Origin of the sequence: Variovorax sp. RCC_210, assembly GCF_041355175.1 — a bacterium.
GTDB lineage: Bacteria > Pseudomonadota > Gammaproteobacteria > Burkholderiales > Burkholderiaceae_C > Variovorax.
Window position 1 is genome coordinate 888298 of the sequence record NZ_JBFUPJ010000001.1, and the last position, 188592, is coordinate 1076889.

Below are 188592 nucleotides of genomic sequence, written 5' to 3' on the forward strand. Positions count from 1 at the left end.
CGTGCAGCTTGTTCCATTGGGCGGCGAGGGCTTCGCGCCCGCGTTCGGCGGCACCGGCGAAGCTGTCGAGCAGCAGCACTTCGCTGCCTGCCTGGGCGGCAATCTGCGCGATGCCGCGACCCATGGCGCCGGCGCCGACGACGCCGATTCGGGTGTAGTTCACTGTCATTTGCTGGAGGGTTTCAATGGTTGAGTGGTATCCGGGGCCGCCGCACGGGGCACCGGTGCGGGTGCCGCGATGTGGCTGGCGAAGCCCCGATTTTGCAGCCCCGCGCGCAAGGGGCGTGACGGGTGTTACGAGGAGGCGCTGGCGGGGACACTGTTCCGGGGCCCCGCGCGGTTAGCGGTTCGGCAGTTTCAGGCCGTGCGGCCGCTGCGGTCGATGGCCACGCTCAGCACCATGGCGACCAGCAGCACGCCGAAGCCGACCCAGCTCATCCATGCGTCCGCGTCGTTGGCCAGCAGCCAGCCGCCCAGCGCCGCGCCCACCGCTTGCCCTGTGTAGATGCCCGAGCTGTTCAGCGCCACCGAGCCGGGCGCCAGCGCCGGCGCCAGGCCCACGAGGCGGGCCTGCTGGGCCGAGTTGGTCGCGAAGCAGCCCAGCCCCCAGGGCACCAGCACCACGGCCAGCCAGGCGAGCGAGGCGGCCAGCGGCCACAGCAGCAGGCTCAGCGTGATCAAGGCGGTCGTCGCCAGCACCATGCGCCCGGCGCCCACCCGGTCGATGTAGCGGCTGACCACCATGTTGCCGATCAGGCCGAATGCACCGAACAGCGCCCACACCACACTCAGCGAGGTCGCGTCCGCGCCGTAGTTCTGCTTGAGGATCGGCCCGAAATAACTCGACAGCACGAACTGCCCCGTGCCCTGCAGCGCGGTGACGCAGACGATGCCCATGAGCACCGGGCTGCGCAGCACGCGCGACCAGGCGGCGGCGCTCAGCACGGCGGGGCGAATGGCGTTCGGCAGGGTGAGCCAGATCGATGTCGCGCTCGCGACACTGAGCGCCGCGATCACCATGAACGCCACGCGCCAGCCCAGGTGCCCGCCGATGAGCGCGCCAATGGGCAGGCCCAGCACCGATGCGATCGACCAGCCGAGAAAAACGAAGGTCACGGCGCGCCCGCGCTGCTCGGGCGGCACCAGCAGGCCGGCACAGGCGGCCGCTTGCGGCGTGAAGATGGCCGGCGCGATGACCGTGAGCATGCGAACCGGGAGCAGGGCGCCAAAGCTCGGCATCAGTGCGGCGAGCATGTGGCCGGCGGCGTACCAGAGCATGGTGAGCGCGAGCAAGCGGCGGCGGTCCCAGCCTGCGACCGCCGCGGCCAGCAGCGGCGCGCCGACGCACATCACCGCCGCGGCGGCCGTGATCAACTGGCCCGCCGTGGCAACGCTGACGGACAGCGAACTGCTGATTTCATTGAGCGTGCCCGGCACCACCATCACCCCGGTGCCGATCACGAAATTGCCCACGAGCAGCGCCCAGAGCGCGCGTTGCGACGCGCGCCGCGGCGCGGCCGGGCTCAACGGCGGACCTGCAGCGCGCCCGGGTTCACGATGTTCGTGGGGTTGCCGTTGATGTAGCTCACGACGTTGTCGAACGCCTGGCCGAAGTAGCTCTCGTAGCTTTCCTGCTCGACGTAACCGATGTGCGGCGTGCAGATGCAGTTCTCCAGGCGCAGCAGCGCGTGGCCCTGCAGCGGCGGCTCGCTCTCGAACACGTCGATGGCGGCGAGGCCGGGGCGGCCGCGGTTGAGCGCGGCGAGCAGGGCATCGGCCTCGACCAGTTCGGCGCGCGACGTGTTGACGAACAGCGCCGTCGGCTTCATGCGCGAGAGGTCTTCCAGCGTGATGAGGCCGTTGGTTTCATCGTTGAGCCGCAGGTGCACCGACAGCACGTCGGCGGCGGCGAAGAACTCGTGCCGGTTCTGCGCCACCTGGAAGCCGTCGGAGCGCGCCTTGGCGCAGCTGGCTTCGCGGCCCCAGATGACGACCTGCATGCCGAAGGCCTGCCCGTAGCGCGCCACCAACTGGCCGATGCGACCGTAGCCCCAGATGCACAGCGTCTTGCCCTTGAGCACCGAGCCGAGCCCGAAGTTGGGCGGCATCGACGCCGACTTGAGCCCCGACTGCTGCCAGGCTCCGTGCTTCAGGTTGCTGATGTACTGCGGCAGCCGGCGCATGGCGGCCATGATGAGCGCCCACGTGAGTTCAGCCGGGGCCTGCGGCGAGCCGGAGCCCTCTGCCACGGCCACGCCGCGTTCGGTACAGGCCGCGACATCGATGTGACCGGCGATGCGTCCGGTCTGAGAAATGAGCTTGAGCTTGGGCAGCTTTTCGATGAGCTGGCGCGAGATCTGGGAGCGCTCGCGAATCAGCACGATCACGTCGGCGTCTTTCAGGCGAACCGACAGCTGCCCGATGCCCTTCACCGTGTTGGTATAGACCTTGGCCGCGTACGCGTCCAGCTTGGCTGCGCAGCGCAACTTGCGCACCGCGTCCTGGTAGTCGTCGAGGATCACAATGTTCATGGCGTGCCATTGTGCCTCGCAGCATCGGCACGACGCACCTGTGAACGTTTGGATACCCGGCCCGCACGGCTTGCCAAGCGGCTTGCCGGGCGCCTTCGCAGGTGCTTGCGCCGCAGATTCGGGGCTTAGTGCCGCCCCAATGTCGGGCCGAGTGCTGGCTCGGTGCCAGCTCAGTGCAGGCGCGTCGAGCGGTGGGCCGTGGCCAGGGTTTCCGCGGTCTCGAGCGCGGCCAGCCGGTCGAGTTCGGCGCACACGTCGGCCATGCGGCCGGAGATCACGACACGGTCATTGCGTTGCTGCCCTTTGCCGTCGACCACTCGAACCACGCGCAGCGGACGCGCAGGGGCGGTGGCCACCGCAGGCGTGGTCATGCCGGCGCCGTTGCGGGAGGCGCAGGCAGGGCGCACCGCCACGTAGCGCAAGCCGGCGGAGCTATCGTTGTGGTCGAGATGGTCCCTGGCGTGGGGCCGGCGTGCCGGGATCAGTCTGTTGGCCAGCGATTGCAGCGGCATCCAGAAATCAGCGATGGCGAGGAGGGCGATTCCCATGTGAACTCCAAAAAAGTATGAGGTTGAACACAGGCAGGATTTCTTGAATCGGCTGCGACAGGGTGATGGCGACTCTTCGCCATACGCCCGCCACCTGTCGCGGCCGGATGAGGTGCTGCTGGCAGCAGGCCGTAAGGCCTACATCAGCATGGTGTTGCGAATGAGCCCGACAGCGAGGCCTTCGATTTCGAAAGGCTCGCCTGGCTGCACGATGATGGTCGGGTAGTCGGGGTTCTCGGCGTGCAGCTCGATGACCTGCTTGTTGCGCTTCAGGCGCTTCACGGTCACTTCTTCGCCCAGCCGCGCCACCACGATCTGGCCGTTGCGCGCTTCCTTGGTGGCCTGCACGGCGAGCAGGTCGCCGTCCATGATGCCGGCGTCGCGCATCGACATGCCGCGCACCTTCAGCAGGTAGTCGGGCTGGCGCTGGAACAAGGTGTTCTCGACGTAGTAGGTCTGGTCGACATGCTCTTGCGCGAGGATGGGAGAGCCGGCTGCGACGCGGCCGATGAGCGGCAGCGCCAGCTGGGCCATGCCGGGCAGCGAAAGCGAGAACTGGCTGCCTTCGCGATGGCGTGTTTCGTTCAGCGAGCGCAGGGCGTCGCCCTTCAGGCGAATGCCGCGCGAGGTGCCGCTGACAAGCTCGATGACGCCCTTGCGCGCCAGGGCCTGCAGGTGTTCTTCGGCGGCGTTGGCCGACTTGAACCCGAGCTCGTTGGCAATTTCGGCACGCGTGGGTGGCGCACCGGTGCGTGCGATGGCGCTCTGGATCAAGTCCAGGATCTGCTGCTGGCGGGCTGTAAGCTTCACTGCGAACTGCATATGTGGTTCCTTGCGGCACTGGCTAGATATCCAGTACCTGTATTTTTAACCAGTTTTTTAAAGTTGACAAGTGATGGTCAATTCCCTTTCGCCTGAAGTGCGTCGCGTGGTGGTCCTGGGCACCGGCGGCACCATCGCCGGCAAGGCCGCCAGCAGCGGCGACAACATCGGCTACACGGCGGGGCAAGTGGGTGTTGCAGACCTGCTTGGCGGCATCGATGCGCCTACGGGCGTGGCATTGGTGGCGGAGCAGGTGGCGCAGCTCGACAGCAAGGACATGTCCTTCAGCGTCTGGCAGAAGCTGGCGCAGCGTTGCGCGCATTGGCTGGCGCAGGCTGACGTGGCGGGCATCGTCATCACGCACGGCACGGACACCCTGGAGGAGACCGCGTTCTTCCTGCACTCGGTGCTCGTCGCAAGCAAGCCGGTGGTCCTCACCTGCGCGATGCGGCCCGCGACGGCGCTGGCGCCCGACGGGCCTCAGAACGTGCGCGATGCGATCAGCGTCGCATCCACGCCGGGTGCGCGGGGCGTGATGGCTGTGTGCGCCGGAACGATCCACGGCGGCCTGGACATCCAGAAGACGCACACCTACCGGCTCGATGCGTTCGCGTCAGGCGATGCCGGGCCGCTGGGCTACGTGGAAGAGGGCGAGGTGCGGTTGGTTCGCGCGTGGCCCGAGGCTGCTGCATCGCAGTTGTCGAAGATCTTCGACGCCGCTGTCGTGCAATGGCCGCGCGTGGAAATCGTGATGAGCCACGCCGGTGCGAGCGGGGCCGTGGTCGAGGCGCTGGTGCAGGTACAGGCGAAGGGCGTCGATCCGCTGCGAGGGCTGGTGTTGGCCGCCACCGGCAACGGCACGCTGCATCACGCGCTCGAAGAAGCGGCGCTGAAGGCGCAGTCCGACGGAATTGCCATCGTTCGTGCGACGCGTTGCGTGAACGGGCGCATCCTGCCGAAGGCAGGCGACCAGTTCCGCGATGCGGGCGCGCTGACGCCCGTGAAGGCGCGCATCGCGCTGATGCTGGAACTGCTCGGGTAACGTAAAAAAGCCGCCCTGCGAGAGGGCGGCTGCGAGATCAGCTGCTAAGTGCGGCCAGCGCACGCTGCGTGATTTCGTCGACCGTGCCCACGCCCTTGATGGCGCGGTATTTCGGCGCGGCGGCCGGGTCGGTGTTGGCCCAGGCCGAGTAGTAGTCCACCAGCGGACGCGTCTGCTGGCTGTACACGTCCAGGCGCTTGCGCACGGTTTCTTCCTTGTCGTCTTCGCGCTGGATCAGTTCTTCACCGGTCACGTCGTCCTTGCCTTCCACCTTGGGCGGGTTGAACTTGACGTGATAGGTGCGACCCGAAGCCGGGTGCGAGCGGCGGCCGCTCATGCGTTCGATGATGTCGCCGAAGGGCACATCGATCTCGAGCACGTAGTCGAGCTTGACGCCCGCCGCCTTCATGGCGTCCGCCTGCGGAATGGTGCGCGGGAAGCCGTCGAACAGGAAGCCGCTGGCGCAGTCGGCCTGCGCGATGCGTTCCTTCACCAGGTTGATGATCAGGTCGTCGCTGACCAGTGCGCCCGCATCCATGACAGCCTTGGCCTGCAGTCCCAGGGGGGTGCCAGCCTTGACCGCGGCGCGCAGCATGTCGCCGGTCGAGATTTGCGGAATGCTGTATTTCTGGCAAATGAAGGCCGCTTGCGTGCCTTTGCCCGCCCCGGGCGCGCCCAGCAAAATTAGTCTCATGGTGTCCTCGGACGGTTCTTAGATTTTGTGTCGCACCCAGCGTCGGCCTCATGGCTGGGCCAGGCGGAATTGCTTCGAGGATAGCATGCGTGCCCTCGAGAAAATCTCCGCACTTCCCGCAGGCCGGGCGGCTTTCTCAGGCGCTGGGCCGAGCGGCAAAGACGGCGCGCACGCGCGCGAGGTCTTCCGGCGTGTCGATGCCCGGGCCGGGCGCGACATGGCTCACATGCACCGCGATCCGGTGCCCGTGCCACAGCGCGCGCAGCTGTTCCAGCGCCTCGGTGCCCTCGACGGGCGCCGCCGGCAGCAACGGAAACTTGCGCACGAAGCCCGCGCGATAGCCGTAGATGCCGATGTGACGCAGCGGCGCCGGCGTGGGCAGCACGGCGGGCGCATCGCCGTGTGTCGAGCCGTCGCGCCACCACGGAATGGGCGCGCGGCTGAAGTACATGGCGTTGCCTTGTGCGTCGAGCACGGCCTTCACCACGTTCGGGTTCATGAAGTCTGCGATCGAATCGATCTCGTGCGCCGCGGTGCTCATGGCCGCTTCGCTGTGCGAGGCCAGCGTGGACGCGACCGCGTCGATCAACGCAGGGTCGATCAGCGGTTCGTCGCCTTGCACATTCACCACGATGTCGTCGCCGTCGAGGCCCAGTTGCTCGCAGGCTTCGGCCAGCCGGTCGGTGCCGCTGGGGTGGTCCTGGCGGGTGAGGACGGCTTCGATGCCGTGCGCCTTGCAGGCCTCGATGATCGAGGCGTCGTCGCCGGCGACCACCACGCGCGCGGCGCCCGATTCGGCCGCGCGCTGCGCCACGCGCACCACCATGGGCAGGCCGGCGATATCGGCCAGGGGTTTGTTGGGAAGCCGTGTCGACGCCAGGCGCGCCGGCACCAGAACGGTGAAGCTCACAGGCCGAGCTCTTCGTCGGACAGCGTGCGCGCCTCGTTCTCGAGCAGCACCGGAATGCCGTCGCGCACCGGGTAGGCAAGGCGCGCGCTGCGCGAGCAGAGCTCCTGCTTCTCGGGGTTCCAGGTCAGCGGACCTTTGGTGACGGGGCAGACGAGCAGTTCAAGCAGCTTGGTATCCATCGGGCGATGATAGCTTTGCGTCGAGCGCGTTGAAGAATTCAGGGGAGGGCGCGAACTCCAGCGGCACGGCCAGCGCGTCGGGCGCCCGGCGCCAGAGTTTGACGGCGTCCTTTTCGGTGCAGACGAGCGTGTGGCCGGGTGCGTCCGGGCGTTGCCAACCGTCGAAGTCGTGGTGATCGGGCAAGGCGATGGTCTCGGCGAGCGTCAGGCCGCGTGCGCGCAGCATGTCGAAGAAAGCCTCGGGCCGCGCAATGGCCGCCAAGGCAATCACCGGGCGCCCGACGAGTGAATCCAACGGCACGCGCGAGCCGTCGTGTACCAGCGCCTCGTTCGCCAGTCGCCGCGTCGCGGTGGACCCGCCGGCAAAGGCTGGCCGCGCGCCGCTGTGCAGCACCAGGTCGACCTTGCGCGGCCAGGCTTCGCGCAACGGCCCGGCAGGCAGCCGCCAGCCATTGCCGATGCCGCGGTCATCGAACACGCAAATCTCTATGTCGCGCGCCAGCGCCAGGTGCTGCAGCCCGTCGTCGCTGACGATCACCTGCGTGGCCGGATGCCGGGCGAGCAGGGCACGCGCGGCCTCGATGCGCTTGCGCGCCACGAACACGGGCGCTCGGGTTGCGTGATGAATCAGTGCGGGCTCATCACCCACGTCCAGCGGGTCGCTGTCCGCGAGCACTTCGCGGCAGTCGTCGGTGCGTCGGCCGTAGCCGCGCGAGACCACGCCCACCTGCAGCCCGCGTGCGCGCAAGTGCTGCACGACGGCCATTACCACCGGCGTCTTGCCCGCGCCGCCCGCTATCACGTTGCCGACCACGATGACGGGCACCGGCACCCGCTCCGTCCGCAGCCACCCGAGGCGATAGAGCCCCGTGCGCATGGCGAAGATGGCGGCGTACAGCAACGACAGCGGCCACAGCAGGCAGGCCAGGGGGCCATGCCGCAGCCAGGCACTCTGCAACCGCGAGGCCCGCGGCGCGGCGCTGCTGCCGTGGCCTTCGGAAGACGGCACTCAGTGCCCGGCTTGTGCCGTCGACTGGGCGGCGAAGGTGATCTGCATCAGGCCGGCACGGCGTGCGGCCTCCATGACCGTGATCACGGCCTGGTGCGGGCTGGTGGCGTCGGCGCTGATGATCACCACGCTGTCCTTGCCGCCGGTGGCTGCGGCGGCAAGCGCGGTGGCCACGGTCTCGACATTGCGGTCGGGCAGCGGGGTCTTGTTGATGGCGTAGCGGCCGTCGGCCGACACCGCCACGATCACTTCCTTCGGGTAGTCGCGCTGCGCATCGACATCCGCCGTCGGCAGCCGCAGCTGCATTTCCGTGAACTTGCTGTAGGTGGTCGACAGCATCAGGAAGATCAGGATGACCAGCAGCACGTCGATGAACGGGATCAGGTTGATCTCGGGCTCGTCGCGCGCACCGTGGCGGAACTGCATGCGGGCGCGGGTCATGACAGGCCTCCGCCAAGCTGCCCCAAGGAGGCGGCGGCCCCTTCGCAGGGCAGCGCGGCACACGCGGTGGCGAGCATGGACGTCGTCATTTGCGCAGCGCGTTCAGGTGGCGGGCAAAGCGCTCGCCCGAGAGTTCGAGGTTCAGCAGGTATTCGTCGACGCGGCTGCGAAAGTAGCGCCAGAAGATCAGCGTCGGAATGGCCACGATCAGGCCGAAGGCCGTGTTGTACAGCGCAATCGAGATGCCATGCGCCAGTTGCGCCGGGTTGCCCGCGCCGACGGCGCCGCTGCCGGGCGACTGCGACCCGAAGATCTCGATCATGCCGATCACCGTGCCCAGCAGCCCGAGCAGCGGGGCGGCGGAAGCGATGGTGGCCAGGGCGGGGAGGTAGCGCTCCAGCTTGTGCGCCACGGTGCGGCCCGAGGCTTCCATGGCCGCGCGAAGGTCGTCTTCGGTGCAGCGCGGGTTCGCGTTCAGCGCGCGCAGGCCGGCGGCCAGCACCTGGCCGAGCATCGAGTTGCGTTCCAGCTTGGTCACCACGTCGGGCCCCGGGATGGCGGTATGCGACACGGTAATGGTTTCGTCGAGCAACTTCGGTGGCAGGACCTTCACGGTTTTCAGACTCGTGAAACGTTCTATAACCAGCGCGAGCGCAATGACCGAACAAGCGAGCAAGGGCCAGATCGGCCAACCCGCGGCAACTATGATGGAAAACAAGAAAATCCTCCGGCCCGTAGACTGCAAATGCGCGGCGATTATCCACTGAGCCCACCATCGGCACGCGCCTTGTTTGGATGTCGGCACAGACGCACAGATTCTGTGGATAACTTTGTGACTAACCTGCTGCGCAAGGCGTCCGAACCCGCATGGGACGGCCTTTTCGCTAGAACGACTGAATTTTGAGCAGCACTTTTTTCAATGAAATCAATGGCTTGCACGTGGAACCGTGCGCCTGTTCCGCCGCAAGCGCGCAAAGCACGCGTCTTGAGGCGCGTTGTGGAAGAGTGGCTTTGGGCCGTGCGTGCGCGTCATGAACATGCGTGAACCGAATTCCGCGCCAGGCCCTCGCGTGTGGGCCGTGGGCGCGCTGTGCCGCGCGGTGGCCGATGCGCTCGACGCGCGTTTCAATCCGGTCACGGTTCGTGGCGAGATTTCGGGGTTTTCGCGCGCTACGAGCGGACACTGTTATTTCTCGCTCAAGGACGAATCCGGTCAATTGCGTTGCGCGATGTTTCGCCGCGCAGCCGGCCTGCTCGACTTTTCGCCGCGTGACGGCGACCAGGTCGAGGTGCGCGGACGGCTCGCGGTCTACGAGCCGCGCGGCGATCTGCAACTGGTGGTCGAGAGCCTGCGGCGCGCGGGGCAGGGCGCGCTGTTCGAGCAGTTCATGCAGCGCAAGGCACGGCTGGAAGCCGAAGGCCTGTTCGATCCCGCACGCAAGCGGCCCTTGCCGGCCATGCCGCGCGCGGTCGGCGTCGTCACTTCGCTGGGCGCGGCGGCATTGCACGACGTGGTCACGGCGTTGCGACGTCGCGTGCCGCACATTCCCGTGGTGCTGGCGCCGGCGGCCGTGCAGGGTGCCAACGCGCCGGCGGACCTGGTGCGTGCATTGCAATCGCTCTATGAACTTGAGCCGGCTGTGGACGTCATCCTGCTGGTTCGAGGCGGTGGCTCCATCGAAGACCTGTGGGCTTTCAACGACGAAACGCTGGCGCGCACGATCGTGCAGAGCCCGGTGCCGCTCATCAGCGGCGTGGGGCATGAAACCGACTTCACCATCGCGGATTTTTGTGCCGACCTGCGCGCGCCCACGCCCACGGCGGCCGCCGAACTCGTCAGCGCGCCGCGCGACCTGTGGCTCGGGGCCATCGACTTGCTCGACGAGCGGCTGAGCGATGCGCTGGGCGGGCGGCTCGATGCACTGGGCCAGCGGCTGGACCAGGCGGCGGGCCGGCTGGGCCGTCCGTCGAACCTCGTCGCTCGCCAGCAGCTTCGCCTGGCGCACCATGCGCAGCGGCTGCACTACGCGGTGCTGTCGCGGCGCGAGCGGCTGGCGCAGGTGCCGCGCTCCATCGCCGCGGACTTTCCCGTGAAGTTCGACCGGGCGTTGACGCAGCGTCGCGAGCGCCTCGAGCGCGTCGCGCTTCGCCTGCGGCTGCTCGACCCGGCGCTGGTGCTGCAACGCGGCTATGCATGGCTCACCGATACAGACGGTCATGCGATCGTCAGCGCGACGCAACTGGCGCCCGGCGATGCGGTCACCGCACGGCTCGCCGACGGCGAGGTCGACATGACCGTCACGCCGGGCGACGCGACGGGAACGCGTCCGACGCGGCCTCGATGATTAATTCCTAGAATCCTTGATTCCCCACAACCAACCCACGAGAAAAAACCATGGAACATGTGCTCCCACCCCTACCGTACGCCCTTGACGCACTGGCACCCGAGTATTCGAAGGAAACCCTGGAGTACCACTACGGCAAGCACCACAACGCCTATGTGGTGAACCTCAACAACCTGCAAAAGGGCACCGAGTTCGAATCGATGACGCTCGAGGAGATCATCAAGAAGTCGAGCGGCGGCATCTACAACAACTCGGCCCAGATCTGGAACCACACCTTCTTCTGGAACTGCATGAAGCCCCAGGGCGGCGGTGCACCGACCGGCGCGCTGGCCAAGGCCATCGATGCCAAGTGGGGCAGCTACGACGCCTTCAAGGAAGCCTTCGTGAAGTCGGCTGTCGGCAACTTCGGTTCGGGCTGGACGTGGCTGGTGAAGAAGGCCGACGGTTCGGTGGACATCGTGAACACCGGCGCCGCCGGCACGCCGCTGACCACCGAAGACACCGCGCTGCTGACCGTGGACGTCTGGGAACACGCCTACTACATCGACTACCGCAACCTGCGCCCGAAGTTCGTCGAGACCTTCCTGGCCAAGCTGGCCAACTGGGACTTCGCGGCCAAGAACTTCGGCTGAGAAGACCACGGCTCGGATCGCGGCTGAGCACACGCTCCGCCAATGAAAAAGCCGACCCGCGGGTCGGCTTTTTTGCGGGCTGCAGCCAGCGGATGCTCAGCGTTTGGTGGCTGCGAACAGCTCGCCACCCAGCTTCGCACCCTTCTTGATGTTCTTCTTGGCGAACCAGCCCTGGTTCATTTCAAGCACGTAGCGCACCGGCTCCAGCGAGCAATGCGAGTTCTCGGTCATGGGCTGCATGTCGACCAGGTTCACGATGCGGCCGTCGTCGGCCACGAAGGCGGCGGTGAGCGGCAGGATGGTGTTGCGCATCCAGAAGCACTGGGTGGCGGGTTGCTCGAACACGAAGATCATGCCCTCGGCCTGCGGCATTTCCTTGCGGAACATCAAGCCGATTTCGCGCTGCTGAGGCGTTTGCGCAATCTGCGTGTCGATCTTGTAGAGGCCGACCGACAACTGCGTGCGTGGCAGGTCGGTCTGGGGTTGCTGCTGGGCTTGCGCCGACATCATGAACGACGCGGACACGAGGAGCAGGGCGGCGAGACGCTGGAACATCGGACAACTCTTTCAGGGTGGGGTCGGTGCCCGGCCCGTAGTCAAAATTGAAGCTGATTGAAAGCCAAATGAAAATGCCCGCTGATGCGGGCATTGCCGGAGAGCGAGAAAGCTTACACCTTCTTGGCGGTGGCCGTGTGGGCCTTGGCCACGTGGCGAACCTTGTGCTTCTTGGCGGCAACGTGCTTCTTGGCAGAAGCGTGCTTGGCAACCTTCGCGGCGGCGGGAGCGGCCGTGGTGGGTTCGGCTTGTTGAGCAAAAGCACCGGCAGCGAAGAGACCGGCGACCAGGGCTGCGAGCAGCTTGTTCATGAAGAGATCCTTTGAAATTCGTTGATTTGGATTGCCCTTCCCGCGGAAGGTAGACATTCAACGGAAGCCGCGACGCGTGGTTGACAGTCGGACAACGACTACAGGCGAAAAAAAAGCGCCCCGAGGAGCGCTTTCTCTCGAGCAGGCCGAATTACTTCGGGGTGCCGCCTTGGGTCGACTTGCGCTTCACGCTGCCGTCCTTGTTGCGACGACGCTGGTCGCGCGATTCAGCGCGCTTCTCGCCGGAAGCAGCAGCCTTGTCGCCACCGATGGCGCCGCCTTCGGGCGTCTTGGCTTCGTCGCCAGCGGGAGCTGCAACCTTGCCAGCGGGCTTGGAAGCCTTCTTGGCTTCGGCACGTTGCTGCGACTTGCTGTTGGTGGCGTTACCTTGTTCGGGCGTGGTGCCGGCCGGGTTTTGTGCATAGGCGCCAGCGGCAAACAGGCCAGCGATCATGACTGCGAGAATTTTGCTCATTGAAGATTCCTCTATCGAGAATTGGTTGGAAACGCCTCCCGGCGAGCAGAAGGTCAGCCACTAACGAGGCCGATGGCCCTACGGTTGACAAACGCTTGCTGATGGGTTGCGTCTAAAATGTACAGCGATTTGTTCACGGGCTGTACAGCGAATCCACCCCGTGTCTGAATTCGCTGACAGTTGTCAAAATTAAGTCAATCCCGGAGTCAATCCCCCACATGTCCAGCTATCAGCACATCAAAGTCCCGACCGAGGGTCAGAAGATCACGGTCAACGCAGACAACTCGCTCAATGTGCCTGACGAACCGATCATTCCCTTCATCGAAGGCGATGGCACCGGCCTGGACATCACCCCCGTCATGCTGAAAGTGGTCGATGCGGCCGTGGCCAAGGCCTATGGCGGCAAGAAGAAGATCCACTGGATGGAGGTCTACGCCGGCGAAAAGTCGACCAAGGTCTACGGCCCCGACGTCTGGCTGCCGGAGGAAACCCTGCACGCCGTGCGCGACTACGTCATCTCCATCAAGGGCCCGCTGACCACGCCCGTGGGCGGCGGCATCCGCTCGCTGAACGTCGCGCTGCGCCAGGAACTCGACCTGTACGTGTGCCTGCGCCCCATCCAGTACTTCAAGGGCGTGCCCAGCCCGGTGCGCGAGCCGCACAAGACCAACATGGTGATCTTCCGCGAGAACTCGGAAGACATCTACGCCGGCATCGAGTTCGAGGCCGAGAGCGAGAAGGCCAAGAAGCTCATCAAGTTCCTGCAGGACGAAATGGGCGTCAAGAAGATCCGTTTCCCCAACACGTCGGGCATCGGCGTCAAACCCGTTTCCATCGAAGGCACGGAGCGCCTCGTGCGCAAGGCCCTCCAATACGCCATCGACAACGACAAGCCGAGCGTCACCCTGGTGCACAAGGGCAACATCATGAAGTTCACCGAAGGTGGCTTCCGTGACTGGGGCTACAACCTGGCAGCCAAGGAGTTCGGCGCCGAGCTGATCGACGGCGGCCCCTGGATGAAGTTCAAGAATCCGCGCACCGGCAAGGACATCACCGTCAAGGACAGCATCGCCGACGCTTTCCTGCAGCAGATCTTGCTGCGCCCGGCCGAGTACAGCGTGATCGCCACGCTCAACCTCAACGGCGACTACGTGTCCGACGCACTGGCCGCGCAGGTCGGCGGCATCGGCATCGCGCCCGGCGCAAACATCAGCGACACCGTCGCCATGTTCGAAGCCACGCACGGCACGGCCCCCAAGTACGCCGGCAAGGACTACGTGAACCCCGGTTCCGAAATCCTCTCCGCCGAAATGATGCTGCGCCACATGGGCTGGAAGGAAGCCGCGGACCTCATCATCAGCGCGATGGAAAAATCGATTGCCAGCAAGAAGGTCACCTACGACTTCGCGCGCCTGATGGAAGGCGCGACGCAAGTGAGCTGCTCCGGCTTTGGCCAGGTCATGATTGACCACATGTAATTGCCCCTGCATTTGCCGACACCTTCGGGTGTCCGCCGAGCCCCTGAATTTCTGAAAGGAAATTCAGGGGCTTTTTCTTTTGCGACTCGACTGTCTCGCTTTGCATTGAAACAGTACTTTAGTGATAGGTCGGAAGGGGGGGGAATGGGCAAACGTCACAGATCGATTTGCTCCCGGCCTGAGGAAACTATTGCTTGAAATTGTGCACGGCCTGCACCACCGGAAGGCCACCAGAATCGCGCTCATTCCAGAAAGCATAGGGAGCGCGGAGTGGACAAGAAAAGCGAAAACGCAGGTTCGTCGGTGCGGCGTTCGACCGGCATGCCGACCCAGGTCGCCGTGTCGGGAATCGCCCCATGACGATCGCGCGCCGAGCCTTGTTCGGCAAGCTCAACCTCACCTTGTTTCGCGGCATCGAATCCGCGACAGCCTTCGCGAGGCTGCGAGGCAATCCCTACGTTGAACTGACGCATTGGATCCACCAACTCTGGCAGCTCAACGACAGCGATCTGCATCGGGTGTGCCGCCACTACAAGGTCGATTCGCAAACAGTCGAGAAAGACCTGGCGTCTTCACTGATGACATTGCCTTCAGGGGCGACCTCGCTGAGCGATTTTTCCCATCACATCGAAGCCGCCGTGGAGCGCGCGTGGGTACTGGCCAGTCTCGAGTTCGTTGATCGCAGCATTCGCGGCGCATGGTTGCTGGCGGCACTGCTGCAGACGCCCGAACTGCGCCGCGCGCTTCTCGCCATCTCGCCCGCATTCCAAAGAATCCCCGCAGACCAATTGACCGACGAGGCCGCGAGGCTGGTTGCTGGCTCCCCTGAAGACCTGCAAGGACCGCATGACGGTTCTGGCACAGCGGCTGCACTGCCGGGCGAGCCTGTTGGTGCGACGGCTGATTCTTCTGGCGGCAAATCTGCATTGCAGAAGTACTGCACCGATCTCACCGCCCGTGCGCGTGCCGGAGACATCGATCCCGTGATCGGCCGCTCGCACGAGATCCGTACGATGGTCGACATCTTGTTGCGCCGTCGGCAGAACAACCCGCTGTTGACCGGTGAAGCCGGTGTCGGCAAGACAGCGGTGGTCGAGGGCTTGGCACTCGCCATCGCCAGCGGCGACGTACCGCCAACACTGCGAGATGCATGCCTTCTGAGCCTCGATGTGGGAGCGTTGCTCGCCGGTGCAAGCATGCGGGGCGAATTCGAATCGCGCCTGAAGTCGTTGCTCGACGAGGCTGGTGACTCGGTCCAACCGGTCATCCTCTTCGTCGATGAGGTGCACACGTTGATCGGTGCCGGCGGGCAAGCAGGGACAGGCGACGCGGCCAACCTGCTCAAGCCCGCGCTCGCACGCGGGACCTTGCGCACCGTGGGCGCCACCACCTGGAGCGAGTACAAGCGCCACATCGAGAAGGATCCCGCGCTGACCCGGCGCTTCCAGACGTTGCAGATAGCGGAGCCCGAAGAAGCGGCCGCCATCGAGATGGTGCGCGGCCTGGTGGGCACCTTTGCCTCGCATCACGGCGTCACGGTTCTCGACGAAGCGATCAGGGCTGCCGTCACGCTGTCCCATCGCTACATCCCCGCGCGACAGCTCCCGGACAAGGCGATCAGCCTGCTCGATACCGCTTGTGCGCGCGTGGCGATGTCGCTGCACACAGCGCCGTCAACGGTCGAGCGGCTCCGAACGCAAGCAGCGGCCTTGCAGGTCGAACTCGGTTTGCTCGGTCAAGAAAAAAAGGTCGCGCAGGGCCGCGATGCCCGATTGAAGGCGATCGACACGGCTAAGGAAAAGATGGCCATCGTCGCCGAAGCGCTCGCAAGCCAGGAGGCCAAGTGGCAAGACGAACTGGCGGCTGTCCGAGAGATTCATGCATTGAGAGGGAGAGAGGGAGCGTGCGAAGAAGAGGCGGGCTGCGCTGGAGGCTCGTTGCCTTCAGCGCAGCTCATCGCCCTCGAGCAAGAGCTAAGCGCGCGGCAGCAGGATGCGCCGCTGATCTTTCCCCAGGTCGACGAGTCCGTGGTCGCCGCCATCGTGGCCGACTGGACCGGCATTCCGGTCGGGCGCATGGTTCAGGACGAGGTTGCGGCCGTCTTCAGCCTGCAATCCCGGCTCGACGCGCGCGTCATCGGCCAAGGCCACGCGCTCGCCGCGATTGCCGAGCGGGTCCAGATCGCTCGGGCTCGCCTTGCGGACCCCGACAAGCCCGTGGGTGTGTTCCTGCTGGTCGGACCATCGGGGGTAGGCAAGACCGAAACGGCATTGGCGCTGGCTGAGGCGATGTACGGGGGGGAGCAAAACCTCATCACCATCAACATGAGCGAGTTCCAGGAGCCCCACACCGTCTCGACCCTGAAAGGGGCGCCGCCCGGGTATGTGGGCTACGGGGAGGGCGGGGTGCTGACAGAGGCCGTGCGGCGCAAACCCTACAGCGTGATCCTGCTGGATGAAGTCGAGAAAGCCCATCCCGATGTCCACGAAATCTTCTACCAGGTGTTCGACAAGGGCTGGATGGAAGACGGGGAAGGGCGGCACATCGACTTCAAGAACACCACCATCCTGTTGACAAGCAACACGGGGTCGGAACTCATTTCAGGTCTCGCCGACCGGGCAGAGGCCACCCTCGACGTCGAGGCCCTGCGCGAGCGACTGCATCCGGTCTTGCGCACCGTCTTTCCCGCCGCTTTTCTCGGGCGATTGGTCGTCGTGCCCTATCTGCCGCTGGGTCCGAGTGCACTGGGAAACATCGTCGCACTGCACCTGTCCCGCATCGTGGAGCGCATGACCGCGCAGCATGGCATCGATCTGACCTTCACGCCGGCACTCGTGCGCGAGATTGTCGAACGCTGCGGCGCCCACGAAACCGGCGCCCGTCGCCTCATCGGGTTCATCGATCAGAAGCTGCTTCCCGTGCTGTCGCGCCAATGGCTCGACGCATTGCAACTGCGCAGAACGATCACCCGGATGTCGGTCGACACCCGTGGTGGGAACCCCGACAGCCAAAGCTTTCAAGGAGGGGACGCCATCGTTTGCCACACCGAGTACGCCTAAGTGTCCCCGACCGCCCGCGCCGCGCTCGGCGTTTTCGGCCCGGGCAAGTTTCAGCAATTTTCAGAAGGGAGTTTTCATGACCACCAACAACAGCAGTCAGAAGTTCATTGCCCGCAATCGGGCGCCACGCGTGCAGATCGAATACGACGTGGAGATCTATGGTTCGGAAAAGAAGATCGAACTGCCCTTTGTCATGGGCGTGCTGGCCGATCTTTCCGGCAAGCCAACCGAGCCGTTGCCGCCGGTCGCCGAACGCAAGTTTCTCGACATCGACATCGACAACTTTGACGAGCGCATGAAGGCGATCCAGCCGCGTGTTGCCTTCGCCGTGCCCAACACCCTCACGGGTGAGGGCCAGCTCATGGTCGACATCACCTTCGAGAGCATCGACGACTTCTCTCCGGCGGCCGTGGCCCGCAAGGTCGAACCGCTCGGCCGCTTGCTCGAGGCGCGCACCCAACTGGCCAATCTCCAGACCTACATGGACGGCAAGGCCGGCGCGGAGGGCCTGGTCAACAGGCTTCTGCAAGACCCAGCGCTCATGAAATCGCTGACGCAGGCGCCCAAACCTCGCGGCCTCGCTGGTACTTCCCACGCCAGCAATGACGAATCGCCCGCCGACTCGGCGTCCTGAACCCCAACGCACGGAATCTCAAAGATGACCATCACCAGCGACCCGGTGCACCACGTGTCCGAGCGGGCATACCACGACAGCAGCTCCGACTTCGCCTCCCTGCTGGACCGGGAGTTCAAGCCCAAGACCGACGAGGCCCGCGATGCCGTCGAAGCGGCTGTGCGCACATTGGCCGAGCAGGCGCTGATCAACGCGGCGACCATGACCGACGATGCCTACAGCAGCATCGAAGCCATCATTGCCGAGATCGACCGCAAGCTCTCCGAGCAGATCAATCTCGTGCTGCACAAGGACGACTTCCAGAAGGTGGAGTCCGCCTGGCGCGGTATGCACCACCTGGTCTACAACACCGAGACGGACGAGAAGCTGAAGATCCGCTTCATGGACTTGTCGAAGGACGAGATGCGCCGCACGCTTCGTCGCCACAAGGGCATCGCGTGGGACCAGAGCCCGGTGTTCAAGCGCATCTACGAGGAGGAATACGGACAACTCGGTGGCGAGCCTTATGGATGCCTCGTGGCCGATTACTACTTCGACCACACGCCACCCGATGTCGAACTGCTGGGTGCCGTCGCCAAGATATCGGCGGCGTCGCACGCGCCTTTCATCGCCGGCTCCGCACCATCTTTGCTTGGCATGGAGTCCTGGCAAGAACTGGCCAACCCTCGCGACCTGGCGAAGATCACTTCGAACCTGGAGCACGCCCCCTGGAACTCGCTGCGCAGCACCGAGGACTCGCGCTATGTCGGGCTCGCCATGCCGCGCTTTCTCTCGCGCCTGCCGTACGGCGCAAAGACCAACCCGGTCGACGAGTTCGATTTCGAGGAAGAAACCGAGGGTGCGGACCATCGCAACTACGTGTGGAGCAACGCCGCGTATGCCATGGCCGTCAACATCAACCGCAGCTTCAAGCTCTACGGCTGGTGCACCATGATTCGCGGCGTCGAATCGGGCGGCACGGTGGAGAACCTGCCTTGCCACACCTTCCCGACCGACGACGGCGGCTTCGACATGAAGTGCCCGACCGAGATCGCCATCTCGGACCGTCGTGAGGCCGAACTTGCCAAGGCCGGCCTGATCCCGCTGGTGCATCGCAAGAACACCGACCATGCCGCCTTCATCGGCGCGCAGTCGATGCAAAAGCCGCAGGAGTACATGGACCCGGACGCGACCGCCAATGCCAACCTGTCGGCGCGCCTGCCTTACCTGTTTGCCAGCACCCGCTTTGCGCACTACCTGAAGTGCATCGTGCGCGACAAGATCGGTTCGTTCAAAGAGCGCGAGGACATGCAGCGCTGGCTCAACGAATGGATCATGCATTACGTCGATGCCGACCCCGCCAATTCCTCGCAGGAAACCAAGGCACGAAGGCCGCTCGCCGCCGCCGAGGTCGTGGTGGAGGACATCGAGGGCAACCCGGGCTACTACAGCGCCAAGTTCTTCCTGCGGCCTCACTTCCAGCTCGAAGGCCTCACCGTCTCGCTGCGACTCGTCGCCAAGCTGCCGTCGCTCAAGGAAGCGGCCTTAGCCTGATCACAGGCGCCGCACGTCATTCGAGGAAGTGGCACGCAGATGCCACCGACCCAACCGCTCAGTGCGCCGACCAGAGCGCTCGAGCATCTGTCACATCACAACAAAGTTCAGGGAGTTTTCATGGCACAAGACATTTTTCTGAAGATCAACGGCATCGAGGGTGAGTCGCAGGACAGCGACCACAAGAACGAGATCGAGGTCCTGGCTTTCAACTGGAAGGCCTTCCAGGAATCAACCATGCATGCCGGCTCGGGCGGCGGCGCCGGCAAGGCCACGGTGGAAGACCTGGAGTTCGACCACTACGTGGACCGGTCAAGCCCCAACCTCATGAAGTACTGCCTCACCGGCAAGCACGTGCAGGAAGCGAAGCTCACTGTCCGCAAGGCCGGTGGCAACCCGCTGGAATACCTCAAGTTCACGTTCAGCGACGTGATCATCACGGCGATCCAGCCCTTCGGTTCGAACTCCGACGAGATGCGCGTCAAGGAGCGCGTGCGTCTTTCGTTCTCCAAGATCAAGCAGGAGTACGCCGTGCAGAACGCCCAGGGCGGCAGCGGTGGCGCGGTGACGGCCGGCTACGACATCAAGGGCAACAAGGAGTCCTGAGCCTTTTTCGCTCAGCCCAGCCTCGCGTTGGGGTTTTCGACCTTCGGTCGGGCGGTGCGCATCGGTGCGCCACCCAGACCAAGGTCGGTTTTTTGACGATCAGCCCTTTTTCTCTGTTTCCCCCTATGGTCTTCAATGCGCCCGGTCTTCGGCGGCTTTCTGCTGCGCGCCAGCAAGCGCTCATCGCGCTCGTGCTGGCCGTGGCAATGCCTGCTCATGCCCAGTTTTCGTATCCGAGGGAACAGACCAAGCTCGACATCACTCTTTCGGCCGACGCAGGCGTCAACCCTGACGACAAGGGCAGAGGGGCACCGATCCTGGTGCGTGTCTATGAGCTGAAGTCCGAGGGCAGCTTCGAGTCGGCCGACTACCTGTCGCTCAACGCAAACGACAAATCGACCATCGGCGCCGAGCTGCTCGGGAGAGACGAATTCATCTTGCGGCCTGGAGACGTCAAGACGATTCGCCGCAAGTCGCATCCCGACGTTGCGGCCATCGGCGTTATCGCGGGCTATCGCGACCTGGCGCAAGCCGACTGGCGCGCAGTCCAGAAGATCGACCCGGCGCCTGAAACCGCCTGGTATCGCGCGGTCATGCCGGCCAACAAGCTCAAGCTGCAGATCAACCTGCAGCCCAAGGGCATTCAACTCGTTCCCATCCAGTGAGCGTGAAGCTCGCGAGCACCACCTTCCATTCATGAGCTGGTACAACAAAGTCGCCTGGAGCGAAGGTCTGTTCCTGCGCCCGCAGCTGTTTCAACAGCAGGAGCGCTACCTCGAGCATCTTGCACACAAGCGAGCGGCTTCGCTGGGTCCGTTCTACTGGGGGTTCACGCACTACGGCATCGACGCCGAATCGTTGTCGCTGGGAAAACTCGTGCTCGGCAGCGCCGCCGGCATTTTTTCCGACGGCACCCCGTTCGACGCGCCGGGCCAGACTTTGCCGCCGAAGCCCCTGTCGGTGCTGCCGGAGCACCTCGAGCAGGTCATCTATCTCGCCGTGCCCATCCGAACGCCCAACGGCGAGGAGACTTCCTTCGACGATGCGACGGCGTCGCTCGCACGCTTTTCGGTGTTCGACACCGAACTGCGCGATGCGAACTCGCTCGGGCAAGGACCGAAGACGGTGCAGCTTTCCAGGCTGCGCCTGCGGCTGTTGCCGCAGCGGGAACTCACCGACGCCTGGATCGGCCTGCCGCTCGCCAGGGTCACGATGCTTCGCTCCGATGGCAGCGTCGCCATCGATCCGCACCTGATTCCTCCGGTCGCAGGCTACGGAGCAAGTCCGTTGTTGACGGACTGGGTCATCAACCTGCACGGCCTGTGCCGGCTGCGCGCCCAGTCGCTGGCGGCCCGGCTCAGCGGCAACGATGGCAAGTCGAGTGAATCGGCGGAGGTGTCCGACTTCTTGCTGCTGCAGATACTCAATCGATACGAGTCCCTGTTCGAGCATTGGCTTCGCGTTCGGGAGACTTCACCGGAAGCGGTCTACACGGCACTGCGGACGCTGAGTGCGGAACTTGCCACCTTCGTGCGACCCAGCACGCGCCGGCCCGCTGCGCATCCGGCCTACCAGCATGCGGACCCGTACCTGTCCTTCAGGGAGCTGATCGGCGACGTGCAGGCGATGCTGAACGATGTGCTGGTGCGCAGCGCTCAAAGCATTCCTCTGGCCAACCGTGCGAATGGCGTGCGTGTTGCCAGTGTCGAGCCGTCCGAGCTTCAGGGCTTCTCGAGCCTGGTCTTCGCGGTGGCGGCGCACACGCCTCCCGAGCAACTGGCAAGCCAGTTTCCTGCCCGCTGCAAGGTCGGTCCGAGCGACCGGCTCGCCGAGCTCATCCGCTCGCACCTGCCGGGCATTCCGCTGCAGACACTGCCCGTGCCGCCGCGCCAGATTCCTTTCAACGCGGGCTTTGTCTACTTCCAGATCGATCCGCGCGGCCCGCTCTGGGAGCACATGGTCAAGCACGGTGGCCTGGCGCTGCATGTCGCGGAAGAGTTCCCGGGACTGCGGCTGGAACTCTGGGGCGTGCGAGAGAAATGACGGAGCAAAGACGCCAATGACAACCCCCATCACCAGCCTGCAGAAGGAATACATCCGTCTGCTCGACGGCAGCGCCGCTGCCATGACTATTGCCGGCGCGGACATCGCCCCCGGGGCCTTCGTCGGCGTTGCCTGGCGGAATCTCACGTTCACCGGATGCGACTTCGCTGGTGACGGAAACGTCAAGCTGAGCTCGATGACCGACTGCACGTTCATCGACTGCAGGTTCCTGGCGCCGAGGCACGACTTCGGCGTGATGGCGAACGTGCGTTTCAGCCAATGCAGATCGACGGGCCGCTCGATTTTCGGCGGTCGCGACGGAAGCACCGGCGTGGCGTTCGAGGGTTGCACCTTTGCCGGCGGTGACGCTCCGCCGGCCGGCTACGAGGGAATCGGCTGCACTGGCGAGGTGGTGTTCCGCAACTGCGTTGGCGCCGGAGACCTGCTGGTGGCCGGCACGCGGCTGACCATCGAGGCCTGCCGATTCGACAACATGAGCTTCGTCATCGGACGGCAGCGCAACCGCGGAACGCCGCTGGCCGCCACGGTGGTGATCGACAACTCGCAAGGCACCGGTGTGTGGCGCATGGTCGAAGGCCGCATGAGGACCAGCCATATCCGCAACAGCAGCTTCGAGCAAATCGTGAACGACGGCGCCGAGTGCGAGCCCTGAGCGAGCACGTCCGTTCACCACTGCTCATCTCGCCCCGTTCATATCCATTCAATGCCCATGCTCTACAACGAAGAACGCGACAACGCACCTGCCGGAGATGCCAGGCGTGAGCCCCACGGCGATCCCTTGAACGGCGTCCTCGTTCCCGACGACAGCGCGGCTGACCCGAGCTTGGCTGCAGAAGCCTCGTCGCAAGAGCGGCTGGCAGCGGTTGCGGCTGCACGTAATCCTTTGCTCGAGGCCGCGCAGCCGCTGCTGCGCGCGCTGGCGGACATGCCGGCGCAGCTGAGCCAGGAGGGAGTGACAGTGTTCCACCGCCTGCTGGAGCGCGAGGTCGCAAGCTTTCAGTCGGTCTGCAGCAGCGCACTCATCAAGCACGAGCACGCGGTGGCCGCCAGCTACTCGCTGTGCACTGCGCTCGACGAAGCCGCCAACAGCACGAAGTGGGGCGGTGGCGAAGGGACGGAGGCCGGTGTCTGGGCCGGCCAGCAGTTGGCAGCGAAGTTCCACGGCGACACCAAGGGCGGTGACAAGTTCTTCCTGCTTGTCGGTCGCCTCGCGGCAAGCCCGCAGGAGCATATCGATCTGCTTGAGTTGATGTACCAGATCCTCGGTCTTGGATTCGAAGGGCGCTTCGGCACGGCCTCCAACGGACGCCGGCAGCTGGAGACGGTTCGTCACCAGCTGTTCGGCCTGCTCGGCACGGCAAGGGGCGATGTCCCGCAGGATCTTTCCCCGCACTGGAAGGGCGCAGATGCCGGCACGCTGCGGCGCCTGCACAGCGTGCCGGTATGGATGACGGCGTTGCTGCTGTCGCTGATCCTCTTCGGCCTCTTCGGCTGGTACAAGTACCAGCTCTTGCAGCTTACGGCGAGCGTGCAGGAACGCATTGCGGCCATCGGTCGCATGCGTCCGCCGCCCGAGCCGCCGGTCAAGCCGATGCGATTGAAGGAACTGCTGGCCGCAGAAATCACGCGTGGCACGGTCAGCGTCGAAGAGGACGACCGACGGAGCGCGGTCACCTTCAAGGGCGACGACATGTTCGTGCCGGGGCAGGCGCGCATGAGCGCGAAGATTTTGCCGGTGCTGGCCAAGGTGGCGGACGAGATCAACAAGGTCTCCGGCACGGTGAAGGTCACTGGGCATTCCGACAACCAGCCCATCAGGACCCGCGAATTCCCCAACAACCAGGTCTTGAGCGAAAAGCGGGCGACCGCCGTGGCGACCGAACTGCAGGGCAGGGGCGTGGTGGCCACGCGCATCCAGACCGAAGGACGCGGCGATACGGCGCCGATCGCGGACAGCGCCACCGCCGTCGGCCGCGCCAGGAATCGCCGGGTCGACATCGTCGTCACGCAAGGTGGCGGCGGGGCGCCGCAGCAAGCCTCCAAGGCCACCGCAGCGCGCTAGAGGCAGTTCAGGAAGCTCTCATGAAATACCTCAAACAGTTTTTTGCGTTTCTTTTCTCGCGGCAAATGCTTGCGTTCACGGCCGCGTTGTTGCTGGCGCTCGCGATCTGGTTCATCGGTCCCTTGCTTGCCGTCGACGGCTTGCGACCCCTCGCGTCGGCGGGGGTACGCGTGACCTTCATCGTGTTGTTGCTGATGCTTGCCATGCTTTGGCTGGTGTCCGGTCCCGTCAGCCTCGTGGCGGTCGCGGCCCTGTGCCTGCTGACCTGGCATGCGGGGCCGTTGCTGGCCATCGGCGCGCAGAGGCCGCTGGCTTCGGCCTGGGTGCGCGCGGCGATCATCGGGGTCATGCTGCTGGCCTGTGCGCTCTACTGGCTCTACCGGCTCTGGCACGCGTTGCGCAACAACGAGGATCTGCTCACGAAGTTCCTGAGCTTCGGGAAGGATTCGGGCAAGGACGAGGTGGCGAAAGACGAGATCAAGACGATCACGACCGCTGTCAACCGGGCGCTTGCGCAGCTCAAAAGTTTGCGTGTTGCAGGCGGCCTTCGCAGCCTGTTCGAGGGCAAGCGCTACCTGTACGAGTTGCCCTGGTACATGATCCTGGGCAGCGTCGGGGCCGGAAAGACCACGGCATTGCTCAACGCCGGGCTTCAGTTTCCGACGCCTCGCCAAGCAGGCCATTCTCCGAAGCGCATCGCGATCGCTGCCGAGGGCGGCACCTCGCACACACACTGGTGGTTCACCAACGACGCGGTGCTGATAGACACCGCCGGCCACTACACCACGCAGGACCGCAATCCCGACATCGATCCAGCGGAATGGCGCGGATTCCTCGGCCTTCTGCGCAAGCATCGCTCTCGCGCACCGCTCAACGGCGTGATCGTTACGCTCAATGTGTCCGAGCTTCTTTCCATGACCGCCATGCAGCGCGCCGAGCACGCCGGCATGGTGCGGGACCGGCTTGCCGACCTGCGCGAAGAACTGGGCATTCGTTTTCCGGTGTACGTGGTCGTCACCAAGACGGACTTGCTGCGCGGGTTCACCGAGTACTTCCAGTCGCTTACCAGCGAAGGTCGAACCCAGGCCTGGGGCTTCACCTTGCCCTTTCAAGGCATGAAGGGACAGCGTTCTGCAGCTCAGGGTCGGGAGGGTTTGAGAGCCCAGGTCGAAGCCGAACTGGCGTTGCTCAACGACCGGTTGGCCGCCGGGTTGCATTCGCGGCTGAACGAAGAATTCGACGTCGACCGCCGCAAGCGATTGTTCGCCTTGCCGCAAGAACTCGCCGGCCTGGCCGAGCCGCTGGTGCTCATGCTCGACGAAATTTTCCTGGCCTCGCGCTTCGACCGCACGCAGGTGCAGGACATGCTGCGAGGTGTTTATTTCACCAGCGGCTCGCAGGCCGAATCGGACCTGCCGGCCGTGCCGGGCACCGTGTTCCAGCGGCTTCAGCGCAGCCTGGGTATTTCGTCGTCGCGGGCCGATGGCGCGACGCCTGCGCGCGGTGGGCAGAGCTACTTTCTCCAGGACGTGCTGACCAAGGTGGTCATTCCCGAGGCTCATCTCGTGAGGCCGAACCTGCGCTGGGAGTTCCGCTTTCGCCTGTTGCGCTTCACGGGACACGCGCTTTGCATCGTGATTTTTCTGTGGTTGGCCAGTGCGCTCGCGCTGAGCTTCGGCAACAACAAGCAATACCTGAGCACGGTGGGCCAACGCGTCGACTTGCTGTCCGGCCAGGTTCGCACACTGTTCGCCAGCTTCAAGCTGATGGGCGTTCCCGATGTGCTCAACGGCGCCAGCGAGTTGCCGGGTTACCCGGGCCTCGACATTGCGCATCCGCCTGTTGGCTTTCTGTACGGCCTGTACACGGTGCCGCCGGTGCTCGAGGCGACGCACGAAACCTACGCCCAGTTGCAGGACCACATGCTGATGCCCTCGATCCTGAAGCGCATGGAGGCGGTGCTGACGCAGAGCGTGAAAGACGGCGACGCCAAGACGGCTTATGAAACGCTGCGGGTCTACAAGCTGTTGCACGACCGGGATCGGTACATGAGTGGTGGCGCGCGAGACGTTCGCAACTGGGTGCTCAAGGACTGGGAGGCGGCCGACAGCGCCGCGGCATTCGGCGGACGCGCATCGATGGTCGGCCATGTGACTGCCCTTTTCTCCGGCGAGCGTCCCGCACAGTCGGCGTCACTGCCCAACGAAGTCTTGGTGCGGGCGGTTCAAGAGTTCTTGAACAGCAATACGTCCACCCAGCGAATCTACGAGCGCGCGAAGGCCGCGATGCTCCCCGAGGCGCCGCAGGAGTTCACGCTGGTGCGCGCAGTGGGCCCGCAGGCCGGCACGGTGTTTTCGCGGGCCGGCGGCCTGCCGCTCGAGAAAGGCATTCCGGGCCTGTTCACCTACGACGGTTACCACGAGCTCTTCAACAAGCGCTTGCCCGAGTTCGTAGGGCAGGCGTTGGATGACGACGCCTGGGTCATGGGGCGTGCGAGCGAAGGGCTCGCACGTGGTGTAGCAAAGAAGGCGGCTGCGCTGCTGGACGACCCGACGCGCAAGCAGCAGAACGATCTCTTGCTGGAAGATGTCCGCCGCCAGTACCTCACCGAGTACGCCCGCCATTGGGAGGCTTTCCTCGAGTCGGTGCGCACCGTGAGCGGCAGTGACACCACCGGTACCAGCCTGGGCTTCGATCTGAATGTGCTGCGGCAGTTTGCCGCGCCCGATTCGCCGTTGGCGCGGCTGGTGCGCGCGGCCGCCCGGGAGACCACGCTGTCGCGGCCATTGGCTGTTCGGGCGCAGGAGGAGAAGGGCTTTCTCGACAAAGCCACGGACGAGCTCAACAAGCAGACCAGCGCCATCGGCAGGGGTCTCGGCATTCGTGCTGAAGAGCGGCTCGAAAAGCAGATCGTGGACAACCGCTTCGCCGCGCTTCGCGAAGTCGTCACAGGGCAAGCCGACATCGGCGCGGGCAGCGTCGGGCAGGGCGGCGGGAAGCCCGGCCTCGAAGCCATCTCGGGCCTGGTCAACGAGTTCTACACCTTGCTGGTCGTGGCCGACACGGCGCTTTCAGCCGGCAGCCTGCCGCCGGGCGGGGCCGAAGTCGGCGCGCGGCTGAAGCTGGAGGCCGGCAAGCTCCCGGCTCCCTTTCGCGAAGTGTTGACGGCCTTGGCCAGCAGCGGCAGCGACAAGGTCGTGCAGGGCTCGGCGGGCATCCTGCGCAACCAGGCGCAGTTGCAACTTGACCGCCTGATGGGCCTGATGGCCATGCAGGTCAGCGAACCGTGCAAGCGAGGGGTGGAGGGCCGTTACCCGTTGGCGGCGGTGGCGCAGGACGCGTCCATCGAAGATTTCACGCTGGTGTTTTCGGTGGGCGGTGCCGCCGACGAATTCTTCAACAAATACCTGGCCTCCTATGTGGACACCAGCGTCAGGCCATGGCGCTACAAGGATGCAAACACGGCCAATGCCATGGTCGGTGCGGAAGGTGCTGCTGGCGGAGCTAACTCGGCGCCCGCCACCGCGGGGCCGACGCTGCTGGGTGAGTTGCTCAAGCTGTTGGCACACGGCGGGCCGAACCTCGATGCGTTCTACCGGGCGCAGCAGATCCGCGATTTGTTCTTTCGCGATGCAGGCGGCAAGAAGTTCGCCTGGAAGATGGATTTGCGCGTGCTCGAACTCGAACCGGGCATCACCGAACTCGTGATCGACATCGACGGGCAGGGCCAACGCTATGTCCACGGCCCGGTGCAGGCATTTCCCGTCAGCTGGCCGGGCCCGCGCGGCGGGGCCATGGCGGAGATCACCGCCAATCCACGCATCTCGGGAGCAACTTCGGGCGTGCAGGCCAACGGCCCTTGGGCGCTCTTTCGGCTGCTCGAGAAGGGGCGCATCGTGAACACCGCGACGCCAGGGCGCTTGAGCGTCGAGTATGTGTTCGACGGGCGCAAGGCGTTGATCGACATCAACGCCGGCAGCCAGCCCAACCCGCTGGGCAGTGATGTGCTGAAGGGCTTTCGCTGCCCTGGTAGGGCAGCTTGATCATGTGGGCGAGGCTGCTTGATCGCTGCCTGATCACACCACCCGCCATGTGGGGCACGTGGCCGGGCCACGCTGATCTTGTTCAAAGTGGCGTGCGTCGAGGTGAAGGGGAGGCATGGGCATCCTGGTTGTTCAAGCAAACCCCGAACGCGAGCGCAGGCCTGTCTCCGAAGGCCGCGGCCGTTCCGGTCGCATTTGTCTTACCGCCTGGCGCTCTGGCGTTCGCTTCTCGTCGGTTCGTGTTGGGAGTGATTGCCAGGTCGACCGACGTGGCAGGGCATCACCAATCGCTCGTGATCTATCAACAAGCCAACGCACACTCGGTGAAGAAGCACTTCGAGGCGCAGCGACATCAGCCGTGCGACTGGCAATTCTGGTTGGCCCGTGCGGTCGCGCGCCACATGCTGGTTGAAGACGCGGCGACCGCCGCGGAAATGACATCCACGTTGAAGGCGCTGTGGCGCGATCAGAAACGAGCTTTTTTTGTGCCGCCGAATGCAGCATGGCCCCATGTCGAAACGATGGCGTCGGCCAGCCTGACGCATGAGTTGCTCGACCGAAGCGCGGGCAGTGCGCCTGGGCACGACCCGGCTACGCGGTTGCAGGGCGTGCGCCACCTGCCGTGGGCCGATTGGCCGCAACGCCTGTCGGGGGCTTGCGTCGAAAGTGCGTTCTGGCAGCAGGATGCGCAAGGTCGTTTCGTTGGCGCGGCCAACCGGCTCGAGGACTTGTGGAGCGGCCTGGAATGAACACCGTGGGCAACAACTTGGGCGCTCGGTTCGAGGGTGGCGGCGGCGTCGCGCCGTTGCGGCTTCGGCTGACGCACATGGGCGGCGAGGCACGCAGCGTGACCGTGCACGTGCCTGCGAGCGGCATGGGTGTGGCCGACGCGCTCGCCATGGCGGGTATACACCCGGCCGACGCTCAATGGCGCCTCGCCAATCTGTGCCGCATCCGCTGGGACGCCATGGCGCAGGGTTGGAAACTGCAGAATCTCAGCTACACGTTGACGTGTGCACTCAATGGCGAGCGAGTTGCGCCGGCGCTGCCGTTGTGCGTCGCGACCGGAGACGTGCTGGAGCTGGGTTTGCTGCGCTTTGTGGTGGCGCCGGAAGATGGCGTGGCCGTCTGCGACGAGCCGGCCGATGCGCCACGAATGCCGGCACAGGACGAAGCCAACGTTGCGCCATCCGCTCGCAGCTTCGACTTGCGCGACCTGGCGGTGGGGGCGGAAGACAGCGACGAAGTCTTGACCCAGGGCGACACGACAGCCGACGCTTTCGCCATGCTGCGGATTGCCGGCACGCAGCCTCGTTCGAGCTCCGATGTTCTTTCGGGGTTGCTCGGCGAGTCGCGACGTTCCGACGCAGGTTCGGTGCAGACAGCGAGCAGCCAGGCGTCGGCAGCCGTCACGGTCCCCCGCATCCCGTTGTTCGACGAACTGCATGACGAATTCGTGCGCGTCGTTCGCGATCCAGATCAACTCGCCGGTCTTGGCGGCTGGGACCACCCGCTGCTCGCAGGTGGTGGCGAACCGGCCCCGACGCTGAATCAACTCCAAAAACAGGCTGAGCGCTTTCCCTTGCTGCGCGACATCCTGCAGCCGTCAGAAGGCATCGACCGCATCATCGAAGGCTTCGAGGCGCTGAACCCGTCCCGCCTGCTTGATCCGGCTGCTCCCGAAGACGTGCTGGGGCTGTTCGCGCCGGAACTCGTGAGGGATGCACGCGCGTCGCTGCCGAGCCTGACGCGGCGGGAGCACCATCAACTGTCGCCGGACAGCCATGTGCGCATCGGTCCGCCGCGCGTCCGCGCCGGCGAAACAAAAACCTCCGACAGCGAAGGCGCAGCATGAGTTCCGACTCCACGCACGCTCTTTCATCGATGTTGGCTCGGTTGCGTCAAGCGCCGTGGCGGTTTGGTTTTTTTGCCTTGTTGCGGCGATTCGGCGCGTCGAACGCTCAACAGCCCCCCATCGGGCTGGCGAGCCGCCCGCAGCTGGAGGCCTTCAGGCTGGGGCAGGCGGCTGCCTTGATCTTTGCGCCTCGCGAGATTGCCGAGGCCGTGCTGCCCGGGGAGGCAGACGACCGGCCCCCCGGCAGCGCCAGTCCGCGATCAGGAAACAACCCGCTGTTTCCGATGGTGCGCGTGTATGGCCTGGGGATGCTGGGACCGAACGGTCCGCTGCCGCTTCACTACACGGAAATCGTGCGTGACCGAAGCGAGAACCACAGCGACACGACGCTGGCGGACTTTCTCGACCTGTTCCACCACCGCTACCTCACGCACATGTACCGGGCATGGGCGCAAAGCCAGGCTGCGGCGGGGCTCGACCGGGCCGATGACGAGGTGTTCAGCCGCTATGTCGCGCGCCTGACGGGGCACGATCCGCTGGAGATTCGCGACTCTGTGCTCCCGGCCCATGCCCGGCTCGCGGCGTCGACGCACCTGGTGCGGGAGGCGCGCAATGCGGACGGGCTCGCCGCCACGCTGGCCCGATACTTCGCGGTGCCGGTGCAACTGCAGGAGTTCGCGCTGCACTGGATTCGCATCGACGACGACGACCGCAGCCATCTGGGCCAGGCGCGTGCTTCGAGCGTTATGGGCGTGGGGGCGATCGCGGGAGAGGTCGTGGCCGACCGGCAGAACAAGTTCCGGCTCGTGCTCGGGCCGCTCGACCTGGGCCAGTACCTGCGCTTTACGCCCCAAGGTCGCGACTTGCCCGCGCTCGTCGAATGGGTGCGTGCCTTCGTCGGCTATGAGTTCGTCTGGGAGGTCGAGTTGCGCGTGCGAAACGACAGCACGCCGCCGGCGCGGCTCGAGGACGGTGAAAAGCTCGGGTGGTCGACCTGGCTGGGCGGCGCGGAAGGCAGCGCGCCGGCCGCCGATTGCAGTGTCGGCATGGTTTTCGAGCCCGAGCAATACGTACGGGCTTCCTTCACCGGCGAGTAGCCGCATCCCGCAACCTGATCCGGATTCTTTGCCTACCCCATGAGTGCTCCCGTCATCACTACCGCCGATTCTCGGTTCGATCTTTCTCCCTTCGATGCTGCGCAGCCGTGCGGCCCGAGCCTCGAATACGACGCCGAGTATGCGGTTCTGCTCGCACGCATGGCGCCGCGTGCCGACGCGCAGTACGGCGAATTCGTCGGCCTGGCGGATGCGCCGAACTGGACCGACATCGAGCGCGACTGCCGGCGCCTGCTGACGAGGACCCGGGACATCAACGTGCTCGTCTGGCAGTGCCGTGCCCGCACACGGCTCGCCCAGGCGACAGGGTTCGCCCAGTGCGTTGCCGGGCTGGCGCAGGCGCTGCAAGCCTGGCCCGACGCGATCCACCCGCAGCTGGTTGTCGAGGGCGAGCGCGATCCCGCGGTGCGGGCGAATGCGCTGGCCGCGCTGGCCGATCCAGACGGGCTGCTGGGTGATGTGCGCGAGATCGTGGTGGCGACGAATGCCGCCCGGCACCTGACGGTGAGGGACGTCGAGCGCGCCCACGCCGTGCCCCGGCCGGCTGGCGCTTCCAGTCCGGAATCGGTGGCACTTCAACTGGACGAATTGCGGCGGTCGGCCCTGAGCGATGCCGAGCTGCCGGTGACAGCGCTTGCTGCAGCTTTGAAATCGGTGCGGGAGATTGATGCCTGGTGCGCACGCCATCTGGGCGACGACGCCCCTTCGCTCCAGACATTTCTGACGCTGCTGAAGCTGTTTGAACAGCCCGAATCGCTGGAGGATGCCGAACCCCGGGACCGCGTTGAACCCGTCGAGCCGGCGCAGCGGGCTTCCAGTTCTTCCCCGCGCTCGCGCGACGGCGTTCGCGACGACATCCGTGCAGCGCGCGAATGGTTCGAAACCCATGAGCCCAGCAGCCCCGTCGCGATCCTGCTCAGGCAGGCCGAGCGGATGGTCGGTCGGCGGTTTTCCGAGGTGGCGGACGCCATTCCGCTCGACCTGGTGCGCAAATGGGATGCAGGGGAGCCGACGTGATCTCGAGCCTCGCTTACGAATTGCCGATCATCTGCTTCGTCGTCGGCATGCTGGGCGTCGTGCTGGGTGCCTGGCTCTGCATGCGCGGCTACGAGGAGCGCTTCAAAGCGCAACGCAACGCCTTCGAGCTGGCCCGGCAAAAGGCCGAGCACGACTTGCAGCGCGCCTTGTCGTATGTTCCCCAGTGGATGCAGCAAGCGGTTCGCGTGGAATTCGAGTTGCTGGGCAGGCTGCAAACGGAGCGGTGGAAGGAGCTGGCGCAGGAACAGCAGCATTGGCAGTCGGGGCAGGAAGCGCTGCGTCGGCTCGAGTGGCAGGCCTTGCTGGCGGAGTGGCCCGGGCGGCGCAGCCCGGCACCGGGGCCCGCTGGGCCGGTGACCGCTGGCAGTACGGCGCCACCTGCGGCCCCTGCACCCACGCTTGTTCGCTCGCCAAGGCCAAGCCAGACACTTCGGTATGAACCGGAAGCCGAGCCTCATCCGGAACCGCGACGAGAGCCGGAGCACGCGGTCGTCCCCCAGCCGATCGAACGGGAATTGACCGACGAAGAAATCGACGCCTTGCCGCCCGATCTCCCGGCGCCCGCACCGCCACGCACCAGGAAATTACCAGCCCCCAAGGGCGCCGTGCTGCGCAATATATAAACGACCGGCTGCGAGCCGGTTTTTTTATATGCAATTCCGTTGTCGCACGCGCCGCAAGGCTCTTGATTTGTCGAATACGCGCCACCAAGTCTTTCTGCGCCGGCACGGTGCTTGCACGCTCTATAGAATCTTTTTCATGGCAACGAGAATTCCCAAGACTCCCAACACCCCACCGGCCCAGAAACCGGCCGGGGACGACGGAGATTCGGTCGTCCTGGAGCGCCGGCCGCAGAAAACTGCGCCGCCCCAGATGTACCAGGTGGTCATGCTGAACGACGACTACACCCCCATGGAGTTCGTGATCGTCGTTTTGCAGGAATATTTCAGCAAGGACCGCGAAACCGCGACCCAGATCATGCTCAAGATCCACCTCGATGGCCGCGGCGTCTGTGGGGTTTATTCCCGCGACATGGCGGCGACCAAGGTCAACCAGGTGATGGAAGCGGCCCAGCAAGCCGGGCATCCGCTGCAATGCGTCAGCGAACCGGTTGCATGAACCAGTTGAATTGCGCAAGCTCCAACCCATCTGAGAACTTATTTACAGCAAGGCAAAAGGAAATCACATGATTGCCCAGGAACTGGAAGTCAGCTTGCACATGGCCTTCGTCGAGGCCCGGCAGCAGCGCCACGAGTTCATCACCGTGGAGCACCTGCTGCTCGCTTTGCTGGACAACCCGAGCGCCGCGGAAGTTCTGCGCGCCTGCTCAGCCAACGTCGACGACCTGCGGGCGTCGCTCACCAACTTCATCAAGGACAACACGCCCCAAGTGGCGGGTACCGACGATGTAGACACCCAGCCCACCCTGGGTTTCCAGCGCGTGATCCAGCGCGCCATCATGCATGTGCAGTCCACCGGCAATGGCAAGAAGGAAGTCACCGGCGCCAACGTGCTGGTCGCGATCTTCGGTGAGAAGGACTCGCACGCTGTGTACTACCTGCACCAGCAGGGCGTCACCCGCCTCGACGTGGTCAATTTCATTGCCCACGGCATCAAGAAGAGCGATCCGCCGGAAGCCGTCAAGGGCGCGGGCGAAGCTCCCTCGGGCGAAGGCGAGGAGGGCGGCGGCGAACGCAACGAGAAGGCATCGCCGCTCGAGCAGTTCACCCAAAACCTCAACCAGCTTGCCAAGGACGGCAAGATCGATCCGCTGATCGGCCGCGAGTACGAGGTCGAGCGCGTGATCCAGATCCTGTGCCGCCGGCGCAAGAACAACCCGCTGCTGGTGGGCGAAGCCGGCGTCGGCAAGACGGCGATTGCCGAGGGCCTCGCCTGGCGCATCACGCAGAACGACGTGCCCGAGATCCTGGCCGAGGCGCAGGTCTACTCGCTCGACATGGGCGCGTTGCTGGCCGGCACCAAGTACCGCGGCGACTTCGAGCAGCGCCTGAAAGGCGTGCTCAAGTCGCTCAAGGACAAGCCGAACGCCATCCTGTTCATCGACGAAATCCACACCCTGATCGGTGCGGGCGCTGCCTCGGGCGGCACCCTGGACGCGTCGAACCTGCTGAAGCCGGCGCTCTCCAGCGGCCAACTGAAGTGCATCGGTGCCACCACGTTCACGGAATACCGCGGCATCTTCGAGAAGGACGCGGCCCTGTCGCGTCGTTTCCAGAAGGTCGACGTGGTCGAGCCGACGGTGCAGGAAACCGTCGACATCCTGAAGGGCCTGAAGTCGCGCTTCGAGGAACACCATGGCGTGAAGTACGCCGTGGCCGCCCTGCAGGCCGCGGCCGAGCTCAGCGCCAAGTACATCAATGACCGTCATTTGCCCGACAAGGCCATCGACGTCATCGACGAAGCCGGTGCCGCGCAACGCATCCTGCCGCCGAGCAAGCGCAAGAAGACCATCAGCAAGACCGAGGTCGAGGAAATCGTTGCGAAGATCGCGCGCATTCCCCCGGCCAACGTCAGCAACGACGACCGCGGCAAGCTGCAGACCATCGAGCGCGACCTGAAGAGCGTGGTGTTCGGCCAGGACAAGGCACTCGAAGTGCTGGCCTCCGCGGTCAAGATGGCGCGTTCGGGCCTGGGCAAGGGCGACAAGCCGATCGGCTCGTTCCTGTTCTCCGGTCCCACGGGCGTCGGCAAGACCGAAGCGGCGAAGCAGCTGGCCTACATCATGGGCATCGAGCTGATCCGCTTCGACATGTCGGAGTACATGGAGCGTCACGCGGTGAGCCGCCTGATCGGCGCGCCTCCGGGCTACGTCGGGTTCGACCAGGGCGGCCTGCTGACCGAAGCCGTCACGAAGAAGCCGCACTCGGTGCTGCTGCTCGACGAAATCGAGAAGGCGCACCCGGACATCTTCAACGTGCTGCTGCAGGTCATGGACCACGGCACGCTGACGGACAACAACGGACGCAAGGCCGACTTCCGCAACGTCATCATCATCATGACGACGAACGCGGGTGCCGAGACCATGAACAAGGCGACCATCGGCTTCACCAACCCGCGCCAGGCGGGCGACGAAATGGGCGACATCAAGCGCTTGTTCTCGCCTGAATTCCGCAACCGGCTGGACGCCATCGTCAACTTCAAGGCGCTGGACGAGAACATCATCCTGCGCGTGGTCGACAAGTTCCTGCTGCAGCTGGAAACCCAGCTCAGCGAGAAGAAGGTGGAAGTCACGTTCAGCGACAAGCTGCGCAAGCACCTGGCGAAGAAGGGCTTCGATCCGTTGATGGGCGCGCGCCCGATGCAGCGCCTGATCCAGGACACGATCCGTCGTGCACTGGCCGACGAACTGCTGTTCGGTCGCCTGACCGACGGTGGCCGCCTCGAAGTCGACCTCGACGACAAGGACGAAGTGCTGCTCGACATTCAGCCGCTTCCGAAGAAGGAAGGCAAGTCGAAGCCCGAAGCGGAAGAAGCCGCCACGGGCTGAAAGAGTCGGGCGGCGCGCGGCCGATGAGGCCGCCCCCTCGAAGGCGCCATCAAAGGCCGGTAGCATCGCGCTGCCGGCCTTTTTCTTTGGGCGGTACTCCTGTTTGTGCCTGTTCCTGCCTGTTCCTGCCTGCTCCTGCCTGCGCCTGCTTTCGGTTCCGTCTCCTTCGCCACGCCAGCTTCAACCGCCTCACCGCTTCCTCCGCCTTGATCCTCCCCGTCCTCAGCCCCGAATGGAAGACCGGCCTCTCCCTGGCCTGGAGCGGCTACATCGCCGTGCTGTCGATCTGGATCGTGATGCAAAAGCGCGCGCCCGTGTCCACCATGAGCTGGATCCTGTCGCTGGCGCTGCTGCCGTTCGCGGGCTTCGTCATCTATTACTTTCTCGGGCCGCAGCGCCTGCGCAAGCAGCGCATCAAGCGCCTGCGCAGCCGCGCCAGCGCCTTCGCCCAGGCCGATGTCGCGCGCCTGCGCGACGTGGCGCAGAACGCGCCGCCGGCGCTGCAGCAGATGGCCAGGCTGGGCACCGCGACCTGCGGGCTGCCGGTGTCGAGCGCGGTCGACGTCGAACTGCTCTCGGGCGGGGCGCGCACCTTCGACGCCATCTTCGAGGCCGTGCGCGCCGCGCAGGACCACATCCACCTCGAGTACTACATCTTCGAGCCCGACAAGATCGGCACCGCGTTGCGCGACCTGCTGGTCGAGCGCGCGCGGCAAGGCGTCACGGTGCGCCTGCTGATCGACGCGCTGGGTTCCAAGCGCATCGGCCGCAGGTTCATGGCGCCGCTGCACGAGGCGGGCGTGAAGGTGGCGCTGTTCCACGACACCAAGATCGGCCGCCGCCTGCGCCCGGTGACCAACTACCGCACGCACCGCAAGATCGTGGTGTGCGACGGCAGGGTGGGCTTCACGGGCGGCGTGAACATCACCGACGAGGAAGACAAGCGCACCAACCCCGACGCCTACCACGACGTGCACCTGCGCATCGAAGGCAGCGCGGTGCGCTGGCTGCAGACCACCTTCCTCGAAGACTGGACCTACGCCACCGGCGAAGACCCGCGCGGCATGGACGACACCCTGGGCGCCATGCTGCCGCAGCTGGAAGCGGGCGACATCCCGGTGCAGATCGTGACGAGCGGCCCCGACAACGCGCTCGAGGCCATCCACCGCATGCACGTGGAGGCCATTCATTCGGCCACCACGCGGGCCTGGCTCACCACGCCGTACTTCGTGCCCGGCGAGCCCGCGCTCATGGCGCTCACCAGCGCCGCTTTGCGCGGTGTCGACGTGCGGCTGCTGGTGCCGCGGCGCAGCGACTCGGCCATCGTCAGCGCCGCCGCGCGCTCGTACTACGACGAGCTCATCGCCGCCGGCGTGAAAGTCTGGGAGTACAAGGCGCGCATGCTGCATTCCAAGACCTTGGTGGTCGACGACCATTGCGCGATGATCGGCACCGCCAATTTCGACAACCGCAGCTTCCGCCTCAACTTCGAGGTGTGCGCGGTGGTCTATGGTCCCGAGCTGGCCCGGCCGCTGGCGGCGCAGTTCGAGACCGACCTGCACAGTGCCGGCGCGGTGCGCGCCCACCGGCCCCAAAGTTTCTGGCGTCGCCTTGGCGATGCGATTGCGCGTTTGTCTTCACCCTTGCTCTGAATGAACCACACCTTTCTCTGGCACGACTACGAAACCTTCGGCGCCGTGCCGCGCCGCGACCGGCCTTCGCAGTTCGCCGCCATCCGCACCGACGCCGACCTGAACGAAGTCGGCGAGCCGCTGATGGTCTATTGCAAGCCCGCGCCCGACTACCTGCCCAGCCCCGAGGCCTGCCTCATCACCGGCATCACGCCGCAGGTGTGCCTGGAGCGCGGCATTCCCGAGCACGAGTTCGCCGGCCACATCGAAAAAGCCTTCTCGCAGCCGGGCACCATCGGCGTGGGCTACAACACCATCCGCTTCGACGACGAGGTCACGCGCTTCCTGTTCTGGCGCAACCTGATCGACCCGTATGCGCGTGAATGGCAGAACGACTGCGGCCGCTGGGACCTGCTCGACGTGGTGCGGCTCACCTATGCGCTGCGCCCCGACGGCATCCAGTGGCCGAAGAAGGAAGACGGCAAGCCCAGCTTCAAGCTCGAAGACCTGGCGCGCGCCAACGGGCTGCTGCACGAGTCGGCGCACGACGCGCTGTCGGACGTGCGCGCCACCATCGCGCTGGCCCGGCTCATTCGCGACAAGCAGCCCAAGCTGTTCGACTTTGCCTTCGGCCTGCACAAGAAAGACCGCGTGGCCAGCGAGCTTGGCCTGCCCGCGATGCGCGAGACCGCCAAGCCCTTCCTGCACGTCTCGGGCATGTTCCCGGTCGAGCGTGGCTGCATCGCCGTGATGTGGCCGCTGGCCAGCCACCCGACCAACAAGAACGAGCTGCTCGCCTGGGACCTGGCGCACGACCCCAGCGAGCTGCGCGACCTCGACGCCGACACGCTGCGCCTGCGCCTGTTCACCCGCACCGCCGACCTGCCCGAAGGCGTGACCCGGCTGCCGGTGAAGGGCGTTCACCTGAACAAGTCGCCCATGGTGGTTGGCAACCTGCGCACCCTGGCACCGGCCATGGCCGAGCGCTGGAACATCGACCTGGACGCCGCCCTGCGCAACGCCGCCATCGCGCGCGACCTGCCCGACATGAGCGCCATCTGGTCGCAGGTGTACGCCCGCCCCAAGGAGGCCGCGCCCGATGTGGACGAAGACCTGTACGGCGGCTTCGTCGGCAACGGCGACCGTCGCCGGCTGAACCAGCTGCGCACGCTGTCGCCCGAAGAACTGGCCAAGGACCGCACCGGCTTCGACGACGGTCGGCTCGACGAAATTTTGTTCCGCTACCGCGCGCGCAACTGGCCCGAGCTGCTGAACGAAGACGAGACCGAGCGCTGGGAAGCGCTGCGCGTGGCGCGGCTCTTCAAGGGCGAGGGCGGGGCGCGCACCATCGAGATGCTGTTCAGCGAGGTCGATGCGCTGTCCGAAACGGCCGACGAGCGCGGCGAGGAAATTCTCGGCGCGCTCTACGAGTACGCCGAGGCCATCGCACCCGAAGCCTGATTCGGCCGTCTGCTGCTGCTACTGCTGCTGCCGGATGCTGCCGCCAGCCTCAGAGCTTGATGCCCGCGCCCTTCACCGTCGGCCCGAGCACGTCGACCTGGTCCTTCACGAAGCGGTTGAACATGACCACCGTCTCGGGCTGGGCCACGATGCCCAGCTCGGTCAGCTTCTTCTGGATCTCGGGCATCACCAGCACCTCGTTGCACGCGGTGTTGAGGTGCGCCACCACGTCGGGTGGCAATTTGGCCGGGCCGGAGAGGCCGAAGAAGTTCTCCAGCACCAGCTTCGGCTGATGCAGCTCCACCATGCTCGGCACGTCGGGCATCAGCGGTGAGCGCGCGGCGCCCGTCACAGCCAGCGGCACCAGCTGCCCGCTCTTGAAAAAGGGCACGTAGGCGGTGATCACGTCGATGCCGACCGGAATGGTGTTGGCGATCAGGTCGGTCGTCATGGGGGCGCCGCCGCGATAGGGCACGTGCACCATGTTGATTCCGGTGGTCTTCTTCAGCAGCTCGCCATGGATGTGGCCCACGGAGCCCGGCCCGCCGGAGCCGAAGTCGATGCGGCCTTCCTTGCGCCCCATGGCCTCGAATTCGGCATACGTCTTCAGGCCCGAGGCCTTGCTCGCCATGAGCACCAGCGGCGCGGCGCCCAGGTAGGCGACATGGCTGAAGCCCGCCACCGGGTCGTAGGGCTGCTTGTCGAGCGTGAAGGGGCCCAGGGCGATCGGGGTGGTGTTCGACAGCATCAGCGTGTAGCCGTCGGGCGCCGACGCGGCCACCTGCGCGCCGCCGATGGTGCCGCCCGCGCCCGGCCTGTTGTCGACGACCACGGGCTGGCCCAGCTTTTTCGCCAACTGCTCGGCCATCACGCGCGCCAGCACATCGCTGGAGCCGCCGGGCGGGAAGGTCACGACGATCTTGATCGCGTGGTCAGGCCATTGCGCAGGGGCTGCGAATGAAGGAAGGGCGGCCGCGGCGGCGCCGGCGGCCAGCAGTTGCAACGCGGCGCGGCGCGTGGGCCGCTGATCGGGAAGGTGGTGCATGGCGTTCTCCGCAGACGGGTAAGAACGAGGCTCTTAGCAGGAATCGGGCCGCAGACTTATGCTGCCCGCATGACAGCCGACACCGCCGCGCTCGCCGATTTCGCCACCCGCCACCGCAAGCTCTTCGTGCTCACCGGCGCGGGCTGCAGCACCGAATCGGGCATTCCCGACTACCGGGACGCCAAGGGCGAATGGAAGCGGCCTTCTCCCGTCACCTACCAGGCCTTCATGGGCGAAGACAGCACGCGCCGCCGCTACTGGGCCCGCAGCCTGATCGGCTGGCCGACCATGGCCGGCGCCCGGCCCGGTGCGGCGCACCGCGCGCTGGCGCAATTGGGGGCAGCGGGCCGCGTGGAGCTGCTGCTGACGCAGAACGTCGACGGACTGCACGAAGCCGCCGGCAGCCAGGGCGCCATCGACCTGCACGGACGCATCGATACCGTGCGCTGCATGGGCTGCGAGCGGCGCAGCACGCGCGCCGAGCTGCAACTGGCGCTGCGCGAACGCAACCCGCGCTGGGCCGCGCTCGAAGCCCGCGCCGCACCCGACGGCGATGCCGACCTCGAGGGCCACGACTTTTCCGCCTTCGACGTGCCCGCCTGCACCCATTGCGGCGGTCTGCTCAAGCCCGACGTGGTGTTCTTCGGCGAGAGCGTGCCCAAGGAGCGCGTGACCGCCGCCTTCGCGGCGTTGGAAGAGGCCGACGCGGTGCTCGTGGCCGGCTCGTCGCTGATGGTGTATTCGGGCTTTCGCTTCGTGCAGGCCGCCGCCGCCGCGGGCAAGCCGGTGGCGGCAGTGAACCTGGGGCGCACGCGCGCCGACGAGCTGCTGACGCTGAAGGTCGAACGCCCGGTGGGCGAGGCACTGGCCGAGCTGGCCAGCCAGCTGGCGAGCTAGCCGGTTCGGTCGCTAGCCGCAGTCTTCGATTTGTCCTTGGCCCGGCCCGCCGGCACGGCCGGCTGCACGTGCGCGATGAACGCCTCGGGCGACAGGCATCCGGCCCATCGCGCGTACGTGGCGTAGTCAGGCACATCGCCGCAGCCGATCTCATCCAGCACGCTTGCGAATGCCTCCGCGTGATCGGGGTGCCGCAGGCTGCGGGGCCGTACCGGCGTTGCGCCTGCCAATGCATCCTGCAACGGCGTGCGGTCGAGCTGCCCGATGCCCAGACCGCTGTCGGTGCCGCCGCCGATGGCGGCATCCGCAAGCCGGTGCCAGCCGAAGCCCCAGTAGAAAAAGGCCTGCCGGTCCTGCGCAGGCGCATTGCCGACGCCGCACGGAAAGTCGATGTCGCCAGCCACCAGCACCTTGCGGCCGACCACCGGAAAGTTGCCCCAGAAAAGCTGGTTGTCCATCATGGTCTGCGCCGGCAGCAGCGGCCAGACGGACAGCGCGTCGATGCCCGGCGCTGGCTCGCTCGACGCGCCGCCGAACAGGCGCACGACCAGCGGCACCGTCATCACGTGGTGCCAAGGATGCCCGTCCGGCACCAAGCCCGCCGCGCGGATCTCCTTCAGGCTGCCCAGCAGCAGGCCGAAGCCGTAGCGCGCGTCGTCGATGCGAAAGCGAAACACGTCGCCCGCGGCGTATTTCACTTGCTGGCGCGGGGCCGATTTCATCAGCGCGATGTCCTCGCGCAACCCGTCGGGCATGCCTTGCAGGCGCACGCGCAGGTAGTCGCGCAGCCCGGCGTGGTCGTGCAGGGCGTCGTCGTTCCAGAAGTCGATGGCGCGCATGTTCGCCGTGTTCAGCGCCGCAACGCTCGACTGCGTCAGCCGTTCGCCGATGAACGAGACCTGGAACCAGCGCCCGTTCGCGCGTTCCGCCACCAGCAGCACGGCCGCCGTGAGCTTGCGCTCCTTGCCGCGCGCGGTCTTGGGCAGCAGCCAGGCGCGCTCGCGGGTGGCAAGCGCCGTGTCGACTTCGAGGTAGCCGCCGGCGCTGGCGCGCAGGAACTTGCGCAGCGTGTCGCCTTCGAAGAAAGCCACGGTGTCCTTGAACAGCACGCGCTCCCAATGCGGCGGCACCGCGTCGAGGCCGACGCTTTCGCGCTCGGCGTTGGTGAGTTCGAACAGGGGCTCGGAGGCGTCGAGTGCGGTCTGCTTGGGCATAGCTTCGATCGGGGCTCGCTGATTCAAGGCTTGGCGACGTGGCCCGCCACACCCACGGAGCGAACGAACGCGTCCACCGCCGCCGTGTACACGCCCGGCTGGCCCAGTTCGGCATTGATCTGCGCGTGCGACAGGTCCTCGGGCAGCACCTCTGCGCGGCCACCGGTGGCAGCTACGCGCGCCGCGAACTGCTGCGCCTGCGTGCACGAACCGTCGCGACGTTGCGTGGAGCACACCAGCAGCATCGGCGGCGCGCCGGGCGCGAGCGCGTCGGTGGGCGACACGCTGCGCCAGAAGGCCGGGTCGCTGCCGAAGACGCGGTCGTAGAAGTTCAGGTGGCGGCGCTGCATCAGGCCGGCGGTGTCCAGTGCGGCGCTGTCGAGCGCGATGGCGCCTAGCCAGGGGCGCGCGCCTTGCTGCCGCGCGATGTCGGGCGATGCGCTGAGCAACGCGACCAGGTGCGCGCCGGCCGAATGGCCCATGAGCACCACGCGGGCCGCGTCGCCGCCCCACGAGGCCGCGTTCGCCTGCACGGCCGCGACGGCGCGCGCCACGTCCTGCGCCTGCTGCATCACGTCGACCCGCGGCACGAAGCGGTAACCCACCGACACCAGCACGAAGCCTTGCTCGCGCACCCAGTGCGCGACCTTGAGGTCCACCACGCCGGCGGCCTCCTTGTCGCCGAACATCTAGGCGCCGCCATGGACCATCACGAGCACGGGGGCGCCGCGAGCCTCAGTGGCGTGCTGGGCGGGCTTGGGCAGGTAGACGTCCATGCGCTGCGCGGCGTCGGGGCCGTAGGGCACGTCGGCGAGCCGTTGCACGTCGGCAACGGGCTGCGCGTCGGCCGGCGCGGGGGCGGTGAAGGCCAGGGTGAGCAGCAGCAGTGAGGTCGCGCACAGGCGCGGAAGAAGTCGCATGAAGAGGCCTTCGAAGGTCCGGACAGGCTGGCGATTCTCGCGCGCCAGCCGCCCGGCTTTTGGGGCTTTGGGGGCTTTTGGGGCCTCTTCGGTCTCCAGGCCTGGCCCTGGCCTTCAGGCCGCGCGCTTCAGCGCCGGCGCGTCCAGCTCGTAGTACGCCTGCCGTTCCTCGATGGCGTTCCAGCCGATGACTTCCTTGAACGCCGGCATCGTCGTCTGTCCGTTCGGCAGCCCGTCGACGTCGCCGGTGCGGCGCTCCGACAGCACCTGCAGGTTGGCCTGCAACGCGTGCACCGTGCTCATGAGCGCGACGATGGGGTAGGTCGCGAAGGCCGCCACCGACTCGATCTGCGCATGGCTCAGCCTGGCCATCCACAAGCCCTGCATCAGCTGCAGCGACAGGCGGCGGCCCGTGGCTTCCTTGAGCTTCACCAGGTCGTCGAAGCCCTTGAAGGTGCGCGAGATCGGCTGGATCAGGTCGGCACCGGCCTCGGCGTACTGGCAGGCGCGGTCGATGGCCTCCGACGGGTCGATGGCGTCGGTGCGCGCCACGATCAGGAAGTCGGGGTCCTGCCGGGCGTCCACCGCGGCGCGGATCTTCGCGACCGCGTCGCGCACCGGCACCAGCGGCATCGTGCTGGCCGCGGCCGGGCAGCGCTTGGGGCTGAACTGGTCTTCCAGGGAGATGGCGGCCACGCCCGTCTTCTCGAACTCGCGCACGGTGCGCGCGACGTTGATCACGTTGCCGTAGCCGGTGTCTGCGTCGGCAAAGATCGGCTTCTTCACGATGTTGGCGATGCGGTTCACCACGCCGACGTTTTCCGTCAGCGTGTACAGCTCCACGTCGGGCTGGCCCAGCAGCGAGGCCGAGATGCCGAAGCCGGTGGTGAAGATGCCGTCGAAGCCCGACTGGTCGACCAGCAGCGCCGAAAGCGCGTCCTGTGCGCCGGCCATCCAGAAGGTGGGGCCCGAGGTGATGCGCGCGCGCATCGTCTTGCGAAGGGAGGTTGTGGAAGTCATGCGAATTGTTCCTTGAATAGGGGGAGGGTCAGCGCTGCACGGGGTCGATGTACCCGCCGAGCGAAACGAACTTCTGCTCCTTGAGTTCCATCAGTGCCACGCCGGTCTGGCCGCGCCGCGCGTAGCCGCCGGCGCTCAGGGGCTGGAAGGAAATCTTCGGACCGATCTTCTGGTCGAAACCGCTCATGCCGTCCAGCGCGGCCACCACCTTGGCGCGGCTGGGTTCGTTGCCGGCGCGCTTGAGCGCCTCGACCGCCACGGCCGCGGCCGAGTAGCCCATGAGCGCCGTGGAGGAGGGCGCCGACTTCGGGTACAGCTTGGTGTAGCGCGCAAAGAACGCCTTGATGGCCGGGTTGTCGCCTTCCACCGCGTCGTAGTAGGAAGCCACGTACAGCTTGGCCGGGCTCTTGCCCAGCAGCTCCACGAACTTGGGGTCGTTCAGGCCGCCGGCACCGAACACGGTCGGCTTCCAGCCGAGCTTTTCCGCGCCGCGGAAGAACAGCACCGCCTCCTGGCCGAGCGCATAGACGATCACGACATCGGGCTCGGCCTGCTTGAGCTTGAACACCTGCGAGGTGATGTCGGTGGCGAAGCGCTCGAAGCTCTGCGCCTCCACCAGCTTCAGCCCGTGCTTGTCGAGCTGCTTCATGGCGATGTCGTAGGCCGGCTTGCCCCAGCCGTCGTTCTGGTAAAGCATGGCGATCTTCTTGGCCTTGAGCTTCTCCACCGCGTAGTCGATGTAGGCGGCGGTCTCGGTCGATTGCGGCGAGGGCAGCACGTACAGCAGCTCGCGCGGCGGCGTGCTGGTCAGGTCGGAGATGCTCAGGGCGCCGATGGTCGGCACCTTGCGCGTGGAGCTGTACTCGTAGGCGCTGATGTTGGTGGCGTGGCCGATGTTGCCCACCATGGCCAGCACGTTGTCGCGCTCCACCAGCAGCTTGGCGTTGGCCACCGACTTCGCGGGCTTGAGCTCGTCGTCGTAGGTGATCAGCTTGAGCTTGCGGCCGTTCACGCCGCCTTGCTCGTTCACCATGTCGAAGTAGGTGCGAATGCCTTCGTCCACCGCCTTGCCCATGTAGGCCAGCGTGCCCGACATCGGCTGCGACGAGCCGAGCACGATCTCCTTGTCGAGCACGCCTTCGGCCTTGTTGTCGAAGGCGAAGGCCAGCGGCGGCAGGGCGGCTGCGAAGAGCAGCGCGGCGCCGGTGGCGAGCGCGGTGCGGCGGGGAGCGGAGTGGGTCATGGTCATGGGTGCGTCTCCTGTCATTGAGTGGGAAATCGGTGCCTGGCTCAGCCGCCCAGGTAGGCGCGGCGAATGTCTTCGTTGCCGGCCAGCTCGGCCGCCGGCCCGTGCATGACGACGCGGCCGGTCTCGATGACATAGCCTTCGTCGGAAATGTCCAGCGCAATGTCGGCGTCCTGCTCCACGATCAGGAGCGTGAGCCGCTCGCGGTCCCGGATGTCGCGCAGCGTCGAGAAGATGGCGTCCTTCATGATGGGCGCCACGCCCATCGAAGGCTCGTCGAGCATCAGCAGGCGGGGCTTGGCGAGCAGGCCGCGCGCAATGGCCAGCATCTGCTGCTCGCCGCCCGACAGCGTGCCGGCGCGCGAGGTGATGCGCTCCTTCAGCCGCGGAAAGTAGCCCAGCACGCGGTCGATGTCCTCGCGCACCTCGCCGGCCGGGCGGGTGTAGCCGCCGAGCACCAGGTTTTCCTTCACCGAGAGCTGCGCGAACACCATGCGGCCCTGCGGCACATGCACCACGCCGCGGCGCACCAGTTGCTCCGCCGGCACGTTGGCGATGCTGCGGCCGTCGAAGACGGCGGTGCCCCCCGCCACCGGCAGCAGGCCCGAGAGCGCGCGCATCAGCGTGGTCTTGCCCGCGCCGTTGGCGCCCAGCACGCACACGATGCCCGCGGCCGGCACTTCGAGCGACACGCCGTGCAGCGCGCGGATCTTTCCGTAGGCCGCGCTCAGGTTGTCCACGCGCAGCAAGGGCTCGCCGCGCTTTGGGGGTTCAACGGCGTTTGCCACTCTTGCCTCCTCCGAGATAGGCCTCGACCACTGCCGGGTTCTGTTCGATTTCGCGCGGCGAGCCCTGCGCCAGGAAGGCGCCGTTGTGCATGACGGTGATGGTGTCCGAGATCGACATCACCAGCGGCATGCTGTGCTCGATGAGCAGCAGCGTGGCGCCCGTGGCTTGCTGCAGCCGGCGCAGCGTGTCGCCCAGCGCGTCGATCTCGCGGTTGTTCATGCCGGCGGCGGGTTCGTCCAGCAGCATCAGCACCGGCTCCAGCGCCATGGCGCGTGCCAGTTCCACCAGCTTCTGCGTGCCGTAGGGCAGGTCGCGCACCAGCGTGTGGGCGTGCGCGCCCAGCGCCAGGCTGTCGATGATCTGCTGCGTGCGCTCGCGTTGCTCGCGCTCCTCGCGGCGCTGGCGCGGCAGCCGCAGCAGCGCCTCGGCCAGCGTGCAGCGCATGGCGCCCGAGCGCGCGATGAGCACGTTGTCGAACACCGTGAGCTCGGAGAACAGCTCCAGGTTCTGGAAGGTGCGGGCAATGCCCAGGCGCGAGATCTGGTGCGCCTTGCACCTGAGCAGGTCGTGCTCGCCGGTGGCCGTGCGCAGGCGCATCGCACCCTTCTGCGGCGTGTAGAAGCGGCTGATGCAGTTCAGCATCGTGGTCTTGCCCGCGCCGTTCGGGCCGATCAGCGCGTGCACCGTGCCGGGCATCACGTCGAAGCCGACGTCCTGCACGGCGACGATGCCGCCGAAGCTCATGCGCACGTCCGACAGGGACAGCAGGGGCGCCGCGGCCGGGCTCGCCCGGGGCCGGGTCGCGACGGGCGCGCCGTCGATCAGCGCCCTCATCGCGGCACCTCGGTGCCGGCGGCGGCGTCCGCGCCGGGCAGCTTCTTGCGCTTGAGCAGGCTGGCCAGCCCGTCGGGCAGGAACATCAGCGCCAGGATCATCGCCACGCCGTACAGCGCGCGCTGGAACTGGTCGAAGCCGAAGTAGGTGAGCAGTTGCGGCGCGCCGATGACGAACACCGCACCCAGCACCGAGCCCATGATCGAGCCCAGCCCGCCCACGATCACCATCGACACGAAGCTGATCGACACCATGATGTTGAACAGCGACGGGTCGATGAAGCGCACCACTGGCGCATACAACGCGCCCGACAGCCCCGTGTAGAACGCGCACACGCCGAAGGCGATGAGCTTGAGCTTGGTGGCATTGAGCCCGAGCGCGCGCGAGGCCGTCTCGCTGCCCTTGAGGGCGAGGAAGCCGCGGCCGAAATGGCTTTGCGACAGGTTGCGCGCCACCCACAGCGCCGCGCCCAGCACCACGGCCACGAACAGGTGGTAGGCCCGCTCGTCGAGCGCAAAGCCGAACAGCGTGGGCCCGGGGGCGCCCATGCCGTTCTCGCCCCCCGTGAGCTCGCCGCCGGACTTGGCGATTTCCACCGAGATCATCACGAAGCCCAGCGTGGCGATGGCCAGGAACACCTCTTCCAGCCGCAGCACCGGCAGCGCCAGCAGCACGCCCACCACGGTGGCGATTGCCGCCGCGATGAGCATCGACAGCACCAGCGGCACGCCGAAGTGCGTCGTGAGAATGGCGCTGCCGTAGGCGCCGATGCCGAAGAACACCGCGCCGGCCATCGAGATCAGGTTGGTGTAGCCGGTGAGGATGTTGGTGCCGAAGGACGCGAGCGTGTAGATCAGCACCAGCGTGAAGATGTAGAGCACGTAGCCGCCCGGAACCAGCGGTGCGAGCACGAAGAGCGCGATGAACACCAGCGGCGCCAGCCAGGGCCGCGAATCGAAGATGCGTGTCATGGGGCTTTCCTCAGACTTTCTTGACCTGGCGCCGCGCCAGCAACCCGTGCGGCCGCAGGATCAGGATGGCCAGCATCACGATGAAAGGCACCGCGTCTTTCCACTCGGAAGACAGGTAGGCGCCGGTGAGGTTGGAGGTCACGCCGATGATCACGCCGCCCAGCAGCGCGCCAGGCATGCTGCCGATGCCGCCGAGCACCGCCGCCGCGAAGGCGAAGTGCAGGGCGCTTTGCATCATCGAGAAGTGCACGAAGGTCAGCGGCGCGATCAGCAGGCCGGCCGCCGCCGCGATGACATGCGACAGCGCCCAGGCCAGCGAATAGATGCGTTTGATGGGAATGCCCATGAGCCGCGCGGCGGTCGGGTTCTCCATGGTCGCCTGCATCGCGATGCCCAGCCGCGTGAAGCGGAAGAACGCGAACAGCGCGCCGGCCAGCACCGCGCACACGCCCACGATGCCCAGGTCGATGCCCGAGACGATCACGCCGCCCACGTCGATGGGCGCGGCCGGGAACACGCTCGGCAGCTCCTGCGTGTCCTTGCCCCAGATCCAGATGGCGAGGTCGCCGAAGATCAGGAACAGGCCCAGCGTGCAGATGGCCGACGACAGCAGCGCCTTGCCGATGAAGCGGCGGATGATGAAGCGCTCGATCAGCATGCCCAGCGCCGCGCCGAACAACAGCACCAGCGGCACCACCGCCCACATCGGCACGTCCAGCCGCACGAGGGTGTAGGCGGTGAAGGCCGAGAGCATGGCCGCCTCGCCGTGCGCGAAATTGAGGATGCCGGTCGCCTTGAACACCATCACGATGCCCAGGGCGATCAGCCCGTAGATGGCGCCCAGGGCGACGCCGCTCACGATCATCTGGAGCATGCGGTGCGCTCCGGGCTCAAGCGGGCAGCGGCGACTGCTCGCCTTGCTTCGCCAGCCGCGCCTTCAGGTAGGGAATGAAGCCGCCGGCCTCCAGCGTGCCGCGCTCCACCGACGACAGGCGCTCGAAGGGCAGCTGCTTGCCGCTGGCCATGTGCGTGACGGTGCTGGCGTTCCAGTCGACCTTCAGTTCGTCCCAGCGCGTGGTGAGTTCGCGGATGCCGGGGCAGGTCACGAGCGGAAAACCCATGCTGATCTCGCCGCGGAAGAAGCCCGGCGAGAACGACTCTGCAATCACGCCCGCCACGCCCAGGTGGCGCATGGCGCGCATGGCCGGGTAGTGCGGGTGGCCGTAGCCGAAGTTGTGGCCGCCCACCAGCAGGTCGCCCTTCTTCACCGACGTTGCAAAGTCAGGGTCGTAGCTCGTCATGGTGACCGCGGCGAGCTCGTGGATGTCGGTGATCTTGATGTTCTTGATGCCGACGATCAGGTCGATGTCGAAGTCGTCTTCCTGGAAGATCCAGGCCGCGCGGCCTTGCAGGTTGGGCATGCTCATGCTGCGCTCCCTTCGAGTGCCTCGGCCCTGGCCCTGGCGGCCTCGGCCAGGTAGGGGCGGGGGTCGGCAATGCAGCCTTCGAGCGCCGAGGCCGCCACCACCGCGGCGTTGCAGATGAAGATCTCCGAATCGGCGCTGCCCATGCGGCCCGGCGTGTTCAGCGTGCCGGTGGACACGGCACGCTGGCCGTCGGTCATGGTCGCGATGCGGCCGTAGCAGTAGTCGCAGCTCGACGAGCTGATGAAGGCGCCCGCGTCCACCAGCGTGGAAATCAGCCCTTCCTTCGCGGCCTGCGACATGATGGCCTGCGAGGTCGGCACCACGTGCAGCTGAAAGCCCTGCTTGATGCGGCGCCCGCGCAGCACGTCGGCCGCGGCGCGCAGGTCTTCGAGCCGGCCGCTGGCGCAGGAGCCGAGGTAGCCGGTGTGCACTTCGAGGCCCGCGTACTCGCTCAGGTCGCGCGTGTTCGCGGGGCTCGGTGGCGCCACGACGATGGGTGCGAGCGCGCTCACGTCGATGGTCACCTCGCGGTCGTACACCGCGTCGGCGTCGGGGTAGACCGGTTCGAGCGCGATCTTCGAGCGACCCTGCGCGTAGGCCAGCGTCTTCGCGTCCGGCGCGATCAGCATGGTGGTCGCGCCCAGGAACATGGCCTGGCCGCAGATGGTCTGGCGGCCTTCGATGCTCATGGCGTCGATCACCGGGCCGCACAGCTCCACCACCTTGAAGCGGCACGACGACGGGCCCAGCACGCGCACCATGTGGTGGAACACGTCGCGCGCCATCACGCCGGGCTGCAGGGTGCCGGTGAGTTCGATCTTCACCGTGCCCGGCACAGTGAGCGCCATGGTCTCGCTCACGAAGGTTTCCAGCACGCTCTTGCGCGCGCCCATGGCCAGCGTGCCGAAGGCGCCCAGCTGGCTCACGTGGCCGTCGAAGTGCACCGCGAAGGCACCCGGCGTGGCGTAGCCGAGCTCGGCCGACACCTGGTGGCCGATGCCTTCGCGCTCGTGCACCGGCACGCCCTGTTCCTTGCCCCAGGCGCGGGTCACCTTGTGCAGCTCTTCTTCCTTGGGCGCGGTGGCCGGGACCATGTGGTCGATGAATAGCACGAAGCGCTCGGGGCTGGGCACCTTGTCCACGCCGAACTCTTCACGGGCTTCCCTGAAGAACACGTCGGTGTAGCCGGGGAAGTCGTAGGCGATCACGAAGTCGGGCCGGGCCAGCACTTCTTCACCGGCTCGAACGCTGGCGCGCCCGGCCACGCGGGCCAGGATTTTCTCGGTCATCGTCTGGGGCATCTGCATTCCTTGGGTATCCACAATGTGGCGATATGCGTTGTCGTCTCCCATGAATTACAGACGGGCGGGTGTGGTGCTCCGGATAGGGTTGACCCTTAAATATCCACAATGTGGATGCAATATAAATCGACACCTAAGTGACAAGAGCAGGACGTTGAACATGGCAGGCAAGCAATCGCCACAAGGTGAGAACGCGCGCACCGGCACGCAGAGCATCGAGCGCGTGGTCGGCATGCTCCGCGTTGTGGCGTCGCGTGGCCGGCGCGGCATGCGCATCGGCGAAATAGCGGCCACCAGCGGACTGCCGCAGTCGACCTGCGCGCGCATGCTGGCGCGGCTGGAAATCGAAGGGCTGGTCGACCGCGACGTGGCCACGCGCAAGTACTTTCTCGGGCCGTTGCTGCACGAACTGGGGCTGCTCGCGCGGCCGCGCTACCGGCTCAGCGACCTGTGCGACGGCGCGCTGCACCGGCTGGCCGACCTGACGCAGGACACCCTCTACCTCAGCGAGCGCAGCGGCATGGAGGCGGTGTGCACCAACCGCGCGCTGGGCGACTTTCCCATCAAGGCGATGCCGCTGGACATCGGCATCCGGCGCCCGCTGGGCGTGGGCGCGGGGGGCCTGTCGATGCTCTGCGCCATGCCCGAGGCGGAGGCCGAAGCCATCATCCAGGCCAACGGCCACCGCTACGAGAAGTTCGCGTCTTTCACCGCCGACTTCTTGCGCGAGGCGGTGGCGCAGGGCCGTGCGCAGGGCTATTCGTTCCTGGACAGCGCGGTCACGCCGGGCACGGGCGCCATCGGCATGGCCTTTCCCAGGAACAACCCGGTGGGCGCGATCAGCATCGCGGCCATCTCCGGGCGGCTGGGGGCGGAACGCCGGGAGGACATGGCGCGGGAGCTGCGCCGCGAGGTGCGCAAGATCGAGGCGGCGCTGATGGGCACCGCGGGCGCGGCCGCGGCGGCGGCGGCCGGGGCCTTCGAGGAGGACTGATTCAGCCCTGGCGCTGCGGCGTCATCCAGCTCGTCGCGCCGTCCCGCCCCGCCAGGTGCAGGCTCGCCGTGGCCGCCGGCGTCTCGGCCAGCAGCCTGCCCTTGCGAAACACCTTGAGCCGCGTGGCGCGCAGGCGAATCGCCTCGACCGGGTCGCGCGCCTGCAGCAGCACGAAGCTCGCGTCGCAGCCGGCGGCCAGGCCGTAGCCTTCCAGGTGCATCACGCGCGCCGCGTTCGTCGTCACGGCCTCGAAGCACTGGCGAATGCCGGCCTGGCTGGTCATCTGCGCCACGTGCAGGCCCATGTGCGCCACTTCGAGCATGTCGCCCGAGCCCATGCCGTACCAGGGGTCCATCACGCAGTCGTGGCCGAAGGCGACGTTCACGCCGGCGGCCATCAGCTCGGGCACGCGCGTCATGCCGCGGCGCTTGGGGTAGGTGTCGTGGCGGCCCTGCAGCGTGATGTTGATGAGCGGGTTGGCAATGACGGCCACGCCGCTTTGCGCGATGAGCGGCAGCAGCTTGCTCACGTAGTAGTTGTCCATCGAGTGCATCGAGGTGCAGTGCGAGCCGGTGACGCGGCCCTGCAGGCCCAGGCGCTGCGCCTCGAAGGCCAGCGTCTCGATGTGGCGCGACAGCGGGTCGTCCGACTCGTCGCAGTGCATGTCGACCAGCTTGCCGCGCGCGGCCGCCATCTCGCACAGCAGCTTCACGCTGGCGGCGCCGTCGGCCATGGTGCGCTCGAAGTGCGGAATGCCGCCGACCACGTCCACGCCCCGGTCGAGCGCGCGCTCGATGTTGTCGACACCGCCGGGCGAGCGCAGCACGCCGTCCTGCGGAAACGCGACCAGCTGCAGGTCGAGGTAGGGCGCCACCTGGCGCTTGACCTCCAGCAGCGCATCGACCGCGAGCAGGCTCGGGTCGCTGGTGTCCACGTGCGTGCGCACCGCGAGCAGGCCCTTGGCCACGGCCCAGTCGCAGTAGGCCAGCGCGCGCTCGATGAGCGCATCGGCCGTCAGCAGCGGCTTCAGCTCGCCCCACAGCGCGATGCCCTCGAGCAGCGTGCCGCTCTGGTTGACGCGCGGCAGGCCGTAGCTGAGCGTGGCGTCCATGTGGAAGTGCGGGTCGACGAAGTGCGGCGCAACCAGCAGGCCCTGCGCGTCGATGGTCTCGTGCGCGGGCGCGGCCAGGTCTTCGGTGACCTCGGCGATGCGCCCGGCCTGCACGGCGATCGACATGCCGGTGCGGCCGTCGGGGAGGGTGGCGTGGGTGATGAGAAGGTCGAGCATCGTGGGGGTCTCGTTTGTTCGTGGAGCGGTCTTGGAGCTGGGGGCAGGCAGAGCAGGTCAGGGCCCGCGCGTCAGCGCATGCGCTGCGCCCGGAAGCGGTACTGCCCCGGCGCGGGACCGACCTCGATGGTCACGCGGCGCAGCTTGTCGTCGTGGCCGGCGTCGGCCTTGGCCGTCACCACGATGCCGCGCGGCGTGGCGCGGCAGGTGAGCTCGCTCAGCGCGATCTCCGCGTGGTCGTTGTCCAGCTCGGCAATGGCGACGGTGTGCTCGGCATGCAGGCCGCCGTTGGCGTCGCGCGTCATCCACTGCACGTACAGGAACGACTGCGCGTACTGCTCGGCGTGCACCACGCGGTAGGTGCCCTGCGGTGCCTTGCCCTGGCCCCAGGTGCCGCACAGCTGCACCCAGCTGACCGCGTCGGGCGTCTTGAAGCTGTCGTAGGTGTAGTCGCTGCCCAGCGCGTGCGCGCCGGCGCCCGAGGCGAGGCAGGCGGCGATAAGCGCGCAGCGTGCGAGGAGGGTGGTCGTCTTCATCAGCGTTCTCCCTTGCGGTAGGGCTTCATCAGTGCCTGCGGATAGCTGGCCTTGCGCGCCACCAGCACCAGCGCCAGGATCGACAGCAGGTACGGCAGCATCAAGTACAGCTGGTAGGGCAGCACGGCGTCGCCCGATTGTTGCAGCCGCAGTTGCAGCGCGTCGAAGAAGGCGAACAGCAGCGCGCCCAGCAGCGCCTTGCCCGGCCGCCACGAGGCGAACACCACCAGCGCCACGCAGATCCAGCCGCGGCCGTTCACCATGTTGAAGAAGAAGGCGTTGAAGGCCGACAGCGTGAGAAACGAGCCCGCCATGCCCATCAGCGCCGAGCCCGCGACGATGGCGCCCGTGCGGGTGACCGCGACCGACACGCCCTGGCTCTCGGCGGCCTGCGGGTTCTCGCCGACCATGCGCAACGCCAGGCCCAGCGGCGTGCGGTACAGCACCCAGCCGACCACGGGCACCAGCAGCAGGGCGAACAGCGTGAGCGCGGTTTGCGCGTTGAGGATGGGAATGGGCAGCCAGTCCATCGGCGCGAAGGGCGTGATGGTGGGCGGCGTGTTCACCTTCGGAAAGCTCACGCGGTAGCCGAAGTAGCTCAGCGATGTGGCGAGCAGCGTGATGCCCAGGCCGGACACGTGCTGCGACAGCGCCAGGCCCACGGTGAGAAAGGCGTGCAGCAGGCCGAACACCATGCCCGTGAGCGCGGCCACGGCCACGCCCATCCACAGCGGCGCGCCGGCGTACACCGCGAGCCAGCCGGTGAAGGCGCCCGCGACCATGATCCCTTCGATGCCGAGGTTGAGCACGCCCGCGCGCTCGCACAGCAGCACGCCGAGCGTGCCGAGGACGAGCGGCGTGGCGATGCGCAGCACTGCGACCCAGAAGGCGGGGTTGGCGAGGATGTCGAGCAGGTCGGTCATTTCTTCATCCTCACCCGGTACTGCGTCAGCAAGGTCGCCACCAGCACGGCGATCAGCGAGGCCGCGACGATCACGTCGGCGATGTACGTCGGCACGCCGACCGCGCGGCTCATGGTGTCCGCGCCGACGAGCACGCCCGCCACGAACACACCCGCGGCGATCACGCCCAGCGGATGCAGGCCCGCCAGCATCGCGATCACGATGCCCGTGTAGCCGTAGCCCGGCGACATGTCGAGCGTGACGTAGCTGGTGCGGCCCGCCACCTCGATGGCGCCCGCCAGCCCGGCCAGCGCGCCCGAGAGCAGCGCCACCATGACGACCGTGCGCGTCACCGGTACGCCCGCGAACGCGGCGGCGCGCGCATTGGCGCCGACCGCGCGAATGTCGAAACCCAGCACCGTGTACTTGAACACGGCCCACACCATCACCGCGAGCGACACCGCCCACAGCAGGCCGGTGTGCACCCGCGTCTGCGCGATGAGCTTGCCCAGCTCCAGGTCGGGTTGCAGCGACACGCTCTGCGGCCAGCCCATGGCGCTCGGGTCTTTCATCGGCCCGTCGAGCAGCGCCGACACGCCCAGCAGCACGATGAAGTTGATGAGCAGCGTGGTCACCACCTCGTCCACGCCCAGCCTGTTCTTCATCAGCGCCGGGCCCAGCAGCATGAGCGCGCCGGCCACGGCGGCGGCCAGCATCATGAGCGGGAACAGCAGCCACGGCGACAGCTCGAAGCCGGTGCCGCCATGCATGCCGCCGACGGCGACCGCCGCCAGCGCGCCCGCGTAGAGCTGGCCTTCGGCGCCGATGTTGAACAGCCGCGCCTTGAACGCGACCGTGGCCGCCAGCCCGGTGAGGATCAGCGGAATGGCGCGCGTCAGCGTCTCGCTCCAGGCGAACACCGAGCCGAAGCCGCCCTGCAGCAGCAGCGCGTAGGTGCGCCCGACCGGCGCGCCGGCCCACAGCACCAGCAGCGCGCTGATCGCGAGCGTGAACACGACCGCACCCACCGGTGCCAGCACCAACGCCGTGCGCGATGTTTCGTGGCGTCGTTCGAGCCGCATCATGAGGCGGCTCCCTTGGGCTGCGGCGCTGTCGCGCCGGCCAGCGAACCGGCCGTTGCACCCGCCATGGCCAGGCCGATGGCCTCGCGCGTCCACGCCGCGGCGGGCCGCGCATCGCCCAGGTGGCCGCCGTGCATCACCGCCACGCGGTCGCCGAGGGTCAGCACTTCGTCGAGGTCGTCCGAAATCACCAGCACCGCCGCGCCCGCGTCGCGCGCGGCGATGAGCTGCTGCTGCACATAGGCGACCGCGCCGATGTCCAGGCCCCAGGTCGGCTGGTGCGCGACGATGAGGCGCGGCGCGCGGTTCGGGTATTTCTTGTTGTCATCGTGCTTCGTCCCTCCACGCAGTTCACGCTGCTCAGGCTGTTCAGGCGCGAGCAGCGCGCGCCCCAGGATCAATTTCTGCATGTTGCCGCCCGAGAGCGAGCGCGCCGGCGCCATCAGGCCGGCGCCGCGCACGTCGAAAGCCTTCTCGATGCGCCGCGCGTGCAGCCGGGCCGCCGCGCGCTTCACGATGAACGACCAGCGAGAGAACACCGGGCTGCGCAGCCGCTCGGACACCGCGTTCTCCCACACCGGCAAGTCGCCGACCACGCCGACCGCATGACGGTCTTCGGGAATGCGCGCCACGCCGCGCTGCACCAGCCGGGCGGGCGAGGGCGGCAGCGCGCGGCCCATGAGCTGCGCCGTGCCCGACACCGCGCGGCGCGTGCCGCACAGCAGCTCGGCCAGCGCGACCTGCCCGTTGCCGGAAACCCCGGCGATGGCGGTGATTTCGCCCGCGCGCAGGGTCAGCGACACCTCGCGAAGCCGGTCCTGCCCGCCGTTCCTGGCCGACGCGGTGCTCACATGGTCGAGCACGCAGACCGCGTCGCCCACCGACCTGGCCGGCCGCCGCTGCGGCGCCTCGACCGCGTGGCCGACCATCCACAGCGCGAGCTGCGCCTGCGTGGTGTCGGCGGTGCGCGCCTCGGCCACCAGCTTGCCGCCGCGCAGCACGGCCACGCGGTGCGACACGCGCAGCACCTCGCCCAGCTTGTGGCTGATGAAGATGACCGACAGCCCCTGCGCCACCATCTGCGCGAGCGTGGCGAACAGCGACTCGCTTTCCTGCGGCGTGAGCACGGCGGTGGGCTCGTCCAGGATGAGGATGCGCGCGCCGCGGTACAGCGCCTTCAGGATTTCGACGCGCTGGCGCTCGCCGACCGACAGGCTGCCGATCTTCGCGTCCGGCTGCACCGGCAGGCCGAAGCGTTGGGCCACCGCCAGCAGCCGCTCGCGCGCGGCGGCGCGGCGCGACACCGGGCGCCACAGGGGCTCGGTGCCCATCATCACGTTGTCGAGCACGCTCAGGTTGTCGGCCAGCGTGAAGTGCTGGTGCACCATGCCCACGCCGGCGGCCAGCGCGGCCTTGGGGTTGCCCGGCGGCAGCGGCGCGCCGAAGACCTCGATGCCGCCTTCGTCGGCGACGTAGTGGCCGAACAGGATCGACATGAGCGTCGACTTGCCCGCGCCGTTCTCGCCGAGCAGCGCGAGCACCTCGCCGGCCTGCAGGTCGAGGGAGATGGCGTCGTTGGCGACCAGGCTGCCGAAGCGCTTGGTGATGCCCGCGAGCCGGAGCACCGGGGTGTGCACGTGGGGGTGCGCAGTGGAGTGCACGGTAGGGTTCATGGGTGGACGGGCGCGGGTTCTCCGAGCGTGCGGCAAAAGTGGTCGATGGCCTGGGCCGTGGCGGCGGGCGCGGCTTGCAGCAGGCCGTGCGGCCCTTCGAAGCGCACGACCTGCAGGCCCGCGAGCGCACGCTGGATCACGCGGGCGGCCTGCGCGGGAACGATGCGGTCCTGCAGGGCCTGAAGGTACATCGAGGGTACGCGCACCTGCGCCAGCTTGTCGACCACGTTCACCCGCTGCACCTCGTGCATGCGGCGCGCCATGACGGCGCCCGACACCTGCCGCAGCGAGCCCTGCAGCATGCCGGCCAGCTGCGGGGTGGCGAAGCGGCCCAGCAGCATGTGGCGCATGGGCGGGCGCATGGCGTCCAGGTGCAGCAACTTCATCGTCAGTTCGAGCAGGCCGCCGCGCAGCAGCGCCAGCCCGGGCGAGGGGCTGCGCGCAAAGCTGCAGCACAGGATGAGCCCGCGCAGTCCCGGCGGCGGCGCGGCCGCGATGGAAATGGCGAGCGGGCCGGAAAACGATTCTCCCAGCAGCACGAAGGGTTCCCCTCGGGGCAACTGCGCGCGAACCAGCGGCTCGAGCTCCGCGTAGCCCTGCGGCTGCGTGCCCGAGTAGCGCACCACGTCGACCGCCGCGCCCGGCCCCAGCGCGGCCGTCAGCGGCGCGAACAGGTCGCCGGTGCCGTCCATGCCCGGCAGCAGCACGAGGCGAACGGCACGAGGGGCGCCAGGAGCGCCAGGAGCATCTGCAGCACCAAGGGCATCTGCAGCACCAAGGGCATCTGCAGCACCAAGGGCATCAGGCACCCGACCGGGGCTGACAGGCGCCGCCCTCACCTCCAGGCGGCGAGAAAGGCCAGCATCACCTTGGCCGAGTTGTCCGCCGCGATGCTCATGAAGGTGCCCATCTCGTTCTCGCCGTCGCCGCCGCCCGCGAGGTCGCTGAGCGAGCGGAAGGCGATGTACGGCACGCCGTTGCTGTACGCGACCATGCCCACCGCGGCGGTCTCCATGTCGAGCACGTTGGCCTGGAAGGTCTTGTAGGTGTATTCGCGGTAGGCCTTGTTGTCCATGAAGGCCTGGCCCGAGACGCCGTTGCCGCCCACCACCAGCTGCGGCTTGCGCGGCAGGCACTTGCCGGCGCCGCAATGGGCCAGCTCGACGTTGCGGATGCCGCGCGCCACCTCGAGCATCTTCGGGTCGGCCTCGAACCAGAACTTGCGCGCAATGTCGGGGCTGGCCGCCGAGCGCACCTCGACCGGGCGCGGGAACATCATCCCGAAATTGGGCAGCGTGGCGTCGGTGATGAAGGGCGGCGCGCTGTACTTGCCCGGCGCGGTCTCGCGCGCCATCAGCACCTCCAGGTACTGGCCCCACTGCGCCGGCACGGTGACGTCGCCCACGTGCAGCTGCGGGTTCACGCCGCCGGCGATGCCGCTGAACACGATGTTCGTCACGCGAAAGCGGTCGAGCACCAGCTGCGTGTTCATGGTCGTGTTGGTCATGCTGATGCCCGAGAGAAACAGCACGACCGGCTTGCCTTCGAGCGTGCCGGTGGTGAACACCAAGCCGTTCACGCGGTGCGCGACCGGGCCCTGCAGCCGCGTGAGCAGCAGCTTCAGCTCGGGCTCGAAGGCCGAGAGCACGGCGATGCGCGGCGTGTTGTCCAGCCGTGCGTTGCCCTCGGTGCCGCCCGCGGCGGGCTTGTAGACCCCGGCGCACCCTGTGAGCGCAAGGCCGACCAAGGCGGCAAGCAGCGGGCCGCGCAGGCGCTGGAGCAGGGAAGAAGTGTTCGTCATGGGGTTCACTGCGTGAGTTGGGGGCGGTGCGCGGCGTCGGGCGTGGCGATCCAGGCCTGCAGCGACGCGACGCGCGCGTGCTTCGGCGCCAGGCCCACGAAGGTGGTGTAGGCGGCCAGCGCCTTGGCGTCGTTGCCGGCCTGCAGGTGGGCGTCGCCCAGGTTCAGGTACGCCAGCGCGCGGCTGCCGTCCATGTCGATGGCCTGTTCGAACCAGCGCGCCGCTTCCACCGGCTTGCCGCGCTTGAAGTACACGAAGCCCAGGTTGTTGGCGGCCAGGGCGAACCGGGGTTGCAGCTTCAGCGCCTCGGTGAAGGCGGCTTCGGCCTCGTCGTAGCGGCGCTCGCGGTACAGCTGCAGGCCGCGGTCGTTGGCGCGTTGGGCGGCCACGCGCGGCGAGAGCGGCGCGGCCGCCGGCATGGTGAGCTTGGCGTCGGCGCCTTCGAGGTTCTTCACGACCACTTCGATGGTGGCGGGGGCGGCCTTGCCGGCTGTGCCCGCTGCATCCTTGCCCGGCTTGGTGGGCACGGTAGAGGCGGCTGCCGTGGCCGCCGCATGCACTGCCTGTTCGGTGGCTTCGTCGATGCGCTTGTTGACCTGGCTGGCGGCGGCGTCGAGCTGCTGGCTGTCGCCGCTCAGGCCTTCGCGCTCGGCGGGCAGCTCGAACACGAACTCGCCGCCTTCGGAGCCCGGCAGGCTGCCGAAGGCCGGCGTCTGCCGCGCGATGGCCGACACGGCCGGCGCCACGTAGGCCGCCAGCTCGGTGCCGGTGATGACGCCGTCGCCGTTCAGGTCGGCCTTGCCCGACAGCGCCTGCAGCATGGTCCAGGTGAACACCGAATGCCCGCCGGGGCCGTCGTCGGCCACCTGCTGGTCGGCGCCGCCGGCGGTGAGCATCTGGCGGCCGATGCGCCGCGCGTTGTCGCTCAGGAAGTTCTTGCTGCCCTGCGGCGCGCCGCCGCGCGTGAGGCCCAGGCCCGAGTAGCACGCGTCCACCAGAAAGAGCACGTGCTTGGCCGACAGCGCCTCGGCCACCTCCTGCAGTTGCGGCATGGAGATGGCGTCGGAGGCCAGGTCGTCCAGCTGCGCGTCGACCGGCACGATGTAGCCCACGTCGCGCCCGCTCGCCAGCTTGCGGGTGCTGCCGTGGCCGGCGAAGAACACCAGCACGCGGTCGTCGCGCTTCACGCGCTTGCTGTCGGTGAGCTTGTCGTTCAGCGCGCGCAGGATGTTCGACCGCGTGGCCTCGCCGTCGTACAGCGCCGTGATGTTCTCGGGCTTGAAGCCGAAGCGCGTGACCAGCAGCTGCTCCATCGACTTGGCGTCGGGCACCGCATGGTGCAGGCCGGGCCACTTGGCGTACTTGTCGATGCCGATGACCAGCGCGTGGCTCTCGCGGTAGAGCGTGTCGCCGGCCGCGGCCACGCCGTCGTCGGGGGCAGGGCGCTTAGCCGCGTTGACGACGAACTTGCCGTCGCGCCAGGTGGCGAAGCGGTAGCCGTCGGCCACCAGCTGGTCGAGCACCGTGGGCAGCGCCTGCACGGTGCGGCCCTGGATGTCGTGGAACAGGATCACGCCGCGCTTGGCCTTGTCGACCTCGGCCAGCACGCGGTCGGCGATCGACTTGGGCACCGGGTCGGCCCAGTCCATGGAGTCGACCGTCCAGAGCATGGAGCGCAGCTTGAGCGCCTCGACCGTGCTGAGCTTGTCTTCGTTGCGCGCGCCGTAGGGAAAGCGGAACAGCGTGGACTGCGGGCGGCCCGTGGCGTCGAGCAGCGCCTCGGTCTCGGTGGCTTCGGTGCGCACCGCGTCGTCGCTCATCTTGGCCATCATGCCGTGGCTGAAGCTGTGGTTGGCCAGCGTGTGGCCGGCGGCCAGCACGCGCTTGGCGACCGCGCCGTTGGCGCCCAGCTGCGCCTTGCCCTGCGCGTCGAGCTTGCCCAGGTTCTGACCCAGCTCGAAGAAGATGGCGGGCGCGTCGTAGCGCTTCAGTATCTCGAGGATTTCGTCGGTGTGCTTGGCGTGCGGGCCGTCGTCGAAGGTCAGCACCACGGTCTTGGGCGGCAGCGAGGTGCCGAAGATCTCGCGCGTGTCACCGCCTTCCTTTTCTTTCGCGCCGCCGGCGGGCAGGGTGTAGGGCACGATGGTGCCGAAGTCTTTCAGGATCTGCTCGCGCGAGTACAGGCCCTGCAGCTTGGCGACGTAGTCGGCCCATTTCTCGCGTTGGGGTTCGATGCCGCGCTGCGCGAAGCGGCCGAACACGTCTTTCAGCTCGCGGTCGTAGGCCTGCTCGATCTCGGCGAGCACGGCCAGGTCTTCGCTGGCGCGGCGCCCGAGCTTCAGGCCCGGCAGCGACTGCGCCTGGCCGTAGCGCGTGCTCAGCTCGCCCAGGAATTCCTTGAACGCCAGCCGGTCGGCGTCGAACCAGCTCGGCTCGCTCTCGATGCGATCGAGCAGCGCGTTCAGCGCCGGCACGGTGGCCGGGTCGGTCATTTCGCCGGCCTGGGCGATCAGCGCGCGCTGGCGCTCCTGCATGTCGTGGAACAGCATCTGCCCGACCGCGCTCACCGCGCGCTTGTCGGCCGCGCCCAGCGCGCGCTCGCCGGTCATCAGCACGACCATCTGGCGGTGCGCGGCGAGCAGGGCGTCGGCGCGCTCCTGCAGGGCGGCGGGAATGCCGATGGGTGCCGTGGCCGCGGCGGCCGAAGCCGCTGGAGCCGCTGCCGAAGCCGCCGCTGCCGAAGCCGCCGGCGGCGTAGCTACCTGTGAAGAAGCGGCATCGGCCGCGGGGTCACGCTGGCACGCGGCCAGCGCGAGCACCACTGCTGCGACGGCGACGGCCTGGCTTGCGATCTGCCATCGCACACGGTTCATAGGCACCCGGAAACAGTTACTTGGCGGTGGACTTGGGCTGGCCGTCGTCCACCTTCACGGTGAACTTGCCGTCGAGGATGTCGGCCTGCTTGGCCTTCACCTTGGCGACGATGTCGGCCGGCACCTTCTTCTCGAAGGTGCCCAGCGGCGCCAGCTCGGAGCCCTTGTGCTTCATCTGCGCGTACACGCCGTAGTCTTCGGCGGCGAACTTGCCTTCCTTCACCAGCTTGATGGCGCGGTCGGCCGCGGGCTCGAAGTTCCACAGCGCCGACGCCACCACCGTGTCGGGGTACTGGCTCTGCGTGTCGATCACGTTGCCGATGGCGAGCTTGCCTTTCTCTTTGGCCGCGTCGGACACGCCGAAGCGTTCGGCGTACATCACGTCGGCACCCTTGTCGATCATCGCGAAGGCCGCTTCCTTGGCCTTGGGCGGGTCGAACCAGCTGTTGATGAAGCTCACGCTGAACTCCACCTTCGGGTTCGTTTCCTTGGCGCCGGCCATGAACGCGTTCATCAGCCGGTTGACCTCGGGAATCGGAAAGCCCCCTACCATGCCGATGCGGTTGCTCTTCGTCATGCCGCCGGCCACCATGCCGCTCAGGTAGGCCGGCTCCTGGATGTAATTGTCGAACACCGAGAAGTTGGGTGCCTGCGGCTTCAGCGAAGAGCCCATCAGGAACGCGACCTTCGGAAAGTCCTTCGCCACCTTGCGCGCCGCCGCTTCCACCCCGAACACCTCGCCCAGGATCAGCTGGTTGCCCCCGGTCGCGTACTCGCGCATCACGCGCTCGTAGTCGGCGTTGCTGACGTTCTCGGTGGCCTTGTATTCGATTTCCCCGCGCGCCTCCGCGGCCTTCAGCGCCTTGTGGATGCGCCCCACCCATTGCTGCTCGAAGGGCACGGTGTAAACCGCCGCCACCTTCAGCTTGGCCTGCGCCAGCGCCAGCCCCGGCGCGCCGGCCGCGAGTGCCGCGGCAACGGCCACGGAACGAATGATCAATTGACGACGTGCGTTCACTGTTCTTCTCCTCGGTTTAAAAACATCCAGCGCAGCAATCCCCATGCCCGCCCAAAACCCCGGGGCTCGAACACCCCCGGGCTCGAACAACCGCGGGCTCGCGCGCTTCGCGCGCGGCCCCCTTCCAGAGACACCGAGGAACCGGCTTCGCCGGGCCTCAGGTGTCGCCCCCGGTAGGGGGTTGGCGAAGCGGACACGAAGTGCCGCGCAGCCTGGGGGCGAGCCTTATTTCGTGCCGAAAATGCGGTCGCCCGCGTCGCCCAGGCCCGGCAGGATGTAGCCATGGCTGTCCAGCTCGCGGTCGATGGCGGCCGTGTAGATCGGCACGTCGGGGTGGGCCTTCTGCATCGTCGCCACGCCTTCGGGGCAGGTCAGCAGGCACACGAACTTGATCGACTTGGGGTTCAGCTCCTTCAGGCGCTCCACCGCGGCCACGGCCGAGTTGCCGGTGGCCAGCATCGGGTCGACCACGATCACGTCGCGGCTGTCCATCTCGCTGGGCATCTTGAAGTAGTACTCCACCGCCGTCAGCGTCTTGGGGTCGCGGTACAGGCCGATGTGGCCCACGCGCGCGCCCGGCACCACGGTGAGCATGCCGTCCAGGATGCCCGTGCCGGCGCGCAGGATGGACACCAGCACCAGCTTCTTGCCGTCGATGACCTTGGCCTGCATGGTCTCCAGCGGCGTTTCCACCTCGATGTCCTGCATCGGCATGTCGCGCGTGACCTCGTAGGCCATCAGCATGCTGATTTCGTTGAGGAGCCGGCGAAAGCTGTTGGTCGACGCGTCCTTGCGGCGCATCAGCGTGAGCTTGTGCTGGACGAGGGGGTGGTTGACGAGGTGGACGTTGCTCATTGGAATCTTGTGTAGCGTTGCGAAGAGAACCCGAGAGTCTAAAAGACCGTGCCGTCGCTCTCGATCAGCAGCGGCGGGGCACCGTCGCGCAAGCGCTGTGCCAGCGCGCGGCCCGCGGCCCAGGTGCCGCCTTCGAGCACGCAGGCCAGCGGCAGCTCCTCCTCGCTGCGGTCGAGCACCTTGCGCACGCGCGGTGCCACCTCGTCGAGCAGCGCCACCGTCAGCGCGCGCCACTCGACGATGAATTCGTCGCTGGCCTTCCAGCGGCGGGTGAGAAAGGCCGGGTCTTTCGGCACGATCACCCCGCTGTCGATCAGCAGGCCGCCGTTGCGGTATTCGGGCAGGGCGGTGAGCGCGTCGAGGTGGCGCACCTTCACGCCGGCCCACTCGAAGGGCTCGAGCAGCGAGTACGTGAGCCACTGCGAGAGCTTGTGGAACGGCATCCAGCCGTTGGTGAGGCCGGGCCCGCGCACCGCGCTGTGACGCCAGCAGTCGCCCAGCGCCAGCGCCGGGTCGCCCGAGCCGATGCCGCCCGCGCTGTCGCTGCCGTCGGCCGCGATGCTGTCGACCGCGTTGGTCGAGGGCCAGATGCGCGACAGCGTTTCCAGCAGCAGCGACAAGATCTGGTGCGCCGTGACCTCGGCGGTGGGCGGCGCGGCCGGGCCGTAGGGACCGACCAGCGCATCGAACAGCTTGCCGGGGCGGCCGTCGTCGCCGAAGGTCTCGGGCTGCTCTGCCATGGCTTCGCCCAGGCGGCGCAGCAGCATGGCGCGGCCGGCCAGGCCGACCAGCGGATTGGCTTCGCTCACCTGGAAGGCGTCGCCCAGCCGGTCGGCCACCAGGCCGCGAAGGCCGGCCGCGTCCACCTGGTAGGGGCGCTCGGGATTCGAGGAAAACAGCCCGCTCATGAAGGCGTGGTAGCTCGCCACGCCCAGCCCCTCGGAGCGCGTGAAGCGCTCGCCGGTGGCGGACTCGGTGTAGTGCCAGTCGGGGCCGGCGCCGGCGTCGAGCAGCACGCTGACCAGCACCAGGTCGATGTGGGCGCGTGCGCGCGTGCGCGAATCGGACTCGCCCAGCAGCGTGTCGAGTTCCTCGATGCGCTTGATTCCGCCGGCCTCGAAGTGGCGCCAGCGGCTGTGGTACGGAATGGTGTCCCACGGGTAGCGCTCGCGCGTGACCTCGGCCACCGTGCGGGCCGTGTCCTCGAGCGTGTCGCTGTCGCCGATGCGAAACCACTGCGACTCGCCGCTGCGCGCCCGCGCCAGCAGGGCGCCCGCGCGCTGGCGGATGGCGGCGGTGGTGCGCAGCAGGCTGGCCGCGCCGGCGGGGTGGCTGGTGTCGGGGGTGAATTCGGTCGAAGGGTCGACCTTGCCGGCGCCACCCGGGGGCAGGCTGCCGGAACCGTCGACGGGCATGTTGGGGTCGGTGTTGTTGCTGGTGGTCATTCAGTGAGTCCGCGGCCCTTGGCCTTCTTGAGTTCTTCTGCGTCCGGCACCGGGCCGGGGGTGAAATAGCCGGCGGCCATCTTGGCGTCCATCTCTACGCGGGCGTCCGCCGGAATCAGTTCGTCGGGAATGTTCACGCGCTCCCCGATCTCGATGCCCGAGCCGGTGATGGCGTCGAACTTCATGTTGCTCATCGACACGAGCCGGTGGATCTTCTGGATGCCCAGCCAGTGGAAGACGTCGGGCATCAGCTCCTGGAAGCGCATGTCCTGCACGCCGGCCACGCACTCGGTGCGCGCGAAATACTGGTCGGCCGTGTCGCCGCCCACCTGGCGCTTGCGCGCGTTGTAGACCAGGAACTTGGTCACCTCGCCCAGCGCGCGCCCCTCCTTGCGCGAATACGCGATGAGCCCCACGCCGCCGCGCTGCGCGCCCTGGATGCATTCTTCAATCGCGTGCGTGAGGTAGGGGCGGCAGGTGCAGATGTCGGAGCCGAACACGTCGGAGCCGTTGCACTCGTCGTGGATGCGCGCGGTGAGCTCCACCGCCGGGTTGGCCAGGTCGCGCGGGTTGCCGAAGATGTACAGGGTCTGCCCGCCGATGGGCGGCAGGAACACCTCGAGGTCGGAGCGCGTGACCAGCTCGGGATACATGCCGCCGGTTTCCTCGAACAGGGTGCGGCGCAGGTCGGTTTCGGAGCAGCCGAAGCGGCGCGCCACCTCGGGCAGGTACCACACGGGCTCGATGGCGGCCTTGGTGACCATGGCCGCGCCGCCGGTGGTGAGGAAGTGGCCGTCGGCCTTCAGCCGGCCGCTTTGCAGCGCCTCGATCACCTCGGGCAGGATCACGTGGGCCTTGGTGATGGCGATGGTGGGGCGAATGTCGTAGCCCGCGGCCAGCTCGGCGGAAAACACGTCGGCCACCAGCGCGCCCCAGGGGTCCAGCGACACGATGCGCCCGGGCTCGCTCCACTGCGGGTAGGGGCCGATGATGTCGGTGGGCGCGGTGTTGGTCAGGTCGGCCTTGTGCTCCCGCTTGAGCGCCCCGGCCGCCACGGCCAGCGCGCGGTACACGCTGTAGGAGCCGCTGTGCGTGCCGATCACGTTGCGGTGCGCCCGCTTGGTGGTGGTGCCGACGACGGGCCCGCGTTCGGTGGCCGTGGCCGCGCCCCAGTGGATGGGCAATGCGCCGAAGCCGCCGGCATGCGAGGTCAGGCGGATGTGGCCGGTCGACGAGGAGGGATGCAGGGGAGGGAAGGAGCCCGGGGCCGAATTGGTGGCCGGCGTGATCGGCATGATCGGCGCGATCGGTGTGATGGAGGGCGGGATGGATGCGGTGGGTGCACCCGCACCGACCGGTGGTGTCGAAGGGATCGTTGTGCTGTCAGCAGACATTGGTGGCCCTCAAAAAACACAATGTACCGACCGCCCGCACGGCTTGCAAGCCGCGCCGGGACGGACAACGCCGCGTCCGCGGACCGGTCGATGCCGCGCGCGCGGCACAATCCGGCAGGACTTTTTTCGACGAGGCTGTAACCGGCCCACCGGATGGCACGAAACTCCATAAGCAGCAGGATGGGCAGCAGGACGAACCCCAGCGACGCGGAAGCGGCGCTGCGCGGCCTGTTCCTTCGCGGCCTCGACGGCGATGCCAAGGCCTACCGCGACTTCCTGCAGCAACTCAGCGCGCACCTGCGCGCCTTTCTGGGCAAGCGCCTCTTTGGCTGGCCCGATGAAGTGGAAGACCTCGTCCAGGAATGCCTGCTCGCCATGCACAACCAGCGCCACACCTACCAGAGCGACCAGCCCCTGACGGCCTGGGTGCACGCCATTGCGCGCTACAAGATGATCGACCTGCTTCGCGCCAAGTCGGTCCGCGAAGACCTGCATGACCCGCTGGACGACGACCTGGCGGTGTTCGCCGCCTCGGCCGAGGAAGCCAGCGACGCGAAGCGCGACCTGGGCGGCCTGCTCGACACCTTGCCCGAACGCCAGCGGCTGCCGATCGTGCACGTGAAGATCGAAGGGCTGTCGGTGGCCGAGACGGCGAGCCTCACGGGCATGTCGGAATCGGCGGTGAAGGTGGGCATCCACCGGGGCCTGAAGGCCTTGGCGGCGCGCTTCGGCCACAGCTGGGGAGGTGCGGCATGAAGACCGACGACCTCGTCGCGATGCTCGCCACCGGCAACGTGGCGGTGCCGCGCCGCGCCGCGAGCCGGCGCCTGCGCATGGCCTTGCTGGCGGGCGTGCCGCTGTCCTTGCTGATCCTGTTCGTCGAATACGGCATGCGGCGCGACATCGTGCAGGCCATGTTCTGGCCGATGTTCTGGGTCAAGGTGCTGTTCCCGCTGTGCATTGCCGCGGCCGGGTACGTGGCGGTGCAGCGGCTGGCGCGGCCCGGCGTCGAGGCCCGCCATGCCTGGCTCGGGGCGACGCTGCCGGTGCTGGTTATCTGGGCGCTGGCGGTGATTGCATGGTTCACCGTGCCGATGGAAGACCGCATGCCCTCGCTGATGGGGCAGTCGTGGCGCATCTGCGCGGCGAGCATCTCGCTGATGGCGCTGCCTGTGTTCGTCGCCACCCTGGTGGCACTGAAGGGGCTGGCGCCCACGCGGCCGGCGCTGGCGGGTGCGGCGGCGGGTGCGCTGGCCGGCGGCGTGGGGGCTTCGGTCTATGCGCTGCACTGCATGGAGCTCACGGCGCCGTTTCTGGCGGTGTGGTACGTGAGCGGAATCGCGGTGCCTGTGCTGGTGGGGGCCTTGCTCGGTCCGAGGTTGCTGCGCTGGTAGGCCGGCTCCCAGCGCCCCTGGCTCAGCGCTTCTTGCTGCCGAAGATCCCGCCCAGCACGCCGCGCAAGATCTCCTTGCCCACCGACGTGCCCATGGTGCGCACCGCCGACTTGGCCATGGTCTGCACCAGGCCGTCGTGCTTGGCGCCGCGCGGGCCGGTGGTGCCGAACAGCATGTCGTTCAGCATGCCGCCCATGCCGGAGCCCGAGGATTCCGCGGCGGGCTTGCCGCCGGGAAGGGTGGCCGGTGCGTTCGGCGCGTTCGGTGCGCCGGGCGCGCTGTCGGCGCGGCCCTTGAGCTTTTCGTACGCCGACTCGCGGTCGACCGTTTTCTCGTAGACACCTGCAACCAGCGAGCCCGCGACCAACGCCTTGCGCTGGTCGGGCGTGATGGGGCCGAGCTGGCTGCCCGGCGGCAGCACGAACACGCGCTCGGTCACGCTGGGGCGGCCCTTGTCGTCCAGGAAGCTCACCAACGCTTCGCCCACGGCGAGTTCGGTGATGGCGGTCTCGATGTCCAGCCCCGGCTTCTGGCGCATGGTGCTGGCCGCGGCCTTCACGGCCTTCTGGTCGCGCGGGGTGAAGGCGCGCAGCGCGTGCTGCACGCGGTTGCCGAGCTGGGCGAGCACCGAATCGGGGATGTCCAGCGGGTTCTGCGTGACGAAATACACGCCCACGCCCTTGGAGCGCACCAGGCGCACCACCAGCTCGATGCGCTCCACCAGCGCCTTGGGCGCCTCGTTGAACAGCAGGTGCGCCTCGTCGAAGAAGAAGGCGAGCACCGGCTGCTCGGGGTCGCCGATTTCGGGCAGCTGCTCGAACAGCTCCGACAGCATCCACAGCAGGAAGGTGGCGTACAGCCGCGGCGAGTTCATGAGCTTGTCGGCCGCCAGGATGTTGATGACACCCTTGCCGCCCACGGTCTGCATGAAGTCGGCGATGTTGAGCATCGGCTCGCCGAAGAATTTCTCGCCGCCCTGGGTCCCGATCTGCAGCAGCCCGCGCTGGATGGCACCCACGCTGGCCGCGCTGATGTTGCCGTACTGCGTGGTGAACTGGCTGCTGTTCTCGCCCAGGTACTGCAGCATGGCACGCAGGTCCTTCAGGTCGAGCAGCAGCAGGCCGTTGTCGTCGGCGATCTTGAACACCAGGTTCAGCACGCCGGCCTGGGTTTCGTTCACGTCGAGCATGCGGCCCAGCAGCAGCGGGCCCATGTCGGAAATGGTGGCCCGCACCGGGTGGCCCTGTTCGCCGAACACGTCCCACAGGGTGACGGGGCAGGCCGAGGGCTCGGGCACGTCGATGCCGCGTTCCTTCAGCGTGGCGGCCAGCTTGGCGCTGGTGGCGCCTTTCTGGCTGATGCCGGTGAGGTCGCCCTTGACGTCGGCCATGAACACCGGCACGCCGATGCTCGAAAGCTTCTCGGCCATGGTCTGCAGGGTGACGGTTTTTCCGGTGCCGGTGGCGCCGGTGATGAGGCCGTGGCGGTTGGCCAGGCCGGGAAGAAGTGCACACTCGATGCTCTCGTGCCGTGCGATCAGAAGAGGGTCGGCCATAAGGGTGCTCCGGGTCGTATCGAAACGGGCAGTCTAATCAAGCGGCACTCCTATAATCCACGGCCGCACGGTAGTTCCGGAAAAAGTTTCAGGAGGTTTTTTTGTCATCGACTGCTCAGCCCCCCATTCCCGCCACTGGCGACGCCTCCGAACAGTCGCCCATTGAAAAAGAGCTGGCCGTGCTGCTCGTGAATGCGCTGAACCTCGAGGTCGCGCCCGAGGACATCGTTCCCACCGACCCGCTGTACGGCGAAGGCCTGGGACTCGACTCGATCGACATCCTCGAAGTGGCGCTCGAAGTCTCGCGCCGCTACGGCTTCCAGCTGCGTTCGGACGACGAGCGCAACCAGCAGATCTTCCAGTCGCTGCGCACGCTCGCGACCCACGTCGCCGAGCATCGCGTCGCTTCCTGAGCGTCATGTCTCGATGGCGAATAGCACTCCTGCTGGTGGCAGGGGTGGCTTATGCCGGCCTCTCGCACTGGATGACGCTGTTCCACCCCACGGCCCCCTGGGCGGTGGTGGTGCTGCTGGGCCCGCTCTGGCTCGCCGCCATGGGCTTTGCCGCCAGCTGGTTCGGCCGATGGGGCTTCGTGGCCGCGGCCGCGCTGGGCGTGGGCGGTTTCTCGCTCGTGTTCCTCGGTGAAGCCGGCGACCCCAACCGCCTGTACGTGCTGCAGCACGTGGCCATCAACAGCGTGCTGTGCGGCTGGTTCGGCTCCACGCTGCGCGGCCGGGGCCTGCCGCTGATCACCCAGTTCGCCCAGCGCGTGCACCCGCTCAAGGGGCACATGCTGGCGTACACCACGCAGCTGACACGCATCTGGACCGGCTTCTTCGCGCTGGTGGTGGCGGTGTCGGTCGTGCTGTATTTCACCCGGCCGTTCGCCGACTGGTCGCTGTTCGCGAACCTGCTGTGCCCCGTGATGGTGGGCCTGCTGTTCGTGGGCGAGCACCTGGTGCGCTACCGGCTGCATCCCGAATTCGAACGCACCCGGCTGGTCGATGCCGTGCGCGCGTTCTACGGCACATCGTCGGTGGACTCCAGCGCCGGCGGCCAATGACACAGGCGCTGCCCGCGTGACGACAGACACTTCAGACCACACCGGCAGCGACCTGCTGCCGCTGCTCGCGGACCGCGACCTCGACGCCCCCCTGGCCTGGCGCGCCGGCGTGCCCGTCAGCGCGCGCCAGTTCCTGGCCGACGTGGCCCGCTTCGCTCCCACGCTGCCCGACCAGGGCCCGGCCGTGAACGTGTGCGGCGACCGCTACGCCTTCGCCGTGAGCCTGTGCGCCGCGCTGGTGCGCGGCCATGCCAGCCTGCTGCCGCCCGATGCGCGGCCCGACACGCTGGCGCGGCTGCTCGAATCCGGCGGCCCGACGCTTTTCGCGCTGGCCGACGACGCCAGGCTGCAGACGCCCGGCATGCACCGCGTGCTGATCGAAGACCGGTCCAGCCCCGAAGGCAACGACGGCGGCGGGGTGCCGCGCGTGGATGGCGCCATGCATGCGGTGAGCCTGCTCACTTCCGGCTCCACCGGCGTGCCGCAGCCGCACGCCAAGAGCTGGCGCACCCTGGTGGGCGACGTGCAGGTGGCCGTGAAGCGGCTGTGCCGCGTGCTCGACCGGCCCACGCTCGAGGGCGTGACGCTGGTGGCCACCGTGCCGGTGCAGCACAGCTACGGGCTCGAATCGTCGGCGCTGCTGGCCATGCTGGGCGGCGCCGCGTTCGAAAGCGGCCGGCCGTTCTTCCCGGCCGACGTGGCGCAAACCCTGGCCTCGGTGCCGCGCCCGCGCGCGCTGGTGACCACGCCGTTCCACCTGAAGACGCTGCTGCTCTCGGGCATCGCGCTGCCGCCGGTCGACCTCATTCTTTCGGCGACCGCGCCGCTGTCGCCGCAGCTCGCGCTGCAGGCCGAGCAGGCCATGGGCGCCGTGCTGCTCGAAATCTACGGCAGCACCGAGTCGGGGCAGGTGGCCACCCGCCGCACCACCGACAGCGAGATCTGGGAAACCTTCGGCGACATCACCGTGCATGCCGAGCCCGCTGACAACGGCGGCCCCGAGCGCTTCATCTTCTCCGGTGACTTCATGCCCGAGCCCACGCCCATGGCCGACGTGCTCGAGCTGCTCGACGAGCGCCGCTTCAGGCTTTTCGGCCGCGCCAACGACCTGATTCACGTGGCCGGGCGGCGCAGCTCGCTGGCGCACCTGAACTTCCACCTGAACAGCATCGCGGGGGTCGACGACGGCGCCTTCTGGCTGCCCGACGAAGTGGCCGACGGCGTGGTGCGCCCGGTGGCCTTCGTGGTGGCGCCGACGCTGTCCGCGGGCGAGATCATCGCGGCGCTGCGCCAGCGGCTGGAGGCCGTGTTCGTGCCCCGGCGCGTGGTGCAGGTCAAGTCGTTTCCGCGCGAAGGCACGGGCAAGCTCACCGTGCGGGCGCTGCGCGAGTTCGCGCTGGCCCAGCTCGCCGAAGACGACACCCCGGTGCAGATGGCTTACGCCGTGCCGGCCGACCACCCGGTCTTCGCCGGTCATTTCCCGGGCCAGCCGCTGGTGCCGGGCGCGCTGGTGCTGGCGGAGGTGATGGAGGCCATTCGCCGCGTGCCGGCGCTCACGGCGCGGCTGGGGGCCAACCCCACGCTGGCCGCGGCCAAGTTCCTGTCGCCAGTGCGGCCCGGCAGCACGCTGTCGATCGAGCTGCATCCGGAGGCCGGCGCCGGTCGCGGCGTGCGCTTCGACGTGCGCTGCAACGGCGTGGTGGCTGTCACTGGCCGCTGGACCGCCGTGCAAGAGTCGGTCTGATGAAGCACACGGATGTAGAGGCGCACGCCGTCAACGAGGCGGCCCGCGCGCGCATGGGGCAGGGCGCAGCCGAGAAGGTCGATGGCGGCGACTGGGCGCGCGCGCCCGAGCGCAGCAACATGCTGGCGCTGCGCTTCATCGTGTTCATGGCACTGGTGTGCGGGCGCCACGTCACGCGGCTGCTGCTGCCGCCCATTGCGCTCTACTTCCTGCTGTTCGCGCCCACGCAGCGCCGGCACATCAAGCGCTACCTGTTCCGGGCCATCGGCCCGCACGCGGGCTGGCTCGACGGCTTTCGCCTGATCCACGCCTTTGCCTCCACGGTGCTCGACCGCGTGTACTTCCTGCGCGGGCGCATGGACCTGTTCGAGCTGAGCGTGCAAGGAAACGAGCCGCTCGAAGCCGAGGCCGTCGCCGGGCGGGGTGCCTTCATGCTCGGCGCGCACGTCGGCAGCTTCGAGGTGCTGGGCGCCTGCAAGCAGCAGACCCACCAGCACCACCTGCGCCTGGCGATGCTGATGTTTCCGGACAACGCGCAACGCATCACCGCCATCCTCAACGCCATTGCGCTGCCCGAACTGCGACCGCATGTGATCGCGCTGGGCCGGCCGCACTCCATGCTGGCGCTGCGCGACTGGCTCGACGGCGGCGGCCTGGGCGGCATGCTAGCCGACCGCACGCTGCCGGGCAGCGAAGACCAGCCCGCCTCGCAGCGCGGCAACAGCATCGTGCTGCCGTTTCTCGGGCAACCGGCCGCCTTCAACGACGGGCCGTTCAGGCTGGCCGCGCTGCTGCGCCGCAAGGTGTTCTTCATGGCCGGCCTGTACCGCGGGGGCGCGCGCTACGATATTCAGTTCGACCTGCTGGCCGACTTCGGCGAGCGCGTCACCGACGCCGCGGAGCGGGAACGCCGCATCCGCGCCGCGGTCGAAGCCTATGTCGCGCGCCTTGAAACCATCTGCCGCGCCTACCCCTACAACTGGTTCAACTTTCATGATTTCTGGCTCGAAGATGCGGCTTGATCGGCTTTGCAAGGCCTTCGCGGTGGCGCTGGCCCTGGTGTCGGCGCTGGGCGCCGCGCCGGCCTGGGCGGCCTTCGACCTGCCCGAGCTGATGACGCTGCTGGCCAAGCAGAAAAGCGGCGAGGCCCGCTTCACCGAGCAGCGCTTCGTGCACGGCCTCGAAGGCCCGCTGGACGCCAGCGGCACGCTCAGCTTCGACGCGCCCGACAAGCTGGTGCGCCGCACGCTGTCGCCGCGCATCGAGACCATGGCGGTCGAGGGCAACACGCTGACGCTGTCGCGCGGCGGCCGCAACCGCACGCTGGCGCTGGACAGCATGCCCGAGCTGCTGGGCCTGGTCGAAGCCATGCGCGGCACGCTCACCGGCGACGGCGCCACGCTGCAGCGCTACTTCAAGAGCACGGTAACCGGCTCGGCCGCCAAGTGGACGCTCGACCTCGTGCCCATGGACAGCCGGCTCGCCGCCCAGGTGCGCAGCATGCGCATCAGCGGCCGCGCGAGCGACGTGCTGGGGCTGGACATGGAGTTCGTCGGCGGCGACCGCTCGTCGATGAACATCACGCCCGGGGCCGGAGCCACCACCCCCACGGCCCCCGCCACGCCGGCGAACACCGCCCCGTCCGGCGCCCCCGGACGCACCACCCCGTGACCGCCGCGCAGACCGACGGCCCGCCGAGCTGGTCGCGCCGGGCGGTCGTGCTGCTGGCATGGCTGCTGGTGCTGGTGTGCGGCGTGGTGGTCATCGCGCGCACGCAGATCGGCGCCGACCTGTCGGCCTTTCTCCCCAAGAGCCCCGACGTGCGTCAGCGCGTGCTCATCGAGCAGCTGCAAAGCGGCGTCGCCTCGCGCACGCTCATGCTGGGCATCGAGGGCGGCACCGTGGAGCAGCGCGCCGCCGTGTCGCGCGCGGTGGGCAAGGACATGCGCGAGAGCAAGCTGTTCGACCTGGTGCAAAACGGCGACGTGAGCGACTGGAGCGAGGCCGGCGCCTGGGTGTTGCAGCACCGCTACCAGCTGTCGCCCGGCGTCACGCCCGGCCAGTTCACCGCCGAGGGGTTGCGCGACGCCATCAACGACACGCTGTCGGCGCTCGGCACGCCCGCCGGCAACGCGATCAAGCCCTTGCTCGACCGCGACCCGACCGGTGAAACCCAACGCATCGCCATGGAGCTGGTGCCCGCCAGCGCGCCGCGCAGCGAAGACGGCGTGTGGATGTCGCGCAGCGCACCGCGCGCGCTCATGATCTCGACCACGCGCGCCGCCGGCAGCGACCTGGATGCGCAGGCCGTCGCCATCGCGCGCGTGCACGCCGCCTTCGAGGCGGCCACGCGCGACATGGGCGCCTCGGCGCCCAAGCTGCTGCTCAGCGGACCGCCGGTGTTCTCGGTGATGAGCCGCGACAAGATCAAGACCGAGGCCATCCACCTCGCCGTGGTGGGCGGGATCGTGATGGGCGGGCTGCTGCTGCTGGCTTTTGCCTCGCCGCGCGCGCTGGTCATCGCCTTTCTGCCGGTGGCCACGGGCGTGGTGATCGGCACCGCGAGCGTGAGCCTGGTGTTCGGCTCGGTGCACGGGCTCACGCTGGGCTTCGGCAGCACGCTGATCGGGGAAACGGTCGACTACGCCATTTATTACCTCATCCAGGCGCGGGGCGCGGCGGTGGCCGGCACCGGCTGGCGGCGCTGGCGCGACCTGAACTGGCCCACCGTGCGGCTGGGACTGCTGACCTCGGTGTGCGGCTTCGCGGCGCTGGTGTTTTCGGGCTTTCCGGGGCTGGCGCAGCTGGGTGTGTTTTCCATCGCCGGGCTGGTGTCCGCCGCGCTGGCCACGCGCTATGTGCTGCCGATGCTGGCACCCGACGGCGCCACCGGCATGGGCATGCGCAGGTACATGGCGCAGCTGGCCGGCGCGCTGGTGCGCGGCCTGCCGCGCCTGCGCTGGCCGCTGGCCGCGCTGGGCGTGGCAGCGCTGGCGCTGGTGCTGTGGCAGGGCGGCCACCTGTGGCGCGCCGACCTGGGCGCCATGAGCCCGGTGCCCAAGTCGGCGCAGCAGCTCGACGAAATGCTGCGCAACGACATCGGGGCGAGCGACGGCGGCGTGCTGGTGGTGGCCTACGGCGACGACGAGCAGGCCGCGCTGCGCCACACCGAGGCCGCCGCCGCGCGGCTCGACGCGCTGGTCGACAAGGGCGAGCTGCTGGGCTACGAAACCGTCACCCGCGTGCTGCCCAGCGTGGAAACGCAAACGGCGCGCATCGCCAGCCTGCCCAGCGACGAGCTGCTGCGCGCCAACCTGGCCGAAGCCACCAAGGGCATGCCGCTGCCGGCGTCGCGGCTCGGCCCGTTCCTGGCCGACGTCGATGCGGCGCGCAAGCTGCTGCCGGTGCAGCGTGCCGACCTGTCGAGCGGCCCGCTGGCGTCGGTGGTGAACACGCTCATGTACGAGCGCCCGAGCGGCGGCTGGGGCACGCTGGTGGTGCTGCACCCCGGCAGCACCTTCGACCAGGGCCGGCTCGAAACCGCGCTGGCCGGCCTGCCCGAGGTGCAGGTGGTCGACGTGGGCCGCGAACTGGCGGGCCTGTACCAGCGCTACCTGCACGAGGCCTTCGTGCAGGTGCTGCTGGGCGCGCTGGCGGTGGTGGTGCTGCTGGGCGTGTACCTGCGCTCGTGGCGCCGGCTGCTGGCCGTGTGCCAGCCGCTGCTGTTCGCGGTGGTGCTCACGCTGGGCGGCATGGCCGTGATGCAGTCGGCGCTGGGCATCCTGCACCTGGTGGGGCTGCTGCTGATCGTGGCGGTGGGCTCCAACTACGCGCTGTTCTTCGACCAGCTGCGCACCACCGGGCGCGCCGACGAAGACACGCTGGCCTCGCTGATGCTGGCCAACCTGACGACCGTGGTGTCGTTCGGGCTGATCGCCATCTCGGACATTCCGGCGCTCTCGTCCATCGGCCGGGTGGTGGCGCCGGGGGCCTTGCTGGCGCTGCTGCTGTCGGCGGCGTTCGCGCGCAGCGTGGGGCCCGCCGTGAAAGCGCCGCCTGCGAAGTCGCCCGGCGTGCGCGGCTGATGGGAAAATCCGCGCCCATGTCTTCCGCACACGCCCCGACGCCCGCCGAATCGCGCGAATCATGGCCCTGGCCCACGGCCATCCGCGCCAGCGCGGCGTGGCATGTGGCGGCCATCGGCGCGGGCGTGCTGGTGCCGGGCGCGCTGCCCTGGGCCGTGGGCGCCATCGTGCTGAACCACGCGCTGATCACCGGCGCCGGCCTCACGCCGCGCAGCAGCCTGCTCGGCCCCAACGTCACGCGGCTGCCCGAGGCGGCCGCGGCGCGGCGCGAGGTGGCGATCACCATCGACGACGGCCCCGAGCCCGAGGTGACACCGCGCGTGCTCGACCTGCTGGACGCGCACGGCCAGCGCGCCACCTTCTTCTGCATCGCCGAGCGCGTGCTGGCGCACCCCGAACTGGCGCGCGAGATCGTGGCGCGGGGCCACAGCATCCAGAACCACACGGCGCGGCACCGGCACAATTTTTCGTTTCTGGGCCCGAGCGGGTTCGCCGCCGAGATCGCGCGGGCGCAGGACATCGTGAGCGACGTCACCGGCCAGCGCCCGACCTGTTTCCGCGCCCCGGCCGGCCTGCGCAACCCGTTTCTCGAACCCGTGCTGCACCGGCTCGGCCTCTCGCTGGTGAGCTGGACGCGCCGCGGCTTCGACACGCGCGAAGGCGACGCCGCCAAGGTGATGGCGCGCCTGGCCCGCAACCTGCAGGCCCGCGACATCCTGTTGCTGCACGACGGCAACGCCGCGCGCACCGCCGCGGGACAACCCGTTTTGCTGGAGGTATTGCCCTTGTTGCTCGAACGCCTGCGCGCCGATGGACTGCGCGCCGTGACCCTGCCCGAAGGAATGAAGCCATGACGACGGCCATGCTCGCGGCGCCCGCCGCGTCGCCCACCGACAAGGCCTGGCGCGAACTGCACGAGGCCGCCACGGTGCCCTACAAGAAGGGCGGCACCTTCGCCTGGCGCTTCGCACGCGGCAAGCTCGGGCGCGACCCGGTGTTTCGCGGCCTGCTCGAACGCGGCCTGATCGGTGCGCAGCACCGGCGCGTGGTCGACATCGGCTGCGGCCAGGGGCTCTTCGCGAGCCTGCTCGCCTCGATGAGCGCCATGCAGAAACGCGGCCGCTGGCCGTCGGCCTGGCCGGTGACGCCCGCCGCCGCCGACTACACCGGCATCGAGCTGATGCCCAAGGACGTGGCGCGCGCCGAAGCGTCCATCGGCCACCTCCAGCCCGCGCCGCAATTGCTGTGCGCCGACATGTGCTCGGCGGCGTTGCCGGCGTGCGACCTGGTCGTGATCCTCGACGTGCTGCACTACGTCGACCTCGAAGCCCAGCAAGGCGTGCTCCAACGCGTGCGCGATGCGCTGCAGCGTGGCGGCAACCCGCAGGCGCGGCTGCTGCTGCGCGTGGGCGACGCGTCGAGCCGCCGCGGCTTTGCCATCAGCCAGTGGGTCGACCGCACGGTGACGCGCATCCGCGGCCACAAGGTCTCGCCGACCTGGGGCCGTCCGCTGGCCGAATGGACCGCGCTGCTGCAGCGCATGGGCTTTCGCGTGCAGGACATTCCGATGAGCAAGGGCACGCCCTTTGCCAACGTGCTGCTGGTGGCCGACCTGGAACCCGCCGCATGACCGCGCCGCAAACGCTGGACCGCGCCGGCATCGCGCAGCGCATTCCGCACAGCGGCAGCATGTGCCTGCTGGAGCGGCTCGAAAGCTGGAACGCCGACGCCATCCACTGCAGCACCGGCACGCATGCGCACGCCGACAACCCGCTGCGCACCGAAAACGGCTTGCTCGCGCCCAATGCCATCGAGTACGCGGCGCAGGCCATGGCGCTGCACGGCGGCCTGCTGGCGGCGGAGGGCAGCACGCCCTCGGCCGGCTTCCTGGCCAGCGCGCGCAACGTCAAGCTGGCGGTGGCGCGGCTCGATGACGTGCCCGGTGCGCTGCAGGTGCGCGCCTCGCGCCTGTCGGGCGACGACCGCCAGGTTCTTTATGCGTTCACGGTGGCGGCCGACGACGGCCGCATGCTGGCCGAAGGCCGCGCCGTGGTCGTTCTCAACACGCCCCTGGCCACAGAAAGCACCCCATCGCCATGAGTCTCGAAGGAAAACGCGCGCTGATCACCGGCGCGAGCGGCGCACTGGGCGCCGCCATGGCCGAGCGGCTGGCGCGCGATGGCGCCACGGTGCTGCTGCACGCCAACTCGCGGCCCGAGTCGGTCGAAGCGCTCGCCGCGACGATCACCGCGGCGGGCGGCAAGGCGGAATGCCATGTGTTCGACCTGCGCAGCGACGAAGCCTGCGCGGACGCGTGCGCGCGCATTCTCGAAGCGGGGCCGGTGCAGGTGCTGGTCAACAACGCGGGCGTGCACGACGACGCCGTGCTGCCGGGCATGCGCGCCGAGCAGTGGCACAAGGTGATCGACGTGTCGCTCAACGGCTTCTTCCGCGTCACGCAGCCCTTGCTGCTGCCGATGATGCGCACCCGCTGGGGCCGCATCCTGAACATTTCGTCGGTGGCTGCCATCGCGGGCAACCGGGGGCAGGTGAACTACGCGGCGGCCAAGGGCGCCTTGAACAGCGCGACCAAGGCGCTGTCGCTCGAGGTGGCTTCGCGCGGGGTCACGGTGAATGCGATAGCGCCGGGCATCATCGCCTCGCCGATGGCCGACGCGGTGTTCGACCCGGCGGTCATCAACCAGATGGTGCCGGTGAAACGCGCGGGCACGCCGCAGGAAGTGGCGGCGCTGGCGGCGTTCCTGGCCAGCGACGAGGCGGCGTACATCACCGGGCAGGTCATTTCCATCAACGGCGGAATGATCTGACTTGCTCCCTCTCCCCCAGGGGGAGAAGGTCGGGGTGAGGGCCGACGGCGTCTAACGACGCGCCGGCCTCGATCCCTTAAAGCGGCAACGTATCGAACGCCGCGTAAGCGGTCGCCAGCCACGACTTCACGCGCTGGCGCTCCAGCAGCCCCAGCGCGTGCACGCCTTCGCGGTCGTTCACGGCCTTCCAGAAGCTGGTGTTCTGCGCATCGATCTTGCGCATGCTCGCGTCGTGCAGGCGGGGCAGGGCAATGACCCGGGCGCCGTTGGCGGTCGCCTTCGAGAGCGACTGCGAGGCCAGCAGCATGCCGAAGTCGCTGCCGCGCCCGTAGTTCTGCACCACGATGTAGTTGGGCCGGTTGCCGAAGGTGTCGATGAGCGAGCCCAGCAGGTCGGTCGAGTCCTTGCCGTCGTCCAGCACGTGCCAGAAATTGACCGTGACGCCGATTTCGGCGAACACGTCGAACAGGTCCGACTCCTTGATCCAGCGCGACAGCGGCGCCAGCGTTTGCGCGGCCAGGTCGACGATCACGCTTTGCTGCGGGTTGGTTTCGAAGCCGTTGACCACGGTGTCCAGGCCTTCGAAGCTGTCGACCACCACCGGCGAGGCGAAGCCTTCGTAGAAGCGGGTGAAGGAGCTGTGCGAGCGGTCGGTGTCGAAGCCCACGAACGGCCGGCTGTGGTCGATGAAGTACTGCGCCAGAACGCGTGCCGTGACCGACTTGCCGACACCGCCTTTTTCGCCGCCGATGAAATTGATGGAGCTCATGAGTTGCTGCTGCCTCGAGTGGGTTGAGGGGGTGACAGGATGGGGGAGGGCCGGTTCATTCTAGGGGCGTGAAACCACAGCAAGGCGTATGCCCGCGAGCGGTCCATGAACGGTCTATGAGCGGCCTACTTCGGCACCAGCGTGAAGAAAGGCATGACCACGCCCATGACCCAGTTCTGCCCGAAGTCCAGCGCGGCCCGGCGGTATTTCTCGTCGGCCTGGGCGGCCAGCAGGTCGAGCCGCGCCACCACCTTCGACAGCTCGCGGTCGGCCACGAGGTTGCGCCCGCGGTCGCTGATTTCGGTGGCCAGCAGCAGCGGCTGGCCGTCGGCGCCGGTCTTGGAAGAGATGAGCCACAGCGAGATCTCGAAATTGCGCGCCGCCCGGAAGCTGTTCTCGGCGTTCACGCCGTCGATCATGGTCTGGTCCCAGGTGTCGCCGTTGGCCTGCTTGAGCATGGTGGCCCAGCCATAGACCAGCGCCGCCACGCGGTCGCCCTGGTAGGGCTGTGAACCCTGCTGGCCGGTGTCGAAGGCCAGGCGGATCGCGTCGATGCCGGTGGCGCCCTTGAGCTCGGGCAGCGGCGGGCCCTTGAGCACGGCGTCCCAGGCGCGCTGGGTGGCTTCGTCCATGCTGGCGGCCGACTTGCGCCATTCGCGCGGGTTGCGCTTGTACAGCGTGCTCTGCACCCGCCGAACCGACTGGAGGTTGTCGCGCAGCGAGAGGTTGGCGATGCGGTTGGCGCCGGACTGCAGCCATTCGTGGTTGACGTAGGGTTCGGCGCGTTCGGTGTCGCGCACCGACGAGCAGCCCGCGAGTCCGAGCAGGCCGATCGCGCCAGCGAGGAGCGCGGAGATTGCAGGGATTGCGGGCACGCGGCGCCGACTTGCGCTCGGGGGTGAAACCAGGGAATCGCTCATGCCCTGACGTTATCATCCACGGCTGGGGCGGCGGCCTGCTGCAAGCTGCAGGCCCGTGCAATTTTCCTTACAAATCAATACCTTGGCGCTACAGCCAAGCCAGGCCGACAAGTCGTGCGTCTTAATTCCATCAAGCTCTCGGGCTTCAAGTCGTTCGCCGAACCCACCAACTTCCTGCTGCCGGGCCAACTGGTCGGCGTGGTGGGGCCCAACGGTTGCGGCAAGTCGAACATCATGGATGCGGTTCGCTGGGTGCTCGGCGAGTCGCGCGCCTCGGAGCTGCGCGGCGAGTCGATGCAGGACGTGATCTTCAACGGCACGACCACGCGCAAGCAGGCCAGCCGCTCGAGCGTGGAGCTGGTGTTCGACAACGCCGACCACCGCGCCGGCGGGCAGTGGAACCAGTTCAGCGAAATCGCGGTGCGCCGCGTGCTCACGCGCGACGGCACCAGCAGCTACTACATCAACAACCAGCCGGTGCGCCGCCGCGACGTGCAGGACGTGTTCCTCGGCACCGGCCTGGGCCCGCGCGCCTACGCCATCATCGGCCAGGGCACGATCAGCCGGATCATCGAGTCCAAGCCCGAAGAGCTTCGCCTGTTCCTCGAAGAGGCCGCGGGCGTTTCCAAGTACAAGGAACGCCGCCGCGAAACCGAGAACCGCCTGGGCGACACGCGCGAGAACCTCACGCGGGTCGAGGACATTCTTCGCGAGCTCAACGCCAACCTCGAGAAGCTCGAGAAGCAGGCCGAGGTGGCCGCGCGCTACAACACGCTGCAGGGCGACGCCACGAAGAAGCAGCACCAGCTGTGGTTCCTGAAGCGCAGCGAAAGCAACGCCGACCAGGCCAAGATCAAGACCGATTCCGAGAAGGCCATCAACGACCTCGAGTCGCGCACGGCCGACCTGCGCCACATCGAGGCCGAGCTCGAAACCGTGCGCCAGGCCCACTACGGCGCGGGCGACACCGTCAACCAGGCGCAGGGCAAGCTCTACGAGGCCAGCGCCGAGGTCGGCCGGCTCGAAGGCGAGATCCGCTTCGTGGTCGAAGGCCGCCAGCGCGTCGAGCAGCGCCTGGTGCAGTTGCGCGAGCAGATGGGCCAGTGGGGCCGCCGCCGCGAAGAGGCCGAGGCCGAGATCGAGACGCTGGCCGGTGCCGGCGTGGACGCCGAAGAGCAGGCCATCCTGCTGGCCGCGCAGCTCGAGGAACACGACGCGCGCATGCCCGAGCTCGAGGAAGCCGTGCAGCGCGCCCAGGACCAGGCCAACGCCCAGCGCACCACCGTGTCGCAGGTGCAGCAGCAGATCCAGGTGCTGGCGGCCGACCAGCGCAACATCGAGGAACAAAGCCGCCAGCTCACGCAGCGCAGCGAGCGCCTGCGCGCCGACCGCAATGCGCTGGCCGCGCCCGACGAGGCCCGCCTGCTCGACATGCAGGAGCAGCACGCCGCCGCGCAGGAGGCCGCCAGCGAAGCCGATGGGCGCCTGCAGGAACTGCAGGAAGCCGTGCCGCAGCTCGACGACGACCGCCGGGCGAAGCAGCAGGCCGTCAACACCGAAGGCGCCCGCCACGCCGAGTTCTCGGCCCGCCTGGAGGCGCTGCGCGCGCTGCAGGAAAAGGTCAAGACCGACGGCAAGCTGGCCCCCTGGCTCGCCAAGCACGGGCTCGACGGCCTGCAGGGGCTGTGGAGCCGCATCCACATCGAGCAGGGCTGGGAAAGCGCGCTCGAATCCGCGTTGCGCGAGCGCCTGGGCGCGCTCGAAGTCAGCCGCCTGGAGATGGTGCGCGCCTTCGGCAACGACGCGCCGCCCGCCAAGCTGTCGTTCTACAGCCCGCCGGCCGCCGGCGCCGCGCAAGGCCCGGCCACGCTGCCGCGCCTGTCGAGCCTGCTGCGCCTGAACGACGCCGGCCAGCAAGCCTTGCTGACCGACTGGCTGCACGGCTGCTACACGGCCGCGAGCTTCGAGGAAGCGCTGGCCCAGCGCGCCACGCTGCAGCCCGGCGAAGTCATCTATGTGCAGAGCGGTCACGCCGTGTCCGCGCACAGCGTCAACTTCTACGCGCCCGATTCCGAGCAGGCCGGCCTGCTGGCCCGCCAGCAGGAAATGGAAAACCTGGAGCGCCAGCTGCGCGCCCAGACGCTCATCAACGAAGAAGCCCGCACCGCGCTGGTCCGCGCCGAAGCCGCCTATGGCGATGCCGCTTCGCGCCTGGTGACCGCCCGGCGCGAAGCCGCGGAAACCCAGTCGCGCGCGCACACGCTGCAGGTGGAGACGCTGCGCATGACGCAGCTCGCCGAGCAGACCCGCGCGCGCAGCGAGCAGCTGGCCAACGACCTCGGCGAGGTCGATGCGCAGCTCGAGGAACTGCAGGAGCGGCGCATGGCCGCCGAAGGCCGTTTCGAAGAACTCGACATGCAACTGGCCGACAGCCAGGAGCGCCATGCGGAACTCGACGAGCGCGTCATCGAGGCCGGCCGCGCGTTGAATGCCAGCCGCGAGCAGCACCGCAGCCTGGAGCGCCAGGCGCAGGAAGCGACGTTCTCGCAACGCACGCTCGAAGCCCGCCGCGCCGAGCTGAACCGTTCCATCGAAACCGCCGCGCAGCAGGTGGTGTCGCTCACCGACGAAGACGAGCGCGCCCGCGCCGAGCTGGGCCGGCTGTCCGACGCCGCCGCGCAGGCCGGCCTGCAGGACGCGCTGTCGCTCAAGCTCGAGCGCGAAGCCGCGCTGGGCGCGGCCCGCAGCCAGTACGACGACCTCACGCTCAAGCTGCGCGCCAGCGACGAGCGCCGCCTGCAGCTCGAGCGCGAGCTCGATCCGCTGCGCCAGCGCATCACCGAGTTCCAGCTGAAGGAACAGGCCGCGCGCCTGGGCGTGGAGCAATACCAGCAGCTGCTGGACGATGCCGGCGCCGACCTCGAAGCGGTCGAGCGCTCGATCGAGACCGACAAGGTCAAGCTCACCGGCCTGCAGAGCGAAATCGACCGCCTCAACCGCGAAGTGGTGGCGCTGGGCGCGGTGAACCTGGCCGCGCTCGACGAACTGGCCATCGCCAGCGAGCGCAAGACCTTCCTGGACGCGCAGTCGGCCGACCTGAACGAAGCCATCGGCACGCTCGAAGACGCCATTCGCAAGATCGACGCCGAGACGCGCGACCTGCTGGGCGGCACCTTCAAGATCGTCAACGAGCACTTCAGCCGCATGTTCCCCGAGCTGTTCGGCGGCGGCAACGCCAAGCTGATGATGACGGGCGACGAAATCCTCGACTCCGGCGTGCAGGTGATGGCACAGCCCCCGGGCAAGAAGAACCAGACCATCCACCTGCTGTCGGGCGGCGAGAAGGCGCTGACGGCCATCGCGCTCGTGTTCGCCATCTTCCAGCTCAACCCGGCGCCTTTCTGCCTGCTGGACGAAGTGGACGCGCCGCTGGACGACGCCAACACCGAGCGCTATGCCAAACTTGTGACCGCCATGAGCCGCGAAACCCAGTTCCTCTTCATCAGCCACAACAAGATCGCCATGGAAATGGCCGAGCAACTGATCGGCGTGACGATGCAGGAGCAGGGCGTGTCGCGCATCGTCGCGGTCGACATGGAGTCGGCGGTCTCGATGGTCGAAGCCGCTTGATCGGGCGGCCATCATGAGCAACCTCACCCTCGCCCTGGCCATCCTCGGTGGCCTCGTTCTCGCGGCCGTCGTGGGCTACGAAACCATGATGTCTCGCCGCAACGCGCCGCGCCAGCCCGACGCGGTCGACATCGCGCTCGACGAAGCCGAGCGCGCCATGTCCGGTGGCGGCGACGGCTCGGAGCCGGTGCTGCACGTGGACCCGAACCAGGTCTCCAGCAACGACCGCCACGAGCCGCTGTTCGACCCCGACCTGCCCGCGCCCAGCGGCGTGCCGGTGCCCACGGGCGAACGCCGCGGCGGGCTCGACCCGCTCATCGACGTGATCGCGCCGGTGTCGCTCGACGGCCTGGCGTCGGGCGACGCCGCCATCGCCGCCATGCCGCCGACCCGGCGCGCCGGCAGCAAGCCGGTGGCCATCGAGGGCCTGAACGAACACAACGGGCAATGGGAGCCGCCCGTGGCCGGCCAGCGCTACAGCGCCTTCCAGGTCGGCGTGCAACTGGCAAACCGCACGGGTGCGCTCAACGAAATCGAGTACTCCGAGTTCGTGGTCAAGGCCCAGGCTTTTGCCGACGCCGTCAACGGCGCGCCCGAATTCCCCGAGATGCTCGACGAGGTGGCCCGCGCCCGCGAGCTCGACCAGTTCGCCAGCGCGCACGACGCGCAACTCGGCTTCGTGCTGCGCGCGCTGCACGCCGCCTGGAGCCCGGGCTACGTGCAGCAGAACGCGGCGCGGCTGGGCTTCGTGGCCGGCATCATCCCGGGCCGCATGGTGCTGCCCACCAGCGAGGCCGGGCTGCCGCCCATCCTCGGGCTGGCCTTCGACACCCAGGCCGCGCTGGCCGACGACCCGGCGCAATCGGCCATCCGCGAACTGAGCCTGAGCCTGGACGTGCCCCAGGTCGACCGCGGCGAGGAGCCGTTTCGCCGCATGCGCGAAGCCGCCGCCACGCTCGCGCGCGAGATGGACGGCGTGGTGACCGACAGCGACGGCCAGTTGCTGCGCGACGAGACCATGGACGTGATCGGCAACGACCTCGAGCAGCTGTACGACACGCTCGATGCACGCGACCTGGCGGCGGGCTCGCCGCTGGCACGGCGCCTCTTCAGCTAACTCCGTTTCTTCGGGAGACACCCCATGACCACGCGCGACGAAGCGGCACGCGAAGCCGCCGCACTGAGCGAACAGCTTCACCGGCACGCCCATCTCTACTACGTGCTCGACACGCCCGAGCTGCCCGACGCCGAGTACGACAAGCTGTTCCAGCGCCTGCAGGCCATCGAGACCGAATTCCCCGAACTGCGCACGCCCGATTCGCCGACCCAGCGCGTGGGCGGCAAGGTGCTCGACGGCTTCACCAAGGTGCGCCACAAGGTGCCGATGCTGTCGATTCGCACCGAGACCGACATCACGCCCGGCGGCGCCAGCGCTTTCGATGCGCGCGTGCGCAAGGAGCTGGGCCTTGCCGAAGACGGGCCGCAGGTGGCTTACGTGTGCGAGCTGAAGTTCGACGGCCTGGCCATGAACCTGCGCTACGAGCACGGCGTGCTGGTGCAGGCGGCCACGCGCGGCGACGGCGAGGTGGGCGAGGAGGTTACGCAGAACATCCGCACCGTGCGCGAGATTCCGCTGCGCCTGAACGGCAAGGCGCCGCCGGTGGTCGAGGTGCGCGGCGAGGTCTACATGAAGCGCGCCGACTTCGACGCGCTCAACGAGCGCCAGCGCGAGAAGATCGCGGCCGGCCAGAAGAACGAGAAGGTGTTCGTCAATCCGCGCAATGCGGCCGCCGGCGCGGTGCGCCAGCTGGACCCGGCCATTGCCGCGGCGCGGCCCCTGAGCTTCTTCGCCTATGGGCTCGGCGAGGTCACGCCAGCGGCCGAAGGCGGGCCGGAGCACCCGACGCAGTTCGACTGGCTCAAGCAGTTCGGCGAATGGGGCTTTCCGGTGGCGGCGCAAACGGCGCGCGCCACGGGCGCCATCGAGCTGATCGCCTTTCACGAGAACATCGGCCGCCAGCGTGATGCGCTGCCGTACGACATCGACGGCGTGGTCTACAAGGTCGACAGCATCGAGCTGCAACGCCAACTGGGCTTCGTCTCGCGCGAACCGCGCTGGGCCGTGGCCCACAAGTACCCCGCGCAGGAGCAGCTGACCGAGGTGCTGGGCATCGAGATCCAGGTCGGGCGCACCGGCAAGCTCACGCCGGTGGCCAAGCTGGCGCCGGTGTTCGTCGGCGGCGTCACGGTGACCAACGCCACCCTGCACAACGAGGACGAGGCCCGCCGCAAGGACGTGCGCGTGGGCGACACCGTCATCGTGCGCCGCGCCGGCGATGTGATTCCCGAAGTGGTCGGCGTGGTGCCCGAGAGCCTCGCCAAGCCAGAGGGCGAGCGCGGCGCGCAGTTCACCATGCCGCACAAGTGCCCCGTGTGCGATTCGGAGGCCGTGCGCGAAGAGGGCGAGGTCGACTACCGCTGCACCGGCGGCCTGTTCTGCGCGGCGCAGCGCAAGGAAGCGATCCTGCATTTCGCGGCGCGGCGCGCGGTCGATGTCGACGGCCTGGGCGACAAGCTGGTCGAGCAACTGGTCGATGCCAACCTGATCCGCACCTTGCCCGACCTCTACAAGCTGGGCTTCGTCACGCTGGCCGGACTCGACCGCATGGCCGAGAAGTCGGCCAAGAACCTGGTCGACGCGCTCGAGGCGTCGAAGAAGACCACGCTGCCGCGCTTCCTGTTCGGCCTGGGCATCCGCCATGTGGGCGAAACCACCGCGAAGGACCTGGCCAAGCACTTCGGCAAGCTCGACGCGATCATGGACGCCACCGAAGAGCACCTGCTCGAGGTGAACGACGTGGGCCCTGTGGTGGCGCAAAGCCTGCGCACCTTCTTCGACCAGCCGCACAACCGCGAAGTGGTCGAGCAGCTGCGCGCCTGCGGCTTGAGCTGGGAAGAGGGCGAGCCCGCCGCCCGCACGCCCAAGCCGTTGGCGGGCCTGACCTTCGTGATCACCGGTACCCTTCCTACGCTGAGCCGCGACGAGGCGAAGGATAAATTGGAGGCGGCGGGCGCGAAGGTGTCCGGCTCGGTCAGCAAGAAAACCCACTATCTCGTGGCCGGCGAAGAGGCCGGCAGCAAGCTCGACAAGGCACGCGACAACGGCGTGGAGATCATCGACGAGGCGCGTATGCTGGAAATTCTTGCCAACGGCGTCCCGGCACCATGAGGTAGCGGCAGGCTCTCTTTACCGGCCGTTACGCCACTTCATCGCAGCGCAGTCAACAGGGTCTACAACCTGACGTTGAAAGTTAATCGAAGGCCACAAGGAGAGTCCCTCATGCAAAAAATTCGAATTCTCGGTGCGTGCGTTGCACTCGGCGGCGTTGCGCTGCTGAGCGGCTGCGTGGGTGTTCCTGGCGACCCGTACTACGGGGGCGGTGGCTATGCAACCGGGGGCTACTCCTCGGGGCCGTACTACAGCGAGCCGGCGCCGGTCTACGTGGCGCCCGCGCCTGTGTACATCAACGGCGGCGGCTACTACCAGCGTGACCGTCGTCCTTACTACGATGGTGGCCGGCCCTACTACGGCCGCCCGGGTTATCCGGCGGTGCGACCGGGTACGCCCGCCGTGCGGCCGCCGGGCAACGGCTGGGGCGGTGGACGTCCGAACGTCGGCGTGGCGCCGGTTCGTCCGGGTGCCGGTGGCGGGCCGGGCTCCATTCCGCAGCCGCCGCGTGGTGCTGCCCGGCTGATGACCTCGCCGGACTCGCAGGGCCAGACCCCTCCGTGATCCAGTTCGGGCCGACGTGAACCGGCCTGATCCGATTCGGCAAGAGGAAGACAAGGGTGTGAGGCTGTCGCGATAATTCCGCCATGGCCATCCACGAAATCCTCAAGATGGGCGACCCCCGGCTGCTGCGCATCGCGCAGCCGGTCACCGCCTTCGACACCGACGAACTGCACCTGCTGGTGCGCGACATGTTCGAGACGATGCATGCCGTCAACGGTGCGGGGCTGGCGGCGCCGCAGATCGGTGTCGACCAGCAATTGGTCATCTTCGGCACCGATGTCGTCAACCCCCGCTACCCCGATGCACCGCCGGTGCCCCGCACCGTGCTGCTCAACCCCGTCATCACGCCGCTGGGCGACGAGGAAGAGGAGGGTTGGGAGGGCTGCCTGTCCGTGCCGGGCCTGCGCGGCGTGGTGCCGCGCTTCGCCAACATCCGCTACACCGGGTTCGACCTGTACGGCGACCCGATCGACCACGTGGCCACCGGCTTTCATGCGCGCGTGGTGCAGCACGAAGTCGATCACCTGTTCGGCAAGCTCTACCCGATGCGGGTGCGCGATTTCTCGCGCTTCGGCTACACCGAGGTCCTGTTCCCGGGCCTCGATGCGGCCGACGACGATTGAGCTACGCCAATTGCCTCAGTTGTACTTGCTGCTGAGCGCGAAACGCCCGCCGCCCATGAAGGCCAGGGCCAGGGCCGCGAACAGGAACATGCCTTGCAGTTCCAGCGCCCAGCCGCCTTGCTTGCCGAGCGAGGTCAGGTCCTTCATGTGGACCAGCGCGAAGGCCACCAGCATGTTGATCGCCACGATCCACGCGGCCGGCCGGGTGTAGAGGCCGATGATCAGCAGCACGGGCGCCACCACTTCTCCGATGTAGACCAGGTAGGCCAGCGCGCCCGGCAGCCCATGCTGGGCCAGCATGCCCGAGATGAAGCCGACGCCGCCTTGCAGCTTGGCGATGCCGTGCAGCAGGATCAGGACGCCAAGCGAAACGCGCAGGATGAACTTGCCGGTGTCGTCGGATTTGACCATTTTGTGTAGGTTCCAGAGGAAGTGTTGAGAGGGCCGTATGGTAGTGAAGCTTCGGCGTTTTCAGCGAGTCTTTTGGCGCCCGCTGGCGCGCATATGCATCCAACCCGGAGTTCTTTGGCAGAGTCCGGCATCGGCCCGTACACTGCCTTTTGCTTACTGTTGAGGAGAACACCAATGAACAAACGAATCCGTCCGGCGCTGCTCGCGGCCGCCTCCATCGTGGCGATGGCCGCCGTCGCACCGGCCTTCGCCGGCAAGACGCTCGACGCCGTCAAGCAACGCGGCACCGTCAAGTGCGGCGTGACCAACGGGGTGGCCGGGTTCTCCGCGCCGGACACGCAGGGCAACTGGTCGGGCCTGGACGTGGACACCTGCCGCGCCATTGCCGCGGCCGTGCTCGGCGACGGCAAGAAGGTCGACTTCGTGCCGCTCAATTCGCAGCAGCGCTTCTCGGCCCTGCAGGCCGGCGAAATCGACATCCTCGCGCGCAACACCACCTGGACGCTCACGCGCGACGCGTCGCTGGGCTTCAACTTCACCACCATCACGTACTACGACGGCCAGGGCTTCCTGGTGCCGAAGAAGCTGAAGGTCACGAGCGCCAAGCAGCTGAAGAACGCGACCATCTGCACGCAGTCGGGCACCACCAACGAGAAGAACGTGTCGGACTACTTCCGCGCGCAGGGCATCCCGGTGAAGACCGTGGTGTTCGAGAGTTTCGAGGCTTCGTTCAAGGCCTTCTTCTCGGGCCGCTGCCAGGCCTTCACGACCGACGCTTCGGCGCTGGCCGGCCTGCGCAACAAGGAAGCCCCCAACCCGGACGACTACCTCATCCTGCCTGAGCTGATTTCCAAGGAGCCGCTGGCGCCGCTGGTGCGCCGCGGTGACGACGAATGGTTCGCCATTGCCAAGTGGGTGCCCAACGCGCTCATCGAGGCGGAGGAAGCCGGCGTCACGCAGGCCAACGCCGACGAGCTCAAGGCCAACAGCAAGGACCCGGCGCAGCAGCGGCTGGTCGGCACCGGTGAAGACCTGGGCAAGCTGCTGGGCCTCGACAAGGAGTGGTCGTTCCGCGCCATCAAGGCCGTGGGCAACTACGGCGAAGTGTTCGAGCGCAACGTAGGGCCCAAGTCGGTGCTGAAGCTGCCGCGCGGCTCCAACAACCTCTGGAGCAAGGGCGGGCTGATCTACGCACCCCCGGTGCGATGAATCTGCGCACCTCCGGTGCGGTGAGCCCTCGGGCCTCGCGCCGCGGCGCCTGGCTGGCCTGGGCGGTCCAGGCGCTGCTGGTGGTGGCCGTGTTGGCCGGCGCTGCCTGGGTGGTGCACCACGCGCTCGAAGTGCTTCGTGCGCGCGGCGTTCGCTCCGGCTTCGACTTTCTGACCGAGCCCGCGGGCTTCTCCATCAGCGAAGGCTGGCTCGACTTCGATGCGGGTCAGCCGTCGTGGCGCGCCTTTCTCGCGGGCCTGATCAACACGGTGCGCGCCGCCGTGCCCGCCGCCATCTTCTCGGTCGTGCTGGGCACGCTCATCGGCATCGGCCGGCTCGCGCCGCACGTGCTGCTGCGCGGCATCTGCACGGCCTACGTCGAGCTGCTGCGGAACGTTCCGCTGCTCGTGCAGTTGCTGATGCTGGCCTTTGCCATGGCCAACCTGCTGCCCGACCCGACCGAGCCCGTGCGGCTGCTGCCGGGCGTGTGGCTGAGCAAGGGCGGCCTCAGCGTGCCGTGGCCGGTGGCGGGCGAGGGCGGCTGGTGGCCCACGCATTTCGAATTTCCCGAGCGCGGCGACTTCGGCGTGAGCGGCGGCGCCGCGCTGAGCCCCGAGTACGTGACCATCGTCGCGGGCCTGAGCTTTTACTCGGCCGCCTTCGTGGCGGAGATCGTGCGTGCCGGCATCCTGTCGGTGTCGCAGGGGCAGGTGCTCGCGGCGCAGGCGCTGGGGCTGTCCTCGGGGCAGCAGCTGCGCATCGTGGTGCTGCCGCAGGCGCTGCGCGTGATCGTGCCGTCGCTCACCAACCAACTGCTCAGCCTCACCAAGAACTCGTCGCTGGCGGTGGCCGTGGGGTATCCGGAGCTGGTGTCGGTGGCCAACACCACCATCGGCTCGAACGGCCGCGCCTTCGAGTGCATCGCGATCATCATGGCGATCTACCTGCTGCTGTCGCTGCTGATTTCCTTCGGCATGAACCGCTACAACGCGCGCGTCGCCTTGCGGGGCTGGCAATGAGACGCGTGGCGCAAGGGCCCATCGCGTGGCGCAGCGAGCTCTGGGGTTCGCCGCTGCGCTCGCTGGCCACGTTGCTGCTGCTGGCGGTGCTGGCGTGGGGCGGTTTCCACTTCGCCGAATGGGGCGTCGTGCATGCCGTGTTCCGTCCCGACGCCGAAGCCTGCCGCACGGTGCAGCACGGCGCATGCTGGGGCGTGGTGGCCGAAAAATGGCGGCCGATGCTGTTCGGCCGCTTTCCCTATGACGAGCAATGGCGCCCGGCCATCGCTGTGGTGGTGCTGTCGGCGGTGACCGTGCTCAGCGCCTGGCCGCGCAGCTGGCGCTGGTGGCTGGCGCCGCTGTGGGTAGTGGCGCTGCTGCTGTTCGTCGGGCTGATGCGCGGTGGCGTGCTGGGCCTGGCGCACGTGCCGACCAGCCGCTGGGGCGGCCTGCCGCTGACCATCGGGCTGGCGGTGGTCGGGCTGGCGCTGGCGTTTCCGCTGGCGCTGCTGCTGGCGCTGGGGCGGCGCTCGGGCTGGCCGGTGGTACGCACGCTGAGCGCGAGCTACATCGAGCTGGTGCGCGGCGTTCCGCTGATTTCGGTGCTGTTCATGGCCTCGTTCCTGTTGCCGCTGCTGTGGCCGGCGGGCTGGCAGCCCGACGTGCTGGTGCGCGTGCTCGCGGGGCTCACGCTGTTCGTGGCGGCGTACCTGGCGGAAATCATTCGAGGCGGCCTGCAGGCGGTGCCGCGCGGCCAGACCGAGGTGGCCATGGCGCTGGGCTTCGGCCGCTGGCCGGTGCAGCGCGACATCGTGCTGCCGCAGGCGCTGCGGCTCGTGGTGCCCGCGCTGACCAACAGCGTGGTGGGCACGCTGAAAGACACCTCGCTGGTCACCGTGGTCGGCCTGTTCGAGCTGACCGGGGCGCTGGGCCTGGCGCTGGGCGGTGACCCGACGTGGCGGCCGTTCTACCTCGAGGGCTACCTCTTCATTGCCGCGGTGTACTGGGTGCTGTGCTTCGGCCTGTCGCGCTACAGCGTGTGGCTCGAGAAGCGGCTCGCGGCCGCGCCTTGAGCTGCGGTACACTCCGGGCCTTCATGCCGAGCCACAACACCACCCCCGCATCCCACGCAGCCCTGATGGCTCGCATGATGCCGCCTGCCTCCGCGCAGGCGATGGTTGTTGCTCGAATGATTACCACCATTACCACCGCGGTCACCTGACACGCGCAGGTGGCCGTTCCGGCAGCCACCTGGTATCGCTCTCTCCCCGAACGAATGAACCCAGCTCTGGCAGCTGGGTTTTTTGTTTTTTCGTCTGGAGATGTCCATGTACCGCGATCCCGTTGAATCCCTCGAGCCCTTGCACCGCGTTCCCGCGGCCACCCGTACCCTGCGCGTGGGAATGATCGGCATCGGCACCGTGGGCCGCGGCACCTTCCGCGTGCTGGCGCGAAACCAGGCCGACATCGCGGCCCGCGCCGGCCGGACGATCGAGCTGGTGATCGTCGCCGCGCGCAACCTGGCGCGTGCCGCCGACATCGTGGGCCCGGGCGTGCCGCTGACCGACGACGCCATGCACGTCGCCACGCACCCCGACGTCGACGTGGTGGTCGAAGTGGCCGGCGGCACCGGCGCCGCGCGCGACTGGGTGCTGGCCGCCATTGCGCACGGCAAGCACGTGGTCACGGCCAACAAGGCGCTGCTGGCCGTGCACGGCACCGAGATCTTCGCCGCCGCGCGCGAGAAGGGCGTGGTCGTGGCCTACGAAGGCGCGGTGGCTGTGAGCATTCCCATCATCAAGGCGTTGCGCGAGGGCCTGGCGGCCAACCGCATCGAATGGGTGGCCGGCATCATCAACGGCACCACCAATTTCATTCTCAGCAAGATGCGCGACGAGGGCCTGGACTTTGCCGCCGCGCTGGCCCAGGCGCAGGCGCTGGGCTACGCCGAGGCTGACCCAAGCTTCGACATCGAAGGCATCGACGCCGCCCACAAGCTGAGCCTGCTGGCCGCCAACGCCTTCGGCATGCCGCTTCGCTTCGACGATGCGCAGGTCGAAGGCATCACGGCCCTGCAGGGCGTGGACGTGGCCTGCGCCGAGCAGCTGGGCTATCGCATCAAGCTGCTGGGCGTGGCGCGCCGGCAGGCCGCGGGCGTCGAGCTGCGCGTGCAGCCTGCGCTGGTGCCGGCCGACCACCTGATGGCGCATGTCAACGGGTCGATGAACGCCGTCATGGTCAAGAGCGACGCGGCCGGCCTCACGATGTACTACGGCGCGGGCGCAGGCTCGGAGCAGACCGCCTCCGCCGTCATCGCCGACCTGGTCGACGTGGCGCGGCTCGACGGCGTCGCTGCCGCGCAGCACGTGCCGCACCTGGGCGTTCATGCGCATGCAACGAATGCGCTGGGGGTGCTGCCGCGCGCGGCGGTGGTTACCTCGCACTACCTGCGCGTGCCGGTGGCCGCAGTCAGCCACATCCAGGCTGTTTCGGCCTGCCTGGCGGAGCAGCGCGTGCCGGTGCGGCAGGTCGCGCTCGCGGCCGAGAAACCGGGCGTGGGCCCGCAGGTGCTGGTGCTGACCGGCCCGGTGGCGCAGGGCACGCTCGACCTTGCGGTGCATGCGCTGCAGGCGCAAGCCGATGTGGTGGGCCCGGTCGTGAGCTTGCGGGTCGAAGCGCTGGAAGGCTGAAGAAGAAGGCGCTCAGGCCGTCCGGTCTTGCAGCCCTATCGCGATGGCATCGCGCCGGGGCGGCTGCGTGGCCAGGCTCACGGCCGCGACCACGGCGGCGTTGATGGCCATCGCAATCAGCCCGGCCTCCCACTGCGGCACCACCGCGGCCCAGAAATTGGCCGCAAACGGCGCCAGCAGCGCGACGAACCCCGCGACCAGCCCGGCCAGCACGCCGATGGCGATCGTGCGTTTCCACAGGAACCCGAGGAACACGCCGGGCGCGAGCATGCCGATGGCGGAATACGCGTCCAGCAGTATCTTCACCAGCGAACCCTTCTGGCTGATCGACAGCCACACCGCAACGGCAGCGAACACCACCAGCGAGCCGCGCGAAAGCGCCAGGGACCGGCGCTCGCTCATGCCGGGCCGAAACGGCTGCACCACGTTGCGCGTGAAGATGGAGCCTGCCGTCAACAGCAGCAGCGAGCCCGGCGCCAGCGCCAGCAGGAAGCCCGTGCCGGCCAACAGCCCGACCGTCCATGCCGGATAGCGGTCCGACACGAACTGCAGCAGCGCCGCGTTCAGGTTGCCGCCCGGCGGCTGCGTGCCGGCCAGCAGCGCCGCGAAGCCCAGCAGGATGATGAAGAAATACGCCAGCGAGTACAGCGGTTGCCAGATGGCGTTGCGCCGGATGGCTGTGGCGCTGTGCGCCGCATAGGACATCTGGAACAGATGCGGAAACACCCAGTTGCCCAGTGCGATGTTGATGGCCGAGGTCATGAGCCAGATCGCCGTGGTGGGCGAGTTGGCATCCAGGCCCGGCAGCTTGCCGATGTTGGGGTACTTGCTCTCGGCCATCGAGAACAGGTCCATCAGCGAAGCCGCGCCGACCTTGCTTGCCACCGTCGCGCTCAACAACACGACGACGACGACCATGAGGATGTCTTTCACCCCGGCGGCGAAGGCGGCCGAGCGCATGCCCGCCGCGAACACGAAAGCGATCATCAGCACGCCGGCGCCGAGGGTGGCGGCTTCGCTCGAAATGCTGTTGCCCAGCGTGAGCTGCACGATCAACCCAAGGCTCACGAGCTGGATCTGCACGTACACCACCAATGACGCGATGCCCACGACGCCGGTCAGTACGCCGAGCCAGGGCGCGTCGTAGCGCGCCGCGAAGAAGTCCGGCTGTGTCAGCAACCGTCCGAGCCGGCCCGCGCGCCAGATCTTCGGCATGAGCCAGTAGCCGAGCGCGTAGCTCATCGAGACCGAACAGAAGGCGAGGTAGGCCGGCGCGCCGAGCGCCCAGGCATAGCCCGAGATGCCGAGCACGGCGAAGGTCGTGTAGACCTCGCCCGCGTTCATGAACCAGAACACCAGCGTGCCCAGGCTGCGCCCGCCGACGGCCCAGTCCGCAAAGCTCTTGCCGTGGCTTGCGCGTCGGCCATAGGCCATGGCGCCGGCGACGGTGGCGAGCAGGATCGCGAGGACGATGGCCGGCTTCATGGTGCGCCGTCCTGGTGGGTTGCTGCGTCGGCCTCGATGCTCTTCGCGAGGAAGTCGGCCTCTTCGGCTTCCACCCCCGCCCTGGCGTCGAGCCAGAACACGATGGCGATCACCACGCTGGTCAGCACGATGCCCGCCATTTGCCAGAACATCGGAAAAGGCATGCCGAGAGGGGAGACCGAGATGTCGTTCACCGCAGGTGCCAGGCAGGCTTGCCAGACGAAGGGGAAGGCCAGGAGCCATCGATGGCCCAGGCGGTAGGGCTTGCTGCCGCGTGCGGGAAGTGGATCGATCATTTCTCTGCCTGTGTAAAGTGTTAATGCACAAAAACTGGCAGAGTGTGAGCCGGAAATGCCTTGTTTTACAAGCTGGAGTTTGCCTATTTTTTAACAAACTGAGAATGAATGAAGAATTGCAGATGCACCGTTGTCGTACATTCATGTATTGCTCATAATTGATCGAAAATGAAGCCAGACTGCACACCCGACAGGTCGAACCGATGATCGGCGAACGATTGAAAGAACTGCGAACGGCGCGCGGCCTCTCCTTGCGCGACCTTGCCGCGCAGGCAGGCGTGTCGGCCACGCTGTTGAGCCAGATCGAGCGTTCCGTCACCGACCCGAGCCTGGAGACCATGCGACGGCTGGCCGGCGTGTTCGGCGAATCGGTTTCTTCACTGTTCATGGCGGCCGCGCCTCCCTCGGTCTGGATCAGCCGTCCCGGAAAGCGCTCGCTGCTCACCGCGCCCAAGGGGCAGGTCGGCTACGAGCGCCTCACCGCCGGCAACGGCCAGCTCGAGGTGCTGCGCGCCGTGCTGCAGCCCGGCCAGGTGTCGGCGGACGAGCCGCGCGGCCACGAATCCACCGAGTGCGTGTACGTGGTCGCGGGCGCGCTGGTGGCGCAGATTGCCGGCGTCGACTACCCGGTGCTGGCGGGCGAGAGCATCTCGTTCGACTCGCGACTGCCGCACCGTTACCTGAACCAGTCGCAGGCCGCCACGGAAATCATCCTGTCGGTGACGCCGCCCAACCCCTGATCCCACGAGGCATCCATGACCCCCGACACCAGTTTCACGCTCCACGACCTGCGCGTCGAAGTGGTCGCGCCCGAGGGCGCCCGCATCTATTGCGGCGCCAAGGTGGGCGACCATTTCGAGCTGCGCGGCGAGATGCTGCACCTGCCCGAGGGGCAGGGCTTCTCGATCTATTCGCTGGGCGCCTTGCTGCCATTGCTGGCCGCCAAGCAGCGGCCCACCGACGCGAACGACTGGATGAGCACCGACGCCGAGGTCGCCTGCCCGGACCCCAACTGCCCGTCGCGCTTTCGCATCACCCGCCTGGGGCTGCGCGCCTTTCGCCATGCCGACACCACGGCGGTTGTCCATCCTTCGAACGAGAACTCATGACTCCCTCGCACCACCGCATCGAACTCGCCCCCGGCTATGAAATCTCCCGCTTGCTGAAGGGCGGCTGGCAACTGGCCGGTGGTCATGGGGACGTGGACCATGCACGCGCCATCGCCGACATGGCGGCGTACTACGAGGCCGGCATCACCACCTTCGATTGCGCCGACATCTACACGGGCGTGGAAGAAATGATCGGCGACTTCCGCGCCGACCACCTGCGTCGCCATGGCCGCGACAGCCTGTCGCGGCTTCGGGTGCACACCAAGCTGGTGCCCGACCTTGCGGTTCTTGCGCGCATCGACAAGCGCCAGGTCGAGCAGATCATCGACCGGTCGCTCACGCGGCTGCGCATGGAGCGGCTCGATCTGGTGCAGCTCCACTGGTGGGACTACAGCGTGCCGCGCTACCTCGAGGTGGCGCACTGGCTCGGGGAGCTGCAGCGCGCCGGCAAGATCGACCGCGTGGGCGGCACCAACTTCGACACCGCGCATGCGCGCGAGCTTGCCGATGCGGGCATGCCGCTTTTCAGCATGCAGGTGCAGTATTCGCTGCTCGACCAGCGGCCTGCGCCGCTGATGACGCCGTACTGCGAGCACGCAGGCATGAAGCTGCTGTGCTACGGCAGCCTGGCGGGTGGCTTCCTGTCGGAGCGCTGGCTGGGCGTGAGCGAGCCGGGGCAGTCGTTCGAGAACCGGTCGCTGGTCAAGTACAAGCTCGTCATCGACGACTTCGGCGGCTGGGACCTGTTCCAGCAGTTGCTGGAGGCGCTCAAGCAGGTCGCGCTGCGGCACGGCGTGTCGATCTCGACGGTGGCCATGCGCTGGGTGCTGCAGCAACAGGCCGTCGCGGCCGTGATCGTCGGCGTGCGTCGCGGCGACCACCTGGCCGACCACATGAAGGTGATCGACCTGCAACTCGATGCGGCTGACCTGGCGCTGCTCGAGACGGTGCTGTCGCAGCGCAGCGCGCCCAGCGGCGACGTCTACGCCGTCGAGCGCGACCTCGAAGGCCGGCACGGCCGCATCATGAAGTACGACCTGAACGACAAACCGCACTGAGTTCGGCGTAACCCGTGAGCGGGTCGTGCTTGCGCGCGAGCTGCCAATCGGGCAGCAGGGCGACAAGAATCTCCGCCGTGGTACGCACCACGCACCCCGGCGCCGCATGCCCGCCGAAGACGCGGCCTTCGCTGTTCGACACGCTGATGTGAATGTGCGACCCATCGGGCGACAGGCTCCCCGCCAGCGTGAGGACTTCGAGTTTTCCCTCGATGCGCGTCGGCGTCTCGGCCCCCGCGAAGCGCACGCTCGCCCCGTGCAGGCTGCCGATGCCCGACACCACGAACGCACCCTGTGCGCCGGCCTGCGTCAGCGCGGCATCGAGCGCGGCGCGCAGGTCGTCGCCCGGGTTCAGCCGCAGCACCAGCGTCTGCATGCGCTCAGGCGCCCGAGAGCGCCCCGTCGACCACGTGCTGCGCTTCTTCAAGAATGCGCGCCAGGTGCTCCTTGCCCTTGAAGCTCTCGCCGTAGATCTTGTAGATGTTCTCCGTGCCCGAAGGCCGCGCCGCGAACCAGCCGTTTTCCGTCACGACCTTCACGCCGCCGATGGCCGCGCTGTTGCCGGGCGCATGGCTCAGCACCTGGACGATCTTGTCGCCCGCAAGTTCGGTCGAGCCGATCTGCGCCGGCGACAGGCTGGACAGCTTCTTCTTCTGCTCGACCGTGGCCGCCGCGTCCACCCGGTCGGACACCGGCTGGCCCAGCGCCTGCGTCAGCTCGGCATAGCGCTCGCCCGGGTCGCGCCCGGTGCGCGCGGCGATCTCGGCCGAGAGCAGGGCGGGCACCATGCCGTCCTTGTCGGTGGTCCACACCGAGCCGTCGTGGCGCAGGAAGGTCGCGCCCGCGCTCTCTTCCCCACCGAAGGCCAGCGAGGCATCGACCAGTCCGTCGACGAACCACTTGAAGCCCACCGGCACCTCGTACAGCTTGCGGCCTAGCCGCGCGGCGACGCGGTCGATCATCTGGCTGCTGACCACCGTCTTGCCGACCGCCGCCTGCGCCGGCCATTGCGGGCGGTGCATGTACAGGTAGTCGATCATCACGGCGAGGTAGCTGTTGGGCTGCATCAGCCCGCTGCTGCCCGCGACGATGCCGTGGCGGTCGTGGTCGGTGTCGCAGGCAAAGGCGATGCCGAAGCGGTCTTTCAGCGCAATCAGCTTGTGCATCGCGTCGGGGGAGGACGGGTCCATGCGGATGCGGCCGTCCCAGTCGAGCGACATGAAGCGGAAGGTCGGATCGACCTCGCGGCTCAGCACGTTCAGGCGTGAGAGCTTGTAGCGCTCGGCAATGGCCGGCCAGTAGTTCACGCCCGCGCCGCCCAGCGGGTCGACGCCCAGGTCGACGGTGCCGCCGCGAATGGCGTCCATGTCGAGCACCTGGGCCAGGTCTTCGACGTAGGTGTTCAGGTAGTCGTGGCGGTGCGTGGTCGCGGCCTTCAGCGCCTGCGCGAGCGGCATGCGCTTCACGCCTTCGAGCTTGTCGGCCAGCATCTTGTTGGCCGCGGCCTCCACGGCGGAGGTGATGTCGGTGCCCGCCGGCCCGCCGTTGGGCGGGTTGTACTTGAAGCCGCCGCTCTCGGGCGGGTTGTGCGAAGGCGTGATGACGATGCCGTCGGCCAGCCCGGTGGTGCGGCCGCGGTTGTAGACCAGGATGGCGTGCGACACGGCCGGCGTGGGCGTGTATTCGTCGTCCTTGGAGATCATCAGCTGCACGCCGTTGGCGGCCAGCACTTCCACCGCGCTGGCGAAGGCCGGCGTGGACAGCGCGTGCGTGTCGATGCCCAGGAACAGCGGGCCGTCGATGCCCTTCTGCTTGCGGTAGTCGCAGATGGCCTGGCTGATGGCCAGCACATGCCATTCGTTGAAGGCGTCGTCGAACGACGAGCCGCGGTGCCCCGAAGTGCCGAAGGCCACGCGCTGGCTGGCCACGGCGGGGTCGGGCCGGCCGGTGTAGTAGGCCGAGATCAGGCGCGGTACGTTGACCAGCAGGTCGAGCGGGGCGGGTTGGCCCGGCTGGGGCGAGAGGGGGGTGGAGGCTTGGCTCATGTCGAAGGAAAGTCGAAGTTGATCAGGTCGCCGATGCGTTCGATGGTGATGTCGGCGGGGGCGTAGGCGGCAATGGCCTGCGCGTCCAGCGCATAGTGCCCTTGCCGCACGAAGACCGTCGTCAGACGCGGCCCCCAGATGGCCTTCATGGCCGAGAGGATGCGCAGCTTGTCGTCGATCATCACGTAGTGCTTGCCCGGATGGCACTGCTCGATGGTGTCGAGCATCTGCTCCTTGTGCACGTAGATGAGCACGCGGCCCTCGGTGGCCTCCCACAGGCCCGAGCGCTGCACCTTGCGCGGCTGGAACACCACGTCGCCGTCCGACAGGATCACTGTGGGCCCATGGCGGCGCAGGTGCTTCAGCGCCTCCAGCGCGCCGGGGTAGAGCCGGTCGGCAAAGGGGTAATCGATGAGAAAGCCCGACATCAGCAAGAGCCGCGAGTCGCTCATGCCGCGGCGGCTTTCCTCGGCGCGGTAGCGCTGCAGCGCGCCCAGGTAGTCGACGTAGCCAAGCTCGCTGCGCAGCTGCTCGAAGACGGTCCAGTAGCGGTTGGCGCTGTCGGCGCCGAAGGTCGCTTCAAGGTGCGCGCGAAGGTCGGCGATGACGCGGTCGTTGTCGAGCAGGGTGTTGTCGACGTCGACCAGGAAGACGGTGGAAGCAATGGACGAGGGTTGCTGCTGGGTCATGGACAGTGCGAGAAGGTGAGCTGCAAGCTCGGGTGCGACCCGGGCCACGGACCCGGGTGCGAACTTCGGTTTCAGCATACGCCTCGAACGTGGCACCCGGCCGCCGCGGCGTGAATTAGTTGATGCTTTGCAGCCCCGCGGCGTAAGCTGCGCCGCGAGACCGCGCCCTGACCTGACTAAGCTTCAGGCCTCTTTCAAGGAGCGAGACACCCATGCGCGTGACGAACGGCCGAAGCCCGGCCAGCCTGCCGATACCGGTCCTGTCGGCCCTACCGGCCCTGCCGGCCTTGTCGATGGCCCTGGCCATCGCCTTTCTTGCCGCCGGTTGCCAGTCGCCCCCGACGGACCGGCCGCTGACCTCCGAAGTGCCCGAGCCGCCGAGCTTTGCCACGCCGCCCGAAAGCTGCAGGGCGGCCGAAGCACGTTTCGGGCTGGGCCTGCGCGCCACCCCGCAGCTGCTCGACGAAATGCGCCAGCGCACGGGTGCCCGCGTCGGTCGCACCGTACTGGCCACCGACAGCGCCGATCCCGCGCAGGACATGACCCGGCTCAACGTGCAGGTCGAGCCCTCGGGCAGGGTCGTCGGGGCGTACTGCGGCTAGGCGCGCGGGTGCGCCGGGCCCTGCATGCATGCAGGAGTGTTGTGCGCACACCGCGTCTGTAACAATTCCGGGGCGCAAAGCGCGGAAAAGGCCCAATTGGGAGAACAATAGCTCGCGACTTTCCGGAGCCACAGTCTTTTGTCGAACACGCAAACCCCAGTCTCATTGCCGTCCCATTACGACGGTTCGGCACGCCTCCCGCCGGACGAGGTGCTGCGCCCGCTGATGGCCGACTGGGCTCGCTCGGGAAAGCGCCTGGCGGCCGTTTGCTACATCGACGTCGATCGCTTCGCCGAGCTCAACGACCGCCTCGGCATGGTCGCCGGCAATGCCGCCCTCGAAGAGGTGGCCCGCCGCGTCAAGGCCCAGTTGCCGCGCGAGAGCGTGATGGCCCGCGTGGGCGGCGACGAGTTCGCGGCCGTGTTCGCCGGCCTGGGCACCTCGCAGTGCGCGCAGGTGCTCGAACGCATCCAGACCTCTCTGGCCGAGCCCTGGATGTGGCGCGACCAGCCCGCCAGCCTCGACGCCAGCATCGGCGCCATGATGCTCGACAGCAACGGCCCGCCGCCCGAGACCGCCTTGCGCCAGGCGCAGCACGCGGCCTTCTTCGCCAAGCGCGCGGCCGATGGCAAGGTGCACTACTTCGACGCCCCGCAGGCCCGCGCCGACGAGCAGATCGTGCGGGAGCGCCAGCGCATCCAGGAAGGACTGCTGCAGGGCGAGTTCTTCCTGGTCTACCAGCCCAAGGTGGACATGCAGCGCGGCGTGGTGGTGGGTGTGGAGGCGCTCATTCGCTGGCAGCACCCCGAGCGCGGCCTGCTGCCCCCCATCCAGTTCGTGCCGCTCATCGAGGACGACGCGCTCGTCGAGCAGGTCGGTGACTGGGCCATTGCCACGGCCCTGTGGCAGGCGCACCAGTGGCGCCTGGCGGGCCTGGAGATTTCGGTGAGCGTGAACGTGGCGCCGCGCCACATGATGCGCTGGGACTTCGTCGACCGGCTGGCGCGCCACCTGTCGCAGTTTCCCAAGCTGGGCGCCGGCATGCTCGAGCTGGAAATCCTGGAGACCACGGCCATCAGCCAGTTTGCCAACGTGGCGCTGTTCGTGGAGGCCTGCAAGGCGCTGGGCGTGGCGGTGACCATCGACGACTTCGGCACCGGCTACTCGTCGCTGACCTACCTGCGCCAGCTGCCGGTGTCGGCGGTGAAGATCGACCAGTCCTTCGTACGCGGCATGCTCGACAACGAGCAGGACCGCGCCATCGTGCAGGGCATCCTGGCGCTGCTGAACGCGCTCGGCCTCACCGCGGTGGCCGAGGGCGTGGAAACCGTGAAGGTGGGCGAGGCGCTGCTGGCCATGGGCTGCACGCTGGCCCAGGGCTACGGCATCGCCATGCCGATGGCGGCCAAGGACATGGTGCAGTGGGTGGCGCAGTTCGAGCAGGCGCCGCTGTGGGGCACCGACGCGCCGGTCGGCGCGCTGGCCCCGCCCGCTGCCGCGGGCTGAGGCTGACCCGCTGCCGCGAGCTGGGCCGGCCGCAGCCCTGGCCTGAAACCAGGGCCGAAGCCCTGGCTCCCCATCAGAGCAGCGGCGTGTACGGCGAAGTCATCGGGCTCAGCGTCGTGCCGCTGCCACCGTAGCCCGGGGCGCCGATGGTGCTGGAGCCGCCGAACACGTAGCGCAGGTACAGGCTGCCGGTGAACTGCCTGTAGTTCTGGGCGTTGTTGAAGCCCAGCGCACCACCCAGGAACATCTTCGGCGCCACCTGGTATTCGAGCACCGCCGCCAGGTTGTAGGCCAGGCCGGTCTTCGAGCTGCCCGCGTACACGTTGTTGTACACGGAGCTGCTGAACCCCAGCGCCGTCGCCAGGTTCGCCACGGCTTGCGCCTGGGCGTTGCGCGACGAGTCGGTCGGGAAGTAGGCCGTCGACTTCTGGTTGAACGACTGCACGCCCAGGGATGCGTTCACGCGCCACGAGAGCCGGTCGGCGCGACCGGTCCAGTCGACCGGAAAGGCCACGCTCACGAAGCTCTGCGGGCTGAAGTAGCCGCCTTGCCCGAAGGTGTAGTAGCTCAGGTTCTTTTCATAGCCCATCAACCCGATGTTCATGCCGAGCGTGAGCTTGGACGAGGCGCTGTTCAACAGGTGCAGGTACGCGCCGCCGCCGGTTTCGATGCGCGAGTTGCTGGCCACGTTCTTGCCGGTGATGCCGTGCGCGGAGAGGTAGCTGTACACGCCGTAGGTGCCGTCGTCGTAGCCCAGGTCCCCGCGCACGCCGGTGGCGACCACGCCGCCCCAGCGGTCGCCGTTGCGCTCGTCCTTCGCACCGGCGAACGACAGCACGCTGTCGGTCACCGCGCGGCGGGAGATGTCGGCCTTGTAGTTCCACGAGTCGCCGAAGCTGCCCTTGAACGTCACGTTGCCGACGACGTTGGTGGTGGGAAAGCCCAGCGGCGTGGTGCCGATGCCAGCATCGAAGTTCTTGCCTTCGTAGCCGACGTTCAGCCCGACGCCGGAGGCGTTCTGCTGGCCGGGCTCGCTCAGGTCGCGCAGCGACTGGGCCACGGCCGTGGGGCCGCCGCCGAACCGGCTGAGCGTCGAGTAGGTGGTCGCGGGCGTGCCGGCGTCGAGCACCGTGGGCGTCACGCCCACGACGATCTTGCCCTCGCCCACGGGGAAGCGGGCCTGCACCGGGAGCTGGAAGTCCGTCAGTCGGCTTAACCCCGCCTCGCCGGCGCGGTTACGGAAGACCGTGCCGGCGGTCAGGCTGATCGCCCGTTGCGACTCCAGGTCTTGCAGCTCGGACAACAACGGGTTGGCCGGCGCCGCGCGCAGCGGCGAGTTCCAGCTGGGTTCCTGGCGCGGCGTGTTGGCCTGCGCGTAGGCGGCGTTCGCCTGCGGGTAGGCCGGGTAGGCCGGGTAGCTCGGGTAGGCGCCACCTTGGGGCTGGGCCTGCGGGATATAGACCGGCGCCACTTGCTGCGTGCCCGGCACCGGGTATTGCTGCATCGTCTGCATGGGCTGCATCGAAGGCGCCATGTACGCAGCGGTCTGCGGCACGTTGCCGTTCGCGTTGTTGCGCGCGGTGCGCGTCGCGCCCTTGGCGGTGGCCGCGCGGCCCTTGGCGTTGGCGGCCGTGCCGGTCGAACCCCAGGGCAGGGCGCCCGGCGGGTAGGCGTTCGGCGCACCCGCCACGGGGTAGGCAGGGTAGCCCTGCGCAGCGGCAGGGTAGCCGGCCGCGGGATAGCCCGCCGCCGGATACGCCTGGGCCTGCGCATAGACAGGCGCCGCGCCCGCCGCGCCGGGGTACGACACCGGCTGCATGCGCGCCTGCTGCGCGAAGGGGTTGCCGTTGGCCGGCGGATAGCCGGTGGGCACGGCCGCGCCCGGCGCGCCGCTGCCGGTCATGCCGGCGAACGGGTTGCCGCCGCCCATCTGCACCGGCGCGCCGCCGGGTGCGAAGCCGCCGGAGGCGACCTGGCGCTCGGCGTCCACCGCCGCGCGCAGGTACTGCTCGGCCTTGCGGCTGTCGCCGGCGTTGCGGTACACGCGGCCGGCCGCGGCCAGCACGCGCGACTGGTCGGGCGCCTGTTTCAGCGCGGCCATCACGTAGTTCTCGGCCTCGCTGTGCTCGCGCTGGGCGCTGGCACTGGCGGCGGCCGCGAGCAGGGTGTCGAGGTCGGTCGGGTTGCGCTGCAGGATGCGCTGGTACAGCGCCAGCGCCTGGGTCTCGTCGCGCGCGGCGGAGTACATGCGCGCCAGCGCGCCCATGGCCTGCGGGTCGTTCGGGCGTTCGGCCAGCACCGGGGCCATCGCGTTGTAGGCGGCCTCCAGGTTGCCGGCCTCGCGCAGCGCGTCGGCCTGGCGCAGCGCGAAGGCCACGCGCAGGCTGTCGAAGTCGTTGCGCTGGCTGGCCGTCATGTTCACGCTGGCCAGCTGGCGCAGCACGGCGGACAGCTCGATGTCCTGCTTGGTCTTCAGCAGCACCGACGCGTACAGCAGCCGGTCGCTGATGCTCGGCGTGGGCGAGCGCGCGAGCAGCTGGCGGCTCATGGCCAGCGCGCGCGGCGCATCGCCGATCTCGGCGTAGGCGCCGGCAAGCTGGCCCCACAGCTCGGCCGGCATGTCGGTGCTGAGCGCCGACTCGGCTTGCGCCAGCACGCCGCGGGCGGCGTCGACCTGGCCTTGTCGGGCCAGCGCCAGCGCGCGCGCGGCCTGCGACTGCGCCCACAGGCGGCGTTGCAGGCCGGCCATGTCGCGCGTACGCGAGGCGGCCGGAATGCGTTCGAGGTACTGGATGCCCGCGGCCGCGTCGCCCGTCTCGGAGGCGAGCAGGGCGCTGGCGTACAGCGCGTCGGGCATGTCGGGCTGCGACATCAGCAGCCCTTCCATCACGCCGCGCGCCTCGGACACCATGCCCTGCTTGCGGTAGATGTTCGCCAGGTCCAGGCGCACCCAGGGGCTGTCGGGCGCGGCGAGCATGGCGTCTTCGAGCGTGCGCTGAGCGCCGGGCGCGTCACCCGCGTCGGCCTGCTGGCGCGCGCGGTTGCGCGCCTGCTCGACCTGGATGTCGCGCAGGCCGCCCAGCTGCGTGGCCTGCTCGGGCGTGAGCTGGCGCGCGAGCGCCAGGGCCTGGTCGGGGCGGCCGGTCTGGCCGTACACCGAGATCAGGCCGCGCAGCGCCTGCGTGTTCTGGGGCTTGCTTTCGAGCACGCGCTTGTAGCCCTGCTCGGCCTGGGCGAAGTCGCCGGCGGCGGCGCGCAGGTCGGCCAGCGCGTTCTGGCCCACGGGCTCGCGCCCGTCGATGCGCACCGCGCGCTCGTACAGCGCCTGCGCACCGCGCAGGTCGTTCTTGCCCTGGGCGGCGCGGGCCTGCCCGATGAGCGTCCAGTAGGTGGCGCTTTGCAGCGCTGAATTCCACTTGCTGCCGCCGGCGCGCACCGCGCGCTCCAGGAAGTCCTGCGCTTCCGAAAAGCGCTCCTGCCGCAGCCGCACCAGGCCCAGGCCGCCCAGGGCCTCGCTGTCGTCGGCCTTGGCGCGCAGCGCCGCCTGGAAGCGTTGCTCGGCGGTGCTCGCGTCGCCGCGTTCCAGCGCCTTGAAGCCTTCGCCCAGCGGCGCATCGGGCGAGTTCGCCGCGGCGGTCTTGGCGGCGGTCAGGGTTTCGAGCCGCGCGCTGACAGCCGCGTCGGCCTGGTTGTTGGCCAGGTAGTCTTGGTAGAGCGGCACGTCGGGCTGGCGCGCGTCCAGCCAGATGAGCGCCTGGCGCCAGGCCGCGCGCGCGGCACCGGCCACGGCGGGCTGCTTGGTCAGCTCGACCAGCTCGCGGATGCCCGCGCGGCGCGTGGGCTCGCTGTAGGTCTTCTGCTGCGCCAGCGCGAGGCGGTAGTTGGCGTTCTCGGGGTGGTCCTTCACCAGCTGCTCGAGGCCCTTGCGGCCTTCGTCGGCGCCCTGCGGCGTGCTGGCCAGCACCTGGTAGTACTCCAGCGCCAGCGCGTCGGGCGGCGGGCGGTTGTCGAACTGGCTGCGGTACAGCTCCACGGCCTCGGCCGAACGGCCGGCGCGCGCGGCGGCGCGGGCGCGCTGCAGCGTGCTTTGCTGGCCGGCCGGCTGCTGCGACTGCTGCTGCAGGCGGGCCAGGCGGGGGTCGTTCGGGTTCGCGGTGCGCAGGCGGGCGATCCAGCTGCGGGCGGCGTCGGCGTTGCTGCGCGACAGCTCGACCTGCGCCATGCCGTACATCGCGTCGGTGGAGCGCGGGTCGACGGTGAGCAGCTTCTTCCAGCTTTCTTCGGCGAGGTCGGCGCGGCCCTGCGTCTGCCAGTAGTTGCCTTGCTCGACCAGCGCGGCGGTGGCGTCGGCCTGCGCGTGGGCGGGGTTGGCCGTGCACAGCGCGGCGAGCATGCCGAGGCAGGCCATCCATTGCTGGGACTGCGACGACAGACGCCCCGGCGTGCGGGGCGTATGGGGCGTTGCAAGCGCCGTGGTCGTTGCGGGCAATGCGACTGAAGAGCGACGCTGTGGCTTCAAGCCGGTCGATTGGGACGGCATAGCGTTCTCCATGAGGTTTGCAGTTGGCCGTTGCGGCCGAATTCGTAGCGGCCGTCGAGCCAGGCCTGGCCGAACAGCAGCAGGCACTGTTCGTAGTACGGCAGGGGCGCCACCGGGGGCGTCACTGGCGGTGTGTTGGGGTTCGGCGGCACGGCGACCACGCGCCCGCCCGGCACGCGCGCCACCTGGGCGGCCAGCGCGTCGGTTTCGCCCGCGGCCTTCAGGTAAGGGAGCATCGCGCCGGCGAAGCCGAGCGGCGCCATGCCGCGCACGGCGCCGGTCACGGTGTCGACGTATTCGGGCACGGGCTGGTGGTCGGCCAGCAGCACGCGCGGGCCGCGCAGGTTCAGCAGCAGCATCTTGCGCGCCGGGTCCTTGTCGCTCAGCATGCCGGCCCAGAGGTAGGTGCGGATGGCGTCGTAGCTGCCGGTCACGCCCTTCACCGGGTCGGCGACAAAGGCGCGCTCGTCCTGCGACCAGGCGCACCAGTCGGGCGCGAAGCCCTTGGGCGTGACGGCGCCGAACATGCGCAGCGTGTTGTCCGTGACCTCATGCCACGGCCCCGCCGGATCGGCCTGCTGAAAGTAGCGCAGCAGCTGCAGCGGCATGTAGCTGGGGTTCAGGCGCCAGGCCGGCGCCGTCGCCACCGACTTGGGCCAGGGCAGCAGCATGCGGCCCAGGCCCGGCAGCGAAACCACCTCGTCGCGCACCGCCATCGCCAGCACGGCGCGGCCCAGCGTGCGGTAGTTGGTGTCGTTCCACAGCCGGCCGGCTTCCATCAGCGCGTAGGCGATCCACAGGTCGGCGTCGGACGCGGCGTTGGGGTCGAGCACGCCCCAGCCGCCTTCGGGCTTGCGGCCCCATTGCCAGGCCGGCAGCTGCTTGGACAGGCTGCCGCCCGCGAGGTTGGACTCGGTCCAGGCCAGCACGCGCGCGAAAGTCGGGCGGTCGTTGTGCACCAGCGCGAAGAACAGCCCGTAGGACTGGCCTTCGGAGGTCGACTGCTGCTGCGGCGTGTTGAAGTCGATGACGCGGCCATCGGGCTGGATGTGGCGCGACGCGAAGGCCAGCCAGTCGGTGGCCGGGTGGCAGGCGGGGGCCGCGGCAGGTGCTGCGGCCGCAGCCGGCGCCGGGGAGGGCGCGGCCGCAGGCGCAGCAACAGGTGCTGCGGCAGCGGCCGGCGCGGCACTCGCCATCTTCGGCAGCGCCAGCGCCAGGCCGGCGGCCGTCAGCAGGGCACGCCGGCTCGCAAGTCGTTCGAGGGGCGGCGGGGTCGGCAAAGGTCGCATGAACGGATTATTTGGCCTTGTTGACCGACAGGCGACGGCGTGCCCGCAGTTGCAGGCCCGCATACGACACGCCCGCGCCCAGCAGCGCCAGCACCAGCACCAGAGCGCCCAGCATCAGCGGGCTGCGCGACAGGTTCCATTGCACCCAGGCAAAGGGCGGCAGGCGGCCCACGTAGTAGGTGTCGCCACCCAGCACGCTGTTGACCTGCGTGTCGCGCACGATGGTCATGCTGCCCTGCACGCTCTTGAGCAGGTCGGGCGTCATGAGCGCGTTCAGCAGCGCCTCTTTCGAGCTCGCGTTGGTGATGGCGGCGATCACGCTGCGTCCGCTGCGCAGCGGCGACTCGAAGCCGGCCAGCACGGCGTCGCGGCCGTCCTCGCTCACGGCGATCTGCATGGTGCCCGGCAAGTCTTCGCGGGTGCGCGCGCCGATGACGAAGTCCACGGCGTTGTCGATCCAGCTGTTCAGCTTGAGTTCCGGCGCGGTGCCGTTGCGCTTGAGCGGCATCTTGTCGGCCCACTGCGTGAACAGCGGCTGGCTCTGCAGGTTGCCGATGACCAGCAGGTCCTTGTCGGCCCACTGCGCGGCTTCACTGGAGCGGCCCACCTTCACGCGCAGCGCGGGGTAGCCGGTGGAGCGGCCGATCTGGCCGAGCAGGCCCAGGTAGGTCTCGGTGTCGCTGTTGTCGGGCTGCTCGGGCAGGATCACCGCGGTGTCCGACAGGTCGGCCATGCGCGAGAACGGGAAGCCGCCGTTGGCGTAGGCCGCCAGCTCGGGCATGGCGATGAAGTGCGGGAAGCCCGACACGTCGATCTTGGAGGTCGGGTCGATCGAGCCGCGCACGTTGTCCAGCTGCGGCACGCAGCGCCCGCCCACGGGCTCGAAGTAGTAGTGCAGGCGCAGCTGGCTGCGCGGGCCCATGGCCAGCGGCGGAAGAATGACTTCCTTGGTTTCGGCCAGCGTGCCGTCGGGCATCAGCTTCACGGCCAGCGGGTTCCACCAGCGGTCGCCGGCCGGGTTGGCCGAGCGCAGCGGCAGCCCGCCGATGAAGTTGTCGTTGACGTTGACGTTCAGCGTCGACTGGTCGGGCCGCACGCGCGGCGTGTAGCGGTATTGCAGGTCGAGCGGAATGCCGCGGCTGCGCCAGGTGAACAGGTCGGGCGGCAGCTGCAGGTTGACGCGCACCACGTCGGGGTTGTAGCCCGTCACCGACAGGTCGCCGGCGGTGGTCAGCTCGCCCAGTTGCAGCGCGCGGTCGCTGGGCACCCAGCGCGGCGCGTCGTAGGGCTTGCGCACCGGCGGTTCCTGGAACGCGGTAACGGAGGCCATCGCGCCCGACAGCGCCTTGCTGTTCAGCGCCAGCGCGGCGGCGGCGGTGCGCAGGTCGGCCGGCGTGCGGCCCATGACCAGCAGCAGCTTGCCGTTGACGTCCTGCGGGTTGTCGACCACGGCCAGCGCCGGGCCCTGGATGGCGGGCAGCGTGAGGCCGGGAATGCTCGACTCCGGCGTGACGAACACCACGGCATGGCCGGTCGGCAGGTCGCCGTTGGACACCGGAAAGGTCGCGCCGCGGTAGTCGGCCAGCGAGCCGAACCACGACGACACCACGCCCGCGGCTTCGAGCACCGGGCCCGCGGCGGGCGCGCCGAACACGAAGGGAATGCGCGCGCGCCGCACGTCGCGGCGGTCGAAGAAGGGCTGTGGCAGGCTGGCCAGGTCGTTCGTGAGCTTCAGCGGCGCGACGGTCAGCTTCAGCGTGCTGGTCGCGTCGATGCGCGCCCACAGGCTGGTGTGCGCCGGGTCTTCGCACTCGCGCGTGTAGTGGCCGATGAGCTCGACGTTGATGCGGTTGAACTCGGTGATCAGGCGCCGGTCGATCGGGATGTCGGCCGTCTGCGGCTTGCCCGCGTCGGCGCGGTTCACGGCCAGCGTGGCCACCAGCACGTCGTTCACCGTGACCTTCAGGTGCGACAGCTCGGGGATCAGCGAGGGCGAGTAGGCGTAGTTCAGCTTGAACGAGGCGGCCGTGACCAGCTCGTCGGCGCGCACGTTGAACGGAATGCCCACCGTGCCGCTGATGCCGCGCAGCTGCACGGCGTAGTCGATGCCCAGCTGCGTGAGGTTCAGCTCGCGCACGGCGCCGGCGGCCGGGGTGGCGGCAGGGGCGCCGGCCGCGGCGAGCGTCAGCGGGGCGCCGCGCGGGGTGTTCGCCGAGGTGCTGGCCGTGGGACTGGCAGAAGAGGCGCCCGGCGCAGCCGTTGCGCCCGCCGGTGCCTGCTGGCTGGTGGACGGCGGCGGTGCCAGCGGGCGCGGCTGGGCGTGCGCGCCGCCGCCGATGGCGGCCACGGCGAGCGCCACGGCCAACAGGCCCGCGGTGCCGGGTGAACGGCGGGGTGAGAGGAAGGAAGCCGGGTTCGATGGCGTGGCCACGCGGGCAGGGGGCACGACGCGGCGGTGCGCGCGCAGGGTGGACGTCACGTGGATTCCTTCGTTTTGACAGGACGCAGCCGGGAAGCGGCCGCACGGTAGTAATGGCTGAACATGTCGCGGAAACCGGTGCCGCTGATGCTGATGATGTGGCCCAGCACGCGGTGGATGCCCACGCGCGGGTGGTTGCCCCAGCGGGCCGCCCAGATGTCGGCGCGCGCGGTCGTGCACTGCACCAGCGCGCGCTCCTGCGCGAAGCTCATGGGCGCGAAGCGCAGCCCCAGCCGCTTGCCGCTGCTGAAGCGCACCGTGGAGGCAAAGCGCGATTCCTGGTCGTTGCGGTACAGCGCCACCTCGACCTGCGTTTCGAGGTCGAGCTTCAGGTCCTGCGGCAGTTCCACGCCCAGGCCGCCGCTGGAGAAGTCGAAGGTGTTGCAGCGCAGCGAGCGGCCGTCTTCGAAGTACAGCGTGGCCGGCAGGGCGAGTTCCACCCGGTGCGCGCCGCGCAGCTGCCGCGACTCGTTGGCCGCCGCCACGCAGGCGCCCAGGATCATCAGGTTGTAGACGGTCCAGGCCAGGTTCAGCCACACGGTGGCGATGTTCTGCGGGTCGACCCAGGTCAGGCGCCACACGCCCAGGCACACGCCCACGAAGTTCAGCGCCAGCAACACCAGGCTCGCCTTGGCGATGCTGCTGTCGAAGTACTCCTTCTGGATCAGCCCGCCCTTGGCCGTCACGTTGAAGCTGCCCAGCTTGGGGTTGATGAGCGCCACCAGCGTCGGGCGGAAGATGTACCAGGCCAGCACGGCCTCGTACACCTCGTTCCACAACAGGTACCGGAAGCGCCCCTGGATGCGGCTGTTGGTCAGGTTGGCGTGCAGGATGTGGGGCAGCGCGAACGCGAAGATCATCGACGCCGACGCGTGGATCACGCTGGCCCCGAAGTACAGGTACGCCAGCGGCGCCGTCAGGTAGATGAGCCGCGGCAGGCCGTACAAGAAGTGCAGCATCGCGTTCACGTAGCACAGGCGCTGGGCCCAGTGCAGCCCGCGGCCGAACAGCGGGTTGTCGATGCGAAAGATCTGCGCCATGCCGCGCGCCCAGCGAATGCGCTGGCCCACGTGGCCCGACAGGCTTTCGGTGGCCAGGCCGGCGGCCTGCGGCAGCGCCAGGTAGGCCGTGCTGTAGCCGCGGCGATGCATCTTCAGCGCGGTGTGGGCGTCTTCGGTCACGGTTTCCACCGCGATGCCGCCCACTTCTTCCACGATGGTCCGGCGCAGCACCGCGCAGGAGCCGCAGAAGAAGGTGGCGTTCCACAGGTCGTTGCCGTCCTGGATCAGCCCGTAGAACAGCTCGCCCTCGTTGGGCACTGTGCCGAAGGTGTCCAGGTTGCGCTCGAACGGGTCGGCCGAGAAGAAATAGTGAGGCAGCTGGACCATGCCCAGCTTCGGGTCGCGCCCGAACCAGCCCATGGCGATCTGCATGAACGAGCGCGTGGGAATGTGGTCGCAGTCGAAGATCGCGACGAACTCGCCCGTGGTGTTCTTCAGCGCGGCGTTGATGTTGCCGGCCTTGGCGTGGCGGTTGTTGTCGCGCGTGACGTGGGTCACGCCCACGTCTTCGCAGAACACGCGGAACTCGTCGCGCCGGCCGTCGTCGAGCACGAAGATCTTGATCTTGTCGCGCGGCCAGTCGATCGACTGCGCGGCCAGCACGGTGGAGCGCACCACCGACAAGGCTTCGTTGTACGTAGGGATGAACAGGTCGATGGTCGGCCACTCGGCCGGGTCCTCGGGCAGCGGCACCGGCTTGCGTTCCAGCGGCCAGGCGGTCTGGATGTAGCCGAGCAGCAGCACCACGAAGGCGTACAGCTCGGCCATCAGCAGGCCCACGCCCAGCACCAGGTCGACCGGGTTGTCCATGAACATGGTCTCGGTCACGCGCCAGTAGGTGTAGCGCGAAGACACCACCACCGACAGGAAGATCAGCACCAGCCCGGCGAAGCGCCCGCGAACCCGGTTGGCGATGAGCGCCGCCGCGAAAATGCCCACCGACAGCACGATCTGCTGCTCGAAGGTCATGGGCGCGATGATCACCGCGGGCAGCAGTATCAGGGCGGCGATCCAGCCCAGGATGCGCACCGGCAGCAGGCGCATGAAGGCGGGGGCGGGGCGAGGGGCGGGTTGCTCCTGCGGGGCGGGCGAGGCGCTTTTCATCGGGTCTGTTCCATGCTCCGCGGAGAAGAAAGGGGGTGCTGCTGGTGCAGCTGGGGGCCGGCGGCAATGCGCTCGAGCAGCCGGTCGGCGCACGAGGCGATGTCCTGCGTGGCCTGGCTCATGGGGGCGTAGCGCTGCACGGGCACGGCCGAGGCCAGCGCCTCGGGCACGGCCTGGTCCAGGTGCAGCACGCCGAGCAGGTCGGGGCGCAGCTGCTTGCGCAGCACCTCGAACACGTCGTGGTTCAGCCGCTTGCCCGGGTCGACCTGGTTCACCACGTAGCCGGTGCCGATGTAGTCGGCGCGCGGGCGGGTGTACTTGTCGAGCATGCGTTCGACGATGGGCAGCGTGGCGAAGGAGCCGGCATCGGCCAGCACCGCGACCACGCTGAAACTGGCCGCGCGCAGCGCCTGTTGCAGATAGACAGAGGGGCCGGGCGGGGTGTCTAGCACCACCAGCATGTCTTGAGGCAGCCCGAAGCGCGCGAGCGTCTCGCCCAGCCAGTGGGGGTTGCGGGCGAGTTGCTGCTCGAACGCGATCTGGCGCTCGTCGTCGACGTCGCCGAAGGGCAGCAGCATGACGCCACCATGCGCCGCGCGAATGGCGCGAGCCCAGGGCATGAGGCCGGTGGCCGCCTCGACCAGGCCGGTGTCGCAGGCCTGCGGCTCGCTGGCGATGTGAAAGCGCAGGGCGTTCTGCGGATCGAGGTCGATCGCAAGCACCTGCCGGCCGCGCTGGGCGAGTGCGGTGCAGAGGTTGGCCGTGACCGTGGTCTTGCCGACGCCGCCCTTGGAGGAGATGACGGGAACGACGACCATCGTCACGTCGGCCTGCGCCAGCGGGACATGGGACCGGGCGGCGGCGCCGGGGGCTGCGGGGTTACCAGGCGCTCGAACAGTTGTTCAAGCGGCGTGGTCGCGACGGGCGCGGCGGCAACAACAGGTGCGGGAGCGGGAGCCGGTGCCGTGCCCAGGGGCGGCAGCAGCGGAGCGCGCAACGGCGGCAGCACGGGCGCGGGCGCTGGTGCGGGGGCCGGAGCGAAAACAGGCGGCAGGACCGGAGCGCGCAGCACGGGTTCGATGCGAACGGGCTGTGCGGGAGCGGGCGCTGTGAAAACGGGGGCGGCAACCGGCGCCAGGAACGGCGTGGGTGCGGGCGAGGGGGTTGGCGCGGGTGCCGGCGCGGGCGGCAAGACAGGAGCGGCCACAGGCACGGGTGCGGGAGGCTGCGCAGCCACTGGCGGCTGCACCGGCGCCTGCACCGGCACGGCAGCCGGCACCGGCGGGTGCGAAATCTTCTCGCCCGACAACAGCGCCCAGGCGCGTGGCGGCTCGGCCTCGGTGTCCGGCTGCGCGAACTCCTTGTAACCGTGCGCGTCGCCGCCGAACTTGCGGAACAGGCCGGCAATGTCTTCCGGGGTGGGCTCTTCCGAATTGCTCATGCGGGCACCTTGGCAAGTCGCAGGTCGATGCGGGGGCCGGCCTGCGTGTCGGGCTGCAGGGCCTGCACACGCAGTTCGGGGGGCATGTGCTGCGAATCGAACCAGGCCTGGTACACGCCTTCGAAGAAGCCGACGCTCCAGTTCGTGGCTTCGGGGCCGAAGGCCACGGCCACCGGGCTGCAGGCGTGGGTGATGTAGACACCCTCGACGTCTTCGCTCAGCACGGTAAAGCCCCAGTCGATGCCGTCCCAGCGGGCGTTGAACTGGTCTTGCAGCTCATCGAGCGTGGCGCAGTGCGCCACCGGCAAAGCCTGCGCCACGCGCTGGCCGACACGGAAAAAGAGCTGCCTGAGGTCCTCGGGCGGCAGGCCGGCACTCAGCTCCGCAGCGAGGCCGCGATTGAATTCCAACCATTGCGCACTGCAGGAGTTCCTCTCGTAATACTGAATAAACGTCGCGCCTGTGTCCATGTCGAAGCATTCTCTTGGATCAATTAACCGATGACAACAAATGTGAACTTATCGCTGCATTCGAACGCATCGACTGTCTGAATTCGGGGACGGGTTACCGTGAAAGCCGCCGTTTCCGTAACGGAATTCACAAATCGTACGCGCTGAATACGACGAGTGACAGTTTTTGGATTCGAAATCAGTCGTCGGTGTTGTCTACAGGGCGCGCGGCGGTGGCGCTGGCCGCGCCGGCTGCGGAAGGGCCGGTTTCGAGGGACGTGAGCGGGGCGAGCGAGGCGAGCGGGGCGATCGGGGCGATCGGGGCAGGCGGTACCACCGGCGCACGCCCGGCGCGCACCACGCCACGCCCCGCCGCCTTGGCGGCGTAGCAGGCGGCGTCGGCCGCCGAGATCCAGTCGTCCACCGAATCGATGTCCGTCGACAGGCTCGCCACGCCGATGCTCGCGCCCACGTGCAGGCTGCCCGACAGCCACGGCAGCGCGATGGCCGAGATCGACGCGACGATGTCCTCGGCCACCCGCACCGCCGCCTCGTGCGTGCACTGCTCCAGCAGCAGCGCGAACTCGTCGCCCCCGATACGCGCGGCCAGGTCGTTCGAGCGCACCCGCGACATGATGGCCGCGGCCGCCGCGCGCAGCATGGCGTCGCCCGACAGGTGGCCGGCGGTGTCGTTCACTTCCTTGAAGTGGTCCAGGTCGATGAACACCATGGCCGCCGGCAGCGACGCCGGCCGGGCCTCGATGAGCCGGCGGGCATGCTGGTCGAAGCGCTGGCGGTTGGCCAGGCCGGTCAGGCCGTCGTGGGCGGCCGACCATTCGAGCGCCTTGCGGGCGCTGCGCTGCTCGTCGATGTTCAGCACCGTCCAGATCGAGCCGAAATCGGTGTGCTCCAGGTCCACCGGCCGGCTGCGCAGCCGGGCCCAGAAGCGGGTGCCGTCGCCACGCTGCATTCGGCATTCGCCGACATACGAATTGCTGGTGGCGAAGGCCTCGGCCTCCAGCGCGGCCAGCTCGGGCTGGTCGTCTTCGGGCGGCACCACGATCAGGTCGACCGGCTGGCCCAGCAGCTGCCTGTCTTCGTAGGCGAGCAGGCGGCACAGCTCGTCGCTCACCAGCTCGAAGCGCCGCTCGCGGATGAAGGCGATGCCGATGGGCGCCGAGCGCATCACCGAGCGCAGCTTGCTGATCATTTCGCCGTTCATGCGCTCCAGCTCGGCGCGCTGCACGCCCACGTCGCGCAGCACCTTGGCGAGGTGGCCGATTTCGCCGTCGGCGCGGGGCCAGCCGTCTTCCGGGCGCATCACGCCGTCGAACATGTGCTGCGCGCGCCGCTCCAGCAGCATCAGCGGCTGCAGCAGCCACCACAGCGTGAGGAACATGCCGGCGGACACCACCGCCACCAGGCTGCCGGCCCACAGCATCGCCTGCCGGCGGGCCGCCTTCACGGGCGCGAGCACCTCGGTTTCGGGGCGCGTGCGCCACACCATCCAGTCGGGGCCCGGCACGCCGGCGGCGCTGGTGATCTCCTGCGGCTGCTGCAATAGCAGGCCCAGCGGCTCCACCGGGCTGCCCTCGGCCTTCCAGGTCTCGAAGGCCTTCGCCAGCCGCGGCTCCTGCGTGATGGGGGCCATCAGCAGGCGGCGGTCGGGGTGCGTGAGCATCAGGCCGCGCGCGTCGGTGACGACCATCAGCGCGCCCTGGTCGGCTTCCTGCGCGTCGGTCACGCCGGCCAGCAGGTTCCGGCTGGACAGCCGCAGCGTGCCGCCGAGCACGGCGTAGATGCCCTTGGCGTTGCGCACGGGCTGGGTGAAGGCAATGATGGGCTCGCCCGTGAGCGGCCCCATCAGCGGCTCGCCGACGATGGGGCGGCCTTCGGCCACCGAGCGGCGGAAGTTGGGGCCCTCGCTGATGTCGAGGGTGGGGTGGTACACGCCTTTTTCGTCGTACATCACCAGCACCTGTCCGCTGGGTGCCGCCACGTAGATGCTGGCGAAGAAGTTCTGCAGCAAGGGCTTGGTGCGCATGAACTCGGCGAGCGCCGCCGGGTCGGCCAGCGTGGCTTCGTCGAGCACCTGGCCCACCGACTCCAGCCCGCGCTGCAGCAGCAGCACCTTGTGGCCGAGCAGCGCGGCGGTGCGCGCCGACTCGCTCAGCTCGTGCTGCCGCTGCGATTCAAGCAGGTCGTGCTCGGTGCGCCCCACCAGGATGGTGGTGATGACGCCGATGCCCAGCACCAGCGCCATGATCCCGCCCATCGTGATGCGCGCCTTGAGCGAGCCCAGGGCGTTTTCAAGGCGCAGCAGCCGGTTGTTCATTCAGGCGGCGGGCGAGGCTTCCTTCGCTCCTGCGGTACCCGTTGCCATGGCCGCCCTCGAAGCCGCCGCCTGCCGGCTGCGCTTCACGGCGTACATGGCGTCGTCGGCCATGCGCAGCGCCTCTTCCGCGGAGGTGGTGCGCGGGTCGATGGCCACCACGCCCACGCTGGCACCGCCGTAGTCGAGCATGGTCTGGTTCAGCCGCAGCTCGCCGATGGTGCTTTCGCCCAGCCGGTCGGCCAGCGCGCGCGCCGCGGTGCGCGGCGCTTCGTCGTGCGCCGGCCCGGCGCCCACCACCACGAACTCGTCGCCGCCGAAGCGCGCCAGCACGTCGCTGGTGCGCAGCGAGGCCGACAGCCGCCCGGCCATGGCCGAGAGAAACTCGTCGCCGATGTCGTGGCCGTGGGTGTCGTTGATCTTCTTGAAGCCGTCCATGTCGATGAACCCGACCAGCACGCTGCGGTTCTCGCGCTCGCCCTGGGCGAGCAGGCGGCGCAGCGTGTCGAGCAGCGAGCGGCGGTTGGGCAGGCCGGTGAGCGAGTCGGTGGAGGCGCGCGCGGCCAGCTCGGCGTTGGCCTTGCGCAGCTCGACCACCAGCAGCTCGCGCTCGACCTGCTGGCCGATGAGCTTGGCGAACAGCTGCAGCACCGCCTCGGCATGCGGTGCGAGCGGGCGCTGGGTGCCGCTGGCGGCGCACAGGGTGCCGAACAGCCCGCTGGCGTCGGTCTTCACCGGGGTGCTCACATAGGTGCGAATGCCCAGGTCGCGGGCCGCGTCGGAGTCGCCCCAGCAGCTGGCGACGTCGTCGGTGTACATGCGGCCCTCGTCGAGGGCGCGCCGGCACAGGGTGTCCGACCAGGGCACCGAAATGCCCTCGGGGATGTTCATCGCGCCGACGTTGCGGGCGAACAGGATGTGCTGCAGCCCCTGGTCGAGGTCGATGGTGGTGAGGTAGGTCGACTCCAGGCCCGTGACCACCTCGAGCATCTCGAGCATCGGGCGGGCCAGCTCTTCGAGCGTCCTGGCCGAAGACACCGAGTCGGAAAGCCGTTCAATCAATGATTCCATGGGCCACATTTTGACTGTGAAGAAACGTGAATTCGGCCTTTCGTTGCACGAAACACGGGATGACCCGGAGAGCCGCTGACCCGCGGCGCCGGAAATCCGTGGCTCAGGAGGCCAGCGCTTCCATCAGTTCGGTCTCGATGGCCAGCTGCGTCTTCTGGCCCTGCAGTTCGGGGCCGCTGATGAGGAAGGTGTCTTCCACCCGCTCGCCCAGCGTCGTCACCTTGGCCAGCTGCAGGTTCAGGTGGTGGCGTGCCAGCACCCGGGCCACCGAATACAGCAGGCCGGCCCGGTCGCTGGCCGAGATGTTGAGCAGCCAGCGCTGCGCCTTGTCGTCGGGCAAGAGGCTGATGCGCGGCTTGATCGGAAAGCTGCGCACCCGGCGCGACACCCGGCCCATGCTGGGCGCGGGCAGGGCGCCGGCCTCGGTCAGGGTATGGCCAAGACCCGACTCCACCATGCTGATCAGGTCGCGGTAGTGGTCGGGCAGGAAGGTGGTCACCACCTGGAAGGTGTCGAGCGCGTAGCCGTTGCTGGTGGTGTGCACCTTGGCGTCCAGGATGCTGAAGGACGACTGGTCGAAGTAGCCGCAGATGCGCGCGAACAGGTCGGGCTGGTCGGGTGTGTAGACCACCACCTGCAGGCCTTCGCCCACCGGCGAGAGATGCGCGCGCACGATGGGCGGCGCCTTCGGGTCGATGGGCACGCCCTTGGGCGGCACGAAGCGCGAGAGCTGCTTGGCGTGCCAGGCGATCTCGGTGGCGTCGTGGCGCATGAAGTAGCCCACGTCGAGCGTGTCCCACAGGGCCTTGTGCGCCTCGAAGCGCTGGGCGTGCAGGGCCAGCAGCACCAGCGCCTCGCGCTTGCGCGACTCGACCTCGGCGTCCGGGTCGGGCATGCGCCCGCCCAGCGCGCGCAGCGTGTAGCGGTACAGGTCTTCGAGCAGCTTGCCTTTCCATGCGTTCCATACGCGCGGCGAGGTGCCGCGGATGTCGGCGATGGTCAGCAGGTACAGCGCGGTCAGGTAGCGCTCGTTGCCCACGCGCTTGGCGAAGGCGCTGATGACCTCGGGGTCGCTCAGGTCTTGCTTTTGCGCGACCTGGCTCATCACCAGGTGCTCGGCCACCAGGAACTCGATGAGCTTGCCGTCTTCGCGGGCGATGCCGTGCTGCTTGCAGAAGCGCTGCACGTCGCGCGCGCCCAGCGTCGAGTGGTCGCCGCCACGGCCCTTGGCGATGTCGTGGAACAGCGCGGCCACGTAAAGGATCCAGGGCTTGTCCCAGCCGGCCGCCAGTTGCGAGCAGAACGGGTACTCGTGCGCATGCTCGGCAATGAAGAAGCGGCGCACGTTGCGCAGCACCATCAGGATGTGCTGGTCGACCGTGTACACGTGGAACAGGTCGTGCTGCATCTGGCCCACGATGCTGCGGAACACCCGCAGGTAGCGCCCGAGCACCGAGGTCTGGTTCATCAGCCTGAAGGCATGCGTGATGCCGTAGGGCTGCTGCAGGATCCGCATGAAGGTCTGGTGGTTGACCGGGTCGTTGCGGAACTTGCTGTCCATGACGTGGCGCGCGTTGTACAGCGCGCGCAGCGTGCGTGCCGACAGGCCCTGCACCCCGATGGTCTTCTGGTAGAGCAGGAAGGTCTCGAGCACCGCGTGCGGCTCGCGCTCGTACAGGTCGTCGCTGGCAATCTCGATCAACCCCGCGCGCTCGTAGAAGCGCTCGTTGATGGGCGTGTGCTGCTCGGCGCTGGGCTGCAGGCGCTCGGAAATATTGAGCAGCAGGATCTGGTTGAGCTGCGACACCGCCTTGGCGGCCCAGTAGTAGCGGCGCATCAGCGCCTCGCTCGACTTGCGCTGCGACTCGCCCTCGTAGCCGAAGCTGGCGGCCACGGCGGTCTGCAGGTCGAACACCAGGCGGTCTTCGCGGCGGTTGGCAATCACGTGCAGCCGCGCGCGAATGAGCGAGAGCAGGGCCTCGTTGCGCTTGATCTGTTGCGCCTCGAACGAGGTCGCCAGGCCGTTCTTGGCCAGGTCGTCCCAGCGGCTGCCGAAGCCGGCGGCCTTGGTCATCCAGAGAATGGTCTGCAGGTCGCGCAGGCCGCCCGGCGATTCCTTGCAGTTGGGCTCCAGCGCGTAGGGCGTGTTGTCGAACTTCTGGTGGCGGTGCCGCATCTCCTGCGACTTGGCCACGAAGAAGGCCTGCGGGTCGATGGCGCGGGTGAAGCGGCGGCGAAACGCGGTGAAGAGCTTCTTGTCGCCCGCAATCAGGCGCGCCTCGAGCAGCGAGGTCTGCACGGTGACGTCTTTTTCGGCCTCGGCCAGGCACTCTTCGACGGTGCGCACGCTGGAGCCGATTTCGAGGCCCGCGTCCCAGCAGTGGCCGATGAAGGCCTCGATGCGCGCCGGCTCGACCGCGTTCTCGTGGCCTTCGGGCGGCAGCAGCAGCAGCACGTCGACGTCCGAGTACGGAAACAGCTCTCCGCGCCCGTAGCCGCCCACGGCCGCCAGCGCCAGCGATTCACCGAAGCCGGCTTCGCGCCACAGCGTGTCCAGCGTTTCGTCGGCCAGCGCCGAGAGCTGGCGCAGCACCGTGTGCACGCTGCGGGTGGGGGCCCGCGCAAAGCGCAGGGTGTCGAAGAGGGCGAGCTTTTTCGCGCGATAGGCTTCGCGCAGCGTCGCCACGTCGATCTTGGCTGCTTCGATCACGTGCGGGGAACGCGTGCGCGCGTCAGGTTTTGGTCGAGGTGACGAAAGAGGGCAGCGGCGGGCTGCCTTCGGACAGGGTCAGCACTTCGTAGCCGGTCTCGGTGACCAGCACCGTGTGCTCCCACTGGGCCGACAGCGAATGGTCGCGGGTGACGATGGTCCAGCCGTCGTACTGGCCGCCCTTGACGTCTTCCTTCACGTCGCGCTTGCCGGCGTTGATCATCGGCTCGATGGTGAAGATCATGCCGGGCTGCAGCTCTTCCATGGTGCCCGGGCGGCCGTAGTGCAGAACCTGGGGTTCTTCATGAAAGCGCTGGCCCACGCCGTGGCCGCAGAACTCGCGAACGATCGAGAAGCCCAGGCCTTCGGCGAATTTCTGGATCGCGTGGCCCACGTCGCCCAGGTGGGCACCGGGGCGCACCTGCAGGATGCCGTGCCACATGGCTTCGAAGGTGACCGAGCACAGCCGCTTGGCCGCGATGGAGGCGTCGCCGATCACGTACATGCGGCTGTTGTCGCCGAACCAGCCGTCCTTGATGACGGTGACGTCGACGTTCATGATGTCGCCCTTCTTCAGGGGCTTGTCATTGGGAATGCCGTGGCAGACCACGTGGTTCACCGAGGTGCACAGCGACTTCGGGAACGGGACGCTGCTGGCGCCCATGTAGCCCACCGTGGCCGAGGTGGTGCCCTGCTTGACCATGTACTCGGCGGCGAGCCGGTCGACATCGTTGGTCGTGATGCCGGGCTTGATGAGGGGCGTGAGGTAATCCAGCACCTCGGAGGCAAGGCGGCAGGCGACCCGCATGGCTTCGATGCCCGCAGCGTCTTTGTAGTTAATGCTCATCCCGGAATTATCCCATTCACCAAGCTAAAATTGCGGGTTAACGCGGATGACCCCAGTCAGCGGCCATTCGCCTCGATTCCTTGATTCCCAACGCGGCCCCCGAGGCCCCCATCGACCGTGACGCAGCCCGCACATCAAGCCCTTCCTGTCGTAACCATGTTCGAGGGCGGCAGCGCGCTCAGCGACTTCCGCGCGCGGCAACTGCTGCCCAAGCTGCAGGCCATCGAGCCGCGCATCGAGGGCATTTCGGCCCGCTTCGTGCACCTGGTGGTCACCGACGCCTCGCTCGACACCACCGACCGCGAGCGCTTCGCCGCGCTGCTCACGTACGGCGAGCCGTTCGAGGCGCCGGCCAAGGCCGTCACCTCGGTGGTGGTCACGCCCCGCCTGGGCACCGTGTCGCCCTGGGCCTCGAAAGCCACCGACATCGCCCACAACTGCGGCCTGGCGCTGCGCCGGGTCGAGCGCGTCACGCAATACCACCTGAAGCTCAAGTCGCCGCTGATCGGCAAGGCCCCCGTGCTGGAAGGCGACCCGCTCGCCGCCGCGGCCGGCCCGCTGCACGACCGCATGACCGAGTCAGTGCTGGCCACCGTCGAGCAGGCCGCCAGCCTGTTCAGCGAGCTGCCGGCCCAGCCGATGGCGCAGGTCGACGTGCTCAGCGGCGGGCGCACCGCGCTGGTCGCGGCCAACACCGGCTTCGGCCTGGCGCTGGCCGAGGATGAGATCGACTACCTCGTCGAAGCCTTCACCCGCCTGGGCCGCAACCCCAGCGACGTCGAGCTGATGATGTTCGCGCAGGCCAACAGCGAGCACTGCCGCCACAAGATCTTCAACGCCGACTTCACCATCGACGGCAAGGCGCAGCCGCAAAGCCTGTTCTCGATGATTCGCCACACCGAGAAGCAGAACCCGCAGCACACGGTCATCGCCTATGCGGACAACGCCTCGGTGATGGAAGGCGCGACCATCGAGCGCTTCATTCCGGCCAACGGTTCGCAAAGCTATCAAAAAGATAGCGCGCTGACCCATGTGCTGATGAAGGTCGAGACGCACAACCACCCGACCGCCATTTCCCCGTTCCCGGGCGCCTCCACCGGTGCGGGCGGCGAGATTCGCGACGAGGGCGCCACCGGCCGCGGCTCCAAGCCCAAGGCGGGCCTCACCGGTTTCACCGTGTCGAAGCTCTGGCCTGAGGAGGGCCACTACGGCAAGCCGGAGCACATCGCCAGCCCGCTGCAGATCATGACCGAGGGCCCGCTCGGCGGCGCCGCGTTCAACAACGAGTTCGGCCGTCCCAACCTGCTGGGCTACTTTCGCGAGTACGAGCAGGCGGTGGCGAGCGACCTCGACACCGTGCAGCGCGGCTACCACAAGCCCATCATGATCGCGGGCGGCCTCGGTAGCATCGACGCCACGCAGACCAGGAAGATCCAGTTCCCCGCCGGCTCGCTGCTCATCCAGCTCGGCGGCCCCGGCATGCGCATCGGCATGGGCGGCAGCGCCGCCAGCTCGATGGCCACCGGCGCCAACGCGGCCGAGCTCGACTTCGACTCGGTGCAGCGCGGCAACCCCGAAATCGAACGCCGTGCGCAAGAGGTCATCAACCATTGCTGGCAGCAGGGCGCGGCCAACCCCATCCTCGCGATCCACGACGTGGGCGCGGGCGGCCTGAGCAACGCCTTTCCCGAGCTGACCAACGACGCCGGCCGTGGCGCGCGCTTCGACCTGCGCGCCGTGCCGCTCGAAGAGTCGGGCATGGCGCCCAAGGAAATCTGGTGCAACGAAAGCCAGGAGCGCTACGTGCTGGCCATCGCGCCCGAGTCGCTCGAGCAGTTCAAGGCCTTCTGCGAGCGCGAGCGTTGCCCGTTCTCGGTGGTCGGCGTGGCGACCGAGGCGCGCCAGCTGCTGGTGGCCGACGAAGGCGCTCCGGTGCAGCCGGTCGACATGCCCATGGACGTGCTGCTCGGCAAGCCGCCCAAGATGCACCGCGACGTGCAGGCCGTGAGCCGCACGTTCAAGCCGCTGGACCTCACCGGCGTCGAGCTGCAGAAGGCCGCCATCGAGGTGCTCGCGCACCCGACCGTGGCGTCAAAGCGCTTCCTCATCACCATCGGCGACCGCACCGTGGGCGGCATGAGCCACCGCGACCAGATGGTCGGCCCGTGGCAGGTGCCCGTGGCCGATTGCGCCGTGACGCTGGCCGACTACAAGGGCTTTGCCGGCGAAGCCATGAGCATGGGCGAGCGCACGCCGCTGGCCGCGCTCGACGCGCCGGCCTCCGGCCGCATGGCCGTGGCCGAGGCCATCACCAACCTGCTGGCCGCGCCCATCGAGCTTTCGCGCGTGAAGCTGTCGGCCAACTGGATGGCTGCCTGCGGCGAGCCCGGCGAAGATGCCGCGCTGTACGAGACCGTGAAGGCCGTGGGCCTGGAGCTGTGCCCGGCGCTGGGCGTGTCGATTCCGGTCGGCAAGGATTCGCTGTCGATGCGCACGCAGTGGAAGGACAACGGCGAAGCCAAGAAGGTCACTTCGCCCGTCAGCCTGATCGTGACCGCCTTCGCGTCGCTGGCCGACGTGCGCGGCACGCTCACCCCGCAGCTGGACGCCGAAGAGGCCGACACCACGCTCGTGCTGGTCGACCTGGGCCGCGGCCAGCATCGCATGGCCGGCAGCATCCTGGCGCAAACGCTGGGCCAGAGCGGCGACACCGTGCCCGACCTGGACGACCCCGCGCAACTGGTCGCGCTGGTCAATGCCGTGAACGCGCTGCGCGCCGACGGCAAGATCCTCGCCATGCACGACCGCAGCGACGGCGGCCTGTTCGCCACGGCCTGCGAAATGGCCTTTGCCGGCCACGTCGGCGTGGCGCTGAATGTCGACATGCTGGTCACCGAAGGCGACGGCATTTCCGACAGCCGCATGGAAACCGGCGACGCCAAGAACTGGGCGCAGCAGGTGAGCGCGCGCCGTGAAGAACTCACGCTGAAGGCGCTGTTCAACGAAGAGCTGGGCATGGTGCTGCAGGTGCGCACCGCCGAGCGCAACGATGTCATGCAGGTGCTGCGCGCCCACGGCCTCAGCGCGCACAGCCATTTCGTCGGCAAGACGCGCCCGGCCAGCTCGCCCATGGACGCCGGCAAGGGCAAGGTCGAGGTGTGGCGCGACGCCAAGTCGGTGTTCAGCGCGAGCCTGCACGACCTGCACCAGGTGTGGGACTCGGTCAGCTGGAAGATCGCCCGCGAGCGCGACAACCCCGCCTGCGCCGATGCCGAACACGCCGCCGCCGGCGTGCCTTCGGACCCCGGCATGCACGTGTTCCTGCCGAACACCGCAGCTGCTGCACCGGTGGCCCCCGCCATTCTTCAATCGCGTCCCAAGGTCGCGATCCTGCGCGAGCAGGGCGTCAACTCGCACGTCGAGATGGCCTACGCCTTCACCGAGGCCGGCTTCGAGGCCTTCGACGTCCACATGACCGACCTGCAGACGGGCAGGGCGGACCTTGCCGACTTCAAGGGCGTGGTCGCCTGCGGCGGCTTCAGCTACGGCGACACGCTGGGCGCAGGCATCGGCTGGGCGCGCAGCATCACCTTCAACCCGAAGCTGGCCGCGCAGTTCAAGACCTTCTTCGGCCGCGAGGACACCTTCGGCCTGGGCGTGTGCAACGGCTGCCAGATGTTCGCCGAGCTGGCCGACATCATTCCGGGCGCCGAAGCCTGGCCGCGCTTCACCACCAACCAGAGCGAGCGCTTCGAGGCGCGCCTGTCGATGGTCGAGGTGCTCGAGTCGCCCAGCATCTTCTTCGCGGGCATGGCCGGCAGCCGCCTGCCCATCGCCGTGGCGCACGGCGAGGGCTACGCCAACTTCAAGCACCGCGGCGACGCGGCCAAGGCCATCGGCGCCATGCGCTTCGTGGACAACCACGGCCAGCCCACCGAGCAGTACCCGTTCAACCCGAACGGCAGCGCCGGCGGCCTCACCTCGGTGACCACGCCGGACGGCCGCTTCACCGCGGTGATGCCGCACCCGGAGCGCGTGTTCCGCAACATCCAGACCAGCTGGACTTCGGGCGACAAGAGCGAACTCAGCCCGTGGATGCAGATCTGGCGCAACGCGCGCCGCTGGGTGGGCTGAGCCGAGCCGAGCCGATGCTCGACCTCGACCACCCGCGAAGCCGGCATGTGCTGGAAGCGGCGCGGGTCGAGGAGCTCGTGCGCAAGCAGCTGCTCGCGTGGCGCGAAGACGAAGCAGCGGCTTCGTCGGCGCGCACGCAGATCCTGCAGGTGCTGCTGCCTCAGCTCGAAGGGCTGAACGCCGCGCACTTCGGCGCGTCGAAGAAGATCTACCGCACGCTCGATGCGCTGGGGCAGGCCGTGCAGGGCGCCGATGCCGGCAAGGCATGGCAGGCGTTCATGGCGCTCGACGGGCCGGGCGACAACTTCGGCACGTGGGCGATCTGAGGCTATCGGAGGCCATCTGAAGAAAAGACGGCCATGAAAAAAGCGACCCGCGGGTCGCTTTTTTCTTGTTGAGCCCAGGCCGGCTTACTCGACCTTAGCCTTCGCGCGCAGGTCTTCCTGGTACTTCTGCAGGCGCTGCTGTTGCAGCTGCTGCGTGATTTGCGGCTTCACTTCTTCCAGCTTCGGCAGTTGGGCCTGGCGGATGTCGTCGACGCGGATGATGTGATAACCGAACTGCGTCTTGATGGGCTCGGGGGTGGTCTCGCCCTTCTTGAGCTTGATCATCGCTTCCGAGAACTCGGGCACGAAGCTGGCGGGGTTGGCCCAGTCGAGGTCGCCGCCGTTGGCGCCCGAACCCGGATCCTTGCTCTGCTTCTTGGCGATGTCTTCGAACTTGGCGCCCTTCTTCAGGTCGGCCATGATCTTCTTGGCCTGGTCTTCGGTTTCGACCAAGATGTGGCGCGCCTTGTATTCCTTGCCGCCGTTGGCTGCCACGAACTTGTCGTACTCGGCCTTCACGTCGGCGTCCGACACCGGGTTGGTCTTGCGGTAGTTTTCGAACAGGGCGCGAATCAGGATAGCCTGGCGGGCGAGTTCGAGCTGGTTCTTGTAGTCCTCGCCAGCGTCCAAGCCCTGCTTTTGCGCCTCTTGCATGAACACTTCGCGCGCAATGATTTCCTCGCGCAGCTGGGTCTGCATTTCAGGCGTCACCGGGCGGCCTGCGGCTGCCAGTTGCTGGGCCAGAACGTCCATGCGGGCCTTGGGCACCGGCTTGCCGTTCACGATGGCTGCGTTCTGCGCCAGAGCCGCCATGGACGTGGCACCGAGCAGCACTGCGGCCGCGACGGCCTGCAAGATTTGTTTTTTCATGGAATGAATATCGAGCTGGAAAGGAAATGCGCTTGTAGGAAAGGGCGCGGGAAAGAAAGCAGGAATCGGGAAGGGGCGAGACGAAGGGGGAAGGTGGCGACGCCCGCATGGAACGCGGCGTGCAGTTGCGTCGAACGACTCAGAGCACCTCGATGGCGATGGCGTGCAGACCCTGTGCAATAAAAACCTGGAGGGCATCATACACAAGCCGATGCCGCGCCACGCGGGGCTTTCCGTCGAATCTGGGGGAGGCGATGCGCACCCTGAAATGGGTGCCGTAGCCCTCGGCGTTGGCCCCCGTGTGGCCCGCGTGCGCGGCGCTTTCGTCGATCACCTCGAGCTGCGTGGGCGCCAGCGCGTCGCGCAGCGCCGCCTCGAGCGCGGCCACGGTGGGAAGGGGAATGGCGGTGCTCGTCATGGTCATGGTCTCCGTCATGCCGCGGGCTTGTCTTCTTTCAGGTGCGGCGCGATGTACAGGCCTTGCGCCACCAGGAACACGATGGGGAACACATAGCCCCAGAGCTTGAAGTTGACCCAGGCCTCGGTGGTGAAGTACGCCGCCACGTAGCCGTTGATCAGCGCCATGAACAGGCAATAGCAGATCCACGCCACGTTCAGCCGGGCCCAGATGCGATCGGGCAGCTCGAGCTGCTGGCCCAGCAGCATCTTCAGGAAGTTCTTCTTCAGCGCCCACAGCGCCACGGCCAGGGCGACGGCCATCGCGCCGTACAGCACGGTCGGCTTCCACTTGATGAAGCGGTCGTCGTGCAGCACCAGCGTGAGCGTGCCGAACAACAGAATGAGCACCAGCGTGGCCTTCTGCATGGCCTGCAGCTTGCGCTCCATGGCATAGATGATGCCCATCTGCACCACGGTGGCGGCCATCAGCACGCCGGTGGCGGTGTAGATGTCGCCGAGCTTGTACGCGACGAAGAAAAGCAGGATCGGAAAGAAGTCGAGGAGCAGTTTCATTTTTTCTGGAAGTCGAGCGAAGCCGAATTCATGCAATAGCGAAGGCCGGTGTCGGTCGGGCCGTCGGGGAACACGTGGCCCAGGTGGGCACCGCAATTGGCGCAAACGTTTTCGGTGCGCACCATGCCGTGCGAGCGGTCGACGATGTTGCGGATGGCGCCCGGCACGGCCTCTTCAGAGAAGCTGGGCCAGCCGCAGCCGGCATCGAACTTGGTGGCCGACTCGAACAGCTTGGCGCCGCAGCACACGCAGTGGTAGGTGCCGTCGTCCCAGTGCGCTTCGTACTTGCCGGTGAAGGGGCGTTCGGTGGCGGCGTGGCGCGTCACTTCGAAGGCGGCCGGCTCGGCCCCCTTCTCGGCGAGCAGGGCTTTCCATTCGGCGTCGGTCTTTTGCAGGGGAGCGGTCATGAGGAGCAGCTGATTTCGATGGTCGAGGCCCAGTCGGGCGGGAAGCCGGCGTAGGCGTCGGCTCCGGGGTGTTCTTCAAACGGGGTTTCCAGCAGGGCCAGCAAGGTTGCCACAACCGAGTGGTCTTTTTGCTGACTTGCTTCGATGGCTTGCTGCCCCAGGTGGTTCCGCAGCACGAACTTGGGGTTCGACTGCAGCATCGTGCGGCCGGCGGCCGCACGGTCGGTGCCGGCGAGCCGCTCTGAAAACAATAGCAGCCAGGCGTCGAAACCCTCGCGGTCCAGGAACAGGTCGCGCACCGGCTCGAGCGGGGCGTCCGCCACAGGATCGGCCACGTAATGAGACAGCCGCCGCCAGAAGATCGTGTAGTCGACCTTGCCCGCGGCCAGCAGCTTGAGCACGCCTTCGATCAGCGCGCGGTCGCCTTCGGCCGCGTCCTTCAAACCGAGCTTGGCGCGCATGCGGGACTCGAACTCGGTGGGGAACACGGTCTTGTACGACTCCAGCGCGGCCACGGCCACTTCCTGCTCGCCGATGAGCGGCAGCAGCGCCTGCGCCAGGCAGAACAGGTTCCAGTACGCCACGTTGGGCTGCTGGTTGAAGGCGTAGCGGCCGCTGGTGTCGCTGTGGTTGCAGATGTGGCGCGGGTCGAAGCCGTCCAGGAACTGGAACGGGCCGTAGTCGATGGTGAGCCCGAGGATGCTCATGTTGTCGGTGTTCATCACCCCGTGGCAGAAACCCACGGCCTGCCACTGGGCGAGCAGGGCGGCGGTGCGCTCGCTCACCGCTTCAAGAAACGCGGCGTAGGCGTTGCCGCCGAAGCGCTCGGTGCCGCGGCAGGCCGGGTAGTAGCGGTCGATGACGTAGTCGGCCAGCGCGCGCAACTCGTCTTCGCGCTGGTTGGCCGCGAAGTGCTCGAAATGGCCGAAGCGGATGAAGCTGGGCGCCACGCGGGCGACCACCGCGGCGGTTTCCAGCTCTTCGCGCCGCACGCGAGCATCGGAGCCGGTCACGCTGAGGGCGCGGGTCGTCGGAATGCCCAGGCCGTGCATCGCCTCGCTGCACAGGAACTCGCGGATGCTCGAGCGCAGCACCGCGCGGCCGTCGCCGCCACGCGAATACGGGGTGCGGCCCGCGCCCTTCAGTTGCAGCTCGAGGCCGCCTTCGGTCTCGCTGATGAGGATGGCGCGCCCGTCACCGAGCTGGCCGGCCCACACACCGAACTGGTGGCCGCTGTACACGCTCGACAAGGGGCTGGTGCCGGCAACGGGCAGGCTGCCCGTGAGGGCCGCCAGCGTGCGGGCCGACGTGTGCCAGTCGGCCGGCAGGCCGAGTTCGCGCGCCACGGCGTCGCTGCGGCACACCCAGTACGGGTCGGGCAGGGGCGTGGGCCGCAGTTCGGTGAAAAACGCGGGGCCCAGTTTTGAAAAGCCGGATTTCCAGCGCAGTCCCAGGTCGGCGACCTCGGTGTCTTCAGCAAGCAAGCTCATGGCCGGATTGTCCGGCAGAGCGCGAAACCCCTGGCCGGGCGGGCCATCGGGGCCGCGCCACCGAGCTCAGGCGGCCATCGCCGCCGGGCCGTCCCAGATGCGCGCGCGGTACTGCGCCGGAGGCACGCCGAACCAGCGTTTGCACGCGCGAAAGAAGTTGCTCGTGTCCACGAAGCCCAGCATGTCGGCCACGTCGGTCAGCGTGTGGCGGTCTTCGGCCAGGTACTGCTGCGCCAGTTCGCGGCGGGTGCGGTCGAGCAGCGACTGGAAAGACACCGACTCTTCCTGCAGCCGGCGCTGCAGCGTGCGCTCGGCCAGGCCCAGGCCGGAGGCCACGTCCTGGCGGCGCGGCTCGCCGTGCTGCAGCCGGCGTGCAATTTCCGCGCACACCAGGCTGGCGGTGGTGGTCTGGCCCAGCAGGGTGAGCTGGTCGTCCAGCAGGTGCTCCTGCATCTCGCCGAGCACCGGGTGCGAGGTGGGCAGCGGCATGGCCATGTCGGCGGCCGAGATCAGCATGCGGTTGGCCGTGGCGTTGAACTGAACGTCGCAGCCGAAGGCCTCGCGGTGCAGCCGGTCGCTGGCGGGCGCGGGGTAGACGAATTCCATGGCCAGCGGCTGCAGGTCGCGCCGCGTGAGCCACTGGCACTGCACCAGCGTGGTGAGCAGCGCGAACTCCACGCGCTGCCGTGGAATCGGCAGGCTGCCGCCCGTGTGCTCCATGGCCAGCCAGCAGCCGCGCGCGTCGGACGACAGCGAGAACGCCGTCGCGTCCGAAATCACGGCCATGTAGCGCGCCAGCCGCGCGAGCGCCGCGCCCAGGTCGGGGCTGCACGCCATGGCATGGCCCACCGTGCCCAGCTTGCTGTGCGTGGAGGCGAAGTCGCGGTGCAGGCCCAGCGTGGCCTTGCCGGCGCGCGCCACGGCCAGCTGCCACAGCACGGTGATCTCGTCGACCGGAATGCGCGCGTTCTGGCGGTGCAGCGAGTCGGGGTCGAAGCCCGCGTCGCCCAGCAGCCGGGGCACGTCCAGCCCCTCGGCCTCGAACATCGACAACACACCTTCGAGCCACGCCGCCGAGCTGGTGCGCAGCTCAGGCTGCGCGCAGCCCGGGCGGCGCGATGGCCTGCGCGAAGAGTGCGGGAGTAAGGCTCCTGAAGTCATTGAATTGGCTCGCTTGCGATAGCGGTGAAAAGAGCGCCCGTTTCTAGAATTTTTTGGTGCGCGGCGGCCGGACGAACGAAACGGCTCGAAGTATGGCGGCCATGCACCAAACCAGGAATTCCGATTAACCCGGTGTGGAGACAAAACATGAATACAACGGCGACAACGCAGACCCAGGCAACGACAGGAAGAACGGCGGTGGCCAAGGCCATTTCCATCGTGGCGGCCACGGCAGCGCTCGCCGCCATGGCGGCGCTCGCTGCCTGCGGCGGCGGGTCTTCGGGTTCTTCCGGCGTCGCCTTCCTGCCGAGCGCACCGCCCCCCCCACCACCCCCGGCCCCGGCGCCCGCGCCTGCCGTCGACGGCCCCATGGTCCGCCAGACCACCGCCGGCAAGATCGAAGGCGTGGACGACAGCGCCGCCTCCGGCACCTACTACTGGAAGGGCGTGCCCTTCGCCAAGCCGCCGGTCGGCGCGCTGCGCTGGCGCGCCCCTGCCGAGCCCGAGGCCTGGACCGGCATCCGGCCCGCCAAGACCTTCGGCGCCGCCTGCCTGCAGATCGGCCGCATGTTCGGCCCGGGCAGCAACAACACCTACGACGCCACCATCGTCTCCACGATGGGCCAGCCGCTGGGCAGCGAAGACTGCCTGTTCGTCAACGTGTGGCGCCCGGCCACCACCGACACCAACCTGCCGGTGCTGCTGTTCGTGCACGGCGGAAGCAACATTTCGGGCTACACCGCCGACCCCCTGTACGACGGCGCCAAGCTGGCTAAGGCCGCCAACGCGGTGGTCATCACCGCCAGCTACCGGCTGGGTGTGCTGGGCTTCCTGAACGTGCCGCAGATTCGCCCGGGCGGCACCGCCGGCGACGACTCGGGCAACTTCGCGCTGCTCGACAACATGGCCGCGCTGCGCTACATCCGCGACAACGTGGCCAGCTTTGGCGGCGACCCGGGCAATGTCACGCTGTCGGGCGAGTCGGCCGGCGCCACCAACCTGCTGGCGATCATGACCTCGCCGATGGCCAAGGGCCTGTTCCACAAGGCCTTCGAGATGAGCGGCGGCATTTCCATGGCGAGCAACCTGGCGACCAAGCCCGGCGCGCAGCCGGCGCTGGTGCCGGCGTCGGTGTCGCTCGCGCAGGGCGACGCCATCCTGAAGAGCCTGTTGATCGCCGACCACACCGTCGCCGACGCCACGGCCGCGGCCACCTACATCGCCTCGCGCACCCCGGCGCAGATTGCCGACTACCTGCGCTCGAAGGAGGGCGGGGCGCTGCTGACGACCGTGCTCGGCGCCGGCCTGAGCAGCGTGGCGCCCATTCCCGACGGCACCGTGATTCCCCTGAACCCGATCGACGCCATTGCCGCCGACCAGTACGTGAAGGTGCCGACCCTGGCGGGCAACACGCGCGAGGAGGGCAAGCTCTTCGCCGCGCTGCTGGTCTCGTTCGGCGGCAAGTCGGGCTGGAAGGCCGGTGTCGACGACGCCCAGCGCCTGTCGCTGATGATGAACTTCGACCCCGACGCCAGCACGCAGACGCTCACCTCGGGCGACATCATCGATGCGTCCTACCTGCCGGTAGGTACGCCCCTCATCGGCTACAACGCCAAGACCCAGCTCGTGACCAGCCTGCTGTTCGAGGCCAACCGCGACAACCTGCTCGACACCATGAAGACGCGGCAGGCCAACCTCTGGAGCTACCGGCTCGACTGGGCGCAGGAGGCTTACCCGTGGAACGAGGTGTACGGCGCCGCGCACGCGTTCGACCTGCCGTTCGTGTTCGGCAATTTCGGTCCCTCGGTGGTGTCGAACGTCATCGGCGGCAAGGCCAACGAGAAGGGGCGCCTGGCGCTGTCGAGCGCCGTCATGGCCAGCATCGGCGCGTTCATGCGCAAGGGCGACCCGAACACCGCCGAGCTCGGCGTCGCCTGGGCGCCGTGGCCGGCGCAGCTGCGCTTCGACGCCACGCTCACCGACAAGAAGATCACCACGGCGCCGTGAGAAGCGCGCCGGGTGGGCGCTCTGCAAGTGGCGCTTCGCGAGCGGCGCTGCGCCAACCTGGTGCGGGTGCCTGCCGAGCGGTCGGCCCGCGTGTCGCCAAGGTGCCCACCTGAGCCGCTTCGTTCAATCGTGCAGTGCGGGTTTGTGTCATTGTGGAAGTGGCCGAAGCTTGCGTGAATCCGTTGATCGCCAAGTTTTCATGAAGTCATTTCTTTTAGGAGTCCGTAGATGCTGGGTTTGATGCAAGACCAACCGCTTTTGATCTCGTCGCTGATCGAGTTCGTCGAGCGCCACAACGGCGACGGCGAGATCGTCTCGCGCCGTGTCGAGGGCGACATTCACCGCTGCACCTGGCGCGACATCGCATCGCGCGCCAGGCAGGTGGCCAATGCGCTGGACGGCGAGCAGCTGCTGTTCAGCGACCGCATCGCGACCCTGGCCTGGAACGGCTATCGCCACCTGGAGCTGTACTACGGTGTGAGCGGCAGCGGCCGCGTGCTGCACACCATCAACCCGCGCCTGCACCCCGACCAGATCGCGTGGATCGCCAACCACGCCGAAGACCAGATCCTGTGCTTCGACCTGAGCTTCCTGCCGCTGGTGCAGGCGGTGCACGCCAAGTGCCCGGCCATCCGCAAGTGGGTGGCGCTGTGCGACGCCGACAAGCTGCCCGCCGACAGCGGCGTGCCCAACCTGGTGAGCTACGAGAGCTGGATGGGCGCGCAGCCCACCGACTACGAATGGCCCACCTTCGACGAGAACTCGGCCTCGAGCATGTGCTACACGAGCGGCACCACGGGCAACCCGAAGGCCGCGCTGTACAGCCACCGCTCCACGCTGCTGCACGCGTACGCCGCGGCGCTGCCCGACGTGATGGCGCTGTCGGCCAAGGACTCGGTGCTGCCGGTGGTGCCGATGTTCCACGTCAACGCATGGGGCATTCCGTATTCGGCCGCGCTCACGGGCTGCAAGGTGGTGTTCCCCGGGCCGGCGCTGGACGGCAAGTCGGTGTACGAGCTGATCGAGGCCGAGGGCGTCACCTTCGCCGCCGGCGTGCCGACCGTGTGGCAGATGCTGCTGGGCCACATGCAGGCCAACGGCCTGAAGTTCAGCAAGCTCAACCGCACCGTCATCGGCGGCTCGGCCTGCCCGCCGGCCATGATCACGGCGTTCCAGGAGCTCTTCAACGTGGAGGTGCTGCACGCCTGGGGCATGACCGAGATGAGCCCGCTGGGCACGCTGTGCACGCTGAAGAACAAGCACCTGTCGCTGCCGCCCGACGCGCAGCTGCAGATCCGCATGAAGCAGGGCCGCGCGATCTTCGGCGTCGACATGAAGATCGTCGACGGCGAAGGCAACGAGCTGCCGTGGGACGGCAAGGCCTACGGCGACCTGCTGGTGAAAGGCCCCTGGATCGTGAAGGAATACTTCAAGGGCGAGGGTGGCGACCCGCTCATTCCAGACGAGCGCAATCGCGGTTGGTTCCCCACCGGCGACGTGGCCACCATCGACGCCGAGGGCTACCTGCAGATCACCGACCGCAGCAAGGACGTGATCAAGTCCGGCGGCGAGTGGATCAGCTCCATCGAGATCGAGAACATCGCCGTGGCGCACCCGGCCGTGGCGATGGCCGCGTGCATCGGCGTGTTCCATCCCAAGTGGGACGAGCGCCCGATCATCGCCGTGGCGAAGAAGCCCGGCGCCGAGGTCACGCGAGAAGAACTGCTGAAGTTCTACGAAGGCAAGACCGCCAAGTGGCAGGTGCCCGACGACGTGGTGTTCGTCGAGGCCATTCCGCTGGGCGCCACCGGGAAGATCCTGAAGACCAAGCTGCGCGAGCTGCTCAAGGACTACAAGCTTCCGACACTCTGAATCCGCAGGCCAAGCCCTGCCGCGCTGTCGCGCACGCGATAGGAAAGCCGCCCCGGCGGCCTTCCTTCCGGGCAATCCCTGTGCGGTGAAAAAAAGGGCGCTTGTACGCTGGCAACCCGCCTAACAAAACTGGAGACTCTTCATGCAATTTGCTATCAAGTCAGTAGCTGCCTGCGCCATGTTGGTGAGCTTTACCGCCGCATTCGCGCAAAAGGGCGAGACCGTCAAGATCGCCTGGCTCGACCCGCTGTCGGGCCTGATGGCCGCGGTGGGCACCAACCAGCTCAAGACCACGCAATTCCTTGCTGAGGAGTTCAACAAGAAGAACCAGTCGGGCGTGAAGTTCGAGGTGATCGGCATCGACAACAAGCTCAGCCCGCAGGAAACCACCGCGGCGCTGCGCTCGGCGCAGGACCAGGGCGCGCGCTACATCATGCAGGGCAACGGCTCGGGCCCGGCGCTGGCGATCATCGACGCCATCGAGAAGAACAACTCGCGCAACCCCGGCAAGGAGTTGCTGTTCATGAACTACGCGGCGGTCGACCCCGACCTGACCAACAGCAAGTGCAGCTACTGGCACTTCCGGGTGGACGCCGACACCTCCATGAAGATGGAGGCGCTCACCGCCTGGATGAAGGACCAGCCGGACATCAAGAAGGTCTACCTGCTCGGCCAGAACTACGCCCACGGCGTGCAGGTGGCCAAGTACGCCAAGGAAGACCTGAAGGTCAAGCGCCCCGACATCCAGATCGTGGGCGAAGACCTGCACCCGCTCGCGCAGGTGCGCGACTTCTCGCCGTACATCGCCAAGATCAAGGCCTCGGGCGCCGACACGGTCATCACGGGCAACTGGGGCTCCGACCTGTCGCTGCTCATCAAGGCGGCGAACGACTCGGGCCTGAACGTGAAGTTCCTGACCTACTACGCGCCGGGCGCCGGCACCCCCACGGCCATGGGCGCCACGTCGGACGGCAAGGTCTACACCGTGGCCTACGCCCACTACAACATGGGCGGCGAGATCCAGCAGCTGCTCAACGGCTACAAGAAGCGCATGAACGACGACCTGACGCAGGCCTCGATCTACCACGTGTTCGCGCTGCTGGACGCGGCCTTCGCCAAGACCAAGTCGACCGACCCCGTGAAGGTGGCCGCTGCACTGGAAGGCATGAAGATCAAGAGCTTCAACGGCGAGGTCGAGATGCGCAAGACCGACCACCAGCTGCAGCAGGGCCTGTACATCTCGCGCTGGGAAAAGGCCAGCGCCAAGTACCCCTACGACGCGGAGAACACCGGCTACACCAACGTGCCCGTGAAGTACTACGAGTCGTACGTGGCCAGCACGCCCACCACCTGCCAGATGAAGCGCCCCTGAGCGCAAAGCGGCACGCTTCTCGCGCAATTCCTACCCGTTGGTAGCAATGAGCTACCCGCCGGTAGCAAATTGCCTGGAAGCGTGTCGCCTGCGCGATAGAAACGGCCCTTTGCGGCCCCGCTCTTACGGGCATTCCCTGAGGGGAGGGGTTGCAATCGCTTGTACGCTCGTACAGCGTTTTGATTCGGTTCTGATTCGGTTTGACCAGGAGATATAGATTGAAGTTCGCTCTGAAAATCGCTGCCGCTGCCGTCATTGCGGCCACCGCCACCGGTGCCCTCGCCCAGAAGGGTGAAACCGTCAAGATCGCATGGCTCGACCCGCTGTCGGGCCTGATGGCCGCGGTCGGGACCAACCAGCTCAAGACCTTCCAGTTCTTCGCCGAGGAGTTCAACAAGAAGAACGCCGCCGGCGTGAAGTTCGAGATCATTGGCATCGACAACAAGCTCAGCCCGCAGGAGACCACCAGCGCGCTGCGCTCGGCGCTCGACCAGGGCGCGCGCTACATCGTGCAGGGCAACGGCTCGGGCCCGGCGCTGGCGATCATCGATGCGCTGGAGAAGAACAACGCGCGCAACCCTGGCAAGGAAGCGCTGTACCTGAACTACGCCGCGGTCGACCCCGAGCTGACCAACGCCAAGTGCAGCTACTGGCAGTTCCGCTTCGACGCCGACACGTCCATGAAGATGGAAGCGCTGACCACCTACATGAAGGACCAGCCGGAAATCAAGAAGGTCTACATCATCGGCCAGAACTACGCGCACGGCCAGCAGGTCTCCAAGTACGCCAAGGAAGACCTGAAGGTCAAGCGCCCCGACGTGCAGATCGTCGGCGACGACCTGCATCCGCTGGCCCAGGTGCGCGACTTCGCTCCCTACATCGCCAAGATCAAGGCCTCGGGCGCCGACACGGTCATCACCGGCAACTGGGGCTCCGACCTGGCGCTGCTCATCAAGGCGGCGAACGACTCGGGCCTGAACGTCAAGTTCTACACCTACTACGCCGTGACCACCGGCACGCCGACCGCCATGGGCGCGGCGTCCGACGGCAAGGTGTACCAGGTCGGCTACGCCCACTACAACATGGGCGGCGACATGCAGAAGTACGCCGACGACTTCAAGAAGAAGTTCAACGACGACCTCTACACCACCGACGTGTACACCGTGTTCCAGGCGCTCACCGAAGCCTTCGTGAAGACCAAGTCGACCGACCCCGTCAAGGTGGCCGCCGCCATGGAAGGCATGAAGTTCAAGAGCTTCAACGGTGACGTCGAGCTGCGCAAGACCGACCACCAGCTGCAGCAGGGCCTGTACATCGCCAAGTGGGAAAAGGCCAGCGCCAAGTACCCGTACAGCCCGGAGAACACCGGCTACACGCTGGCGCCCGTGAAGTACTACGACGCCTATGTGGCCAGCACGCCCACGAGCTGCCAGATGAAGCGTCCCTCCTAAGCCGGGCAGCACGCCAACGCGGTCGAGGCCCGACTTCAACACTCGGGCCTTTTTCTTTTTTTACCTGACACGAAAGACCGATGAACGTCGAATTCTTCGTCATCTCGCTGCTCAACGGCGTGAGCTACGGCTTGCTGTTGTTCATGCTGAGTTCTGGCCTCACGCTGATCTTCAGCATGATGGGCGTGCTCAATTTCGCGCACGCCAGCTTCTACATGCTGGGCGCCTACTTCGCCTACACGATCTCGGGCATCCTGGGCTTCTGGCCGGCGCTGTTCATCGCGCCGCTCTTGGTGTTCGCGCTGGGCGCGGCCTTCGAGCGCTACTGCCTGCGCCGCGTGCACAAGTTCGGCCACGTGCCCGAGCTGCTGGTCACCTTCGGCCTTTCGTACCTCATTCTCGAAATCGTGCAGCTGGTGTGGGGCCGCTCCACGGTGCCCTACGGGCTGCCGCAGGCGCTGCAGGGCCCGCTGTTCACGCTGTACGGCACGCAGTTCCCCAAGTCGCGCTCGTTCATCATGCTGGTGGCGGTGCTGATGCTGGTGTCGGTGTGGCTGCTGCTCACGCGCACGCGCATCGGCCTGGTCATCCAGGCGGCGCTGAAGCACCCCGACATGGTCGAGGCGCTGGGCCACAACGTGCCGCGCGTGTTCATGATGGTGTTCGGCGGCGGCGCCGCGCTGGCGGGGCTGGCGGGCGTGGTGGGTGGCAACACCTACGTCACCGAGCCGGCCATGGCGGGCTCGGTGGGCTCCATCATCTTCGTGGTGGTGGTGGTCGGCGGCATGGGGTCGCTGGCCGGGGCCTTCCTGGCCTCGCTCATCATCGGCGTGGTGCAGACCTTTGCCGTGGCCATGGACCAGTCGCTCGCGGGCGCGCTGCAGTCGCTGGGCATGGCGGTGACGGACCAGACCTTCGGCTACGAGCTGCTGAAGCTCACCATCTCGCAGGTGGCGCCCATCCTTCCGTACCTGTTCCTGGTGCTGATCCTGATCTTCCGGCCCAAGGGTCTTCTTGGAACGCGGGAGGACTGACGCGATGACCACTGCAACCACACGCACGCCGGCGGCACCGGGTACCGGCAACGCCACCGGCAGCAACGCTTCCTCGCCGAAGAAGTACTACCGCTTCAAGCCGCTGAACATCGGCCGCATCCTGATCTGGTCGCTGTTCGCGCTGCTGCTCATCGTGGCACCCATGCTGTTCAAGAGCAGCCTGGCGCTGACCATGCTCTCGCAGATCGGCTACCTGATCATCATCTGCCTGAGCTACAACATCCTGCTGGGGCAGGGCGGCATGCTCAGCTTCGGGCATGCGGTGTACGTGGGGCTGGGCTCGTTCATCGCCATTCACGCGATGAACCTGGCCAGCGCCGGCAAGCTGCCGATTCCGCTGGTGCTCATTCCGCTCGTGGGCGGGCTGGGCGGCATGTTCTTCGCCGTGGTGTTCGGCTACGTGTCGACCAAGAAGTCGGGCACCACCTTCGCGATGATCACCCTGGGCCTGGGCGAACTGGTGGCCGCCATGGCGCTGATGTTCCCGAGCTTCTTCGGCGGCGAAGGCGGCATCACCACCAACCGCGTGTACGGCACCTCGTTCTTCGGCATCAGCTTCGGGCCGCAGAACCAGGTGTACTACCTGATCGCCGTGTACTGCTTCATCTGCACCGCGCTGATGTTCGCCTTCACCGGCACGCCGCTGGGCCGCATGCTGAACGCGGTGCGCGACAACCCGGAGCGCGTGGAGTTCATCGGCTACAACACGCAGCGCGTGCGCTACTACGCCTTCATCATCGCGGGCTTCTTCGCGGGCATCGGCGGCGGGCTGGCGGCCATCAACTTCGAGATCGTGAACGCGGCCGACAGCCTGAACGGGCTGCGCTCGGGCAGCTACCTGCTGTTCACCTTCCTGGGCGGCGCCACCTTCTTCTTCGGGCCGATCATCGGCGCGGCGCTGCTGGTGTTCGCACTGGTGCTGCTGTCGGAGCTGAGCAAGGCCTGGCTGCTGTACGTGGGCCTGGTGTTCCTGCTGATGGTGATGTTCGCGCCTGGCGGCGTGGCCAGCCTGATCATGATGAACGTGCGCGTGGCGCTGTTCGGCAAGATCAAGCGCTTCTACCTGCTGTACGTGGGCCTGTTCATCGGCGCGGCCATCATGTTGGCGGGCGCGGCGGCCATCGTCGAGATGATCTATCACATGCAGCTCAACGCGGCGCTGGGGCCGGTGGTGCCGCTTGCCGGCCTGCAGCTGGACACCTCGTCGACCACCAGCTGGGTGGTGGCGGTGGCCCTGCTGGCGGTGGGCCTGGCCGTGTTCGAGGTGGTGCGCAGGCGCTTCGCGAAGACCTGGGGCCAGGCACAGGAAGAAATCGAAGCCGAGATCAAGCGAAGGGAGACGGCATGACCTATTCACTCGAACTCAAGGGCCTGCGCAAGAGCTTCGGCAAGACCGACATCATCCGCGGGGTCGACCTGGCGGTGAACGCGGGCGAGCGCATCGCCATCATCGGGCCGAACGGCGCGGGCAAGAGCACGCTGTTCAACCTGATCAGCGGGCGGCTCGTGCCTTCCAGCGGCGAGGTGCTGCTGAACGGCGAGCGCATCGACGGCAAGAAGCCGTACGAAATCAACCGCATGGGGTTGTCGCGCAGCTTCCAGATCACCAACATCTTCCCGAAGCTGAGCGTGTTCGAAAACCTGCGCTGCGGCGTGCTGTGGAGCCTGGGCTACAAGTACACCTTCCTGCGCTTCCTGTCGAACCTGGACGACGCCAACGAGCGCACCGAAGAGCTCATCAAGCAGATCGGGCTGGAGAAAAAGCGCGACGTGCACGCGGTGAACCTCACCTACGCCGAGCAGCGCGCGCTGGAAATCGGCGTGACCATTGCCGGGGGCGCCAGCGTTATCCTGCTGGACGAGCCCACGGCGGGCATGAGCAAGACCGAGACCTCGCACTTCATCTCGCTCATCAAGCACGTGACGGTCGGCAAGACGCTGCTCACGGTGGAGCACGACATGGGCGTGGTGTTCGGCCTGGCCGACAAGATCGCGGTGGTGGTGTACGGCGAAGTCATCGCTTTCGATACTCCGGCCGCCGTGCGCGCCAACGCGCGCGTGCAAGAGGCCTACCTCGGCTCCTCGGTGGCCGATGCACAGGGAGCGGGACACTGACATGCTGAAGCTTCAAGACATCCACGCCTACTATGGCAAGAGCCATGTGCTGCATGGCGTTTCCTTCGACGTGAACCCGGGCGAGATCGTCGCGCTGCTGGGGCGCAACGGCTCGGGCCGCTCGACCACGGCCAAGGCGATCATGGGCCTGGTGCATGCCGAGGGCGGCCTGCACTGGAAGGGGCAGGACATCCTGCGCCGCAAGGCCTACGAGATCGCGCACTTCGGCATCGGCTACGTGCCCGAGAACCGCGACATCTTCCCCAAGCTCACGGTGCACCAGAACCTGCTGCTGGGGCAGAAGGGCACGGGCAAGGGCAGCCGCTGGCAGTTCGACGACATGTACGGCATGTTCCCGCGGCTGAAGGAGCGCCAGCACACCGAGGCCGGCGTGCTCTCGGGCGGCGAGCAGCAGATGCTCACGCTGTGCCGCACGCTCATGGGCGACCCCGACCTGATCATCATCGACGAGCCCACCGAAGGGCTGGCGCCGAAGATCGTCGAGCTGGTGGGGCAGTACCTGCGCACGCTGAAGGACAAGGGCATCTCGGTGCTGCTGATCGAGCAGAAGCTCACCATCGCCATGCAGATCTCCGACCGCGCGCTCGTCATGGGCCACGGCAGCATCGTGTTCGACGGCACGCCCGACAGCCTGCGCGCCGACGCGACCACGCGCAAGGAATGGCTCGAGGTCTGATCGACTGCGGGGTCCGGGCCGCGCCCCGGATTCCTGCCTCGCCCCCTTGTCCCGGCAGCGACTGCATGCCATTGTTGCGTCGCGACAAACGCCTAGAATCCCCCGAAAAAGAACACTCGTGCTTTTTCTTCTTTTTCTTCACACACCAAGGAACGCAGCATGACGGCTGAATACAAAGTGCTCGGCGATGTCGCCGTGATCACCATGACCAACCCTCCGGTCAACGGTCTCGGCTTCTCGACGCGCATCGGCATCACCGATGGCCTCGCCAAGGCCAATGCCGACGACGCCGTCAAGGCCATCGTCATCACCGGCGCCGGCAAGGCGTTCTCGGGCGGCGCGGACATCAAGGAGTTCGGCACGCCCAAGGCGCTGCAGGAGCCCAACCTGCTGAGCGTGATCCTCGCGCTGGAAGCCTCGGCCAAGCCCATCGTCGCGGCCATCCACTCGGTGTGCATGGGCGGCGGCCTCGAGCTGGCCCTGGGTTGCCACTACCGCGTGGCCGCACCGGGCACCAGCGTGGCGCTGCCCGAAGTCAAGCTGGGCCTGATTCCCGGCGCCGGCGGCACGCAGCGCCTGCCGCGCGTGATCGGTGTGGAAACCGCGCTGAACATGATCGTGAGCGGCGAGCCCGTGAAGAGCGAGCTGCTCGCCAGCCTGCCCGGCCAGAAGCTGTTCGACGTGCTCGCGGCATCGCCCGAGTCGGTGTTCGACGAAGCCGTGGCCTTCGCCAAGAGCGTGGCCGGCAAGACCGGTGACGCGTTGCCGCTGGTGCGCAACCTGCCGTGCAAGCACCCGCAAGGCGACGCCTACTTCCAGTTCGCCAAGAACATGGTCGGCGGCATGTCGAAGAACTACCCCGCGCCGCTGCAGTGCGTGGCCGCCGTGCAGGCCGCCACCAAGCTGAAGTTCGACGCCGGCATGGCCGAAGAGCGCCGCATCTTCACCTCGCTGATGTTCACGCCCGAATCGCTGGCGCTGCGCCACCTGTTCATGGCCGAGCGCGCCGCGAGCAAGATTCCCGACGTGGCCGAAGACACGCCCAAGCGCGACATCAAGGCGGTGGGCGTCATCGGTGCCGGCACCATGGGCGGCGGCATCTCGATGAACTTCCTGAACGCGGGCATCCCCGTGAAGATCCTCGAGATGAAGCAGGAGGCGCTCGACCGCGGCGTCGCCACCATCAAGAAGAACTACGAAGCCCAGGTCAAGAAGGGCAAGCTCAAGCAGGACAAGTACGAGCAGCGCATGGCGCTGCTGAGCACCACGCTGAGCTACGACGACCTGAAGGACGCCGACCTGATCATCGAGGCCGTGTTCGAGGAACTCGGCGTGAAAGAAAAGGTGTTCAAGGAGCTCGACCGCGTCGCCAAGAAGGGCGCCATCCTGGCCTCGAACACCTCGACGCTCGACGTCGACAAGATCGCCGCCTTCACCGACCGTCCGCAGGACGTGGTCGGCATGCACTTCTTCAGCCCCGCCAACGTGATGAAGCTGCTCGAAGTGGTGCGCGGCAAGGCCACGGGCAAGGACGTGCTGGCCACGGTCATGGCCACGGCCAAGAAGATCAAGAAGACCGCGGTGGTCTCGGGCGTGTGCGACGGCTTCATCGGCAACCGCATGATCGAGCAGTACTCGCGCCAGGCCGGCTTCCTGCTGGACGAAGGCGCGCTGCCGCAGCAGGTGGACAAGGCCATCGAGAAGTTCGGCTTTGCCATGGGCCCGTTCCGCATGGGCGACCTGGCCGGCAACGACATCGGCTGGGCGATCCGCAAGCGCCGCGCCACCGAGCAGGCCGACATGAAGTACAGCCGCACGGCCGACAAGCTCTGCGAACTGGGCCGCTTCGGACAGAAGACCGGGGCAGGGTGGTACGACTACCAGGTCGGCAAGCGCGACGCCATTCCGTCGGAACTCGTGAACAAGATGATCGAGGAGCACCGGAAAGAACTGGGCATCACGCCGCGCAAGATTTCCGATGAAGAAATCGTGCAGCGCCTGGTGTACGCGCTGGTCAACGAAGGCGCGCACATCCTCGAAGACGGCATCGCCTCGAAGTCCGGCGACATCGACATGGTGTACCTCACCGGCTACGGCTTCCCGATCTGGCGCGGCGGCCCGATGCACTACGCATCGCAAGTCGGCCTGTACAACGTGGCCGAGTCGATGAAGCGCTTTGCGAAGAACCCGCGCGACGACGCCGAGTTCTGGCAGCCCGCGCCGCTGATCCAGAAGCTGGTGGCCGAAGGCAAGTCCTTCAGCTGAGACGGAAAAGAAAAGGGTCGAGACCGCCCATGTTGAAACGCATCTTCCTCGGGCTGCTGCTGGCAATCGTGTTGCTGGTGGCCGCCGTGGCGGTCAAGACCTGGACCACGCCATCGCAGCAACTGGCGGTGGCGCCCGCACCCAAGCTGGACATCGACCTGCAGGCGGCCGCCAAGCGGCTGTCCACCGCGATCACGTTCCGCACGGTGTCGGGCATGGACGACCCGGCCGCCAACGCGGCCGAGTTCGACAAGCTGCACGCCTTCCTGGCGCAGCAGTTCCCCAAGGTGCACGCCACCCTGAAGAAGGAAGTGGTGGGCAACAAGGCGCTGCTCTACACATGGGCCGGCACCGACCCGCAGGCCAAGCCCATCGCCTTGATGGCGCACCAGGACATGGTGCCCATCGCCCCCGGCACCGAGAAGGCCTGGACGGTCGACCCCTTCACCGGCGAGATCAAGGACGGCTTCATCTGGGGCCGCGGCACGCTCGACAACAAGAGCAATCTTTTCGCGCAGATGGAGGCCATCGAGCTGCTCATCGGCGCCGGCTTCAAGCCGAAGCAGACCGTCTACCTCGTGATGGGCGACGACGAAGAAGTGAGCGGCCTGCGCGGGGCGCTGCCCATCGCCGAGCTGCTCAAGTCGCGCAACGTGCGCCTGGACTGGGTGCTCGACGAAGGCCTGCTGGTGCTCGACGGCGTGCTGCCGGGCCTGAGCAAGCCCGCGGCGCTGATCGGCCTGGCGGAGAAGGGCTACGGCACCTTCTTCCTGTCGCTGGACACCGCCCCCGGCCATTCGTCGATGCCGCCGCAGCACAGCGCCATCGGCAGCATGAGCGCGGCGCTGGCACGGCTCGAAGCCAACCCCATGCCCGGCAACATCCAGGGCGTGGCGGGCCAGATGTTCGGCGCGCTGGCACCCGAGATGAGCGGCATCAACCGCGTGATGCTGTCCAACCTGTGGCTCACCGAGCCGCTGGTGCGCGGCCAGCTCGAGAAGAGCCCGAGCAGCAACGCCATGCTGCGCACGACCACCGCGCTGACCATCGTGCGCGCGGGCAACAAGGACAACGTGCTGCCCGGTCGCGCCGAGGCGGCTGTCAATTTCCGCATCCTGCCGGGCGACACGCTGGCCAGCACCGAGGCGCACCTGCGCCGCGCGCTGGGCAACGACGACATCAAGATCAAGCAATACCCCGGCAACGCCGAGCCTTCGCCGGTGTCGTCGACCGACAGCACCGGCTACCGCGCCATCCAGCAGGCCGTGCGCCAGAGCTTTCCCGATGCGGTGGTCGCCCCCGGCCTCATGACCGCCGCGACCGACTCGCGCCACTTCAGCCTGGTGAGCGACGCCGTCTTCCGTTTCTCGCCGTTTCGCGTGAAGGCCGAGGACCTGGCGCGTTTCCACGGCAACAACGAACGCCTGGCCATCTCGAACTACGGCGAGATGATTGGCTTCTATCACCAGCTCCTGAGCAACACCAACGCTGCTCCGGCGCAATGACGACCACCTCTTTTCCCTTCCATCTTCAAAGGACCTCACCATGACCAGCGCCGTCATCGTTTCCACCGCCCGCACGCCGCTCGCGAAGAGCTGGAAGGGTGCCTTCAACATGACGCACGGCGCCACGCTGGGCGGCCATGCCGTGCAGCACGCGGTGCAGCGCGCCGGCATCGACCCCGCCTCGGTGGACGACGTGATCATGGGTTGCGCCACGCCCGAAGGCGCGACCGGCTCCAACATCGCGCGCCAGATCGCGCTGCGCGCCGGCCTGCCCGTCACCACCTCGGGCATGACCATCAACCGCTTCTGCTCCTCGGGCCTGCAGACCATCGCCACCGCCGCGCAACGCATCATCGCGGGCGAGGGCGAGGTGTACGTGGCCGGCGGCGTCGAGAGCATCTCGTGCGTGCAGAACGAAGCCAACACGCACATGCTGGCCGACCCATGGCTCGTGAAGCACAAGCCCGAGATCTACTGGAACATGTTGCAGACGGCCGAGCAGGTCGCCAAGCGCTACAACATCGGCCGCGAAGCCATGGACGAGTACGGCGCGCAAAGCCAGCAGCGCGCCACCGCCGCGCTGGAAGCCGGCCTCTTCAAGGCCGAGATCGCCCCCATCACCGTGCTGGCCGGCGTGGCCGACCCCGTGCTGGGCCTGCGCACCAAGGAAGTCACCGTCGAGAACGACGAAGGCATTCGCCCCGGCACCACCAAGGAAGGCATCAGCGGCATCCGCCCTGCCATTCCCGGCGGCGTGATCTCGGCCGGCAATGCCAGCCAGTTCTCCGACGGCGGCGGCGCCTGCGTGGTGGTCGACGAGAAGTACGCCGAGCAGAAGGGCCTGAAGCCCCTGGGCCGTTTCCTCGGCTTCGCCGTGGCCGGTTGCGAGCCCGACGAGATGGGCATCGGCCCGGTCTTCGCCATTCCGAAGGTGCTCAAGCGCCTGGGCCTCACGGTCAACGACATCGACCTGTGGGAGCTGAACGAAGCCTTCGCCGTGCAGGTCATCTACTGCCGCGACAAGCTGGGCATTCCGGGCGACCGCCTGAACGTGAACGGCGGCGCCATCGCCGTGGGCCACCCCTACGGCGTGAGCGGCCAGCGCCTGACGGGCCACGCGCTCATCGAAGGCAAGCGCCGCGGCGCGAAGAAGGTCGTGGTCACCATGTGCATCGGCGGCGGCATGGGTGCCGCGGGCGTGTTCGAGGTCCTGTAAGCATGTCCGGCTTGGGCCACGACCACGAGGTCTCGCCCGAAGCCGGGACCGGAACCAGGGCCGCAGCTGGCGCCGAGGCCGAGGCTGTGCTGGCCTACGGCCGGCACGTGCTGGCGTCGCAGCCGTTCAGCGTGCTGATCGGCGCCGAGCTGCATGCGCTGGCGCCCGGCCATGCCGAGATCCAGCTGCCGCTGGGCGCGCAGCTCCAGCAGCAGAACGGCTTTGCCCACGGCGGCATCGTGAGCTACATGGCCGACAACGCGCTCACCTTCGCCGGTGGCACCGCGTTGCGCGTGCCGGTGGTCACGGCCGAATTCAAGATCAACTACGTGCGGCCGGCGCTCGGCGAGCGGCTCGTCGCGCGTGCCCGGGCCGTGCACACCGGCAGCTCGCAGGCCGTGTGCACCTGCGAGGTGTTCGTGGTGAACGACGGCGCCGAGAAGCTCTGCGCGCTGGCGCAGGGCACCATCGCCAGGCTGCCCGATCCCTCGAAAGAAGTGGCCAGGTAGCCACGTAGCCAAGCAGCCGCCCACAAGGCGCGGCGCAACCCGCAAGAAGAGACACACCATGAGCCTGCGTTCCACCCTCGACTTTTTGCTCTACGACTGGCTCGACGCCGAGTCGCTCAACCAGCGCGAACGCTTTGCCGACCACTCGCGCGAAACCTTCGACGCGGTGCTCGACACCTGCGAGCGCATCGCGCGCGAGAAGTACGCCCCCTTCAATCGCACGGTGGACACGCAGGAGCCGCACTTCGACGGCGAGAAGGTCATCCTGCCCAAGGCCACGCACGACGCCCACAAGGCCTTCGTAGAGTCGGGAATGATGAGTGCCGCGCAGGACTACGACATCGGCGGCATGCAGCTGCCGTACACGCTGTCGGCCGCGGCCAACAGCTTCTTCGCGATGGCCTCGGTGAGCATCGGCTCCAACATGCTCACCAGCGGCAACGCCAACCTGCTGATGGTGCACGGCACCGAGATGCAGAAAGAGGTGTTCGCCAAGAACGAGTTCTCGGGCCGCTGGGCCGGCACCATGTGCCTGTCGGAGCCGCAGGCCGGTTCGTCGCTGAGCGACGTGGCCACGCGCGCCGTGCCCGACGGCGACGGCTTCCAGGACGACCCGCTGGGCCCGCGCTACCGGCTCACGGGCAACAAGATGTGGATCTCGTCGGGCGACCACGAGCTGACCGAGAACATCGTGCACATCGTGCTGGCCAAGATCCCGGACGAGAACGGCAAGCTGGTGCCGGGCACGCGCGGCATTTCGCTCTTCATCGTGCCCAAGCGCATGGTCGACACCCGGGGCGAGCTCACCGGCCAGCGCAACGACGTGGCGCTCGCGGGCCTCAACCACAAGCTGGGCTGGCGCGGCACCACCAACACGCTGCTGAATTTCGGCGAGGGCCGCTACCCGGTCGACGGCAAGGCCGGCGCCATCGGCTACCTGGTGGGCGCGCCCGGCAAGGGCCTGCACTGCATGTTCCACATGATGAACGAGGCACGCATCGGCGTCGGCACGGCCGCCACCATGCTGGGCATGGCCGGCTACCACGCGTCGCTCGAGTACGCCAGGAGCCGCCCGCAGGGCCGGCTCGTGAAGAAGCCGGAGGCCGCCGGTGTCGCCGGGGCTGCAGTGGCCAAAGATTCGGCGGCGCCGCAGGTGCGCATCATCGAGCACGCCGACGTGCGCCGCATGCTGCTCGCGCAGAAGGCCTATTGCGAGGGCGCGCTGGCGCTGGAGCTGTACTGCGCGCGCCTGGTCGACGAGCAGAAGACCGGCGACGCCCAAGCTGCCGACGACGCGCGCCTGCTGCTGGAGGTGCTCACGCCCATCGCCAAGAGCTGGCCCAGCGAGTGGTGCCTGGAGGCCAACTCGCTGGCCATCCAGGTGCACGGCGGCTATGGCTACACGCGCGACTTTCCGGTGGAGCAGTACTGGCGCGACAACCGCCTGAACATGATCCACGAGGGCACGCACGGCATCCAGGCGGCCGACCTGCTGGGCCGCAAGGTGCTGATGGAAAAGGGCCGCGGCCTGCAGCTGCTGGCCGGCCGCATGACCGACACCATCGCCCGTGCCGCCAAGGTGCCGGCGCTGGCGGCCCATGCCAAGGCGTTGGGCGCCGCGCTGCAGCGCATCGGCAGCGCCACCGAGGCGGCCTGGTCCACCGGCGACCCGGCCGACGCGCTGGCCAATGCGGTGCCCTACATGCAGGCCTTCGGCCACACGGTGCTGGCGTGGATCTGGCTCGACGTGGCGCAAAGGGCCCTGGAGATCGATGGTGAAAAGGCGAGGGCGGTAACAGCTGGCAAGATTGGCGCCACGGACTATTTCTTCCACTACGAGCTGCCCAAAATCGGTGCCTGGCTCCAGGTGGTCGAAACCCGCGACCCGACCTGTACCGCTTTGCCCGAGGACGCCTTTTGATGGCCATCAACAATCCGCCGAACCCCACTCCCGACCAGAAGAACACGCCGCCCGCCGCCACGCCGGCAATGCAGGCCAAGCCGCCCAAACCACATGCCCGGCTCGAGAAGTGGATCTGGATCCTGATCTACGGCGGCCTGTTCGTGCTGATCCTGGGCATTGCCACCGGCCGCACCGACGCCACGCTGGGCTGGTCGATTGCCGTGCCCGGCGCCATCGTCGCGCTGGTGGGCTTCGCGCTCATCTACGTGCGCTCGCGGCTGCCCAACAAGTAAGCAGAGACAAGAGACGAAAGACAAGAAGGCCCCGCCATGCTCAAGCACATCGTGATGTGGAAGTTCAAGGAACACGCCGAAGGCGCCGACAAGGCGACCAACCTGCGCAAGGCCAAGGCCCTGCTCGACGCCTGCGCCCAGCTGTCGCCCGGCACGCACCGCTTCGAGGTGGCCATTGCCCAGCCCGGGCTCGAGGCCACCTACGACCTGGTGCTGTATTCGGAGTTCACCGACGCCGCCGCGCTCGCAGCCTATGCGGACCATCCGCAGCACGTGGCGCTCAAGCCCTTCATCGGCGCGGTCCGCGAAGCGCGCCAGTGCATGGACTACGAGACCTGAACCCGCCGAACCTGCCAACCCCGACATCCCCAGACAACGGAGACAACGCACCATGACGCCCCGCAACATCAAGCAGCTGTTCGACCTCACCGGCAAGACCGCCCTCATCACCGGCGGCTCGCGCGGCCTGGGCCTGCAGATGGCCCATGCGCTCGGCGAAGCCGGCGCGAAGATCATGCTGAGCTCGCGCAAGGCCGAAGACCTGGAGCAGGCCGCCGCCGAGCTGCAGTCCGCGGGCATCGACGCGCGCTGGATCGCCGCCGACTGCTCGAAAGAAGAAGACACGCGCCGCCTGGCCGACGAGACGCTGGAGCGCATGGGCGCGGTCGACATCCTCATCAACAACGCCGGCGCCAGCTGGGGCGCCCCGGCCGAGAACCACCCGGTCGAGGCCTGGGACAAGGTGATGAACCTGAACGTGCGCGGGTACTTCATCCTCTCGCAGCACATCGCCAACGGCTACATGATCCCGAAGAAGACGGGGCGCATCATCAACATCGCCTCCATCGCGGGCCTCAACGGCAACGGCCCGGGCATGCAGACGCTGGCCTACAACACCTCGAAGACCGCCGTCATCGGCTTCACCAAGACGCTGGCCGCCGAGTGGGGCCGCTACGGCATCAACGTGAACGCGATCTGCCCGGGCTTCTTCATGACGAAGATGGCCGCGGGCCTCATCAAGTCGCTCGGCGAAGAGAAGATGGCCGCCAACGCGCCGCTCGGCCGCCTGGGCGACGAGGAAGACCTGAAGGGCATCACGCTGCTGTACGCGAGCGATGCCGGCAAGCACATCACCGGCCAATGGATGGCGGTGGATGGCGGGGTCAGCGTGGTGCTCGGAGCCTGAAAGAAAACACCCCATGTCTTCCCCCGATTCCAGCGACATCAACATCCGCTCGTACACGAGCCAGATTCCGTTCGCGCGCCACCTCGGCTTCGAGCTGACGAAGTTCGAAGGCGGCGAGTCCGAAATCGTCTACACCGCCAAGCCCGAACACCTGAACACCTTCGACGTGACCCACGGCGGCGCCTGCATGACGCTGCTCGACATCACCATGGCGGCGGCCGCACGCAGCGTGTCGCCCGAGACCGGCGTGGTCACCATCGAGATGAAGACCAGCTTCATGCAGCCCTCGGTCGGCCCGCTGCACGCACGCGGCACGCTCATTCACCGCACCGCCACGCTGGCCTTCACCGAAGCCAAGATCTACGACGAGCAGGAGCGCGTGTGCGCCCATGCCACCGGCACCTTCAAGTACGTGAAGCGCCGGCTGCCCACGGGCCCCACGAGCGTCAACGAGATGCGCCCGCCGTCCACCGACTGAACTGACTGAACTGACTGAACCGACTGACGGTCCCACCGACCGTTCTACCCGTCCGATCACATTTCCCCCAGGAGCCACACATGCCCGCCAACAAGCAGATCCACCTCGACAACCGCCCCGAAGGCGAGGCCACCGCCTCCAACTTCAAGCTCGTCACCGTCGAGACGCCCGCGCTCAACGACAACCAGGTGCTGGTGCGCCACCACTACATGAGCCTCGACCCGTACATGCGCGGTCGCATGAACGACTCGAAGAGCTACACCGCCAACCAGCCCGTGGGCCAGGTCTTCCAGGGCGGCACCGTCGGCGAAGTGGTCGAAAGCAAGCACCCCAAGTACGCCGTGGGCGACAAGGTGGTGGGCTTCGGCGGCTGGCAGCAATACAGCGTGGTCGATGCCTCGCAGCCCGGCGCGCTGAAGAAGGTCGACACGACGCACGTGCCGCTGTCGCACTACCTGGGCGCCGTCGGCATGCCCGGCGTGACGGCCTGGTACGGGCTGGTGAAGATCATCGCGCCCAAGGCCGGAGAAACGCTGGTCATCACCGCCGCCAGCGGCGCCGTGGGCAGCGCGTTCGGTGCGCTGGCCAAGGCGCGCGGCTGCCGCGTGGTCGGCATTGCCGGCGGCCCCGACAAGTGCAAGTACGTGACCGACGAGCTGGGCTTCGACGCCTGCATCGACTACCGCCAGCACCCCGACGTGAAGTCGATGAGCGCCGCGTTGAAGGAAGCCTGCCCGAACGGCATCGACGGCTACTTCGAGAACGTGGGCGGCTACATCTTCGACGCCGTGCTGCTGCGCGCCAACGCCTTCGCCCGCGTGGCGCTGTGCGGAATGATCGCCGGCTACGACGGCGCGCCGCTGCCGCTGAACAACCCCGCGCTGATCCTCATCAACCGCATGAAGATCGAAGGCTTCATCGTCAGCGAGCACATGGAAGTGTGGCCCGAGGCGCTGGCCGAACTCGGCGCGTTGGTGGGCAGCGGCAAGCTCAAGCCGCGCGAGTCGGTCGCGCAGGGCATCGAGGCGGCGCCCGAGGCCTTCCTGGGGCTGCTGAAGGGCAAGAACTTCGGCAAGCAGCTGGTCAAGCTGATCTGAGCCTCTTCATTCAAAAACCGCGCATCACCTCAAGGGAACGACCATGGCAGACCTCATCCTTCACCACTACCTGACATCGCCGTTCTCGGAGAAGGTGCGCCTGCTCCTGGGCGTGAAGAAGCTGCCGTGGAAGTCGGTCTTCATTCCGCCGATCATGCCCAAGCCCGACGTGGAGGTGCTCACCGGCGGCTACCGCAAGACGCCGTTCCTGCAGATCGGTGCCGACATGTACTGCGACAGCGCGCTCATCGCCGACGTGCTGGAGCACCTGCAGCCCGAGCCCACGCTCTACCCGGAGCCCGAGAAGGGCATGTCGCGCATCCTCGCGCAGTGGGCCGACACCACGTTGTTCTGGGCTTCCATGGCCTGGAACCTGCAGCCCAAGGGCGCGGCCGAGGTGTTCGCCAAGGCGCCGCCCGAGGCGCTGAAGGCCTTCGGTGAAGACCGCGGCAAGATGAGCGCCGGCAACATGACCCGCCTGCGCCCGGCCGACGCCACCAGCGCCTACAAGTCGTACCTGCGCCGCCTGTCGGACATGCTCGACGACAAGCCCTTCCTGCTGGGCGAGGTTCCCAGCATTGCCGACTTCTCTGCCTACCACCCGCTGTGGTACACGCGCCGCATCGAGGCCGTGCGCGGCATCCTCGAGCTGACGCCGGCGGTGGTCGACTGGATGGACCGCGTGGCCGCCATCGGCCATGGCACGTCGGAAAAGTTCTCTAGCGACGAAGCCATCGCGGTGGCCAAGGCCTCCACGCCGCATTCGCTGCTGACCGACAGCACCTTCCAGGACGACCACGGCATTGCGCTGGGCAGCGCCGTGACCATCCGCGCCGAGAGCTTCGGCCTGGAGGAAACGCCGGGCACGCTGGTCGCGGCCACGCGCACCCACTACACGCTGGAGCGCAGCCACGAGCGCACGGGCACCGTGCACGTGCACTTCCCGCGCATCGGGTACGTGCTGAAAAAAGCCGACGCCTGAATCACGGCGGCCCGGCCGGGGCACCTTCGTGACTGCGCTCGCGCGCAATACGTATTTCAATTGCGGTTCCAACGTCAGAGACATTCAACACAGAAGAAGGACACCGGCAAATGATTCAGGACTTCAAGGGCAAGACCGCCGTTCTCACCGGCGCGGGCTCGGGCTTCGGCCTCGAATGCGCGCGCATCGGCGCCGCGCGCGGCATGAACCTGGTGCTGGTCGACGTGCAGCAGGACGCACTCGACAAGGCCCAGGCCGAGATGGAAGCCGCCGGCGCGCAGGTGCTGGCGCGCAAGGTCGATGTGTCCGACGCCGCGCAGATGGAAGCGCTGGCCGCGGCCGTGAAGGAACGCTTCGGCGCGCCGCACTTCGTGTTCAACAACGCGGGCGTGGGCGCCGGCGGCCTGGTGTGGGAAAACTCCGTGGCCGACTGGGAATGGGTGCTGGGCGTGGACCTGTGGGGCGTGATCCATGGCGTGCGCCTGTTCACGCCGATGATGCTCGAGGCCGCCGCCAAAGACCCCGCCTACCGCGGCCACATCACCAACACCGCCAGCATGGCCGGCCTGCTCACGCCGCCGAACATGGGCATCTACAACGCGGCCAAGGCCGCCGTGGTGAGCCTCACCGAGACGATGTACCAGGACCTGAACCTGGTCACCGACCAGATCGGCGCGAGCCTGCTGTGCCCGTACTTCGTGCCCACCGGCATCACCAGCAGCGAGCGCAACCGCCCGAACGCGCCGAAGGACAGCGAACTCACCAAGAGCCAGCTCATCGGGCAGGCCATGAGCAACAAGGCGGTGAGCAGCGGCAAAATCACCGCGGCCGAAGTGGCGGCGAAGGTGTTCGACGCCATCACGGCCAACCAGTTCTACGTGTACAGCCACCCGAAGGCGCTGGGCAACGTGCGCAGCCGCATGGAGAACATCGTCTCGGGCACGAACCCGGCCGACCCGTTCCTGGAGCGGCCCGAAATCGGGCTTAAGCTGCGTGAGCAGCTTCGCTCGGCCTGAGCGGCGTTCTTCTTTTTTCGTTCTTCCCTTTTTTTCTTCAGCGGCCCTGCAGCTCGCCCACCAGCGTCTCGACGCGGGCGAGCGCAGTGGCCACAGACTGCGCGAGCAGGTCGCCCGGGTCTTCGGCATGCTCGACGCAAACGCTGCGCACGTCCGTCAGACCCAGCAGCGCCAGCGGGCTCGCGACGCCGGGCGTCAGCAGGTCCATGTGCGCCTGGAACCCACCCGGCCCGTAGCCGCTGCTGCCGCAGGCGCTGAGCAGCACCGTGCGGCGCTGGCGCTCGGCCAGCAGCGGCACATAGGGGTTCTCGCGGCTGCGGTCGAAGGCAAAGGTCTCGCCGATGCGCACGATGTTGTCGATCCATGACTTCAACGGCGCCGGCATGCCGAAGTTGTACATGGGCACGCCGATCACCAGCACGTCGGCGCGGCGCAGCTCTGAGACCAGCGCATCGCTTTCCGCGAGCGCCGCATGCATCCATGGCTCGCGTGCGGCCGGCGGGGTGTAGCCCGCCGCAATCCATTCGCCCGTGACGTGGCTCGGCGGCGCGGCGCCGATGTCGCGGTAGATCACTTCGTCGCCCGGGCGCGCTGCGCGCCATGTCGTCACGAAGTGGTGGCTCAGCCGGCGCGAGTGCGAGCCGTGCACGTGTGTGCCCGAACGGCCGGGGCGGGCGCTGGCATCGATGTGGAGCAGGGTGATCATGGCGGGGTCCTCTGTGGGTGATATGGATCGGATGAATCCGGTTCAGCTGTGTGCTTGACACGGTTCTCAATCTATCCAAGCATCCAGAGGGCGACAAACGACGATTTCTTTGCGCTGCAAAAAAATAAATTCATCCATGGCGACCTTGCACCAGCTCCCCGCGCTCGCATCGCTGCGCGCTTTCGAGGCTGCGGCGCGGCATTGCAGCGCCAAGCTCGCGGCGAACGAACTCTCGGTGACGCCCACTGCCATCAGCCACCAGGTGCGCCAGCTGGAAGACGCGCTGGGCGTGGCGCTGTTCATCCGCGAGCCGCGGCAACTGGTGCTCACGCCGCAGGGGCGCGAGCTGCAGGCGGTGCTCAGCGAATCGTTCGAGGCCATGGCGAACGCGGTGGCGCGGCTGCGCGCGCCGCCCAGGCGCCAGGCCATCACGCTGTCGGCCACGCCGGCCGTGGCCGCGCGCTGGTTGCTGCCGCGCGTGAACAGCCTGCGCGAGAAGCATCCGCGGCTCGACCTGCGCATTCATGCGTCGCACGACGCGGTCGCGCTCGACGGCGTCACCGCCGACATCGCCATCCGCTACGGCAAGGGCCAATGGCCGGGCATGGTCGCGCAGAAGCTGTTCGACAACGTCTTCGCGCCGGCGTGCAGCCCCGCGCTCAAGCTGCGCCGTCGCGCCGACCTGAAGCGCCACACGCTGCTGCACTTCTCGTTGCCCCGCAGCAGGAGCCAGCCAGGCACGTGGAGCGAGTGGCAGCAGCAGGCGCAGGTGCCGGGCCTGGACGTGTCGGCGGGGCCGGTTTTTTCCGACGAGACGCACACCGTGTCGGCCGCGCTGCAAGGGCAGGGCGTGGCGCTGATGAGCCTCGCGCTGATCGCCGACGAGCTGCGCGCGGGCAACCTGGTGCAGCCGTTCGGGCCGCAGTTGCAGGGGCTGCCGTTCTACCTGGTGTGCCCGCAGGCGCGGCGTGAAGAGCCTGCCGTGGCGGCGGTGTTCGACTGGGTGCGCGAGCTGCGTCCCCTGGGCTGAAGGCGTTGACCCGACCGGTGCCCGACGCTACGATGACTTTCATGTTCGCTCCCGCAACCCCGACCTTCCGCCTGCTGAATGCCCGCTTCGTGCGCGCATGCGCATGCTGTCTCGGTCGGCCAAGGGGTGCTTGCGGCTAGCGAATCACAACTCACGTCCGCGTTCCTCAGGGCCACCCGTCGCAAGACCGGTGGCCTTTTTGTTTGGCAAGTTCTCACTCTCCAGGAAAGCCCAATGCCTCTCGTCCTGTACGACACTTGGTCGCGCGCCCTGCGGCCTTTCGCGCCATTGCAGCCCGAGCACGTCGGCCTGTACTGCTGCGGCCCGACGGTGTACGACCACGCGCACATCGGCAACCTGCGCACCTACGTCTTCGAAGACGTGCTGCGCCGCGTGCTCGAGCTGAACGGCTTCCGGGTGCGGCACGTCGTCAACATCACCGATGTCGGCCACCTCGTGTCCGATGCCGACGAGGGCGAAGACAAGATGGAGAAGGGCAGCCGGCGCACCGGCGAGTCCGCGTGGGCCATCGCGCAGCGCTACACCGCCGCCTTCCAGGCCGACTGGCGCGCCCTGAACCTGCTGGAGCCCACGGCATGGCCGTGCGCCACCGACCACATTCCCGAGCAACTGGCGTTCATTGCCGAACTGGAGCGCAAGGGCTTCACCTACCGCACCGCCGACGGCATCTATTTCGACACGACCCTGCAGGACGACTACGGCCACCTGGCGCGCCTGTCGCGCGAGGGCCTGCGTGCGGGCACCCGCGTTGCCATGGGCGACAAGCGCAGCGCCTGCGACTTCGCGCTCTGGAAGTTCAGCCCGGCGGATGCCAGGCGCCAGATGGAATGGGACAGCCCCTGGGGCCGCGGCTTTCCGGGCTGGCACATCGAGTGCTCGGCGATGGCGGCGAAATTCCTGGGGCCGTGGTTCGACATCCATTGCGGCGGCGAAGACCATGTGGCCGTGCACCACAGCAACGAGATCGCGCAGACGCAGGCATGCCACGGAACCCGGCTCGCCAACTTCTGGATGCACGGCCACTTCCTCACGCTGGACGACCGCAAGATGGCCAAGACCACCGGCGACTTCGTGCGGCTGCAGACGCTGGTGGACCAGGGCATCGACCCGCTGGCGTACCGCTACCTGTGCCTGGGCGCGCACTACCGAAGCACACTGCGCTTCACCGACGAGGCCATTCGCTCGGCGCAGTCCGCGCTCGACCGGCTGCGCAAGACATATGCGAGCTGGCCGCGCGGCGGCATCGCCGACGACAGGTTCGTGGCGCGCTTCAAGGCGGAGGTCGACCTCGACCTGAACATGCCGCGCGCATTGGCCGTGCTGTGGGAGCTGGTACGCAGCGAGTTGCCGCCCGAGGTGCGACGCGCAACGGTCGATCGGTTCGATGTGGTGCTCGGTTTGCGGCTGGCCGAATGGGTGCCGCTCGTGCCCGAGGTTCCGGCCGGGATTGCCGCGCTGTTCGCTCAGCGCGAGGCGGCCCGTGCTCGCAAGGACTGGGCGCAGGCCGACCGTCTTCGCGAGGCGCTGAGGCTGCGTGGATGGCAGGCGAACGACGGCGAAAGCCCGCCGGGTTGACCTGGCCTGTCAAGCATGTCGGCGTCGCCCTTCAAGTCGATTTGCTTATTGCCGATAACAAAGTCACAAAATTGCCGCATTCTGTCTTTGGCCCGTTGGCGACTTGAAACAATTTTGTAAACGATTTAATTACGTGGCGATTACCATCTCGGGCACTAGAAGAAGACAAGGAAATTCATGGAGACATACCCTACCCTGCGCCAGGCCACTGGCGTGGCCCGCACGCTCAGCAAGCGCTCGTCCTGCACCATCGTGGTCTATCGCACCGGCGATGAGAAGTACGTGGCGGCCCATTCCACGGACAAGGTGGAAGGCACCATCGAAGGCGTGTACCGCGACGGCTACGTCGTCAATACCTTGCTGACGACCAAGAAGCCCTGAAGGCGCGCTTCGCGCTTTTTCGCCAAGCCTCCTGCGGGAGGCTTTTTCGTGGCTGCCCGCATAGCCCTGCCGCCTGTGCAGGCGCTGTCACACAGGCATCGAAAAAGGCAGTCTAGAATCGCCGCTCCCTTGGGGAGTAGCCGGCTTCCGGACTTCGGAAGCGCTCACGTCAACATACTCGGTCGCACCTTGCGACCGTGGCGTGAGCAACCGACAGGTTGGCGAGACCAGTGGTGCACGAGCGCGGCTTTGGCCGGCGGGTTCGTGCGCCGCGGCGTCTTGAACCGGCCTTGCTTGCGACTCCCACATGAACATCACCTCCACGATCCTTCTTGCATTCGCCATGTCGACGGATGCTTTCGCCGCGGCCGTCGGCAAAGGCGCAGCCTTGCGCAAACCCTCCTGGCGCGAGGCCTTGCGCACCGGGCTGATCTTCGGCGTCATCGAGGCGCTGACACCCGTCATCGGCTGGGCCGCGGGGCTGGCCGCCGCGAGCTACGTCGCGAAATGGGACCACTGGATCGCCGTCACGCTGCTCAGCGTGCTGGGCCTGCGCATGATCTGGGCGGGCTTCGGCGCGCCCGACGCGGTCGACGACAAGCCCGACCGCAACTCCTTCTGGACCCTTGCCATCACCGGCTTCGCCACCAGCATCGACGCGATGGCGGTGGGCGTGGGGCTGGCCTTCATCAACGTGAACATCGCCTGGACCGCGCTGGCCATCGGCCTGGCCACGATGACGATGGTGACCATCGGCGTGATGGTCGGGCGCGTGCTGGGCGCGGTAATAGGCAAGCGCGCGGAAATCGTGGGCGGCGTGGTGCTGATCGGCATCGGCTTCCTGATCCTGTACGAGCACCTGAACGGGCTGGCCTGAGGCCAGCCCCGACCACCCGCCTTGCTCGTTTCACTGCGAGCTCGGAATGCCCTGCATCAGCAGCGCCAGCGCCTTGCGCAGGCTCGCGACCGAGGCTTGCTCGCCCTTGTCGTAGCCCATGCGCACCACGACCAGGTCGTGCGACGGCACGATGAGCACCACCTGTCCGCCCGCGCCCAGCATGTAGTAGGCGGTTGTCGGCACGGGGAAGGTGCTGGTGCCGTTCAGCCAGAAGAAGCCGCCGTAGATGGGGCGCTTGTCCGCCGCCCAGGCCGGCGCGAGCGTGCTCACGAACTTGACGAAGCCTTCGGGCAACAGGCGCTCGCCGTTCCACACGCCGTCCTGCAGGTACAGGTTGGCCAGCCGTGCCCAGTCGCGCGCGGACATGAAGTCGTAGCCCTGCGCGAGGAAATTGCCGTAGGGGTCGGTTTCCAGCGTCATGGTGCGAATGCCGATCTTGTCGAACAGCGCGCGCTGCGGGTACGACAGGTACTCCTCGCCGCGCTTTTCCACCGCCAGGCGAACCAGGTAGTTCGCCAGCACGGGGTCGGTGTTGCGGTAGCGGCCCACGGTGTTCGGCGGCCATTGCTGCGGTCGCGTGGCCGCGTAGTTGAAGGCGTTGATGCGCCCGGTGTAGAAGTAGACGTGGTCGGGGTAGGTGCCGTTGGGGTCGAAGTCCGGATCGTCCGGCGCCTTGATGCGCAGGCCGCTCGACATGTGCAGGATGTCCGAGATGCGGATCTCCTTGCGCTTGTCGCCGTCGGACTGCCATTCGGGAATGGGCGCCGGCTGGTCGAGCTGGTACACGCCCTGCTTGATGAGCGTGCCCAGCAGCGTTGCAGTCACGCTCTTGCCCATCGACCACGACTCCAGCGGCGTGGTCGCGCCGATGCCGTTCATGTAGCGCTCGCCGACGATGCGCCCCTTGTGCGTGACCACGAAGGCCGCGGTGTAGGCGCCCGACACCTCGAAGGCCGCATCGACCGCCTGGCTCACCTTGGCGGTGTCGATGCCGGGCGCGGCATCGGTGGGCGTGACGTTGCCCATGGGCCAGGGCTGGCTCGCGGGGTCGGGCAGGGTGCTGGTGACGGTCACGGGCGTGAAGAACACGCCGTCCTTGCCCGGCGGCAGCGTGATGCAGCCCTGCGAGCCGAAATAGCGCGCCACCAGCGTGGGCCCGTTCGGGATGGTGATGCGAACTTCTTTCTTGTCGCGGTCGACCACCGGCTTGCCGACCTTGGCGCGCTGCGCGTAGGGGCCGGTGAAGTAGCCGACGCTGTCGGCGGCCACGTCGGGGTCGAGCCCGGTGATGAAGGCCGCGGAGCACATCGCCTTGGCGTAGCCGGAGGTGTTGTGTTCGAGCGGGTCGCCGGGCGGCGGCACGTACGGCGTGTTGAGCTCGTAGGTTCGCGCGCGGGCAATGAGAGCTTCGCGTGCGGGGAGTTCAGGGGCGGGTGCACCGGTGGTTGGAGGAGGCGCCACGCCGGTGACAGGCAAGATGCCGGCACCGCCGCCGCCGCCCCCACCGCCGCCGCCTCCGCATGAGGCCAAAGCTATTACAAGAAGTGCGCCTGCCGCAAGGGCAAGGGGGACGCGAGCCAACCTCTGCATGAACTCTCCTCACTTGTTATGGCGTGGAAGTCTCCTTCAGAAGCGTGACGAAATGCAAGCTCGTATTCCTGCGTTGCTTCAAACCCCCGCTGCTTGCGACGCGATCCAGTCCCACACCGAACGAACCGCCGGTTCGTTCTCCCGCCCATTCGCCGTCGCGAGAAAGTAGCTGCCCGTGTCGAGCGCGGGACCGAAGGGCTGCACCAGCGCGCCGCTGCGCAGCTCTTCGGCGCACAGCGTGAGGCTCAGCAGCGCCACGCCATGGCCCGCGAGCGCGGCCAGCGTGGCGTGCGTCTCATCGGAAAACGACAGGCCCGCGGCCTTCATCGCACGCGCTCTCGGCGCTGCGATGCCCGCTTCGCGAAACCAGCGCGGCCACACGGCGGGTGCGAGGGCCTGCGGCTGCCAGTCGCAATGAATGAGGCGATGCTTCGGCAGGTCGGCCGCGCGCTTCAGTTTCAGCATGGGGCTGCACAACGGCGCGTAGCGCTCGGGCATGAGCTCGCGCGACACCAGCCCCGGCCACTGGCCGCTGCCGGAGCGCACCGCGATGTCGGCATCGCCGCGGGCCAGGTCGACCAGCGTGTCGCTCGCATGCAGGCGCAGCTCGACGGTGGGGCATGCCTTGCGAAACGCCTCCATGCGCGGCAGCACCCAGCGCGCGGCGAAGGCGGTGTTGGTGCTGAGCGTGACAGCCTGCGACGCGGCGGGCCGGCGCAGCCTGGCGATGCCGGCTTCGAGCACGTTGAAGCCCATGCGCAGGTCGTCGAACAGCCGCTTGCCCGCGGGCGTGAGCGCGAGCTGGCGCGTGAGCCGCACGAACAGCGGCTGGCCCAGCGTGTCTTCCAGCGCGCGCACCTGGTGGCTGATGGCCGACGGCGTGACCGACAGCTCGAGCGCCGCGCGCTGGAAGCTCAGGTGCGCGGCCGCGGCCTCGAACGCGCGCAGCGCCAACAAGGGCGGCAACCGCCGTGAAGGGCGAACAGGTGAGCTGGTTTCTTCCATCGGCAGAGAAATGGTCGTTTGTGAAGGGCGGCCCCGAACCCTAGATTCATGGCCTGCGCGGCCATTGTGGCAGCGCCCCGTTTCCAGCACATGCACCTCATGCACCCCATGCAACACATGCACTCACCCATGAAGACCCCGAACCTCCACTTGCTGCACATCGATTCCAGCGCCCGCCCGGGCCGCTCCGGCACCGACCCGCACGGCTCGCACACGCGCCGCCTGTCGGCGCGCTTCGTCGACCGCTGGCGCCATGCACGGCCCGGCGATACCGTCGAGCACCTCGACGTGGGCCAGCACCCGCCCGCGCACGTCGATGGCCGATGGATCCACGCCGCGTTCACGCCGCAGGCCGCGCGCGAACCGTGGATGGCGCAGGCGCTCGCCGAAAGCGATCGGCTGGTCGACCAGCTCATCGCCGCGGACGTGATCGTCATCGGCCTGCCCATGTACAACTTCAGCGTGCCCGCGCAGTTCAAGGCGTGGATCGACAACATCGTGCGCGTGGGCCGCACCTTCGGGTTCGACCGCTCGCGCGGCGCGGTGCCGTACTGGCCGCTGCTGGCCGACGCGGGCAAGCGCGTGGTGCTGCTGGGCGCGCGCGGCGACCACGGCTACGACGCCGGCGGGCGCGTGGCGCACCTGAACCACGCCGAGGCCAGCGTGCGTTCGGCGCTGGGCTACATCGGCATCACGGATGTGTTCGAGGCGGCGGTGGAGTCCGACGAGTTCGGCGGCGAGCAACTGGCGCAGTCGCTGCGGCGCGCCGAGTCGCGGGTCGATGAGCTGGCGGACTTTCTGCTGCGCTCGGCCATGCGCAGGCAGGCGCCGGGCCATGCCGCGTTGTCGGGCAACGCCAGCGCGTCGGCATCAGGTGTGCAGGCCTAGCGCGGTGCGGCGGATGAAGCGACCGCGCCCGCGGGCACGTCGTCCCACCCGCCACCGAGCGCCTTGTAGAGGTTGACCGTGTTCACCGCCTGCTTGAGCTGCAGTTCGATGGCCTGTCGCTGCTCCAGGTACAGCTCGCGCTGCGCGTCGGCGCCGGCGAAGTAGTCTTCCAGCCCGTTGCGAAAGCGCGTGCGAGAAATGGAGGCCACCTTGTCCAGCGCCTGCACGCGCGCTTGCTGCGCGACGATCTGCGGACGCAGGTGACTGTCGGCGATGAGCGCGTTGGCCGTTTCGCGCAGCGCCTGCTGCACCGCGTATTCGTAACTGGCCATGGCGGCGGCCAGGCGCTCTTCGTTGGCGCTCAGGTTGGCCGAGCGGCGGCCCCAGTCGAACATCGGCAGCGACACGCCCAGCACCGTGGCCCAGCTGCGGTTGCCCGCGCTCAGCAGGCTGGAAAACTCGGTGCTCAGCCCGCCCGCCACCGCCGTCAACGAAAAGCTCGGATAGAAAGCCGCCTTCGCCGCGCCCACGCCCGAGTTGGCGGCCTCCACGCGCGCATATGCGGCCAGCAGGTCGGGGCGGCGCTGCAGCAGGCTGGCGGGCAGGCCCACGGGCACGTCGGCCACCGAGCGTTCGGGCCAGGGGCGCTGCATGCCGATGGTCGGCGGCACGGGCTGGCCGACCAGCACCGAGAGCCACTGCAGGTCTTGCCCCACGCGCATGCGGAACTCTTCGCGCTGCACGTTGGCGCGCTCCACCAGCGACTGCGAACGCAGCACGTTCAGGTCCGACGTGCCGCCCACCGTGCGGGCGCGCTGCATGACACGGGTGCTTTCGCTCTGGTTGCCGAAGTCGCCTTCGGCCAGCGCCAGCAGGGCACGGTCGGCGCGCAGCGTGAGGTAGGCGTTCGACACCTCGCCCACCAGGTTCATGCGCGCCGCCGCCAGGTCGCGCTCGCTGGCCAGCGCCTGCGAGCCGGCCTGCTTCACGCCGGCATCGACACGGCCGAAGAAGTCGAGCTCGTACGAGGTGATGCCGGCCTGCACGGCATAGGTGGTGGCCACGCTGCCCACGCCGTTCAATGCCTGGTTGCTGGTGACGATGCCGTCGGGCCCCAGCGAGGTGCTCACGTTGCCGCGCCCGACGGAGCCGGCCACGCCGATTTCGGGGAACAGGCCGGAGCGCGTGCCGCCGTAGACGGCGCGCGCCTCGCGGGCCTTGGCGGCGTACACGCGCAGGTCGCGGTTCTGCAGCAGCGCGGTGGCGATCAGGCCGCGCAGCTCGTCGTCGCGCACGAACACATGCCACGCGACCGGCGCGGCGGCGGCATTGCCCGTGCCCTCGGCCCACTGGGCGGGCACCACCACGTCGGCCTCTTTCAGCGGCGGCGTGAGGTTGCAGCCCGTGAGCACCAGCACGCCCAGCATCAGCACCATGACGAGCGGCAGCGGCGCGGTCATGGCGCGGGCAAAGCCGAACGGCAAACGCGCGAAAAGCGGCATCCGGCGCACACGGGGCCAGTGCCATCCCGCGCTCCCCATGAACGCCAGCGCCGCGCGCCCCGGCTTCACCTGCACGGCCACATGGCTGGGCGGCAGGCTGAACACCAGGCGAATCAGGTGGTCGTGCACCACCTCGTCGCGCACGAAGGCGAGCTCCACGCCCGCTGCCGAACGCCCCTTCAGCAGCGCACCGACCCAGCCCACGCGCTCCACATGCACGTCGAGCCGTTCGCCCACGGGCATGCGCCGCAGCAGCGCGCTTTCGCGCAGCACCGCGCCATCGACCGCGATCTGCACGAAGCGCGTCGCGCCCACGCCGGCGGCGCTGCGCAGCGTGGTGTCGGCGCCGTACGGAAAGCGCTCGTCGTGCTCCGGCCGCGGCCGGTCGATGCAGGCGATGAGCGCGGCCAGGCAGTACAGGGTGGTGACGATGGTCCACAGCACGTTGAGCATGTCGCCCGTGGTCATGGTGCCGCCGATGGAGCCGATGGCCGCCGCCTCCATCGCCAGGATGAGGCCGCCGAACACCAGCACCAGGTTCCAGTGCACCACGGTCTTCGAGCGGTCCTGCCCCTTGGCCGTGACCTTGAAAGGCCGCCCGAAGGGCCGCACCAGCGAGGTGACGATGGTGCGCGTGACGGCCATGGCCGCGACGATCTGCGTGACCTCCGTGAACACCGGCAGGCAGCGCCGCTGGCTGATCCAGTAGGTGTAGCCCCAGAACATCACCAGCGGTGGCAGCCCGTACATCGAGAAGGCGCGCGGCGTGGCGTGGAAGGCCGACACGCCCGTGTACCAGTACAGCGCGGGCGCTGCGAGCATCAGCAGGATGAAGGGCTTGGTCAGCCAGTGCAGCAGGCCGTGCACGTAGTGCACCCGCGCCGCAAAGCTGTAGCCGCGCCCGCGCAGCGGCCCGTCGCGCAGCAGCGCCACCTGGATGGTGCCCAGGCACCAGCGGCTGCGCTGGTTGATGTAGTCGACGATGCTGTCCGCCGAGAGCCCGTTCGACAGCCGCTCGTTGAGCCAGCGCGTGACCCAGCCGAAGCGCATCAGCGTGTAGGTGGTGTAGATGTCCTCGCACACGCTGCCCGTGGGAAAGCCGCCGGCCTCGGTGATGGCGTCGCGCCGTATCACGAACGAGGTGCCCACGCAGAAGGCCACGTCGGCCGCGTCCTTGGCGGGCTGCAGCACGTCGAAGAACACGCGCTGCTCGTCCACCCAGCTGTCGGTGGCGCGCAGGTTGTGCTGGATGGGGTCGGCGTTGTAATAGAACTGCGGCGTCTGCACCAGGCCCACCCTGGCCTCGTCGAACAGGCCCAGCGTGCGGTAGACGATGTTGCGGTGGGGCGTGAAGTCGGCGTCCAGCACCAGGATGAAGGGCGCGTTGGTGGCCGCGGCCGACAGGCGCAGCCCGTTGTTCAGGTTGCCGGCCTTGGCGTGCGCGTTGTCGGGCCTGCGCGCGTAGTGCACGCCCTTGCGCTCGCAGTAGTCGCGCAGCCAGTCGCGCCGGGTGTCGTCGAGCACCCACACGTTCACATGCGGGTAGTCGATGGCCTGCGCGGCCAGGATGGTTTTCTCGAGCACGCCCAGCTCTTCGTTGTAGGTGCAGATGAACACGTCCACCGCCGGCACGTCCGTGCCGCGCGCGCGCAGCGCGGCCTCGCCGCGGTCGGCCTGGGCGTGGTTGTCGCGCCGGCGCGTGAGCATCTGGATGGACAGCAGCGTGTAGACGATGGCGATCATCTCGAAGGCCAGGAACACCCACGACACCAGCGTGCCGAAGCCCAGGTCGGCCGGCGGCAGCGTCTCGGCCAGCCGCCATGCCACGTAGCGCACCAGCACCAGCGCGGTAAGAAAGCCGAACAGCACGCGGTGCGAGGCGCGGTCGGCGCGGGCGTGGAAGATCATGATCAGCGCCAGCGCCGCGACCATCAGGTTGACCCTGAACTCGGGCGTGTCCATCAGTTCGAGCATGGTGTTTCTCCTGAAGGGGCGGTGGTGGCGTTGGGGGTGACGACGTTGCCGGTGAACGGGTTCCAGCCCGTGGCCGCGAGCGCGATCCAGGCGGTGGCGCCCAGGTGGGGCCAGCGGTAGTAGAAGAAGTCGGCGCCCACCGAGTCGGGGCCGATGGCCAGGCCGGTCGAGATGCGCGGGCTCGGCGTGGCGTAGTACAGGCCGTTGTCCGCGCGCTGCGCGGCCAGCAGCTGCCACAGCGCATCGGGTGCCGCGCCCTTCACGGCCACCAGCGTGGCGGCGGCCTGCGCGCTGCCTTCGGTCCACATGCCGTCGGGCTGCTGCGAAAAGCCGTAGCCGTCGCCGAAGCGGTGGTTACGCTCCACCCACGCCAGGCCCGCGCGCCAAGCGCACCCGCCCCGCGGTGCCGCGAGCAGCGGCCACAGCTGCGCATCGAGGCCCGAGCCCGTGGTGGAGACGGTGGCGCCGTCGGCCTTGGTGCCGATGTAGAAGCGCTGCTCGCTTGTGCTCCACATGCGCGAGACAAAGGCCAGCGCCACGCCCGCCTGGCGCGCCTGCTCGGGCCGGGCGCTGCCGCGCGCGGCCCATGCGGCGGCCATGGCGATGTCGATGTTGTGCTCGGTCGATTTCCAGGTCTGCGCGGTTTGCGCGTTGTCCCAGCCGTACCAGCCGCCCTGGTAGCCGTCGGGGTCGACGGTGGCGCGGGCGCGCTGCTCGATCCACCCGAGCAGCCTGGCCGTGGCCTCGGTGTAGCGGGGCGAGGGCGAAGGCAATGCACGGCTCACGTTCAGCAGCAGCAGCGCGGCCCATGCCACGTTGCCGGTGGCGGTGCTCACCTGGTAGGCATCGGCGATCCACTGGTTCTTGCCCGCGTCCCAGTAGCCGGCGAGCACCGGCTTGCCGTCGGCCATCGGGCCGGCGCGGTAGCCGTTGCGCACGCGGCCGTCGGTGTAGAGCGGGTCGCGTTCCACCGCGAGCGTCACGGCGTCGGCGATGCGCGTGGCCGAGGCGGTGTCGCCGCAGGCCAGCAGGGCGATGCCGGCCAGCGCGTTGTCGTACACGAAGGCCACGTTCGCGAGGCTGGGCGACAGCTCGGGCACGCCTTCGATGGCGCGCTCGGTGCGGTAGCTGGACAGCAGCAGCGCGGACGACGGATCGCCGCGCGCGTCGGTGGCGACGGCGCGGCGCAGGCCCTCGCAGCTTTGCTGCGCGAGCGACTGCTGCACTTCGGTCGCGGCCATGGTGCGGTTGGAGGTGAGCGCGGTGAAAGCCACGGCACAGAGCGCGACCAGCGCGACACCTGCGACAGCCGCTGGCAACGCGCCGGCGCGCAGAAAGAGAGGAGGGCGGCTCATCGCGGTCTCGTCGCTATGTCGGGGGCTGTGTCGATGCTGTATCGGGGCTACGACGCCAGCCTGGCCGATACCACCTTGCCGGGCGCGCACAACCCGCGTTGCTCCAGCCATTCCGGGGAGTCCGATTCCACATGGGCGACCGCGTACACCGAGCCTTGCTCCGCAAACGGGAAGGGCACGGCGTAGCGGCTCTGGAAGTCTTCCGGCGCGACCGGCAGGATCTGCGTGACGCGCGCCGACACCTCGGGGCGGCTGTCGTCGGTCTTCACCGCGATGGTCGAGCCCATGTTCAGCCGCTTGGCCACCCGCGGCGGAAACACCGCCACCACCTCGACGCGGCTGCAGTCGATCATGCGCACCAGCGTGGCGCCCTGAGGCACGTAGCTGCCCTGCGGCATGAGCACGGTGTGCACCTGGCCGGCCTGCAGCGCGCGCACCTCGAAGGCGGCGATGCGGTCGATGCGGCGGCGCTCGTCGGTCTCCAGCGTGCTCACCTCGCGCAGTTGCTGCTGCAACGCTTCGCTGTCGTGGCGCGCGCGCTCGATGTCGCCGGCAAGCGTCTCGCGGCGGTTGGCCAGGGTCTGGTACACGTTGCCTCCGCTGCCGCCCACGAACACGCCGCGGCTGGCGCTGGCCACGCTCTGGCCCAGCCCCGCGTAGGCCTGCTCGGCCACCGCCGCGCTGGCGCGAGAAATGCTCAGCTGCGCCTGCGCCGCGTCCATGGCCTGCGGGCTCACGGCGCCTTCGTCGAGCATGGCGGAGGTGTGACGCACCTTCAGTTCCTGCTCGGCCACGTTGCTCTGGGCCACGTCGCGCTGGCGCTGCGCGACCTGCCAGGCGTCGCGCGTCTGCGCCATCGAGGCCGAGCGGTACAGCTTGCCCTGCTGCTCGACGAACTGCAGTTCTTCGGTGGAGGCGCTCAGCTGGTTGGCCAGTTGCGCCACCTGGCTTTGCAGCGCCAGGCGCTGCGTGGTGAGCGTGGTGAGGATGTCGCGGTTGATGGTCGGGTTCTGCACGGTGGCGACCACCGCGCCCGCGTCGACCTTGTCGAGCGCGCGCACCGTCATCTGCGTGACCACGCCGCTGATGGGCGATGTCACCAGCACCACCGGCGCCTGCAGCACCGTGCGCGTGGCCTGGCGCGACACCAGCGGCTGGATCAGCGTGGTCACCACCAGCCACAGCACGAAGGCGAGCAGGGCGTAGCCCGCCACGCGCGGCACGATCGACTCCGGCGTGGAGGCGGGAGCGGCGTGCGGCGGCCCGCCAGGCGGTGTGCCGGGTGGTGCGCCCGGTGGCCCACCCCCGGCGCCCTTGCGCCTGAGGCGCTGCAGCCAGCTGGCAGCTTCGGCATCGGCGACTTCGTTCGCTTCCCGGACAGTGCTTGCGTTCATGTGCGCCTCGCAATAGATGACGTTGGTGACCTAAAGAAACCGTCGTCTCCGCTGTCGCGGCACATCTTTGGGGCGTGCCATCTGCTGTTGCTGCAATGCAGCAATAGACATGCCAAAAGTTAACAATTTATGCTTACATGAGCAACAGGATGTACACGTTGCGGCGCAACCGAAAACGGCCGGCTGATGTGGCGCCGACACTTCCTCGCCCGGTGGAACCCGCCGATACTCGAGTCGACAACTCACGCCGGCAACGCACCGGCATCTGAAAGTTCAATGAACGCCACCGGACCCTCGACATTCCGCTTCGCCCTGCACACCCGTCTCAGCCTGGGCGTGGCAGCCCTGGTACTGGCAGCGACCTTCGGCATCGCGACCTACGCGATGCACCTCGTCAAGAGCAGCATGCAGGCGTCGATCGCCGCGGAAGAACTGGCCCGCGTGAGCGGCATTTCAGACGCCATCGACCAGAAGCTCGGCAGCCGCCGCATCCTGCTGCAGACCTTCGCCGAAAGCGTGCAGGCGCAGGCGTTTGCTGACGCCGAGCCGCTGCAGGCCTTCCTGGAGCGCCACGCCTCGCTGCGCCAGGCCTTCGACAACGTGGCCTTCCTCGACACTGACGGCAAGCTCGTGGCCAACCTGAACGGGGCGCTCGTCAACGGCAGCGTCAACGTGAAGGACCGCGACTACTTCCAGCAGACCGTGGCGAAGAAGGCCGGGCTGGTTTCGCAGCCTTACCGGAACCGCCTGAACGGGCTGGCGCAGGTGGCCATCACCCAGCCGGTGCTCGACGCCGCGGGCGACGTCAAGTTCGTGATTTCCGGCGCCATCAACCTGAAGGACCGCAACATCCTCGGCGCGCTGGGCGACGTGCGCTTCGGCAAGCATGGCTACCTGTTCATCACCACCACCGACGGCGTGGTGGTCGACCACCCCGACCTCGCGCGCATCCTGAGCGTGGTGCAGCCCAAGGTCGGCAACGCCGAGATCCTGCGCGCCATGGCCGGCTTCGAGGGCACGGGCGAGGGCATCGACGAGACCGGCGTGCCCAGCCTGTACGCCTTCGACCGCACCGAGCAGACCAACTGGGTGGTCGGCGCCATGTACCCGCGCGCCGAGGCCTTTGCCCGCGTCGACGCCATCGAGCGCAACGCCTGGCTTGGTGCGCTGGTGCTCGCGCTGACCGCCGGCGCGCTGGCCTTCGTGGTGGTGCGCCGGCGCCTGAAGCCGCTGGCCGAGTTGCACGGCCACATGCAGTCGGCGCGAGAGAGCGCCGCCGGCGCACAGGCACCGCGTGTTGCGAGCCACTACGCGCCCGACGAGATCGGCGACCTGTCGCGCACCTTCGACGAGCTGATGGCCCAGCGCCACGCCAGCGAGCTGAGCCTGGCGCACAGCGAGGCGCAGGTGCGCACCATTGCCGACAGCATTCCGGCCATGGTCTCGCACGTGGACGCCTCGCTGCGCTACACCTTCGTGAACGAGCGCATCCGCGCGCTGCACCACCACGCGCCGCTGGTCGGGCGCGCGATGCCCGAGGTGCGCGGCGCCGACTTCGCCGTGGTCGAGCCGTATTTCGAGCGTGCGCTGGCCGGCGAAACCGTCATCCTCGAGAAAGCCGGCGACCCCGCGCTGGGCATCGGAGAGCGCACGTTCCAGGCGCACTACATTCCCGACCTCGACGCCGACGGCGTGGTGCGCGGCGTGTTCTCCATGACCTTCGACATCACGGAAGAAGTGAACGTCCGCAAGGCCGTGGCCGAGAAGGAAAAGCGCCTGCGCGACGTGACCGACAGCATTCCGGCGCTGGTGGGCTACTTCGACCGCAACCAGAACTGCCTGTTCGGCAACATCCGCGCGCGCCAGATGGCCGGCCTGGGCGACAAGCCCATCGAGGGCACCACGATGCGCTCGGCGCTGGGCGATGAAATGTACGAGCAGCACAAGCCCTACCTGCCGGTGATGCTGTCGGGCAAGAAGGTGCGCTTTCCGGTGCGCGCGCCGGTGCACGGCAAGCAGGGCTACTTCCAGGTCAACCTGATTCCCGACACCAACGCGCGCGGCGAGGTGGTGGGCTTCTACCTGATGAGCTTCAACATCACGGCGCTGAAGGAGGCCGAGCTGCGCCAGGCCGAGAGCGAGCTGCGCCTGCGCACCATCACCGACAACCTGCCCGCGCTCATCACCTACATCGACCGCGAGGAAAAGATCACCTTCGCCAACGCCACCAGCCGCGACTGGCTGGGCCTCGACCCCATGCAGGTGCTCGGGCGCCACCTGCAGGACGTGGCCGGCCGCGACGTGTACCTGTCGCGCAGGCCCATGCTGGCGCGCGCGCTGGGCGGAGAAAAGGTCGAGTTCGAGGCGCGCACGCAGCGCAAGGGCTTCGAGCGCATCACGCAGGTCATCTACGTGCCCGACGTGCGGGCCGACGGCCTCACGCACGGCATCTTCTCGCTGGCGCTGGACATCACCGCGCTGAAGCTGGTGGAGCACCAGCTCATCGAGCTCGCGCGGCTGGACACGCTCACCGGCCTGCCCAACCGGCTGGCCTTCAACGAGCACCTGCCCGACGCCGTGCTGCGCGTGCGGCTCACGGGCAATGCCATGGCGCTGATGTTCCTGGACGTGGACCATTTCAAGACCATCAACGACACCTTCGGCCATGCCGTGGGCGATGCGGTGCTGGTCGAGTACGCGCGGCGCCTGCTGGCCAGCGTGCGCGGCACCGACAAGGTGGCCCGGCTGGCCGGCGACGAGTTCGTGCTGGTGCTGGAGAACCTGGCCGGCCCGCAGGCCGCGGCCACCGTGGCCGAGAAGGTGGTGGAGCGCATCAACGGCACGCCCTTCGTGGTCGAGGGGCAGACCATTTCGGTCACCACCAGCGTGGGCATCGCCTTTCACTGGGCGGCCGACTCGGCGGCCACGGCCGAAGAGCTGCTCGCGCGGGCCGATGCGGCGCTCTACAACGCCAAGGCCGCGGGGCGCAACCGCTTCGAATTCTTCCTGTCGGCCGGCGTGCCGCGGGACCCGCTGATGCTGGGCGGGGAAGTGGCCGATCCGGCGCCGGAAGGCAAGTAGGGCGAGCACGCGGCGCTGGCGATGGCGGTGGCACTGGCGGCGGTCAGCCAAACGGCGCAGCCGCCGCTGGGGCTGAACCCGAGCGGCGGCCGCTGTGAAGATAAAAACCCGAATCAGGCCTGGGCCGAAGCGCAGTCCGCCAGCCGCGGCTCGCGCCGGTCGAGCGCGCGGCTCCACAGCGCGATCGCCAGGCCCACCACCGTGAGCAGCGCCGCCACCCACCCCAGCGCGGCCAGCCCCGGGCCGCGGCTGATGACCACGCCGCCGACCCATGCGCCCAGCGCGTTGCCCAGGTTGAAGGCCGCGATGTTCAGGCTCGACGCCAGGTTCTGCCCCGCGCCCGAGGCCTTCTCCAGCACCCGCAGCTGCATGGGCGCCACGGTCGCGAACGAGGCCACGCCGAGCAGCCCGACGAACACCACCGCGGTGAACGGCGTGCCGATGGCGAACTGCATGGCGCCCAGCACCGCGGCCAGCACCACCAGCGTGCCGATCACGGCGGCCATCGGCGCGCGGTCGGCCAGCTTGCCGCCCAGGATGTTGCCCACCGCCAGCCCGCCGCCGAACACCAGCAGGATGGGCGACACGGCCGATTCCGACAGCCCCGTGAGCTGCGTGAGCAGCGGCTGGATGTACGTGAACACGACGAACACGCCGGCGAAGCCGAGCACCGTCATCGCCAGGCCCAGCAGCACCTGCGGGCGCGCCAGCACGGCCAGTTCTTCGCGCAGCGGGGCCGGCTTGGTCTCGCCCTTCACGCGCGGCACGAACACGGCGAGCACCGCGAGCGCCAGCACGCCGATGAGCGTCACCGCCCAGAAGGCCGCGCGCCAGCCAAAGTGCAGCCCCAGCCACGCGCCGAAGGGCACGCCCAGCAGCGTGGCCGCGGTGAGGCCGGTGAACATGATGGCGATGGCCGAGGCGCGCCGCTCGGGCGCCACCAGCCCGGTGGCCACCACCGAGCCGACGCCGAAGAAGGTGCCGTGCGCCAGCGAGGTGACCACGCGCGCGGCCATCAGCATCTCGTAGTTGGGCGCCAGCGCGCAGGCCAGGTTGCCGAGCGTGAAGACCGCCATGAGCGCGAGCAGCACGGTCTTGCGCGGCAGCTTGCGCGTCGCGATGGTAAGCACGGGCGCGCCGACCGCCACCCCGAGCGCGTAGCCCGAGATGAGCAGGCCGGCGGCCGTGATGGAAACATGGAGATCGGTCGAGACCTGCATCAGCAGGCCCATGATGACGAACTCGGTGGTGCCTATTCCGAAGGCACCGGCGGTGAGGGCAAGTAGAGCGATTGGCATGATGCCCTGTACTGTGAGGACATTCGCCTTCGATGACTAGAATGCCGCCGGTACAGACACTTGTGACTTCAAATCACAAGCTCATGAGCTACCGAGGCAACAGAAAGGGCAACCATGCCGCGCATCGACGTCAACCGCTCCGGCGAAATGGAGGCCTTCGTGCAGGTGGTCGAGTCCGGCGGGTTCTCCTCGGCGGCGCGCCTGCTGGGCATGACGCCTTCGGCGGTGAGCAAGCTGGTGGCGCGGCTGGAGCTGCGCCTTGGCATCCAGCTGGTGCATCGCTCCACGCGCAAGCTTCAGCTCACGCCCGAGGGCACCGAGTTCTACCAGCGCAGCACGCGCGTGCTGGCCGACATGGACGAGGCCGAGCGTTGCGCCGCGGCCGGTGCCGCGCCGCGCGGGCGCGTGAGCATCAACGCCAGCGTGTCCTTCGGCCACCACAAGCTGGTGCCGCTGATGCCGCGCCTGCTGGAGCTGCACCCGCAGATCACGCTCGACATTGCGCTGACCGACCGCATCGTCGACCTGATGGACGAGCGCGCCGACATCGCGATCCGCTGGGGCCAGCTGCCGTCGTCCGACCTGGTGGCGCGGCGCCTGGGCGAGACCAGCCAGACCATCCTGGCCGCGCCGTCGTACCTCGAAAAATACGGCACGCCGCGCACCCCGCAGGAGCTGGAGGCGCACAGCCAGCTCGGCTGGACCTTCATGCGAAAAGCGCCCGACTGGCCGTTTCGCGTGGACGGCCGCATGGTGTCGATGCCCGTGGCGGGCCCGGTACGCGCAGGCGACGGCGAAACGCTGCGCCAGCTGGCGATCGCGGGAGCGGGCGTGGCGCGGCTGTCGCTGTACCACACGCAGCACGACATCGACGCGGGCCGGCTGGTGCCGCTGCTGGAGGAGTTCAACCCGTGCGAGGTGGAGCCGATCCACGCGGTGTACATCGGCAAGGCCGGCACGCTGCCCGCGCGGGTGCGGGCGGTGCTGGACTTTCTGGTGGCCTGCTCGGGCGTGGGCGGCGGGCGCTATACGCTCAAGCGAACGCTGCCGATGCCTGGAAACGCAGCGCTCACCTGATCGCCGCGGCGGCAGGGGAGGATGCCGACCCACGAGCCGGTGGTCACGACGGTGCCCTTGGGGACGGTCTGGCCGTGGCGGGTGACGTGGCGCAGCCACGTCGGCAGCAGCCAGGCGGGGTCGGCCAGCGGATGGGTGCCTTCGCGCACCACGGTTTCCGCGGAGCCGACCTTGGCTTCGCAGCGCTGCGAGGCCCAGTCGACGGCGGCGTAGGGCACCCAGTCGCCCACCGCCAGCGCACCGTGCACTTGCGAATCGGCCAGGCGGAGCAGGGCAGGCGTGGCCGCCAGGTCTTGCCAGCGCGCATCGACGATCTCGACCGACACGGCCATGGCGTCGATGAGCGACGCAGCGGTTTCGGGGGTGAGCTGCGCGGCCTGCGCGGGCGTGACGTCCTGGCCGAGGCGCAGGGCGATTTCGGCTTCGATGCCGGGGGTGTGGAACACAAGGTCGCTGAAATCCGAGGCGTTCTGTCGCACACCGGCGGGTGGCAGCGGCGCATGCGTGAGCGTCGCGCTGCGCGAAGCGCCGCCGGATTTCCAGGCACCGGGCACGGGCTGCGCGTCGAACCAGCCGAGCGCGGCGGCCACGGCGTCCTGCACTTCGTAGGCTTGCGCGAGGGTGGCGAGCGCATCGGTCCAGGGCGAGGCGTCGAGGGTCCGGTTGCCGCTGCGCGCGGCGACCAGGGCGTCTGTGAGGGCTGTTTGGGAAGGGGTCATTTTTGGGATCTTCTCAGGTTGCTCAAGGCGTTTGGTTGTTGTCGCCTTTTCAGGGTTTGTTCGGGACGGGTGAACAGGCCGCCGGGTACTTCCCACCGCGAATGTCCCCCGCCTTCGGCTCCTCCTTTATTTCGCTGCGGGAAGCACCCGACGCCCTGTTCACTTGGGCACGCGGCTGGTGAACCGCTGATCGACAACCGCCGGCGTGTCGCGCCCCGAACAGCAACCTTCAATACTGAGGACGACTTCAGCTCTCAACGTGAACGTTCCCGTCCTTCACGACCTTCGCCCACTTCGCGATCTCGGTGCTGATGAACTGCTTGAACTTGTCCTGCGAACCACCACCGTCTTCCGCGCCGTAGGTGTCCAGGCGCTCCTGCACGTCGGGCATGGCGAGCACGGTGTTCACGTCGCGGTTCACTTTCTGCGCGATGGCCGGCGGCAGCTTGCCCGGACCGGCCAGCCCGTACCAGGTCGTGGCCTCGAAACCCTGGAAGCCTTGCTCCTGCATCGTCGGCACGTTGGGGTGGCCCTTGGCGCGCTTGGTGCGGGTCTGTGCGACGGCGATGACGCGGCCGTTCTTCACATGCGGCGTGGCGGCCGTCATGGTCTCGAAGCTGTACTGGATCTGCCCGCCCATCAGGTCGGCCAGCAAGGGGCCGCTGCCCTTGTACGGCACGTGCAGCGCGTCGATGCCGCCCTGCAGCTTGAACATCTCCAGCGCCAGGTGCTGGGCCGATCCCGCGCCCGCGGAACCGAAGCTCAAGGTGCCCGGCGCGGCCTTGCAGGCGGCGACGATGTCTTTCACGTTCAACGCCTTCTGGCCCGGGTTGGCGATCAGCAGGTTGGGCGTGACGCCCACCAGCACGATGGGCACGAAGTCGCGCTCCACATTGTAGCGCAGCTTGGGCTGCAGGCTGGGCGCGAGCGCGTGGCTGTTGATGTGGGCCATGAGCAGGGTGCTGCCATCCGCCGGCTGCTGCGCCACGTAGTCGGCGGCCAGGACACCGGCCACGCCGCCCTTGTTCTCGACGATGACCTGCTGGCCCCACATGATGGTGAGCTTCTGCGCGACCACGCGCGCCAGCGCGTCGGTGCCGCCGCCCGGCGGAAAACCGACGACGATGCGCACCGGCCCCGAAGGCCACTCCTGCGCGAAAAGCCGGGGCACGCCCAGCGTGGCGGCCGCGCCCGCGGCGGCCTGGATCAGGGAACGTCTTTGCATCATCTTTGTCTCCGTGGTGTTGGGGTCCGATGCGTGCCGGGCCCTGTCGTATGGCGCCTGGCAAGGTGGCCGCCGCATCGTTCGAGCGATGCGTTGCGGCCGGTGTGTAGTGAAGGCGCTAAGCCGCCTTCTTTTGCGCCGCCGGCGCTAAGCCGCCTTCTGCAGCGCCACAGGCGCTGCATGGCTCGCGAAATGGTCCATGGCCGCGTGCACGCCGCTGGCGGCCAGCTTGATGCCCGCGAGCTTCATGCCCATCTCCACGCCCGCGAGCATGGCGACCAGCGTCAGGTCGTTGCTGTCGCCCAGGTGGCCCATGCGGAACATGCGGCCCTTGAGCTTGCCCAGCCCGGTGCCCAGCGACAGGTCGAAGCGCTGGTGGATCAGGCGGCGCAGCGCGTCGGCGTCCACGCCCTCGGGCGTGATCACGCCGGTGAGCACGGGCGAGTACACGGCCGGGTCGGCGCACTGGATCGGCAGGCCCCACGCGTTCACCGCGGCGCGCACGCCCGCAGCCCAGCGCTGGTGGCGCGCGAACACGTTGTCCAGCCCCTCGCCGAGCAGCATGTAGAGCGACTCCGACAGGCCGTACAACAGGTTGGTGTTGGGCGTGTAAGGCCAGTAGCCGTCCTTGTTCATCTCGACGATCTCGCCCCAGTCCCAGAAGGCGCGCGGCAGCTTCGCGTGCTTGGCGGCCTCGAGCGCGCGCGGCGAGAGCGCGTTGAAGCTGATGCCCGGCGGCAGCATCAGGCCCTTCTGCGAGCCGCTGACGGTCACGTCCACGCCCCATTCGTCGTGCCGGAAATCGGCGCTGGCCAGGCCCGAGATGCTGTCGACCAGCAGCAGGGCAGGGTGGCCGGTTGCGTCGATGGCCTTGCGCACCGAGGCAATGTCGGAGGTCACGCCGGTGGAGGTCTCGTTGTGCACCACGCACACGGCCTTGATCTTCTTTTCGGTGTCCTTGCGCAGGCGCGCCTCGATGAGCTCGGCCTGCACGCCGCGGCGCCAGCCGGGCGCGTTGGGCAGTTGCGCGTCGGCGCCGGTGAAGGCCAGGAACTCGGTCGACAGGCCCAGGCGCGTGGCCATCTTCTGCCACAGCGAGGCGAAGTGGCCCGTTTCGTACATGAGCACGTGGTCGCCCGGGCTCAGCGTGTTGGCCAGCGCGGCCTCCCACGCGCCGGTGCCCGAGGCGGGATAGATGGCGACCGGGTGCTTCGTCTTGAAGACCTGCTGGATGCCGCCCAGCACCTTGAGCCCCAGCGTGCCGAACTCGGGGCCGCGGTGGTCGATGGTGGGCAGGCTCATGGCCCGCAGGATGCGGTCGGGCACCGGGCTGGGCCCCGGAATCTGGAGGAAGTGGCGACCGGTGGGATGGATGTCGAGTTGCAGCATGGACTGTCCTTTCGCTTGTCAGTTTTGCATTCAAAATGCATTTTGTTTTGATGGTTTACCCTGAAGCGCTGCGCTTGTGAGCCTGATTTTTTGCATTCAAAATGCAATCAACGGAAAGAACCATGACCGCTGAAATCATCGAGATCTCCAGGCTCGCGCTGCATGACCAGGTGGCGTCGCGCCTGCGCACCATGCTGGTCGAAGGCCACATCGCGCCGGGCGCCAAGCTCAACGAACGCGAGCTGTGCCTGCAGCTGAACGTGTCGCGCACGCCGCTGCGCGAGGCCATCAAGCTGCTGGCCGCCGAAGGGCTGGTCGACCTGCTGCCCAACCGTGGCGCGGTGGCGGTGAAGCTCACCGAGGCCGACGTGCTCGACACCTTCGAGGTGCTGGCCATGCTCGAGGGCATGTCGGGCGAGCTGGCGGCCAAGCGCATCACCGACGAAGAGCTGGCCGAGGTGCGCGCGCTGCACTACGAAATGATGGCCTGCTTCTCGCGGCGCGATCTCTCGGGCTACTACCGGCTGAACGCGCGCATCCACACGGCCATCAACGACGCGGCCGCCAACCCGGTGCTGTCGAACACCTACCGCTCCATCAACGCCCGCGTGCAGTCGCTGCGCTTTCGCACCAACCAGAACGAGGCCAAGTGGAAGCACGCGGTGCAGGAGCACGAGCAGATGATCGACGCGCTGGCCGCGCGCGACGCCGCCGCCATGCGCAAGGTGCTGGTGGCGCACGTGCTGCGCAAGCGCGACACGGTGCTGGAGCTGCTGCGCGCGGGCGAGATCTATCCGGTGGCCAAGACCAGCGCCAAAGCCAAGCCAAGCTGACGAGCTGACGAGCTGACGAGCTGACGAGCTGACAAGTCGGACTCGAATCTCAAGAAAAAACCGAAGCCCCCACACCATGCGCATCGATCCCGCCAGCCACATGCAGCCAGCCGGAACCGTTCTTCCGCCCAACGACACCTGCGAGCTGCTCGCACGCCGCCTGCGCGCGGACACGCAGGGCGAGGTGCTGTTCGACGACGGCTCGCGCGGGCGCTACGCCACCGACGCGTCGATCTACCAGATCACGCCCGTGGGCGCCTTCGTGCCGACGAACGAGCGCGACATCGCGACCGCCATCGACATCGCCCGCGACCTGAAGGTGCCGGTGCTCGCGCGCGGCGGCGGCACCAGCCAGTGCGGGCAGACCACGGGCGCGGCGCTGGTGATCGACAACAGCAAGCACTTTCGCAAGGTGCTCGATGTGAACGTGCAGGAGGGCACCGCCACGGTGGAGCCCGGCCTGGTGCTCGACCACCTGAACGCGCAGCTCAAGCCGCACGGGCTCTGGTACCCGGTCGACGTGTCGACCAGCGCGCAGGCCACGCTGGGCGGCATGGCCGGCAACAACTCGTGCGGTTCGCGCTCCATCGCCTACGGCAACATGGTGCACAACGTGCTGGGCGCGAGCGCGTGGCTGTCGAACGGCGAGCTGGTCGAGTTCGGGCCCGTGGGTTCGCTCGGCGTGCGCGCGGCCGGCATCGCGCAGTTCGTGCGCGGGCTGGCGCGCCAGCACCGCGAGGCCGTGGCCGAGCACTGGCCCAAGGTGATGCGCCGCGTGGCGGGCTACAACCTCGACATCTTCGACAACCAGAGCGAGAAGCCCTACACCGCCGACGGCAGCGTGAACCTGGCGCACCTGCTCATCGGCTCCGAGGGCACGCTGGCCTACACGCGCAGCCTGAAGCTCAAGCTCGCGCCGCTGCCGCGCGCCAAGGTGCTGGGCATCGTCAACTTTCCGACCTTTCATGCGGCGATGGATTCGGCGCAGCACATCGTCAAGCTCGGGCCCACGGCGGTGGAGCTGGTCGACCGCACCATGATCGAGCTGGCGCTGGCCAACCCGGCCTTCAGGCCCACGGTGGAAACCGCGCTCATCGGCAAGCCCGCGGCCATCCTGCTGGTGGAGTTCTCGGGCGCCGACAAGGCCGCGCTGCTGCCCCAACTGAAGCAGCTGGTCGAGCTGATGGGCGACCTGGGCCTGCCCGGCAGCGTGGTCGAAATGCCCGACGAGGCGCGCCAGAAAAACCTGTGGGAGGTGCGCAAGGCGGGGCTGAACATCATGATGAGCCTGAAGGGCGACGGCAAGCCGGTGAGCTTCATCGAAGACTGCGCGGTGCCGCTCGCGCACCTGGCCGAGTACACCGACGCGCTGACCGAAGTGTTCGCGCGGCACGGCAGCCGCGGCACCTGGTACGCGCATGCCTCGGTCGGCACGCTGCATGTGCGGCCCATCCTGGACATGCGGGTGGACGGCGCGGCCAAGATGCGCGCCATCGCGGAAGAGGCCAGCGCGCTGGTGCGCAAGTACAAGGGCGCGTTCAGCGGCGAGCACGGCGACGGGCTGTGCCGCGGCGAGTGGATCGAATGGCAGTTCGGCCCCGCCATCAACGACGCCTTTCGCGCCATCAAGCGCAAGCTGGACCCCATCGGCCTGTTCAACCCCGGCAAGATCATCGACCCGCCGCGCATGGACGACGGCGCGCTGTTTCGCTTCGCGCCGCCCACGGCGCCCAGGCCGTACCGCCGCATCGAGCTCAAGCCCGTGCTCGACTGGTCGGGCTGGAACGTCGATGCCGACCCCGTCACCGAGGTAACCACCGCCCCCGGCACCGGCGGCGACAGCACCGGCGGCCTGGCCAAGGCGGTGGAAATGTGCAACAACAACGGCCACTGCCGCAAGTTCGACGCCGGCACCATGTGCCCCAGCTACCGCGTGACGCGCGACGAGCAGCACCTGACGCGCGGCCGCGCCAACACGCTGCGCCTGGCGCTGTCGGGCCAGCTCGGCCCCGACGCCTTCACCAGCGAGGCCATGCACGACACCATGGACCTGTGCGTCGGCTGCAAGGGCTGCAAGCGCGACTGCCCCACCGGCGTGGACATGGCGAAGATGAAGGTCGAGTTTCTGGACCACTACAAGAAGCGCCACGGCCACACCTTGAAAGACCGGCTGATGGCGAACCTGCCCGACTACGCGCACAGGGCCAGCCGCATGCCGTGGCTGCTGAACCTGCGCAACAGCGTGCCCGGCGCGGCATGGCTCGGGGAAAAGATGCTGGGCTTCTCGGCGAAGCGCTCGCTGCCCGCGTGGCGCAGCGACACCTTCTGGCGCGCCAGGGGCAACGAGCCGGGCCTGTTCGTCGAGCGCGAGGTGGCGCTGGCCATTGCGCGCCGCGGCGGCAAGGCGGCGGTGCTGTTCGTCGACACGTTCAACGGCACCTTCGAGAGCGAGAACGCCTTCGCCGCCGCGCGCGTGCTGCAGGCCGCGGGCTACGTGCTGCACACGGTCGAGAAGCGCGGCGGGCACCACTGCTGCGGCCGCACCTTCCTGGCGAGCGGCATGGTCGACGAGGCGAAGAAGAAGGCCGAGGCGCTGATCGATGCGCTGCTGCCGCTCGCGCGTGCCGGCGTGCCCATCGTCGGCCTGGAGCCGTCGTGCCTGCTCACGCTGCGCGACGAGACGCTGGTGATGGGCTTCGGCGAAAAGGCCGAGCTGGTCGCCAGGCACGCGCTGCTGTTCGAGGAGTTCATTGCGCGCGAGATCAGGCAGGGCCGCTTCGAGCTGCCGCTGAAGCCGGCGACGCAACCAATCCTGCTGCACGGCCACTGCCACCAGAAGGCCTTCGGCGCGGTGAGCCCGGTGATGGAGGTGCTCAAGCTCATTCCGGGCGCACAGCCCGAGCTCATCGAAAGCTCGTGCTGCGGCATGGCCGGCAGCTTCGGCTACGAGGCCAGCCACTACGAGGTGTCGATGCAGATGGCCGAGGCCAGCCTGCTGCCGGCCATTCGCAAGCAGCCCGATGCCATCGTGGTGGCCGACGGCACCAGCTGCCGCCACCAGATCGAAGACGGCGCGCAAAGAAAGGCGGTGCATGTGGCGGTGCTGCTGGAGCGGCACCTGCTGCACGCGGACGCGGCGGGCGGCACGGCCTGACCTGCGCAGGCTGCAAGATCAGCACGATCGTGCGGGCTGCCGCAAAATAGCCGCGCCACCCCGCTCCGATGTCGACCACCCTCACTTCCCCCGTTCCCGCGCAGCCCACGCTGCGGCTCGCCTTTGCGCTGTCGATGGGCGCTGCCGTGTCGCTCGGCATCACGCGCTTCGCCTACGGGCTGCTGCTGCCGCCAATGCGCGCGGACCTGGGCTGGAGCTATGCGCTGGCCGGGGGCATGAACACGGCGAACGCGGTCGGCTACCTGATCGGCGCACTGATCACGCCGGCGCTGATGCGGCGCTTTGGCGTGGTGCGGCTGCTGGTGGTCGGGGCGGTGCTGGCCAGCGTGTTCATGGCGGGCAGCGGCTTTGTCACCGCCGCGCCGGCCTTGCTGCTGCAGCGCCTTCTGGCGGGCGTGGCCAGCGCCTGGGTGTTCGTGGCGGGCGGGTTGCTGGCGGCGCGGCTCGGCGAGGCCGACGCAGCGAGCGGCGCTTCACGCGGAGGCCTGCTGCTGGGCATCTACTACGGCGGCACCGGCTTCGGCATCCTGCTGTCGGCGCTGCTGGTGCCGCAAGTGCTGAAGGCGGCGTCGCAGGCGTCGCAAGTGCCGCATGGCTGGGCCTGGGCGTGGTGGGCGCTGGCTGTTGCCAGCGGCGCGGCCACCTGCCTGCTGGCCTGGGCGGGGCGCGCCATGCCCGAGCGGCCGGTGCATGCATCGGCCGCGGGAGCGGGAGCAGCAGGATCGGCAACCGCAAGCACGGCACCGCCGGTCGCGCTGCGCCGCTTCGGCTGGGCGCTCGCGGGCTACACGCTGTTCGGCATGGGCTACATCGGCTACATGACCTTCGTGATCGCGCTGCTGCGCGAGCAGGGCGCCAGCGCCAGCTTCGTCACGCTGTTCTATGCCTTGCTGGGCGTCGCGTGCGTGGCGTCGTCGCGGCTGTGGGCCGGGCTGCTCGACCGGTATCGCGGCGGGCAACCGCAGGCCTTGCTCAACGGCTTGCTGGGCGTGGCCACGCTGCTGCCGGTGCTGAGCGCGTCGGCGCCGGTGGCGCTGGTGTCGGGCGTGCTGTTCGGCGGGGTCTTCTTGTCGGTGGTGGCATCGACCACCGCGCTGGTGCGCCACAACCTGCCGTCGTCGCGCTGGGCGCAGGGCATCAGCATGTTCACCATCGTCTTCGCGCTGGGGCAGATCGTGGGGCCGACCGTCACGGGCTGGATCTCCGACGGGCCGGGCGGCCTGGCGCGCGGCCTGGTGGCGTCGGCCATCGCGCTGTGGCTGGGCGCGGTGCTGGCATCGCGCCAGCACGCGCTGCAGGAGGCCTGATGAGCGGCTTTGCGCTGTTCGACACCGCCATCGGCGTGTGCGCGCTGGCGTGGGGGCCGCAGGGGCTGGTCGGCGTGCAATTGCCGGCCGACGACGGAGAACCGGCCACCCGATTGCGCATGCGGCGGCGGTTTCCGGAATTGCGCGAGCAATTGCCCGATGAGGCCGATGAGTCCGATGAAATGGCGCAGCGCGCCATCGCCGCCATCCAGGGTTTGCTGCAAGGCAAGCACGACGACCTGCTGCACATTGCGCTCGACATGCGTGGTGTGTCGGAATTTCACCAGCGCATCTACGCCATTGCGCGGCGCATTCCGCCGGGGCAGACGCGCACCTATGGCGACATTGCGCAGGAACTTGGCGACAAGACCCTGGCCCGCGCGGTCGGCCAGGCGATGGGCCTGAACCCCTTTGCGCCGGTGGTGCCATGCCACCGCGTGCTGGCCGCCGGCAACAAGCCCGGCGGCTTTTCCGCCGGCGGCGGCGCGCTGACCAAGCTGCGCATGCTCGGCATCGAGGACGCCCGGCCGAACGGAATGGGCTCTCTTTTTTAGACAAAGCGCCGTCTTAATTCAAAAGCGCCGCCATTTCCTGCAAATGGAGAGAATTCGAGAGAATTGGCGCGCAATTAAAAACAAATAGCTTAAAACCCGTATTAGCCGGGTATGAAATTGCAGCGATTGGGCGTAAAAATAAAAACGCTGGTTTCGCCGCGCAATTCATAGGGCCTTGTAGAGCCGAATTTCCAGAGCGAATTCCAGCCGGTCCGGGCAGGAGGTCCGGGGTAGCTCACAGGGGAGTCCGCAGATGCTGTGCACGCAGCGCTGCGAGCGGCTTTGCAAGAAAGCAGGCGCGGCCCATGAACAAGTCGTTTCGAAGCGCCTTTAACGCGTCCCTCGGCGCGTGGGTGGCGGTTCCGGAAACCAGCCTGGCACGCGGCAAGCCCAACCGCGCGGGCCGCCGGACCGCGTTGAAGTTCGCGCTGGCGGCCGCGGCGCTCGTCGTATTGCAGGCCTGGCCGCGAACCGCTTTGGCGGACGTCATCCTGATGAGCTCGACCTGCGCGACGGGTGCCTCCGTCGCGCCAGGCCGCATCAATCCGGGCCCCACCACCAACGGGCCCGCCGGCGTCGGCGCGCCCAGCTCGGACGGCTCGGGCACCTATTCGTCGGTGGCGGGCTGCAACGCGAGCGGGGGCGGTTTCAATTCGGTCACGGTGTACGGCAGCTTCGCCAGCGCCACGGGCATCGGCGCGTCGGCGCTGGGCTTTCTGAGCGTGGCGAACCGCTGGTCGACCGCGTTCGGGCTGGAGTCGTCGGCCGGCGGCATCTCGAGCATTGCGATGGGATTCGGCAGCAACGCGCCGGGGGCCAACGCGGTCGCCATCGGCGGCTCGGGGGGCGACGGCACCACGCCGCTGAGCGTGGCCAACTCGACCACCGCCTCGGGCGCCGGCGCGGTCGCCATCGGCGCCAACGCGACCAAGGGCGCGCAGGCTGCGGCGCCGAACGGCATTGCGCTGGGGGGCCAGGCATCGGTCGTCGCCGCCGCCACCTCGGGCATCGCCATCGGGCGGGGCTCGACGGTCACCGGCGCGTTCGGCATCGCGCAGGGCGACGGCGCCAAGTCGACGGCGGGCGGGGCCATCGCATTCGGCACCTTGTCGGAGGCGCACGGCACCAATTCCGCCGCCTTCGGCTACAGCGCCATCGCAAGCCAGGCGAACGGCATCGCCGTGGGCACGGGCGCCGAATCCGCGGGCCTCGGGAGCACCGCGCTGGGTTCGTTCACCCGAGCCCACGGCGACAACTCGCTGGCGCTGGGCGGCTCCGACGCATTCAACACGGCAGACATCGCCCTGGGTTCCGGTGCCGCGGCCGGGCTGGCGTCCGACACGACATCGACGCGCAACGTCGCCATCGGCGTGACGGCCGCGGCCACCGGCGGTTTTTCGTCTGCATTGGGCGCGACCACCCAGGCCAGCGCAGCCGGCGCCACCGCCCTGGGCAGCAACGCCACCAAGGGCGCGATGGCCCTCGCGCCCGATTCCATCGCCATCGGCGGGCAGTCCGAGGTGCTCGGGGTCTCGACGTCGGGCATCGCCATCGGCCGCGGCGCCTTCGTCGACGGCGCGTTCGGCATTGCGCAGGGGGACGGCAGCTTCAGCGGCCCCACCGGGCACAACGTGGCCATCGGCTCGTCGGGCACCGCCGCGGACAGCGACACCGCCACCGGCGGCGCGGTGGCCGTCGGGCGTGCACAAAACGCCGGGGGCGACGGTGCCGTGGCCCTGGGCAACGCGAACACGGCGCTCGGCGTCGGCGCGGTCGCGCTGGGCAATGCGAACAACGCCAACGGCGCGGGCGCGCTGGCCTTCGGCTCCGGCGCCAATTCGAACGGCACCGGCGCCATCGCCATCGGCAGCACGTCGAAGGCCACCGCCGCGAATTCGACGGCCCTCGGGTCCAGCGCGAACGCCGCCGGACAGAACGCCACCGCACTCGGAAACTCGGCATGGGCCGGCGGTGTGAACGCCGCCGCGTTCGGCTTCGGCACGAACGCCAGCGGCAGCCGCAGCGTTGCCATCGGCTCCGGCGCCAACGCCGTTGCCGACTTCGCGACGGCCGCCGGCCGGCTGGCGAATGCCTCCGGCGTGGGCGCGACGGCGCTGGGCGGCAACGCCGCGTCGGGCGCAGCCGCAGCCGCCGCCGATTCGCTGGCCTTCGGTGGCCAGTCCAGCGTGGGCTCAACGGCAACCTCCGGCATTGCCGTCGGGCGCGGTGCCACCGTGAGCGGCGCCTTCGGCATCGCGCAGGGCGACGGCGCGAACGCCGTGGGCCAGGGCGCCGTTGCCCTGGGCACTTCCGCCGCGGCTGGCGCCTCGAACTCGACGGCGCTCGGGGCCAGCGCCAACGCCTCCGGGCAGAACGCCACGGCGGTTGGCACCTCGGCGCTGGCCGGGGGCATCAACTCCGCCGCGCTCGGGTTCAACACCAACGCCAACGGCGTTCGCAGCATCGCCATCGGTTCCGCCGCCAACGCCGTCGCCGACTACGCGACAGCGGTCGGCCGATTGGCCAATGCATCCGGCACGGGCGCAACGGCCCTGGGCGGCAACGTCACGCTGGGCGCCGTGGCGGGCGCGACCGATTCCGTGGCCATCGGCGGGCAGTCGAACGTCGGCGCCGCTGCGACCTCGGGCATTGCCATCGGCCGCGGTGCGACGGTCGGCGCCGCCTTCGGCATTGCCCAGGGCGACGGCGTGACCAGCGGCGCGACCGGACAGAACGTGGCCATCGGCTCCAGCGGCACCACGGCCAACAGCGGCACGGCAACCGGCGGCGCGGTGGCCATCGGCCGCGGCCAGAAGGCCACGGGCAACGGTGCCGTGGCCATCGGCGACCCCAACACCGCCACCGGCGACGGCGCCGTCGCGCTGGGCGCCAACGCCACGGCGGCCGGCAACCTGGCCGGCACCACCGCCGCCAACGGCGCGGTGGCGCTGGGCAATTCGGTCAACGCCATCGGGCAAGGGTCCGTGGCGTTGGGCAATGCGAGCGACGCGATCGGCGGCGGGGCGGTGGCGCTGGGCAACACGGCGCGCGCGGCCGCTCCGAGCGCGCTGGCCTTCGGCACCGGCGCCAGGTCCAACGGCAACAGTGCGACGGCCATCGGCGCCAACGCCAACGCGGCATTCGCCAACGACCTCGCCATCGGCAGCAATTCACTGGCGGTGGGCGACGCCAGCGGCAACTCGTCCACGGCCTACGGCAATTCGGCGCAGGCCGTCGGCATCAATTCCATGGCGTTCGGCACGCTTGCCAATGCGTCCGGCGCGGCGTCCGAGGCCTTCGGCGCCGGTGCGAACGCCGTCGGCGCCAACGCCATGGCGTTCGGCACTGCCGCCAAGGCCAGCGGCGCGAGTTCGTCGGCGTTCGGGACCGGCGCGAACGCCGGCGGACAGAACGCCACGGCCATCGGCAACGGTGCGGCGGCGGCCGGCCAGAACGCCACGGCCATCGGTCCCACCGCATCGGCCGGCGCACTGAACGCCATCGCGCTCGGCCTCGCCGCGAACGCCGGCGGCATCCGCGGCATCGCCATCGGGTCCGGTTCCAGCGCCGGTGGCGACAACGCCGCGGCCCTCGGCCGGCTGGCAAATGCTTCGGCGGCAGGCGCAACCGCGCTGGGGGGCAACGCCACCGCCGGTGCCGCGGCCGGCGCCACCGATTCCATCGCCATCGGTGGCCAGTCGGTCGTGGCGTCCGGGGCCACGTCTGGCATTGCCATCGGCCTGGGCGCGAATGCGAGCGTCGCGCGCAGCGTGGCGCTGGGCGACGGCGCCACGACCGCGGCTGCGACCGGCGTTTCCAGCGCCACGGTCGGCGGCATCACCTACGGCGGGTTTGCCGGGGCGGCGCCGGTGGGCGTGGTCAGCGTGGGCGCGGCGGGCGCCGAGCGGCAGGTCACCAACGTGGCCGCGGGGCAGGTGACCGCGACCTCGACCGATGCGATCAACGGCAGCCAGCTGTTCGCCGGGCTGAGCACTACGGGCAGCGGGATCGCTAGCCTTTCTTCGGGGTTGAGTACGGTGACGAGCGGGATCACGAGTCTTTCTTCGGGGTTGAGTACGGTGACGAGTGGGCTCGGGAGTTTGTCGACGGGGTTGAGCACGACGAACAGCAGTGTGGGCAGCCTGTCGATATCGACATCGACCGGGTTGAGTACGGCCACCAGCGGGATCACGAGCCTGTCGACCGGGCTGAGCACTGCGACAAGCGGGATCACGAGTTTGTCTTCCGGCTTGAGCACGACGAACAGCAGCGTGGCCAGCTTGTCGACTTCCACTTCGACGGGGCTGAGCACGGCCACGAGCGGCATCACCAGCCTGTCGTCGGGCCTGAGCACTGCGACGAGCGGGATCACGAGTTTGTCCACCGGCCTGAGCACGACCAATAGCAACGTGAACAGCTTGTCGACCTCCACCTCGACGGGGCTGAGCACTGCGACAAGCAGCATCGACAGCTTGTCTGTATCGACGTCGACCGGGTTGAGCACGGCTACCAGCGGAATCACCAGCCTGTCGACCGGTCTGAGCACCACGAACAGTGTCGTCGACAGCTTGTCGACTTCCACATCGACAGGCTTGAGCACTGCAACGAGCAGCATCGACAGCCTGTCTACTTCAACATCGACGGGGCTGAGCACCGCCACAAGCGGAATCGCAAGCCTGTCGTCCGGCCTGAGCACCGCGACCAGCGGTATCAGCAGCCTGTCGACTGGCCTCAGCACCACGAACAGCGTCGTTGACAGCCTGTCGACTTCGACCTCGACAGGGCTGAGTACAGCGACGAGCGGCATCAGCAGCCTATCGACCGGCCTGAGCACGACGAACAGCAACGTGGACAGCCTGTCGACCTCGACATCGACAGGCCTCAGCACGGCAACCAGTGGAATCACCAGCCTGTCCACGGGCTTGAGTACCACGAACAGCAACGTCAACAGTTTGTCGACTTCAACGTCCACGGGCTTGAGCACGGCAACGAGCGGGATCGCAAGTCTTTCGTCCGGGCTGAGCACCGCGACGAGCGGCATCAGCAGCCTGTCGACCGGCTTGAGTACGACGAACAGCAATGTGGACAGCCTGTCGACCTCGACATCGACAGGCCTTAGCACGGCAACCAGTGGAATCACTAGCTTGTCGACGGGCTTGAGTACCACAAACAGCAACGTCGATAGCTTGTCGACTTCAACGTCCACGGGCTTGAGCACGGCAACGAGCGGGATCGCAAGTCTTTCGTCCGGGTTGAGCACTGCGACGAGCGGCATCAGCAGCCTATCGACCGGCTTGAGTACGAC

General features: G+C 68.1%; 158 protein-coding genes and 1 riboswitch (1 of these 159 only partly in view). Of the genes, 84 read left to right on the forward strand and 74 right to left on the reverse strand.

Annotated features, from left to right (window positions below; translation table 11 throughout):
- From AB6807_RS04355 to lexA, 5 genes are all read right to left on the reverse strand, one after another.
- Positions 1-169, reverse strand: partial view of a 3-hydroxyacyl-CoA dehydrogenase gene (locus tag AB6807_RS04355; RefSeq protein ID WP_371083626.1) — the 5' end (the start) only. 1352 nt of this gene lie to the left of the window's left edge; only the first 169 of its 1521 coding nucleotides appear in the window; it begins with the start codon at positions 167-169; its stop codon lies off the left edge, out of view.
- Positions 170-357: 188 nt separating this feature from the next.
- The gene (locus AB6807_RS04360) at positions 358-1527 is read right to left on the reverse strand and encodes an MFS transporter (RefSeq protein ID WP_371083627.1); all 1170 of its coding nucleotides are present in this window, start codon (positions 1525-1527) and stop codon (positions 358-360) included.
- Positions 1524-2531, reverse strand: coding sequence for a D-2-hydroxyacid dehydrogenase family protein (locus AB6807_RS04365; protein WP_116908942.1), 1008 nt, complete (start codon positions 2529-2531; stop codon positions 1524-1526). The genes AB6807_RS04360 and AB6807_RS04365 overlap by 4 nt, the downstream gene beginning before the upstream one ends.
- 170 nt (positions 2532-2701) lie before the next feature.
- Complete coding sequence (locus AB6807_RS04370; protein ID WP_116908943.1) at positions 2702-3079, reverse strand: hypothetical protein; 378 nt, start codon at positions 3077-3079, stop codon at positions 2702-2704.
- Between the two features lie 138 nt (positions 3080-3217).
- The gene (lexA, locus tag AB6807_RS04375) at positions 3218-3901 is read right to left on the reverse strand and encodes a transcriptional repressor LexA (protein WP_116908944.1); all 684 of its coding nucleotides are present in this window, start codon (positions 3899-3901) and stop codon (positions 3218-3220) included.
- A gap of 73 nt (positions 3902-3974) precedes the next feature.
- Here lexA and AB6807_RS04380 point away from each other — a divergent pair, with 73 nt between their 5' ends.
- Positions 3975-4943, forward strand: coding sequence for an asparaginase (locus AB6807_RS04380; protein WP_371083628.1), 969 nt, complete (start codon positions 3975-3977; stop codon positions 4941-4943).
- 37 nt (positions 4944-4980) lie between these two features.
- Here the strand turns inward: AB6807_RS04380 and adk are convergent, their stop codons facing one another.
- From adk to AB6807_RS04410, 6 genes are all read right to left on the reverse strand, one after another.
- Complete coding sequence (gene adk, locus AB6807_RS04385) at positions 4981-5637, reverse strand: adenylate kinase (RefSeq protein ID WP_093129924.1); 657 nt, start codon at positions 5635-5637, stop codon at positions 4981-4983.
- Positions 5638-5773: 136 nt separating this feature from the next.
- Positions 5774-6547, reverse strand: coding sequence for a 3-deoxy-manno-octulosonate cytidylyltransferase (gene kdsB, locus AB6807_RS04390; protein WP_371083629.1), 774 nt, complete (start codon positions 6545-6547; stop codon positions 5774-5776).
- Positions 6544-6726, reverse strand: a complete 183-nt coding sequence (locus AB6807_RS04395) for a Trm112 family protein (RefSeq protein ID WP_007836935.1) — start codon at positions 6724-6726, stop codon at positions 6544-6546. The genes kdsB and AB6807_RS04395 overlap by 4 nt, the downstream gene beginning before the upstream one ends.
- Complete coding sequence (gene lpxK, locus AB6807_RS04400; RefSeq protein WP_371083630.1) at positions 6707-7735, reverse strand: tetraacyldisaccharide 4'-kinase; 1029 nt, start codon at positions 7733-7735, stop codon at positions 6707-6709. The genes AB6807_RS04395 and lpxK overlap by 20 nt, the downstream gene beginning before the upstream one ends.
- Positions 7736-8161 (reverse strand): ExbD/TolR family protein, encoded by a 426-nt coding sequence (locus tag AB6807_RS04405; protein ID WP_371084148.1) that lies wholly within the window; start codon positions 8159-8161, stop codon positions 7736-7738.
- 100 nt (positions 8162-8261) lie between these two features.
- The gene (locus AB6807_RS04410; RefSeq protein ID WP_116908949.1) at positions 8262-8894 is read right to left on the reverse strand and encodes a MotA/TolQ/ExbB proton channel family protein; all 633 of its coding nucleotides are present in this window, start codon (positions 8892-8894) and stop codon (positions 8262-8264) included.
- A gap of 313 nt (positions 8895-9207) precedes the next feature.
- Between AB6807_RS04410 and xseA the strand changes: the two genes are divergently transcribed.
- Positions 9208-10521, forward strand: a complete 1314-nt coding sequence (gene xseA / locus AB6807_RS04415) for an exodeoxyribonuclease VII large subunit (RefSeq protein ID WP_371083631.1) — start codon at positions 9208-9210, stop codon at positions 10519-10521.
- Between the two features lie 50 nt (positions 10522-10571).
- Positions 10572-11153 (forward strand): superoxide dismutase, encoded by a 582-nt coding sequence (locus AB6807_RS04420; RefSeq protein WP_371083632.1) that lies wholly within the window; start codon positions 10572-10574, stop codon positions 11151-11153.
- 96 nt (positions 11154-11249) lie between these two features.
- Here AB6807_RS04420 and AB6807_RS04425 read toward each other — a convergent pair whose 3' ends face one another.
- The 3 genes from AB6807_RS04425 to AB6807_RS04435 all read right to left on the reverse strand — a co-directional run bounded on the left by AB6807_RS04425 (position 11250) and on the right by AB6807_RS04435 (position 12494).
- Positions 11250-11708, reverse strand: coding sequence for a DUF192 domain-containing protein (locus tag AB6807_RS04425; RefSeq protein WP_116908952.1), 459 nt, complete (start codon positions 11706-11708; stop codon positions 11250-11252).
- Between the two features lie 113 nt (positions 11709-11821).
- Positions 11822-12019, reverse strand: coding sequence for a hypothetical protein (locus AB6807_RS04430; RefSeq protein WP_116908953.1), 198 nt, complete (start codon positions 12017-12019; stop codon positions 11822-11824).
- 151 nt (positions 12020-12170) lie between these two features.
- Entirely contained in the window at positions 12171-12494 is a 324-nt protein-coding gene (locus AB6807_RS04435) for a cell envelope biogenesis protein TolA (RefSeq protein ID WP_116908954.1), read from the reverse strand.
- A 218-nt stretch (positions 12495-12712) separates the two neighbouring features.
- Here AB6807_RS04435 and icd point away from each other — a divergent pair, with 218 nt between their 5' ends.
- The 19 genes from icd to sbcB all read left to right on the forward strand — a co-directional run bounded on the left by icd (position 12713) and on the right by sbcB (position 38581).
- Complete coding sequence (gene icd, locus AB6807_RS04440; protein WP_116908955.1) at positions 12713-13972, forward strand: NADP-dependent isocitrate dehydrogenase; 1260 nt, start codon at positions 12713-12715, stop codon at positions 13970-13972.
- 356 nt (positions 13973-14328) lie between these two features.
- Complete coding sequence (gene tssH / locus AB6807_RS04445) at positions 14329-17031, forward strand: type VI secretion system ATPase TssH (RefSeq protein ID WP_371083633.1); 2703 nt, start codon at positions 14329-14331, stop codon at positions 17029-17031.
- A gap of 76 nt (positions 17032-17107) precedes the next feature.
- Positions 17108-17665 (forward strand): type VI secretion system contractile sheath small subunit, encoded by a 558-nt coding sequence (gene tssB, locus AB6807_RS04450; RefSeq protein WP_371083634.1) that lies wholly within the window; start codon positions 17108-17110, stop codon positions 17663-17665.
- A gap of 24 nt (positions 17666-17689) precedes the next feature.
- A complete protein-coding gene (tssC, locus tag AB6807_RS04455) occupies positions 17690-19198 on the forward strand; it encodes a type VI secretion system contractile sheath large subunit (protein ID WP_371083635.1) in 1509 nt (502 codons plus the stop codon).
- A 120-nt stretch (positions 19199-19318) separates the two neighbouring features.
- Positions 19319-19804, forward strand: coding sequence for a type VI secretion system tube protein Hcp (locus AB6807_RS04460; RefSeq protein WP_116908959.1), 486 nt, complete (start codon positions 19319-19321; stop codon positions 19802-19804).
- Positions 19805-19929: 125 nt separating this feature from the next.
- Positions 19930-20469 carry a type VI secretion system lipoprotein TssJ gene (gene tssJ, locus AB6807_RS04465; RefSeq protein ID WP_371083636.1) on the forward strand — a complete coding sequence of 180 codons (540 nt, stop codon included), beginning with the start codon at positions 19930-19932 and terminating at the stop codon, positions 20467-20469.
- Between the two features lie 31 nt (positions 20470-20500).
- Positions 20501-21847, forward strand: a complete 1347-nt coding sequence (gene tssK, locus AB6807_RS04470; RefSeq protein WP_371083637.1) for a type VI secretion system baseplate subunit TssK — start codon at positions 20501-20503, stop codon at positions 21845-21847.
- Between the two features lie 16 nt (positions 21848-21863).
- Complete coding sequence (locus AB6807_RS04475) at positions 21864-22520, forward strand: hypothetical protein (protein WP_371083638.1); 657 nt, start codon at positions 21864-21866, stop codon at positions 22518-22520.
- A gap of 57 nt (positions 22521-22577) precedes the next feature.
- Positions 22578-23930 (forward strand): type VI secretion system protein TssL, long form, encoded by a 1353-nt coding sequence (gene tssL / locus AB6807_RS04480; RefSeq protein ID WP_371083639.1) that lies wholly within the window; start codon positions 22578-22580, stop codon positions 23928-23930.
- A 20-nt stretch (positions 23931-23950) separates the two neighbouring features.
- Positions 23951-27973: a type VI secretion system membrane subunit TssM gene (tssM, locus tag AB6807_RS04485; RefSeq protein ID WP_371083640.1), complete on the forward strand. Its 4023-nt coding sequence runs from the start codon at positions 23951-23953 to the stop codon at positions 27971-27973.
- A 293-nt stretch (positions 27974-28266) separates the two neighbouring features.
- Positions 28267-28722, forward strand: a complete 456-nt coding sequence (locus AB6807_RS04490) for a hypothetical protein (RefSeq protein WP_371083641.1) — start codon at positions 28267-28269, stop codon at positions 28720-28722.
- Positions 28719-29828 (forward strand): TagK domain-containing protein, encoded by a 1110-nt coding sequence (locus AB6807_RS04495; RefSeq protein ID WP_371083642.1) that lies wholly within the window; start codon positions 28719-28721, stop codon positions 29826-29828. Before AB6807_RS04490 ends, AB6807_RS04495 begins: the two co-directional genes overlap by 4 nt.
- Entirely contained in the window at positions 29825-30925 is a 1101-nt protein-coding gene (gene tssG, locus AB6807_RS04500; RefSeq protein ID WP_371083643.1) for a type VI secretion system baseplate subunit TssG, read from the forward strand. Before AB6807_RS04495 ends, tssG begins: the two co-directional genes overlap by 4 nt.
- Positions 30926-30964: 39 nt before the next feature.
- Complete coding sequence (locus AB6807_RS04505) at positions 30965-31960, forward strand: ImpA family type VI secretion system protein (RefSeq protein WP_371083644.1); 996 nt, start codon at positions 30965-30967, stop codon at positions 31958-31960.
- The gene (locus tag AB6807_RS04510; protein WP_371083645.1) at positions 31957-32604 is read left to right on the forward strand and encodes a hypothetical protein; all 648 of its coding nucleotides are present in this window, start codon (positions 31957-31959) and stop codon (positions 32602-32604) included. Before AB6807_RS04505 ends, AB6807_RS04510 begins: the two co-directional genes overlap by 4 nt.
- 136 nt (positions 32605-32740) lie before the next feature.
- Positions 32741-33100, forward strand: coding sequence for an ATP-dependent Clp protease adapter ClpS (gene clpS, locus AB6807_RS04515; RefSeq protein ID WP_070060554.1), 360 nt, complete (start codon positions 32741-32743; stop codon positions 33098-33100).
- Positions 33101-33167: 67 nt separating this feature from the next.
- Entirely contained in the window at positions 33168-35489 is a 2322-nt protein-coding gene (gene clpA / locus AB6807_RS04520) for an ATP-dependent Clp protease ATP-binding subunit ClpA (RefSeq protein WP_116908970.1), read from the forward strand.
- 206 nt (positions 35490-35695) lie between these two features.
- Complete coding sequence (gene cls / locus AB6807_RS04525; RefSeq protein WP_371083646.1) at positions 35696-37141, forward strand: cardiolipin synthase; 1446 nt, start codon at positions 35696-35698, stop codon at positions 37139-37141.
- Positions 37142-38581, forward strand: a complete 1440-nt coding sequence (gene sbcB, locus AB6807_RS04530; RefSeq protein WP_371083647.1) for an exodeoxyribonuclease I — start codon at positions 37142-37144, stop codon at positions 38579-38581.
- A gap of 49 nt (positions 38582-38630) precedes the next feature.
- Here sbcB and AB6807_RS04535 read toward each other — a convergent pair whose 3' ends face one another.
- Positions 38631-39626, reverse strand: coding sequence for a Bug family tripartite tricarboxylate transporter substrate binding protein (locus AB6807_RS04535; protein WP_371083648.1), 996 nt, complete (start codon positions 39624-39626; stop codon positions 38631-38633).
- Positions 39627-39695: 69 nt separating this feature from the next.
- Between AB6807_RS04535 and AB6807_RS04540 the strand changes: the two genes are divergently transcribed.
- On the forward strand, positions 39696-40523 hold the full coding sequence (locus AB6807_RS04540; RefSeq protein WP_371083649.1) for an NAD-dependent protein deacetylase: 828 nt from the start codon (positions 39696-39698) through the stop codon (positions 40521-40523).
- Here AB6807_RS04540 and AB6807_RS04545 read toward each other — a convergent pair.
- From AB6807_RS04545 to AB6807_RS04595, 11 genes are all read right to left on the reverse strand, one after another.
- Complete coding sequence (locus AB6807_RS04545; protein WP_371083650.1) at positions 40520-41737, reverse strand: immunity 26/phosphotriesterase HocA family protein; 1218 nt, start codon at positions 41735-41737, stop codon at positions 40520-40522. The two genes, AB6807_RS04540 and AB6807_RS04545, sit on opposite strands and share 4 nt — an antisense overlap.
- A gap of 23 nt (positions 41738-41760) precedes the next feature.
- Positions 41761-42426 carry an alpha/beta hydrolase gene (locus AB6807_RS04550; RefSeq protein ID WP_371083651.1) on the reverse strand — a complete coding sequence of 222 codons (666 nt, stop codon included), beginning with the start codon at positions 42424-42426 and terminating at the stop codon, positions 41761-41763.
- Positions 42427-42657 carry a hypothetical protein gene (locus tag AB6807_RS04555; RefSeq protein WP_371083652.1) on the reverse strand — a complete coding sequence of 77 codons (231 nt, stop codon included), beginning with the start codon at positions 42655-42657 and terminating at the stop codon, positions 42427-42429.
- Positions 42658-42771: 114 nt separating this feature from the next.
- A complete protein-coding gene (locus tag AB6807_RS04560; protein ID WP_116908977.1) occupies positions 42772-43677 on the reverse strand; it encodes an oxaloacetate decarboxylase in 906 nt (301 codons plus the stop codon).
- A 28-nt stretch (positions 43678-43705) separates the two neighbouring features.
- Complete coding sequence (locus tag AB6807_RS04565) at positions 43706-44926, reverse strand: ABC transporter substrate-binding protein (RefSeq protein WP_371083653.1); 1221 nt, start codon at positions 44924-44926, stop codon at positions 43706-43708.
- A gap of 41 nt (positions 44927-44967) precedes the next feature.
- Positions 44968-45711 carry an ABC transporter ATP-binding protein gene (locus AB6807_RS04570; RefSeq protein ID WP_286512169.1) on the reverse strand — a complete coding sequence of 248 codons (744 nt, stop codon included), beginning with the start codon at positions 45709-45711 and terminating at the stop codon, positions 44968-44970.
- Entirely contained in the window at positions 45695-46546 is an 852-nt protein-coding gene (locus tag AB6807_RS04575; RefSeq protein ID WP_371083654.1) for an ABC transporter ATP-binding protein, read from the reverse strand. Before AB6807_RS04575 ends, AB6807_RS04570 begins: the two co-directional genes overlap by 17 nt.
- Positions 46543-47517, reverse strand: a complete 975-nt coding sequence (locus tag AB6807_RS04580) for a branched-chain amino acid ABC transporter permease (RefSeq protein WP_116908980.1) — start codon at positions 47515-47517, stop codon at positions 46543-46545. The genes AB6807_RS04575 and AB6807_RS04580 overlap by 4 nt, the downstream gene beginning before the upstream one ends.
- A 10-nt stretch (positions 47518-47527) precedes the next feature.
- Positions 47528-48391: a branched-chain amino acid ABC transporter permease gene (locus AB6807_RS04585; RefSeq protein WP_371083655.1), complete on the reverse strand. Its 864-nt coding sequence runs from the start codon at positions 48389-48391 to the stop codon at positions 47528-47530.
- A 16-nt stretch (positions 48392-48407) separates the two neighbouring features.
- On the reverse strand, positions 48408-48944 hold the full coding sequence (locus AB6807_RS04590; protein WP_371083656.1) for a 3-isopropylmalate dehydratase: 537 nt from the start codon (positions 48942-48944) through the stop codon (positions 48408-48410).
- Positions 48941-50245 (reverse strand): aconitase family protein, encoded by a 1305-nt coding sequence (locus AB6807_RS04595; RefSeq protein ID WP_371083657.1) that lies wholly within the window; start codon positions 50243-50245, stop codon positions 48941-48943. Before AB6807_RS04595 ends, AB6807_RS04590 begins: the two co-directional genes overlap by 4 nt.
- Positions 50246-50405: 160 nt before the next feature.
- On the opposite strand from AB6807_RS04595, the gene AB6807_RS04600 reads away from it, so the two are divergent.
- Entirely contained in the window at positions 50406-51239 is an 834-nt protein-coding gene (locus AB6807_RS04600; protein ID WP_116909109.1) for an IclR family transcriptional regulator, read from the forward strand.
- Between the two features lies 1 nt (position 51240).
- On the opposite strand, the gene AB6807_RS04605 is transcribed toward AB6807_RS04600, so the two are convergent.
- From AB6807_RS04605 to AB6807_RS04660, 12 genes are all read right to left on the reverse strand, one after another.
- A complete protein-coding gene (locus tag AB6807_RS04605) occupies positions 51241-52527 on the reverse strand; it encodes an amidohydrolase family protein (protein ID WP_371083658.1) in 1287 nt (428 codons plus the stop codon).
- A 71-nt stretch (positions 52528-52598) separates the two neighbouring features.
- Entirely contained in the window at positions 52599-53063 is a 465-nt protein-coding gene (locus AB6807_RS04610; protein ID WP_371083659.1) for a hypothetical protein, read from the reverse strand.
- Complete coding sequence (locus AB6807_RS04615) at positions 53063-53986, reverse strand: ABC transporter permease (RefSeq protein WP_371083660.1); 924 nt, start codon at positions 53984-53986, stop codon at positions 53063-53065. Before AB6807_RS04615 ends, AB6807_RS04610 begins: the two co-directional genes overlap by 1 nt.
- The gene (locus tag AB6807_RS04620) at positions 53983-55047 is read right to left on the reverse strand and encodes an ABC transporter permease (protein WP_371084149.1); all 1065 of its coding nucleotides are present in this window, start codon (positions 55045-55047) and stop codon (positions 53983-53985) included. The genes AB6807_RS04615 and AB6807_RS04620 overlap by 4 nt, the downstream gene beginning before the upstream one ends.
- Positions 55047-56720: an ABC transporter ATP-binding protein gene (locus tag AB6807_RS04625; RefSeq protein ID WP_371083661.1), complete on the reverse strand. Its 1674-nt coding sequence runs from the start codon at positions 56718-56720 to the stop codon at positions 55047-55049. Before AB6807_RS04625 ends, AB6807_RS04620 begins: the two co-directional genes overlap by 1 nt.
- On the reverse strand, positions 56717-57427 hold the full coding sequence (locus AB6807_RS04630) for an alpha/beta fold hydrolase (RefSeq protein WP_371083662.1): 711 nt from the start codon (positions 57425-57427) through the stop codon (positions 56717-56719). The genes AB6807_RS04625 and AB6807_RS04630 overlap by 4 nt, the downstream gene beginning before the upstream one ends.
- A 128-nt stretch (positions 57428-57555) precedes the next feature.
- Positions 57556-58521, reverse strand: a complete 966-nt coding sequence (locus AB6807_RS04635; RefSeq protein ID WP_371083663.1) for a 5'-methylthioadenosine/S-adenosylhomocysteine nucleosidase — start codon at positions 58519-58521, stop codon at positions 57556-57558.
- A gap of 5 nt (positions 58522-58526) precedes the next feature.
- Positions 58527-61394 carry a polysaccharide deacetylase family protein gene (locus AB6807_RS04640; protein WP_371083664.1) on the reverse strand — a complete coding sequence of 956 codons (2868 nt, stop codon included), beginning with the start codon at positions 61392-61394 and terminating at the stop codon, positions 58527-58529.
- Positions 61395-61410: 16 nt separating this feature from the next.
- Complete coding sequence (locus AB6807_RS04645; protein ID WP_371083665.1) at positions 61411-62412, reverse strand: BMP family protein; 1002 nt, start codon at positions 62410-62412, stop codon at positions 61411-61413.
- A 225-nt stretch (positions 62413-62637) separates the two neighbouring features.
- On the reverse strand, positions 62638-63267 hold the full coding sequence (gene upp, locus AB6807_RS04650; protein WP_116908990.1) for a uracil phosphoribosyltransferase: 630 nt from the start codon (positions 63265-63267) through the stop codon (positions 62638-62640).
- A 38-nt stretch (positions 63268-63305) separates the two neighbouring features.
- Positions 63306-64712, reverse strand: a complete 1407-nt coding sequence (locus tag AB6807_RS04655; protein WP_371083666.1) for a URC4/urg3 family protein — start codon at positions 64710-64712, stop codon at positions 63306-63308.
- The gene (locus tag AB6807_RS04660) at positions 64709-66106 is read right to left on the reverse strand and encodes a GTP cyclohydrolase II (protein ID WP_371083667.1); all 1398 of its coding nucleotides are present in this window, start codon (positions 66104-66106) and stop codon (positions 64709-64711) included. Before AB6807_RS04660 ends, AB6807_RS04655 begins: the two co-directional genes overlap by 4 nt.
- 180 nt (positions 66107-66286) lie before the next feature.
- Between AB6807_RS04660 and AB6807_RS04665 the strand changes: the two genes are divergently transcribed.
- Positions 66287-66862: a sigma-70 family RNA polymerase sigma factor gene (locus AB6807_RS04665; RefSeq protein ID WP_116909113.1), complete on the forward strand. Its 576-nt coding sequence runs from the start codon at positions 66287-66289 to the stop codon at positions 66860-66862.
- Entirely contained in the window at positions 66859-67500 is a 642-nt protein-coding gene (locus AB6807_RS04670; RefSeq protein WP_371083668.1) for a DUF1109 domain-containing protein, read from the forward strand. Before AB6807_RS04665 ends, AB6807_RS04670 begins: the two co-directional genes overlap by 4 nt.
- Positions 67501-67522: 22 nt before the next feature.
- Here AB6807_RS04670 and AB6807_RS04675 read toward each other — a convergent pair whose 3' ends face one another.
- On the reverse strand, positions 67523-69055 hold the full coding sequence (locus AB6807_RS04675; protein WP_371083669.1) for a helicase HerA-like domain-containing protein: 1533 nt from the start codon (positions 69053-69055) through the stop codon (positions 67523-67525).
- Between the two features lie 101 nt (positions 69056-69156).
- Here AB6807_RS04675 and AB6807_RS04680 point away from each other — a divergent pair, with 101 nt between their 5' ends.
- The 10 genes from AB6807_RS04680 to fabG are packed head-to-tail and all read left to right on the forward strand — an operon-like array spanning position 69157 to position 78775.
- Positions 69157-69468 carry a phosphopantetheine-binding protein gene (locus tag AB6807_RS04680; protein WP_116908994.1) on the forward strand — a complete coding sequence of 104 codons (312 nt, stop codon included), beginning with the start codon at positions 69157-69159 and terminating at the stop codon, positions 69466-69468.
- A gap of 5 nt (positions 69469-69473) precedes the next feature.
- Positions 69474-70118, forward strand: coding sequence for a hypothetical protein (locus tag AB6807_RS04685; RefSeq protein WP_371083670.1), 645 nt, complete (start codon positions 69474-69476; stop codon positions 70116-70118).
- A 16-nt stretch (positions 70119-70134) separates the two neighbouring features.
- Positions 70135-71862, forward strand: a complete 1728-nt coding sequence (locus AB6807_RS04690; protein WP_371083671.1) for an AMP-binding protein — start codon at positions 70135-70137, stop codon at positions 71860-71862.
- Positions 71862-72884, forward strand: a complete 1023-nt coding sequence (locus tag AB6807_RS04695) for an acyl-CoA synthetase (RefSeq protein ID WP_371083672.1) — start codon at positions 71862-71864, stop codon at positions 72882-72884. The genes AB6807_RS04690 and AB6807_RS04695 overlap by 1 nt, the downstream gene beginning before the upstream one ends.
- Positions 72856-73533, forward strand: coding sequence for a LolA-related protein (locus AB6807_RS04700; RefSeq protein ID WP_116908997.1), 678 nt, complete (start codon positions 72856-72858; stop codon positions 73531-73533). The genes AB6807_RS04695 and AB6807_RS04700 overlap by 29 nt, the downstream gene beginning before the upstream one ends.
- Complete coding sequence (locus AB6807_RS04705; RefSeq protein ID WP_371083673.1) at positions 73530-75947, forward strand: MMPL family transporter; 2418 nt, start codon at positions 73530-73532, stop codon at positions 75945-75947. The genes AB6807_RS04700 and AB6807_RS04705 overlap by 4 nt, the downstream gene beginning before the upstream one ends.
- On the forward strand, positions 75947-76801 hold the full coding sequence (locus AB6807_RS04710; protein ID WP_371083674.1) for a polysaccharide deacetylase family protein: 855 nt from the start codon (positions 75947-75949) through the stop codon (positions 76799-76801). Before AB6807_RS04705 ends, AB6807_RS04710 begins: the two co-directional genes overlap by 1 nt.
- On the forward strand, positions 76798-77577 hold the full coding sequence (locus tag AB6807_RS04715) for a class I SAM-dependent methyltransferase (RefSeq protein WP_371083675.1): 780 nt from the start codon (positions 76798-76800) through the stop codon (positions 77575-77577). The genes AB6807_RS04710 and AB6807_RS04715 overlap by 4 nt, the downstream gene beginning before the upstream one ends.
- Entirely contained in the window at positions 77574-78047 is a 474-nt protein-coding gene (locus AB6807_RS04720; protein WP_371083676.1) for a hydroxymyristoyl-ACP dehydratase, read from the forward strand. Before AB6807_RS04715 ends, AB6807_RS04720 begins: the two co-directional genes overlap by 4 nt.
- Positions 78044-78775: a 3-oxoacyl-ACP reductase FabG gene (fabG, locus tag AB6807_RS04725; RefSeq protein WP_371083677.1), complete on the forward strand. Its 732-nt coding sequence runs from the start codon at positions 78044-78046 to the stop codon at positions 78773-78775. The genes AB6807_RS04720 and fabG overlap by 4 nt, the downstream gene beginning before the upstream one ends.
- 76 nt (positions 78776-78851) lie before the next feature.
- Here the strand turns inward: fabG and AB6807_RS04730 are convergent, their stop codons facing one another.
- Together AB6807_RS04730 and AB6807_RS04735 are read right to left on the reverse strand one after the other, a co-directional pair.
- A complete protein-coding gene (locus AB6807_RS04730) occupies positions 78852-79544 on the reverse strand; it encodes a mobilization protein (RefSeq protein WP_116909003.1) in 693 nt (230 codons plus the stop codon).
- Positions 79545-79669: 125 nt separating this feature from the next.
- Positions 79670-80419, reverse strand: coding sequence for a hypothetical protein (locus AB6807_RS04735; protein ID WP_371083678.1), 750 nt, complete (start codon positions 80417-80419; stop codon positions 79670-79672).
- A 159-nt stretch (positions 80420-80578) separates the two neighbouring features.
- Here AB6807_RS04735 and smc point away from each other — a divergent pair, with 159 nt between their 5' ends.
- From smc to def, 5 genes are all read left to right on the forward strand, one after another.
- Positions 80579-84094, forward strand: coding sequence for a chromosome segregation protein SMC (gene smc, locus AB6807_RS04740; protein WP_116909005.1), 3516 nt, complete (start codon positions 80579-80581; stop codon positions 84092-84094).
- A gap of 13 nt (positions 84095-84107) precedes the next feature.
- Positions 84108-85211 (forward strand): cell division protein ZipA C-terminal FtsZ-binding domain-containing protein, encoded by a 1104-nt coding sequence (locus tag AB6807_RS04745; protein WP_116909006.1) that lies wholly within the window; start codon positions 84108-84110, stop codon positions 85209-85211.
- Positions 85212-85235: 24 nt separating this feature from the next.
- Positions 85236-87323 (forward strand): NAD-dependent DNA ligase LigA, encoded by a 2088-nt coding sequence (ligA, locus tag AB6807_RS04750; protein WP_371083679.1) that lies wholly within the window; start codon positions 85236-85238, stop codon positions 87321-87323.
- A 111-nt stretch (positions 87324-87434) separates the two neighbouring features.
- On the forward strand, positions 87435-87887 hold the full coding sequence (locus tag AB6807_RS04755) for a hypothetical protein (protein WP_116909008.1): 453 nt from the start codon (positions 87435-87437) through the stop codon (positions 87885-87887).
- 83 nt (positions 87888-87970) lie between these two features.
- Positions 87971-88510: a peptide deformylase gene (gene def / locus AB6807_RS04760; protein WP_371083680.1), complete on the forward strand. Its 540-nt coding sequence runs from the start codon at positions 87971-87973 to the stop codon at positions 88508-88510.
- 15 nt (positions 88511-88525) lie between these two features.
- Here the strand turns inward: def and AB6807_RS04765 are convergent, their stop codons facing one another.
- Positions 88526-88921: a DoxX family protein gene (locus AB6807_RS04765; RefSeq protein WP_093056930.1), complete on the reverse strand. Its 396-nt coding sequence runs from the start codon at positions 88919-88921 to the stop codon at positions 88526-88528.
- Between the two features lie 174 nt (positions 88922-89095).
- Here AB6807_RS04765 and AB6807_RS04770 point away from each other — a divergent pair, with 174 nt between their 5' ends.
- The 4 genes from AB6807_RS04770 (at position 89096) to AB6807_RS04785 (ending at position 93818) form a co-directional block, all read left to right on the forward strand.
- Positions 89096-90130 (forward strand): amino acid ABC transporter substrate-binding protein, encoded by a 1035-nt coding sequence (locus AB6807_RS04770; RefSeq protein WP_371083681.1) that lies wholly within the window; start codon positions 89096-89098, stop codon positions 90128-90130.
- A gap of 20 nt (positions 90131-90150) precedes the next feature.
- Complete coding sequence (locus AB6807_RS04775) at positions 90151-91149, forward strand: amino acid ABC transporter permease (RefSeq protein WP_371084150.1); 999 nt, start codon at positions 90151-90153, stop codon at positions 91147-91149.
- Positions 91146-92201 carry an amino acid ABC transporter permease gene (locus tag AB6807_RS04780; RefSeq protein ID WP_371083682.1) on the forward strand — a complete coding sequence of 352 codons (1056 nt, stop codon included), beginning with the start codon at positions 91146-91148 and terminating at the stop codon, positions 92199-92201. The genes AB6807_RS04775 and AB6807_RS04780 overlap by 4 nt, the downstream gene beginning before the upstream one ends.
- A 255-nt stretch (positions 92202-92456) precedes the next feature.
- Positions 92457-93818, forward strand: a complete 1362-nt coding sequence (locus AB6807_RS04785; protein ID WP_371083683.1) for a homoserine dehydrogenase — start codon at positions 92457-92459, stop codon at positions 93816-93818.
- Positions 93819-93830: 12 nt separating this feature from the next.
- Here the strand turns inward: AB6807_RS04785 and AB6807_RS04790 are convergent, their stop codons facing one another.
- Positions 93831-95303: a sodium:solute symporter gene (locus AB6807_RS04790; protein ID WP_371083684.1), complete on the reverse strand. Its 1473-nt coding sequence runs from the start codon at positions 95301-95303 to the stop codon at positions 93831-93833.
- Complete coding sequence (locus AB6807_RS04795; protein ID WP_371083685.1) at positions 95300-95599, reverse strand: DUF3311 domain-containing protein; 300 nt, start codon at positions 95597-95599, stop codon at positions 95300-95302. The genes AB6807_RS04790 and AB6807_RS04795 overlap by 4 nt, the downstream gene beginning before the upstream one ends.
- A gap of 203 nt (positions 95600-95802) precedes the next feature.
- Between AB6807_RS04795 and AB6807_RS04800 the strand changes: the two genes are divergently transcribed.
- The 3 genes from AB6807_RS04800 to AB6807_RS04810 are packed head-to-tail and all read left to right on the forward strand — an operon-like array spanning position 95803 to position 97766.
- Positions 95803-96339, forward strand: a complete 537-nt coding sequence (locus AB6807_RS04800) for a helix-turn-helix domain-containing protein (protein WP_116909015.1) — start codon at positions 95803-95805, stop codon at positions 96337-96339.
- 15 nt (positions 96340-96354) lie between these two features.
- Entirely contained in the window at positions 96355-96708 is a 354-nt protein-coding gene (locus AB6807_RS04805) for a TIGR04076 family protein (RefSeq protein ID WP_116909016.1), read from the forward strand.
- Positions 96705-97766 carry an aldo/keto reductase gene (locus AB6807_RS04810; RefSeq protein ID WP_371083686.1) on the forward strand — a complete coding sequence of 354 codons (1062 nt, stop codon included), beginning with the start codon at positions 96705-96707 and terminating at the stop codon, positions 97764-97766. The genes AB6807_RS04805 and AB6807_RS04810 overlap by 4 nt, the downstream gene beginning before the upstream one ends.
- On the opposite strand, the gene AB6807_RS04815 is transcribed toward AB6807_RS04810, so the two are convergent.
- Genes AB6807_RS04815 through AB6807_RS04825 form a run of 3 tightly spaced genes read right to left on the reverse strand, consistent with a single transcriptional unit; the run spans position 97732 to position 100500 of the window.
- Positions 97732-98142 carry a PPC domain-containing DNA-binding protein gene (locus AB6807_RS04815; protein WP_371083687.1) on the reverse strand — a complete coding sequence of 137 codons (411 nt, stop codon included), beginning with the start codon at positions 98140-98142 and terminating at the stop codon, positions 97732-97734. The two genes, AB6807_RS04810 and AB6807_RS04815, sit on opposite strands and share 35 nt — an antisense overlap.
- A 4-nt stretch (positions 98143-98146) precedes the next feature.
- Positions 98147-99811, reverse strand: coding sequence for a phosphoglucomutase (alpha-D-glucose-1,6-bisphosphate-dependent) (gene pgm, locus AB6807_RS04820; RefSeq protein ID WP_371083688.1), 1665 nt, complete (start codon positions 99809-99811; stop codon positions 98147-98149).
- Positions 99808-100500 (reverse strand): HAD family hydrolase, encoded by a 693-nt coding sequence (locus AB6807_RS04825; RefSeq protein WP_371083689.1) that lies wholly within the window; start codon positions 100498-100500, stop codon positions 99808-99810. The genes pgm and AB6807_RS04825 overlap by 4 nt, the downstream gene beginning before the upstream one ends.
- Before the next feature lie 212 nt (positions 100501-100712).
- Here AB6807_RS04825 and AB6807_RS04830 point away from each other — a divergent pair, with 212 nt between their 5' ends.
- Both AB6807_RS04830 and AB6807_RS04835 read left to right on the forward strand, forming a co-directional pair.
- Positions 100713-101102: a hypothetical protein gene (locus tag AB6807_RS04830; protein WP_371083690.1), complete on the forward strand. Its 390-nt coding sequence runs from the start codon at positions 100713-100715 to the stop codon at positions 101100-101102.
- Positions 101103-101267: 165 nt separating this feature from the next.
- Positions 101268-102608, forward strand: a complete 1341-nt coding sequence (locus tag AB6807_RS04835; RefSeq protein WP_286512102.1) for a bifunctional diguanylate cyclase/phosphodiesterase — start codon at positions 101268-101270, stop codon at positions 102606-102608.
- A 73-nt stretch (positions 102609-102681) separates the two neighbouring features.
- Here AB6807_RS04835 and AB6807_RS04840 read toward each other — a convergent pair whose 3' ends face one another.
- The 11 genes from AB6807_RS04840 to map form a co-directional block, all read right to left on the reverse strand.
- Positions 102682-107001: a cellulose synthase subunit BcsC-related outer membrane protein gene (locus AB6807_RS04840; protein ID WP_371083691.1), complete on the reverse strand. Its 4320-nt coding sequence runs from the start codon at positions 106999-107001 to the stop codon at positions 102682-102684.
- A 122-nt stretch (positions 107002-107123) separates the two neighbouring features.
- Complete coding sequence (gene bcsZ / locus AB6807_RS04845; RefSeq protein ID WP_371083692.1) at positions 107124-108437, reverse strand: cellulose synthase complex periplasmic endoglucanase BcsZ; 1314 nt, start codon at positions 108435-108437, stop codon at positions 107124-107126.
- 7 nt (positions 108438-108444) lie between these two features.
- On the reverse strand, positions 108445-110916 hold the full coding sequence (bcsB, locus tag AB6807_RS04850; protein WP_371083693.1) for a cellulose biosynthesis cyclic di-GMP-binding regulatory protein BcsB: 2472 nt from the start codon (positions 110914-110916) through the stop codon (positions 108445-108447).
- Positions 110913-113081 (reverse strand): UDP-forming cellulose synthase catalytic subunit, encoded by a 2169-nt coding sequence (bcsA, locus tag AB6807_RS04855; RefSeq protein ID WP_116909023.1) that lies wholly within the window; start codon positions 113079-113081, stop codon positions 110913-110915. The genes bcsB and bcsA overlap by 4 nt, the downstream gene beginning before the upstream one ends.
- Positions 113078-113899: a cellulose biosynthesis protein BcsQ gene (gene bcsQ / locus AB6807_RS04860; protein WP_165840309.1), complete on the reverse strand. Its 822-nt coding sequence runs from the start codon at positions 113897-113899 to the stop codon at positions 113078-113080. Before bcsQ ends, bcsA begins: the two co-directional genes overlap by 4 nt.
- A gap of 2 nt (positions 113900-113901) precedes the next feature.
- On the reverse strand, positions 113902-114522 hold the full coding sequence (bcsR, locus tag AB6807_RS04865) for a BcsR/BcsP family cellulose biosynthesis protein (RefSeq protein ID WP_371083694.1): 621 nt from the start codon (positions 114520-114522) through the stop codon (positions 113902-113904).
- Positions 114519-114992, reverse strand: a complete 474-nt coding sequence (gene bcsD, locus AB6807_RS04870; RefSeq protein ID WP_116909026.1) for a cellulose biosynthesis protein BcsD — start codon at positions 114990-114992, stop codon at positions 114519-114521. The genes bcsR and bcsD overlap by 4 nt, the downstream gene beginning before the upstream one ends.
- A gap of 178 nt (positions 114993-115170) precedes the next feature.
- Positions 115171-117306: a diguanylate cyclase gene (locus AB6807_RS04875; protein ID WP_371083695.1), complete on the reverse strand. Its 2136-nt coding sequence runs from the start codon at positions 117304-117306 to the stop codon at positions 115171-115173.
- Positions 117307-118374, reverse strand: coding sequence for a diguanylate cyclase (locus AB6807_RS04880; RefSeq protein ID WP_371083696.1), 1068 nt, complete (start codon positions 118372-118374; stop codon positions 117307-117309). It abuts the gene before it with no gap.
- 103 nt (positions 118375-118477) lie between these two features.
- The gene (locus AB6807_RS04885; protein WP_371083697.1) at positions 118478-121084 is read right to left on the reverse strand and encodes a [protein-PII] uridylyltransferase; all 2607 of its coding nucleotides are present in this window, start codon (positions 121082-121084) and stop codon (positions 118478-118480) included.
- 22 nt (positions 121085-121106) lie between these two features.
- Entirely contained in the window at positions 121107-121931 is an 825-nt protein-coding gene (gene map / locus AB6807_RS04890) for a type I methionyl aminopeptidase (protein WP_116909029.1), read from the reverse strand.
- 156 nt (positions 121932-122087) lie between these two features.
- Between map and purL the strand changes: the two genes are divergently transcribed.
- Positions 122088-126065: a phosphoribosylformylglycinamidine synthase gene (purL, locus tag AB6807_RS04895; protein ID WP_371084151.1), complete on the forward strand. Its 3978-nt coding sequence runs from the start codon at positions 122088-122090 to the stop codon at positions 126063-126065.
- The gene (locus AB6807_RS04900) at positions 126023-126391 is read left to right on the forward strand and encodes a hypothetical protein (RefSeq protein ID WP_371083698.1); all 369 of its coding nucleotides are present in this window, start codon (positions 126023-126025) and stop codon (positions 126389-126391) included. Before purL ends, AB6807_RS04900 begins: the two co-directional genes overlap by 43 nt.
- Positions 126392-126475: 84 nt before the next feature.
- Here AB6807_RS04900 and AB6807_RS04905 read toward each other — a convergent pair whose 3' ends face one another.
- The 6 genes from AB6807_RS04905 to AB6807_RS04930 all read right to left on the reverse strand — a co-directional run bounded on the left by AB6807_RS04905 (position 126476) and on the right by AB6807_RS04930 (position 131291).
- Positions 126476-127261, reverse strand: a complete 786-nt coding sequence (locus tag AB6807_RS04905) for a peptidylprolyl isomerase (protein WP_116909032.1) — start codon at positions 127259-127261, stop codon at positions 126476-126478.
- 139 nt (positions 127262-127400) lie between these two features.
- The gene (locus AB6807_RS04910; RefSeq protein WP_116909120.1) at positions 127401-127679 is read right to left on the reverse strand and encodes a BolA family transcriptional regulator; all 279 of its coding nucleotides are present in this window, start codon (positions 127677-127679) and stop codon (positions 127401-127403) included.
- Between the two features lie 14 nt (positions 127680-127693).
- A complete protein-coding gene (locus tag AB6807_RS04915) occupies positions 127694-128233 on the reverse strand; it encodes a septation protein A (protein WP_116909033.1) in 540 nt (179 codons plus the stop codon).
- Positions 128230-128640 (reverse strand): peptide-methionine (R)-S-oxide reductase MsrB, encoded by a 411-nt coding sequence (gene msrB / locus AB6807_RS04920; protein ID WP_116909034.1) that lies wholly within the window; start codon positions 128638-128640, stop codon positions 128230-128232. The genes AB6807_RS04915 and msrB overlap by 4 nt, the downstream gene beginning before the upstream one ends.
- Positions 128637-130130, reverse strand: a complete 1494-nt coding sequence (locus AB6807_RS04925) for a YdiU family protein (RefSeq protein ID WP_371083699.1) — start codon at positions 130128-130130, stop codon at positions 128637-128639. The genes msrB and AB6807_RS04925 overlap by 4 nt, the downstream gene beginning before the upstream one ends.
- 66 nt (positions 130131-130196) lie before the next feature.
- A complete protein-coding gene (locus AB6807_RS04930; protein WP_371083700.1) occupies positions 130197-131291 on the reverse strand; it encodes an AraC family transcriptional regulator in 1095 nt (364 codons plus the stop codon).
- 246 nt (positions 131292-131537) lie between these two features.
- Between AB6807_RS04930 and AB6807_RS04935 the strand changes: the two genes are divergently transcribed.
- The 20 genes from AB6807_RS04935 to AB6807_RS05030 all read left to right on the forward strand — a co-directional run bounded on the left by AB6807_RS04935 (position 131538) and on the right by AB6807_RS05030 (position 154310).
- Positions 131538-133298, forward strand: coding sequence for a carboxylesterase/lipase family protein (locus AB6807_RS04935; protein WP_371084152.1), 1761 nt, complete (start codon positions 131538-131540; stop codon positions 133296-133298).
- A 228-nt stretch (positions 133299-133526) separates the two neighbouring features.
- A complete protein-coding gene (locus AB6807_RS04940) occupies positions 133527-135170 on the forward strand; it encodes a 3-(methylthio)propionyl-CoA ligase (protein WP_371083701.1) in 1644 nt (547 codons plus the stop codon).
- Positions 135171-135312: 142 nt separating this feature from the next.
- Entirely contained in the window at positions 135313-136542 is a 1230-nt protein-coding gene (locus tag AB6807_RS04945) for a branched-chain amino acid ABC transporter substrate-binding protein (protein ID WP_116909039.1), read from the forward strand.
- Between the two features lie 218 nt (positions 136543-136760).
- On the forward strand, positions 136761-137993 hold the full coding sequence (locus AB6807_RS04950; RefSeq protein ID WP_116909040.1) for a branched-chain amino acid ABC transporter substrate-binding protein: 1233 nt from the start codon (positions 136761-136763) through the stop codon (positions 137991-137993).
- 80 nt (positions 137994-138073) lie between these two features.
- Entirely contained in the window at positions 138074-139027 is a 954-nt protein-coding gene (locus tag AB6807_RS04955) for a branched-chain amino acid ABC transporter permease (RefSeq protein ID WP_116909041.1), read from the forward strand.
- Positions 139028-139031: 4 nt separating this feature from the next.
- Positions 139032-140396, forward strand: coding sequence for a branched-chain amino acid ABC transporter permease (locus AB6807_RS04960; RefSeq protein WP_371083702.1), 1365 nt, complete (start codon positions 139032-139034; stop codon positions 140394-140396).
- A complete protein-coding gene (locus AB6807_RS04965; protein ID WP_116909043.1) occupies positions 140393-141163 on the forward strand; it encodes an ABC transporter ATP-binding protein in 771 nt (256 codons plus the stop codon). Before AB6807_RS04960 ends, AB6807_RS04965 begins: the two co-directional genes overlap by 4 nt.
- Position 141164: 1 nt before the next feature.
- Entirely contained in the window at positions 141165-141860 is a 696-nt protein-coding gene (locus tag AB6807_RS04970; RefSeq protein ID WP_116909044.1) for an ABC transporter ATP-binding protein, read from the forward strand.
- Positions 141861-142019: 159 nt separating this feature from the next.
- The gene (locus tag AB6807_RS04975; protein WP_371083703.1) at positions 142020-144125 is read left to right on the forward strand and encodes a 3-hydroxyacyl-CoA dehydrogenase NAD-binding domain-containing protein; all 2106 of its coding nucleotides are present in this window, start codon (positions 142020-142022) and stop codon (positions 144123-144125) included.
- Positions 144122-145630, forward strand: a complete 1509-nt coding sequence (locus AB6807_RS04980) for a M20 family peptidase (RefSeq protein WP_371084153.1) — start codon at positions 144122-144124, stop codon at positions 145628-145630. The genes AB6807_RS04975 and AB6807_RS04980 overlap by 4 nt, the downstream gene beginning before the upstream one ends.
- A gap of 40 nt (positions 145631-145670) precedes the next feature.
- Positions 145671-146846 carry an acetyl-CoA C-acyltransferase gene (locus AB6807_RS04985; RefSeq protein WP_116909047.1) on the forward strand — a complete coding sequence of 392 codons (1176 nt, stop codon included), beginning with the start codon at positions 145671-145673 and terminating at the stop codon, positions 146844-146846.
- Between the two features lie 2 nt (positions 146847-146848).
- On the forward strand, positions 146849-147355 hold the full coding sequence (locus AB6807_RS04990; protein ID WP_371083704.1) for a PaaI family thioesterase: 507 nt from the start codon (positions 146849-146851) through the stop codon (positions 147353-147355).
- A 58-nt stretch (positions 147356-147413) separates the two neighbouring features.
- Positions 147414-149276 carry an acyl-CoA dehydrogenase gene (locus tag AB6807_RS04995; RefSeq protein ID WP_371083705.1) on the forward strand — a complete coding sequence of 621 codons (1863 nt, stop codon included), beginning with the start codon at positions 147414-147416 and terminating at the stop codon, positions 149274-149276.
- Positions 149276-149551, forward strand: a complete 276-nt coding sequence (locus AB6807_RS05000; RefSeq protein ID WP_371083706.1) for a hypothetical protein — start codon at positions 149276-149278, stop codon at positions 149549-149551. Before AB6807_RS04995 ends, AB6807_RS05000 begins: the two co-directional genes overlap by 1 nt.
- 36 nt (positions 149552-149587) lie before the next feature.
- Entirely contained in the window at positions 149588-149890 is a 303-nt protein-coding gene (locus tag AB6807_RS05005) for a Dabb family protein (RefSeq protein WP_371083707.1), read from the forward strand.
- A 52-nt stretch (positions 149891-149942) separates the two neighbouring features.
- A complete protein-coding gene (locus AB6807_RS05010) occupies positions 149943-150737 on the forward strand; it encodes an SDR family oxidoreductase (protein WP_371083708.1) in 795 nt (264 codons plus the stop codon).
- 13 nt (positions 150738-150750) lie between these two features.
- Positions 150751-151215, forward strand: a complete 465-nt coding sequence (locus tag AB6807_RS05015; RefSeq protein ID WP_116909052.1) for a PaaI family thioesterase — start codon at positions 150751-150753, stop codon at positions 151213-151215.
- 80 nt (positions 151216-151295) lie between these two features.
- The gene (locus AB6807_RS05020) at positions 151296-152312 is read left to right on the forward strand and encodes an NADP-dependent oxidoreductase (protein WP_371083709.1); all 1017 of its coding nucleotides are present in this window, start codon (positions 151296-151298) and stop codon (positions 152310-152312) included.
- A 43-nt stretch (positions 152313-152355) separates the two neighbouring features.
- The gene (locus tag AB6807_RS05025; RefSeq protein WP_116909054.1) at positions 152356-153294 is read left to right on the forward strand and encodes a glutathione S-transferase family protein; all 939 of its coding nucleotides are present in this window, start codon (positions 152356-152358) and stop codon (positions 153292-153294) included.
- Positions 153295-153404: 110 nt separating this feature from the next.
- Positions 153405-154310 carry an SDR family oxidoreductase gene (locus AB6807_RS05030; protein ID WP_371083710.1) on the forward strand — a complete coding sequence of 302 codons (906 nt, stop codon included), beginning with the start codon at positions 153405-153407 and terminating at the stop codon, positions 154308-154310.
- A gap of 37 nt (positions 154311-154347) precedes the next feature.
- Here the strand turns inward: AB6807_RS05030 and AB6807_RS05035 are convergent, their stop codons facing one another.
- A complete protein-coding gene (locus tag AB6807_RS05035) occupies positions 154348-155016 on the reverse strand; it encodes an FMN-dependent NADH-azoreductase (RefSeq protein ID WP_371083711.1) in 669 nt (222 codons plus the stop codon).
- 136 nt (positions 155017-155152) lie between these two features.
- On the opposite strand from AB6807_RS05035, the gene gcvA reads away from it, so the two are divergent.
- From gcvA to mntP, 4 genes are all read left to right on the forward strand, one after another.
- On the forward strand, positions 155153-156046 hold the full coding sequence (gcvA, locus tag AB6807_RS05040; protein ID WP_116909057.1) for a transcriptional regulator GcvA: 894 nt from the start codon (positions 155153-155155) through the stop codon (positions 156044-156046).
- A gap of 234 nt (positions 156047-156280) precedes the next feature.
- Positions 156281-157642: a cysteine--tRNA ligase gene (gene cysS / locus AB6807_RS05045; RefSeq protein WP_371083712.1), complete on the forward strand. Its 1362-nt coding sequence runs from the start codon at positions 156281-156283 to the stop codon at positions 157640-157642.
- Positions 157643-157819: 177 nt separating this feature from the next.
- A complete protein-coding gene (locus AB6807_RS05050) occupies positions 157820-158023 on the forward strand; it encodes a hypothetical protein (protein WP_371083713.1) in 204 nt (67 codons plus the stop codon).
- A 129-nt stretch (positions 158024-158152) separates the two neighbouring features.
- A riboswitch (yybP-ykoY riboswitch) is annotated at positions 158153-158326 on the forward strand.
- A gap of 4 nt (positions 158327-158330) precedes the next feature.
- Positions 158331-158900 carry a manganese efflux pump MntP gene (gene mntP / locus AB6807_RS05055; RefSeq protein WP_371083714.1) on the forward strand — a complete coding sequence of 190 codons (570 nt, stop codon included), beginning with the start codon at positions 158331-158333 and terminating at the stop codon, positions 158898-158900.
- 30 nt (positions 158901-158930) lie between these two features.
- On the opposite strand, the gene AB6807_RS05060 is transcribed toward mntP, so the two are convergent.
- Together AB6807_RS05060 and AB6807_RS05065 are read right to left on the reverse strand one after the other, a co-directional pair.
- Positions 158931-160397, reverse strand: a complete 1467-nt coding sequence (locus tag AB6807_RS05060; RefSeq protein WP_371083715.1) for a serine hydrolase domain-containing protein — start codon at positions 160395-160397, stop codon at positions 158931-158933.
- Between the two features lie 192 nt (positions 160398-160589).
- Positions 160590-161516, reverse strand: coding sequence for a LysR substrate-binding domain-containing protein (locus tag AB6807_RS05065; protein WP_371083716.1), 927 nt, complete (start codon positions 161514-161516; stop codon positions 160590-160592).
- 129 nt (positions 161517-161645) lie between these two features.
- On the opposite strand from AB6807_RS05065, the gene AB6807_RS05070 reads away from it, so the two are divergent.
- Positions 161646-162404, forward strand: a complete 759-nt coding sequence (locus AB6807_RS05070) for an FMN-dependent NADH-azoreductase (RefSeq protein WP_371083717.1) — start codon at positions 161646-161648, stop codon at positions 162402-162404.
- Here AB6807_RS05070 and AB6807_RS05075 read toward each other — a convergent pair.
- The 3 genes from AB6807_RS05075 to AB6807_RS05085 are packed head-to-tail and all read right to left on the reverse strand — an operon-like array spanning position 162401 to position 168629.
- Positions 162401-165880 (reverse strand): efflux transporter outer membrane subunit, encoded by a 3480-nt coding sequence (locus AB6807_RS05075; protein WP_371083718.1) that lies wholly within the window; start codon positions 165878-165880, stop codon positions 162401-162403. The two genes, AB6807_RS05070 and AB6807_RS05075, sit on opposite strands and share 4 nt — an antisense overlap.
- Positions 165868-167235, reverse strand: a complete 1368-nt coding sequence (locus AB6807_RS05080; protein ID WP_371083719.1) for a hypothetical protein — start codon at positions 167233-167235, stop codon at positions 165868-165870. The genes AB6807_RS05075 and AB6807_RS05080 overlap by 13 nt, the downstream gene beginning before the upstream one ends.
- 47 nt (positions 167236-167282) lie before the next feature.
- Positions 167283-168629, reverse strand: coding sequence for an HlyD family secretion protein (locus tag AB6807_RS05085; protein ID WP_371083720.1), 1347 nt, complete (start codon positions 168627-168629; stop codon positions 167283-167285).
- Between the two features lie 276 nt (positions 168630-168905).
- Here AB6807_RS05085 and AB6807_RS05090 point away from each other — a divergent pair, with 276 nt between their 5' ends.
- Positions 168906-171710 carry a diguanylate cyclase domain-containing protein gene (locus AB6807_RS05090; RefSeq protein WP_371083721.1) on the forward strand — a complete coding sequence of 935 codons (2805 nt, stop codon included), beginning with the start codon at positions 168906-168908 and terminating at the stop codon, positions 171708-171710.
- A 113-nt stretch (positions 171711-171823) separates the two neighbouring features.
- Here AB6807_RS05090 and AB6807_RS05095 read toward each other — a convergent pair whose 3' ends face one another.
- A complete protein-coding gene (locus tag AB6807_RS05095; RefSeq protein ID WP_371083722.1) occupies positions 171824-173008 on the reverse strand; it encodes an MFS transporter in 1185 nt (394 codons plus the stop codon).
- 114 nt (positions 173009-173122) lie between these two features.
- Between AB6807_RS05095 and AB6807_RS05100 the strand changes: the two genes are divergently transcribed.
- Positions 173123-174085: a LysR substrate-binding domain-containing protein gene (locus AB6807_RS05100; RefSeq protein ID WP_371083723.1), complete on the forward strand. Its 963-nt coding sequence runs from the start codon at positions 173123-173125 to the stop codon at positions 174083-174085.
- On the opposite strand, the gene AB6807_RS05105 is transcribed toward AB6807_RS05100, so the two are convergent.
- The 3 genes from AB6807_RS05105 to AB6807_RS05115 form a co-directional block, all read right to left on the reverse strand.
- The gene (locus AB6807_RS05105) at positions 174034-174804 is read right to left on the reverse strand and encodes a fumarylacetoacetate hydrolase family protein (protein WP_371083724.1); all 771 of its coding nucleotides are present in this window, start codon (positions 174802-174804) and stop codon (positions 174034-174036) included. The genes AB6807_RS05100 and AB6807_RS05105 overlap by 52 nt on opposite strands.
- A gap of 247 nt (positions 174805-175051) precedes the next feature.
- Positions 175052-176029, reverse strand: coding sequence for a Bug family tripartite tricarboxylate transporter substrate binding protein (locus AB6807_RS05110; RefSeq protein WP_371083725.1), 978 nt, complete (start codon positions 176027-176029; stop codon positions 175052-175054).
- A 147-nt stretch (positions 176030-176176) separates the two neighbouring features.
- On the reverse strand, positions 176177-177418 hold the full coding sequence (locus AB6807_RS05115) for an alanine--glyoxylate aminotransferase family protein (RefSeq protein ID WP_371083726.1): 1242 nt from the start codon (positions 177416-177418) through the stop codon (positions 176177-176179).
- Between the two features lie 122 nt (positions 177419-177540).
- Here AB6807_RS05115 and AB6807_RS05120 point away from each other — a divergent pair, with 122 nt between their 5' ends.
- The 5 genes from AB6807_RS05120 to AB6807_RS05140 form a co-directional block, all read left to right on the forward strand.
- Positions 177541-178251, forward strand: a complete 711-nt coding sequence (locus AB6807_RS05120) for a GntR family transcriptional regulator (RefSeq protein WP_116909071.1) — start codon at positions 177541-177543, stop codon at positions 178249-178251.
- A gap of 76 nt (positions 178252-178327) precedes the next feature.
- Complete coding sequence (locus AB6807_RS05125) at positions 178328-181405, forward strand: FAD-binding and (Fe-S)-binding domain-containing protein (protein WP_371083727.1); 3078 nt, start codon at positions 178328-178330, stop codon at positions 181403-181405.
- Between the two features lie 68 nt (positions 181406-181473).
- A complete protein-coding gene (locus AB6807_RS05130; protein ID WP_371083728.1) occupies positions 181474-182733 on the forward strand; it encodes a YbfB/YjiJ family MFS transporter in 1260 nt (419 codons plus the stop codon).
- Positions 182733-183287, forward strand: coding sequence for a methylated-DNA--[protein]-cysteine S-methyltransferase (locus tag AB6807_RS05135; protein ID WP_371083729.1), 555 nt, complete (start codon positions 182733-182735; stop codon positions 183285-183287). The genes AB6807_RS05130 and AB6807_RS05135 overlap by 1 nt, the downstream gene beginning before the upstream one ends.
- Positions 183288-183592: 305 nt before the next feature.
- Positions 183593-188592 (forward strand): ESPR-type extended signal peptide-containing protein (locus tag AB6807_RS05140; protein WP_371084154.1); only part of this gene is annotated, 5000 nt, incomplete at its 3' end.

Bases quoted from the DNA above. Each gene is read 5' to 3' on its own strand.
- AB6807_RS04365 (WP_116908942.1), bottom strand. From the start codon at position 2,531: ATGAACATTGTGATCCTCGACGACTACCAGGACGCGGTGCGCAAGTTG.
- AB6807_RS04370 (WP_116908943.1), bottom strand. From the start codon at position 3,079: ATGGGAATCGCCCTCCTCGCCATCGCTGATTTCTGGATGCCGCTGCAA.
- lexA (WP_116908944.1), bottom strand. From the start codon at position 3,901: ATGCAGTTCGCAGTGAAGCTTACAGCCCGCCAGCAGCAGATCCTGGAC.
- AB6807_RS04380 (WP_371083628.1), top strand. From the start codon at position 3,975: ATGGTCAATTCCCTTTCGCCTGAAGTGCGTCGCGTGGTGGTCCTGGGC.
- adk (WP_093129924.1), bottom strand. From the start codon at position 5,637: ATGAGACTAATTTTGCTGGGCGCGCCCGGGGCGGGCAAAGGCACGCAA.
- AB6807_RS04395 (WP_007836935.1), bottom strand. From the start codon at position 6,726: ATGGATACCAAGCTGCTTGAACTGCTCGTCTGCCCCGTCACCAAAGGT.
- AB6807_RS04405 (WP_371084148.1), bottom strand. From the start codon at position 8,161: ATGCAGTTCCGCCACGGTGCGCGCGACGAGCCCGAGATCAACCTGATC.
- xseA (WP_371083631.1), top strand. From the start codon at position 9,208: ATGAACATGCGTGAACCGAATTCCGCGCCAGGCCCTCGCGTGTGGGCC.
- AB6807_RS04420 (WP_371083632.1), top strand. From the start codon at position 10,572: ATGGAACATGTGCTCCCACCCCTACCGTACGCCCTTGACGCACTGGCA.
- AB6807_RS04425 (WP_116908952.1), bottom strand. From the start codon at position 11,708: ATGTTCCAGCGTCTCGCCGCCCTGCTCCTCGTGTCCGCGTCGTTCATG.
- AB6807_RS04430 (WP_116908953.1), bottom strand. From the start codon at position 12,019: ATGAACAAGCTGCTCGCAGCCCTGGTCGCCGGTCTCTTCGCTGCCGGT.
- AB6807_RS04435 (WP_116908954.1), bottom strand. From the start codon at position 12,494: ATGAGCAAAATTCTCGCAGTCATGATCGCTGGCCTGTTTGCCGCTGGC.
- icd (WP_116908955.1), top strand. From the start codon at position 12,713: ATGTCCAGCTATCAGCACATCAAAGTCCCGACCGAGGGTCAGAAGATC.
- tssH (WP_371083633.1), top strand. From the start codon at position 14,329: ATGACGATCGCGCGCCGAGCCTTGTTCGGCAAGCTCAACCTCACCTTG.
- tssB (WP_371083634.1), top strand. From the start codon at position 17,108: ATGACCACCAACAACAGCAGTCAGAAGTTCATTGCCCGCAATCGGGCG.
- tssC (WP_371083635.1), top strand. From the start codon at position 17,690: ATGACCATCACCAGCGACCCGGTGCACCACGTGTCCGAGCGGGCATAC.
- AB6807_RS04460 (WP_116908959.1), top strand. From the start codon at position 19,319: ATGGCACAAGACATTTTTCTGAAGATCAACGGCATCGAGGGTGAGTCG.
- tssJ (WP_371083636.1), top strand. From the start codon at position 19,930: ATGGTCTTCAATGCGCCCGGTCTTCGGCGGCTTTCTGCTGCGCGCCAG.
- tssK (WP_371083637.1), top strand. From the start codon at position 20,501: ATGAGCTGGTACAACAAAGTCGCCTGGAGCGAAGGTCTGTTCCTGCGC.
- AB6807_RS04475 (WP_371083638.1), top strand. From the start codon at position 21,864: ATGACAACCCCCATCACCAGCCTGCAGAAGGAATACATCCGTCTGCTC.
- tssL (WP_371083639.1), top strand. From the start codon at position 22,578: ATGCTCTACAACGAAGAACGCGACAACGCACCTGCCGGAGATGCCAGG.
- tssM (WP_371083640.1), top strand. From the start codon at position 23,951: ATGAAATACCTCAAACAGTTTTTTGCGTTTCTTTTCTCGCGGCAAATG.
- AB6807_RS04495 (WP_371083642.1), top strand. From the start codon at position 28,719: ATGAACACCGTGGGCAACAACTTGGGCGCTCGGTTCGAGGGTGGCGGC.
- tssG (WP_371083643.1), top strand. From the start codon at position 29,825: ATGAGTTCCGACTCCACGCACGCTCTTTCATCGATGTTGGCTCGGTTG.
- AB6807_RS04505 (WP_371083644.1), top strand. From the start codon at position 30,965: ATGAGTGCTCCCGTCATCACTACCGCCGATTCTCGGTTCGATCTTTCT.
- clpS (WP_070060554.1), top strand. From the start codon at position 32,741: ATGGCAACGAGAATTCCCAAGACTCCCAACACCCCACCGGCCCAGAAA.
- clpA (WP_116908970.1), top strand. From the start codon at position 33,168: ATGATTGCCCAGGAACTGGAAGTCAGCTTGCACATGGCCTTCGTCGAG.
- sbcB (WP_371083647.1), top strand. From the start codon at position 37,142: ATGAACCACACCTTTCTCTGGCACGACTACGAAACCTTCGGCGCCGTG.
- AB6807_RS04535 (WP_371083648.1), bottom strand. From the start codon at position 39,626: ATGCACCACCTTCCCGATCAGCGGCCCACGCGCCGCGCCGCGTTGCAA.
- AB6807_RS04540 (WP_371083649.1), top strand. From the start codon at position 39,696: ATGACAGCCGACACCGCCGCGCTCGCCGATTTCGCCACCCGCCACCGC.
- AB6807_RS04545 (WP_371083650.1), bottom strand. From the start codon at position 41,737: ATGCCCAAGCAGACCGCACTCGACGCCTCCGAGCCCCTGTTCGAACTC.
- AB6807_RS04550 (WP_371083651.1), bottom strand. From the start codon at position 42,426: ATGTTCGGCGACAAGGAGGCCGCCGGCGTGGTGGACCTCAAGGTCGCG.
- AB6807_RS04555 (WP_371083652.1), bottom strand. From the start codon at position 42,657: ATGCGACTTCTTCCGCGCCTGTGCGCGACCTCACTGCTGCTGCTCACC.
- AB6807_RS04560 (WP_116908977.1), bottom strand. From the start codon at position 43,677: ATGACTTCCACAACCTCCCTTCGCAAGACGATGCGCGCGCGCATCACC.
- AB6807_RS04565 (WP_371083653.1), bottom strand. From the start codon at position 44,926: ATGACCATGACCCACTCCGCTCCCCGCCGCACCGCGCTCGCCACCGGC.
- AB6807_RS04575 (WP_371083654.1), bottom strand. From the start codon at position 46,546: ATGAGGGCGCTGATCGACGGCGCGCCCGTCGCGACCCGGCCCCGGGCG.
- AB6807_RS04580 (WP_116908980.1), bottom strand. From the start codon at position 47,517: ATGACACGCATCTTCGATTCGCGGCCCTGGCTGGCGCCGCTGGTGTTC.
- AB6807_RS04585 (WP_371083655.1), bottom strand. From the start codon at position 48,391: ATGCTCCAGATGATCGTGAGCGGCGTCGCCCTGGGCGCCATCTACGGG.
- AB6807_RS04590 (WP_371083656.1), bottom strand. From the start codon at position 48,944: ATGAGCATGCCCAACCTGCAAGGCCGCGCGGCCTGGATCTTCCAGGAA.
- AB6807_RS04595 (WP_371083657.1), bottom strand. From the start codon at position 50,245: ATGCCCCAGACGATGACCGAGAAAATCCTGGCCCGCGTGGCCGGGCGC.
- AB6807_RS04600 (WP_116909109.1), top strand. From the start codon at position 50,406: ATGGCAGGCAAGCAATCGCCACAAGGTGAGAACGCGCGCACCGGCACG.
- AB6807_RS04605 (WP_371083658.1), bottom strand. From the start codon at position 52,527: ATGCTCGACCTTCTCATCACCCACGCCACCCTCCCCGACGGCCGCACC.
- AB6807_RS04610 (WP_371083659.1), bottom strand. From the start codon at position 53,063: ATGAAGACGACCACCCTCCTCGCACGCTGCGCGCTTATCGCCGCCTGC.
- AB6807_RS04615 (WP_371083660.1), bottom strand. From the start codon at position 53,986: ATGACCGACCTGCTCGACATCCTCGCCAACCCCGCCTTCTGGGTCGCA.
- AB6807_RS04620 (WP_371084149.1), bottom strand. From the start codon at position 55,047: ATGCGGCTCGAACGACGCCACGAAACATCGCGCACGGCGTTGGTGCTG.
- AB6807_RS04625 (WP_371083661.1), bottom strand. From the start codon at position 56,720: ATGAACCCTACCGTGCACTCCACTGCGCACCCCCACGTGCACACCCCG.
- AB6807_RS04635 (WP_371083663.1), bottom strand. From the start codon at position 58,521: ATGACGAACACTTCTTCCCTGCTCCAGCGCCTGCGCGGCCCGCTGCTT.
- AB6807_RS04640 (WP_371083664.1), bottom strand. From the start codon at position 61,394: ATGAACCGTGTGCGATGGCAGATCGCAAGCCAGGCCGTCGCCGTCGCA.
- upp (WP_116908990.1), bottom strand. From the start codon at position 63,267: ATGAGCAACGTCCACCTCGTCAACCACCCCCTCGTCCAGCACAAGCTC.
- AB6807_RS04655 (WP_371083666.1), bottom strand. From the start codon at position 64,712: ATGACCACCAGCAACAACACCGACCCCAACATGCCCGTCGACGGTTCC.
- AB6807_RS04660 (WP_371083667.1), bottom strand. From the start codon at position 66,106: ATGTCTGCTGACAGCACAACGATCCCTTCGACACCACCGGTCGGTGCG.
- AB6807_RS04665 (WP_116909113.1), top strand. From the start codon at position 66,287: ATGGGCAGCAGGACGAACCCCAGCGACGCGGAAGCGGCGCTGCGCGGC.
- AB6807_RS04670 (WP_371083668.1), top strand. From the start codon at position 66,859: ATGAAGACCGACGACCTCGTCGCGATGCTCGCCACCGGCAACGTGGCG.
- AB6807_RS04675 (WP_371083669.1), bottom strand. From the start codon at position 69,055: ATGGCCGACCCTCTTCTGATCGCACGGCACGAGAGCATCGAGTGTGCA.
- AB6807_RS04685 (WP_371083670.1), top strand. From the start codon at position 69,474: ATGTCTCGATGGCGAATAGCACTCCTGCTGGTGGCAGGGGTGGCTTAT.
- AB6807_RS04695 (WP_371083672.1), top strand. From the start codon at position 71,862: ATGAAGCACACGGATGTAGAGGCGCACGCCGTCAACGAGGCGGCCCGC.
- AB6807_RS04700 (WP_116908997.1), top strand. From the start codon at position 72,856: ATGATTTCTGGCTCGAAGATGCGGCTTGATCGGCTTTGCAAGGCCTTC.
- AB6807_RS04710 (WP_371083674.1), top strand. From the start codon at position 75,947: ATGGGAAAATCCGCGCCCATGTCTTCCGCACACGCCCCGACGCCCGCC.
- AB6807_RS04715 (WP_371083675.1), top strand. From the start codon at position 76,798: ATGACGACGGCCATGCTCGCGGCGCCCGCCGCGTCGCCCACCGACAAG.
- AB6807_RS04720 (WP_371083676.1), top strand. From the start codon at position 77,574: ATGACCGCGCCGCAAACGCTGGACCGCGCCGGCATCGCGCAGCGCATT.
- fabG (WP_371083677.1), top strand. From the start codon at position 78,044: ATGAGTCTCGAAGGAAAACGCGCGCTGATCACCGGCGCGAGCGGCGCA.
- AB6807_RS04730 (WP_116909003.1), bottom strand. From the start codon at position 79,544: ATGAGCTCCATCAATTTCATCGGCGGCGAAAAAGGCGGTGTCGGCAAG.
- AB6807_RS04745 (WP_116909006.1), top strand. From the start codon at position 84,108: ATGAGCAACCTCACCCTCGCCCTGGCCATCCTCGGTGGCCTCGTTCTC.
- ligA (WP_371083679.1), top strand. From the start codon at position 85,236: ATGACCACGCGCGACGAAGCGGCACGCGAAGCCGCCGCACTGAGCGAA.
- AB6807_RS04755 (WP_116909008.1), top strand. From the start codon at position 87,435: ATGCAAAAAATTCGAATTCTCGGTGCGTGCGTTGCACTCGGCGGCGTT.
- def (WP_371083680.1), top strand. From the start codon at position 87,971: ATGGCCATCCACGAAATCCTCAAGATGGGCGACCCCCGGCTGCTGCGC.
- AB6807_RS04765 (WP_093056930.1), bottom strand. From the start codon at position 88,921: ATGGTCAAATCCGACGACACCGGCAAGTTCATCCTGCGCGTTTCGCTT.
- AB6807_RS04770 (WP_371083681.1), top strand. From the start codon at position 89,096: ATGAACAAACGAATCCGTCCGGCGCTGCTCGCGGCCGCCTCCATCGTG.
- AB6807_RS04780 (WP_371083682.1), top strand. From the start codon at position 91,146: ATGAGACGCGTGGCGCAAGGGCCCATCGCGTGGCGCAGCGAGCTCTGG.
- AB6807_RS04785 (WP_371083683.1), top strand. From the start codon at position 92,457: ATGTACCGCGATCCCGTTGAATCCCTCGAGCCCTTGCACCGCGTTCCC.
- AB6807_RS04790 (WP_371083684.1), bottom strand. From the start codon at position 95,303: ATGAAGCCGGCCATCGTCCTCGCGATCCTGCTCGCCACCGTCGCCGGC.
- AB6807_RS04795 (WP_371083685.1), bottom strand. From the start codon at position 95,599: ATGATCGATCCACTTCCCGCACGCGGCAGCAAGCCCTACCGCCTGGGC.
- AB6807_RS04800 (WP_116909015.1), top strand. From the start codon at position 95,803: ATGATCGGCGAACGATTGAAAGAACTGCGAACGGCGCGCGGCCTCTCC.
- AB6807_RS04805 (WP_116909016.1), top strand. From the start codon at position 96,355: ATGACCCCCGACACCAGTTTCACGCTCCACGACCTGCGCGTCGAAGTG.
- AB6807_RS04810 (WP_371083686.1), top strand. From the start codon at position 96,705: ATGACTCCCTCGCACCACCGCATCGAACTCGCCCCCGGCTATGAAATC.
- AB6807_RS04815 (WP_371083687.1), bottom strand. From the start codon at position 98,142: ATGCAGACGCTGGTGCTGCGGCTGAACCCGGGCGACGACCTGCGCGCC.
- pgm (WP_371083688.1), bottom strand. From the start codon at position 99,811: ATGAGCCAAGCCTCCACCCCCCTCTCGCCCCAGCCGGGCCAACCCGCC.
- AB6807_RS04825 (WP_371083689.1), bottom strand. From the start codon at position 100,500: ATGACCCAGCAGCAACCCTCGTCCATTGCTTCCACCGTCTTCCTGGTC.
- AB6807_RS04830 (WP_371083690.1), top strand. From the start codon at position 100,713: ATGCGCGTGACGAACGGCCGAAGCCCGGCCAGCCTGCCGATACCGGTC.
- AB6807_RS04840 (WP_371083691.1), bottom strand. From the start codon at position 107,001: ATGCTCGCCGCGCTGTGCACGGCCAACCCCGCCCACGCGCAGGCCGAC.
- bcsZ (WP_371083692.1), bottom strand. From the start codon at position 108,437: ATGCGACCTTTGCCGACCCCGCCGCCCCTCGAACGACTTGCGAGCCGG.
- bcsA (WP_116909023.1), bottom strand. From the start codon at position 113,081: ATGAAAAGCGCCTCGCCCGCCCCGCAGGAGCAACCCGCCCCTCGCCCC.
- bcsQ (WP_165840309.1), bottom strand. From the start codon at position 113,899: ATGGTCGTCGTTCCCGTCATCTCCTCCAAGGGCGGCGTCGGCAAGACC.
- bcsR (WP_371083694.1), bottom strand. From the start codon at position 114,522: ATGAGCAATTCGGAAGAGCCCACCCCGGAAGACATTGCCGGCCTGTTC.
- bcsD (WP_116909026.1), bottom strand. From the start codon at position 114,992: ATGGACACAGGCGCGACGTTTATTCAGTATTACGAGAGGAACTCCTGC.
- AB6807_RS04875 (WP_371083695.1), bottom strand. From the start codon at position 117,306: ATGAACAACCGGCTGCTGCGCCTTGAAAACGCCCTGGGCTCGCTCAAG.
- AB6807_RS04880 (WP_371083696.1), bottom strand. From the start codon at position 118,374: ATGGAATCATTGATTGAACGGCTTTCCGACTCGGTGTCTTCGGCCAGG.
- map (WP_116909029.1), bottom strand. From the start codon at position 121,931: ATGAGCATTAACTACAAAGACGCTGCGGGCATCGAAGCCATGCGGGTC.
- purL (WP_371084151.1), top strand. From the start codon at position 122,088: ATGTTCGAGGGCGGCAGCGCGCTCAGCGACTTCCGCGCGCGGCAACTG.
- AB6807_RS04905 (WP_116909032.1), bottom strand. From the start codon at position 127,261: ATGAAAAAACAAATCTTGCAGGCCGTCGCGGCCGCAGTGCTGCTCGGT.
- AB6807_RS04910 (WP_116909120.1), bottom strand. From the start codon at position 127,679: ATGACGAGCACCGCCATTCCCCTTCCCACCGTGGCCGCGCTCGAGGCG.
- AB6807_RS04915 (WP_116909033.1), bottom strand. From the start codon at position 128,233: ATGAAACTGCTCCTCGACTTCTTTCCGATCCTGCTTTTCTTCGTCGCG.
- msrB (WP_116909034.1), bottom strand. From the start codon at position 128,640: ATGACCGCTCCCCTGCAAAAGACCGACGCCGAATGGAAAGCCCTGCTC.
- AB6807_RS04925 (WP_371083699.1), bottom strand. From the start codon at position 130,130: ATGAGCTTGCTTGCTGAAGACACCGAGGTCGCCGACCTGGGACTGCGC.
- AB6807_RS04930 (WP_371083700.1), bottom strand. From the start codon at position 131,291: ATGACTTCAGGAGCCTTACTCCCGCACTCTTCGCGCAGGCCATCGCGC.
- AB6807_RS04935 (WP_371084152.1), top strand. From the start codon at position 131,538: ATGGCGGCGCTCGCTGCCTGCGGCGGCGGGTCTTCGGGTTCTTCCGGC.
- AB6807_RS04940 (WP_371083701.1), top strand. From the start codon at position 133,527: ATGCTGGGTTTGATGCAAGACCAACCGCTTTTGATCTCGTCGCTGATC.
- AB6807_RS04945 (WP_116909039.1), top strand. From the start codon at position 135,313: ATGCAATTTGCTATCAAGTCAGTAGCTGCCTGCGCCATGTTGGTGAGC.
- AB6807_RS04955 (WP_116909041.1), top strand. From the start codon at position 138,074: ATGAACGTCGAATTCTTCGTCATCTCGCTGCTCAACGGCGTGAGCTAC.
- AB6807_RS04960 (WP_371083702.1), top strand. From the start codon at position 139,032: ATGACCACTGCAACCACACGCACGCCGGCGGCACCGGGTACCGGCAAC.
- AB6807_RS04965 (WP_116909043.1), top strand. From the start codon at position 140,393: ATGACCTATTCACTCGAACTCAAGGGCCTGCGCAAGAGCTTCGGCAAG.
- AB6807_RS04970 (WP_116909044.1), top strand. From the start codon at position 141,165: ATGCTGAAGCTTCAAGACATCCACGCCTACTATGGCAAGAGCCATGTG.
- AB6807_RS04975 (WP_371083703.1), top strand. From the start codon at position 142,020: ATGACGGCTGAATACAAAGTGCTCGGCGATGTCGCCGTGATCACCATG.
- AB6807_RS04985 (WP_116909047.1), top strand. From the start codon at position 145,671: ATGACCAGCGCCGTCATCGTTTCCACCGCCCGCACGCCGCTCGCGAAG.
- AB6807_RS04990 (WP_371083704.1), top strand. From the start codon at position 146,849: ATGTCCGGCTTGGGCCACGACCACGAGGTCTCGCCCGAAGCCGGGACC.
- AB6807_RS04995 (WP_371083705.1), top strand. From the start codon at position 147,414: ATGAGCCTGCGTTCCACCCTCGACTTTTTGCTCTACGACTGGCTCGAC.
- AB6807_RS05000 (WP_371083706.1), top strand. From the start codon at position 149,276: ATGGCCATCAACAATCCGCCGAACCCCACTCCCGACCAGAAGAACACG.
- AB6807_RS05005 (WP_371083707.1), top strand. From the start codon at position 149,588: ATGCTCAAGCACATCGTGATGTGGAAGTTCAAGGAACACGCCGAAGGC.
- AB6807_RS05010 (WP_371083708.1), top strand. From the start codon at position 149,943: ATGACGCCCCGCAACATCAAGCAGCTGTTCGACCTCACCGGCAAGACC.
- AB6807_RS05015 (WP_116909052.1), top strand. From the start codon at position 150,751: ATGTCTTCCCCCGATTCCAGCGACATCAACATCCGCTCGTACACGAGC.
- AB6807_RS05020 (WP_371083709.1), top strand. From the start codon at position 151,296: ATGCCCGCCAACAAGCAGATCCACCTCGACAACCGCCCCGAAGGCGAG.
- AB6807_RS05025 (WP_116909054.1), top strand. From the start codon at position 152,356: ATGGCAGACCTCATCCTTCACCACTACCTGACATCGCCGTTCTCGGAG.
- AB6807_RS05030 (WP_371083710.1), top strand. From the start codon at position 153,405: ATGATTCAGGACTTCAAGGGCAAGACCGCCGTTCTCACCGGCGCGGGC.
- AB6807_RS05035 (WP_371083711.1), bottom strand. From the start codon at position 155,016: ATGATCACCCTGCTCCACATCGATGCCAGCGCCCGCCCCGGCCGTTCG.
- gcvA (WP_116909057.1), top strand. From the start codon at position 155,153: ATGGCGACCTTGCACCAGCTCCCCGCGCTCGCATCGCTGCGCGCTTTC.
- cysS (WP_371083712.1), top strand. From the start codon at position 156,281: ATGCCTCTCGTCCTGTACGACACTTGGTCGCGCGCCCTGCGGCCTTTC.
- AB6807_RS05050 (WP_371083713.1), top strand. From the start codon at position 157,820: ATGGAGACATACCCTACCCTGCGCCAGGCCACTGGCGTGGCCCGCACG.
- mntP (WP_371083714.1), top strand. From the start codon at position 158,331: ATGAACATCACCTCCACGATCCTTCTTGCATTCGCCATGTCGACGGAT.
- AB6807_RS05065 (WP_371083716.1), bottom strand. From the start codon at position 161,516: ATGGAAGAAACCAGCTCACCTGTTCGCCCTTCACGGCGGTTGCCGCCC.
- AB6807_RS05070 (WP_371083717.1), top strand. From the start codon at position 161,646: ATGAAGACCCCGAACCTCCACTTGCTGCACATCGATTCCAGCGCCCGC.
- AB6807_RS05075 (WP_371083718.1), bottom strand. From the start codon at position 165,880: ATGCTCGAACTGATGGACACGCCCGAGTTCAGGGTCAACCTGATGGTC.
- AB6807_RS05080 (WP_371083719.1), bottom strand. From the start codon at position 167,235: ATGAGCCGCCCTCCTCTCTTTCTGCGCGCCGGCGCGTTGCCAGCGGCT.
- AB6807_RS05085 (WP_371083720.1), bottom strand. From the start codon at position 168,629: ATGAACGCAAGCACTGTCCGGGAAGCGAACGAAGTCGCCGATGCCGAA.
- AB6807_RS05090 (WP_371083721.1), top strand. From the start codon at position 168,906: ATGAACGCCACCGGACCCTCGACATTCCGCTTCGCCCTGCACACCCGT.
- AB6807_RS05095 (WP_371083722.1), bottom strand. From the start codon at position 173,008: ATGCCAATCGCTCTACTTGCCCTCACCGCCGGTGCCTTCGGAATAGGC.
- AB6807_RS05100 (WP_371083723.1), top strand. From the start codon at position 173,123: ATGCCGCGCATCGACGTCAACCGCTCCGGCGAAATGGAGGCCTTCGTG.
- AB6807_RS05105 (WP_371083724.1), bottom strand. From the start codon at position 174,804: ATGACCCCTTCCCAAACAGCCCTCACAGACGCCCTGGTCGCCGCGCGC.
- AB6807_RS05110 (WP_371083725.1), bottom strand. From the start codon at position 176,029: ATGCAAAGACGTTCCCTGATCCAGGCCGCCGCGGGCGCGGCCGCCACG.
- AB6807_RS05115 (WP_371083726.1), bottom strand. From the start codon at position 177,418: ATGCTGCAACTCGACATCCATCCCACCGGTCGCCACTTCCTCCAGATT.
- AB6807_RS05120 (WP_116909071.1), top strand. From the start codon at position 177,541: ATGACCGCTGAAATCATCGAGATCTCCAGGCTCGCGCTGCATGACCAG.
- AB6807_RS05125 (WP_371083727.1), top strand. From the start codon at position 178,328: ATGCGCATCGATCCCGCCAGCCACATGCAGCCAGCCGGAACCGTTCTT.
- AB6807_RS05130 (WP_371083728.1), top strand. From the start codon at position 181,474: ATGTCGACCACCCTCACTTCCCCCGTTCCCGCGCAGCCCACGCTGCGG.
- AB6807_RS05135 (WP_371083729.1), top strand. From the start codon at position 182,733: ATGAGCGGCTTTGCGCTGTTCGACACCGCCATCGGCGTGTGCGCGCTG.